The 230686-nt window shown below is 66.1% G+C and carries 198 protein-coding genes, 3 tRNA genes and 1 riboswitch (2 of these 202 only partly in view); of the genes, 70 read left to right on the top strand and 131 right to left on the bottom strand.

The window, feature by feature from the left end; genetic code table 11:
* The 4 genes in view from AC6JAC_RS08290 to AC6JAC_RS08275 are tightly spaced (at most 57 nt apart) and all read right to left on the bottom strand, a layout consistent with a single transcriptional unit that may run on beyond the window.
* A protein-coding gene (locus AC6JAC_RS08290; protein ID WP_028270180.1) for a sensor histidine kinase crosses the window boundary here: on the bottom strand, nt 1-1108 show its 5' portion. The gene continues 362 nt to the left of window position 1, outside the view; only the first 1108 of its 1470 coding nucleotides appear in the window; the start codon lies at nt 1106-1108; its stop codon lies beyond the left edge, outside the window.
* A 33-nt stretch (nt 1109-1141) separates the two neighbouring features.
* A complete protein-coding gene (locus AC6JAC_RS08285; RefSeq protein ID WP_028270181.1) occupies nt 1142-5995 on the bottom strand; it encodes an NAD-glutamate dehydrogenase in 4854 nt (1617 codons plus the stop codon).
* Between the two features lie 57 nt (nt 5996-6052).
* A complete protein-coding gene (locus AC6JAC_RS08280; protein WP_028270182.1) occupies nt 6053-7363 on the bottom strand; it encodes a CpaE/TadZ family protein in 1311 nt (436 codons plus the stop codon).
* Nucleotides 7360-8001 carry a CpaB family protein gene (locus AC6JAC_RS08275; RefSeq protein WP_028270183.1) on the bottom strand — a complete coding sequence of 214 codons (642 nt, stop codon included), beginning with the start codon at nt 7999-8001 and terminating at the stop codon, nt 7360-7362. Before AC6JAC_RS08275 ends, AC6JAC_RS08280 begins: the two co-directional genes overlap by 4 nt.
* 154 nt (nt 8002-8155) lie before the next feature.
* On the opposite strand from AC6JAC_RS08275, the gene AC6JAC_RS08270 reads away from it, so the two are divergent.
* Entirely contained in the window at nt 8156-8371 is a 216-nt protein-coding gene (locus AC6JAC_RS08270) for a helix-turn-helix domain-containing protein (protein WP_028270184.1), read from the top strand.
* Between the two features lie 63 nt (nt 8372-8434).
* Here AC6JAC_RS08270 and AC6JAC_RS08265 read toward each other — a convergent pair whose 3' ends face one another.
* Entirely contained in the window at nt 8435-9007 is a 573-nt protein-coding gene (locus AC6JAC_RS08265) for a hypothetical protein (RefSeq protein ID WP_028270185.1), read from the bottom strand.
* Between the two features lie 158 nt (nt 9008-9165).
* Between AC6JAC_RS08265 and AC6JAC_RS08260 the strand changes: the two genes are divergently transcribed.
* Together AC6JAC_RS08260 and AC6JAC_RS08255 are read left to right on the top strand one after the other, a co-directional pair.
* A complete protein-coding gene (locus tag AC6JAC_RS08260) occupies nt 9166-9927 on the top strand; it encodes a hypothetical protein (protein WP_043437956.1) in 762 nt (253 codons plus the stop codon).
* A gap of 54 nt (nt 9928-9981) precedes the next feature.
* Nucleotides 9982-10434, top strand: coding sequence for an Rv3235 family protein (locus AC6JAC_RS08255; protein WP_231511110.1), 453 nt, complete (start codon nt 9982-9984; stop codon nt 10432-10434).
* Between the two features lie 129 nt (nt 10435-10563).
* On the opposite strand, the gene secA is transcribed toward AC6JAC_RS08255, so the two are convergent.
* From secA to mtrA, 7 genes are all read right to left on the bottom strand, one after another.
* Entirely contained in the window at nt 10564-13305 is a 2742-nt protein-coding gene (gene secA / locus AC6JAC_RS08250; protein ID WP_028270188.1) for a preprotein translocase subunit SecA, read from the bottom strand.
* A 70-nt stretch (nt 13306-13375) separates the two neighbouring features.
* Nucleotides 13376-14623: a winged helix-turn-helix domain-containing protein gene (locus AC6JAC_RS08245; RefSeq protein WP_051628773.1), complete on the bottom strand. Its 1248-nt coding sequence runs from the start codon at nt 14621-14623 to the stop codon at nt 13376-13378.
* Nucleotides 14624-14672: 49 nt separating this feature from the next.
* The gene (gene hpf, locus AC6JAC_RS08240) at nt 14673-15398 is read right to left on the bottom strand and encodes a ribosome hibernation-promoting factor, HPF/YfiA family (protein ID WP_028270189.1); all 726 of its coding nucleotides are present in this window, start codon (nt 15396-15398) and stop codon (nt 14673-14675) included.
* A 177-nt stretch (nt 15399-15575) separates the two neighbouring features.
* Nucleotides 15576-16496: a ComF family protein gene (locus AC6JAC_RS08235; RefSeq protein WP_043437958.1), complete on the bottom strand. Its 921-nt coding sequence runs from the start codon at nt 16494-16496 to the stop codon at nt 15576-15578.
* A gap of 90 nt (nt 16497-16586) precedes the next feature.
* Nucleotides 16587-18308, bottom strand: coding sequence for an LpqB family beta-propeller domain-containing protein (locus tag AC6JAC_RS08230; RefSeq protein ID WP_051628774.1), 1722 nt, complete (start codon nt 18306-18308; stop codon nt 16587-16589).
* On the bottom strand, nt 18305-20167 hold the full coding sequence (mtrB, locus tag AC6JAC_RS08225) for an MtrAB system histidine kinase MtrB (RefSeq protein ID WP_231511114.1): 1863 nt from the start codon (nt 20165-20167) through the stop codon (nt 18305-18307). Before mtrB ends, AC6JAC_RS08230 begins: the two co-directional genes overlap by 4 nt.
* Before the next feature lie 97 nt (nt 20168-20264).
* Nucleotides 20265-20939, bottom strand: coding sequence for an MtrAB system response regulator MtrA (gene mtrA, locus AC6JAC_RS08220; protein ID WP_011692552.1), 675 nt, complete (start codon nt 20937-20939; stop codon nt 20265-20267).
* A gap of 513 nt (nt 20940-21452) precedes the next feature.
* Between mtrA and AC6JAC_RS08215 the strand changes: the two genes are divergently transcribed.
* The 6 genes from AC6JAC_RS08215 (at nt 21453) to AC6JAC_RS08190 (ending at nt 27696) form a co-directional block, all read left to right on the top strand.
* Entirely contained in the window at nt 21453-22640 is a 1188-nt protein-coding gene (locus AC6JAC_RS08215; RefSeq protein ID WP_051628775.1) for a DUF7847 domain-containing protein, read from the top strand.
* A gap of 104 nt (nt 22641-22744) precedes the next feature.
* A complete protein-coding gene (locus tag AC6JAC_RS08210) occupies nt 22745-23383 on the top strand; it encodes a DUF4129 domain-containing protein (RefSeq protein WP_231511111.1) in 639 nt (212 codons plus the stop codon).
* On the top strand, nt 23380-24633 hold the full coding sequence (locus tag AC6JAC_RS08205; RefSeq protein WP_081818840.1) for a DUF4350 domain-containing protein: 1254 nt from the start codon (nt 23380-23382) through the stop codon (nt 24631-24633). The genes AC6JAC_RS08210 and AC6JAC_RS08205 overlap by 4 nt, the downstream gene beginning before the upstream one ends.
* On the top strand, nt 24630-25658 hold the full coding sequence (locus AC6JAC_RS08200) for an AAA family ATPase (RefSeq protein ID WP_028270193.1): 1029 nt from the start codon (nt 24630-24632) through the stop codon (nt 25656-25658). The genes AC6JAC_RS08205 and AC6JAC_RS08200 overlap by 4 nt, the downstream gene beginning before the upstream one ends.
* Before the next feature lie 4 nt (nt 25659-25662).
* On the top strand, nt 25663-26955 hold the full coding sequence (locus AC6JAC_RS08195; protein ID WP_028270194.1) for a DUF58 domain-containing protein: 1293 nt from the start codon (nt 25663-25665) through the stop codon (nt 26953-26955).
* A gap of 27 nt (nt 26956-26982) precedes the next feature.
* Nucleotides 26983-27696: a DUF4166 domain-containing protein gene (locus AC6JAC_RS08190; RefSeq protein ID WP_028270195.1), complete on the top strand. Its 714-nt coding sequence runs from the start codon at nt 26983-26985 to the stop codon at nt 27694-27696.
* Here the strand turns inward: AC6JAC_RS08190 and AC6JAC_RS08185 are convergent.
* From AC6JAC_RS08185 to AC6JAC_RS08160, 6 genes are all read right to left on the bottom strand, one after another.
* Nucleotides 27693-28718, bottom strand: a complete 1026-nt coding sequence (locus AC6JAC_RS08185) for a uroporphyrinogen decarboxylase/cobalamine-independent methonine synthase family protein (RefSeq protein ID WP_028270196.1) — start codon at nt 28716-28718, stop codon at nt 27693-27695. The genes AC6JAC_RS08190 and AC6JAC_RS08185 overlap by 4 nt on opposite strands.
* 3 nt (nt 28719-28721) lie before the next feature.
* Complete coding sequence (locus AC6JAC_RS08180) at nt 28722-29150, bottom strand: chorismate mutase (RefSeq protein WP_028270197.1); 429 nt, start codon at nt 29148-29150, stop codon at nt 28722-28724.
* Nucleotides 29151-29286: 136 nt separating this feature from the next.
* Complete coding sequence (locus AC6JAC_RS08175; RefSeq protein WP_028270198.1) at nt 29287-30981, bottom strand: ABC transporter ATP-binding protein; 1695 nt, start codon at nt 30979-30981, stop codon at nt 29287-29289.
* Nucleotides 30978-32003, bottom strand: coding sequence for an ABC transporter permease (locus tag AC6JAC_RS08170; RefSeq protein WP_028270199.1), 1026 nt, complete (start codon nt 32001-32003; stop codon nt 30978-30980). Before AC6JAC_RS08170 ends, AC6JAC_RS08175 begins: the two co-directional genes overlap by 4 nt.
* A gap of 1 nt (nt 32004) precedes the next feature.
* Nucleotides 32005-33096: an ABC transporter permease gene (locus AC6JAC_RS08165; RefSeq protein ID WP_347895415.1), complete on the bottom strand. Its 1092-nt coding sequence runs from the start codon at nt 33094-33096 to the stop codon at nt 32005-32007.
* A 128-nt stretch (nt 33097-33224) separates the two neighbouring features.
* Nucleotides 33225-34859: an ABC transporter substrate-binding protein gene (locus AC6JAC_RS08160; RefSeq protein WP_347895413.1), complete on the bottom strand. Its 1635-nt coding sequence runs from the start codon at nt 34857-34859 to the stop codon at nt 33225-33227.
* 297 nt (nt 34860-35156) lie between these two features.
* On the opposite strand from AC6JAC_RS08160, the gene AC6JAC_RS08155 reads away from it, so the two are divergent.
* The gene (locus AC6JAC_RS08155) at nt 35157-35984 is read left to right on the top strand and encodes a caspase family protein (RefSeq protein WP_497964234.1); all 828 of its coding nucleotides are present in this window, start codon (nt 35157-35159) and stop codon (nt 35982-35984) included.
* 7 nt (nt 35985-35991) lie between these two features.
* Here AC6JAC_RS08155 and AC6JAC_RS08150 read toward each other — a convergent pair whose 3' ends face one another.
* On the bottom strand, nt 35992-37632 hold the full coding sequence (locus AC6JAC_RS08150; protein WP_156037078.1) for a gluzincin family metallopeptidase: 1641 nt from the start codon (nt 37630-37632) through the stop codon (nt 35992-35994).
* A 129-nt stretch (nt 37633-37761) separates the two neighbouring features.
* Complete coding sequence (mnmA, locus tag AC6JAC_RS08145; protein WP_347895409.1) at nt 37762-38904, bottom strand: tRNA 2-thiouridine(34) synthase MnmA; 1143 nt, start codon at nt 38902-38904, stop codon at nt 37762-37764.
* A 234-nt stretch (nt 38905-39138) separates the two neighbouring features.
* On the opposite strand from mnmA, the gene AC6JAC_RS08140 reads away from it, so the two are divergent.
* Entirely contained in the window at nt 39139-40413 is a 1275-nt protein-coding gene (locus AC6JAC_RS08140; RefSeq protein ID WP_043437960.1) for an NAD(P)/FAD-dependent oxidoreductase, read from the top strand.
* Here AC6JAC_RS08140 and AC6JAC_RS08135 read toward each other — a convergent pair.
* Complete coding sequence (locus tag AC6JAC_RS08135; protein ID WP_028270206.1) at nt 40392-41621, bottom strand: cysteine desulfurase family protein; 1230 nt, start codon at nt 41619-41621, stop codon at nt 40392-40394. The genes AC6JAC_RS08140 and AC6JAC_RS08135 overlap by 22 nt on opposite strands.
* Before the next feature lie 57 nt (nt 41622-41678).
* Here AC6JAC_RS08135 and AC6JAC_RS08130 point away from each other — a divergent pair, with 57 nt between their 5' ends.
* Entirely contained in the window at nt 41679-42557 is an 879-nt protein-coding gene (locus AC6JAC_RS08130; RefSeq protein WP_043437962.1) for a DMT family transporter, read from the top strand.
* Here AC6JAC_RS08130 and AC6JAC_RS08125 read toward each other — a convergent pair.
* A complete protein-coding gene (locus tag AC6JAC_RS08125; protein ID WP_497964231.1) occupies nt 42544-43206 on the bottom strand; it encodes a helix-turn-helix transcriptional regulator in 663 nt (220 codons plus the stop codon). The genes AC6JAC_RS08130 and AC6JAC_RS08125 overlap by 14 nt on opposite strands.
* Nucleotides 43207-43295: 89 nt before the next feature.
* Here AC6JAC_RS08125 and AC6JAC_RS08120 point away from each other — a divergent pair, with 89 nt between their 5' ends.
* Nucleotides 43296-43715 carry a DoxX family membrane protein gene (locus tag AC6JAC_RS08120; protein WP_028270209.1) on the top strand — a complete coding sequence of 140 codons (420 nt, stop codon included), beginning with the start codon at nt 43296-43298 and terminating at the stop codon, nt 43713-43715.
* A gap of 10 nt (nt 43716-43725) precedes the next feature.
* On the opposite strand, the gene AC6JAC_RS08115 is transcribed toward AC6JAC_RS08120, so the two are convergent.
* The 3 genes from AC6JAC_RS08115 to AC6JAC_RS08105 all read right to left on the bottom strand — a co-directional run bounded on the left by AC6JAC_RS08115 (nt 43726) and on the right by AC6JAC_RS08105 (nt 45434).
* On the bottom strand, nt 43726-44436 hold the full coding sequence (locus tag AC6JAC_RS08115) for a hypothetical protein (protein WP_497964229.1): 711 nt from the start codon (nt 44434-44436) through the stop codon (nt 43726-43728).
* 90 nt (nt 44437-44526) lie between these two features.
* Nucleotides 44527-45003: a hypothetical protein gene (locus AC6JAC_RS08110; RefSeq protein ID WP_231511112.1), complete on the bottom strand. Its 477-nt coding sequence runs from the start codon at nt 45001-45003 to the stop codon at nt 44527-44529.
* 50 nt (nt 45004-45053) lie between these two features.
* The gene (locus tag AC6JAC_RS08105; protein ID WP_231511113.1) at nt 45054-45434 is read right to left on the bottom strand and encodes a diacylglycerol/lipid kinase family protein; all 381 of its coding nucleotides are present in this window, start codon (nt 45432-45434) and stop codon (nt 45054-45056) included.
* 124 nt (nt 45435-45558) lie between these two features.
* Between AC6JAC_RS08105 and AC6JAC_RS08100 the strand changes: the two genes are divergently transcribed.
* The 4 genes from AC6JAC_RS08100 (at nt 45559) to AC6JAC_RS08085 (ending at nt 48746) form a co-directional block, all read left to right on the top strand.
* The gene (locus AC6JAC_RS08100; RefSeq protein ID WP_028270211.1) at nt 45559-46503 is read left to right on the top strand and encodes a J domain-containing protein; all 945 of its coding nucleotides are present in this window, start codon (nt 45559-45561) and stop codon (nt 46501-46503) included.
* A 50-nt stretch (nt 46504-46553) separates the two neighbouring features.
* Nucleotides 46554-47021, top strand: a complete 468-nt coding sequence (locus AC6JAC_RS08095) for a tRNA (cytidine(34)-2'-O)-methyltransferase (protein ID WP_028270212.1) — start codon at nt 46554-46556, stop codon at nt 47019-47021.
* A gap of 257 nt (nt 47022-47278) precedes the next feature.
* Nucleotides 47279-47884, top strand: coding sequence for a sigma-70 family RNA polymerase sigma factor (locus tag AC6JAC_RS08090; protein WP_028270213.1), 606 nt, complete (start codon nt 47279-47281; stop codon nt 47882-47884).
* A gap of 1 nt (nt 47885) precedes the next feature.
* Nucleotides 47886-48746, top strand: coding sequence for an anti-sigma factor (locus AC6JAC_RS08085; protein ID WP_028270214.1), 861 nt, complete (start codon nt 47886-47888; stop codon nt 48744-48746).
* A 191-nt stretch (nt 48747-48937) separates the two neighbouring features.
* Here AC6JAC_RS08085 and AC6JAC_RS08080 read toward each other — a convergent pair whose 3' ends face one another.
* From AC6JAC_RS08080 to AC6JAC_RS08055, 6 genes are all read right to left on the bottom strand, one after another.
* Complete coding sequence (locus AC6JAC_RS08080) at nt 48938-50332, bottom strand: GntT/GntP/DsdX family permease (protein WP_347895476.1); 1395 nt, start codon at nt 50330-50332, stop codon at nt 48938-48940.
* A 47-nt stretch (nt 50333-50379) separates the two neighbouring features.
* Complete coding sequence (locus AC6JAC_RS08075) at nt 50380-50913, bottom strand: gluconokinase (protein WP_028270216.1); 534 nt, start codon at nt 50911-50913, stop codon at nt 50380-50382.
* Between the two features lie 73 nt (nt 50914-50986).
* Nucleotides 50987-51763 carry a PIG-L deacetylase family protein gene (locus AC6JAC_RS08070; RefSeq protein WP_028270217.1) on the bottom strand — a complete coding sequence of 259 codons (777 nt, stop codon included), beginning with the start codon at nt 51761-51763 and terminating at the stop codon, nt 50987-50989.
* Nucleotides 51764-51767: 4 nt separating this feature from the next.
* On the bottom strand, nt 51768-52721 hold the full coding sequence (locus AC6JAC_RS08065; RefSeq protein ID WP_497964224.1) for an electron transfer flavoprotein subunit alpha/FixB family protein: 954 nt from the start codon (nt 52719-52721) through the stop codon (nt 51768-51770).
* A 13-nt stretch (nt 52722-52734) separates the two neighbouring features.
* A complete protein-coding gene (locus tag AC6JAC_RS08060; protein ID WP_497964222.1) occupies nt 52735-53535 on the bottom strand; it encodes an electron transfer flavoprotein subunit beta/FixA family protein in 801 nt (266 codons plus the stop codon).
* A 285-nt stretch (nt 53536-53820) separates the two neighbouring features.
* A complete protein-coding gene (locus AC6JAC_RS08055; protein WP_043437965.1) occupies nt 53821-55557 on the bottom strand; it encodes a trypsin-like peptidase domain-containing protein in 1737 nt (578 codons plus the stop codon).
* Between the two features lie 299 nt (nt 55558-55856).
* Between AC6JAC_RS08055 and AC6JAC_RS08050 the strand changes: the two genes are divergently transcribed.
* Entirely contained in the window at nt 55857-57902 is a 2046-nt protein-coding gene (locus AC6JAC_RS08050) for a TPM domain-containing protein (protein WP_028270220.1), read from the top strand.
* Between the two features lie 111 nt (nt 57903-58013).
* On the top strand, nt 58014-58805 hold the full coding sequence (locus AC6JAC_RS08045; protein ID WP_028270221.1) for a PspA/IM30 family protein: 792 nt from the start codon (nt 58014-58016) through the stop codon (nt 58803-58805).
* Between the two features lie 91 nt (nt 58806-58896).
* Here the strand turns inward: AC6JAC_RS08045 and AC6JAC_RS08040 are convergent, their stop codons facing one another.
* Entirely contained in the window at nt 58897-60156 is a 1260-nt protein-coding gene (locus tag AC6JAC_RS08040; protein WP_454698954.1) for an SGNH/GDSL hydrolase family protein, read from the bottom strand.
* Between the two features lie 209 nt (nt 60157-60365).
* On the opposite strand from AC6JAC_RS08040, the gene AC6JAC_RS08035 reads away from it, so the two are divergent.
* Complete coding sequence (locus AC6JAC_RS08035) at nt 60366-61790, top strand: cryptochrome/photolyase family protein (protein ID WP_028270224.1); 1425 nt, start codon at nt 60366-60368, stop codon at nt 61788-61790.
* A gap of 56 nt (nt 61791-61846) precedes the next feature.
* On the opposite strand, the gene AC6JAC_RS08030 is transcribed toward AC6JAC_RS08035, so the two are convergent.
* The 5 genes from AC6JAC_RS08030 to AC6JAC_RS08010 all read right to left on the bottom strand — a co-directional run bounded on the left by AC6JAC_RS08030 (nt 61847) and on the right by AC6JAC_RS08010 (nt 67965).
* Nucleotides 61847-62785 carry a cytochrome b/b6 domain-containing protein gene (locus AC6JAC_RS08030; protein WP_028270225.1) on the bottom strand — a complete coding sequence of 313 codons (939 nt, stop codon included), beginning with the start codon at nt 62783-62785 and terminating at the stop codon, nt 61847-61849.
* Between the two features lie 342 nt (nt 62786-63127).
* Nucleotides 63128-63204 (bottom strand) — tRNA-Met (locus AC6JAC_RS08025).
* 143 nt (nt 63205-63347) lie between these two features.
* A tRNA-Met gene (locus AC6JAC_RS08020) sits at nt 63348-63421 on the bottom strand.
* A gap of 226 nt (nt 63422-63647) precedes the next feature.
* Entirely contained in the window at nt 63648-66653 is a 3006-nt protein-coding gene (locus tag AC6JAC_RS08015; protein WP_497964219.1) for a UPF0182 family membrane protein, read from the bottom strand.
* Between the two features lie 148 nt (nt 66654-66801).
* Nucleotides 66802-67965, bottom strand: coding sequence for a YlbL family protein (locus AC6JAC_RS08010; RefSeq protein WP_497964217.1), 1164 nt, complete (start codon nt 67963-67965; stop codon nt 66802-66804).
* A gap of 219 nt (nt 67966-68184) precedes the next feature.
* Here AC6JAC_RS08010 and AC6JAC_RS08005 point away from each other — a divergent pair, with 219 nt between their 5' ends.
* Nucleotides 68185-69672, top strand: a complete 1488-nt coding sequence (locus tag AC6JAC_RS08005) for a zinc-dependent metalloprotease (RefSeq protein ID WP_497964215.1) — start codon at nt 68185-68187, stop codon at nt 69670-69672.
* Between the two features lie 19 nt (nt 69673-69691).
* Here AC6JAC_RS08005 and AC6JAC_RS08000 read toward each other — a convergent pair whose 3' ends face one another.
* The 3 genes from AC6JAC_RS08000 to nudC form a co-directional block, all read right to left on the bottom strand.
* Nucleotides 69692-70327 carry a M48 metallopeptidase family protein gene (locus AC6JAC_RS08000; protein WP_497964213.1) on the bottom strand — a complete coding sequence of 212 codons (636 nt, stop codon included), beginning with the start codon at nt 70325-70327 and terminating at the stop codon, nt 69692-69694.
* On the bottom strand, nt 70327-72507 hold the full coding sequence (locus AC6JAC_RS07995; RefSeq protein WP_442853357.1) for an ATP-dependent DNA helicase UvrD2: 2181 nt from the start codon (nt 72505-72507) through the stop codon (nt 70327-70329). The genes AC6JAC_RS08000 and AC6JAC_RS07995 overlap by 1 nt, the downstream gene beginning before the upstream one ends.
* Nucleotides 72508-72575: 68 nt before the next feature.
* Nucleotides 72576-73553, bottom strand: a complete 978-nt coding sequence (nudC, locus tag AC6JAC_RS07990; protein ID WP_497964211.1) for an NAD(+) diphosphatase — start codon at nt 73551-73553, stop codon at nt 72576-72578.
* Nucleotides 73554-73832: 279 nt separating this feature from the next.
* On the opposite strand from nudC, the gene AC6JAC_RS07985 reads away from it, so the two are divergent.
* Nucleotides 73833-75065, top strand: coding sequence for a macrolide 2'-phosphotransferase (locus tag AC6JAC_RS07985; protein ID WP_497964209.1), 1233 nt, complete (start codon nt 73833-73835; stop codon nt 75063-75065).
* Here AC6JAC_RS07985 and AC6JAC_RS07980 read toward each other — a convergent pair.
* The 3 genes from AC6JAC_RS07980 to AC6JAC_RS07970 all read right to left on the bottom strand — a co-directional run bounded on the left by AC6JAC_RS07980 (nt 75037) and on the right by AC6JAC_RS07970 (nt 82471).
* Nucleotides 75037-78588 carry an ATP-dependent helicase gene (locus AC6JAC_RS07980; protein ID WP_497964207.1) on the bottom strand — a complete coding sequence of 1184 codons (3552 nt, stop codon included), beginning with the start codon at nt 78586-78588 and terminating at the stop codon, nt 75037-75039. The genes AC6JAC_RS07985 and AC6JAC_RS07980 overlap by 29 nt on opposite strands.
* Entirely contained in the window at nt 78585-81959 is a 3375-nt protein-coding gene (locus tag AC6JAC_RS07975) for an ATP-dependent helicase (RefSeq protein ID WP_028272600.1), read from the bottom strand. Before AC6JAC_RS07975 ends, AC6JAC_RS07980 begins: the two co-directional genes overlap by 4 nt.
* A gap of 95 nt (nt 81960-82054) precedes the next feature.
* A complete protein-coding gene (locus AC6JAC_RS07970; RefSeq protein WP_028272599.1) occupies nt 82055-82471 on the bottom strand; it encodes an MGMT family protein in 417 nt (138 codons plus the stop codon).
* Between the two features lie 152 nt (nt 82472-82623).
* Between AC6JAC_RS07970 and AC6JAC_RS07965 the strand changes: the two genes are divergently transcribed.
* The 4 genes from AC6JAC_RS07965 to AC6JAC_RS07950 all read left to right on the top strand — a co-directional run bounded on the left by AC6JAC_RS07965 (nt 82624) and on the right by AC6JAC_RS07950 (nt 86450).
* Entirely contained in the window at nt 82624-83385 is a 762-nt protein-coding gene (locus AC6JAC_RS07965) for a 3'-5' exonuclease (protein WP_051629069.1), read from the top strand.
* Nucleotides 83386-83670: 285 nt separating this feature from the next.
* Nucleotides 83671-84780, top strand: a complete 1110-nt coding sequence (locus AC6JAC_RS07960) for a methionine ABC transporter ATP-binding protein (RefSeq protein ID WP_051629068.1) — start codon at nt 83671-83673, stop codon at nt 84778-84780.
* On the top strand, nt 84777-85448 hold the full coding sequence (locus AC6JAC_RS07955; RefSeq protein WP_028272597.1) for a methionine ABC transporter permease: 672 nt from the start codon (nt 84777-84779) through the stop codon (nt 85446-85448). Before AC6JAC_RS07960 ends, AC6JAC_RS07955 begins: the two co-directional genes overlap by 4 nt.
* Nucleotides 85449-85607: 159 nt before the next feature.
* Nucleotides 85608-86450: a MetQ/NlpA family ABC transporter substrate-binding protein gene (locus tag AC6JAC_RS07950; RefSeq protein ID WP_028272596.1), complete on the top strand. Its 843-nt coding sequence runs from the start codon at nt 85608-85610 to the stop codon at nt 86448-86450.
* A gap of 104 nt (nt 86451-86554) precedes the next feature.
* Here AC6JAC_RS07950 and hemL read toward each other — a convergent pair whose 3' ends face one another.
* The 10 genes from hemL to hemE form a co-directional block, all read right to left on the bottom strand.
* Nucleotides 86555-87898, bottom strand: a complete 1344-nt coding sequence (gene hemL / locus AC6JAC_RS07945) for a glutamate-1-semialdehyde 2,1-aminomutase (RefSeq protein WP_028272595.1) — start codon at nt 87896-87898, stop codon at nt 86555-86557.
* Between the two features lie 13 nt (nt 87899-87911).
* The gene (locus tag AC6JAC_RS07940; protein WP_043439526.1) at nt 87912-88991 is read right to left on the bottom strand and encodes an LLM class flavin-dependent oxidoreductase; all 1080 of its coding nucleotides are present in this window, start codon (nt 88989-88991) and stop codon (nt 87912-87914) included.
* The gene (gene hemB / locus AC6JAC_RS07935) at nt 88988-89971 is read right to left on the bottom strand and encodes a porphobilinogen synthase (RefSeq protein ID WP_028272593.1); all 984 of its coding nucleotides are present in this window, start codon (nt 89969-89971) and stop codon (nt 88988-88990) included. Before hemB ends, AC6JAC_RS07940 begins: the two co-directional genes overlap by 4 nt.
* Complete coding sequence (locus AC6JAC_RS07930; RefSeq protein ID WP_028272592.1) at nt 89968-90897, bottom strand: uroporphyrinogen-III synthase; 930 nt, start codon at nt 90895-90897, stop codon at nt 89968-89970. The genes hemB and AC6JAC_RS07930 overlap by 4 nt, the downstream gene beginning before the upstream one ends.
* 32 nt (nt 90898-90929) lie before the next feature.
* Nucleotides 90930-91928 (bottom strand): hydroxymethylbilane synthase, encoded by a 999-nt coding sequence (gene hemC, locus AC6JAC_RS07925; RefSeq protein WP_028272591.1) that lies wholly within the window; start codon nt 91926-91928, stop codon nt 90930-90932.
* Nucleotides 91925-93196 (bottom strand): ferrochelatase, encoded by a 1272-nt coding sequence (locus AC6JAC_RS07920; protein WP_028272590.1) that lies wholly within the window; start codon nt 93194-93196, stop codon nt 91925-91927. Before AC6JAC_RS07920 ends, hemC begins: the two co-directional genes overlap by 4 nt.
* Entirely contained in the window at nt 93193-93918 is a 726-nt protein-coding gene (gene hemQ / locus AC6JAC_RS07915) for a hydrogen peroxide-dependent heme synthase (protein ID WP_028272589.1), read from the bottom strand. Before hemQ ends, AC6JAC_RS07920 begins: the two co-directional genes overlap by 4 nt.
* A gap of 100 nt (nt 93919-94018) precedes the next feature.
* A complete protein-coding gene (locus AC6JAC_RS07910) occupies nt 94019-94816 on the bottom strand; it encodes a superantigen-like protein SSL4 (RefSeq protein WP_028272588.1) in 798 nt (265 codons plus the stop codon).
* Nucleotides 94817-95017: 201 nt separating this feature from the next.
* Complete coding sequence (gene hemG / locus AC6JAC_RS07905) at nt 95018-96469, bottom strand: protoporphyrinogen oxidase (protein ID WP_454698968.1); 1452 nt, start codon at nt 96467-96469, stop codon at nt 95018-95020.
* Nucleotides 96470-96472: 3 nt separating this feature from the next.
* Complete coding sequence (gene hemE / locus AC6JAC_RS07900; RefSeq protein WP_347895353.1) at nt 96473-97594, bottom strand: uroporphyrinogen decarboxylase; 1122 nt, start codon at nt 97592-97594, stop codon at nt 96473-96475.
* A gap of 158 nt (nt 97595-97752) precedes the next feature.
* On the opposite strand from hemE, the gene AC6JAC_RS07895 reads away from it, so the two are divergent.
* Nucleotides 97753-99093, top strand: a complete 1341-nt coding sequence (locus AC6JAC_RS07895) for a glutamyl-tRNA reductase (RefSeq protein ID WP_347895351.1) — start codon at nt 97753-97755, stop codon at nt 99091-99093.
* 25 nt (nt 99094-99118) lie between these two features.
* Here the strand turns inward: AC6JAC_RS07895 and AC6JAC_RS07890 are convergent, their stop codons facing one another.
* Both AC6JAC_RS07890 and moeB read right to left on the bottom strand, forming a co-directional pair.
* A complete protein-coding gene (locus AC6JAC_RS07890) occupies nt 99119-100147 on the bottom strand; it encodes an SDR family NAD(P)-dependent oxidoreductase (protein ID WP_028272584.1) in 1029 nt (342 codons plus the stop codon).
* Between the two features lie 81 nt (nt 100148-100228).
* On the bottom strand, nt 100229-101428 hold the full coding sequence (gene moeB / locus AC6JAC_RS07885) for a molybdopterin-synthase adenylyltransferase MoeB (protein WP_028272583.1): 1200 nt from the start codon (nt 101426-101428) through the stop codon (nt 100229-100231).
* An 84-nt stretch (nt 101429-101512) separates the two neighbouring features.
* Between moeB and AC6JAC_RS07880 the strand changes: the two genes are divergently transcribed.
* From AC6JAC_RS07880 to AC6JAC_RS07870, 3 genes are read left to right on the top strand one after another with little or no spacing between them, the layout of a single operon-like run.
* The gene (locus AC6JAC_RS07880; RefSeq protein WP_028272582.1) at nt 101513-102181 is read left to right on the top strand and encodes a TetR/AcrR family transcriptional regulator; all 669 of its coding nucleotides are present in this window, start codon (nt 101513-101515) and stop codon (nt 102179-102181) included.
* Between the two features lie 51 nt (nt 102182-102232).
* Nucleotides 102233-102457, top strand: coding sequence for a DUF3107 domain-containing protein (locus AC6JAC_RS07875; protein WP_028272581.1), 225 nt, complete (start codon nt 102233-102235; stop codon nt 102455-102457).
* 46 nt (nt 102458-102503) lie between these two features.
* Nucleotides 102504-102806, top strand: a complete 303-nt coding sequence (locus tag AC6JAC_RS07870; protein ID WP_028272580.1) for a hypothetical protein — start codon at nt 102504-102506, stop codon at nt 102804-102806.
* A 6-nt stretch (nt 102807-102812) separates the two neighbouring features.
* On the opposite strand, the gene AC6JAC_RS07865 is transcribed toward AC6JAC_RS07870, so the two are convergent.
* From AC6JAC_RS07865 to thiO, 4 genes are all read right to left on the bottom strand, one after another.
* Entirely contained in the window at nt 102813-103478 is a 666-nt protein-coding gene (locus tag AC6JAC_RS07865; RefSeq protein WP_497964199.1) for a 4a-hydroxytetrahydrobiopterin dehydratase, read from the bottom strand.
* Between the two features lie 27 nt (nt 103479-103505).
* Nucleotides 103506-104324, bottom strand: coding sequence for a thiazole synthase (locus AC6JAC_RS07860; RefSeq protein ID WP_497964197.1), 819 nt, complete (start codon nt 104322-104324; stop codon nt 103506-103508).
* A 5-nt stretch (nt 104325-104329) separates the two neighbouring features.
* Nucleotides 104330-104566, bottom strand: a complete 237-nt coding sequence (gene thiS, locus AC6JAC_RS07855) for a sulfur carrier protein ThiS (protein WP_028272578.1) — start codon at nt 104564-104566, stop codon at nt 104330-104332.
* Nucleotides 104563-105900: a glycine oxidase ThiO gene (gene thiO, locus AC6JAC_RS07850; RefSeq protein ID WP_497964195.1), complete on the bottom strand. Its 1338-nt coding sequence runs from the start codon at nt 105898-105900 to the stop codon at nt 104563-104565. Before thiO ends, thiS begins: the two co-directional genes overlap by 4 nt.
* Nucleotides 105887-106006: riboswitch (TPP riboswitch) on the bottom strand. (Overlaps the previous gene by 14 nt.)
* Before the next feature lie 26 nt (nt 106007-106032).
* Here thiO and thiE point away from each other — a divergent pair.
* Nucleotides 106033-106713 carry a thiamine phosphate synthase gene (gene thiE, locus AC6JAC_RS07845; protein ID WP_497964193.1) on the top strand — a complete coding sequence of 227 codons (681 nt, stop codon included), beginning with the start codon at nt 106033-106035 and terminating at the stop codon, nt 106711-106713.
* Here the strand turns inward: thiE and AC6JAC_RS07840 are convergent, their stop codons facing one another.
* The gene (locus AC6JAC_RS07840) at nt 106714-107388 is read right to left on the bottom strand and encodes a ferritin-like domain-containing protein (RefSeq protein ID WP_454698974.1); all 675 of its coding nucleotides are present in this window, start codon (nt 107386-107388) and stop codon (nt 106714-106716) included.
* A 41-nt stretch (nt 107389-107429) separates the two neighbouring features.
* On the opposite strand from AC6JAC_RS07840, the gene AC6JAC_RS07835 reads away from it, so the two are divergent.
* From AC6JAC_RS07835 to AC6JAC_RS07825, 3 genes are all read left to right on the top strand, one after another.
* Nucleotides 107430-108905, top strand: a complete 1476-nt coding sequence (locus AC6JAC_RS07835) for an RNB domain-containing ribonuclease (RefSeq protein ID WP_347895335.1) — start codon at nt 107430-107432, stop codon at nt 108903-108905.
* 299 nt (nt 108906-109204) lie between these two features.
* Nucleotides 109205-110932, top strand: a complete 1728-nt coding sequence (locus tag AC6JAC_RS07830; protein ID WP_497964190.1) for a DEAD/DEAH box helicase — start codon at nt 109205-109207, stop codon at nt 110930-110932.
* Nucleotides 110933-110940: 8 nt separating this feature from the next.
* Nucleotides 110941-111813 (top strand): DNA-methyltransferase, encoded by an 873-nt coding sequence (locus AC6JAC_RS07825; RefSeq protein WP_497964188.1) that lies wholly within the window; start codon nt 110941-110943, stop codon nt 111811-111813.
* A gap of 71 nt (nt 111814-111884) precedes the next feature.
* Here AC6JAC_RS07825 and AC6JAC_RS07820 read toward each other — a convergent pair whose 3' ends face one another.
* Entirely contained in the window at nt 111885-112733 is an 849-nt protein-coding gene (locus tag AC6JAC_RS07820; protein WP_028269420.1) for a PHP domain-containing protein, read from the bottom strand.
* A 107-nt stretch (nt 112734-112840) separates the two neighbouring features.
* On the opposite strand from AC6JAC_RS07820, the gene AC6JAC_RS07815 reads away from it, so the two are divergent.
* Complete coding sequence (locus tag AC6JAC_RS07815; protein ID WP_497964186.1) at nt 112841-114427, top strand: aminopeptidase P family protein; 1587 nt, start codon at nt 112841-112843, stop codon at nt 114425-114427.
* A gap of 76 nt (nt 114428-114503) precedes the next feature.
* Here AC6JAC_RS07815 and AC6JAC_RS07810 read toward each other — a convergent pair whose 3' ends face one another.
* A complete protein-coding gene (locus AC6JAC_RS07810) occupies nt 114504-115385 on the bottom strand; it encodes a YflT domain-containing protein (protein WP_497964184.1) in 882 nt (293 codons plus the stop codon).
* A 76-nt stretch (nt 115386-115461) separates the two neighbouring features.
* Here AC6JAC_RS07810 and AC6JAC_RS07805 point away from each other — a divergent pair, with 76 nt between their 5' ends.
* The 3 genes from AC6JAC_RS07805 to AC6JAC_RS07795 are packed head-to-tail and all read left to right on the top strand — an operon-like array spanning nt 115462 to nt 118581.
* On the top strand, nt 115462-116745 hold the full coding sequence (locus tag AC6JAC_RS07805) for a magnesium transporter MgtE N-terminal domain-containing protein (RefSeq protein ID WP_028269423.1): 1284 nt from the start codon (nt 115462-115464) through the stop codon (nt 116743-116745).
* Nucleotides 116726-117442: a DUF1003 domain-containing protein gene (locus tag AC6JAC_RS07800; RefSeq protein WP_028269424.1), complete on the top strand. Its 717-nt coding sequence runs from the start codon at nt 116726-116728 to the stop codon at nt 117440-117442. Before AC6JAC_RS07805 ends, AC6JAC_RS07800 begins: the two co-directional genes overlap by 20 nt.
* A gap of 11 nt (nt 117443-117453) precedes the next feature.
* Nucleotides 117454-118581 carry an Mrp/NBP35 family ATP-binding protein gene (locus AC6JAC_RS07795; RefSeq protein ID WP_497964181.1) on the top strand — a complete coding sequence of 376 codons (1128 nt, stop codon included), beginning with the start codon at nt 117454-117456 and terminating at the stop codon, nt 118579-118581.
* 76 nt (nt 118582-118657) lie between these two features.
* On the opposite strand, the gene AC6JAC_RS07790 is transcribed toward AC6JAC_RS07795, so the two are convergent.
* The 3 genes from AC6JAC_RS07790 to sigE all read right to left on the bottom strand — a co-directional run bounded on the left by AC6JAC_RS07790 (nt 118658) and on the right by sigE (nt 120855).
* A complete protein-coding gene (locus AC6JAC_RS07790) occupies nt 118658-119059 on the bottom strand; it encodes a twin-arginine translocase TatA/TatE family subunit (RefSeq protein ID WP_028269426.1) in 402 nt (133 codons plus the stop codon).
* An 81-nt stretch (nt 119060-119140) separates the two neighbouring features.
* Complete coding sequence (locus AC6JAC_RS07785; RefSeq protein ID WP_497964179.1) at nt 119141-120217, bottom strand: anti-sigma factor; 1077 nt, start codon at nt 120215-120217, stop codon at nt 119141-119143.
* A gap of 8 nt (nt 120218-120225) precedes the next feature.
* Nucleotides 120226-120855, bottom strand: coding sequence for an RNA polymerase sigma factor SigE (sigE, locus tag AC6JAC_RS07780; RefSeq protein WP_454698979.1), 630 nt, complete (start codon nt 120853-120855; stop codon nt 120226-120228).
* 300 nt (nt 120856-121155) lie between these two features.
* On the opposite strand from sigE, the gene AC6JAC_RS07775 reads away from it, so the two are divergent.
* Nucleotides 121156-121788, top strand: coding sequence for an O-methyltransferase (locus tag AC6JAC_RS07775; RefSeq protein ID WP_028269429.1), 633 nt, complete (start codon nt 121156-121158; stop codon nt 121786-121788).
* Nucleotides 121789-121833: 45 nt separating this feature from the next.
* On the opposite strand, the gene AC6JAC_RS07770 is transcribed toward AC6JAC_RS07775, so the two are convergent.
* The 4 genes from AC6JAC_RS07770 to AC6JAC_RS07755 all read right to left on the bottom strand — a co-directional run bounded on the left by AC6JAC_RS07770 (nt 121834) and on the right by AC6JAC_RS07755 (nt 124757).
* Entirely contained in the window at nt 121834-122001 is a 168-nt protein-coding gene (locus AC6JAC_RS07770; RefSeq protein WP_009357720.1) for a DUF3117 domain-containing protein, read from the bottom strand.
* A 265-nt stretch (nt 122002-122266) separates the two neighbouring features.
* Complete coding sequence (locus AC6JAC_RS07765) at nt 122267-123496, bottom strand: putative hexosyltransferase (RefSeq protein WP_497966788.1); 1230 nt, start codon at nt 123494-123496, stop codon at nt 122267-122269.
* A gap of 50 nt (nt 123497-123546) precedes the next feature.
* Nucleotides 123547-123906: a DivIVA domain-containing protein gene (locus tag AC6JAC_RS07760; protein WP_028269431.1), complete on the bottom strand. Its 360-nt coding sequence runs from the start codon at nt 123904-123906 to the stop codon at nt 123547-123549.
* A 23-nt stretch (nt 123907-123929) separates the two neighbouring features.
* The gene (locus AC6JAC_RS07755) at nt 123930-124757 is read right to left on the bottom strand and encodes an LOG family protein (protein ID WP_497964176.1); all 828 of its coding nucleotides are present in this window, start codon (nt 124755-124757) and stop codon (nt 123930-123932) included.
* A 164-nt stretch (nt 124758-124921) separates the two neighbouring features.
* On the opposite strand from AC6JAC_RS07755, the gene AC6JAC_RS07750 reads away from it, so the two are divergent.
* The 4 genes from AC6JAC_RS07750 to AC6JAC_RS07735 all read left to right on the top strand — a co-directional run bounded on the left by AC6JAC_RS07750 (nt 124922) and on the right by AC6JAC_RS07735 (nt 128212).
* Nucleotides 124922-125677 carry an amino acid ABC transporter ATP-binding protein gene (locus AC6JAC_RS07750; RefSeq protein WP_028269433.1) on the top strand — a complete coding sequence of 252 codons (756 nt, stop codon included), beginning with the start codon at nt 124922-124924 and terminating at the stop codon, nt 125675-125677.
* A 69-nt stretch (nt 125678-125746) separates the two neighbouring features.
* Nucleotides 125747-126631, top strand: a complete 885-nt coding sequence (locus AC6JAC_RS07745; protein WP_028269434.1) for a glutamate ABC transporter substrate-binding protein — start codon at nt 125747-125749, stop codon at nt 126629-126631.
* Between the two features lie 94 nt (nt 126632-126725).
* Nucleotides 126726-127376, top strand: coding sequence for an amino acid ABC transporter permease (locus tag AC6JAC_RS07740; protein ID WP_028269435.1), 651 nt, complete (start codon nt 126726-126728; stop codon nt 127374-127376).
* Nucleotides 127373-128212, top strand: coding sequence for an amino acid ABC transporter permease (locus tag AC6JAC_RS07735; RefSeq protein WP_028269436.1), 840 nt, complete (start codon nt 127373-127375; stop codon nt 128210-128212). The genes AC6JAC_RS07740 and AC6JAC_RS07735 overlap by 4 nt, the downstream gene beginning before the upstream one ends.
* A 76-nt stretch (nt 128213-128288) precedes the next feature.
* Here AC6JAC_RS07735 and dapE read toward each other — a convergent pair whose 3' ends face one another.
* Complete coding sequence (gene dapE / locus AC6JAC_RS07730) at nt 128289-129413, bottom strand: succinyl-diaminopimelate desuccinylase (RefSeq protein ID WP_028269437.1); 1125 nt, start codon at nt 129411-129413, stop codon at nt 128289-128291.
* A 50-nt stretch (nt 129414-129463) separates the two neighbouring features.
* Between dapE and dapD the strand changes: the two genes are divergently transcribed.
* Both dapD and AC6JAC_RS07720 read left to right on the top strand, forming a co-directional pair.
* Nucleotides 129464-130495 (top strand): 2,3,4,5-tetrahydropyridine-2,6-dicarboxylate N-succinyltransferase, encoded by a 1032-nt coding sequence (gene dapD / locus AC6JAC_RS07725; protein ID WP_497964172.1) that lies wholly within the window; start codon nt 129464-129466, stop codon nt 130493-130495.
* Between the two features lie 55 nt (nt 130496-130550).
* Nucleotides 130551-131402, top strand: coding sequence for a hypothetical protein (locus AC6JAC_RS07720; RefSeq protein ID WP_497964170.1), 852 nt, complete (start codon nt 130551-130553; stop codon nt 131400-131402).
* A 29-nt stretch (nt 131403-131431) separates the two neighbouring features.
* Here the strand turns inward: AC6JAC_RS07720 and AC6JAC_RS07715 are convergent, their stop codons facing one another.
* Together AC6JAC_RS07715 and AC6JAC_RS07710 are read right to left on the bottom strand one after the other, a co-directional pair.
* Complete coding sequence (locus tag AC6JAC_RS07715) at nt 131432-132043, bottom strand: hypothetical protein (RefSeq protein ID WP_497964168.1); 612 nt, start codon at nt 132041-132043, stop codon at nt 131432-131434.
* A gap of 58 nt (nt 132044-132101) precedes the next feature.
* Complete coding sequence (locus AC6JAC_RS07710; RefSeq protein ID WP_028269441.1) at nt 132102-132740, bottom strand: TetR/AcrR family transcriptional regulator; 639 nt, start codon at nt 132738-132740, stop codon at nt 132102-132104.
* A gap of 81 nt (nt 132741-132821) precedes the next feature.
* On the opposite strand from AC6JAC_RS07710, the gene galE reads away from it, so the two are divergent.
* A complete protein-coding gene (galE, locus tag AC6JAC_RS07705; RefSeq protein ID WP_028269442.1) occupies nt 132822-133835 on the top strand; it encodes a UDP-glucose 4-epimerase GalE in 1014 nt (337 codons plus the stop codon).
* A gap of 80 nt (nt 133836-133915) precedes the next feature.
* Here the strand turns inward: galE and AC6JAC_RS07700 are convergent, their stop codons facing one another.
* The 3 genes from AC6JAC_RS07700 to fdxA form a co-directional block, all read right to left on the bottom strand.
* Entirely contained in the window at nt 133916-135199 is a 1284-nt protein-coding gene (locus AC6JAC_RS07700; RefSeq protein WP_028269443.1) for a citrate synthase, read from the bottom strand.
* A 259-nt stretch (nt 135200-135458) separates the two neighbouring features.
* Nucleotides 135459-136607: a succinyldiaminopimelate transaminase gene (gene dapC / locus AC6JAC_RS07695; RefSeq protein ID WP_497964166.1), complete on the bottom strand. Its 1149-nt coding sequence runs from the start codon at nt 136605-136607 to the stop codon at nt 135459-135461.
* 10 nt (nt 136608-136617) lie between these two features.
* Nucleotides 136618-136944 carry a ferredoxin gene (gene fdxA, locus AC6JAC_RS07690; RefSeq protein ID WP_028269445.1) on the bottom strand — a complete coding sequence of 109 codons (327 nt, stop codon included), beginning with the start codon at nt 136942-136944 and terminating at the stop codon, nt 136618-136620.
* 170 nt (nt 136945-137114) lie between these two features.
* Between fdxA and AC6JAC_RS07685 the strand changes: the two genes are divergently transcribed.
* On the top strand, nt 137115-137360 hold the full coding sequence (locus AC6JAC_RS07685) for a putative acetyltransferase (protein WP_347895305.1): 246 nt from the start codon (nt 137115-137117) through the stop codon (nt 137358-137360).
* Between the two features lie 19 nt (nt 137361-137379).
* On the opposite strand, the gene AC6JAC_RS07680 is transcribed toward AC6JAC_RS07685, so the two are convergent.
* On the bottom strand, nt 137380-137742 hold the full coding sequence (locus tag AC6JAC_RS07680; RefSeq protein WP_347895303.1) for a hypothetical protein: 363 nt from the start codon (nt 137740-137742) through the stop codon (nt 137380-137382).
* Between the two features lie 48 nt (nt 137743-137790).
* Nucleotides 137791-139719 carry a translational GTPase TypA gene (gene typA, locus AC6JAC_RS07675; RefSeq protein ID WP_028269448.1) on the bottom strand — a complete coding sequence of 643 codons (1929 nt, stop codon included), beginning with the start codon at nt 139717-139719 and terminating at the stop codon, nt 137791-137793.
* A 274-nt stretch (nt 139720-139993) separates the two neighbouring features.
* Here typA and AC6JAC_RS07670 point away from each other — a divergent pair, with 274 nt between their 5' ends.
* Entirely contained in the window at nt 139994-140938 is a 945-nt protein-coding gene (locus AC6JAC_RS07670; RefSeq protein WP_497964162.1) for an SGNH/GDSL hydrolase family protein, read from the top strand.
* 185 nt (nt 140939-141123) lie between these two features.
* Here AC6JAC_RS07670 and AC6JAC_RS07665 read toward each other — a convergent pair whose 3' ends face one another.
* The 5 genes from AC6JAC_RS07665 to AC6JAC_RS07645 all read right to left on the bottom strand — a co-directional run bounded on the left by AC6JAC_RS07665 (nt 141124) and on the right by AC6JAC_RS07645 (nt 148629).
* Entirely contained in the window at nt 141124-142851 is a 1728-nt protein-coding gene (locus tag AC6JAC_RS07665; RefSeq protein WP_028269450.1) for an ABC transporter ATP-binding protein, read from the bottom strand.
* Between the two features lie 11 nt (nt 142852-142862).
* Nucleotides 142863-143813, bottom strand: a complete 951-nt coding sequence (locus AC6JAC_RS07660) for an ABC transporter permease (RefSeq protein ID WP_028269451.1) — start codon at nt 143811-143813, stop codon at nt 142863-142865.
* The gene (locus tag AC6JAC_RS07655; RefSeq protein ID WP_028269452.1) at nt 143803-144732 is read right to left on the bottom strand and encodes an ABC transporter permease; all 930 of its coding nucleotides are present in this window, start codon (nt 144730-144732) and stop codon (nt 143803-143805) included. The genes AC6JAC_RS07660 and AC6JAC_RS07655 overlap by 11 nt, the downstream gene beginning before the upstream one ends.
* Nucleotides 144733-144866: 134 nt before the next feature.
* Nucleotides 144867-146555: a peptide ABC transporter substrate-binding protein gene (locus AC6JAC_RS07650; protein WP_028269453.1), complete on the bottom strand. Its 1689-nt coding sequence runs from the start codon at nt 146553-146555 to the stop codon at nt 144867-144869.
* Between the two features lie 238 nt (nt 146556-146793).
* Nucleotides 146794-148629 (bottom strand): ABC transporter ATP-binding protein, encoded by a 1836-nt coding sequence (locus tag AC6JAC_RS07645; RefSeq protein ID WP_497964159.1) that lies wholly within the window; start codon nt 148627-148629, stop codon nt 146794-146796.
* Nucleotides 148630-148706: 77 nt separating this feature from the next.
* Between AC6JAC_RS07645 and AC6JAC_RS07640 the strand changes: the two genes are divergently transcribed.
* Nucleotides 148707-149336, top strand: coding sequence for a PH domain-containing protein (locus AC6JAC_RS07640; RefSeq protein WP_497964157.1), 630 nt, complete (start codon nt 148707-148709; stop codon nt 149334-149336).
* 24 nt (nt 149337-149360) lie between these two features.
* On the opposite strand, the gene AC6JAC_RS07635 is transcribed toward AC6JAC_RS07640, so the two are convergent.
* The 3 genes from AC6JAC_RS07635 to AC6JAC_RS07625 form a co-directional block, all read right to left on the bottom strand.
* Complete coding sequence (locus tag AC6JAC_RS07635; protein ID WP_028269456.1) at nt 149361-150461, bottom strand: ABC transporter permease; 1101 nt, start codon at nt 150459-150461, stop codon at nt 149361-149363.
* On the bottom strand, nt 150458-151999 hold the full coding sequence (locus AC6JAC_RS07630; RefSeq protein ID WP_497964155.1) for an ABC transporter permease: 1542 nt from the start codon (nt 151997-151999) through the stop codon (nt 150458-150460). Before AC6JAC_RS07630 ends, AC6JAC_RS07635 begins: the two co-directional genes overlap by 4 nt.
* A gap of 180 nt (nt 152000-152179) precedes the next feature.
* A complete protein-coding gene (locus AC6JAC_RS07625; protein WP_028269458.1) occupies nt 152180-153958 on the bottom strand; it encodes an ABC transporter family substrate-binding protein in 1779 nt (592 codons plus the stop codon).
* Between the two features lie 399 nt (nt 153959-154357).
* Here AC6JAC_RS07625 and AC6JAC_RS07620 point away from each other — a divergent pair, with 399 nt between their 5' ends.
* Nucleotides 154358-155398: an LLM class flavin-dependent oxidoreductase gene (locus tag AC6JAC_RS07620; RefSeq protein WP_497964153.1), complete on the top strand. Its 1041-nt coding sequence runs from the start codon at nt 154358-154360 to the stop codon at nt 155396-155398.
* A 54-nt stretch (nt 155399-155452) separates the two neighbouring features.
* Here the strand turns inward: AC6JAC_RS07620 and ychF are convergent, their stop codons facing one another.
* Entirely contained in the window at nt 155453-156538 is a 1086-nt protein-coding gene (gene ychF, locus AC6JAC_RS07615; protein WP_028269460.1) for a redox-regulated ATPase YchF, read from the bottom strand.
* A 114-nt stretch (nt 156539-156652) separates the two neighbouring features.
* Between ychF and AC6JAC_RS07610 the strand changes: the two genes are divergently transcribed.
* Nucleotides 156653-157864 carry a DNA recombination protein RmuC gene (locus AC6JAC_RS07610; RefSeq protein ID WP_028269461.1) on the top strand — a complete coding sequence of 404 codons (1212 nt, stop codon included), beginning with the start codon at nt 156653-156655 and terminating at the stop codon, nt 157862-157864.
* 58 nt (nt 157865-157922) lie between these two features.
* On the opposite strand, the gene AC6JAC_RS07605 is transcribed toward AC6JAC_RS07610, so the two are convergent.
* Both AC6JAC_RS07605 and AC6JAC_RS07600 read right to left on the bottom strand, forming a co-directional pair.
* The gene (locus tag AC6JAC_RS07605) at nt 157923-159002 is read right to left on the bottom strand and encodes a 4-hydroxy-3-methylbut-2-enyl diphosphate reductase (protein WP_028269462.1); all 1080 of its coding nucleotides are present in this window, start codon (nt 159000-159002) and stop codon (nt 157923-157925) included.
* 9 nt (nt 159003-159011) lie between these two features.
* A complete protein-coding gene (locus AC6JAC_RS07600; protein ID WP_454698991.1) occupies nt 159012-159881 on the bottom strand; it encodes a hypothetical protein in 870 nt (289 codons plus the stop codon).
* A 186-nt stretch (nt 159882-160067) separates the two neighbouring features.
* Here AC6JAC_RS07600 and xseA point away from each other — a divergent pair, with 186 nt between their 5' ends.
* Both xseA and AC6JAC_RS07590 read left to right on the top strand, forming a co-directional pair.
* Nucleotides 160068-161354 carry an exodeoxyribonuclease VII large subunit gene (gene xseA / locus AC6JAC_RS07595; RefSeq protein ID WP_028269464.1) on the top strand — a complete coding sequence of 429 codons (1287 nt, stop codon included), beginning with the start codon at nt 160068-160070 and terminating at the stop codon, nt 161352-161354.
* 54 nt (nt 161355-161408) lie between these two features.
* On the top strand, nt 161409-161639 hold the full coding sequence (locus AC6JAC_RS07590) for an exodeoxyribonuclease VII small subunit (protein ID WP_028269465.1): 231 nt from the start codon (nt 161409-161411) through the stop codon (nt 161637-161639).
* Nucleotides 161640-161645: 6 nt separating this feature from the next.
* On the opposite strand, the gene AC6JAC_RS07585 is transcribed toward AC6JAC_RS07590, so the two are convergent.
* From AC6JAC_RS07585 to rsgA, 7 genes are all read right to left on the bottom strand, one after another.
* Nucleotides 161646-162500: a polyphosphate kinase 2 family protein gene (locus AC6JAC_RS07585; protein WP_497964149.1), complete on the bottom strand. Its 855-nt coding sequence runs from the start codon at nt 162498-162500 to the stop codon at nt 161646-161648.
* Nucleotides 162501-162600: 100 nt separating this feature from the next.
* Nucleotides 162601-163821, bottom strand: a complete 1221-nt coding sequence (locus tag AC6JAC_RS07580; protein ID WP_028269467.1) for a pyridoxal phosphate-dependent aminotransferase — start codon at nt 163819-163821, stop codon at nt 162601-162603.
* A 154-nt stretch (nt 163822-163975) separates the two neighbouring features.
* Complete coding sequence (locus AC6JAC_RS07575) at nt 163976-164932, bottom strand: ABC transporter substrate-binding protein (RefSeq protein ID WP_497964147.1); 957 nt, start codon at nt 164930-164932, stop codon at nt 163976-163978.
* A complete protein-coding gene (locus tag AC6JAC_RS07570; RefSeq protein WP_028269469.1) occupies nt 164929-165675 on the bottom strand; it encodes an ABC transporter permease in 747 nt (248 codons plus the stop codon). The genes AC6JAC_RS07575 and AC6JAC_RS07570 overlap by 4 nt, the downstream gene beginning before the upstream one ends.
* Nucleotides 165672-166382 (bottom strand): ABC transporter permease, encoded by a 711-nt coding sequence (locus tag AC6JAC_RS07565; RefSeq protein WP_028269470.1) that lies wholly within the window; start codon nt 166380-166382, stop codon nt 165672-165674. Before AC6JAC_RS07565 ends, AC6JAC_RS07570 begins: the two co-directional genes overlap by 4 nt.
* Complete coding sequence (locus AC6JAC_RS07560) at nt 166382-167482, bottom strand: ABC transporter ATP-binding protein (protein WP_028269471.1); 1101 nt, start codon at nt 167480-167482, stop codon at nt 166382-166384. The genes AC6JAC_RS07565 and AC6JAC_RS07560 overlap by 1 nt, the downstream gene beginning before the upstream one ends.
* Before the next feature lie 247 nt (nt 167483-167729).
* Nucleotides 167730-168890 carry a ribosome small subunit-dependent GTPase A gene (gene rsgA / locus AC6JAC_RS07555; protein ID WP_028269472.1) on the bottom strand — a complete coding sequence of 387 codons (1161 nt, stop codon included), beginning with the start codon at nt 168888-168890 and terminating at the stop codon, nt 167730-167732.
* 354 nt (nt 168891-169244) lie between these two features.
* Between rsgA and AC6JAC_RS07550 the strand changes: the two genes are divergently transcribed.
* A complete protein-coding gene (locus tag AC6JAC_RS07550; RefSeq protein WP_028269473.1) occupies nt 169245-170336 on the top strand; it encodes a pirin family protein in 1092 nt (363 codons plus the stop codon).
* A 78-nt stretch (nt 170337-170414) separates the two neighbouring features.
* Here AC6JAC_RS07550 and AC6JAC_RS07545 read toward each other — a convergent pair whose 3' ends face one another.
* Nucleotides 170415-171392: an N-acetylglucosamine kinase gene (locus AC6JAC_RS07545; RefSeq protein ID WP_028269474.1), complete on the bottom strand. Its 978-nt coding sequence runs from the start codon at nt 171390-171392 to the stop codon at nt 170415-170417.
* Between the two features lie 36 nt (nt 171393-171428).
* Here AC6JAC_RS07545 and AC6JAC_RS07540 point away from each other — a divergent pair, with 36 nt between their 5' ends.
* Complete coding sequence (locus tag AC6JAC_RS07540; protein ID WP_028269475.1) at nt 171429-172478, top strand: nitronate monooxygenase; 1050 nt, start codon at nt 171429-171431, stop codon at nt 172476-172478.
* A gap of 78 nt (nt 172479-172556) precedes the next feature.
* Here AC6JAC_RS07540 and AC6JAC_RS07535 read toward each other — a convergent pair whose 3' ends face one another.
* Nucleotides 172557-173540 carry a LysR family transcriptional regulator gene (locus tag AC6JAC_RS07535; protein WP_028269476.1) on the bottom strand — a complete coding sequence of 328 codons (984 nt, stop codon included), beginning with the start codon at nt 173538-173540 and terminating at the stop codon, nt 172557-172559.
* 97 nt (nt 173541-173637) lie between these two features.
* On the opposite strand from AC6JAC_RS07535, the gene AC6JAC_RS07530 reads away from it, so the two are divergent.
* Complete coding sequence (locus AC6JAC_RS07530; RefSeq protein ID WP_497966786.1) at nt 173638-174927, top strand: MFS transporter; 1290 nt, start codon at nt 173638-173640, stop codon at nt 174925-174927.
* Here the strand turns inward: AC6JAC_RS07530 and AC6JAC_RS07525 are convergent.
* Nucleotides 174924-176087 carry a trans-sulfuration enzyme family protein gene (locus AC6JAC_RS07525; RefSeq protein ID WP_497964142.1) on the bottom strand — a complete coding sequence of 388 codons (1164 nt, stop codon included), beginning with the start codon at nt 176085-176087 and terminating at the stop codon, nt 174924-174926. The two genes, AC6JAC_RS07530 and AC6JAC_RS07525, sit on opposite strands and share 4 nt — an antisense overlap.
* A gap of 133 nt (nt 176088-176220) precedes the next feature.
* On the opposite strand from AC6JAC_RS07525, the gene AC6JAC_RS07520 reads away from it, so the two are divergent.
* Entirely contained in the window at nt 176221-176724 is a 504-nt protein-coding gene (locus AC6JAC_RS07520) for an Lrp/AsnC family transcriptional regulator (RefSeq protein ID WP_028269478.1), read from the top strand.
* A 21-nt stretch (nt 176725-176745) separates the two neighbouring features.
* Here AC6JAC_RS07520 and AC6JAC_RS07515 read toward each other — a convergent pair whose 3' ends face one another.
* The 3 genes from AC6JAC_RS07515 to AC6JAC_RS07505 all read right to left on the bottom strand — a co-directional run bounded on the left by AC6JAC_RS07515 (nt 176746) and on the right by AC6JAC_RS07505 (nt 179117).
* Entirely contained in the window at nt 176746-176985 is a 240-nt protein-coding gene (locus tag AC6JAC_RS07515; RefSeq protein ID WP_454698997.1) for a 2-nitropropane dioxygenase, read from the bottom strand.
* Nucleotides 176982-177713 (bottom strand): ArsR/SmtB family transcription factor, encoded by a 732-nt coding sequence (locus AC6JAC_RS07510; RefSeq protein ID WP_231511016.1) that lies wholly within the window; start codon nt 177711-177713, stop codon nt 176982-176984. The genes AC6JAC_RS07515 and AC6JAC_RS07510 overlap by 4 nt, the downstream gene beginning before the upstream one ends.
* Before the next feature lie 162 nt (nt 177714-177875).
* The gene (locus AC6JAC_RS07505; protein WP_028269481.1) at nt 177876-179117 is read right to left on the bottom strand and encodes an MFS transporter; all 1242 of its coding nucleotides are present in this window, start codon (nt 179115-179117) and stop codon (nt 177876-177878) included.
* A gap of 178 nt (nt 179118-179295) precedes the next feature.
* Here AC6JAC_RS07505 and AC6JAC_RS07500 point away from each other — a divergent pair, with 178 nt between their 5' ends.
* The 3 genes from AC6JAC_RS07500 to zapE are packed head-to-tail and all read left to right on the top strand — an operon-like array spanning nt 179296 to nt 181286.
* On the top strand, nt 179296-179790 hold the full coding sequence (locus AC6JAC_RS07500) for an Lrp/AsnC family transcriptional regulator (RefSeq protein ID WP_055796827.1): 495 nt from the start codon (nt 179296-179298) through the stop codon (nt 179788-179790).
* A gap of 15 nt (nt 179791-179805) precedes the next feature.
* Nucleotides 179806-180801, top strand: coding sequence for a magnesium/cobalt transporter CorA (gene corA, locus AC6JAC_RS07495; RefSeq protein ID WP_028269483.1), 996 nt, complete (start codon nt 179806-179808; stop codon nt 180799-180801).
* A gap of 11 nt (nt 180802-180812) precedes the next feature.
* The gene (gene zapE, locus AC6JAC_RS07490; protein ID WP_497964138.1) at nt 180813-181286 is read left to right on the top strand and encodes an AFG1/ZapE family ATPase; all 474 of its coding nucleotides are present in this window, start codon (nt 180813-180815) and stop codon (nt 181284-181286) included.
* Here zapE and AC6JAC_RS07485 read toward each other — a convergent pair.
* Entirely contained in the window at nt 181283-183991 is a 2709-nt protein-coding gene (locus tag AC6JAC_RS07485; RefSeq protein ID WP_497964136.1) for a PEP/pyruvate-binding domain-containing protein, read from the bottom strand. The two genes, zapE and AC6JAC_RS07485, sit on opposite strands and share 4 nt — an antisense overlap.
* A 167-nt stretch (nt 183992-184158) precedes the next feature.
* On the opposite strand from AC6JAC_RS07485, the gene AC6JAC_RS07480 reads away from it, so the two are divergent.
* Nucleotides 184159-184542 carry a hypothetical protein gene (locus AC6JAC_RS07480; RefSeq protein ID WP_497964134.1) on the top strand — a complete coding sequence of 128 codons (384 nt, stop codon included), beginning with the start codon at nt 184159-184161 and terminating at the stop codon, nt 184540-184542.
* Here the strand turns inward: AC6JAC_RS07480 and AC6JAC_RS07475 are convergent.
* From AC6JAC_RS07475 to galU, 6 genes are all read right to left on the bottom strand, one after another.
* The gene (locus AC6JAC_RS07475) at nt 184523-185359 is read right to left on the bottom strand and encodes a S1 family peptidase (RefSeq protein ID WP_497964132.1); all 837 of its coding nucleotides are present in this window, start codon (nt 185357-185359) and stop codon (nt 184523-184525) included. The two genes, AC6JAC_RS07480 and AC6JAC_RS07475, sit on opposite strands and share 20 nt — an antisense overlap.
* 180 nt (nt 185360-185539) lie before the next feature.
* Entirely contained in the window at nt 185540-187132 is a 1593-nt protein-coding gene (locus AC6JAC_RS07470) for an ABC-F family ATP-binding cassette domain-containing protein (protein WP_497964130.1), read from the bottom strand.
* 104 nt (nt 187133-187236) lie between these two features.
* Nucleotides 187237-187309, bottom strand: a tRNA-Ala gene (locus tag AC6JAC_RS07465).
* A 204-nt stretch (nt 187310-187513) separates the two neighbouring features.
* Nucleotides 187514-188479 carry a hypothetical protein gene (locus tag AC6JAC_RS07460; RefSeq protein ID WP_497964128.1) on the bottom strand — a complete coding sequence of 322 codons (966 nt, stop codon included), beginning with the start codon at nt 188477-188479 and terminating at the stop codon, nt 187514-187516.
* A gap of 128 nt (nt 188480-188607) precedes the next feature.
* On the bottom strand, nt 188608-189225 hold the full coding sequence (locus tag AC6JAC_RS07455) for a GNAT family N-acetyltransferase (protein ID WP_028269489.1): 618 nt from the start codon (nt 189223-189225) through the stop codon (nt 188608-188610).
* Between the two features lie 6 nt (nt 189226-189231).
* Nucleotides 189232-190137, bottom strand: a complete 906-nt coding sequence (galU, locus tag AC6JAC_RS07450; protein WP_028269490.1) for a UTP--glucose-1-phosphate uridylyltransferase GalU — start codon at nt 190135-190137, stop codon at nt 189232-189234.
* 112 nt (nt 190138-190249) lie between these two features.
* On the opposite strand from galU, the gene AC6JAC_RS07445 reads away from it, so the two are divergent.
* From AC6JAC_RS07445 to AC6JAC_RS07430, 4 genes are all read left to right on the top strand, one after another.
* A complete protein-coding gene (locus AC6JAC_RS07445; RefSeq protein ID WP_497964126.1) occupies nt 190250-190846 on the top strand; it encodes a 5-formyltetrahydrofolate cyclo-ligase in 597 nt (198 codons plus the stop codon).
* A 138-nt stretch (nt 190847-190984) separates the two neighbouring features.
* Complete coding sequence (locus tag AC6JAC_RS07440) at nt 190985-191224, top strand: FmdB family zinc ribbon protein (RefSeq protein ID WP_028269492.1); 240 nt, start codon at nt 190985-190987, stop codon at nt 191222-191224.
* Nucleotides 191225-191369: 145 nt separating this feature from the next.
* A complete protein-coding gene (gene cpaB / locus AC6JAC_RS07435; RefSeq protein ID WP_497964124.1) occupies nt 191370-192098 on the top strand; it encodes a Flp pilus assembly protein CpaB in 729 nt (242 codons plus the stop codon).
* 133 nt (nt 192099-192231) lie between these two features.
* Nucleotides 192232-192777, top strand: a complete 546-nt coding sequence (locus AC6JAC_RS07430) for a pentapeptide repeat-containing protein (RefSeq protein WP_497966784.1) — start codon at nt 192232-192234, stop codon at nt 192775-192777.
* 3798 nt (nt 192778-196575) lie between these two features.
* On the opposite strand, the gene guaA is transcribed toward AC6JAC_RS07430, so the two are convergent.
* The 6 genes from guaA to AC6JAC_RS07400 all read right to left on the bottom strand — a co-directional run bounded on the left by guaA (nt 196576) and on the right by AC6JAC_RS07400 (nt 203391).
* Nucleotides 196576-198165, bottom strand: a complete 1590-nt coding sequence (gene guaA / locus AC6JAC_RS07425; protein WP_028269494.1) for a glutamine-hydrolyzing GMP synthase — start codon at nt 198163-198165, stop codon at nt 196576-196578.
* 97 nt (nt 198166-198262) lie between these two features.
* Nucleotides 198263-198790 (bottom strand): DUF3817 domain-containing protein, encoded by a 528-nt coding sequence (locus AC6JAC_RS07420; protein ID WP_028269495.1) that lies wholly within the window; start codon nt 198788-198790, stop codon nt 198263-198265.
* Nucleotides 198787-199683, bottom strand: a complete 897-nt coding sequence (locus tag AC6JAC_RS07415; RefSeq protein WP_497964121.1) for an SURF1 family protein — start codon at nt 199681-199683, stop codon at nt 198787-198789. The genes AC6JAC_RS07420 and AC6JAC_RS07415 overlap by 4 nt, the downstream gene beginning before the upstream one ends.
* 134 nt (nt 199684-199817) lie before the next feature.
* Nucleotides 199818-200306 (bottom strand): PTS sugar transporter subunit IIA, encoded by a 489-nt coding sequence (locus tag AC6JAC_RS07410; protein WP_028269497.1) that lies wholly within the window; start codon nt 200304-200306, stop codon nt 199818-199820.
* Nucleotides 200307-200357: 51 nt separating this feature from the next.
* Entirely contained in the window at nt 200358-202109 is a 1752-nt protein-coding gene (locus tag AC6JAC_RS07405) for a glycerol-3-phosphate dehydrogenase/oxidase (protein WP_028269498.1), read from the bottom strand.
* Nucleotides 202110-202254: 145 nt separating this feature from the next.
* Nucleotides 202255-203391, bottom strand: a complete 1137-nt coding sequence (locus tag AC6JAC_RS07400; protein ID WP_028269499.1) for a GuaB3 family IMP dehydrogenase-related protein — start codon at nt 203389-203391, stop codon at nt 202255-202257.
* 218 nt (nt 203392-203609) lie between these two features.
* Here AC6JAC_RS07400 and AC6JAC_RS07395 point away from each other — a divergent pair, with 218 nt between their 5' ends.
* On the top strand, nt 203610-205532 hold the full coding sequence (locus AC6JAC_RS07395; RefSeq protein WP_497964118.1) for a S8 family peptidase: 1923 nt from the start codon (nt 203610-203612) through the stop codon (nt 205530-205532).
* A 139-nt stretch (nt 205533-205671) separates the two neighbouring features.
* Here the strand turns inward: AC6JAC_RS07395 and AC6JAC_RS07390 are convergent, their stop codons facing one another.
* From AC6JAC_RS07390 to AC6JAC_RS07375, 4 genes are all read right to left on the bottom strand, one after another.
* Nucleotides 205672-207531: an ABC transporter ATP-binding protein gene (locus AC6JAC_RS07390; protein ID WP_497964116.1), complete on the bottom strand. Its 1860-nt coding sequence runs from the start codon at nt 207529-207531 to the stop codon at nt 205672-205674.
* Between the two features lie 133 nt (nt 207532-207664).
* Nucleotides 207665-209176 carry an IMP dehydrogenase gene (gene guaB / locus AC6JAC_RS07385; protein ID WP_028269502.1) on the bottom strand — a complete coding sequence of 504 codons (1512 nt, stop codon included), beginning with the start codon at nt 209174-209176 and terminating at the stop codon, nt 207665-207667.
* A gap of 210 nt (nt 209177-209386) precedes the next feature.
* Nucleotides 209387-211471, bottom strand: a complete 2085-nt coding sequence (locus AC6JAC_RS07380; protein ID WP_497964114.1) for an acyltransferase family protein — start codon at nt 211469-211471, stop codon at nt 209387-209389.
* Nucleotides 211468-213522 (bottom strand): acyltransferase family protein, encoded by a 2055-nt coding sequence (locus tag AC6JAC_RS07375; RefSeq protein WP_497964112.1) that lies wholly within the window; start codon nt 213520-213522, stop codon nt 211468-211470. The genes AC6JAC_RS07380 and AC6JAC_RS07375 overlap by 4 nt, the downstream gene beginning before the upstream one ends.
* Nucleotides 213523-213733: 211 nt before the next feature.
* Here AC6JAC_RS07375 and AC6JAC_RS07370 point away from each other — a divergent pair, with 211 nt between their 5' ends.
* Nucleotides 213734-214702, top strand: a complete 969-nt coding sequence (locus AC6JAC_RS07370) for a DUF389 domain-containing protein (RefSeq protein ID WP_028269505.1) — start codon at nt 213734-213736, stop codon at nt 214700-214702.
* A 37-nt stretch (nt 214703-214739) separates the two neighbouring features.
* On the opposite strand, the gene AC6JAC_RS07365 is transcribed toward AC6JAC_RS07370, so the two are convergent.
* The 6 genes from AC6JAC_RS07365 to AC6JAC_RS07340 all read right to left on the bottom strand — a co-directional run bounded on the left by AC6JAC_RS07365 (nt 214740) and on the right by AC6JAC_RS07340 (nt 220763).
* A complete protein-coding gene (locus AC6JAC_RS07365) occupies nt 214740-215855 on the bottom strand; it encodes a flavin-containing monooxygenase (RefSeq protein WP_347894920.1) in 1116 nt (371 codons plus the stop codon).
* On the bottom strand, nt 215852-216217 hold the full coding sequence (locus AC6JAC_RS07360) for a hypothetical protein (RefSeq protein WP_497964109.1): 366 nt from the start codon (nt 216215-216217) through the stop codon (nt 215852-215854). The genes AC6JAC_RS07365 and AC6JAC_RS07360 overlap by 4 nt, the downstream gene beginning before the upstream one ends.
* A 94-nt stretch (nt 216218-216311) precedes the next feature.
* Nucleotides 216312-217952, bottom strand: a complete 1641-nt coding sequence (locus AC6JAC_RS07355; protein WP_497964108.1) for a LuxR C-terminal-related transcriptional regulator — start codon at nt 217950-217952, stop codon at nt 216312-216314.
* A gap of 217 nt (nt 217953-218169) precedes the next feature.
* Nucleotides 218170-219780, bottom strand: a complete 1611-nt coding sequence (gene groL, locus AC6JAC_RS07350; RefSeq protein WP_028269509.1) for a chaperonin GroEL — start codon at nt 219778-219780, stop codon at nt 218170-218172.
* A gap of 84 nt (nt 219781-219864) precedes the next feature.
* Nucleotides 219865-220158, bottom strand: a complete 294-nt coding sequence (gene groES / locus AC6JAC_RS07345) for a co-chaperone GroES (RefSeq protein WP_003805290.1) — start codon at nt 220156-220158, stop codon at nt 219865-219867.
* A 206-nt stretch (nt 220159-220364) separates the two neighbouring features.
* On the bottom strand, nt 220365-220763 hold the full coding sequence (locus tag AC6JAC_RS07340) for a hypothetical protein (RefSeq protein ID WP_028269510.1): 399 nt from the start codon (nt 220761-220763) through the stop codon (nt 220365-220367).
* Nucleotides 220764-220818: 55 nt separating this feature from the next.
* Here AC6JAC_RS07340 and AC6JAC_RS07335 point away from each other — a divergent pair, with 55 nt between their 5' ends.
* Nucleotides 220819-222054, top strand: a complete 1236-nt coding sequence (locus AC6JAC_RS07335) for a THUMP-like domain-containing protein (protein ID WP_497964104.1) — start codon at nt 220819-220821, stop codon at nt 222052-222054.
* A gap of 26 nt (nt 222055-222080) precedes the next feature.
* Here the strand turns inward: AC6JAC_RS07335 and AC6JAC_RS07330 are convergent, their stop codons facing one another.
* Entirely contained in the window at nt 222081-222911 is an 831-nt protein-coding gene (locus tag AC6JAC_RS07330) for a shikimate 5-dehydrogenase (RefSeq protein WP_347894913.1), read from the bottom strand.
* Nucleotides 222912-222968: 57 nt separating this feature from the next.
* A complete protein-coding gene (locus tag AC6JAC_RS07325; RefSeq protein ID WP_497964102.1) occupies nt 222969-224633 on the bottom strand; it encodes a glycoside hydrolase family 3 N-terminal domain-containing protein in 1665 nt (554 codons plus the stop codon).
* A gap of 177 nt (nt 224634-224810) precedes the next feature.
* Between AC6JAC_RS07325 and AC6JAC_RS07320 the strand changes: the two genes are divergently transcribed.
* Nucleotides 224811-225962: a glutamate--cysteine ligase gene (locus AC6JAC_RS07320; RefSeq protein WP_347894909.1), complete on the top strand. Its 1152-nt coding sequence runs from the start codon at nt 224811-224813 to the stop codon at nt 225960-225962.
* Between the two features lie 26 nt (nt 225963-225988).
* On the opposite strand, the gene tsaD is transcribed toward AC6JAC_RS07320, so the two are convergent.
* From tsaD to alr, 5 genes are read right to left on the bottom strand one after another with little or no spacing between them, the layout of a single operon-like run.
* On the bottom strand, nt 225989-227080 hold the full coding sequence (gene tsaD, locus AC6JAC_RS07315) for a tRNA (adenosine(37)-N6)-threonylcarbamoyltransferase complex transferase subunit TsaD (RefSeq protein WP_028269516.1): 1092 nt from the start codon (nt 227078-227080) through the stop codon (nt 225989-225991).
* A complete protein-coding gene (gene rimI / locus AC6JAC_RS07310) occupies nt 227077-227592 on the bottom strand; it encodes a ribosomal protein S18-alanine N-acetyltransferase (RefSeq protein ID WP_497964099.1) in 516 nt (171 codons plus the stop codon). The genes tsaD and rimI overlap by 4 nt, the downstream gene beginning before the upstream one ends.
* Nucleotides 227593-227645: 53 nt before the next feature.
* Complete coding sequence (gene tsaB, locus AC6JAC_RS07305; RefSeq protein ID WP_028269517.1) at nt 227646-228317, bottom strand: tRNA (adenosine(37)-N6)-threonylcarbamoyltransferase complex dimerization subunit type 1 TsaB; 672 nt, start codon at nt 228315-228317, stop codon at nt 227646-227648.
* Nucleotides 228317-228880, bottom strand: a complete 564-nt coding sequence (gene tsaE / locus AC6JAC_RS07300) for a tRNA (adenosine(37)-N6)-threonylcarbamoyltransferase complex ATPase subunit type 1 TsaE (protein WP_028269518.1) — start codon at nt 228878-228880, stop codon at nt 228317-228319. Before tsaE ends, tsaB begins: the two co-directional genes overlap by 1 nt.
* Nucleotides 228877-230115: an alanine racemase gene (gene alr, locus AC6JAC_RS07295; RefSeq protein WP_454699017.1), complete on the bottom strand. Its 1239-nt coding sequence runs from the start codon at nt 230113-230115 to the stop codon at nt 228877-228879. Before alr ends, tsaE begins: the two co-directional genes overlap by 4 nt.
* 94 nt (nt 230116-230209) lie before the next feature.
* Between alr and AC6JAC_RS07290 the strand changes: the two genes are divergently transcribed.
* Nucleotides 230210-230686: the 5' portion of a VOC family protein gene (locus tag AC6JAC_RS07290; protein ID WP_347894902.1), read on the top strand. 261 nt of this gene lie beyond the right edge of the window; only the first 477 of its 738 coding nucleotides appear in the window; its start codon is at nt 230210-230212; the stop codon falls past the right edge of the window.

Raw genomic sequence — 230686 nt, 5'->3', positions numbered from 1 at the left:
ACGGCGAGGCGACCTCGGCGGACAGGCGGAACTGACGTCCGATCAGCTCGTCGAAGTCAACACTTTGCGTCAAACCCTGGGACAGCGTCTCATGGACCAAGGCAATCGTTGCGACTCTCCGCATCGCCTGCTCCAGGCCCTGCTTGGCCTCATCACTGACCATCCGGCGCGACTGCATTCGCAGCAACGCCGCGACAGTCTGAAGGTTGTTCTTGACCCGGTGGTGGATCTCCCGAATGGTGGCGTCCTTGGTCACAAGCTCCATTTCACGGCGGCGGAGCTCGGAGACGTCGCGGCAGAGCACCAGGGCTCCGAACCTTTGCTGCTCATCGCGCAACGGGATGGCCCTAAGTGAGAGGCTGACTCCGCGGGATTCGATTTCGCTCCGCCACGGCATCCGGCCGGTGACCACGAGCGGCAGCGTTTCATCCACCATGCGGCGGTCCCGCAGCAGTCCCGCCGTGACCTCGGCGAGCGACCTGCCTTCAAGGGATTCACCGTCACCCAGGCGCCGGAATGCGGAGACGCCGTTGGGGCTTGCGTACTGCACAATCCCGTCTGCGTCGAGCCGGATCAGCCCGTCTCCCACGCGCGGCGCGCCGCGGCGGGATCCGGTGGGCGAGGCGAAGTCGGGCCACAGTCCGAGCGTTCCCATCCGGAGAAGGTCATAGGCGCACTGCCTGTACGTCAGTTCGAGCCTGGACGGCATCCGTGAACTGGACAAGTCCATGTGTGTGGTCACGACAGCGAGCGTCCGGCCGTTCCTGACCATGGGGACAGCCTCGACGCGGAGGGCCATGTCGCTGCTCCAGTTGGTCTCGCTGGAGCGCTCAATGGTCCGGCTGCTCCACGCCTTATCAACCAGCGGCTGCAGATCCGACCTGATCCCCTCCCCCACGAAGTCGGTGTGGAACACCGTGTGCGTGGTGGAGGGGCGGACGTGGGCCAAGGCCACGTAGCCGAACTCAGGATGCGGAAACCACAAGGCAAGGTCAGCGAAGGCGAGGTCGGCGACCATCTGCCAGTCGCCCACCAGGAGGTGAAGCCACTCGGCATCCCCCGGCCCAAAATCAGCGTGTTCCCTGATGGGGTCCGTAAAGATTGCCACTACACCTCCAGATTCGACGCAAGGAACGGATCCCTAGCGCCGGACGATTGACCTCAAGAGCCTCAATGCTACCGACAGTGACGCCATATCGTCCGCTTCGAGCGAGTTGACCTCCTCAAACATGCTCCTGGCACGGCCGAGCTGTTCGGCATTCAGGCCTTCCCACTCCAGTACCCGCTCCTCCGCGGGGGTTCCGGGCGACGTCGATTCAAGCACCGACGTCGTAATGTCCGAAATGGTGGAGTAGAGGTCATCACGCAAGGCGGCGCGGGCCAGCGCCTGCCAGCGGTCGCGGCGCGGGAGTTTGGTGATGCGTTCCAGGAGGGAATCGACGTGGAAGCGGTCGAACACCGTGTAATACACGTGTGCGATGTCTTCCACCGGCTCCGCATTGATGTGGGCGATCTTGGCAATGTCGAGCAGTACGAAGCTTTCGAACAGTTCGGCCCAGCGATGGGCGAGATCCTCCGGAAGCTCCCAGCTGCGGGCCTTGTCCAGCCATGCAGCCACCCGGGCGCGGTCCTCGCCGCGCAGGTAATCGAGGAGCCGTGCCCGCATCGGATCCATCAGCGGCTTGAACTCAGCCACGATTTCGGAGATCGGCCGGGAAGCGTTGCCCTGGCCGATCACCCAGCGGACAGCCCGGTCCAGGAGCCGGCGGATGTCCAGGTGGACGGTGCTCCAGTGCTCGGTGGGGAAGGAGGCCGGCAGTTCGTTGAGCTCGCCGACCATGATGTCCAGCTCGTAGATTTCGCGGAGGGCCACAAACGCCTTGGCCACCGCGGCTTCGTTGGCTGATGTCTCTTCGATGGTGCGGAAGGCAAACGTGATGCCGCCAAGGTTGATCATGTCGTTGGCCACGACCGTGGCGATGATCTCGCGCCGCAGCGGATGGCTGTCGAGCTCGACGTCGAACCTCTCCCTCAGCTGCTTCGGGAAATAGGAGCGCAGCGTCTGCCTGAACCACGGATCGTCGGCGAGATCGCTCTCACGCAGAGCCGTTGCAAGTTCGATCTTGGCATAGGCCGCCAGCACCGAGAGTTCCGGCGACGTCAGCCCCTGCCCCTGGGCCAGGCGTTCCCGGAGGGTCGCGGTTGTGGGCAGCGCTTCGAGCTCGCGCTTGAGGTCGGCGGACTTCTCCAGCCAGTCCATCAGCCGTTCGTAGCTGGGGCTCCACTCCGCCACCCGGATACGGTCATTGAGGAGCAGGATGTTCTGGTCAATGTTGTCTTCCAGGACGAGCCGCCCGACTTCATCCGTCATGGACGCCAGGAAATCGGCCCGCTCGGCGGACTCGAGCTTGCCCGCGGCGACCATCCGGTCGACGAAGATCTTGATGTTGACCTCGTGGTCCGAGCAGTCGACTCCGGCCGAGTTGTCGATGGCGTCCGTGTTCAGAATGACACCCTGAAGTGCTGCCTCAATGCGTCCGCGCTGGGTCATGCCCAGGTTTCCGCCTTCGCCGACCACCTTGACGCGGAGGTCACGCCCGTCAACGCGGATAGCGTCGTTGGCCTTGTCCCCCACCTCTGCATGCGTTTCGGTGCTTGCCTTGACGTAGGTTCCGATGCCGCCGTTGTACAGCAGATCGGCAGGCGCCAGGAGAATCGCGCGAAGGAGCTCAGGCGGGCTCAGCTCGGATGTGCCGTCCGGGAGTCCCAGGGCCGTCCGCACCTGGTCGGAGACAGGAATGGACTTGGCCTGCCGTCCGTACACGCCGCCGCCTTCGCTGATCAGGGCCTTGTCGTAGTCATCCCAGGAGGACCGCGGCAGGTTGAACAGCCTCAGCCGCTCTTCGTAGGACGCCGCCTCGTCTGGATTCGGATCCAGGAAGATGTGGCGGTGGTCGAACGCGGCCAGCAGCCGGATGTGCTTCGACAGCAGCATGCCGTTGCCAAAGACGTCCCCGGACATGTCACCGACGCCCACCACGGTGAACGGCTCCGACTGCGTGTCAAGGTCGAGTTCGCTGAAGTGGCGCTTGACCGATTCCCACGCGCCCCGGGCAGTGATCCCCATGGCTTTGTGGTCGTAGCCCACGGACCCGCCTGAAGCAAAGGCATCCCCGAGCCAGAAGCCGTATTCCGCCGAGAGCCCGTTGGCGATGTCCGAAAAGGTTGCGGTTCCCTTGTCTGCTGCGACAACCAGGTAATTGTCGTTGTCGTCGTAGCGGACGACGTCGGCCGGCGGAACCACAGCTTCACCGTCCGGCGTGGTGATCAGGTTGTCCGTCAGGTCCAGCAGGCCCCGGATGAATGTCTTGTAGCTTTCCACGCCCTCCGCCATCCACGCGGTCCTGTCAGCGGCAGGATCCGGGAGCTGCTTGGCGAAGAATCCGCCCTTGGCGCCGGTGGGCACAATGACGGCGTTTTTGACAGTCTGCGCCTTAACAAGGCCAAGGATTTCGGTCCGGAAGTCCTCACGCCGGTCGGACCAGCGCAGCCCGCCGCGGGCCACCTTGCCGAAGCGGAGGTGCACGCCCTCCACCCTGGGCGAGTACACCCAGATTTCAAACATGGGTCGCGGGAAGGCCAGCCCGTCGATGGCGGCAGGATTTAGCTTGAAGCTCAGGTACGGCTTCTGCTGATAGAAGTTCGTCCGGAGCGTGGCCTCGATGAGGTTCGCGAAAGTCCGGAGCACGCGGTCGGCGTCCAGGGTGGCAACCTGTTCAATGGCGGCCGCCAGCTGCGCGCGGACGGTGGCTTGGCGCTCCGCCCGGACGTCGTCCTCGAGTGCGGGGTCAAACCGTGCCGCGAAGAGCGCCACGAGCGAACGTGTCACGTCGGGATTTGCCAGGAGCGTGTCAGCGATGAATCCGAACGAATTTGTGTTGCCCATCTGACGCATGTACTTCGCATACGCGCGGAGAACCACAATCTGGCGCCACGGCATGCGCTCGCGCAGGACCAGGCGGTCGAAGCTGTCCGACTCGACGTCGCCGGAAACGGCGGCGCCGAAAGCCTCCGCCAACAGCTGGCCCGTCGCGAGGGGAGCAACACCGGAGGGGTACTTCAGGCCCAGGTCGTACAGGAAGAAGTCCCGTTTGTCGGCCGTCTCGATTTCGAAGGGCCTCTCGTCGAGCACTTCGAGCCCCAGGTTGTGAAAGAACGGCAGGATCTGGCTGAGGCTCTTCGGCTCCAGCATGTAGAGCTTAACGCGGGCGTCCTCTTCGAGTGTTGCCCCTGCGCCCTCGGGCAGGTACACGTGCACGCCGGGCTTTTCGAGCCGCCCCTTTTCGGTCGGTTCGGCTGCGGAGCCGTACTTCTCAAAGCGCGCAATGTCCGTCAGCGCATCTTCAACCTCGTAGTCCACCCGGTAGCTGGCCGGGAAGGCCTCGGCCCAGGCAGAGGCAATCGCCTTGTTGTCGCCGTTGGCGCCACTGGCACGAAGCACTTCCGTGATGCCCTCGCTCCATGAACGCGCGGCCCGGACAAGCCTCTTCTCCAGTTCCTCGACATTGACGTCGCTGACGTCTGCGTCCTTCGGAAGCCGGATCCGGAAGAAGAGCCTGGCCAGCGCGGATTCGGTCATCCTGGCTTCGTAGTCAATGGAGACGGCGTGAAATGTCTCGCGGAGCTCCTGCTCGATGCGGAGGCGCACGTTGGTGGTGTAGCGGTCGCGGGGAAGGTACACGAGTGCGGACATGAACCGGCCGTAGATGTCGGGCCTCAGGAACAAGCGCGTGCGCCGCCGCTCCTGCAGTCTTTGAATGCCTGTTGCCGTCGCGGCGAGGTCGGAAACCTCGATCTGGAACAGTTCATCGCGGGGGTAGGTTTCGAGGATACCCAGCAGGTCTTTGCCCGAGTGGGAATGCGGCGGGAACCCGGCGCTGCGCAGGACGGCTTCGACCTTCTCGCGGACAATCGGAATGTTCCGAACCGACCCCGCGTAGGCGCTGGTGGCGAAGAGGCCGATGAACCGCTGCTCGCCGTTGACGTTGCCGGCGGCGTCGAAGCTCTTCACACCGATGTAGTCGAGGTAGGCCGGGCGGTGCACTGTCGAGCGGGAGTTGGCTTTGGTGATCACCAGAGCGCGCTTTTCCCGCGCTTTCCTCCGGCCGGCGACGGTGAGGTGCTGGACGTGGTGCCCGTCCGCGCCGCTGCGCAGCAGTCCGAGTCCGCTTTCCTCCCGCAGTTCCAGGACGTCCTCGCCGGACTCAGTGACCAGGTCATATTCCCGGTAGCCGAGGAAGGTGAAGTTTCCGTCATCGAGCCACCGGAGGAGGTCCTGGGCCTGGCGAAGTTCCTCGATCTGGGAGGCATTGGCCACGTTGTCCAGGCCCTGGGCGATCTGCAGGGCCTTGTTGCGCATTTTCGGCCAGTCTTCAACGGCCGCCCGCACATCGCCGAGCACGCGTTCAACGCCTTCGATGAGCCGCGCCTGCGCTTCCTCACTGGCAAGGCCGATTTCGACGGCGATCCAGGACTCCATGTGCGAGGCGTTGTCACCCTGGGCAATCAGGTGCGACAGGCTTGGCATTGCGGCAGTGTCACCGCTGGAGATGCCGATGCTGGACGGAACCCTGTCCACCTTCGTCAGCCGGGAGGTTTCGCGGTTGCGCGTGACGACGAACAGCGGGTGGAGGACAAGGTGGATTGCCGAGTTCTGGCGAACGAGCTCGGCGTTGACGGAGTCCACCAGAAACGGCATGTCGTCCGTGACGATATACACGACGCTGCAGTCCGATTCGTCCACGATCCTGATGTTGGCCGTGCCCGGTCTGCGGACAGCGGCAACTTCGCGGTGGGTCTCGGCGCGGGCGGCCAGGACGTCCGGGGAATACGCCCGGGAATCCTCCTCCGCGAGATGCTCGTAATAGTCTCCGAAGTACCCTTCACGGGCTCCGAGCAAAACGGACTGATCCTCCACATTGGAGCCAGACGACATCGACAAACGCCTCCATCACAAGTTCATGGCTGCCTCATTGCAGCCCTTATGGCGAGCCTAGCCCTTTAGGTGTCGCTTCGCTGTGGAAGAAAAGACAGAGGATCTGCGTTTTTGCTGGGCAGGTGCACAAACCAATTCGGCAATGGCCTGGCGAAGTCCGGACTCGGGTGCAGCCTCCAGCAGAAGGCTCCCGGCGATGAGCGCCGCATCACTTGCTGCACTGTCTGCCGGGAGGAATGCGAAGATCCCTTCTGACGGCCCGTACCTTTCCCATGCCTCGCGCAGCTGGCGCTCGGGGAAGCGTCCGGCGGCCGCGGCCCGAACCTTGTTCAGAACCACCTTCGGTGAAGCCTGCGGAACCGCTGCCTCGAGTTCAGAAAGGCCGCGGACGAGTCGCGGCACGCCGATGGAGTCGGCCGATCCCACGGCATAGACGGTGTCTGCAAGCTCGAGGCTCCGAAGCGTGGCGGCATTCCTGCGTGGAGCCATGGTGTCAAAGCTGAGTTCCTCGTCCGCTTCGAGGCAGAAGCCGGCATCCACTACGACGAAGTCCGCCACCTCCCTGGCCTTCTCAAACACAACACCCAGGGCTGCTGCGCGCAATTCCGTCCAGCGATCCGCACGTGTGATGCCTGTCAGGATCCGGAGCGTCCCGGACTTGAGGACGACGGGTGTGGCAATTTTCAGGAGCGCGCCGGCATCCAGTTGTCCGAGGTCGGCCAGCCGGCATGCCTGGGCGAGACCTGCGGATTCATCCAGCAGCCCCAGCATGCCCGCGACGCTGGCGCCATAGCTGTCGGCGTCAATCAGAAGAACCGAATTGCCTGCAGCGGCCAGTTCACCGGCCACATTGACGGCCAGCAGAGTCCGGCCGGGGGAACCCGTGGGACCCCAGACAGTGATGACCTGTCCGCTGCCGGACGGTTCTTCCGGGACGGGATCGATCTCCTCCGGCACGGTCCGGATGGCGGCACCCGTGTCCGCGAATCCACTGTCCCGCCCCTGAAACGGCGCGGGACTGGCCCACCGAGCAACCGCGCCCGAGATCCTGCCCGCAAGTGCTGCCGAGTCAACCCCCGCCGGCGCTGCCGTGACACCGATCGCTGTCAGCCTCGCCGTTTCTTCTGCGCTGTCCGTCAATGCGATGACGACGACGCCCACAGCGGTGAGCCGGTCAACGAGCGAGGCCGTCAGTTCGTCACTGCCCTCCGCGACAACGGCCGCCCGGGCGAGGCCGCTCTGGCAAGCAGCCAGCAGCTCTGTCAGCTCCGAGCATCTCCTCACGACGGTGACCGGTCCATGGAGGCGTTCAAGGCCGCCGACCAGGTCCTCCCGGGACTGGCCCACCGTGACGACCGGAATACTCATGACGTTCCGCCCGGGTTCCAGACCACCGAAATCCTCGCCTTGTTCGCTTGGGCACCCAGCAGCCTTGGCATCTGCTCGTCAGTGACAAGGACCATGACCACCGTGGAGCGTGACGATCCCAGTGTGGTCGAACCCGGGGTGACTTCAGCGATCTCGGCCCCTGGAAGCAGCAACTTCGGCTCGCTGAAGCCGTTGCGGGCATCAGGCAGGGCCACCCAGACGTCAACCCGTGATCCAGCCGCGGCCTGTTCCGGCAGGGCTTCGTCGATAGTAATTGCGACCGGCTTACGGTTCAGCACATCGGACTTGCCAAGGCTTCCCCGAGGGACCAACTGGTCCGGACCGATCCGCTGTACAGCGACCATGCCTTCGGGAAGTCCCGCCTCTGCGGTGACATAGTGGGATTCCACGTCGCCGAGCCTGACCTTCACTCGGTTGACGTTTTCGGCAGTGAGTTTTTCACCCACGGCGATCTGGCCCTTTGCCGCAAACACCTCGGTGGTCTGATCGGCGGCCCCGACCAGCGATACAACACCGGCCACGGAGGCCAGGACCAGCAGGAACCCGAGAAGGAGCCGCGGATCTTTCCAAGACGGCTTTTTGAGCCTGACTGCAGTGGCCGTCGTACCTGAACTCACGTACCCGCTCCCCCCATCGGTGCCGACGGACTGGTTGATGCGCCGGACTACCTCATTGTTACGGCAAACGGGCCTGATCAAAAGTCAAAAGAACAAACAACGTCAAACTGTGGATAACAGCACCACCCGACGCCAATGGTGGCAAAATAGAAGCATGCCCCGATTCCTCACCCTCGCAGACGTAGCCGAACAGCTGCAGATCAACTCCCCGGCGGCCTATGCGCTGGTGCGCAGCGGCGAACTCAAAGCCATCCAGGTGGGCGGCCGCGGACAGTGGCGCGTGGAAGAAAAGATGCTGGAACAGTACATCGAAGAGCGGTACGCGGAAGCCGAGCGCATGATCCAGGAAGCCAAGTCCAAGTCAGTCTGAGCTGGGATGCCGGGCGGGGCCGGGACCGTGCGCGGGTGTACGCACCGCAGCGCAGGAGTGCGCTCACAGATCCGCTCCGCGTACCGAACGTAGTGCACCCAGCGAGGAAAAGGGTACCGAGGCAATCTGGCTGACGTTGGCGGCTCGGCGGACTTCTCCGGGCCTGGTCATGGCCAGATCGAAATAGTCCCGCCCCACGCGGTCGATAACTCCATTCAGTCCCGCCACGCCCTGCGGGCCGCCGATGAGAACTACCGTCAGATCTGCCCTGTCTCGCGCCAGCCCGCGAAGGGCACTGGCCAGCCCCAGCTTTCGCCGGACGGATGACGGCTCCGCCATCGCCAACCTCCCCAGGCCGTGGTACCGGGAAACTGCAGCAAAGGGGACCAGCACCTGGTGGGGAGGATCGTTGAGCACCAGGCTCTCTCCGCCCACGTGACTCAAGACGCCCTCGAACACGGCCCCCGATCCCAGGTGAACCGCCACCCTAAGCCCCAACGAACCGCGCAACCTGTCGGCCAGCTCCACGCCTGCGACATCTGCCCGCGACCGTTCGGCGATTTCCGATTCGAGCTCCAGCCGGCCAACTGAGGCCAGCTGTGCCTCCATGTCCTCAAACAAGGCGTCCCAACGCATGCCGCCAATCTAGGCGCGCACCGTGCCGCGGTCAATTCGCGGCCGGCCAATGCGACGAAAAAACAAATCACTGGACAAAAGTCGGAAAGTGAGTTCAAACTGGATTCAAATAGATCAAACAGCATCAAACGCTATCAAATGACTTGAGGAGAGGGATTATGGAAGTTTCCCGCGGCAGGCTGCTCCGCTCGGACGCAATGCTGGCAGTGGCGATCCTGCTTCTCGGTCTCTTTCTGGCGGCAACAGGCGCCTCGCTGACGGAGCGATGGCAGCGATCATCTGCACGGGACCAATCACTGGCTTTCGAAGACCTGCTCGGATTCGTCGTCGCCACAACGGGACTCATCATTGTCGCCTGGTGGATCTTGTCGCTGGTGATTGCAATAACATCCGCCGGCCTGGAACGGGCCGGAAGCCGCCGGGCCGCGGAGATCACCGGAAAATACAGTCCTGCCTTCATGCGCCGCCTCGCCCTCGCCGCAGTGGGACTTCAGCTGCTGGGAGCCCCGCTTGCCCATGCCGGCACGGTGAGTGCCGACCCTCGGTGGAGTCCAACCTCCCCACAGGCCACTGCAGCAGTGTGGATGCCCACCGAACAGGCGGCGTCAGCACCTCACCCAGGTCCCGGCGGCACGGATCCACGGTGGAAACCGAATGCTCCTGTCGTCGGCCCGGGTCCAATGACGGCACATCCTGTGCGGTCGGCCCGCCAACACCCGGTTGACGAGGACGGATACGTGACGGTGGTGGCCGGTGACTCGTTGTGGACCATTGCGGCCAACCAGCTGGGCGGCTCCGCTTCTGATCGCGACATCGCCCTGGAATGGCCGCGCTGGTACGAGGCGAACAGGGCCGTTCTGGGTGACAACCCCGATTTCCTTCTTCCGGGACAGGTACTCCGGCCTCCGTCCACGTCCTAAATCCGCAGCAACCCTGAACCTATAGATATCCGCCATCAATCAGAGGAAAACGTCATGAGCGCATTGCATCTGGTCCCCGCCCTGCCGCAGGCGGAACACACCGCAGCCGGCGGCCCGGTTCAAGCCACGGAGAACCGCCGCGTCCTCCAGCTGGTGGATGAGAACAGGGAAATCTGTGCCATTGCCCGAGGGACGGTACAGGCCGCCATCGAGGTACTGGCGGGCACTCGTCCCATCCAGCAGCTCTCACGCAGGCTTGACCAACGATGCCTGGCATCACTGCAGCACCGCGCCGCACTGACCCGACGGGTTGCGGCCGGACCGTCCCCGACAGCAGGGCGACTGCACCGCAATCCGGCCGTCCGCACGGTCCGCGCCTGCCAAGTCGCAGCGGGGATCTACGAGGCAAGTGCCGTCGTCGTGGATGAACTACGGGTCCGCGCCGTGGCAGTAAGGCTGGAGCGCAGCAACCAGGTGTGGCGGATCACAGCGCTGGAGATCGGCTGACGGTTCTTTGCAAAGGTGCCGCCGCACAACCCTGCCCCACCACCCCCTGCGAACACGGATGAGGACCGGAACAGTGGTTCCGGTCCTCATCCGTTTTCAAGGTGCGGCTGCTCCGGCAGCCGTCAATTCCTAGCGCTTCTTCTTTTTCGCAGCGGCCTTCCGGGTGCCGTCCTGGGCAGCGGCCTTGGCCGGGTTCCCTGAACGCCCGGAAGTCCTTCCCTCGACACGCGTCTGGCTGGCGCCGTCTTCTCCCGGTGCGGTGTACTGCAACTGCGCGGGCTTCTCCGGAGCTTCCAGGCCGGCCGCACGGATCTGCGGCTCGTGGTGCTCCGTGTGTTCTCCGGCGCCGTCGGCGACCACAACGTCTTCCGCAGGAGTCACCTCGACCTCAAGGTTGAACAGGAATCCGACGCTTTCCTCACGGATGGCCTCCATCATGGCCTGGAACATGATGAAGCCCTCGCGCTGGTACTCCACCAGGGGATCGCGCTGGGCCATCGCCCGAAGGCCGATGCCTTCCTTCAGGTAGTCCATCTCGTAGAGATGTTCCTGCCACTTCCGGCCGATCACGGACAGGACCACCCGGCGTTCGAGTTCGCGCATGCTCTCGGATCCGATGACCTGTTCCCTGGCCTGGTAGACCAGGCGGGCGTCGGAAAGAATCTCTTCCTTCAGGAAGTCCACCGTGATGCGGGACTTGCCGCCGGCCTCGTCGATGACGTCGTGGGATGTAACGCTGACGGGGTAGAGCGTCTTCAGGTTCGTCCAGAGCTGGTTGAAGTCCCAGTCGTCGCCGGTGCCTTCGGCGGTTGCTGCGTCGATGAGGGCAGTGATGGTGTCCTCGATGAAGTACTGCACTTTCTCGTGCAGGTCATCTCCCTCGAGGATGCGCCGGCGGTCACCGTAGATTGCTTCACGCTGGCGGTTGAGGACGTCATCGTACTTCAGGACGTTCTTGCGCTGTTCCGCGTTGCGGCCTTCAACCTGGCCCTGCGCGGACGCAATGGCCCGGGACACCAGTTTCGATTCCAGTGCAACGTCGTCCGGCACAGAACTGTTCATGAGCCGCTCGGCCGCGCCCGAATTGAACAAACGCATCAGGTCATCGGTGAGCGACAGGTAGAACCGGGACTCGCCGGGGTCGCCCTGACGTCCGGAACGGCCGCGGAGCTGGTTGTCGATGCGGCGCGACTCGTGGCGTTCCGTGCCCAGGACGTACAGCCCACCAAGGTTCAGCACTTCCTCGTGCTCGTCCTTGACTGCCTGCTTGGCCGCTTCGAGCGCAGCAGGCCAGGCTGCCTCGTACTCTTCCGAGTTTTCTTCCGGATCCAGGCCCTTGGCGGCCAGTTCGGCGACGGCCGTGAATTCGGCGTTGCCGCCCAGCATAATGTCCGTACCGCGACCGGCCATGTTCGTGGCGACAGTCACGGCTCCCTTACGGCCGGCCTGCGCGACGATCGCGGCTTCACGGGCGTGGTTCTTCGCGTTCAGGACCTCGTGCCGGATGCCTTCCTTGGCCAGCAGCCTTGAGAGGTACTCGCTCTTCTCCACGCTGGTGGTTCCTACGAGGACGGGCTGGCCCTTTTCGTGGCGCTCGGCGATGTCCTTGACGACGGCGTCGAACTTGACCGCTTCGTTCTTGTAGACCAGGTCAGACTGATCGATGCGCTGCATGTCCCGGTTGGTGGGGATGGCCACCACTCCGAGCTTGTAGGTGCCCATGAACTCCGCGGCTTCGGTCTCGGCGGTGCCGGTCATGCCTGAAAGCTTGTCGTACATGCGGAAGTAGTTCTGCAGCGTGACAGTGGCCAGCGTCTGGTTCTCCGCCTTGATTTCGACGCCTTCTTTGGCCTCGATCGCCTGGTGCATTCCCTCGTTGTAACGGCGGCCGGCCAGGATGCGGCCGGTGTGTTCGTCCACGATCAGGACTTCGCCGTCGAGGATGACATAGTCCTTGTCCCGCTTGAAGAGCTCCTTGGCCTTGATGGCGTTGTTCAGGAACCCGATCAGCGGCGTGTTGGCGGACTCATAGAGGTTGTGGATGCCGAGGTAGTCTTCGACCTTTTCGATTCCGGCTTCGAGCACACCCACGGTGCGCTTCTTCTCGTCGACCTCGTAGTCGGTGTCGGCCTTGAGCCGCAGGACCACCTTGGCGAATTCGCTGTACCAGCGGTTCGTGTCGCCCTGGGCCGGACCGGAAATGATGAGCGGGGTGCGGGCCTCGTCGATGAGGATGGAGTCCACTTCGTCAACGATCGCGAAGTGGTGGCCGCGCTGGACCAGTTCTGACTTGTCCCAGGCCATGTTGTCGCGCAGGTAATCAAAACCGAATTCGTTGTTGGTGCCGTAGGTGATGTCCGCGGCGTATTGCTCGCGGCGCACGGCCGGGTCCTGGTTGGACAGGATGCAGCCGCTGCTCAGGCCGAGGAAACGGTAGACGCGGCCCATGAGGTCGGACTGGTACTCGGCGAGGTAGTCGTTCACGGTGATGACGTGGACGCCGTTGCCGGCCAGGGCGTTGAGGTAGGCCGGAGCGGTGGCCACGAGGGTCTTTCCTTCACCGGTCTTCATTTCGGCGATGTTGCCCAGGTGCAGCGCCGCGCCGCCCATCAGCTGAACGTCGAAGTGCCGCATTCCCAAAGTCCGCGAGGAAGCCTCGCGGACGGCGGCGAAGGCCTCCGGCAGGAGATCGTCGAGCTTCTCGCCGTCCTGGTGGCGTCCACGGAGCCGGTCGGTTTCTTCACGCAGTTCGGCGTCCGTGAAGGTCTTGAAAGAGCTCTCCAGGGCATTGATGGAATCGGCATAGTTCCTCAATTGCCTCAGGGTTTTTTTGTCACCCGTACGGAGAAGTTTTTCGATAAGTGATGCCACGTGAAGTTGCTCCCAGTCTCAAGCTGCCGAATTCTGGCGTGTTCAGTCTACGGGAGTCACGCACGGCACGTTACGCCTGTTCCCTGAGAGCGGATAGTCCGGTTTCGTGGGCAGCGACGGCCTCGGCAAGGGAAGCGGCAAGGTCGCCGACCGGCGAGACAACCACACCGTCAAGCCCCAGCCATTCAGCCATGAGGTGGAGTTCCGCGGCAAGTTCGACGGCGGTGTCGGCTGGGGCACCCGGTTCGGCATGCGCCGCCCTCGCCAGGAGCAGCCCGGCCGGCCTGTCAGCTTTGAGGTCCACCCGAGCCACGATGCCGTCCCGAAGGAGGAACGGGAGGACGTAGTAGCCGAAGCGCCGTTTGGCCTCCGGAGTGTAGATCTCGATCCTGAAGTGGAAGCCGAAGAGCTCCTCCAGCCGCCGACGCTCAAAGACAAGCGAGTCAAAAGGGCTCAGAAGCGCCCGCCCTGTTGCTGCGCGGGGCAGCCTGGCGTCAACGTGCCGGTACACCGGCCGGTCCCAGCCCCGGACCGACACCGGCTCAAGGGTGCCCCCGTCGACCAGGTGCTCCACAGCGGTGGCCGCAGCCTTCAGCGGCGTGCGGAAGTAGTCGGCGAAGCAGCGGACGGTGCCGATGCCGTGGGCCCTTGCGGCGGCCTCGATGAGCCTGTCCATTGCCGCCGCGGGATCCGCGTCCTGAGCTCCGCCGCCGTCAAACGCGGTGTAGACCTTGGCGGACAGCGTGTAGCGGCGTTCGAACTGTTCGGTCCGGGAGGAGGCCGAGACAAGTCCTTCCTCGAACAGATGCTCCAGGACCCGCTTGACCGCGTTCCAGTTCCACCCCCAGTTGTCCGTCCGACGGTCTTCGACATGCCCGATCCGTGCGGTGAGTTCTGCGGCAGTCAGGGGTTTACTGCTGGTCAGCGCGCTGAGGACTTTCTCGGCGACGTCCGTGCGCAGTTCGGGATCCATGCCGGATGCGCCGACCCATTTCCGGTTCTGCCACAGCAGCAGGTCCGGAAAATGGTCCGGCCGGATGAAGCTCGCTTCGTGTGCCCAGTACTCCGTCATTCTGCGCGGATGCGTTGAGGCCATCCGGTGCAGAATGCCGCGGTCATAATTTCCGAGCCGGGAAAAGAAGGGCAGATAGTGGCTGCGGGACAGAACGTTGACGGAATCAATCTGAACCAGGTGGAGCCGGTCAAAGGTACGGCCCACCGCCCGTGCGCTCACGGGTCCGGCGGGCCGTCCTTTGTCCAATCCCTGGGCTGCCAAAGCGATCCGCCGCGCCTGGATAAGGCTCAGCGATGCGCCCATGTCAGTCCTTCCGTTGGCTGGTCAACACCAGCTTAGGCGGACGCGCGGCTTAAGGGCGCGCAGGTTCATCCTCCGAGCGGTAGGCGAGGATCTTTTCCTCGACAGCTGCTTCGCCCGGTTCGCACGTCTGGTCCAGGCTGATGACGCCGTAGGTCCACCCGTCGCGGCGGTACACCACGGACGGTGCTTTGGTTTCCTTGTCCACGAAGAGGTAGAAGTCGTGGCCCACGAGCTCCATGTTGTCGACGGCATCGTCGAGCGTGAGGGACGCCGCGGGGAACACCTTGCGGCGGATCAGAACCGGAGAATCCCCTGCGGGGATGTCGTTGTCGACCTCGTAGGGCGACTTTTCAACGGGCGCGGCCTGGGGCTCCTGGTGGTTGATGGCCTCCACATACAGAGGCTCGGTGGTGCTTGCCGGCTCAAGGCTGGCAGTTGCCTCGCGGACGGCCTTGGGTGTGTGCCGCCCGTGGTGGACCTTCTTACGATCCTTGGCCCGGCGAAGGCGCTCAAGAAGCTTGTTGTAAGCGAGATCGAACGCGGCGAACTTGTCGGCGGCGCTTGCCTCTGCACGAATGACGGGGCCGCGGCCCAAGACGGTCAGCTCAACCGTGAGCAAGTCTGCGGTCTGGCGGGCCTTGGTCTCCTTGGAGACCTTCGCGTCCACCCGTTGGACCTTGTCTCCCAGCGATGCGATCTTTGAGATCTTCTCGTCGGCGTATTCGCGGAAGCGGTCTGAAACCGTCAAATTCCGTCCGCTGATCATGAACTCCATGGTGCCCTCCAAATGACTTCGGTGACACGACGGCGGCACTTCCCGGGGCCGATCTGACTGACAGTCGAGCCCCTTTCCGAGCCGCTATCGACAGGTACAACTGATCTTGGTACCCACAACCGACGTTAGTTCATCGGTACCCGTTATTCACCTTTTCTTCATTTATTTTTTTCAATGTCAGCCGCCAGTCCCTGCTGTGGCACCGTGAACGGCCGGTGGGTCGGCGGCGTCGGGCGGGCGTGTCGCCGCCAGCACTACGGCACCCATCACAACGCCTCCCGCCCGGTGGACGGCACGCGCTGCTTCCGCCAGGGTGGCACCGGTGGTGAGGACATCATCAACGATGATGCACGGGCGTCCGCGGATGTCCGGCGCGAGCGGCGACAATCGTGCCTGCATGGACCCCCGGACACGTTTGGCGCGGGCACCCCGCCCGAGTCCCTTTTGACCTCCGGCCAGCGGGTGCGCTGGAACCAGCGCCCGGAGGCGTCCGGACAGGTCATGATTGGAAGCTGCCCCTTCGGTAAGGGCACTTCCCTTGCGGAGTGCGTTGGTGAGGTTCCCGGCGCCGAGGCCCCCGCGGCGGTCCAAATTCCGCAGCAGGAGGTGCACGGGGCTGAAGCCTCGCTTCCTGAATGCGCTGTTGGTGGTGGGAACGGGTATCAGGCAGTATCCCTGCAAAGTTCCGGCCGCGCCGCTGATGGCCCGTCCCAGCGCCTTGGACAACACCGCTCCGAGCTGCCCCTGGCCATGTTTCTTAAACGACAACACAGCCTGCGCGAGTTCCTCGCGATACATGCCTGCTGCGACGACGGGGAGGATCACCGAACCGTTCACGTCCATGAGGGCAGGAGCCTGCCCCTCAGCGCGGAACGGAGTCCTCGTGAGGATACGCACCGCCCGCTCGCAGGGTCCGCACAGCGCGAAGTCCTCCGTCCCGCAACAGACGCATTCAACCGGCGCCGCCAGCGCCAGTAGCTCGCGGCCCGCCATGGCTGCACGGTCCGCAGCCCGCGGCCACCATTGTGAGTAGTCACTGCGGTGCTTTGCCGCAGTGGGTGCGGGCGGTTCAAGGTCCGGGTCCGGGCTTCTCTCCACATGCCAAGCCTCCAGGGCGGGCGGCTCCGCCGGAAGTGGCGTGTCCGCCTATGTGGATTCGGCGCCTATGGGGAAAAGGTACCGCCGTCCCTAGCCGGGGAAGGACGGGTCCACAGGCCCCTTCAGCTGGGGCGACCAGCCGTTTCCAAGGCGCTGGAAGATGCCGTCGGCGGACTGCCCGAAAATTTCCTCCGGGCCGTTGCCGGCGCTGATGGCCGTAAGCCCGGGCCAGGGCGCCAGCTGCTGGGGCTGTGACGCCGCCAAGGACAGCAGTTCGGGCGTCACGTTGTCAGTTGCCGATGCTTTCATGACCGCGACGGTGGTGTCACTGACCCACACACCTCGGTCCGGATCGCGGTCGGTCAGGAGGGTGGTCGGGGCCGTGAGGTCGCGGGGAGTGCCGTCTGCCGTGCGGACGATTCCCGTCACCTGCACCCGGGTTTTTCCGTTTTGCTCAGAAATCACGAGTGCACGAACGCCTTCACGCGATATGCGGAATTCCTTGACGGTACGACCGGCCAGCCAGGCAGGGGCCAGCGTGACGGTGGGGATGTTGGCGCCCTCCGGAATTCCGGTGGGCCGGTAGGCAAGCACTTCCGTGGCCCCGTTGGCGCCGGGTCCGGCCGTCCAGACCCAATCCTGCTGGCCGAACGACGGGCGGGTGAGGGTGCTGCGGGTGGTCAGCGCCCGTGCCGGCTGTCCCGGCACGATGGAGTACAAGGTGGTCCGGCTGCCGTTCAGGAACGCCGCCGACTGCGATATCGGCGATTCGGCAGGGGAAGCCGGGCCAAGGGCCCCCACCGGCTGAATGTCCGGGAGCGGCGAGATCCGGTTGTTTTCGTATCGGACCAGTTGGCCGTCGTTAACCGCGATCTGGCGGGCCGGCACGTTCTTGTCCCGGACAGGGGGCAGCACGGACCCGTTGTCCTCGACCCGGACAAGGTCCTGGTTCGCGCGCAGTTCGACGTTGACCACATCCGGCTGGCCGCGGAAGGAAAGGGCCAGTTGGGTCTGCATCCTCAGCCGATCCTCATTGGAGGCCTCCACGAGTTCCTTGGCTGACAGATCAACCTGCGCTGCGCCGGAGACGACCGGGACGGATTCCCGTGTCAGTTTCATCCCGGACGGGAAGGCACTGACCACGGCTCCTTTGAGGTACGGGGCGGGTCCGCTCAGCAAGGCGCTGGTCATCGCCTTGACCGTTTTCTTCTTGTTGAACCATCGGACGTCGGGCACGGCATACGTGAAGCCGGGATCGTAAAAATAGATGGGGTAGGCGCCGTAAATCACCTTGAATGTCTGCTCCGGGATGGCGATCCCGTCGGGAATGGCGGAGATGCGCCACTGGCCGTCCACCTGCGTCAGCGTGACCGGAATTTTCTCCTTGGTGCCTTCGGGGAACTGTGTGGCAATCCCGTCCGCGTCAACGGAGTAGGCGACGTCCAGTTCGTAGTTGTAGACGTTTTCCACCCCGGTGCGGACCACTTTGGTTGAGCGGAAGACCAGGGTCCGCTGGTCCGGTTTCCACGCAACAGATGCTGCTTGAGTGAGGTATTCCCTCGCCACGGCGTAGTCGTCCTCGTAGCCACTGCCAGCGAGGTAGAAGTCTTCAATGACGGATTCGGGGCCGGCGCCTTCACGCGGTGCAACGGGGAAGAAGACGGGCGCATTGTTTGGCTTGCCCGCGCTCTCGTCGGTACTTTTCCCCACGGGCCCCGAGCGCGGAATCTGGGCGCAGGAGGTGAGCAGCAGGAGCAATACAGTCATCAAGGCCGCGGCCGCCGTGCCAAACCGCCGTGTGATACCGGTCATTTTGCTTCTTCCCGGCCCTCGCCGTGCTTCGACCCCGGAGCAACTGCTGACGGCACGGCCGGCTGGGGCTCTGCCTGCCCTGTGGGCGGCCCGGCAGGACCGCCGTCGGCTCCTGCTTCCTCCGGTAGGGCTACGGTTCCAAACAGCAGCATGGTGCCCTGGCCCGATCCGCCCGGCAATTCGACGTCGGCCGGTTCCAGCTGGAGCGGCGATTTGGTGATCGCTTCGCCCTGCCGCAGGGGCAGCGTCAGCCGGAAGTTCGATCCAGTCCCCTTGCTGCCCCAGGCCTGGAGCCACCCGTTATGAAGTTTGGTGTCCTCCGCGGCGATGGACAGGCCCAGCCCGCTGCCGCCCGTGGTCCGCGCCCGGGCGGGGTCCGCACGCCAGAAACGGTCAAACACCCTGGCGGCTTCCGCCTGCGTCATGCCGATGCCGTGGTCGCGGACGGCCACCGCCACGGCGGTTTCGTTCGCTGCGACGGAAATGCTGACCGGTTTGCCTTCGCTGTGCTCGAGCGCGTTCAGCACCAGGTTGCGGAGAATCCGCTCGATGCGCCGGTCATCCATCTCCACCACGATGCTCTCTTCCCGCGAATTGATGGTGACCTCGGAACCGTACTCGGCCGCGACCGGCCCTGCGTCCTCCACGACATTGGCCACGAGCTGAAGGATATCGGTGGGTTCGGCGTCGAGTACCGCCACGCCGGCATCGAAGCGTGAAATCTCAAGCAGGTCAGCCAGGAGCGACTGGAACCGTTCCACCTGGTTGTAGAGCAGTTCCGCGGAGCGCTTGTTGATGGGGTCGAAATCGTGCCGTGCGTCGTACAGAACCTCGGCGGCCATCCGCACTGTGGTCAGCGGCGTGCGAAGCTCGTGGGACACGTCCGAGACGAAGCGCTGCTGCATCTGCGACAAGGTAGCCAGCTGCGTGATCTGTTCCTGCAGGCTGGCGGCCATGTGATTGAACGATGCGCCCAGCCGCGCCACTTCGTCCTCGCCCTTGACCACCATTCGTTCCTGGAGCTGCCCGGCCGCCAGCTTTTCCGACACCACCGCGGCGTGGCTGACCGGGCTGACCACGTTGCGCGTCACATACCAGGCAATGGCACCGATGATCAGCACAAGTACCGCGCCGCCGGCCAGGAGGACATTCTGTATCTCGTCGAGGGTCTTCTGTGCAGTGTTGAGGTCGTAAATAAGGTACAGCTCGTACACGGTGCCGTTGAAGGTGACCTTGTTGCCCACGGCGATGCCCGGCCGGTCCTCGGTTCCCACGGGGAACTCCGTGGATGCCCAGAACTGGTCCTTTCCGGACTCCTGGACGGCCTTCCGCAGCTCCGGCGGAATCACGCTAATGGTCAGCTGGTCCGAGGCCCGCGATTCCACCCAGCGGTTTCGGGGCTTGGTCTGTTCGGGCATGGCCTCGAACACGTAGCGCCGCTGGATCACGTTTCCGCGCCCCTCCACGGCATTCAAGGTGTCGTAGACCAGCGTAATGACGCTTGACTGGTCGGTGACCTGGGCGCCGTCGAACGTGTCCTGGACCTGTTTGACGTTATAGAGCGTCTCCGACTCCGCCTGCGTCAACCGCTCCTGGAACAGGTTGTTGGCGATCTGGTTCGACAGGTAGGCGCCAACCACTGCGAAAGAACCGATCGACAGCAGCAGCGTGGTGAGGACCGTCCGGAACTGCAAGGACCGGCGCCAGCGCCTGTGCAGTGCCCGCAGCAGGAAACGGACGCCCGGCAGGAGCCTGATCAGCCCGGTCCGGACGAGCCGCGAGACCCGCAGGCCCACGATCCGGGCCCGGCGGACCCAGATCCGGGCACGGAACGGCAACCCGGAGAGCACACCTGCGATGGCGTCGGTGTGTTCCGGAGCGCTGTGGACGTGGGGGTGTTCCGTTTTTGGCGGTCGGGCTATCTCCGGCTCATTGCCGGCGTCGCCGCTGGACGGTTCAGGAACCTGCTTTGTAGCCGACACCACGGACCGTCAAAACTACTTCGGGGGCTTCGGGGTCGCGCTCGATCTTTGACCTCAGCCGCTGGACGTGGACGTTCACAAGGCGGGTGTCTGCCGCGTGCCGGTATCCCCAGACCTGCTCCAGCAGCAGTTCGCGGGTGAAGACCTGCCACGGTTTACGGGCAAGCGCAACAAGCAGATCGAACTCGAGGGGCGTCAGCGAAATGCGTTCGTCGTTCCGGCTCACCAGGTGGCCGGCCACATCAATGGTGATGTCGGCGATGCGAAGCGTTTCGGGGGCCTTCTGGTCACCGGGGCGGAGCCGGGCGCGGACACGGGCCACCAATTCCGCCGGCTTGAACGGTTTGGGAACGTAATCGTCCGCCCCCGATTCCAGGCCGCGGACCACGTCCGAGGTATCCGACTTGGCGGTCAGCATGACGATGGGCGAATCCGACTCGGCGCGGATCTGCCGGCACACTTCGATCCCGTCCATGCCCGGAAGCATCAGGTCAAGCAGCACGAGATCAGGCTTCGAGGAGCGGAAGACTTCCAGCGCCTGCCCGCCGTCCGCGCAAAAGACGGGCTCAAATCCGTCATTGCGCAGGACAATACCGATCATCTCGGCCAGCGCTTCGTCATCGTCCACTACCAGAATGCGTGCCTTCATAGTTATATATTCGCCTATTGAACGGGCTTTGTCCCGTTGAGGGCCGACACGGCATGGCGCGGGGACCCGCCGTACGGGGCGCGCTTCCGACGGCGGGTCCCCGCCACAGCGGGAAGAATCAGCCGGAAGCTATGAGGCATGCAGGCAAAACTATAGGCTGGGAGCGGGCCGGACGGTGCAGTTCACCGCCGGTCCGGAGCGCCGGGCGGAAGTTGTGGCCGGGCGGCTCGCGGACAGCGTCTTTTGGGGAGGAACAGGTTGTCAGAGCAGGATCCGAACGCGTGGCCCGGGGAGGGCAAGCCGCAGCCGGTGCAGCCACTCCCCTGGGACGCACCCGCGCAGTGGAACGCACCGCCGCCCGCCTATGGCGGCCAGCCCCAGTGGGGCTCCCCCCATCCCGGAACGCAGCCGGCTCCTCAGCAGCCGTACGGTCAGCCAGGATACGTTCAGCAGCCGTACGGTCAGCCGGGATACGTTCAACCCGGATATGTCGCCCCGCCAAAGCCCGGCGTCGTGCCCCTGCGGCCCCTGTTGTTCGGCGAAATCCTGGACGGGTCGTTTCAGACCATCAGGCGGAACGCCGGGGCGATGCTGGGGGCGGCACTTCTTGCCCAAACCCTGGCAACCGTTGTCAGCGCAGTCGTTACAGCGGAGACCGAATCGCGCGGACAGTCGATCGCAACGTGGGTGTCCGGCATGGCTCCCCCCGAAATGATCGGACTGGGCTTTGGCCTCCTCATCGGCGCCGCCATCCTAGGACTCCTGTCCTTCTTCATCTCCATCGTGCTGCAGGGTGTGATGGCCGTTCCCGTGGCCCGGTCTGTCCTGAACTGGCGCACGGGATTCAAGGAGATGTGGAAGCTGTCGCGATCCAAAATCGGATCGCTGCTGGCTTATGGCGGGCTGCAGCTCCTGGCGGGCATCACCCTGGGCGTCGTGCTGGTCGGCGCAGTGGTGCTCCTGGTTGACGGCATGCGCGGATCGTCGGCATTGATCCTCGTCCCGCTGTTCCTCGGTTCCATGCTGATCGTGGTGTGGCTCTCCATCCGGCTCCTCCTGGCGCCGACGGCGATCGTCGTCGAGCAGCTGGACGTCCTTGACGGCCTGCGGAGGTCCTGGCAGCTCACCCGTCACAGCTGGTGGCGCATCTTCGGCATCCTGTTGGTCATTTCCCTCCTGATCGGCATCATCAGCCAGATTGTGCTGATCCCCCTCGGGCTCGCCTCCGGCGGGCTCTCCTCCGTCATCGCCCCGCACGGCGACGACGCCGGCCAGCGCGCCCTCGACGCGGGTCTCGGGATCGCTGCGATCATCGTCACCGCAGTGATCGGGGCTGTCGGCTACGCTTTCCAGACTTCGGTGATGGGGCTCCTCTATTTTGATCTCCGGATGCGCAAGGAGGGCCTTGACCTCGCCCTCCAGCGGCAGCTCGAATCGGGCAACGAGGCCGACGGCGTTCCCGGACGCGGTGTGGCCCCGGAAGTGAACTTCGCGGGACGACCTCCCACCGGCAACTGGCCCCAGCCGCCTTACGGACACTCGCCTTACAACTCGCCGTACGCGCAGCCACCGTATAACCCGCCGCCGGGCTACGGGCCGCAGCCCCCGTACAACCCGCCGCCGGGCTACAACCCGCCCGGCTACAACCCGCCGCCGAGCTACGGGCCGCACCAAACCAATCCGCCGCCGGGCGCCGGATGAGCCGGCCAGGCCCATACGAGTCGGCATCCGAAATGGCGTCTCCGGCCTGGGTGGTTCTGCAGTCGACGTTGGACCGCGCGCAGGTTGTGCCTCCCGCTCCACCAGTGGAACCCGGCAGCGAGGAGGCCCGCAGGTGGGCCGCCGAAGAGCTCTCCAAACCCGTCTACCAGGACGCGCAGCCCGACTGGCTCACCGACCTCTGGCGGCAGTTCACTGACTGGCTGCGATCCCTCGGCAGCGGCGACCCTGCCATGGACAGCGGAGTTGCGGTACCGGCCATCGGAGTGACAATCCTGGTCCTCATCGCCGTCGCTGTCCTTCTCGCGCGCCCCCGGTTGAACGCCCGGCGCCGGCGCCCCGCCGGGGACGACGTGGACGCCGATCCTTCCGTCAGCCCGGCCGAATACCGGCGGCGCGCTGCGGCAGCCGCGGCGCGCTCCGAGTGGCGTACCGCCGTCGTCGAACAGTTCCGCGCCATGGTCCGGTCCGCGGAGGACCGCACGGTCATCGATCCCCTGCCCGGCCGGACGGCGGACGAGGTGGCCGGCCAGCTGGCCGGGGCCTTCGGCAGCCATGCCGCCGAACTCCGTCACGCTGCCGGCATCTTCGACGCTGCCCGGTACGGCAGTGCCGACGCCACGGCCAGCGACCATGCCGTGCTGGTTGCGCTGGATCAGCGCCTGGACGCAGCAAAGCCCGACTTCGGACAGCCTGCCGCAGACCGGCTGGTGCTGCCACGATGACGCCCGTCCTCGAATCAGCGAACCGGCCGGTAAACGACGGAGGAGCGGCCGACGGAGACGCCGCCAACGGCGCTCGCCCGGTCCGCCCCCTCGCCGCATGGATCCGCCGTCACCGGACGTGGACGGTGCTCATCCTGGTCTTTTCCCTTGGCGTGGGGCTGACGATCATGGCCCAGCTCTCGCCCCGCGGCGACAGCTTTCCCCTGTCCACACGCAACGCAGCTCCCGACGGGGCACGGGCAGCGGCCGAGATTCTGCGGAGCCGGGGGGTTGACGTTCGCCAGACCGATAACTTCGGAGCGACAATGTCCGCACTGGATGACGCCGCCGAATCCGGCGCCTTTGAAGCAGGCGACGGCACCGGCACCACCTTGTTCCTCTACGATCGCAACGGCTACCTGGACCCCGTGCAGCTGCAGGAGTTGCGGCAGGCGACGGACCGGCTGGTGGTGGTCACTCCCCGGCTCAGCACGCTCAGCGCTCTTGACCGCGATATCAGTCCTGCCGGAGTGGTGCCGTCCGGAGTGCCAATCCTGGATCCCGGCTGTGGGCTCGACGATCCCGCAGCAGCCGGGGCCGTCACGGCGGAGTCCGCGTACCTGTACAAGGCCGACCTCGCCTGCTATGAGCCTACCGAGGGTCTGGGCGGACTGTATGCCGCCAGTGACGATGGCAGTCTGGTGGTGCTGGGCAGCACCCAAGTACTCAGCAACCGCCGGCTCGATGAACACGGCAATGCGGCGTTGACGCTGAGGACGTTGGGGGCCTCGGACACCCTGGTCTGGTACCTTCCCGGGCTCGCTGACGTGGTCGCTGAGGACACACCCAAGACCCTTGACCAGCTCGCCGCGCCGTGGGTCTCCTTCCTCGGCCCCTGGCTAGCCCTGGTAGCCGTGCTGGCCATGGCCTGGCGGGGCCGGCGGCTGGGACCGCTGGTCTTCGAGCCGCTGCCGGTGGTGGTCAAGGCCGTGGAGACTGCCGAGGGCCGCGCCCGGCTCTACCACGACGCCCACGCCGTGGACAGGGCTGCTGACAACCTCAGGGCCGGTACGCTGGTCCGCCTCTCCCGGCTCCTCCGGTTGGGACCGGAGGCTGAGTCATCGGCAATTGTCGACGCCGCCGCACGGCACCTTGGGCGAACCCGCGAGGAGACCGCCCGCGTCCTCGAAGGCCGCCCCCACACGGAAAGCGAGCTGGTCCACTGGGCCCAGCAGCTGGAATCACTAGAGAAAGAGGTAACCGCCCAATGAGTGAGCAGACCAACGGATTCACCCAGGGCGGCCCCGGCGGTCCGGCCCTGGCAACGGCGGAGGCAGCACCCGGCAGCGATCCCGTCCGCCAGGCCCTCCTCAACGTGCGGCACGAGGTGGCCAAGGCGGTCGTCGGCCAGGACGCCACCGTCACCGGAATGCTGATCGCATTGCTGTGCCGCGGGCATGTCCTGCTGGAGGGCGTTCCGGGTGTGGCCAAGACCCTGCTCGTCCGGACGCTTTCCGCCGCCCTGAGCCTGGACACCAAGCGCGTGCAGTTCACGCCCGACCTCATGCCGGGCGACATCACCGGCTCACTGGTTTTTGACTCCCGGACATCGGAGTTCAGTTTCCGCGAAGGCCCCGTGTTCACCAATATCCTGCTCGCCGATGAGATCAACAGGACACCGCCGAAAACGCAGGCGTCCCTGCTGGAGGCCATGGAGGAACGCCAGGTTTCGGCAGACGGCGTCTCCCGGCAGCTTCCCGTACCGTTCATCGTGGCAGCCACGCAGAACCCGGTGGAGTATGAAGGCACCTATCCCCTCCCGGAAGCCCAGCTGGACCGCTTCCTGCTGAAACTTGCCATGCCGTTGCCGGGGCGTGCCGATGAAATCGAGGTCATCCGCCGGCACGCGGCCGGCTTCGACTCCAGGAACCTGGCCGCCGCCGGGGTGCGCGCGGTCGCGGGTGCGGCAGAGCTGGAGGAGGCGCGCGAAGCAGTGGCTGCCGTGGTGGTGGCGCCCGAAGTCACCGCCTACATCGTGGACATCGCGAGGGCCACCCGTGCCGCCCCTTCCTTCCAGCTCGGGGTGTCGCCGCGCGGCGCCACCGCCCTGCTCAGTGCCGCCCGTGCGTGGGCCTGGCTGTCCGGGCGGCAGTTCGTGACCCCCGATGATGTGAAGGCCCTGGCCCTCCCCTGCCTGCGGCACCGTGTTGCCCTGCAGCCGGAAGCACAGATGGACGGCGTGCATGTTGACGGGGTGCTCGCGAGCATCCTGGCAACTGTGCCCGTGCCCCGCTGACGCCATGGCCATTTCCGGACGGTTCGTACTTCTGGCCCTGGCAGGGCTGGTGCCCGTGCTGCTGCTTCCCGGCTGGGGTACGGTCCTGGTGGTCTGCCTGGTCCTGGGCGCACTGCTGCTGCTGGACCTTGCCCTGGCGGCGCCGCTGCGGAAGATCACCCTGGACCGCACGCTTCCCGGGAACGTCACGCTGACAGGCAGCTGCGAATCCGTCCTGACCATCGGGAACACCGGTCCGCGCCGGCTCCGCGCCCTGGTGCGGGACGCCTGGCAGCCGTCCGCCGGTGCAAAGGATCCGCGCCAGTTCATCGACGTTCCGGCCGGCGAACGGCGCCGGATGAAGGTGCGGCTGGAACCTGCCCGGCGGGGCGACCTCAAGGCACCGCATGTGACCCTCCGGGCTTTCGGCCCGCTGTGGCTGGCCGCACGCCAGCGGACCCTCCCGTGTCCCGGCGCCGTGCGGGTGCTCCCGCCGTTCCACTCACGGCGCCACCTGCCGTCCAAGCTCCGAAAACTGCGCGAGCTCGACGGCAAGGCGGCGGTCCAGATCCGGGGTGCCGGCACCGAATTCGATTCCCTGCGCGACTATGTCCGCGGTGACGACGTGCGCTCGATAGACTGGCGCGCTACGGCGAGGCGGTCCGCCGTCGTCGTCCGTACCTGGCGTCCCGAACGGGACCGGCGCGTGGTCATCATGCTGGACACCTCCCGGACGGCGGCGGCGAGGATCGACGATGAACCCCGGCTCGATACCGGAATCGAGGCTGCCCTGCTGCTGGCCGTCCTTGCCGAACGCGGCGGCGACCGTGTGGATTTCTTCGCATTCGACCGCCGGACGCGCGGCCGGGCAGGCTCCGCGTCGAAAGGAAACCTGCTGGGACAGCTCGTGCAGGCCATGGCCCCGTTGGAACCGGAACTCATTGAGCTGGACTGGAGCCAGGTCCCTGGCCAGATCCGGCAGATATCGGCGCACCGTTCGCTGGTGGTGCTGCTGACGCCGCTGGACAGCGGCGCACCGGAAGAGGGACTGCTGCCGATGGCCGCCCAGCTGGCGCAGCAGCATGTTGTGGTGGTTGCCTCCGTCCGGGACCCCATGCTCGGTACGATGCAGAAGGAACGTACGACGGCGGCACAGGTGTTCCGCGCGGCGGCCGCCGAACGGGCACTGCTGGAACGCGAAGCAGTCGCCATCCAGCTGCGCCAGATGGGGGTGGAAGTGGTGGACGCCGAACCCCACCAGCTGCCGCCCGCACTGGCGGACGCCTATATCCGGCTCAAGGCCGCGGGCAGACTATGAACGACGTGTCGAAACCAGGAGGCCAACGTGACAACGCCTATCTATGAACGCGCTCTGGGCAGTGACTTCGCCCGGCTGCAGCCCGAGCTCCAGGAGTACTTTTCGCTTGCTCCCGGCTCAGGCCGCTACGGCGTCGGAGAAGGGGTCTTCGACGTTGTGGGGTGCCGGCAGCAGTGGCTCCGTCCGCTGCTGCGGCTGACCGCCGGGGAAGAAGCATTCTTTCCGGAATACGGGGAACGTATTCCCTTCCGGATCGAAAACCACGCACACCTCGATCCGTTCGGCCGGTCAAGCCTCACCGCCAGGCGCGAGATCCAGTTTCCCGGCCGCACCCGGTTGTTCCATGACACCACCAGCTTTGACGACTCCCGGAGCAAGCCGGGGCTGGTGGACTACGTTGGCCGCTACCGGCGCCTGGTCACCGACCTCAACCTGAGCGTGACCGCCGAAGGCAGGCTCCGCGGCGTCTCCGAATCGTCCCGGCTGTTCCTGGGTGCCCTGCGCATTCCGCTGCCGGCGGCCCTGGATGCCAAGGCGTATGCGGAGCAGTGGTGGGAACCGGCGGAGGGCGAAAACGGCAAGCACCGGATCCAGGTGAAGGTGATCCAGCCGCAGCTGGGACTCGTCCTGGTGTATGCGGGCAGCTTCGACTACCGCCTTCGCTCCTACCCCGGCCAAACCGCAGGGCAGGGCCACCTCCCGGGCTACGCCCGGCCGGACCGGTGGGAGAGCCGCGTCTAGCCGAGTGCCAGCTGGTTGAGCCCGTCCGCCACCTGGGTGAGCCGGGTCAGCACCGCAGTGGCGGACGACGGCGTGTGCCCGGCCAGCCCCTCCGACGGCGTCACCCGGATGGAGCCGAGTGACGAGGCGGGCAGCCCCAGCTGGCGCCAGGGCCGCCAGACGTTCTCCACTGCTTCCTGTACCCGGGGCAGTGCGGCTGACGGGTTGCCCGCGGCCACGACCCCGGCCCACAGGCTCTTGCCAGCTTCGACCGCGCCGGCTAGCTGTTCCCACTGGCGGGAGGTGAGCGCCTTGAGCGGGACGGCTATCCCGTCCGCGCCCGATGAGAGAATACGGTCGAAGGGCGCCTCTATTTCGTCAACCGCGATCACCGTTTCGACGGCACCGGCTGCCCTGGCCGCATCGATGACGAGGCGCCACGCCTCGGTCACTTCCTGCCCCGGGACGGCCCGCAGGGTCCGGTAGCCGCTGGATGTGGGAATGGTTCCTGCGAGGACCGCCGCAATATCAGGTTCATCGATCTGGACCACCAGCCGCGCCCCGGGCACAGCCGTACCGACGCGGGCCAGCAGATCACCGATGCCGGCGGCCAGTGATGCGGCGATATCGCGTCGGGCGCCGTAGTCGAGCAGGGCACGTTCACCGCTGTGGAGGTGGAGGCCCGCGGCCAGGCTCAACGGTCCGCGCAGGTGGACCTTGAAGTCGCGGGCCGGGCTGTCTTCCGTCCCGGCAACGTCGGCCAGGACGTTGATGTCCGTTGACAGCGCCGACTTCGCCCGCATGAGGTCTTTCCCCGGACGATCCACAATCCGCCATCCGTGGGGCTGAACGTCGACGGCCAGGTCCACCAGCAGTGACGCGGTCCGGCCGAGTGCATCGGAGCCGACGCCGCGGTCCGGAAGCTCGACGAGGAACGGCAGGTGCGGGTTCCCGAGTTCGCCGCGGACAATCCGCGTCGCCTCCAACGGATCGTCACCGGGCCACGGGCCCAGGGCGGTGGCAGTTACTTGCGATTCCGGCATGGCCTAGGCGTCGACGGCGGTGGACGGCGCCGGCCGGCTGGCGGCGGACCCGTTGTTCTCGGCGGCCTGGTGGTCTTCGGCGATGGCTTCGTGGTGCCGGATGACCTCACCGATGATGAAGTTCAGGAATTTCTCCGCAAATGCCGGATCGAGGTGGGCTTCCTCCGCGAGGCGGCGCAGCCGCGCAATCTGGGCGGTCTCCCGGCCCGGGTCCCCGGCAGGCAGCCTGTGCGTTGCCTTGAGGAACCCGACCTTCTGCGTGGCCTTGAACCGTTCGGCAAGGAGGAAGACGAGCGTCGCGTCGATGTTGTCGATACTGGACCGGATGGACAGCAGTTCCGCCATGACCGATTGGTCCACTTGTCCGGCCAATGAGCTGGCTGAGGGGTCGTAGGATTCGGCGCCTGGAAGATCTTGGTTCTGCTCGGTCATGCTCCCAGTCTATGGGCACCCCGCCAATTCCCTGTGGCTGTTAAGCGTCCCCGCAACGTTCCAGCGGAAGGTTGCCCGGGGACGAAAATGCCCGCCGTCCGGAACGGACGGCGGGCATTTCCACTGCGAAGCGGAACTAACCGGCCAGCAGCGCGCGGTTGGCTTCCCGGCGCTTGGCCTGTTCGTCCGGATCAGGGACGGGCAGCGAGGCGATCAGCCGGCGCGTGTAGTCGTGCTGGGGTGCGCCCATCACCTGGGTGCCCAGCCCCTGCTCCACGAGCTTGCCCTTGTAGAGCACACCGACCCAGTGGGACAGGATGTCGACTACCGCGAGGTCGTGGCTGATGAACAGCGCGGCGAACCCGAACTCCGCCTGGATGTCCTTGAACAGTTCCAGCACCACAGCCTGGACGGAAACATCCAGCGCCGAAGTGGGTTCGTCGGCAATCAGCAGCTTCGGGTTCAGGATCAGTGCCCTGGCCAGTGATGCCCGCTGCCGCTGTCCGCCGGACAGTTCGTGCGGGAACCGGTCAGCGTACGACGCCGGCAGCTGCACCGATTCGAGCAGCTCACCCACGCGTTTCCTCGCCTGCGCCGGCGAGGGATTGCTGTGGATGATGAGCGGCTCGGCAACGCAGTCACCGATGGTCAGTTGCGGGTTGAAGGATGCCGCCGGGTCCTGGAACACGAAACCGATTTCCTTGCGGAGGGGCTTGAACGTCCGCTCTTTGAGGTTCAGCATCTCGTAGCCCAGCACCTTCAGGCTGCCGCCCGTGGTGCGGTTGAGGCCCGCGATCGCGCGTCCGATAGTGGTCTTGCCCGATCCCGATTCACCGACCAGGCCGAAGACCTCACCCTCGGACAGCGTAAAGCTCACGCCGTCCACGGCTTTGAAGCCGGGGCTGCCCAGCCGGCCGGGGTATTCGATGGTCAGGCCCTTGGCTTCGACCAGGACTTTGCCGCCCTGGTGGGCCCGCGCCGTCAGTCCCTCCGACGCGGAGTTCCTGCCCAGGTGCGGCACCGCCGCCAAAAGCTTCCGCGTGTACTCCTGCTTCGGCTCAGCGAACAGCACCTTGGCGGTTGCCTCCTCCACCACGTCGCCCTGGTACATCACCACCACCCGGTCGGCGAGATCGGCCACTACCCCCATGTTGTGGGTGATGAGCACGATCGAGGTGCCGTACTTGTCCCGCAGGTCCCTAAGCAGCTGGAGGATTTCAGCCTGGACGGTGACGTCCAGGGCTGTTGTGGGTTCATCGGCGACGATCAGCCCCGGATTGAGTGCCAGCGCGGCCGCAATGACGACACGCTGTTTCTGGCCTCCGGAAAACTGGTGGGGATAGTAGTCCACGCGGTTTTCGGGGTCCGGGATGCCCACTTTCCGGAGGGCTTCGATGGCCCGGGATTTGGCTTCCTTGGCGGACACCTTGCCGCCCTTGCCGTGCGCATGGGCACGGATGCCTTCAGCGATCTGCCACCCCACGGTGAAGACGGGGTTCAGCGCAGTGGACGGTTCCTGGAAGACCATGGCAACGTCCCGGCCGCGGATCTGCCGCAGCTTGGCCGCGCTGACGCTGATGACGTTGTTCCCGTTGATCAGCACCGCACCGGAGCTGATGGCGGTCTCCGGGAGGAGGCCGAGGATGGTTTTGGCGGTGACGGTCTTGCCGGAGCCGGACTCGCCGACGATCGCCACCACTTCGCCCGGCCTGACCTCGAGGCTGACGTCCTTGACTGCATAGACGTCCCCGGCATCGGTGGCGAAAGTGACCTTGAGGTGGTCAATATCCAGGACCGGGCCGGTGCCGCGCTTGTCGATGTTGGTAGTCATGAACTGCTCACTTCTGCTTGGATTCCTGCCTTCGCGGCTGCGTTCGAATCGGGCCCGCCCTTGCCGGAAGCGGCCTTCTTGCGTCCGCGCAGACGCGGATCGTTAAGATCGTTGATGCTCTCACCCATAAGGGTGAGGCCCACGACGGTCAGCACGATGGCGAGGCCCGGGAAGACGCCGGTCCACCAGATGCCGGACGTGGTGTCGGCCAGCGCCTGCTTGAGGTCGAAGCCCCACTCGGCCGCCGAGCTCGGTTCGATGCCGAAGCCCAGGAATCCGAGTCCGGCCATGGTCAGGATGGCTTCGGAGGCGTTGAGCGTGAAAATCAGCGGCAGGGTGCGGGTGGCGTTCTTGTAGATGTGCCGGCTCATGATGCGGATGTCGGACGCCCCGACTACTTTGGCCGCTTCCACGAAGGGTTCGGCCTTGAGGCGGATGGTTTCTGCCCTGATCACCCGGAAGTACTGCGGGATGAAGACCACGGTGATGGAGATTGCCGCGGCCATGATGCCGCCCAGCAGGCTGGATTGCCCGCCACTGATGACGATGGCCATGACAATGGCCACCAGCAGGGAGGGGAAAGCGTAGATGGCATCCGCGACGACGACGAGGATCCGGTCGAGCCAGCCGCCGATGTAACCGCTGACGAGTCCGAGGATGACGCCGATGAAGATCGACATCAGGACGGCGACGACGATCACCATGATGGCCGTTTGCGTACCCCAGATGACCCTGGACAGTACGTCGTAGCCGCCCACCGTGGTCCCCAGCAGGTGCTTTCCACCGGGTGCCTGCTGTGCGGGGAAACTGCCGTCCGCGTCCGAGAGCTGGGCGTACCCGTAGGGAGCCAGGAGTGGCGCGAAAATGGCTGTCAGCACAAAGGCGGTGGTCAGGATGAGTCCTGCCACCAGCATTCCGCGCTGCAGGCCCACGCTCTTGTTGAAGTGCGAGATGACCGGCAGCCGGCGGAACAGCGGAGCCCGGGGATCCGCAGCAGGTTCAACAGTTGTAGGAGTGCTCATATCAGTACCTCACGCGGGGGTCGATCAGCGCAGCAACAATGTCCACGATGAAGTTGGTCACGGCCACGATGACAGCGAGAAGGACCACAATGCCCTGGACCGCCACGAAGTCGCGGGCCGTGAGATAGGTGGCCAGCTGGAAGCCAAGGCCTTTCCATTCAAAGGTGGTTTCCGTCAGTACGGCACCGCCGAGCATCACGGCAATTTGCAGGCCCATCACCGTGATGATGGGGATCAGTGCGGGCTTGTAGGCGTGCTTGGTGACCAGCCGGAATTCGCTGACGCCGCGGGAGCGCCCGGCCTCCACGTAGTCCCGGCCCAGGGTTCCGATGACGTTGGTGCGGACCAGCCGCAGGAAGATGCCTGCAGTCAGCAGGCCCAGGGCGACGGCCGGCAGGACCGCGTGCGCCATGACGTCGCCCAGGGCTGCCATGTTGCCGCTGCGGATGGCATCCAGCCAGTAGATGCCGGTGGGCGACTGCAGCGAGGTGAGCTCCAGTTCGCTGGAGGTCTTGGCGCGGCCGGCCACGGGGAGCCATCCGAGCCATACGGCGAACGTGAGTTTCAGGAGCATGCCGGCGAAGAACACGGGTGTGCCGTAGCAGACGATGGCGAAAACGCGCAGGACGGCGTCGGGTGCGTGGTCCCTCCGGTAGGCGGCGACCATGCCCAGCGGAATGCCGACCAGCAGGGCCACGAGCAGCGCGTTGATGGTCAGTTCCAGAGTGGCTGAGCCGTAGGTGGCCAGCATTTCCGTGACCTGGCGGTTGTCCGAGAGGGTGGTGCCGAAGTTGCCTGTGGCCAGTTGTCCCAGGTACTCGAAGTACTGCACGAGGATCGGACGGTCATAGCCTGCCGCGGTGATCCGCTCCGCCAGCTGCTCTGGCGGCAGCCTGCCGCCCATGGCCGCCGTGATGGGATCGCCGGTGATGCGCATCAGGAAGAACACCAGCGTCACGAGGATGAAAATTGTAGGAAAGATCAGCAGGAACCTGATCAGGATGTATTGGCCCAGTCCCCCGCCGGACGACTTCTTCTTTGACGGCAGCAGGCCGTCGGCGTCGGTTGGCGGCGCCTCAATCAGTGTTGTCATTGGTACCTAAATGTGTGCTTCCGGCGGCTTCGTGGGCCCCGGAATCTGTTGCCCTGGCTCAGCACGAAAGGCGGGACGCCGTGGCGCCCCGCCTTTTCGGCTGGCCTGGACCGGATGGAGAACTGGACCTACTTGGAAATTACGCCAAGCCGGGTCTTGAAGGATGCGTCCAGGGTCTTTTCGACACCCTTGACATCCTTTCCGGCGACCATAAGCTGGGCGCCCTGCAGCAGCGGCAGCGTGGAAAGATCCTTGGCCACGGCCGTCTGGGCTTCGCCCAGCACCTTTTCGCGCTCTGCCTTGTCAACGGTGGTGAGCTGGGACTTGATCAGCTCGGTGACGGATGCATTTTCGTAGTGGTTCTTGAGGAAGTTACCCGGAACGAAGAACGGGGTCAGGTAGTTGTCCGCGTCCGAGTAGTCGGGGAACCAACCGAGCTGGTACACCGGGTAGGCGTCAGCAGTGCGGTCCTTGGAGTAGGTGACCCACTCGGTGGACTGCAGGTCAACCTTGAACAGTCCGGACTTTTCGAGCTGTTCCTTGATCATGGCGTATTCGTCGCCGGAGGACTTGCCGTAGTGGTCCGGGTTGTACTGCAGCTTGATGTTCACCGGTGCGGTGACTCCTGCATCGGCGAAGGCTTTCTTGGCCTTGTCCAGGCTGGGCTTGCCGTTCCCGTCGCCGTACATCTCCTTGAGGGGCTGGATCGCGCCAACGAATCCGTCGGGCACCACAGAGTACGCCGGCAGGTAGGTGCCCTTGTAGACCTGGGTTGCGATGGCGTCGCGGTCAACGACGTTAGCCATGGCCTGGCGGACGGCGAGTGCCTTGGCGGGGTCGGCGTCGGCAGCCTTGGCACCGAACGGCATGGTGTCGAAGTTGAACACGATGTAGCGCAGCTCACCGCCGGGGCCCTTGTGGACCTTCACCTTGGAGTCCTTCTCCAGGTCGGCGGCGTCGGTTGCCGTCAGGCTGCGGCCGGCGACGTCAATGTTCCCCTGCTGGACGTCCAGCTTGAGGTTGTTTGAGTCGGCGTAGTACTTGATGGTGGCGCCGTCATTTGCGGGCTTGCCGAGCAGGCCCTTGTAATCCGGGTTGACCTTCAGGCTGACGAGCTCGTTCTTCTTGTAGCTGTCGATCGTATAGGGGCCCGCGAACGGTTTGCCCTTGACGATTTCGTCGTCGGTCATCAGCTTGTCCGCCGGGAAGACCTCTTCGTCGACGATCGGGCCGGAGTTGGCTGCAAGAACGCCGGGGAAGACCTGGTCGTTGCCGGCCTTGAGGGTGAAGACCACCGTGGTGTCATCCTTGGCGGCGACAGACTCAAGGTTGCCCAGCAGCGAGGCGGGACCGTTCGGATCCGCGATCTTGACCACGCGGTCGATGGAGAACTTCACGTCCGAGGATGTGAGTGCGTGACCGTTGGCAAATTTGAGGTCCGACTTGAGCTTCACGGTGTATTCCGTAGGGCTGGTGAATTCCGCGGACTCCGCGATGTCAGGCGTAGCGTCGGCGGTGCCCGGCTTGGCGTTCAGGAGGAACGGGTAGATCTGGTTCATCACCATGAAGGAACCGGCATCATAGGACCCCGCAGGATCGAGGGTAACGACCTTGTCGGTGGTGCCGTAGGTAATGGTTCCGCCTCCGGCACCGCCGGTGGAAGTTCCGCCGCCGCCGGACGGACCTGTGCAGGCTGTCAGTGCAAACGCGGAAACACCCGCGAGCGCGATAGCGCTGTGCAGGGCCTTTTTGTTCATTGCCATCTGTGGACTTTCTGTTCGATGAGTACACGCGTGCCGCCACGCAACTGGATCAGTTGGACTCGGTGGGCGGGACGTTGTCCTGATCACACGATTCAATCAGACCCGAGAGCGGTGAATCGTTACAACCTGTGAGTTGAGACACAAAATTTACCTGATTGGGTCAAAACTATCGTTTTCTTCAGCGTTCCGGCCCTATCAGCCTCCGACAGAACGACGAGTGAGTGCCTTAGGGAATCGCCATTGAAGAGTCTCCTTCCCGGGAATAGAGTTGCCCTACCCGGCTGAAGGGAACAGACCATGGGCAAAGCCGCCCTCTGTGTGGGGATCAACGAATTTGAACACCTGCCGAAATCCAGCTGGCTGCAAGGTTGCGTCAATGACGCCCGCGACCTCGCGGCACTGCTGCAGACCGGATACGGTTTCGCCGAGTCGGACATCTCGCTGCTGCTGGATTCCCGGGCCACGAAAGACCGGGTGATGGCGCAGCTGGATGCGATGATGGACCGCTCCGCCGCGGGCGAACTCCAGCACATCGTCTTCACCTTCTCCAGCCACGGAACGCAGATTCCGGACACAAGCAACGACGAAGCGGACCGGCTGGATGAAGCTTTCGCCTGCTACGACATCAACAACACCGGCGACTCGTGGGATCCTGCCACTGTCATTTCGGATGACGAACTGTTCACCCTCTTTGCCCGCTTGCCGGACGGCGTGCTGATGGACGTGGTGCTGGATACCTGCCACAGCGGCACGGGCCTGAAATCTTTGGATCTGCTGCCCGGGCGCCGGCCCCGCTTCCTGCCGGCACCGACTCCCCGCGGCGTTGCTGCCACGGAGTTCAACGACACCAGGGCACTGCGTGACCTGGTGAAAGCCGGCCCGGGAGTCAAGCCCGTGCTTTTGGCCGCCTGCCGGGCTGACCAGACCGCTGCCGACGCCTTCCTGGACGGCCGCTACAACGGAGCCTTCACGTACAACTTCATCAAGGCGGTCACCGGCGACGGCGCCCTGGGCCGGGCGGACATCCTCAAACTGGTCAGCAAAGGCCTCAGGGCCGGCGGCTTCGACCAGGTGGCGCAGCTGGAAGGCTCGACGCCGGCACGGAAGGCCCCCTGGGGAAGCTGACCGCGGCTCACTCCTGGCGCTCTTCCTCCGGGTGGAAGGTGGCCACGGGCATTTTTGTCCCGGCTTCCCTTTTGATGGTTTCTAGCTTGGCCTGCTGCCATTCCGCGTCCATGACCGGCTTGAGCGCCGCGAAACACAGCCTGCCGCCCTCATCAAACCGCAACAGGCCTCCGCCACGGACGGTGTAGTAGTCGCTGTCCACGCGGAGACCGAGCTTGTTCCTGGCCTCGCTTTTTGACATCGTCACGGACTGGACGAAGGAGGCGCCGATTTCGGAAACAACGAAACCGTCCGGCCCCACCCGGGTACTGGGACGTACGCGGTTCACGACGATACTCGTGTCCTGGTCGATGCCGGCAGCCTCGATCAGCCGCGGGTTCTCCCACATGAAGCGGTTGACCTCCTCAGGATCGGCGGCCAGGGCAGACAACCGGACCGGGTAGCGCAGATCGCGAAGGTGCTTGAGTCCGTCCAGCAGTTCATCGGGCTCCGTGGAAAGGTCAATGTCCCAGAAGGCGTCGCGCACGGCCTGCCGGTACCCCATCATGTCCGTCGGCACCAGTACGGCATCTGCTGCGAGGATTCCCCGCAGCAGGTCCTCCCAGCCCGGGTCCACCGGCGGCATGTAGGCGAGCCCCCGCAGCACCATGCCCAGCATCTGATGTCCAAGATGCGCCCCGGCTTCGGCCACCTGGTAGCGGCTGGACCGGCCGCCCGGCCGGTCCAGCCGCTGCAGCCACAGCCGTACGACGGCGTCCAGCACCCCCTTCACGGCAATCTCGCCGCGCCGGTGGGGTTCGGGATCCAGCCGCCACTCGAAGGGCACGTCCACGTCGAGCGGCCGCCTGGCCGCGCCCCGCGAGAACAGCCCGTCGGCCAGCCCGAACAGCCCGGAGGCCAGGACTTCCTTCTCCATGTTCCGGGCGGGCACGGTTCCGGACTTCCCGTCCGGGCCCGGAACAGCCACTGACAGCTGTTGTTCCACCCGCTCAGGCGAGGAAAACACGCTCAGCATGGCCACCAGGTCGGCAATGCATTCGTGCAGCGCGTAGCCGTCCAGCAAGGCATCGCTGTCTGTCCACTGGCGCCGGTAACCGTCCAGGATCGCGTGCGTCACCTCATGGGCGACCAGGTCGTGATAGAGCGCCAACGGGACAGAATGCGTGGAACGGTCGTCGGTCCGGTGCCCGAAACGGATCAGGCCGCGTTCGCGGTCGTAGCCGGTGGAGGCGTAGGGGATCTTGTCATACACACTGATGAGCAGCCGGTGGCCCGAGGCCCAGCCCATCCGGCGCCCCAGGGTGACTTCAAATGCCTGTAGGGTTGCGGTCGCCACCGCATAGACATGCTGTGCGAGGAACCGGCTGTCGGTCAGCAGCTCTTCCAGCCCGGCGGGTGCGTCCTGGTCGTCGATGCACCATTCGTTGCGGTCCACGGACAGGGAAATGGGCCGGGGACCGTCAGCCCCGGGAGCCCGCACCCGCAGGGCCAGACGTGCGCCGGCCGGGCCGTTGACCACCCTCTCCACCGGTACCCGGATGCTGGTGGTGAGGGGCTTTCCTGACTTGCGGGTGAAGGGGCCCTCGGCAAGGGCGGTCAGCGCCACCATCTCGAGGCCATGCCCTATTCCAAGCGCTGCAGAGACCATTGCGGGCCTGCTTTCCTCAACTGAGCAGCCGCACCGGATGAGGTGGCGGCCTGCTTCAAGCCTGGTTCCCCAGGCCTCAATTATTGCGGTCGCAGGCGTAATTGACTACGGCCAGCCGCGGCGGGACCCCTAGTGGAGTTCCGCGCGCTGCAGCGAGCGCGCGGCGTCAATGGTGGCCTGTCCCAGGACCCGGCTTCCCTGGTAGAGCACCACGGTCTGTCCGGGGGCCACTCCGCGCAGCGGGGTGGCAAGGGTGACCACAAGATTCGTCCGCTCGGCGCCGTCGTCGTCCGTCAGCAGTTCCGTATGCGCCGTTGCGGGAACAGGATCGCCGTGTGCCCTGACCTGGGCGTGGCAGTCGAACTCTTCGCCGGTGGCGATTTCCGCAATCGGCAGGCCGGCCCACGATACTTTGATGCCGCGGATCTCGTCGATGGCCAGGAGCGCTTCGGGGCCCACCACTACCTTGTTTTCCTTGGGCCGGATCTCCAGGACGAAGCGGGGCTTGCCGTCGGCGGCCGGGGTGCCGAGCTTGAGGCCACGGCGCTGGCCCACGGTGAACGCGTTGGCGCCGGGGTGTTCTCCCACCTTGGACCCGGTTTCATCCACGATGTCGCCCGTGGTCATGTCGATCTTTTCGGCAAGCCACCCGGCGGTGTCGCCGTCCGGAATGAAGCAGATGTCGTGACTGTCCGGCTTGTTGGCCACCGACAGCCCGCGGCGCTCGGCCTCGGCGCGCACTTCGGCCTTCGAGGGGGTGTCCGCCAGCGGGAACATGGAGTGCTTGAGCTGTTCGTGGGTGAGGACGCCGAGCACGTAGCTCTGGTCCTTGGCCCAGTCGGCGGCGCGGTGGAGTTCCGGGTTTCCGTCGGCGTCGGTGATCACCTTGGCATAGTGGCCGGTGCAGACGGCGTCGAAGCCCAGTGCGATGGCCTTTTCCAGCAGCGCCGCAAACTTGATGCGTTCATTGCAGCGCATGCAGGGGTTCGGGGTGCGTCCGGCAGCATATTCGTCGATGAAGTCCTGGACCACGTCTTCCTTGAACCGCTCGGAAAAGTCCCAGACGTAGTAGGGAATGCCCAGCACGTCGCAGGCACGCCAGGCGTCGCGGGAGTCTTCGATCGTGCAGCACCCGCGGCTTCCGGTACGGAGCGTTCCGGGCATCCTGGACAGCGCCAGGTGGACACCGACGACGTCGTGTCCCGCCTCGACGGCGCGGGCGGCGGCAACGGCGGAATCGACTCCGCCGCTCATGGCTGCAAGAACTCGCATGCTGGCTTTCTCTAGGGGAGGGTGTGGTGGTGCGGTGCAGCCCGTACCGGGCCGGCGTACTGGACGCGGCCGGATACACTGCATGCCCCACCATTCTACTGCCTCACCCAAGGGGGACCCGAAATCGCCTGCGCGGGCCCTTGACGGACTGAGCCGCGGCTTCTATTGTCAGGATTAGTATTTTTAGAAGCGGCCGGCCGACAAGACCGGCCTTCGCAGGAATCGAGCGGCACCATGTCTGTCGAACGGTCTGTCGAACGCATCGTCGGGCACCCCATCGAAAGCATCGTCGTGGCCGGCGCAGGCCTGGCCGGGGCCACCGCCGCCCGCACCCTGCGCAGCGAGGGGTTCGCCGGCAGGATCAGCCTCATTGGTACCGAACGCCACCACCCGTACCTTCGTCCCCCGCTGTCCAAGGAGTACCTGCTGGGCAAAGCCGGCGAGGACGCAGTCCACGTCGCTCCCGAGACCTGGTACACAGAGAACGACGTCGACCTCCGCCTGGGCGTGACCGTCGCCGCCGTCGACCCGGGCACGCACACAGTACAACTCAGCAACGGCGAGTCCCTCGACTACGATGCACTCCTGCTGGCTACGGGCGCACTCCCCCGGCGCATTCCCCTGCCGGGGAGCGGGCTCGACGGCGTCACCATGTTCCGGACCCTGGACGACAGCCGCCGCCTCCGGGAACAGTTATCGCCGGGCGGACAGAACGTGGTGATGGTGGGCTCGGGCTGGATCGGGATGGAACTGGCGGCTGCTGCCGTCGGCTATGGCAACCACGTGACGCTGCTCGGACTCGAGGACATCCCGCTGGCCGCCGCCATCGGACCTGAACTGGGCGCGTTCTTCCGCTCCGTTCACGAAGCACACGGTGTCCGGTTCCGCCTGCGCGCGACCGCCTCCGAACTCCGGGGCGACGCCGGCCGCGTCACCGCTGTGGTCACCGGCTCGGGCGAGGTGCTGCCCGCCGACATCGTGGTGATTGCCGTGGGTGTGGCCCCGGACACCCGGCTCGCGGAGCAGGCCGGACTGGTCCTCAGCAACGGGATACTGACAGACGCCTCCCTGCGGACAAGCGCCCCGGACATCTTCGCCGCGGGGGACGTGGCCAACGCCCTGCACCCGTTCACGGGGCAGCACCACCGCAGCGAGCATTGGCACAACGCACTCAATGGCGGAAAAATCGCGGCCAAATCGATGCTCGGCCAGGATGCGGCACTGGACACCATTCCGTACTTTTACACCGACCAGTACGGGCTCAGCATGGAGTATTCGGGCTTCCCCACGCTGGCCGCGGCCGCCGAACCGGTGATCCGCGGGTCCCTGGAGAGCAGGGAATTCATCGCGTTCTGGCAGCATGAGGGCCGCGTGGTGGCAGGAATGAACGTCAACGTTCCCCGCACGCAGAAAGCCATCAAGGCACTGATCTCCAGCCGGGCGGCCATCGGGCCGGGCCGCCTGGCCGATCCCGGCGTGCCCCTGGATCAGCTCCTGGCAGACGACTGACGGGCCACCGTGGCAGCGGTCTGGATGGTCGATTCGTGCCCGGCCATACCCGCCTGGCGGGCCCGCTCGTAGGCGCCCGGCAGTGCTGCCAGGAGGGCGTCGACGTCGGACTCCGTGGACGCGTGCCCCAGGGAAAAACGCTGTGCTCCACGCGCGGTGTCCTCATCGAGACCCATGGCCAGCAGGACGTGCGAGGGCCGTGGCACGCCGGCGGTGCAGGCCGAACCCGTGGACGATTCCACGCCGGCAAGGTCCAGCAGGAAGAGCAGGGAGTCACCCTCGCAGCCCGGAAAGGTGAAGTGCGCGTTGCCGGGCAGGCGTCCATCGCCCGGCGCTCCACGGAGGACGGCATCGGGGACGGCAGCCCGCACGCCGGCGATCAGGTTGTCCCGCAGCGCGGCGATCCGGGCCGCTTCGCCGGGGAGGTCTTTGGTCACGGCTTCGGCAGCCGCGGCGAAGGCGGCGATCGACGCCGTGTCCAGGGTCCCGGACCGCACGTCGCGTTCCTGCCCTCCGCCGTGCATCACCGGCGTCAGCTTGACGGCACGGCCCAGCAGCAGGGCACCGACCCCCACCGGGCCGCCGATCTTGTGGCCGGAGATGGACATGGCATCCAGCCCGCTGGCCCGGAAGTCCACCGGCAATGACCCAAAGGCCTGGACTGCGTCCGAATGAACCGGAACGCCAACAGCATGGGCCGCCGCAACCACCTCACGCACCGGCTGGATGGTGCCGACCTCGTTGTTTGCCCACATCACCGAGACGAGGGCGATGGTCTCCGGGTTCCGCGAGAGCGCCGACCCCAGCGCCGCCAGGTCCACCACGCCGTCGGAATCCACCGGCAGCCACGTGACCTCGGCGCCCTCGTGCCGCTCCAGCCACTCCACTGTGTCCAGGACGGCATGATGTTCGACGGCGGAGCACAGGATCCGCGTGCGCTCCGGTTTCTCGGCGCGGCGGGCCCAGTACAGGCCCTTGACAGCCAGGTTGTCAGCCTCCGTGCCGCCGGAGGTGAAGATGACTTCCGACGGGTGGGCCCCGGCAGCTGCGGCTATTGCCTCCCGGGCGTCTTCCACCGAACGGCGGGCCCGGCGGCCGGAACCGTGCAGTGACGACGGGTTGCCGGTCCTGGCCAGTTCGCGGGTGAGCGCCGCCAGGGCCTCGGCGGCGATGGGCGTGGTGGCGGCATGATCGAGGTAGACGGACACAAGCCAATTCTAGCCGCGGCAACCCGGCCCGCCCCGGCACCGGTGTAGATTCGAGCGGTGAAAGCCTCGATTTACCTGGTGCTGGCCACCCTCTTCTGGTCCGGCAACCTTGCGGTGGGGCAGGCAGCCGTGGACACCATGACGCCCCTGGAACTCACGTTCTGGAGATGGGCGCTGGCCGCCCTTCCGCTTGTGGCGCTGGCCCACTTTGTGGAACGCCCCGACTGGCGTGCAGTCCTTGGCCGCTGGCGGGTACTGCTGCTCCTGAGCGTTCTCGGGATGGGCTGCTACACCCTGCTGCTCTACACCGCCCTCCAGCACACGTCCGCTCTCAACGCTTCGCTGATCACGGCTGCCAATCCGGCGCTCATCGTGGTGATGGCCATTTTCATGCTCGGTGAAAAGCCCGGCCTCTTCGGCTGGCTGGGCATCGCCCTGGGTCTCACCGGGGTGCTCCTGGTCCTGACCCGGGGCGAACTGCTCCGCGTGTTCAGCATTACCTTCAATTTCGGTGAACTGCTGATGATCGGGGCGATCGTCGTGTGGGGCTTCTACACCATTATTTCCCGCCGGCTGGGCCTGCCGGCCATCGCGGCCACAGCCGTCCAGGTGGTGATGGCCACAGTCCTGCTGGGTCCGGTGGCACTCGCCGCGGGCGCAGGTTTCCCCGCTACCGCAGCCGAAGGTTGGTCGATCGCATACATCGCCGCGTTCCCGTCGCTGGGGGCGTACCTGTGCTGGAACCTCGCACTCAAAACAACAGCACCCGCCACCGCCGGCAATTACCTGAACCTGATTGTTGTGTTCACGGCGGCCATCACGGTGATGATGGGCATTCCGGTCAGCCTGCCCCAGATCTTCGGGGGCATGCTTGTCATTGCCGGTGTGCTGCTGGCAGGCCGGCCTCGGAAACCCGCGGAAATCAGGGCGGCGTAACCCTGGCGCAGCACTGGCCGGCCGCGTTGTTCCCCACGATGCGGTCCTCGGCAACTCCGCAGCCGGCGGCCGCGCCGGTGAGGAATGCGCCGTTCATGGCGCAGACCACGTCGGCGTGGCCGTCCGCGAGCCGGTGGAACGGACAGTTGCGCAGCGCGAAGCCGCCCGCACCGTCCGGATCCGGCAGGTAGCCCTCCGCCGAGAGGAAGTCCTCGAGGCTGTGGCTCCCCTCCGCCATCTCCAGGCCCTTCGCGTAGGACGTGGCCAGCAGCGCGTCGCGGACAGGCTCGCCGGCGGCACTGGACCGTTCAATCGCCGCCGCCATGAGTTCACCGGCCAGGTCATAGTTGCGGTCCGGTACGGAAGCGCCCAGCTCCGGCTGGGCGGGCCGGTACAGCTTCGCCGGCCGGCCCGAGCCCGGGCCGGCCTTCCCGCCGAGCTTTCGGAACTCGACGGTGAGCACACCGTCCTGCACCAGCCTGTCCAGCTGGAACGATGCTGTACTTCGCGGGATCTCCAGGGCGGCGGCCGCTTCGTCACGTCCCACCGGGCCGGCGGAGGACGATACGAATCCGAAGAGTTTCCTGCGGTTCTCATCACCAAGTGATGCCACGGCCGCGATCCGGCGGGCCCAGGGAAGTCTGCGCATGGAACACCCTAACTCTAAAAACAAGATTCATTGCTTAATTCAGAATCTCTTTCTAAAATTATGTTACCTACTTTTAGAAGGAGCAAGCCATGAAATCATCCTCGGTGCTGACCACGCCCGGCCGCAGCCTGGCCGCCGAACCGGGCCGGCAGGCCTTCCTGCTGCTTCGCACGGTCTTCACGGTCGCCCCGATTATTTTCGGCCTCGACAAGTTCACCAACCTGCTCGCCGACTGGACCGTGTATCTGGCCCCCGTGGCCACATCAGTGGTTCCGCTGCCGGCCCAGACCATCATGTACATCGTTGGTGTGGTGGAGATTGTTGCCGGTATCGCGGTGGCGCTCCGGCCACGCTTCGGATCCATGCTGGTGGCCGTGTGGCTGCTGGGCATCATCATCAATCTGCTGCTCCTGGGCAGCTTCTTCGACGTCGCCCTCCGCGACTTCGGCCTGCTCGTGGCCGCCCTGGCCCTCAACCGGCTATCGCCCCGGGGTTCCCGCAAGGCCTAGCGGGAACGGCTCAGTCCGTTGGCGGAACGACCACCAGGCGTTCCGCCACGTCCGCCCGGGCCGCTGCGAGCGCAGCGGAGTCCGGGCACACGAGTGAAATGTAAACGGACGAGGCGGCTTTGCTGAACAGCCTGGCCAGCACCGCTGCCGACTTTCCGCCTGGCGCCGATACGCCGTCGTAAGCCAGCACCTCAACCGCTGGCCCGGGTTTGCCCGGTTCACCGCCCCAGCGCAGGGTGTCGGTCTTCAGGTAACCGGGAACCAGGGTGGGATCCAGGTACCGAAACAGTTCAACGGTGGAGGCCTTGTCGTCGCCGGTAACAGCCAGTGCGCCCTGATTCACGCGGACCCGGGCCGACACAACGCATCCGTCGGCTTTGACGTAGCGGTTCTCCCCTGCCACGTTCTCCCTGACCGGTTTCCAGCCCGGCGCCTCACGGAGCCCGTCCGAAAGGCCGACGCTGACACCTGGGGCCAGTGAGTCACCGGCAGTAAACGGAAGGTCCTTCGCGGCCACCGCCGCCGCATCGTGGCCCGGCGTAATGGTGGGCGTTGCCGGCGCGGGCGTGGTCTTGGCAACGCTCGGGGCCTCTGGATCCGGGACGCCCACACTGCAGCCGCCCGCGCCGGCCAGTAGCACTGCCAAAGTCAGCGGCCGCGCAAGCCGCCGGATCACGCCGGTCAGCGTGGACGAGCGGTCCGCCGCGTGCCCCCTGCCCATCGTTTGCACACGGCCCCCATATCCGCTCTGCCGGCGGCGCTGTTCCGGCCGGTCCTCCGCAAGAGTTTAGACGCTCCGGCCGGTACACCGTTACGGCACGGCAAGTACCCGGACGGCCCCGGGCACCACCTCGATGGTCAGTGGCAACGGGCCAAGCCGCTCGCCGTCGGCGTACGCAACAACGTTCGCGGCGGACAGCTCAACCCGGCGCACTTGCCTGATGTGCACTGCCCGGTGGCCGGTATGGCGGCCGGAAAAGACTTTCGGGAAGACTGCCAGGAAGCGCACCCGGGACAGCGGCTTCACGATGAACAGATCGAGGAACCCGTCGTCGAGCACGGCGTCGGGGGTCACCTTCATGCCGCCCCCGATGGACTGGCCGTTCGCCACCGAAATGAGCATGGCCCCCTGCCGCCAGGTTTCACCGTCGGCTGTCACTGTGTAGTCCACGGCTTTGAATGTGGCGAGTTCACGGAGCATTGCCAGGTTGTACCTGCTCCTGCCGCGGGGCCAACGCCAGGCATTGGCGCGTTCGTTCACGGCGGCGTCGAAGCCGGCGGAAACCACTCCGGCAAACCAGCTGGTTGCACCATTCCCCGTGACGCGCCCAGCGTCAATCAGGCGCCCGCCATCGTGCAGTGCCGCCAGGATCCGTTCACAGGCGGCCGTTGCGCGTTCAAGGGGAGGCCCAGGGCGCGGGCCATGTCGTTGCCCGTGCCGCTGGGAACGATACCCAGCGGCACCGTTCCGTAGGGCACGCCGAGTCCCGCGAGGGCGTTAATTCCCAGATGGACCATGCCGTCGCCGCCTACCACAACCAGCGCGTCACAGCCCGAGTCCAGCGCCTCACCCACCGCAGCGGCGAGCCGGTCATAGCTGGCCTTCCTCAGCACGATGACACGTGCCCCGGCGGCGCGAAAGAAAGCCACCACGGCGTCGCCCGTGTGCCGGGCACCGCCGAACGAAGCGCGCGGGTTAATGGCAACGGCGATGATCATGCGCTGAATTATGCCAGCGGCCGGGAACCAGAGCCTCGGGCGCGGACGTTGAGCCTGTACACGGTTAAACTGGGCGGACCGGACTGCCTGAGTGGACTGGAACCGACAAGATAAGGATCAGTGCTTGACCCAGGGCAGCAGCTCCCATTACCAGGTCCTTCGCCTTCCCGTGACGGCGACGGACAAAGAGATCAAGGTGGCTTACCGCAAGGCCGCCAGGCGGGCGCATCCCGACCACGGCGGCGATGCCGCCGTTTTCCGGCAGGTGACGCTTGCCTACGAGACGCTGATTGATCCGAAGCGGCGCGCCGCCTACGACCGCTCGTACGCACATGGAACGGGCGCGACGACGACGGACGGCGCCCATTTCGACGCCCCCGCAGCCGGGAGCCGGGCCTCCGCAACCGTGCACCGGCCCAACACGCCGCGCAACACGGCAGGCGACCCTCCGGTGTACGTCCCGCCGTTCGAGGACCCGGAGTCAGGCAGCGTTCCGCTGATCCCGGCGGAGCTTGCCGCCCGGCAGGTCCATGGCATGCCGCGGAAACGTGGCATCTTCGGCGCGGAAGCCCGCATCCAGCGCGAAATGCGGACCGTTCAGCTGATCAGCAGGCAGATCCTCCCGGCGATTCCCGCTGCGCGGCTGATCAACGGGCTGCAGTCACCGGCGGACAACAGCCACATCGACCATGCCGTGCTCTCCGGCTACCGGCTCGCGCTGATCGGATCCATGCTGTTGCCCAAGGGTGCGTATGCCTGGAACGGAAGCACGCTGACGCACGGCGGCCGGGCCATCGCTCCGCCTCAACTGGCGCACATCGTCCGGCGCATGCAGGACATCTTCCCGGAGCTCAACGTGACGGGATGGACCGTCATCCACAGTCCCGACGGCAACCTCCATGAACCTGTGATCGACCACCACCGGCGGTCACCCCGCGGGCATGAAGCGGTACAGGTGGTCAACGGGGCCGGACTGGTCCGGGGACTCAAGGAGTTCCTGAGCTCCGGGCCCGCCCCGAACACCGTCAACGTCCCCGCCCTCGCCAGGCTGCTCCGCGGAATGCACTGACGGCCGGCCCGCAGGCAGCGGGCTGCCCGGGCGGTCGCTAGGATGGGACGGTGTTTCGCATCCTCTTCCACTCCCCCGAAATTCCCGGCAACACCGGCAATGCCATCCGGTTGGCCGCTATCACCGGCGCCGAGCTGCATTTGGTGGAGCCCCTGGGCTTCGATTTTTCCGACGCCAAGCTCCGCCGGGCAGGCCTGGATTACCACGACCTCGCCGTCGTGACGGTGCATAAGAGCCTCGACGCGGCGTGGGAGGCTTTGCAGCCCGAGCGCGTCTACGCGTTCACGTCCGACGGCGAAACCTCCTACACGGACATCAGCTACCTGCCCGGTGACGTGCTCCTCTTCGGTCAGGAATCCGTGGGGCTGCCGGAGGATGTCAAGCATGACCCGCATGTGACGTCCCGGGTGCGGCTGCCGATGCTTCCCTCCCTGCGGTCCCTGAACCTCGCCAACGCGGCGTCGATTGCGGTATTTGAAGCCTGGCGCCAGAACGGCTTCGCCGGCGCCAAGCTCTAGCCCGGCGCCCCGGGCACTGCCGCTGCGTTTGCCCGGCAGGCCTGCAACTAGTGGAGTTCCCCGGCCCATCCATCCACCACTGCACTCCGAATAACCTGTGAAGGCCAACCCGGGCCCCCAACAGGATCGAGGAGCGGCAGGTGACTACAGTGCAGGTCCGCAGGTCCCCGGCCCGGAACAGTCGCACCGCCCACAGCGACGTTCCGAGCGCTCCCGGTGCCAAGCGTTCGCCCGAAACCGACTTATGCTTGGGGGTAATGGAAACTCCCAACGCCCCAAACCCCGAAGCCACTGCTTCCCCGGGCACTCCCGCCGAAGTGAACCGGCGGCTCGGTGATCTGCTGGCACTGATCGCCAACGGTGACCAGGGGGCGTTCGCGGAATTCTATGAACTGACTTCCCGGCGCGTCTTCGGCATGGCACGCCGCGTCCTGATTGATCCCGAGCTCAGCGAGGACACCACGCAGGAAGTCTTCCTGCAGGTCTGGCAGAACGCGGCGAAATTCAACCCGGAGGCGGGCAGTCCGTTGGCATGGCTGATGACGATCTCGCACCGGCGCGCCGTGGACAAGGTCCGCTCCTCCCAGTCGTCCACTGACAGGGAAGCCAAATATGGCGCGAGCAGCCAGGACATCGACCACGACTCCGTGTCCGATGAGGTCGGCAGCAGGCTGGAAGCCGAAGCCGTTGTCAGATGTCTGGATACCCTCACCGAGACACAGCAGCAATCCGTCCGGCTGGCCTACTACGGCGGGCTAACGTATCGCGAAGTCGCGGAGAAACTCAATGCCGCCGTACCCACCATCAAGTCCCGCATCCGCGATGGACTGATCCGCTTGAAGACCTGTCTGGGGGTGAGTTGAGATGACCGACATGAACCAGCCGAACAGCAGCCGTCCGTCCGGGATGTTTGCCCACGACATCGCCACGGACCTGGCTTCCGGCCGTGCCGTGGAGCTCGCCGAAGTGTATGCGCTGGACGCTGTGACCCCCGCCGAGCGCGCTGCCATCGAGGAATATATCTCCGCCGCGCCGAGGCCGGAACGGGAGGCCTTCGACGAGCGCGTCCGGCAATCGCGCGAAACGCTGGCCTTCACCTTCACTGCGGAGGAGGAACCGCCCGCAGGACTGTTCGACCGCATTGTGGCCCAGCTTCCGGCCCAACCCGGCGCCGTTCCGGTTTCCACCCCTGTAATCCACGGGCATGCGCAGGAACCCGGCCAGGCGCCGGGCACTGACGAGCTCGGCGCAGCCCGCCAGCGCCGTGAAGAACGACGCCGCGCGCCGGGGCTCCGTAACTGGTTCATCGGGGTGGCCGCTGCCGCGGTCATCGCGTTGGGCGGCGTCGGCGTGGGCGCCTATGTGGCCAACCAGAACGATCCGCTGAACCAGGTGCTCCAGGCCCAGGATGTCCGGCAGGCCACCGTGGACGTCAGTGGCGGAGGAACGGCCACGGTCTCCATCTCGTCGTCCCGGGACGCAGTGGTGGTGAAGATGAACGGCGTGCCTGCTCCTCCGGCCGGCAAGGTCTACCAGATGTGGCTGATCCCCAAGGACGGCTCTGCTCCGGTTTCCCAGGGGCTCATGGACGCAGAAGCACTGTCCAAGCCCGCCGTGGTGAAGGGCATTCATTCGGCGGCCGCGCTGGGCATCACCGTTGAACCGGTGGGCGGCTCCGCTTCGCCCACGCTGCCGACAGTCGCCGCGGCCCCTCTCGGCGCTTAGCCGGCCACCGCCGTCGTCCTCACCGGCCTGCTGGTGCCCGCCTTCCAGCGTGCACCGGCAGGCCGCGGCACTTTAACGACAAAGCCCTTAATGGCAAGAACCGCGCAGGCCCTGCTCCCTTTCATGTCGAGGGGAGCAGGGCCTGCGCGGCGGCGCGGCTCACCTGAGCCGGGGGCCGATCAATCGCGCCGCTAAATTATCAGCGACAGCAGCATCACGAAGCCGAAGCCCACCACGGAGATCAGCGTTTCCATCACGGACCACGTCTTGAACGTCTGCCCGACGGTCAGTCCGAAGAGCTCCTTGACCAGCCAGAAGCCGGCGTCGTTGACGTGGGAGAGGAAAAGCGATCCCGCGCCGATGGCCAGTGCCAGCAATGCGGCATGGGTCGGGGTCAGTGAGCTGGCCAGCGGAGCCACGATGCCTGCTGCCGTCACCGTCGCTACCGTGGCGGAGCCGGTGGCCAGCCGCAGCGCGACGGCCACGATGAAGCCCAGCACCAGGACCGACATGTTGGTTCCTTCGGCCCACTTCTTCACGGCGTCACCGACGCCGGCCCCGATCAGGGTCTGCTTGAAGCCGCCGCCGGCACCCACGATCAGCAGAATGGCCGCGATGGGGCCCAGGCTGGCGCCGACCTTGGACGTGATGCGGCTGCCGGTGAATCCCACGGCGTAACCGAAGGTGATGATCGCCAGCAGCACGGCCAGGGTCATGGCAACCAGGGGCTGGCCAACGAAGTCAAAGAAGATCCGGACCGGCGGTGCGGTTTTGGGATCCGGCCAGATGATGTCCACCACGGCTTTGAGCAGCATCAGCACCACCGGGAAGATGATGGTCAGCAGGGTGACAAGGAACGTGGGCTGGCGCTTGACGCCTTCCATGTCCGCGCCATGCTGGGTATCGATGCCTCCGGCCACGGCGGGCGCACCCACCGGAACCCATTTTGCGGCGAGGCGCGAGAACAGCGGTCCGCAGATGATGACCGTGGGGATGGCAACGAGGATGCCCAGGGCCAGGGTGGTGCCGAGCTCTGCCTTGACCGCGCTGATCGCAATCAGGGGTCCGGGGTGCGGCGGCACCAGTCCGTGCAGCACCGAGAGCCCGGCCAGCGCGGGAATGGCGATGCGCATCAGTGGCATCCTGGAACGCTGCGTGACCAGGACGATCACCGGGAGCAGCAGCACAAGTCCGATTTCGAAGAACATCGGCAGGCCGATGATGACTGCCACCAGGGTGACGGACCAGACAACCTTGTTGCCGCTTGCCTTGTCCAGCAGGGTGTCCACCACCCGGTTGGCACCGCCGGAATCGGCCAGGAGCTTGCCCAGCATCGCGCCAAGGGCGATCAGCAGGCCGACCTCCTTCAGGACGCCGCCCACGCCGTCTTCGAAGTTGGAGATGACCTTGGCAAGTTCAACGCCTGAGGCCAGGCCCACGAATGCGGAACCGAGGACGAGCGCCAGGAAGGGGTGCAGCTTGAGTTTGGCGATCAGCACCACAATGAGCGCGATGCCGATTGCAGCGACCACCAGAAGCTGCGTGTCGTGGCCGGTCCAGCCCTCGACGGCAGCAGGCAGCTGCATTGCTATTTGAGAATTCAAAATATGGTTCCTAAGTGCGTAACGCTGGTTTATGGGGTCGCGGCGTCTGCCGCGCCCAGGTTGAGCCGCTCGATGATTTCCTGGGCTTCTTCCGACGGCGTGGCCGATACGCACAGGGAAATGTGCTCTTCGTCCGCCGTCGGCTCTTCCAGCGCATCAAACTGCGATTCGAGCAGCGCGGGGGGCATGAAGTGCCCGTGGCGCGATGCCAGGCGGTCGGAGATCTTTTCCTTGCTTCCCTGCAGGAAGACGAACACCACGCCTTCACCGCGCAGGGCGTCCCGGTAGCGCTTCTTCAGCGCGGAACAGGTGACGACGCCGGGGGTTCCGTCCTGCGTGTGCGCGCGGATCCATTCGGCGATGGATTCCAGCCACGGCCATCTGTCCTCGTCGGTCAGCGGCTCACCGGCCTGCATTTTTGCGACGTTCGACGCCGGGTGCAGGTCGTCGCCTTCCGCCAGGTCCCATCCGAGCCTGCCGGCCAAGAGGCCGGCCACAGTTGATTTACCGGATCCTGAGACACCCATGATCACCAGTACCGGCTGCTGCGCAGTCTTCGCCATCAAAGTCTGCCTTCCTGAATAAATATGATTTAAACAGAGGCCAGCATATGACACGGGTTACACCCGGGCAACCCTAGAACCCGGCGATGGTTCCGGAACCGTTGATTGTGACGACATGAAACGCCTCGGCACTGCGCCCGTCGGCCAGACCGGCCCGCGCGCCGGTATCCAGCGTGAGCGCTCGGACTGTGCGGTCCATGGCCTCCAGGTCCGGGTGCTGGCTGGCATGGACATGGATCGCCGCCAGCTTCTCCTCGACGTGTGCCGTGACGTCCACAAAGTGGTTGTCCCGTTCCTCGGGCCCGGCAAACAGCCAGAGCCACGGAAGCTTGTAGGCTTCAAGGCCCGCCTCGGCCAGGTCCGGGTATGCGAAGGGGTTTTCCAGGGCCGGATAGACAGCGCGCGTTACGGCCTCCCCCACGGCGAGGTGGTCCGGGTGGCTCTTCTGAATACGGTTCCAGTTGCGTTCGGGATGCATGGAAAGCACGACGTCGGGCCGGATCTCCCGGATCAGCTTCACCACTCCCCTCATCACCTCGTGCGTCGGTTCCAGGTAGCCGTCCCGCTCGTGGAGATAGTGGATGTCGGTCACCCCGACCAGCGCAGCGGCCCGGCGTTGTTCCTCCGCCCGCATGGCCACGATCTCGTCGCGCTGCGCCGGGTCGAAGCCGCCGGCGTCGCCGTCGGTCATGATGCAGTAACTGACCTCGACTCCTGCCGCGGTCCAGGCAGCGATCGTCCCGGCGGCGCCGAAGTCGATGTCGTCCGGGTGGGCGGTAAAACAAAGGACCCGCTCAACCCGGTGGTGCTCCGGGTTGAACGGGCTCTGCGCCGTAGCGTTGATGCTCAATTCATCAGCCTTTGCGCTTCTTGATCTCTTCGGTGGCCTGCGGAAGGACCTGGAAGAGGTCGCCGATGATGCCGAAATCGGCGATCTCGAACACCGGTGATTCGGCGTCCTTGTTGACGGCAACAATGACCTTGGCGGTCTGCATGCCGGCTTTCTGCTGGATGGCGCCGGAAATGCCGGCGGAAATGTACAGCTGCGGGGACACCGTCTTGCCGGTCTGGCCCACCTGCGCGTCGTGGCCGATCCAGCCGGCATCGGTTGCCGCGCGGGACGCACCAACGGCGGCACCGAGGGCATCGGCAAGTTCCTCAACGGGACCAAAATCGCCGTCGACGCCGCGTCCGCCTGCCACCACGATCCGCGCCTCGGTGAGGTCCGGACGGCCGCTGGCCGGCTTGTCCGTGCGGCCGGTGATCCGGGCAGCGCCGGCCGAGGCGGATTCCGGGACGTCGACGGTGAGTACCTCGGGGCTTGCCGCCGCTCCCGCGGGTTCCGGCGTGACGCTGTTCGGCTTGACCGTCAGCACGGACACGGCCGTGGTTGCCCTGGCCGTGGTGGTGTAGGAGCCAGCCAGCACCGACTTGTGGGCCGTGCCGTCCGGGTCCACTCCCACGACGTCGGTGATGACGCCGGCGCCAAGCTTGATGCCCAGCCGGGCTGCGATCTCCTTGCCGTCAAACGAGTTCTCCAGGAGCACCGTCGTGGCACCCGAGGCCGCCACGGCCCCGGCCAGGAATGCGGCCTTTGGGCCGACCAGGTATGCGTCAAGGTCGTCGGACGAGGGCCGGAAGATGGCGGCGGCGCCATGGGCACCCAAGGCGGCGGCGACGTCGTCGTTCAGCGGTCCGTTGACGGCTACGGCTGTGTCACCGAGCGCACGGGCGATCGTCAGCAGTTCGAGGCCGCTCTTCTTGAGGGCCTGCCCGGGGTTGTCAATGAATACAAGTACTTTTGCCATGTCTGGAATCCTCTTAGAGCAGCTTCTGGGCGGCCAGGAACTCGACCAGCTTGATGCCGGCGTCGCCTTCGTCGGTGATGATGGTGCCGGCGGTGCGCGGCGGGCGGGGGGCTGCCGTCTGCACGGCGGTCCAGGAACCGGCTTTGCCCACCTGTGCGGGGTCGACGCCGATCTCCGCGAGCGAGAGCGTGGTGATGGTCTTGCGCTTGGCAGCGATGATTCCCTTGAAGTTCGGGAAGCGCGGCTCGTTGATCTGGTCGGTTACGGACACCACGGCAGGCAGCGGCGCCTCGATGGTGTCGTAGTGCGTGTCACTGTCGCGGCGGGCGATGACGCGGCCGCCGTCCACTTCCAGTTCGGAGGCGAACGTGACCTGCGGGAGCCCGAGCCGTTCGGCCAGTTGCGCAGGAACGAGGGAGGTCTCGCCGTCGGTGGACGCCATGCCGGTCAGGACCAGGTCAACGGGGCTGTCTGATCCCAGGAGGCGGACGGCTGCAGCCAGCGCCAGGGACGTCGCGGCGGCATCGGATCCGGCCAGCGCGTCGTCGCGGAGGTGGACGCCTTCGGTGGCGCCGATCTGGAGGGACTTCTTGATGGCATTGACGGCACCGGCGGGACCCATGCTCAGAGCGATGACCTGGTTGCCGGCCTTTGCTCCGCCGCGGGCTTCTACCAGCTGCAGCGCGGCTTCCAGGGCGTATTCGTCCAGCTCGGACAGGATGCTATCGGCGCGGTCCGTGGTGTTGTCCTCGGCGCTGAGGTGACGGTCCAATTGCGCGTCTGGTACATGCTTGACCAGAACGATGATCTTCAATGTCTCTTCCACTTTCTGTACAGCAGCCTTCCATGCTTGTGGATAGCCAGCCGGGTGAGGTTATGGCCGCGGATCTCCCCCGGGGTGCGGGTAGAACCAAGCTAACCATATAGCGGGGTGCCCGCGCCGTCCCGTTAAGGCCTGTGTCAGGCAGGCGGGGCTTACACCCGGCCGGCGCCGGACCACGGCAGCGAAGCAGCGGAGGCGGGGCCACCATGCCGGCGGCCCCGCCTCCGCTGACGGGTAGATTCGTGCTAGCCGCGCCGCCGGAGGCGGCTCCGGCAGTTACTGCTCCGCTGCCGCTCCGAGTGTCACGTCCACCTGCTGTTGCTGGCCGCCGCGCTGGAATGTGACCTTCACGGTCGCACCGGCCGGCTGCTCTCGAACCGCTGCGGTCAACTGGTTGGGATCGCTGATGACGAGGTCGTTGAATTTCGTCACGACATCGCCCACCTTCAGGCCTGCCTTGGCGGCGGCGGAGCCTGACTCCACGGTGGCCACTTCCGCGCCCACCGAGAAGGACGAGCTTGAGGACGTGGACGACTTCGGCTTCACGCTGACGCCGAACTGGCCGTGCGTGGCCTTGCCGTTATCGATGATCTCCTGCGCCACACGCTTGGCGTTGTTGATGGGAACGCTGAAGCCCACGCCGATGTTGCCGCTGGTGCTTGAGCTTGACTCGCCGCCGGCCGAGGCAATGGCCACGTTCACACCGATCACTTCACCCTTGCTGTTGACCAGGGCACCGCCGGAGTTGCCAGGGTTGATGGCGGCATCCGTCTGGATCACGTTAAGGGAGATGGATCCCTGGTTCGCGGAGTTCTGGGTCTGGCCGCCGTCCGGCGGAGCAAACTGGAAGCCGCCTTCGCCGTCGCTTTGGGAATCATCCGCGCCTTCCTTGGGCGCTGCCGATGAGGCCACGCTGATGGTCCGGTTGAGCGTGGAGACGATACCGTCGGTGACCGTTCCCGTCAGGCCAAGGGGCGAGCCGATGGCGATGGCGGTGTCACCAACGTTCAGCTTGCCGGAGTCCCCAAGGGTTGCCGGCGTCAACCCGGACGGGTTGTCCACCTTGATCACGGCAAGGTCGCTCAGGGGGTCGGTGCCAACGATTTTCGCGGTGAGCACCCGGCCGTCACTCGTCCGGATTTCGATGGTGGCGTTGGCCGTCTTGCCGTCAAGGGTCACAACGTGGGTATTGGTCAGGATGTGGCCGTCCTCGTCGAGGATGATTCCTGAACCGGTGCCGCCGTCGCTGCCGCTCGTCGCTTTGATGGTCACCACACTCGGGGACGCCTTCAACGAAGCGGCGGTAATGACGTTCACGTCATCTTTGTTGTTGACGATCACGGTGCTGGGCTGTCCGCCGGCGCTGCTCACGGCTGACGTGGAGCCATTGCTGATGAAGGCGTCGCTGGCCGCCACCACTCCGCCGCCCACCAGGCCGGCGGCAAGAATGCTTGCGACCAGGGTTCCCACGCCAAAGGCCGCTTTCCGCTTCGGGGTGCTGGCCGGATCGGAGGCGTACATGCTGCCCGGGTGCTGGTGGCCGGCCTGATAGGGGCCGCTGCCCTGCGGGGCGCCGGCACCGGAGTAGTTGCTGTGACCCTGGTGGGCGTCAGGCTGGCCGGAATGCTGGGCGGACGGGCCGGCCTGCTGGCCGTAGAAGGGCTGGTGCTGCGGATAGACGGGCTGCGGTGCACCGTCTCCGTGAGGATGTGGCTGACCGTTGCGGAAGGGCGCACTTCCATCGTCGGACGGTGCACGGTCGAGCCGGACGGTCGGGTTGTCCTGGGCGCCTGGGTTCCCTTGGGCGCCTGGGGTTCCCTGGGTATCGGAGTTTCCTTGGACTGAGTCTCCGGCCGGTTGCGCCGGAGCCTGCGGCTGCAGCGCGGGCTGCTGCTGGTGCCCTGCATCCAGCGGTTGCGTGTCCGCGTGAGCAGGCTGCGCCGGCCAGCCCTCGCGGGGCTTTTCCGGACCCCTGTTCTCAGGCGATCCACCCTGTGCTGGGTTCTCAGTCATTAGACTTCCTTTCATCCTCGTCTGCCTTTAACTATGGACCCTCAGACTGGAGCTAAGGCGTCCGTTGGCTGGGAGGTTGCTGAACGCCGCCGGAGTCCGTTTTTGGCGGGTCCGGCAAGTGCTTGCAGCGCTTTTCGCTGGTGGCATATTCCCCGATGTGGACGGGTATTTTGGTGCACCATAGAATCAAATGGAATTGCCACAGCGACCTGCGGCTTTACACATGCGTGGGGGCGCTGCTGCATTCTGTGACGACTGGCTCGGCCCGAATCAGTCGCAGAAGTGCTGAAGGGTTGCACATGCGGTCTAAGTTCAAACGCCTCCTCGCCGTGATCGGCCTTGCCGGGCTGCTGGCGGTTCCCGCCACTGCCGCCTGGGCAGAAGATCCGGTGACCCTCGACCCAACGACCAAGATCGTCGACTCCGCTGGCGTTTTGGGCGGTAAGAAGTCCGACGTCGAAGCTGCCATCAAGAAGCTCGGCACGGATCACGCCATGACATTCCACGTTGTCTACGTGAAGAAGTTCGAGAACCCCACCGACAGGGTTGCTTGGGCAAAAGCAGTAGCCGACAAGGCAAGTTTGGGCGCCAACGCCATGCTTCTGACCGTTGCAACTGAAACCCGTCAGTACCAGTTGAGCAAGCCGTCAAACAGCAAAATAACGAACGCCCAGCGCGACAATATCCGCGACAAGGCCGTTGATCCCCAGCTTCGAAATGGAGACTACGCGCAAGCCGCCATCGACGCTGCCGCTGCCATCGGCGATGCCGCCGGCGGCGGTCAGGGCAATGTGCCAGGTGATGGAGCAGGAACGGCCGTCCTGGTTGGAACCGGAGTGGTGGCTGCCGGCGGTGTCGGCGCCTACCTCTACCTCAGAAACCGCCGGAAGAAGGCTGCCATCGCTTCCAGCGCCAGCTACGGACCGCAAGGCGCAGAGCTTGACCCGCTGGCCTCCCTGAGCGTGGACGAGCTGCGCAAAAAGAGCGGTTCGCTGCTCATTGAAGCCGATAACGCCATCAACTCCAGCGAGCAGGAACTGGGCTTCGCCCAGGCACAGTACGGCGATGCCGCCGTCGGGAATTTCACCAAGGCCCTGCAGGAAGCCAAGGGTCACATGTCCGAATCGTTCAAACTGCAGCAGCAGCTGGACGACCACATCCCGGACACCGAGGAACAGCAACGGAGCTGGCTTGGCGAAATTATCCGCCGTTCCGAGGCTGCCCTGGCCTCACTCCAGGAACAAAAGGCCGACTTTGATTCGCTCCGTGAACTTGAGAAGAACGCCCCGCAGGCCCTTGCCGCGGTGAACGCCGGGGCCCAGGAAGCTGACGCCAGGATCGCCACGGCTGAACAGACCCTGACCACCCTGCGGGAGAAGTACGCGGACAGCGCCCTTGTCCAGGTCTCGGACAACATCGGCCAGGCCAAGGAGCGGCTCGCGTTCGTGCAGAACGCGTCATCAACGGCCCGGGACAAGCTGGCAGCCGGAGAAGGCAGCCTGGCTGCCGTGGCTGTCCGTGCCGCGGAGGAAAGCCTGCACCAGACGAAGGTTCTGCTCGAAGCCATCACGAAGGTCTCCGGGAACCTGGACGAGGCCCGTAACAGCCTTGAGGCCGCTGTGGTGGACACATCCCAGGATCTCGCGCAGGCCAAGGCAATGATCCAGTCCGGAGCCCATCCTGAACTTGCCGGGCCGGTGGCCGGAGTGGAAGCCGCACTGGCCCAGGTCAAGGCGGAAATCCAGGGCGGCAAGATCGATCCGATCGCCACCCTGGAGCGGGTGGAAACTGCCCATCAGTCGCTGGACCAGTCCCTGACGGGCATCCGGGACCAGCAGGAACAGGCCCGCCGCGCGCAGGCGTCGCTGCAGCAGACCATCATGTCGGCGCAGGCGCAGATCAGCGCCACCTCGGACTACATCACGGCGCGCCGCGGCGGAGTGGGGACCGAAGCGCGTACGCGCCTGGCCGAAGCCCAGCGGAACCTGGATTATGCCTTGTCCATCTCCCGCAATGATCCGGTCACGGCACTGACGTACGCCCAGCAGGCCCACGCACTGGCCGCACAGGCCGCGCAGCTCGCCCAGGGCGATGTGGACAGCTTCGGCTACGCAAACCAGGGCTATGGCCGTGGCGGCATGTTCGGCGGCGGAGGCGGCGGAGGTGGCCTCGGCGGTGCCATCCTTGGCGGCATCCTCATCAACTCCATCCTCAACGGCGGCAGCGGCGGCGGTTGGGGCGGCGGCCACAGTGACGGCGGCGGCTGGGGCGGCGGCGATTTCGGCGGCGGCGGAGATTCCGGCGGTGGCTGGGGCGGCGACTCCGGAGGCGGCGGCGACTTCTAGCCGATCCACAGACTAGGCGGCGGCCGGTTTCCCCGGCCGCCGGATAGAAGCGGTATATCAACTGTTCACTGAAATCAGTGGCGACCACTGAGCAGGATGAAAGGCAACACCATGGTTAAGCAGTCCATTTTCGGCCGTATGGCGCAGCTGGCAAAGGCGAACATCAACTCCTTGCTGGACCAGGCCGAAGATCCGCAGAAGATGCTGGACCAGATGGTCCGGGATTACACGAACAACATTGCCGAAGCTGAATCTGCTGTGGCGCAGACCATCGGCAATCTGCGGATGCTCCAGGACGACTACAACGAGGACGTCAAGAATGCCCAGGACTGGGGCAACAAGGCCCTGGCAGCGTCCCGCAAGGCCGACGAGTACCGGAGCAGCGGCGACGCCGTGGACGCCCAGAAGTTCGACAACCTGGCCAAGGTTGCCATCCAGCGCCAGATGGCAGCCGAGAACGAGGCCAAGGCCGCAGAACCCAGCATCGCCTCGCAGACCGAGGTTGTGGACAAGCTCAAGACCGGCCTTGACCAGATGAAGAGCAAGCTGAACGAGCTGACCAGCAAGCGCAATGAGCTGGTGGCCCGCTCCAAGACCGCCGCAGCACAGTCCCAGGTCCACGACGCCCTCAAGAGCATCGATTTCATGGATCCCACCAGCGAGGTGGGCCGCTTCGAAGAGAAGATCCGCCGCGAAGAGGCGAAGGTCCGCGGACAGCAGGAGCTCGCCGCGTCCAGCCTCGACGCACAGTTCAACCAGCTCGAAGACCTTGGCGAGCAGACTGAGATCGAAGCTCGACTCGCGGCCCTGAAGTCCGGCGGCGCGAAGCCTGCCATTGGGTCGTCGGCCAATTCGTCGGCTGCCGACTCCACGGTTGAAGAGGCTGATTTCGACAAGCTCTAGTAGCTGATCCGGTTCCGGACCGGACGCCGGAAAGGCCGGGGTTCCCTGACGGGAACCCCGGCCTTTCGGTTTTCGTCGACAGCGCCCGCAGCTAGCTCAAGGTCACCGCCGGTTCGCCTCCCGACGTCAGCCCGGTACCCGCCGTACAGCTCCCGGAACGGACATCGCCGCCGTTGTAGGCCTGGCGCAGGCAATTGCGCAGGGCCAGCTGGCCCCAGTAGTTCGGATGCAGTGATTCCTGGATGTAGTAGTCGCTGAAGGCAGTGCTCGCCGTCCGGATCTCGTTGATCCACTCGCTGAGGTCCGCTGCGCCCGCGCTCCGCCAGTCCGCCAGCGCGGTGTTGTTCAGCTTCTTCGTCGTATCGGCGCACAGTTCATGGCCGCTGAAGAGCGCGGACACATTGAGCGTGCGAACACCTGACACACCGGAAGCAGCGATTCCGGCTGAAATGGTGGAGTTGATGGCAGGCACGGCGGTCCCCGCCGCCCAGTCCAGGTCCGCGTTCCAGAATCCGCAGCCGTAGGTACTCTGCCGGCTGAAACCTGATTCTGAATAGGCGATTCGGGAACTCCGCGGCAGGGGCGAGACGTAGTTCTGCACCACCAGGCTGTACTCACCGGGCGCGTAGCCCGCGTTGCCCATTGCCTTGGCAACGTTGGCCAGCGACGTGCCGATCCGGGCCGCCACAGCCGCCCTGTTGGCGGCCGAGAAGTTCGTGGCCACCGTGGTGGAGTCCTTGCAGTAACTCGGCGCCCACCAGGGGCTGGTCATGAACTTGGAGACACACGTGGCGATGATGCCGGCAAAACCCAGGTCATTGCCGCCGATCGAGACCACTACCATCCTGACCCGGTGGGATGATGCGAAGCGCTGAAGTTCAAGGGCCTGGCCGGTGTTCCCGGCTGCGTCGTTGTAGAAGTCGAGGCCCGGTTTGAACTCCCCTGACGAGTTCCAGGACGTGGCCGTTTTGGCGCCGGAACAGGCCAGGTTGAGCGCCTGCGCCTGGCCGATGCTGATTTCCGCTGACGAGGAACGGTGGCAGCCGCCCGTGCGCTCGGACTGGCCGGCATCAAGGTAGGCGGCGTCGCCCAGGGCGTCCGCCTGGGCCGGGTCGCTCGAGTTGCCCGCCCAGCGGCCTGCCTCCCCCGAAATGTAGGAGTCTCCGACACTCACCACCCACGCATCGCCGCCCGGGGGCGCAGCATGGGCGACGGGGGCAATCAACCCGGACACCGAGACGGCGGCGGCCAGCCCTGCCAGGAGTGTCCGGGCGGCGGGCAGACGGCGGCGTGCTGTTCGGGCCGCCCTGGCCTCTCTTGAATCTTTGGCCGCTGCAAGGAATAGCTTCATTGGTCATCCTTTTTCCTGCGCGCGGCATCTTTGCGGCGAACAGGTGGGCGGCATCCGGCCGCCTCCAGCCGTATACCGTTGTCAACAGGAAAAGGCCCGATCCGAACGGAACCGTCCCTGCGGAGAATGAACGCAACGGACGGCAGGAGCGAGTCTACGGCCAAGTTACCGGCCAGTAAATAGCACCGAGCGGCGTGTACCGTGGAAGCATGCCTTCCACCATTGTCTGGCTTCGTGATGACCTTCGCCTGGATGACAATCCGGCGCTGGCCGACGCGGCAGCCCTGGGCCACCCAGTAACCGTCGTCTACGTCCTGGATGAAGAATCGCCCGGGGTGCGCGCGCTCGGCGGTGCAGCCAAGTGGTGGCTGCACCATTCGCTGGCGTCCCTGGCTGCCGGGCTGGAGGCCGCCGGCTCCCGGCTTGTCCTTCGGCGAGGGAAGGCGGCGGGAATCATCCAGGAGCTGGCCGCAGAGACCGGAGCCACCCATCTGAGGTGGAACCGCAGGTACGGCGGGCCCGAACGCAGCATCGATGCCGGCGTTAAGGCCTGGGCCGGCGACGAAGGCCTTGATGCCGCGAGCTTCCAGGCCAGCCTCATGTTCGAGCCCTGGACCATCCGCACAGGCGCCGGCGGACCCTACAAGGTTTTCACGCCCTTCTGGCGCGCCTGCCTCGACGGCGGTGAGCCGCGGATGCCGTCCGGCGCTCCCGGCAAGCTTCCTCACCCGGCGCAGAACGACGACGGGGAGCTCCCCCACAGCGACGACCTGGACAGCTGGGGGCTGCTCCCCCGGTCACCGGACTGGAGCGCCGGACTTGCGGAGGCTTGGACGCCCGGTGAAGCGGGCGCGCACAGCCGCCTGCACGATTTCCTTGACGGCCCTGTCGAGGAGTACGGAACCGGCCGCGACCGGCCGGGACTCGAGGGCACCAGCCGCCTCTCCCCCCACCTTCGTTTTGGTGAAATCAGTCCCTTCCGCGTCTGGCACGCGCTCCGTGAGCGCTTCCCGCACCAGGCACCCGCCGACGTCGGGATCTTCCGGTCCGAATTGGGCTGGCGCGAGTTCTGCTGGCAGCTGCTCTATGAGAACCCGGAGCTGGCCACCCGGAACTACCGCCCCGATTTCGACCGTTTCGAGTGGCAGACGCCGTCGGACGCTGAGCTGGAAGCGTGGCAGCAGGGCCGGACGGGCTATCCGTTGGTGGACGCCGGAATGCGGCAACTGTGGCAGACGGGCTGGATGCACAACCGCGTCCGCATGGCCGCCGCATCGTTCCTGGTGAAGAACCTGCTCGCTGACTGGCGGCTGGGCGAGGCCTGGTTCTGGGACACCCTGGTGGACGCCGATTCAGCCAGCAATCCGGCCAACTGGCAATGGGTGGCCGGATCAGGAGCGGATGCTTCCCCGTATTTCCGGATCTTCAACCCGGTGACGCAAAGCAAGAAGTTCGACGCGGCGGGCCGCTACCTGCGGGAGTTCATTCCGGAAATCGCCGGGATGGATGACAAGGCGATCCACGAACCCTGGAAGTCTCCGGAACAGGCCGCCGGGTATCCGGAGCCGGTGGTGGGCCTGCCGGAGTCACGCGAGCGGGCCCTGGAGACCTACCAGAAGCTCAAGGAGAGCTGAGCCGGGCCGCCTATAGCGAACCCGGCCAGCGGCCAGCGCCAGCCCCGGCAGGCCGGTCAGCGGCTGCTGACCTTGCCCATCAGGGACGCAATGGGACTCAGGAAGAGCGGCCTGGCCAGGAACCACGCAGCGACCATCACGGCGACTGACGCGGCAAAGATGCCGAAGCCCACCCAGCTGACGTCATCGCTGCCGCCGTACATGTGGTTGAGGTTCCGGAGCGCACCGGTGGCGAGCACCAGGAACACGTGAACCACGATGAAAGCGGCAAAGTAAATCATCACCGGGAAGTGCACGGCCCGGGCTGCCTCGATCGGGTAGGCCTTGTTCAGCGCCTTGGCGTTCTTGGGCCAGGCCGAGGACATCCTGAGGCCCGTGATGAACGCCAGGGGCGCCGCGATAAAGACCGTGATGAAGTACGTGAGCAGCTGCAGGGCGTTGTAGTTGACCCAGCCGTTCTCCGTGGGCCAGTTCAGGGATGCGTACTGCAGCGCCGCCGAGAGCGCGTTGGGGAAAACATCCCAGCTGGTGGGCACGATGCGCGCCCACTGTCCGGTTGCGAAAATCAGGACGGCGAACACGATGCCGTTGAGGATCCACAGCGCGTCCAGGACGAGGTGGAACCACAGCGCGAGGCTGATCTTCGTCGGGGCATTCCTGGTGCGGATCATGCCCTTGTTGTTCCGGGTCCAGTAGGCCGCCGGACGTGTCTGCGTGCGCACCTGCCAGCCGGAGCGGATGATCAGCAGCAGGAAGAAGCCGTTGAGGAAGTGTTGCCACGCCAGCCAGGCCGGGAAGCCCTCAGGAGTTCCCGCAGGGAGCTCTGAGTGGCCCGGGTAGGCCGCCAGGAAGTCCTTGACCCCGGCAAGTCCGGTGATCCACTTCGCGAGAAGCACCACGAGAAGAAGGGCAACGAGCGCGGCCGGCACTGCCCAGTACAGCTTGGCCCATTTGCTCTTCGCAGTTCCGGACTTCTTCTTGGTCGGTAGTGACATCGAACAGCATTCCTCTCGAGAATGATCGACTAGTGACGTAGGCGGATCCACCCCTCCCGGGTGCACCAGCGGGAGCGCCGGCCGGGTTAAGTGCGCCTTAATAGCTTGAATCATGAACAGCGGAAGAGCGAACCCTGACGGGCCGGTGGTCATCCCCCGCAACATAGGATCCGTTTCCTGGCGGCGCCGGCCTGCCAATGCGGTGATCGTCGTTGAACAGCCACTGGCACCGTAGGACGTAGCCCCCGCGAACGAGAATACTAGGAAATGCTAGTAGTTGGTGACCCGGGGACAAAGAAAAAAGGCCCTGACCGGCATATCTGCCGGTCAGGGCCTCTTCCATGGTTGCGGGGACAGGATTTGAACCTGTGACCTCTGGGTTATGAGCCCAGCGAGCTACCGAACTGCTCCACCCCGCGTCGCTAGATCAACACTACCCTACTTTTGCGGCCGCTCCGACCACTCCCCCGGCGCCGCCCCCGGGATCCGGGGCAAAGCAAAATGAGCCGGGCAAAGCAAAAGGCCCGGATTCCCTCTCGGGAATTCCGGGCCTTTCCTTCAGTTGCGGGGACAGGATTTGAACCTGTGACCTCTGGGTTATGAGCCCAGCGAGCTACCGAACTGCTCCACCCCGCGTCGCAAGAACAACATTACCCGCCGGTGAACTTCAGACCAAATTGAGGCGACGTGATCTGCGTCTCGGGAATGGTCGGCCGCTGCAAACCTGCCAAACCCGGCCTCTACGGCACAGGGTGGATACGCCCAGGGCCTGACACGGCAGAGGCCGGCTTCCCCGTCCTCGCGGAGGGGAAGCCGGCCTCTGCCGTGCCTGCAGGCTATCGGGAGCCTGCGCGGCGCCTGATCAGTTACTTGCCGAGGGCGACGGCGTCGCCGCGGCCGAGGGGGTTGCCGTGGGTGCCGGGGTGGGTGAAGCACTTTCGGCACCGAGCTTCGCTTCGGCGTCGATCGCCTTCTGCAGTGCCGCGGACAGCTTCTTCTGCTGCTCTCCGTAGGCGGCGAAGTCACCCTTCGCGAGGGCCTCCTGGCCCGCCTTGATGGCTGCGTTGGCCTCGTCCAGTGCAGCCTTCAGTTCCGCCTTGGCGTCGGTTCCGCCGGTGGCGGGCGGGGTGCCGCCTCCGGTGGCGGGAGGGGTCTGGCCGTTGTTGGCTGAATCACCGGCCGAGGCGCCGGAGTCTCCGCCGAACAACTGGTTCAATGCCTGGTCAAGGGTGGGGGCAAAGCCGATCTTGTCGCCGAACGCCACCAGCACGCGCTGCAGCGTTGGATAGGACGTTTCGCCCGTGGACCGCAGGTAGACAGGCTGCACGTACAGCAAGCCGCCGCCCACCGGGAGGGTGAGGAGGTTGCCGTTGAGGACGTCAGACGCGCCCTGACGGAGCAGGTTCAAGGCCTGGGACACCGTGGGATCCGAGTTGAACTTGTTCTGCGCCTGGCCGGGGCCGGGAACCTGGGCTTCCGGCGGGATCTGCAGGAGCCTGAGCTGGCCGTAGCTTTCCGCTTTCACACCCTTCTGGTTGCCGGCATCGGAGTCCGCGGCCAGGAAGCCATAGAGCACGTTTCGCGCTGTGCCGTTGACCACCTGGGGAATGAACGACGACGTGAGCTGGAAAGCGGGCTTGTCCTGGTCCGGCATCTGGAGCGACATGTAGAACGGCGGCTGCTTGACCGCATCACTGACGGTGGGATCGTTAGGGACGGACCACGCGTCGTTGTTCGTGTAGAAGTTGTCCGCCTGGGTGACGTGGTAGCGGCCCAGCAGTTCGCGCTGCACCTTGAACAGGTCCTCCGGGTAGCGGACGTGGCTCATGAGTGCCCCGGACATCTCGGAGAAGGGCTTCAGGGACGTCGGGAAGACGTTCTGCCAGGCCTTCAGCACCGGGTCCTGGTCGTCCCAGGCGTACAGCGTCACGGAGCCGTCATAGGCATCAACAGTTGCCTTGACGGAGTTGCGGATGTAGTTCACCGAGCTGTTGGGCAGGGCGACGGTGCGTCCCGCCGTCGTCTGGGAATCGGCGGTGGCCGACGACAGCTGTTCCTGCTGGGAATAGGGGAAGTACTGGCTGGTGGTGTAGCCGTCCACGATCCACTTCACCCGGCCGTCCACAACAGCCGGGTAGGCGTTGCCGTCGACCGTGAGGTACGGGGCGACCTTTTCAACGCGGTCCCGCGGGTTGCGGTCGTAGAGGATCTGCGACTCGGCGTTCACGCCGTCGGACAGCAGGAGATCTGAGGACTGGAACTTGATGGCGTACAGGACCTTGTTGAAGAAGCTGCCGACGTTCGGGCCGCCGTTGCCGGTGAAGGTGTACTGCGTTTCGCCGTCGCCTTCCTTGCCCGCCGGACGGTCCTGCTCGCGGTTCGGCGAGCCCTTCGGGGCTCCGACGATCGAGTATTCCGGCGAGTTCTCGCCGAAGTAGATCCTGGGCTGGTAGGTCGTGTCGTTGCCGAGGACACCGGTGGACGGAATGCCGGCCTGAAGGAACTCGGGTTTGCCGTCCGCGGTGAACTTGTTGCCCTTGGCCGCGACCACGCCATAGCCGTGCGTGTAGACCACGTGCCGGTTCAGCCAGGACTGCTGGTTGGCGCTGAGGCCGTCCGGATTGAGTTCACGGACTGCGATCACCGTGTCCTGGACCTTGCCGTCGACTTCGTACCGGTCCACGTTCAGTGCGCTCGGGAACTGGTAGTAGGGCCGGTACTGTTCCAGCTGGGAGAACGCGTCCGAAATCAGGTTGGGGTCCAGGAGCCGGATATTCGCAGTGGTTTGTGCATCCGGCGCCAGGGCACCCGTCGTGGCGGTGGTGGTGGCGTTGTACCGGTTCTCCTGGATTTTATCCAGGCCGTAGGCTGCGCGGGTCATGCTGATGTTCCGTTCGATGAACGGCTTCTCAAGGGTCTGCTCGGACGGGCGCACCTGGAACTGCTGGATGACCCACGGGTAGACACCGCCGGCAAGGATGGACGTAATGACCAGCATGGCCGTGCCGATGACGGGCAGGCGCCATTTGCCGATGATGGCTGCGACGATGAACAGGATCGCCACCAGCGCGGCGGCGACAGCCAGGATGGACTTGGTGGGGATGACGGCGTTGACATCCGTGTAAAGAGCGCCGGACCAGCGACCGTTGCTGTTCTGCACCGCGGAGTAGCGGTCAAGCCAGAAGTTCACGCCGAGGAGCAGCAGGAAGGCCGCACCCGTCACGGCAAGGTGGATCTGGGCCGCGCGGCTGGTGAAGATGCCGCGTTCCATGATCCGGATGCTGCCGTAGAGATAATGCGTCAGGATTCCCGCGATGCCGGCGACCACCACCACGCTGATCAGGAAGCCCGTGACGAAGCCAAGGAACGGCAGGGTCATCAGGTAGAAGCTGATGTCGAGGTTGAACTGCGGGTCGTTCTGCCCGAACGGTTCCTGGTTCAGGAAGAGCAGCACTTTCTGCCACTGGCTGGCGGCGGCGCTTCCGGCGAACAGGCCGAAGAGTATCGGCAGGCCGACCATGACCACCCGGCGGACCGGTTCGAGCTGCGCCTGGTAGCGGTTCAGGTTGTCCCTGATCTCCGAATCCGGGGCGTAGACGGGACGGGCGTGGTAGGCGATCCGGATGGCATAGAACATCGCAGCGAACATGAGCGCGAAGGCGACCAGGAAGATGATGATGCGTGCCAGGTTCTCCGTGAGGAAGACTTCAAAGAACCCAAGCTGCTGGTACCAGAGAACATCGGTCCAAACATTGGCGAAGAAGATGAATCCGACCACAACCAGTGCTACGACGATCAACGTCGGCGTCAAGGCACCTCGCCTTGGCTGGGGTCTTCCGGGCGGAGTGGAGCTGGCGGGACGGGACAAACTCGGTACCTCATAGCTGGTCGTCAGTTACTGGTTTTGTCAAAACTCAGGGTGCGTGATGCTCGGACCGCCGTCACACCCCGGACTTGGGGTGAACGGCAGTCATTAGTGCCACGAGTGGCGGTGGTGCTTAGTTCCTGCAATTAGTCTAGTTGCTGGTGCACGCGGGAAGCCCGGATGTGTCGCCGCCTGAACCGATCACGGCGACGGCTTCCCTGGCCTCGGCCAGGTTCTCGACTTTGACCACCTGCAACCCGTCCGGAATGTGTCCCACCACTTCCCCGCAGTTGGCAGCCGGAGCAAGGAACACCTCAGCACCGTGCGCCCTGGCCCCGTACATCTTCTGCCCGATCCCGCCGATGGATCCCACGACGCCGTCGGGCGTGATGGTGCCCGTCCCGGCGATGTGTTTACCGCCGGTCAGGTCCCCCGGGGTGACGGTGTCGATGATGCCCAGGGCGAACATCATGCCCGCGCTGGGGCCGCCCACTTTTTCGAGGGAAATCTTGACGTCAAAAGGGAACTTGAATTCGTACTGCAGCAGTACGCCGAGGATGAATTTTCCGGCGGCGTTCTCCTTCGGGGTGATGGACTCCGTGACCTGCGACCCGTCACGGGTGACGACGACGGTGGCAGGCTTTCCCTTTCCGGCGGCGAGTTCCTCCTGCACGACGCTGAGCGACGTCACGGGTTTGCCGTTCACGGTGGAGAAGACATCGCCGGCCTGCAGCTTGCCGGCGGACGCCGACTGATCCGCAAGGTCTGCCACCCGCAGTTTCTGTTCGAACGGAATATCGAGTTCCTTCAGGGCGGAAGCCGTGGCGTTCTCCTGGGACGTGGTCATGGCCACTGCGCTCTCCTGCTGGGACTCCTCCTTCGTCACCCCGGTGGGAAAGATGAGCTCCTCCGGATAGACCGCCTTGGATTTGTCCAGCCACGCCGAAAACGCTTCGAAGACGCTCACCGGGCCGTTGGGGCCGCCGTCGACATAGACAGTGGTGAGGTCCAGGTTCCCCTTGGCCGGAAACGTTTCACGGCCGGTCACGCTGATGACCGGCTTGCCGTTGTCATTGGCCAGGGTGTTGAAGGTGGGCCCCGGTGATTCAACGACGTACGGCACGGGAAGACTGGCAGCGGTGATGCCCAGCGCGAGAGCCAGCAAACCGGAAGCCACCATTGCGGGGTAGCGGTTGTCGCCTGCTTTGGCACGGCGGGACGTCGGCCGGCGGGAAAGCCTGCTGCGGGTCGTCCCGCTGCCGCTTCCCGGTTCCGCAGGATCCCCTGGAACCTGGTCGCCCTGAGTGATTGTCAATGAAGGACCTCTCCGTACCTGCGCCCGCTGACGCGGCCCCGTGGCTGAACCGGCTCGCACTGACGGCAGCCTGCAAATATTCCGATGACTAACACTACGCGTTGAGCGGGCGGCGCCGCTCTTTGCCGACAGCGAACGGGGCCGGATTCGGCAGACAGCCGCCAAGGCCGCGGGGTACCGTGAAGGTGATCAACAGTCACACCGACGATCGGCGGGATCATGACCTCCAACCCACTCAATCCGTCCAATGGGGACGACGACACCCCTAAGGATCCGCTTGCGGAAATGCTACAAAACCTCATGGGTGGCAAGGGCATGGGTGACATAGACCCCGCTGAACTGGCCAAGGCTGCCGGGCTTCCGGACGATCCGAACCTCCTGGCCCAGATGTTCTCGCAGGTGCAGGCCATGATGAGCGCGCCCTCCGAAGGGCCCGTGAACTGGCAGCTCGCACACGACAACGCGCGGCGGGTTGCCGCGAGCGGGTCCGACCCTTCGGTGACGGCGCAGCAGTCCCGCGAGATCGATGAGGCACTGCGCCTGGCCGAGCTGTGGCTTGACCAGGTCACTGAGCTCCCCGCGACCGGCCTGATCGGCCGGGCCTGGTCCCGCGCCGAGTGGGTCGAGGAGACGCTCGGCACCTGGAAGCGGCTCACTGAGCCGGTGGCGAACAGCATTGCGAATGCGCTGTCCACAGCCATGACCGAGCAGATGCCCGAGGAAATGAAGTCCATGATGGGCGGAGCTTCCTCCATGCTGCAGAACATGGGCGGGGCCATCTTCGGCATGCAGCTCGGCCAGGCCATCGGTGCCCTGTCCGCGGAAGTGGTGAGTTCGACGGACATCGGGGTTCCGCTGGCCGACCTCGAAATGGCACTGCTCCCGGCCAACGTGGCAAAGTTCGGCGAAGGCCTGAGCCTGCCCGAGAACGACATCCGGCTTTTCCTTGCGGTGCGGGAAGCGGCGCATGCCCGGCTCTTCGTCCAGGTGCCCTGGCTACGCGGCCACCTCCTCGGAGCCATCGAGGCCTACGCCCGGGGCATCCACATTGACACGTCCAAGATTGAGGAACTGGCCCGGGAGATCGACCCCAGCAACCCCGAAGGCATCCAGGAGGCGCTGTCGCAGGGCGTGTTTATGCCCCAGCGGACCCCCGCCCAGGAACAGGCACTGGAGAAACTCGAAACGGCACTGGCCCTGGTCGAAGGCTGGGTGGACGAGCTGACCGCAGCAGCCACCGAGAAGTTCCTGCCCTCGGCATCGGCGCTGCGCGAGACGGTGCGCCGCCGCCGTGCCACGGGCGGCCCGGCCGAGCACGCCTTCTCGTCCCTGGTGGGACTGGAGCTGCGTCCCCGCCGTTTGCGCGAGGCTGCCGCACTCTGGGCCTCCCTCAAGGAAGAACGCGGCACCGAGGGCAGGGACGCCATCTGGCACCACCCCGACCTCCTGCCCACGGGCGAGGACCTGGACGATCCCCAGGGGTTCAGTGCACGGCGCAAGCTCGCCGAAGCGAGCGACACCGAGGTGGACGACGCGCTGCAGAAGCTGTTGAACGGCGGATTCGACGAACCGGCCGAGGACGAAAAGGCGTCCGGCGACGGCGGCGAAGGCCCCGGCTCCGGCTCCGGCCCCGGCCCCGGCCCCGGCTCCGACGACGGTAGCCCCGGCCCAGGCAAGGACGACGACGGCGGGACGCCGAAGGCCTGACCCGCCGGCTTTGGGGCAGCTAGCCGAGCACTGACGGACCGTGGGATTCGTCGGTGCTCGAGCTTTGTCCGTCGACGTCCGGCGACATTCCCCGCGACGTGGCGAACGCTACGCCTTCAAGGAACGCCTTGGCCCGCTGGGTTTCGGGGTAACCCTCCAGGAGTCGCCAGAACGCGGCATTGTGTCCGGCGACGAGCAGATGCGCCAGTTCGTGCAGCAGCACATAGTCGATGACCCACTGCGGCATGGTCCGCAGTTTGTCCGAGAGCCTGATGGTCCCGTCGGCGGGAGTGGCGGAACCCCAGCGGGAGTTCTGGTTGCTCACCCACCGCACGGACGACGGCACGGAGCGTCCGCCAAGGTACTTCGCCGACAGTTCGGCTGCATGCGCGGCCAGGGCGGCATCCGTGGCCGGCCTGCGCCGCCCCTCACCGCGCGACCGCCGGACACCTTGCAACCGGAGCTTCTCCAGCATCCGGTGGACCCATTCGCTTTCCTGGCCTTTGGTGAAGTGCGCCGGGATGGCCACCACGGCCGTTCCGTTTTCCCAGAACGCAGCCACGGTCCGGCGACGGCGGGCGGAGCGGCGGACGACCACCGGCGCACCATCCGGGGTGGTCAGCGGAATCGCCCGGGGCGGGGCGCCGCCGGCCATCAGGCGCTGCTGCTTTCCGTGAGGACTTCGAGCACGGCTTCGCCGTACTTTTCCAGTTTCGAGGGCCCGATTCCGGCCAGCTGGGCCAATTCTTCGAGGGAGGCCGGCCGCGCCTCGGCGATGGCGGTCAGCGTCGCATCGGTGAACACCACGAAGGCTGGAACCTCGGCGGCCAGGGCCACGTCCTTCCGCCACTGGCGCAGCGCGTCGAAGGTCTGTTCCTCGTAGCTCGGCGGGCATTGGCTGCAACGGCCCACCTTGCGTTCAGCGCCGGTGGACAGCATGCTTCCGCAGACCCGGCACATCGCAGGGGCTGCCGCCTTCCGCCGCGGCGCGGGCCCCTTGCCGCGCGCCGTCGAAGTGGCCACCGAGTCCGGCCGAAGGCCGTCCAGGAAGCGGGACGGCTTCCGGTTGGCCCTTCCGCCGGGGGTCCGTGCCAGCGACCAGGAAAGGGACAGGTGCTCCCGTGCCCTGGTGATGCCCACGTAGAGCAGCCGGCGTTCCTCATCCACGTCTTCCGGGGAGTCGGCGAACGAAATCGGCATGAGGCCTTCGCAGAGACCCACAAGGAAGACCGCGTCCCACTCGAGGCCTTTGGCGGCGTGCAGCGACGCCAGGGTCACTCCTTGCACGGTCGGGGCATGCTGGGCGAGCGATCGTTCCTGCAGTTCGTTGACAAAATCCGAGAGCGTGAACTGCGGACCCCGGCTGAGCACCAGCTCATCGGCCAGCGCAACCAGCGCGGCCAGCGATTCCCAGCGTTCCCGCAGCGCTCCGCCGTTGTGCGGGGCGGACTCCGTGTATCCAAGGGATGCAACGATGTCCCGGACCAGCTGGCCCAGTGGCCCGGGCTCCGCGGTTTCGGCAGCAGCCCGGGTGGCGGCCCTGAGCTGGAGGATCGCGTCCCGGACTTCCTTGCGGGCGAAGAACCGCTCTCCGCCGCGCAGCTGATAGCCGATTCCGGCCGATGCCAGAGCCTGTTCGTATGCCTCGGATTGGCCGTTCGTGCGGAACAGGACGGCGATCTCGCTGGCCGGTGTACCGGCGTCGAGCAATTCACGGATCTTGATCGCAACGGTGGCGGCCTCGGCTTCGTCGTCCGCGCATTCGGTGAACTGCGGCGCCGGCCCGGGCTGCCGTTGAGCCACCAGTTTGAGCGGTGCCGCCCATGCGGCGTCCGCCACGGGGCCTCCGCTGCGCCGGCCCGCGAGGAGGTCGTTCGCCAGTTTGACCACCTGCGGCGTGGAGCGGTAATCCCTGATCAGCTTGACGACGTTGGCGCCCGGATACATGGCCTTGAAACCGAGCAGGTGCTTGGGAGAGGCGCCGGTGAACGAATAGATGGTCTGACTGGCGTCGCCCACAACGCACAGTTCGTCGCGTCCGCCCAGCCAGAGTTCCAGGAGCCGCTGCTGCAACGGCGAAACGTCCTGGTATTCGTCCACCACGAAGTGCCGGTACTGTTCGCGGACCGTGGCTGCCACCTTCGGGTCCTCCTGCAGTATCCCGACAGTGATCAGCAGGACGTCCTCGAAATCGATGACGTTGCGGTCCGTCTTGACGTCCTCGTAGGACTGGAACACCCGGGCCACGGCCGTGAGGTCGAATCCGCCCGGGTTGCCGCGGCCCTGCGCGTTCTCGAGGTAGTTCGCCGGCGTCAGCATGGACACCTTGGCCCACTCGATCTCCGAAGCCAAATCCCGGATGGACGCCCGGTCCGTGCTGAGCCTCAGGCGGCGGGCGGCTTCGGCGATCATCTGCGCCTTGTGGTCCAGGAGGTTTGGCAGCGCACCGCCCACAGCCTGCGGCCAGAAGAACTGCAGCTGCCTCAGCGCGGCGGCGTGGAAAGTCCGCGCCTGGACGTTGCCGACCCCGAGGTCCCGCAGCCGGCTCCGCATCTCCGCTGCAGCGCGCGCGGTGAAGGTCACGGCCAGCAGCCTCTGCGGGCTGTAAACGCCTGAGTGCACGCCATAGGCAATCCGGTGCGTGATGGCACGCGTCTTGCCGGTGCCGGCGCCCGCGAGCACGCACAGGGGACCGTTCAGCGTGCTCGCGACTTCCCGCTGCTCGTCGTCCAGTCCGCCGAGGATACGGTCCTCCAGGGAACGGTTATCCTGCGCTGCGGGCTCGGGGAAAGCGGTGTCGCCCTGGGCGGTGCGTTCAAAATTCTCAGTTGTCACTTGCTGCTCATGTCATTTGGTGCTGGGTCGATCGGTGATGTCTTGTGAAGGTCCGCTGTGGCCGGAGGTCATTCGTCGGCGGGACGGTCCTGGATGACGCCGCCGTACCAGTGCTCAATCAAGGACCGGGCAATGGACAGCCTGCTGGAAATGACGATTTCCCCGCTCAGCACGGCCGCCTGAAGTTCCGCACGGCTGAACCAGCGCGCCCGGGTGACCTCCACGCCGTCGGGCATTGCCTCGGTGTCCTCCGTCCGGGCGGTGAACCCCAGCATCAGCGACGCGGGGAAGGGCCAGGACTGGGACCCGAGATACTGGGTGGCGGTGATCCGCACCGCCACTTCTTCCTGGATTTCCCGGACAACCGCCTGCTCCAGGGACTCGCCCGGCTCCACGAACCCGGCCAGGGTGGAATAGTTCTTCGCGTCGAGGGGGCCGCCGCCACCGAGCAGGAGCCGGTCATCCGGGCCGACCACCGTCACGATAATGGCCGGATCCGTCCGGGGGTAGTGCTCGGAGTTGTCGGCAGGACACCTGCGGACCCATCCCCCGGCCTCAACGAGCGTCGCGGCGCCGCACCGCGGACAGTGAACGTGCGTGGCATGCCAGTTGGCGATCGCGCTGGCTTCGATGAAGAGGGCGGTGTCGGTGGCATTCAGGCGGGCAGCCACGTCCCGGAATCCCGTCCACACGGCATCGGAGGGTATTCCGGCGATGCCGCGTTCAAACTGCTCCGCCCGGACCTCAAAAGGCTCCTCCAGGACAAAAAGGACGATTTCCGTCCCTTCGTCCAGGTGCGAGCCGGCGAGGGCGGAGCCGAGGTAGATGGTCATGGCGGGGGGCGATCCGGCCTCGCCCAGGCTCGCCGCGAGTCCGGCGGCGTCCGTCAGCAGGAGGCTGTCGCCGCAGACCAGAGCCTGGCGGTGTGAGAGGACCATGGCCAGCGCCCGGCCGGAATTGACCACCGAGTCCACCATGCCCGGCTTCATCCTGGCGCCGGATCCCCTGTCAATGAGGGCAGGACGGACCGGGAGGACAGTGTCCATAAGGTGGTTCGCCGGCAGCCGCTTCAGCGGAGGCGTACCGCCGGGGGCCGCATCCTGCGCTCCCCTTGTTGGTTCCGCCTTATTTTGGGATGCCGGTGACTCCGCAAGACTCATGTACCCACCGTACTGACTCCGGCTGACAATTGACATTTTGCTCCGGCCGCAGAGGGCCCCCGCTGCAGTGTTCCGGACACTGCTTTGGCAAGTGGATTAGTCACGATCTGAAGACTCGCCGCAGTACATCGCCATCTTGGGCGCCAGTCAATCTACCGTGGATGGGTGAGAAGAAAACCGATCGAACTGGCAGCTGTAGCAACTGCGGCAGTCCCCGGACTGACGCCCACCGCCGTGAGTTCCGCGCCCGACGATCCGGCGGACTTCGATTCGGCCCTTCTGCTGGACTCCGAGGGAAAGCAGTGGCGGGTGCGTTCACCCCGGCACGCCGAGGCCAGCACCCGCCTGGAAACCGAGTTCATGGTGCTCCGCGCCTTTGCTCCCGGAATCAGGGCCGAACTGCCCTTTCTGATGCCCACGGTGGCGGGCACCGTCCGTCAGGGCGCACTCAGCACCTTTGTGTACTCGCACCTGGCGGGCACCACCCGCAGCGTCGAAGAACTGACGGCCGGGCCGGAAGCCCTGGCGAAGGAAATAGGCGCGGCACTGGCCGCCATTCACGACCTTCCGCGGACTTTGGTCAGTAATGCCGACCTGCCCAGCTACACACCCAATGAGTTCCGGCAGCGCAGGCTCAACGAACTCGACCAGGCGGCCACCACAGGGAAGATCCCTCCCGTGCTCCTGCGACGTTGGGAACATGCACTGGAAGACGTCTCGCTCTGGCGTTTCAATCCCTGCGTTGTCCACGGCGACCTGCATGAGGACAACATCCTGGTTGAGGGGAACCGGGTGACGGCTGTAACGGGCTGGACCGATTTGCGCATCGGCGACCCCGCCGACGACATGGCCTGGCTGGTGGCCTCCAACGAACAGGGCTTCGTGGACGCCGTGCTGAGCCACTATACGTCCGGCCGCCGGGATGCGCCGGACGCCCACCTGCTGCGCCGCGCCGCGCTTTCCGCCGAGTTCGCGCTGGCCCAGTACCTGGTCAAGGGCCTGGCCGCCGGAAACGAGTCCATGATCGGCGAAGCTGAAGAAATGCTGGCCTCGCTTGCCGAGGACATCGCCGAACACGGCGGCCAGCCCATCAGCGTGGAGCCCTTGCCGCAGGCCGCCCCTGCCGTGCACGTGGAACCCGTTCCGCAGGCCGCCCCTGCCGTTCACGTCGAAGCCGTTCCGCAGGCCGCCCCTGCCGGTGCCGGGGCTGTGCCTTCGGTCCATGTGACACCGATCCCGGCCGAACAGCCCGCCACCGCCGACGCCTCCGGTCCAGCCAAGAACGGTGAAGCCGGACAGGCTGCCAACGCCGGAGGGGAAACCACGCCCCATGACCCGCCGGCCGCGGACGACACGTCCACCGCCGCTATTACGATTGTGGACGCAAAGTCCCATTAGCCGATCCGGATGCTTTCGCCAGGGCGGTGGTTCCGCCCAGGGCAGCCGTCACGATATCCTCCAACTGCTCCGCCGTGCCGAGGTCGTGGGGGCGGACCACCTGGTTTTCCCCCACGTAGTAGAACGCGGCCCGGACATTGTCGAGCGGCACTCCCTTGAGCCGGGCCCAGGCAAGCCGGTAGACGGCCAGCTGGACGGCTTTAACCTTCAGCTGCCCGCCAGCGGGACGGCGGCCCGTCTTCCAGTCCACCAGGTCCCAGCGCCCGTCGGCGTCCCGGAACACGGCATCGATCCGGCCGCGCACCACAACGTCTCCGATGCGCGTTTCCACCGGAACCTCCACATGGGCCGGGGCGCGGTGTGCCCACTCCGAATTCCGGAACGTCTCCACCATGGAGTCCAGCCCGTACGCCTCGTCAATATGGTTGTCCGAGCCCGGCGCCTCCTCCAGTTCCAGCATGCCTGCTTTGCCGAAGTACTCTTCCACCCAGGCGTGGAAAGCCGTGCCCTTGCGGGCGGACATGCCTGGCTCCCTGGGAACGGGACGCCGCAGCCGTGCAAGGACCAATCCGGGATCATCGCCCAGGTCCACAAACGTTGACGCAGAGATGTGGCCGGGCAAGTGGACATCCTGCACCGCAGCCCTGCGGTAGCGGCGTTCCAGCAACAGGGCCGCCTCCTGCGCCCAGTTGGCCGCAACGCTCCGGAGCTGACGTGGCCCCTCCCCTGCTGCGGGTCCTTCAGCGTCCCACGACGGGCCCGCGGCCATGGCCTCGCGGACCCTTCCGGCGGCCGTTTCCATCGCTGCCCGCCGTCCCGGCACCAGCCTCAGCCTGGCCCCCGTGCGCGGATCAGCGGGCCCTTCCAGCGGGTCGTACGGCCACAGTGCCAGTTCCAGGTCCTGGGTCAGCGGGCTTTCCACCGGCAGTGATGATTCCTCCACCGACGCGGAATGCACGACGGCGGCATGTTCCGCCGCATCGTCCGCCGGACCTGCGGCGGGCTCCCGGGCCGCCCCGGCCGGGCCGCCGCTGCCTGTCACGACACCCGCCAGGGGCCCCAGCTCGGAAAGGAACGGCGACATCTCCGCCATACCGGCCCGGGAGCCCACCCAGGCCGCGCTGGATACCCACAGCACGTATTTCGCCCGGGTGTAAGCCACGTAGGCCAGCCTGCGCTCCTCGGCTTCACCGTGCGCCTGGACGTCCGCTTTGAAGTCTTTTTCTGCATCCAGCCAGCCTTTTTGATCCGGTTGGTCCAGGTCCCATTGCGGCAGGTCGGCACGGTCACCCCGCAGGGGCCAGGGCAGGGCGGCACTGCCGCTGCTCCAGCGCGAATCGCGGCTGCTGGGAAACGCTCCCGCGTTCAATCCGGGAACAAACACGACGTCCCACTCCAGGCCCTTGGACGCATGCACCGTCAACAGCTGGACGGCTTCATGGTTGACGTCCGGAGCGGCGACGTCCAGCCCGCCCTCCTCCGTGGCCGCGGCCTCCAGCCAGGCCAGGAACGCCAGGACGTCCACCCGGTGGGAGGTGTGGAGGAATCCTGCCGCGGCATCATGGAATGCATCCAGGTTTCTCCGGGCCTGATGGATGCTGATGCCGGGACGGGCCGCTACTTCGATATCCAGGAGCATGGCCCGTTCCACCTCGCCCAGCAGGGTGGTGAGGTCGTCACCCATGAATCCCCGGAGCTGCCGGAGCTCGGCCGAGAGGGCGTGCAGCCGGTTGAGGGCCTCCGGGCTCAGCGTCCGGCCGTGGGCCGACGTCCAGCCTTCCCGCGGAAGCCAGTCCAAGGCTTCCACCAGGCTTGCCGAATCGGTGATGTCGCTTTCGATGACGGCGGCATCGGCATCATCACCTTCATCGGCACCCTGCCCCGGGTGTACCCTGCGGCGGGCAAGGAATGAAGACCAGTCCCGGAAGGCCATGAGGTCGGCCGGTCCTATCCGCCAGCGCGCCCCGGCCAGAAGACGCATGAGCGAGTCCGAACGGCCGGGATCGGCGAGCACGCGCAGCGTGGCGACCAGGTCAACAATTTCCGGGGTGTCCAGGAGTCCGCCGAGGCCCACGATTTCGTAGGGTATGCCGCGCACTTCGAATTCACGCCGGATACATTCCATCTGGGCGCGACGGCGGCAGAGAACGGCCATCGCCGGAGGTATCCGGTCTGTTCCGTCGTTGTCTTCGAAATCCGTGACGCGGTACCGCAGGACGTCCGCCGCGATGGCCTTGGCCTCGTCCTCGTCCGTTGCAAAGCGACCGATGACCACCTTTCCCTGGGCCGCCGCGGGACTGGGCTGCAGCGGCGGAACCTCCACGGAGTCCGCCGCGTCCCGCTCCCCCGCAGGCCCGGCTTGAATGGCCGCAGCGCTAAGTGGTGCCGAAATGACATTGGCGGCGGACAGGATGTTGCGTCCGTTGCGCCACGCGGTTGTCAGGTAGGAGGTGGGTGCCACCGCGAAAGATTCCCCGACCCGGACGGGGAATTCACGAACAAAATGGAACAGCTGGCCGGCAGACGCTCCCCGGAAGCCGTAGATGGACTGGTTCGGGTCACCTACCGCTGTCACGGCATGGCCGCCGCCGAAGAGCCTGGAGAACAGCACGAGCTGGGCGTGCGAGGTGTCCTGGAATTCGTCTAGCAGCACCACTTTGAACCGCTGGCGTTCCACTTCGGCGGCCAGCGGGATCTCGCTGGCCACCCGCGCGGCAAGCGCCACGAGGTCGCCGAAGTCCAGCGCGCCCCGGACCCGCTTCGCGTCCGCGTACCGTCCCACCATCTCGGCGACGCTGGCCCTGGTGCGCAGCATGGCGCCGAGTTCCCCGGCGGCCTGGGTGGGGTTTTTCTTGGCTCCGGCCACATAGGGCAGGGCTTCAAATTCGGCGACGCGCCCCATCAGCCATTCCTGCACCTCGGCGGGATCCCGCAGGTGTTCAGCGCACTCGCCAGCCAGCTGGATGACGGCTTTCACCAGAGTGGACTTGGCAGCACGGAAGTGCTCGTATTCGCCGTCGAAAGCCTCGACGACTTCGCTGGCCAACTGCCAGGCCTGTGCTCCGCCCAGCAGGACAACATCACGTTCGACACCGAGCCGGAGACCGTAGTCGGACACGATCCCGCTGGCGTACGAGTGATACGTGGAAACCTTGGGTTCCAGGGCATCCTCGCTCAGCAGGCCTGCCGGGAATATCCGGTGTTCGGTGTCTTCCGCGGCAATCCGCTGCAGGGCCGCCAGCTTGGCCCGGATCCGGCTTGCCAGCTCACCGGCCGCCTTGCGCGTGAACGTCACCCCCAGGACTTCTTCGGGCCTGACCCATCCGTTGGCAACGAGCCACACAACGCGGTCTGCCATGGTGGCGGTCTTGCCGGATCCGGCCCCTGCAATGACCAGTCGCGGCGTGAGTGGCGACGATATGATGGCGGACTGCTCCGCCGTGGGACTGTTGCGTTCGCCCAGCATGGCAGTCAGCTCTTCAGGGGAGAACCGCGGCGCCGGTACGTCAGGGGGCGTCGTCATTCAGTAACCTGCTTTCCGCGAAGGCAAAGGGGACAGACCTCAGGCAACCGGCAGCCGTGGCCGCCGTGGCCTGACTTGGCCGGATCGTGGCGGGCTTCAAAAACGCTGCCGGACATAAGCCGTGCGGCCTCGTTCACCATGTCCAGAGCCCAGTTGTTCTCGGAGCTGTCCAGCGGCTCCTGGACCTGGATGCCGGGGCCCTTGTTGCCCGTGCCAAGCTGGGCAAGCACGGCCCCGCCCGGCTGTACGCCGCCCGGCTGAAGGGCCACCGTGCCCGCTTCCACGAACCCTCCGGCCAGTACCGCAGCCTGGTAGGAACCCAGCTGCGGGTGGCGCGCGAGATCAGCTTTCGACGGCTGGCGCTTGCCGGTCTTGAGGTCCACGATCACCAGCCGCCCTTCGGCATCGATTTCCAGCCGGTCGACTTGTCCGCGGAGAACAGCGGACCTGGTCTCAGGGTCAGCGGCCGTTTCCGCCGGCTGCCCCGGCTGTCCCGGCTGCGGAACGTCCACGATATCCGCCAGTTTCACTTCGAAGTCCAGCTCGACACCGACAAGGCTCCTGCCTTCACTGCGCATGACCAGGATGTACTGGGCCAGCTTCCGGACCATGCCCTCGGCGCGCTGGAAATCCAGCTTGCCCTCCCAGTTGTCCTTCATGCCCAGTGCGGGCCATCGCCGGACCAGCTCAGCAACGTATTCCGATCCCGACGCATCCGGCAGGTCCTGCGCGATGGCGTGGACCAGCGTGCCCAGGCTCCTGGCAAAGTCGGTGGCCGCTTCTCCGCCGGCAGCCTGAATGAACCAGTCGAGCGGAGACTTTTGGACCGTCTCCACTTTGGACGGCGAGACGAACACAGTTCCCCCCGCCGGGACAATCCGCTCCCCCGAAGACAGCGGGGCGAGCCCCCACCAGGAGTCGGGATTGGCGCCGGGCACGGATGGTTCGGCCACGGCCAGCCGCCCAAGGACCCTGGCGGCCTCGACGGATTCGGCGACCGACTTCCCGTCCAGTTGCGCGTGCTGCCGAAGTTCGGCAACTAGGGCACGGAGGGTCATGGGCCGCTCCACCGGGGTGAAGGTGCGCCTATCCTGCCCGGGACGCAGCGGGGCCACGTAGTCCAGGAAGGAGGAGGGCTGTTCGTCCTCCGACGACACAGCCGTGCAGATCAGCACTTCCCGTGCCCGGGAGACTGCCGTGGAGAAGCTGCGGAGTTCGTCGTACCGGATTTCGCGCAGCCTGCTGATGGGCCCCAGCTGCAGGGCGTGTTCCACCCCGTGCTCAACGGCGTCAGCGAACAGCGTGCTGCCCAGAAGCTCCCCGCGGAGCCTGGTGTTGGGCCACACCCCCTCCTGCAGGCCGGAAATAATGACGACGGGCCATTCACGTCCGGCAGCACTCGCCGGCGTCATGAGTTCCACCGCGTCCTCCAGCTGCGCCCGGGCCGCCAGGGTGTCCATGGGCAGCTCCTGGCTGAGCAGATACTCCAGGAACTGATCCGGGCCCGACCCTGGCAACTGGTCCACGTAGCGTTCGGCAGTATGGAACAGCGCCATCATGGCGTCCAGGTCGCGGTCAGCCCTGGCCCCTGCTGCGCCGCCGGTCAATGCCGCGTCGGTCCAGCGTGCGGCAAGTCCGGTGGAGTTCCAGAGCGCCCAGAGCACTGTTTCCGCGTTTCCGCCCGGCGCTGCCGCCGCCACCCGACCGGCCTCGATCATGCGCGCGACACGGCGGGCAGAGCGGCCTTCGATACCCGTAGTCGCCAGCGCGCCCGGTTCCAGCAGCGACTCGACAAGCAGTGCATCACTGGTGCGGCCGCCGCCGCCGAGGATCTCCTCGCGGCGCAGGGACTGGCGCAGGCGGCGCAATTCGATGGAGGTCGCTCCGCCGATCCGGGACGTCAGCAGCGCCACAGCCGACTCCGGGGTCAGCGCGGCAGGATCCAGCGCCACGGCGTAGGCATCAAGCAGCGGCCGCACTGCCACTTCATCCCGGACCGCGGATTCGGCCACGGGAACCCGCACTGGAATGCCGTGGCCGGCCAGGTGGCGCTGCAATTGGTTCAGCTGCCCGCCGTTCCGCACAATCACCGCGATGTCGCCAAGCTCCCGGCCCTGGCTAAGGTGCGCATCGAGGATGCGCTGCGCCACATAGCGCAGCTCCTGGACCGGAGAAGGGAGGACGTGGCCCTCCACATCACCACGGACAGGGACACCATTCTGCTGGCCCTGCTGCCGCTGGCCGCCGGCGGGTTCGGCGCTTTCCAGCCTGCGGGCCGAGCGGCCACCCGCACGTTGTGAGATGCGTGCCGCCACCTCAAGCCAGGCCTGGGCGACGGCGGGAGCGTGGCGGTGAGTCACCCGGAGCGGGCGTTCCAGGACTGTGTCCGCCGCCGAAGGATCCCGGAGGCCCTCGCCGGGGGCGCCGGCGGAAGCCAGCAGGTGCGGCAATTCAGCCGTGAGGTCGGGCCTGGCGCCGCGGAATCCCTGGACAACGGTGTCCGGGGACGACGTCACATAGACATCCTTGCCTGCCGCGATATCGGCCAGCAGCTCGAACACTGCCGGGTTGGCTTCCTGGATGTCGTCCACCAGAATCAGCTGCAGGCGTTCCCGCTCGGCGGCCAGGAATTCGGGCGAGTCCTGGAAGATCTGGCGTGCCGCCGTGATGATTCCCGCGGGGTCGAAGGCCTCCGGCATGCGCAGGTCCAGGACGTCGCGGTACTCCGCATACAGCGCCGCCGCAGCGATCCAGTCCGGACGGTTGCACTGTCCGGCCAGCTCCACCAGGTCGTCGGGCGTCCGGCCGGACTCAATGATCCGGTCAAAGAGCTGGCGTACCTCATGGCGGAAGCCACGGGTTTCCAGTGCGGCGCCCAGGTCTTCCGGCCAGGGCAGTTCAAGGCCAGGAAGGGCGTGGCCTTCAAGCAATTCCTTGATGATGAGGTCCTGCTCGGGCCCTGAAAGCAGCCGCGGCGGTCGCGGCAGCGGAAGGATGCCTTCCGCTTTGGCACGCCGGATCAGATCGAAGGCATACGATGCCCAGGTGCGTGCCGGCGTCGTGCTGAGGCTCCGGTTGAGCCGGGCCGTAAAGCGGTCCCTGAGGGAGTCGGCTGCGAGGCGGCTCGGCGCCAGCACCAGCATTCTTTCGGGATCCACGCCGTCGCGCTCGGCCCGGCGCACGGCCACTTCTATGAGGACGGTGGATTTTCCGGTGCCCGGGGCACCCGGTACCAGAACCGGACCGGACCCGTGCGGGACATCCACGGCCGCCTGCTGGTCCGGTGACAATGCCGGAACGACGTTGAGGACCTGCCTGGGTGGAAGGAGCCTCAGTCCGGCTGCCGTTCCAGCGGGCCTGCCGACCGTTATCCGGCCTGTTGATCCGTCTGCCCGCCCGGACTCGATCCTCTGTCCTGTCTGGATCCGCTGTCCCGACTGAATCTCAGGGGAGTCGTTGGTAAGTGTCACACAGTCATTTCATCATTGGGGGCTGACATTTTATGGAGCCGCCGCTCCAGCCGCTCTGCAATCAGGTCAATGAGGTCGAAGTCACTGTCCAGCGGCGCCCAGCGCGCTTCCGCAAGGTCAACGCGCCACCGGCCTTCGCCGGTCCGGACGAAGTCCAGGTAGCGGCCCAGGAGCGGGGTGCCTTCCCGGAGATAGTAGGTCAGGGCTTCGGCTTCAAGTCCCTGCGGTGCTTCGCCGCTCGCCCTCAGGACCCGCCACCAGGGGACGGCGCTGCCGTGGTGGCTCATCACCGCGCCCACCTGCCGCGCACCGCCGGAACCAAGGAGCTCGGCAACGTCGCCATATGCCACAGCTGATCCCGTGGGAACCAGTTGAACCACGGACAGTACCGCCTCGACATACTCCGTGCGCATGAATCCAGCGTAGCGGTTCCCCGGCATCCGCGAGGCGGCACGTGTGGGCGGCCGCCCGGGAAGCGGCCACCCGCGGGGCAACCGGACCGCCGGCGGGCGGCACGCCCACGGCCTGGCGCAAAAGTGTCAGAGGCAGCGGGTAGTTTTGAACTATGAGCACCAGGAACACCAGCATCAGCATCACCACTGGCAGCGGCACCACCAGCGGCACATGGGACACACGGCCCCGGGCCGCCTTCGATCTGGAGACCACCGGCCGCAACTCGCGTGCCGCCAGGATCGTTACGGCGTCGGTCACCGTGGTGGATGCCGATGGAAGCGTCATCAAGGAGCATGAATGGCTCGCGGATCCCGGAATCGAGATCCCCGCCGAAGCCAGCGAGGTGCACGGTGTAACCACCGAACGGGCCCGCCAGGAGGGCCGCCCGGCCGCGGAAGTGACCCGTGAGCTCGCCTCGGTGCTGCAGGGATTGTTCGACGACGGTGTTCCGGTTATTGCGTTCAACGCAAGCTATGACTTCACGGTGCTGGCGGCCGAGTCGGCCCGCTACGGCATTCCGCAACTGGACCGCTTCCCGGTCCTGGATCCGTACATCATGAACAAGCAGGTGGACCGGTACCGCAAGGGCAAGAGGACACTGACCGCACTCTGCGAAGAGTACGACGTCAATCTCGACAACGCCCACACGTCGGCAGCGGACGCCCTCGCGACGCTTCGAATGCTGGACGCGATGGCCGGCAAGTTCCCGAAGCTCCGCATGGCCGCCGGTCAGCTCCACCAGCTGCAGGTGGGATGGGCGGCCAGCCAGGCCGCGGACTTCCAGACGTATCTCCGCAAGACCAAGCCCGCCGCCGTGATCGAGGGCGAATGGCCGGTCCTGCCGCCCGAAGACGCCAGCGGGGGCGACTTCTAGGCGCAGTACCAACCCGGTCACCCCGGGAAAAGGACACGGTCTGGGACGAGGATCACAGTGCCCGGCAAGGTTACCGGCCGGCTCAGGTAGCCGGTGCAATTTTGCCTGTCACAGTACGGCCGCACGGGCAGCGCGGCAATCGCTTCGAATCGGAACTTAATGCGGCGGCCAGATCATTACACCGAACATACTGCGGAAGTGACTCGCCAAGGGCTCCGCTGACATAATTAAGTTCAAAAGCGTGCTTGTGCTATGCCCTGCCCGAGGCCAACCTCCTGAGGATAAATGATCACAGTTACTGACCTGCGAAAGGTCTACCGCCAGGGGAAAAAGGAAGTGGTTGCCCTCGACGGCGTCACCCTTTCCGTTCCCAAAGGTTCCATTCACGGAATCATTGGCCATTCAGGCGCCGGGAAATCAACCCTGGTGCGTTGCCTGACGCTGCTGGATCGTCCGACGTCGGGGTCCGTCAGTATTGACGGCACGGAACTCAGCTCCGTCAGGGACTCCGAAATCCGTGCGGCCCGGCGCCGCATCGGCATGGTGTTCCAGCACGCGAACCTCATGGACTCCCGCACTGCGGCCGGCAACGTGGCGCACCCCCTGGAGCTGGTCAAGACGCCGAAGGACAAGATCCGCGCCAAGGTTGCGGACCTGCTGTCCCTCGTGGGCCTGGAAGGGTTCGAGAACGCCTACCCCTCCCAGCTGTCCGGCGGGCAGCGCCAGCGGGTGGGCATCGCCCGGGCACTTGCCGCCGAGCCCGACGTCCTGTTGTGCGATGAGCCCACCTCTGCCCTGGACCCTGCGACCACGGACGAGATCCTCGACCTGATCCAGGACCTCACGAAGCGTTTGCAGCTCACGGTCCTGATCATCACGCACGAAATGAACGTCGTGAAGCGTGTCTGCGACTCGGTATCCCTCCTGTCCAAGGGCCGCATCATCGAGCACGGGGCGCTCAAGGACGTGGCCGGGGATCTCGAGAGCAAGCTGGCCAAGGCACTCCTGCCGCTCCCGGCCTCGGAGCCCCTGAAGGGTGCACTGCAGGGCGGCCCGGTCCTGGAAATCCTGTTCGCCGGCGACAACGCCAAAGAACCTGTCCTCACCGGCGTTGCACGGCACTTCGACATTGACCTCAATGTCCTGGCCGGCAGCGTCGAGACGCTGGGCGGCCAGCAGTTCGGGCACCTCCGTGTCCAGCTGGCCGAGAATGCGGATTACGACGCCGTCCTCGCCTACCTCCACCAGCGCGGAATAGGCGCCAAGCTGGCAGGGACCAAAACAACAGCCAGCGACACCGTGGACCTGGACGCCGTGGACCTGGACGAGGCTGATTTGGACCGGGCTGGTTTGGACAAGACTGGACTTGGCGACGCGGCGGGAAGGAACTCATGAACGACATCTTCAGCAACCCCGTCCTGGCGAAGGCACTGCCCGAAGCCATCGTTGAAACACTGCAGATGGTCGGAATTTCGGCCTTCTTTACTGTGCTGGTGGGCCTGCCCCTGGGCGTCTTCCTGCACGTCACGGCGCCGGGCGGATTGCGTCCGATGCCCGTCACCAACCGGATCATGAGCGACGTCATCGTCAACATCACCCGGTCCATCCCGTTCGCCATCCTGATGGTGGCGCTCATTCCGCTGGCCCGCCTGCTGACCGGCACGAGCCTTGGGCCCATCGCGGCGTCAGTCTCGCTGTCCATTGGGACCATCCCCTTCTTCGCCCGCCTGGTGGAGACGTGCCTCCGGGACGTCCACCATGGCAAGATCGATGCCGCCCAGGTCATGGGGTCCACCAAAATGCAGGTCATCAACAAGGTGATGCTGCGCGAATCGCTCCCGGCCCTCGTAGCCGCCACAACCACCACCGTGGTCACGCTGGTTGGATACTCGGCCATGGCCGGCCTGGTGGGCGGCGGCGGACTCGGGAAGCTGGCATATAACTACGGCTTCCAGCGATTCGATGTCACGGTCATGATCGTCACCATCGTCCTGATCATCGTCCTCGTTCAGGTCATCCAGCTGGTCGGCGAGCAGATCGCCCGCAGCCTCGACCACCGCTAGGCCAACGCCACCGCCAGGCCAACGCCACGAACCAGCCGTCGTCCAACGGGCACGGCAATCTTCACCGCAGCAGGTAGCCGCCCGCTGCATCTGTGCCGGAGACAGCGCCGGGCGCACGCCCGCCGTCGGCCTCCCAGCAATTCGAAAGGAACGCACCCGATGCGTAAATCACTCTCCCTCCTGGCCACCGGTATTGTCACCGCCCTGGCCCTGACGGCCTGCGGCGGTTCCTCCAGCCCCAGCGCCCAAACCACCACCCTTGACCCGGCCAAGCCCGCCACCCTGACCGTCGGTGCAAGCCCGGTCCCGCAGGCCAAGATCCTGGAATTCCTCAACGAGGACCTTGCGCCCAAGGCCGGCCTGAAGCTGGACATCAAGGAGATCGAGGACTACCAGACTCCGAACACCGCCCTGAGCGACGGTTCGCTGGACGCCAACTACTACCAGCACCTCCCCTGGTACGAAGACCAGGTCAAGACCAAGGGCTACAAGTTCGGCCACGGCGAAGGCGTCCACATCGAGCCTTACGCTGCCTTCTCCGAAAAGGTCAAGGACATCAAGGACATCAAGGAAGGCGCCAAGGTCGCCATCACGAACGACCCCTCGAACCAGGTCCGGGCGCTCAAGGTCCTCCAGGTTGCCGGGCTCGTCAAGGACATCAAGGACGATTCCTCGGTGCTGACCCTCACCGACGAGCAGAACCCCAAGAAGCTGAAGTTCTCGGAGAACCAGCCCGAACTGCTGATCAACGACCTCAAGGACCCGTCCGTGGACCTGGCCCTGATCAACGGCAACTTCATCCTGAAGGCCGGCCTGAGCACCAAGGACGCCCTCGCAGTGGAGTCCGTGGAGAACAACCCCTACGCCAACTTCCTGGCCTGGCGTGAAGACTCCAAGGATGACGTCCGGATCAAGAAGCTGGACGAGCTCCTCCACTCCCCCGAGGTCAAGGCCTTCATCGAGAAGGAATGGCCCAACGGTGACGTGACGGTGGCCTTCTAAGGCTTCCGCGCCACAGCATTAGCAAGAAATCCCCGCCTCCCGGACGTTTCCCCTCGCTTTTAGCGGGGATTCGTCCGGGAGGCGGGGATTTCTGTTGTGGGCCGTTACAGCCCGGCAGGCACCTCTGCAGCCGCCGCAGCCCGCGCTGCGGCGGGGAGCGCCTCGAAGATCCGGTTCATGGCGGCGTCGTCGTGGGCCGCGGAAAGGAACCACGCTTCGAAGACCGACGGCGGCAGGTAAATGCCGGAGTCCAGCATCGAGTGGAAGAAGGGCGCGTAGCGGAACACTTCCTGGCCCTGGGCGTCGTCATAGTTGTGCACGCCCCGCGCCGAGGTGCCGAAGGCCACCGAGAAGAGGTTTCCGGCCCGCTGGATGGAGTGGTCCACCCCGGCGGCATCCAGTGCCGAGGACAGTGCCCCGGAAAGCTCCAGCGAGCGTGCATCGATAAACGAGTAGACCTCGGGGGTGGCGTGCGTCAGGGTGGCGACACCGGCGGCCATGGCCACCGGGTTTCCGGACAGCGTTCCCGCCTGGTACACGGGCCCGAGCGGCGCCAGGTAGTCCATGATGTCCGCCCGGCCGCCGAGGGCCGCCGTGGGCATGCCGCCGCCGATGACCTTGCCGAAGGTGAGCAGGTCCGGGCTCCACGGCTCTGCTGCATCTGCCGCGCCGCCGGTGAGGCCCCAGTAGCCCGAGTACCCAGTGCGGAAGCCTGTCAGGACTTCGTCCACGATGAGCAGGGCGCCGTGTTCACGGGTGATCCGCGAAAGTCCGGCGTTGAACCCGTCGCCGGGCGTGACCACTCCCATGTTGGCCGGAGCCGCCTCCGTGATGACGGCGGCGATGTTGCTGCCGTGCGCGGCAAACGCGGCCTCGACGGCGGCGAGGTCGTTGTACGGCAGCACCAGGGTTTCGGCGGCGGTGGCGGCCGTGACCCCGGCGGATCCGGGCAGAGCCAGGGTGGCCACGCCGGATCCGGCCGCGGCGAGGAGTCCGTCGAGGTGGCCGTGGTAGCAGCCGGCAAACTTGATGATCAGGTCGCGGCCGGTGAAGCCGCGGGCCAGGCGGACGGCCGTCATGGTGGCTTCGGTGCCGGTGGAAACCATCCGGACGCGTTCGGCGGCAGGGACGCGTTCTTTTACGATCGCGGCAAGGTTGGCTTCGTCCGGGGTGGAGGCACCGAACGAGAGTCCGCGGTCCACGGCGGCGTGGACTGCTTCGAGCACGGCGGGGTGGGCGTGGCCCAGCAGCGCGGGACCCCAGGAGCACACCAGGTCCACGTACTCGGCGCCGTCGGCATCCGTCAGGTACGGGCCCTTGGCCGACACCATGAACCGCGGAGTACCGCCCACGGAACCGAAGGCCCGGACGGGAGAGTTGACGCCGCCCGGCATGAGCTGGCGTGCACGGTCGAAGAGTTCCTCATTGCGAGGAGAGCTGGAAGTCATGGTTCCTATTCTTTCAGTTGGCGGGTGCATGCCCGGACAGGAGCGTGGCCACACGGGGCGCCACCTCGGTGCCCAGCAGCTCGATGGACCGCATCATGGCCTTGTGCGGCAGGGAGCCGCTGCTGTACTTGAGGTCGAAACGGTCCACCCCCAGGTTCTGCTTGAGCAGGGCGATCTTCCGCGCCACCGTTTCCGGCGATCCCACGTAGAGCGCGCCTTCGGGGGTGCACATGGCGTCGAATTCCCGCCGGCTTCCCGGTCCCCAGCCGCGTTCGGCTCCGATCCTGTTCCGCAGCTCGAGCCAGTGCGGGAAGAACTCCTCGCGGGCTTCCTCGTCCGTTTCGGCTACATGCCCGGGCGAGTGCGTGGCCACCTGCTGCATCGGATGCCCGTACTTGGCCATGGCCTCGCGGTACAGGTTGACCAGCGGGGCGAAAGAACGCGGTTCGCCGCCGATGATCGCGAAAATGATGGGGTAGCCGTATTCCGCGCAGCGCAGCACGGACTCCGGCGTTCCGCCCACGCCGATCCAGGCGGGCAGCAGGTGGTGTTCCAGCGGCGGATAGACGCTCAGCCCGTTGATGGCCGGACGGGTGCGCCCTTCCCAGTGAACGGGCTTCTGCGCACGGACCTTGTCAAAGAGTTCCAGCTTTTCTTCGAACAGCACGTCGTAGTCGGCGAGGTCCAGGCCGAACAGCGGAAACGATTCGATGAAGGACCCGCGGCCCAGCATGACTTCGGCGCGGCCGTTGGAGATGGCATCCACCGTGGAGAAACGCTGGAAGACGCGGATGGGGTCATCCGAACTCAGCACGGTCACCGCGGATCCCAGCCGGATGTGCTTGGTGCGCGCCGCGGCGGCGGCGAGGAAGACCTCGGGGGCGGAGACGGCGTAGTCCCGGCGGTGGTGCTCCCCCACGCCAAAGGCGTGGAGTCCGACGTCGTCCGCCAGCTCCGCCTGTTCCAGCAGCTGGCGCAGCACTTGCGCGTGCGGCACCGGGTGCCCGTCGGGGTAGGACCCGACGTCGCCGAACGTGTTCAGCCCGAGCAGGACCTTCCCCGGGCCGACGGGGGCCGTGGGGCTGTCGCTCATTTCGACTCCTTCAGCCAGCCGGCCAGCTCGGACGCCCAGTAGGTCAGGACCATGTTGGCGCCGGCCCGCTTGATGCCGAGGACCGATTCGGTGATGGCAGCGCGGCGGTCGATCCAGCCGTTGGCGGCGGCAGCCTCGATCATGGAGTACTCCCCCGAGATCTGGTACGCGGCCACGGGCACGGTGCTCATGGCGGCCACGTCGGCGAGGATGTCGAGGTAGCTCATGGCGGGCTTGACCATCACCAGGTCGGCGCCTTCGGCGAGGTCCAGCTCCACTTCAAGGATGGCTTCGCGGCGGTTGGCGGCATCCATCTGGTACGTGCGCCGGTCCCCCTTGAGCTGCGAATCCACAGCTTCCCGGAAGGGGCCGTAGAACGCAGAGGCGTATTTTGCGGCGTATGCCACCACAGCCGTGTTCGTGTGTCCGGCGTCCTCCAGTGCCTGCCGGATGACGCCGATCTGCCCGTCCATCATTCCCGACGGGCCCAGCATGTGCGCTCCGGCGTCGGCCTGCGCCACGGCCATCGCCGCGTAGATTTCCAGCGTTGCGTCGTTGTCCACGTACCCGTCGGCGTCGAGGACGCCGCAGTGGCCGTGGTCGGTGAATTCGTCCAGGCAGACGTCGCTCATGACCACCAGGTCATCGCCCACCTCCGCGCGGACGTCCCGGATCGCCTTGTTGAGCACGCCGTCGGGGTCCAGGGATGCGGTGCCGCGCGCATCGCGTTCGGCCGGAATGCCGAAGAGCATGATGCCGCCGACGCCCAGCTCCACGGCCTCGGCGGCAGCCCTCTTCAGGGAATCGGTGGTGTGCTGCACCACGCCGGGCATGGACGCTATCGGGTTGGGTTCCGTGAGCCCCTCCCGGATGAACGCGGGAAGGATCAGCTCGGGCGCCGCCAGCCGGTGTTCGGCCGTCATCCGGCGCATGGCCGGGGTGGTGCGGAGCCGGCGGGGGCGATGGGTCGGGAAGCTCATGTTCTGTCCTTCACGTGGGTCTCAGGGGCGGGCGGTGGTGGTGTGGAATGTCCTGGTGCCAGTGCCTGGACGACGGCGGACACCAGGCCGGACGCTGTTGGTTCCTCGGCGACGGCGGCCACCGGCAGCCCCAGCGATGCGGCCTCAGCCGCCGTCGAACGCCCGATCGCCACGAACCGGCAGTCCCCCAGCGGCGACAGTCCGGCATGGATGCGGCGGGCAGCGCTGGGCGAAGCGGCGACGACGGCGTGCAGCCGCCCGGCGGCAAGCTCGGCTTTCGCTTCGGCGGGAGTCAGCACTTCAGCTCCGGGCTGCGTCACGGCGGCGGGCTCCTCCGGCGTGAAGCTGCGGGCCGGATCCGCCGGATAATCCACCGTGTGGTAGGCAGTCACGGCCTGGACGCTGGCACCAAGTGCTTCCAACCCGTCGGCGAGCCTGCCGTCCGCAATGTCCGCCTGCGGAAGGAAGACGCTGCCCGGGCCCTGCGGCCAGATGTCGAGGAGCCCGACGCCGGACTGAAGCCGGGCGGGGGCAAGGTCCACGGCGACCCCGCGGGACTCGAGTTCGCGCCGTGTGGCAGGCCCGATGGTGGCCACCTGGACGGAGCCGGGCAGCCACTGGCTCAGCGTACTGCCCCGTTCCCGGGCGAGTTCCTCGAGCGCCTGCACGGTGGTGACACTGCTGATCACCAGCCAGCTGTAGGCACCCGCGCCCAAGGCATCGAAGGCGACTTCCAGGGAATGCAGGTCCCTGGCCCGTTCGAAATCGATCAGCGGCAACAGCAACGGTTCGGCACCGGTTTCCCGCAGGGCCGCGAGGAGCGCCGCTGCCCGGTCGGGGCTGCGGGTGACCAGGACCCGGGCACCCTCCAGCACCCGCGGCCCCGGCTCGCCCTCAGCGCGGCGGGCGCTGCGCCGTCCCATCATGGCCGTCCCATCATGTGGCGGGCTCCGCCGGTTCAGGAAGCGGCAAGGTCCGCGATATCGGCTGCGCCGGCCGCCAATAGCACCTCGGCAAGTTCAATGCCCAGAAGCGTGGCGCCCACCTCGGTGAGCCCGTCTGTTGCCCGCTTGTCGCGGACGGAGGCTTTCCCGTCGACCGCGCAGACCGCGGCCTCCAGGTACAGCATGCTTCCCTTGCGGAACGCGTAGGCGCCCACCGGGGCCGCGCAACCCGCCTCCAGCCGGGCCAGGAGTGCCCGCTCAGCCGTAACCGCCAGCCTGGTGTCCGTGTCATCGAGCGCTGCCAGCGCCTGCGCCAGCGGCCCCTGGGAGCCCTCGGTGGACCCGGGTTTCCGCGGCGCATCCGCGGTGCGGCACTCGATGGCCAGTGAGCCCTGGCCGGCGGCCGGAAGCATCACGTCCGTTTCGAGGTATTCGCTGATGGTGTCCAGCCGGCCGATGCGCTCAAGGCCGGCAGCCGCCAGCACGACGGCGTCGAGGTCGCAGGATTTTCCGTCCACCACGGCGTCGGTAAGGTTGCCCGGCAGGCCGGGGACACGGCCCAGGCGGGTGTCCACGTTGCCGCGGATGTCCACGACGTCCAGGTCGGGACGGGCTGCGCGGAGCTGCGCCGCCCGGCGCGGGGATCCGGTACCCACCCGGGCGCCCTGCGGCAGGTCGGCCAGCTTGAAACCGTCGCGGGCACAGAGCACGTCGCGGACGTCCACGCGCTTTGGCGTCGCAGCGAGGGTCAGCCCCGGAGCGGCTCCGGTGGGCAGGTCCTTGAGCGAGTGCACGGCAACGTCGCACTGGTCCCGCAGCAGCGCATCGCGCAAGGCCGCAACGAACACACCCGTGCCGCCCATCTGCGAGAGCGAGCCGGTCAGGACGTCTCCGTCGGTCCTGATGTGCACGAGTTCCACCGGGAAACCGCCGATGGCGGCAAGCTGGTCCGCGGTCTGTTGGGTCTGGGTGAGCGCCAGCTTGCTGGCGCGCGTCCCGATACGCACTGTCACGGCGATTCCTGTCCCGCCGCCCGGGCAGCCGGCGCGGCAGCAGGGTCCGGGGGGTAGGGGTCGTGGCCCGTACCGACGGTGGTGTCCGCTCCCGCGATGGTGGGCTTCTCGCCCCGGAAATTGGCGCAGCAGCCGGGGCGGCAGACGTCGTACCAGGGGCCGAGGTCGGTCAGGTGGGGCCGGTCGGCAATGTTGTTCGCGGCAGTGCGCTCACAGATCAGGTCCACGATGCCGCCCACGAACTTGCGGTGGGTGCCGGGAGTGGGCACCCGGGTTGCGGCGAGGCCGTGGTTCCGGCAGGTCTCCAGCGCTTCGGTGTCCAGGTCCCAGACAACCTCCATGTGGTCGCTGACGAAGCCCAGGGGAACGATCACGATTCCCTTAACGCCCTGGCCGGCGAGTTCCTCGATGGCGTCGTTGATGTCCGGCTCGAGCCACGGAACGTGCGGGGCTCCGGAGCGGGACTGGTAAACGAGCGACCACGGGGCCGTGTCACCGGTTTCCTCCTCGACCCGGCGGATGACCTCGGCGCCGGATGCCAGGTGCTGGGCCACATAGGCCGAGCCTTCGGCGAACTGGCGCGGCTCGTCCTTCGAACGTCCGGCGGCTTCGGCGTCCCGCGTGGGAATGGAGTGGGTGGCGAAGAGGATGTGGACGGGTGCGTCCGGGGTGCCGGCGGCGGCCAGCTGGGCGCGGACGTCGGCCAGGCCGGCGGCTGTGCCTTCGATGAACGGTTCCACGAAGCCCGGGTGGTCGAAGTACTGGCGGACCTTGTCCACTTCCAGCTTTCCGTCCAGGCCGGTCGAGGTCAGTGCGAGGCCGATGTCTTCGCGGTACTGGCGGCAGCTGGAGTAGCACGAGTAGGCACTCGTGGTGACCATCAGGACCTTGCGGTGGCCGGCGTCGTACACGTCCTGCAGGGTCTGCGGGATGTAAGGATCCCAGTTCCGGTTTCCCCAGAAGACGGGGAGGTCGATGCCGCGGGCGGAAAGTTCGGCTTCGATACCGGCCTTGAGCGCCCGGTTCTGCTGGTTGATCGGGCTGATGCCGCCGTTGGCGCGGTAGTGGTGCGAGACCTCTTCGAGCCGTTCGTCCGGGATCCCGCGGCCGCGGGTGACGTTGCGCAGGAACGGGATGACGTCGTCCTGGCCTTCGGGGCCGCCGAAGGAGGCGAGGAGGACGGCGTCGTACTCTTTTGGCGCCATCCGGCCGGCTTCGGTGACCGGGTTAACGGCGGCGGGCGGGCCCTGCGCTTCGAGCGGGCTCATGCGAGGACCTCGGCGATTTCCCCGGCGGTGACCCGGCGGCCGGTGTAGAACGGGATTTCTTCACGGACGTGGTGCCGGGCCTCGGTGGCACGCAGGTGGCGCATCAGGTCCACGAGGTCCACCAGTTCGGGGGCCTCGAGGCCGAGGATCCATTCCCAGTCGCCCAGGGCGAACGACGAAACGGTGTTGGAGATGACCTGCGGGAAGTCGCGGCCCAGCAGTCCGTGGTCGCGCAGCATGGCGCCGCGCTCGGCCTCCGGCAGGAGGTACCACTCGTAGGAGCGGACGAACGGGTACACGCAGAGCCACTCGGCGGGTTCCACGCCGCGGGAGAACGCGGGGGTGTGGTTCTTGGCGAATTCGGCCTCGCGGTGCACGCCCATGGCCGACCAGACGATCTCAGTGCCTGCGAAAAGGCTGCTGCGGCGGATGTCGCGGACGGCCTGCTGCAGCGCCTCGGGCTTGGGGCCGTGGAGCCACACCATGATGTCCGCATCTGCACGCATGCCCGAAACGTCGTAGCTGCCGCGGTGGACAACCCCCGCGTCCGCAAGGCGGCCCAGCAGGGCTTCGAATTCGACGGCAGCGTCGGCGCTGCGCTGGACGTCCGAGGAGCGCTTGAAAACCGTCCAGAGGGTGAAGAACTGCTCTGTTTCTTCGGCTGCTGATTTTCCGGCTACTGATTCGGTTTTACTGACAGATTCGGCAGAAGTGTGGCTCATAGTTACCAGTCTGCCCTCCGGTGCCGCCTAAGTCGAAACCGAACTCTTCTACAACGCGTAGAAGTGCTTAATTTCACAGCCTCTTCAGCCCGCAGCGGGCTCAGATCCGGCGCATCCGCACGTAGGCCACCCCGGCGGCGCAGGCCAGCGCTACCAGCCCGGCACCCCACCAGACCTGGGGAGACATTTCGCCCATCGGCGAGACGCTCACGGCGGACCTCATGACCGGTGCGCTCGAGACGCCGTAGCCGGGTCCGGACAGCGGCAGGACGCCTGCCGAGGTCAACGTGGCCATGTTGGCAGGACCGTACCTGTTCGTGGTGGTCCACGCCGACGCGGTAGCAGTGGCCGCCGGCCCTGCAGCCCGGCTGCCGGTCGCCGGCGACGCCGCGCCGGTGGCCGGTATCTTGGCGGAGGTGCCGGGAGCGGTTCCTGCCGTTCCCGGAGCGGCCGGTGCGGCAGTTCCGGGCAGCGACGGGCTTGGCGCCCCGGGAGTGCCGGCCGGGGCCGCGCCGGTGGCGGGAGCAGGCGCGGCCGGCGCCTGGGCGGGACCGGTGGACGGGCCTGCGGCTCCGCCTGCGGGAGCCGGTGCCGGTGCCGGCGTGCCCGACGGCGCGCTGCTTTCGGAGGGAGACGGCGACGGCGACGGCGTCTCCGGGTCAGGCGACGGTGAAGGCGTCACCGGGTCGGTCGTCGGAGACGGTGACGGTGTGGGCTGCGTCCGTTGTCCGGGCGGCGTCTGCTTGCCGGAGCCCGGTGCGGACGGGCGGGTGGGATCACCCTTGGGTCCCAGGACCACGGAGGCCCAGATATCCAGCGAGGGAACACCGGCTTCCACTGACGTCGTCGTGGCGGCGTCAGCGCCATCTGTGGTGTCCGGAGCCGGAACGAGGGACACAGCGTTGGATGCAGGAACACCTGCGGAAAGGACTAGTACCGCTCCGAGCGCCGCTGCTGCCGTGCCGCGCCGAAGACCCCCATGGAAACCAGTCAGCGTTCGAGTTTCTTCGGACTTCTGAATGACCATAGTCATCGACCCTAGCCAGAAAAACGTGCCATTAGAAACTTGCAAAGAAGCCCTGCAGGCGGTACTCGCGGGCTAGTGGAGGCTGTCCGCGATCTGTTTTTTGGTGTCGGCGACGACGGCCGCCAGGCCGTTGCCCGCCAGCCACCCGCCCACCATGACGAGCCTTCCGTCAGCAGCGCACACCCGGCGGACTTCCGCCACCCGCTGTCGATGGCCCACGGCTGCGAACGGCAGCACTCCGCCCCAGCTGACCACGTCCCAGTCGAGCACGTCATCGGCTGTGACAGGCACTGTCAGCAGGGCCGACGCATCCCGTAAGGCCGCATCAAGCAGGGCATGGCCACCCTCGCGGGAGCCGGCGCCGACCGGAGCGGCGGGACCGTCTTCAGGGAGCTGCTCACCCCGGCCGTATGACAGCCGGACGACGTGGGTGCCCGGCCCCGCAGCGGCCGCCAGCCAGTCCCACTTGGCGGTGGCGTGGGTCAATGCCTTGGCCTCGATGCCGGGCGTCTGCGGGGCCACCAGGATGCCCGTTCCCCGTGGCCGGCGGTCGAGTTCCGGGAGGTCAACAACAAGTGTCACAAGCTTTACGTCCGGACCGGCAGCCGGGCGGTGGCCGCCAAGGTCCGGCACGGCGTCCTGCAGCAGTCCCACGGCGGACGGGCCGTCAAGGGCCACCACCAGCAGGCCGGCGTCGTACGTTTGGTCCCCGGCCGAAACCCGCCAACCGTCCGCAGTCCTGGCCACCGCCCCTGCCGGGGTTCCGGTCAGGAGCGTGACGCCGCGCCGGCGCAGCTCCGCCACGAGGGCGCTGATCATTGTGTGCATGCCGCCATGGAGGCCGGCGACGGCGGATCCCGCTTTGCTGCCCTGCGCCGGGGTGCCCCGGCGCTGGGCGGCGACGGCGGCAGCCAGGGAACCGTGGGCCCTGATTCCGTCGCGGAGTCCGGGCGCCACCATGTCCACGTCGAGGAGCGCGGGATCAGCGGAATGTACGCCGCCCACCACGGGCTCGACGAGCCGCTCCAGGACGCGGCGGCCCATCCGCTGCCGGACCAGGGCCGAGACGCTCGTGATGCCCGCGCGGGTGCCCGCGGAAGCCGGCAGGAACCTGTCCAGTGAAGCCCGGAGGGAGCCGGCCAGTCCCAGCGTCCGTCGCACTTCGGGATCCCATGGGTTGGCCGGAATGCCCAGGACGCCGGTTTTGGGAAGTTCACGTGCGCCTTCGGGGAGCTGGACCCAGGCGCCGCCAGGATGGGGTGCCACGATACGGCCGGCGATGCCCAGTTCCGCCGCGAGGTCCGCTACGGCGCTTGAACGGGTGGCGAAGGACTCCGCTCCGCTGTCCAGCGTCAGGCCGCCCACCACATGGCTGCCCACGCAGCCGCCCCAGGCTTCAGTGGCTTCCAGGACGGTGACGTGCCTGCCGGTTTTGGCTAGCTCAAGGGCGGCGAGCAGGCCTGAAACGCCGCCTCCCACCACCACCGCCGTAGGAACGGACGCTTCCGGCGTGGCTGCGCTCACCATTTACTCCGGGGAAATCGAGTGAATAAGTTCGACGACTCGCGTCAGGACGTCAGGGTCGGTCTCCGGCGGCACGCCGTGGCCCAGGTTCAGGACGTGGCCGGGGGCGGCAGACCCGGCCCGGATGACCTCCCGGACGTGCGCTTCGAGGACTGACCACGGAGCTGACAGCAGGGCGGGGTCGATGTTGCCCTGCAGCGGGACGGTCCCGCCCAGCCGGCGGTTGGCTTCGTCCAGCGGCAGCCGGTAGTCAACGCCCACCACGTCGACGCCGACGTCGCGCATGGCCACCAGGAGCTCGGAGGTTCCGGTGCCGAAGTGGATCAGCGGCGCACCGAGGTGGCGGACGTGGTCCAGCGCACGGGCAGAGGCCGGGGCCACGAAGCGTTCGTAGTCGGCCAGCCCCAGCGAGCCCGCCCAGGAGTCGAACAACTGGCCTGCGGAAGCACCGGCTTCCAGCTGGGCGCGCAGGAACATGCCCGAGGCGTCGGCAGCCCAGTTGGCCAGGGCGGTCCAGGTTTCGGGGTCGGCGTGCATCATGGTGCGCGGGCCGAGGTGGTCGCGGGAGGGCTTGCCTTCAACCATGTACGCGGCGAGGGTGAAGGGCGCACCGGCGAAACCGATCAGCGGCGTTTTGCCGAGCTGGGCAACGGTAAGGCGGACGGCCTCCCGGATCGGCTCCAGCGCTTCCCAGGTCAGCTTCGGGAGTGCCGCGACGTCCGCGGCAGTGCGGACCGGCTTGTCCAGGACCGGACCAACGCCCGGAACGATGTCCACGCCCACGCCGGCCAGTTTCAACGGAATCACGATGTCCGAGAAGAAGATGGCGGCGTCGACGTCGTGCCGGCGCACGGGCTGCAGCGTGATCTCTGAGGCCAGCTCGGGGCGCAGGCAAGAATCCAGCATGGCCACGCCTTCGCGCACCTTCAGGTATTCCGGCAGGGAACGGCCGGCCTGCCGCATGAACCAGACGGGCCGACGGCTCGGCTTACCGCCGCGGTAGGCGGTGATGAGCGGCGAATCAGCCGTGCGGCCGTCCATCAGCGGGTGTCCTGCATCCAGGGTGGCATCGGTGAACGGGGCGTCGGAGACCGTTCCGTTGGACGTTGCAGCGCTTGAAGTCATGACTCCGATTGTCCCTAAAGTCGCGCGGAAAAGATAACGACAGGCTGTCATCCGGTCCCGGCCGGCGCCTTCCGTGGCAGGAATCACAGGCCGCCGTGGGGTTCGCCACTGCGCTTTGTTGTTCTACGCCGTGACGTAAAAGCTATGATTGTGATGCTGTGGTTCTTTTTTCATTGGTGGCTACACACGCCGACATCGACCTCGAGACCGTTGCTCAACTGAGCACCGGTGCTTCCGAGCTTGCTACATCCGCACTCTCCGGGTCGCCGGCAGTGACGGGTGCGGTGGTGCTTGCCACCTGCAACCGCTTCGAAATTTATGGTGAAGCGCCTCATCCGGATGACGTGGAAGCGGCACGCGCCGCCCTAGTTGCCCAGATCAGTGAACGCACCGGACTCAACGAGCAACTGGTCTCCCGCTCATTCAACACGCGCACCGGCGGCGAAGTCAGCCAGCACCTTTTCGCCGTGAGCTCCGGCCTGGACTCGGCTGTGGTCGGCGAACGCGAAATCGCCGGGCAGGTTCGCCGGGCACTCATCACCGCCCAGCATGAAGGCACTGCCAGTTCAGGCCTCGTCCGGCTCTTCCAGGCAGCATCCAAGACCGCCAAGGACGTCGGGGCGCAGACGGCCCTGGGATCCCGCGGACTGTCCATCGTCTCGGTGGCCCTGGATCTCGCCACCGACCTTTCCGAGGACCCCGACTGGTCCGCCAAGAAAGCCGTGGTCTTCGGGACCGGCGCCTACGCGGGCGCCACCATGTCGTTGCTCCGTGAACGCGGGTGCACGGACATTTCCGTCTTTTCCTCCTCCGGACGCGCCGAAGCCTTCGTCGCCACGCGCGGCGGCAAGGCCCTCGACTCCGATTCGCTTCCCACCGCGGTGGCCGCGGCGGACGTCATGATCGGGTGCAGCGGCTCCGATACCCGCGTGGAAGCGGACGAACTCGCCCGTGTCCGCGCCGGCTCACCCCAGACTCTGATCGCCATCGACCTGGCGCTCACCCATGATTTCGACCCCGCCGTGGGAGAGCTCGACGGCGTGGAGCTGCTGACGCTCGAATCCGTGCGGCTCGCTGCTCCCCAGGAGCAGGCCGAATCCCTGGCGCAGGCCAGCGGCATCGTCACCGGCGCGGCCGCAGCGTTCGAGCAGGAGCGCGAGGCCAGGTCCGTGGACTCGGCGATCGTCGCGCTGCGCCGCCACACCATGAACGTCCTCGACGCCGAAATGGAAAAGGTCCGGGCACGCCACGGCTGCACGGCCGCCGCCGAGGAAGTCGAGTTCGCCCTGCGCCGGATGGTCAAGCAGCTGCTGCACGTCCCCACGGTCCGGGCGCGGGAGCTTGCCTCCAACGGCCAGCAGGAACAGTACATCGCGGCCCTTGATGCGCTGTACGGCATCACCGTTGAGCAGCCCGCCGCTGCCCCGGCAGCGGAATGCCCCGTGGACCACGGCCAGGCCGGCCCCGCGTCCGCCGACATCCGGCGCGAAACCGCCTAGCCCAAGGCTTCCGGCCGCCCCGGCGTCAGCCGAAGGCGTTTATCCCTGTCATCTCCGCCGAGAGCGTCCACAGGCGTGCAGCATCCGACGGATCCACCGCGTGCGCATCCACTCCCCTGATCCGGGCTTCAGGGCTTCCCGTCCGGGTGGGTTCGGCGATGTCGCAGTCCTCGCAGTAGACCCCGCCCATGCCCTCCAGCGCCGGGGACGTGGCGGCCCACACTGACGTTGCGGCGCCCTGTGCCGGGGTCTTGAACCGGGCATCGACGTTGCCGTCCTGGTCCATCCAGCCGGCGGCCACCATTTCCTCGCGTGGCAGGTGGCGCTGCAGTTCCGTCATGATGCCGCCGGGATGCACGGCGAAGGCCCGAACCCCGGCATCCCGTCCGAGGAAGTCCAGGTGTACGGCGAAGAGGGAGTTGGCCGTCTTGGCCTGGCCGTAGGCCTTCCATTTGTCGTAGCCGGTGTCGAAGTTGATGTCGTCGAAACGGATGGGCGAGAGCTTATGCCCGGTGGACGAGAGTGAGATGACGCGCGCGCCCCGTCCGGCGGCCAGCGCGGGCCACAGCAGGTTGGTCAGGGCAAAGTGGCCCAGATGGTTGGTGGCGAACTGCGACTCCCAGCCCGGGCCCACCCGGTGCTCGGGGCTGGCCATGATGGCGGCGTTGTTGATGAGGATGTCCAGGCCGGCGCCTGATTCCCCGGACGCGGACAGGAAGTTGTCCGCAAAGCTTGTCACGCTCGCCAGGTCCGCCAGGTCCAGCGCGCCGACACTTACGGTTCCTCCTTCCGCCCCGGCTGGCAGTGCGAAGGGTATTCCGGCTTCTTCCAGGATTTCCCGCGCATGGCCGGGCCTCCGGGCGCCCACCAGCACCTGGGCGCCGGCGGACACCAGTGCCCGGACCGTCTCCAGCCCCAGTCCGGAGTACCCGCCCGTGACGATGGCAGTCCTGCCGGTGAGGTCGATGCCGGCAATGACTTCAGCGGCGGTCGACTCCTTGCCGAATCCGGAGCCGGTCTTGTGTTGCGGGGTCCTGCTTGTGTCCTGGTTCATTGCTGGGCCTTCCTCGGTGTGCGGTGGCGCGGCTGGTCAGAAGCGTGTTCAAGCTTGGTCAGAAGCGTGTTCAGGTTCCGGTCAGTACACCGGCTTGGAAGGCTCCACTTCCCGGACCCAGGCAAGGATGCCGCCGTCGAGGTGGCTGACCCGCTGGTAGCCTGCCTTGCGCGCGGCTGCCAGGACAGCTGCTGAGCGCGTCCCGGCTTTGCAGTGGAACACGATGTCCTTGTCCTGGGGCAGCTGGGCCCACGCCTCCCCCGCCAGGATCCTGCCCTGCGGGATAAGGACGGAGCCGTCGATGCTGACGATGTCGTGCTCGCCGGGCTCGCGGACGTCCACGAGTTCGAAGTCCTTCAGGCCGGCTTTGCGCGAGGCCAGCATGGTGGCCAGCTGCGGGGCCGTCACAGTGTCTTCCTTGGCAGTCTCAGCCTCCGGAACTATTCCGCAGAAGGCCTCGTAGTCGGTGAGTTCCGTGATGCGCTCGGCGGCCGGGTCGCGTGCCACCCTGATCTCCCGCCAGCTTCCGCCGAGGGCGTCGAACAGCGCAACGCGCCCCAGCATGGAGCGCCCGACGCCGGTGATCAGCTTGACTGCCTCGGTGACCATGAGCGAGCCGACGGCGGCGCACAGCATCCCGAACACGCCGCCCTCGCCGCAGGACGGCACCGAGCCGGCCGGCGGCGCCTCCGGGTAGAGGTCGCGGTAGGTGGGGCCGTATTTCTCCCAGAACACGCTGACCTGGCCGTCGAAGCGGAAAATCGAGCCCCAGACGTAGGGTTTGCCGAGGATGGCGGCGGCGTCATTGACCAGGTAGCGGGTGGCGAAATTGTCGGCGCCGTCCAGGATGAGGTCGTAGCCGGCGAACAGCTCCAGCGCGTTCGAGGCGTCCAGCCTGACATTGTGGAGCTGAACCTCCACCAGGGGGTTCAGAGCGGCAATGGAGTCGCGGGCTGACTCGATCTTGGGCTTTCCCACATCCGCAACCCCGTGGATGACCTGGCGCTGCAGGTTGCTCAGGTCCACGGCGTCGTCGTCGATGATTCCCAGGGTTCCCACGCCCGCAGCGGCAAGATAAAGCAAAGCCGGCGAGCCCAGGCCGCCGGCACCGATGACCAGGACCTTGGCGTTCTTGAGCCTGCGTTGGCCCAGCGTGCCGATTTCGGGAATGATGAGGTGGCGGGAGTAGCGCTCCACCTCTTCGGCGGTCAGGGCATCCGCCGGTTCCACGAGGGGATCCAGGGTTGCAGGGACAGCAGTTGCGGTGAACGTGGAAGCCATACTTCAATGTATGCCCGAAGATGCCGCCAGGTCATATTACCCGCGCGTAAAGTGTAGGTAACTGCAATCGAAAGAAGGCCAACAGTGGTTCATCATGCACCGGTTGATCGGACACAGGCCGGGAAGGCAGCCGCGGGACAGGCGCGCACCGGCGGTGCGCGTTCAGCGCGGCTTCCGCGTGACGAACGGCGCGCCCAGCTGCTGGCCGCCGCGCAGGAAGTCTTCGTGGCCAACGGCTACCACGGTGCGGCCATGGACGAGATCGCGGAAACGGCCCACGTCAGCAAGCCGGTGCTGTACCAGCACTTCCCTTCCAAGCGCGAGCTCTACCTCGCCCTGCTGGACAGCCACCTCAGTGCCCTGACCGAGTTGATGATGGGGGCGCTGAATTCCACCGACGACAACGACGAACGTGTCCAGGCGGTCATGCGGGCCTATTACCGCTTTATTGCCAGTGACGACCAGGCACACCGCCTGGTCTTCGAATCAGACCTGATTAATGACAGCGACGTCAGCTCCAGGCTCGAAACATTCAACAAGGCTTTTGCCGATGCCATCGCGCGGGTCATCGCCGAGGACACCAAGCTCCCCATGCTGGAGGCCCAGCTGCTGGGGCGCGGACTCGCCGGAATGGCGCAGGTCAGCGCGCGTTACTGGCTCGAAACCGACGGAAACCTGGACCTCGATGTGGCCAGCGACCTGATCTATCGTTTAGCTTGGCGCGGAATCTCCCGCTTTCCCAAGGAAACCTAGACTACAAATAGAGAACACCTTTAGAACTTTGATTGGCTGGGAGGCCTCGCTGTGGAAGTAAAGATCGGCATTCAGAACATCGGCCGTGAAATTGTGCTGGAATCGGCTCAGGATGCTGACGCTGTCGCAAAGCTCGTCGAGGAAGCCATCGCCAAGGGCTCCGAGCTTCGCCTGGCTGACGAAAAAGGCCGTGTGGTCATCGTTCCCGCCAACGTCCTGGGCTACGTCGAAATCGGGGCAGAAGAAGCCCGCCGCGTCGGTTTCGGCCAGCTCTAGGCCCCCGCTTAGCCCAACCCGCCCAGCAGCAAGGAGTTCGCCGAAAATGCTTTCCCTGGTCATCGTGGCCCTGGTCACCGCTGCCGCAGGCTTTGTCGTCTGGGCCAACGACCGGCGCCACGCGAAGTACGGCATCGCCATGCCGCCGGGCGTCTCCGTCGCCGTGGGGATGCTGAGCTGGATCATCTTCATGGCAGCGGGGCTTGGCTACCAGCCCGGCCTGACGTGGATTCCTTGGGTTCTGCCCATGGTCCTGGGCACCGGGGCGGCACTCGCCGCCGCGGTGTACCTGGGCCGCAAGCGCACCCTGCATGACACGAGGCAGCTGACGGCCGCCCTCAGGCTCTAGCCGGAGCTACAGATCCGGTTCGTGCCCTTCCTCGGTGCAGAGGCACAGCCGGTTTCCCTGAGCATCCGTGACCACCACCCGGTTGGGTGCGTGGTCATGGTTCATTAAGGCCCCTGTGGCGGCTGTTTTCTCCAGTGCCGGGCCGGATTCCGCCTTGCTGCGGTGGACGTCCAGGTGGAAGCGGTTCTCGTTCGGGGCGGGCGTTTGCTGGAACCAGACTCCGGGGCCGCGGCCGTAGGGGTCAACCAGGTCGCCGTACCGGCCTTTCCGGTAGCCAAGGGCAGTCCGCCACACCTCGGAAATCTCGTCCGGGTTTGCCGTGTCGATGGCGATCTCCACCGTCCGGTACAGGCCGGGTTCCGCGGCCGCCGACGCCGCAGCGGCCGCCAGGCTCACGGCCGCCGCTGCGGCGACGTCACGCTCCGTCACCTCCGTGCCGGCGTCGTGCGAGGTGAAGCGGATGAACACCCTGTTGTAGCGCCAGTCCAGGTCCGGGTGGTGGTTTTGTTCCTCAGCAAGGCGCCCGACGGCGGCAATCAGCTCGAGCGCTCCGGCCGCCGTCGGCGTCTTGAAAACGGTCACCAGGCCGCCCAGCCGGTACCTCCAGTCGGGCAGGTCCGCCAGGGCGGCGTCGATCCGGGCTCGGGTCAGAACATCTTCCTTGCCGGTCACCGCTGGCTCCTTGCATGGTTCGGACTGCTACAGGAACTCCGCCCGGCCTTCCATGGCGGACGAGGCAAGGGCGTGTTCGCGGCGCGGAATCCGGCCGGCCGCCTTCGCCAGCCTACCGGCGATGACAGCGTGTTTGAAGGCCTCTCCCATCATCGCCGGGTTCTGCGCCCGGGTCACTGCCGTCGCCAGCAGCACGGCGTCGCAGCCCAGCTCCATGGCCAGGGCCGCGTCGGACGCCGTACCGATGCCGGCGTCCAGCACCACGGGAACGGATGCCCTGGAAACGATGAGTTCGATGTTGTGCGGGTTCAGGATGCCCAGGCCGGTGCCGATGGGCGCCCCGAGCGGCATGACGGCTGTGGCTCCGAGGTTCTCCAGCCGCAGGGCCAGCACGGGATCGTCATTCGTGTAGGCGAACACCTTGAACCCGCGGTTGACCAGTTGTTCGGTGGCGTCCACCAGCTCAACGGCGTCCGGCAGGAGGGTGTGTTCGTCGGCAATCACTTCTAGCTTCACCCAGTCCGTTTCCAGGGCTTCCCGCGCCAGTTCCGCCGTCATGACGGCGTCGCGTGCCGTGAAGCAGCCCGCCGTATTGGGCAGCACCCTGATGTTGTGGTCCACCAGGAGCTGGAACAGCGAACCCGTTTCCGCCGGGGAGTAGCGGCGCATGGCCACGGTGGTCAGCTCCGTGCCCGACGCGATTAGAGCCGCCCCCAGGCCGTCCAGGCTGGGCGCGCCGCCGGTGCCCATGATCAGCCGTGATCCCAGGTGGACACCGTCCACGATGAAGGGGTCCGCCGTGTGCTGTGCGGTCCCTGCCGCGCCGGCAACCGTAGTTCCTGCCATGATGCTCAACCTCCCTGTACTGCGGTAACGAGTTCGACGTCGTCGCCCTCGGCGAGCGCCGTGACGAACCACTGGCTGCGCGGCACCACCTCGGAGTTCCGGGCCACTGCGACGCCCAGTTTCCGACCGTCGGCGGCCTGCCCGCTGGGGGCGAGGTTCCTGCCCGTGACCTGGCTGATGAGGGTGGTGACGGACGCGCCGTCCTCCACCGCATGGACGGTGCCGTTCAGAGTGATGTTCATGCTGTTTCCTTGTTCGGGTCAATTGTGACGATGTTCAGTGGCGCTGCCGGCGTTCCCGGCGTCGGCGCGGGGACGGAAAACCGGTCGGGCCGGAAGGGCGCCCAGCGGGGATCGGCGTTGCCGTCCATGAGCTGCCTGCAGATGGACCCCGCCGCAGGAGTGAGCAGGACACCGTGCCGGAAGAACCCGGTGGCAATGATCAACCCCTCGACGTCGCCGCCGGTTCCCGCGGCGGCTACGCGCCCCAGCAGGGGCGCGTTGTCCGGTGTTCCCGGACGGGCCCGCGCCGTGGCTTCCAGGAGTTCCAGTTCGGCGACGGCCGGAACCAGCACCTGCGCGTCACGGAGCAGCTGGTAGACGCCGCCGGCGGAAACAGCTGAACGGGCCGGCGTTGCGTGTTCGGTTCCAAGGCCGGCAGCCTCTGCCCCCGGGAGGGCGTCTTCACGCTGGGTGGCCCCGATCACCACGGTTCCGTCCTGCCGGGGCACGATGTAGACGGGAACCCCATGGACCATGCCGCGGACGGTGGATGTCAGCAGCGGCCGCAGGTAGGCGGGGACCCGCAGGCGCAGGATGTCGCCGTACACCGGGCGGAGGGGCAGCTTCAGTCCCGCGGGCAACCCGTTGAGGGCCGCAGACTCCAGCCCGTTGGCAATGATCGTCTCCCCGGCATGCACCGCACCTCCCCCGGCCAGGGTGATGCCGCTGACCCGCCCGTCCGCCCACAGCAGGCCGTCCGCCCGCCGGCGCACGGCGGAACCTGCCAGCGACTCGGCGATCAGGGCGAGGAGCTTGCGGGGATCCACCTGGTGGTCCGCCGGGATGTCGAAGGCACAGGAGATTCCGGGGCTCAGCAACGGTTCCCGTGCCCGCGCCTCCCTGACTGTCAGCGGTTCCACCGTGAGGCCGCTCGACAGCTGGACGCCGCGCAGGTCGGCGAGCGCCCGGCGGTCGGCGGCGTCGACACCCACGGCGAGGGTCGACGTCGTGAGGTAGCCGGTGTCCGGGCCGCCGCTGCCGGATTCTCCGGGTTTCCCCCCGGGTTGAAGGCTCGCGGCAAAGCCGGGCCACAGCGCGGAGGAGTGAAGCATGAGCTCCAGGAGGTCCTCCTCCTGGTAGTGGAGTTCGCTGACCGGTGCCAGCATGCCGGCGGCGGCCCAGCTCGCTCCGGTGCCGGGCGCGTCATCGATGAGCACCACGGACCGGCCCGACTGCCGGGCCTCCCAGGCGATGCCGTGGCCGATGATTCCACCGCCAACCACGGCGACGTCGGCGCTGATGTCGCGGCTGCGCGCGGCGGGGCTGCCCGTTGGGGATTGCGGGGTCATTGTCATCCTTCCCTACGCCGGTACTAACCGGATCAGGTCAAGCGGTCGGCTCTGACGCCCTCTCAGCCCTGCAGCTTTGTGACAGCTGCTGCGGGCTCCCGCGGTACTCCCCCAGTTTAGGGGAACTAGGCTGGTGCCATGACCGAGCAAGCTCTCCTCACTGACGCCCGCCTGTACCTTTGCACCGACGCCCGCACGGATCGCGGCGACTTCGAAGACTTCGTGGATGCCGCCTACGCCGGCGGCGTCGACATCATCCAGCTCCGCGACAAGAACCTGGAGGCAGCCGAAGAACTCGAGCTTCTTGATGTGCTGCAGTCCGTTGCGCGCCGCCACAGACGCCTCTGGTCGGTCAACGACCGCGCGGATGTCGCCTCGCTCTCCGGCGCACCGGTGCTGCACATCGGGCAGAAGGATCTTCCGCTGGCGGCTGCCCGGAAGTTCCTCGGCAACGACGCCGTGATCGGCCTGTCAACGCACGGCACCGAACAGATCGACGCCGCGGTGGCCGCCTCCCGCGGTACCGGCGGGCTGGACTACTTCTGCGTGGGGCCGGTCTGGGCCACGCCCACGAAGCCGGGCCGGGCCGCCGTCGGCCTCGACCTGGTCCGCTACGCGGCCGGGGCCAGCGGCAACGAAACAGCAGGCGGGACCACGGTCCCGTGGTTCGCCATCGGCGGCGTTGACCTGGGCAACGTCGAGCAGGTGGTGGCTGCAGGGGCGCAGCGGATCGTGGTGGTCCGCGCCATCACCGAGGCTGACGACCCCGCCGCAGCCGCGCGGTCACTGCTCGAAGCGCTCGACGCCGGCGCATCCTGACTACCCGGTCAGTCCGAGCTGCGTCATCCGCTTGGAGTGGTTTTCCGCCAGCCCGGCAATCAGGCCGCTGACCAGCTCCTTCGCCGCGGCGGTGTCCTCCCCGCCGATCAGGTTTCCGAGGAACGCGTGCTCGTAGCTGACGCGCTGCGCCTGGGTCAGGGCTTCGCCCAGCAGCCGCCTGCCCCACAGCGCCAGCCTGGAGGCGAGCCTGGGATCATCGGCGAGGGCGCCCTTGAGCCGGTCGCGGAGAACCTCCGTCGTTTCATCGGAGGCCTGGATCTGTTCGATGAGCTCCCGTGTTTCGGCGTCGACGTAGTGTGAGATGGCCCGGTAGAAGTCGGCGGAGACCGTGTCGATGACATAGGCCTTCATCAGTGATTCGAACCAGTCGGCCGGGCGTGTCCGCGAGTGGAAATAGTCCACTGCCGGCTGGAACGGCAACATGGCGTCCTCGGCGTCGATCCCCCTGGCCTCGAGCCTGGCGCTCACCAGTTCGTAGTGCCGGAACTCCACTACGGCGATCCTGCCGAGCACGGCACGGTCGTGGAGGGTGGGTGAATAGCGCGCGTCGGCGGCAAAACGCTCAAAGGCCGACAGCTCGCCGTAGGCCATCATTCCGAACAGGTCTGTGACGAAGCGGTTGTAGCGAGCAGTGTCAGCCGGGGTTGAGCTCATCGTCCAAGACTAATGGCGGAAATGGAGCTAACCTGACTTTCGTGTCCCATCATCGCCTGACTCCAAGTGTCCACGAACAGACCAACCGGCTGGCCGACGCGCTGAACGCGCTCCGCACGGAGTTGGAACTGCCGGGGCCTTTCCCTGACGATGTCCTGCAGGATGCGCTGGCGGCCATTGCGGAACACAAAATGCCGGACCTGGACCTTACGGATGTGGGCTTTGTGACCATAGATCCGGCGTCGTCCACGGACCTGGACCAGGCCCTGTTCATCGAGCGGTCCGGCGACGGATACAAGGTGTTCTACGCCATCGCCGATGTGCCGTCCTTTGTGGCACCGGGCGGGGCGCTGGATGCCGAAACCCGCCGCCGGGGGCAGACGTTCTACGCCCCGGACGGGCGGATTCCGCTGCACCCGGAAGTCATCAGCGAAGAGGCAGGCAGCCTGCTGGCCGGCCAGTTGTGCTCCGCTTTCGTCTGGGAGTTCGACCTGGACGAAGCAGCCCGTGTGCAGTCGGTGCTGGTGCGCCGCGCCAAAATCCGGAGCCGTGCCAAGCTCAGCTACAAGGGTGTCCAGGCCGAACTCGACGCCGGCACTGCCGCCCCCGTCCTGCAACTGCTCAAGGAAGTAGGGCTCAAGCGGGTGGAACTGGAGAGGCTGCGGGGCGGAGCCAGCCTGAACATGCCGGAACAGGACATCGAACAGCTGCCCGACGGCGGCTACCGCATTGTGGCTGCCCCGTCCCTTCCGGTGGAGGACTGGAACGCCCAGATCTCCCTCATGACCGGCATGGCCGCGGCGGACCTCATGCTCGAAGGCAAAGTGGGCATCCTGCGGACCATGCCGTCCCCCGATGAACGCTCGCTCCTGCACTTCAAGCGGCAGACCAACGCGCTCGGAAAGCCCTGGGACGGCCGGGCCAGCTACGGGGAATACCTGCGCTCCCTTGATCCCACCGACCCCCGGCAGCTGGCCATCCTGCACTCCGCCGGCATGTTGTTCCGGGGTGCCGGCTATACGCCCTTCGACGGCACCGTGCCGAAGGACGCCATCCAGTCCGCAATCGGAGCTGCCTACGCGCACACCACGGCCCCGCTGCGGCGCCTGATAGACCGTTTTGTCCTGGTGATCTGTGAGGCGCTGAGCAACCGGACCGCTGTTCCCGGCTGGGCCCGTGACGCCCTGCCGTCCCTGCCGGAGATCATGGCGGCCTCGGACCAGCTGGCAGCAAGGATGGAGCGGCTGGCCCTGGACACGGTGGAGGCCGCCCTCCTCGTCAACCACATCGGGCAGGAGTTCGACGCCGTGGTCATCTCCGGGTCCAAACCGGGCAAGACGAACGGAAACGGCGGCGGCAACGGCAACGGGAACGGACCGTCCGGCATCATCCAGATCGCGGACCCCGCGGTGACGGCCAGGTGCCCCGGCGAACTCGAATCCGGCACCACTGTCCGGGTCAGGCTGATCTCCTCGGACATCGACACACGCGAGATCCGGCTGGAGCTGGTGGAGTGATTGAGGATTGACTATGGGCCGTGCCCGGGGCGTCAGTCGGTGATGGTTGCGGTCAACAGCTAGACTGAAGGGGTAGTAATGGATGCCCGGTCGTTGATTTCCATGATTTTTGAATTCAACAAGCCCGCCCCTACGCGATCTTGAGATACACCCGTTGGTCCCCAGTGCCAGCATTTAGATAGCCCGCGATCGGCTTCCACTGGATTTGCTTGCGCGCCTGAGCGTGCTCCGGAACGGCCTTGCGGCCGGCCCCGTTGAGCAAGCAGCGCCAATGCCCAAATGAATAAGGAAACTCCCCTGTGAGTGAATTGCACACGCACCAACTTCTGACCGACGACACCGGCACCGAATCGATCGAGCCGGAAGAGACCATCATCTCGGACGAAAAACCGCACGAGATCGAGGAAAAAACCTTCGCCGACTACAACGTCCGCGCCGACATCGTCGAGTCCTTGGCCGACGCCGGAATCACCCACCCCTTCCCCATCCAGGCGATGACCCTGCCCGTGGCCCTCGCCGGCCACGACATCATCGGCCAGGCGAAGACCGGTACCGGCAAGACCCTGGGCTTCGGCATCCCCGCGCTGCAGCGCGTGGTGGGGCGCGACGACCCCGGATTCGACAAGCTGGCCGTCCCGGGCGCCCCGCAGGCCCTGGTGATCGTTCCGACCCGCGAACTCGCCGTCCAGGTGGCCAAGGACCTGGAAAATGCCGCGAAGAAGCGCAATGCCCGCATTGCCACCATCTACGGCGGCCGCGCCTATGAGCCGCAGGTGGAAGCCCTGCAAAAGGGCGTCGAAGTTGTTGTCGGTACCCCCGGCCGCCTGATCGACCTGTACAAGCAGAAGCACCTGAGCCTGAAGAACGTCAAGATCGTCATCCTCGATGAGGCCGACGAAATGCTGGACCTCGGCTTCCTGCCGGACGTCGAGACGCTGATCGCCGGAACCCCGGCCGTCCGCCAGACCCTGCTGTTCTCGGCCACCATGCCCGGCCCGGTCATCGCCATGGCCCGCCGCTACATGACCCAGCCCACCCACATCCGTGCTGCTGACCCGGACGACGAGGGCCTCACCAAGCGCGACATCCGCCAGCTGATCTACCGCGCCCACAGTATGGACAAGGTCGAGGTCGTCGCCCGAATCCTGCAGGCCCGCGGACGCGGCCGCACCATCATCTTCACCAAGACCAAGCGCACCGCCGCCAAGGTGGCCGAGGAACTGGTGGACCGCGGCTTCGCCGCCGCCGCCATCCATGGCGATCTCGGCCAGGGCGCCCGCGAACAGGCACTGCGTGCCTTCCGCAACAACAAGGTTGACGTCCTGGTGGCCACCGACGTCGCCGCCCGCGGCATCGACGTCGACGACGTCACGCACGTGATCAACTACCAGTGCGTGGAGGACGAAAAGATCTACCTGCACCGCGTGGGCCGCACCGGCCGCGCCGGCAACAAGGGCACTGCTGTGACCTTCGTTGACTGGGACGACATGCCCCGCTGGGGCCTGATCAACAAGGCGCTGGGCCTGAGCTACCCGGAGCCGGTGGAAACCTACTCCTCCTCGCCGCACCTCTACGAAGAGCTGGACATCCCCGAAGGCACCAAGGGCCGCCTGCCCCGCGACAAGCGCGTCCTTGCCGGCGTCGACGCCGAAGTCCTGGAGGACCTGGGCGAGACCGGCAAGAAGCCGGGGCGCAGCAGCTCCAGGGACAGCGGCCGGGACACCGCCCGTGGCGGAAACACCGGAGGCGGGCGCGACAGCGGCCGCACCGGCAGCAGGACCCCGCGCCGCAGTGGCGCCGAAGCCGGCGGACGCTCGGGTGATCGCCGCCGTCGTCCCGCCGAAACGGACGCCGCCGCCCCGGCCGAGGCTCCGGCTCAGGCCCCCGTCTCGGCACGGGCAGCTTCAGCCAGCGCCCCGGCCGAGGTGGACCGGGCAACCCGGGCCCGGCGCCGGACCCGCACCCGCCGCCGCAACGGCGAGGTGGTTGCCGGCGGCGACTCGCAACCAAGCGGCGCCGAGGCCTAACCCCCTCAATGACTGACACCGTCTGGGCGCCGGACGGCAGCAATCTGGTGGTACACGCGGACAACGCCGAGTACCTCCCCACGCTGCCGGACGGCGCCTTCACACTCATCTACGTCGACCCGCCGTTCAACACCGGCCGCGCCCAGAGCCGGCAGCAGACCACCATGGTGCGGAACGCGGACGGCGGCGGCGACCGCGTGGGTTTCAAGGGCCGCTCCTATGACACGATCAAAGGCGCCCTGCACAAATACGACGACGCCTTTAGCGACTACTGGTCGTTCCTGGAACCCAGGCTCGTGGAAGCGTGGCGGCTGCTGGCCGACGACGGCACCCTCTACCTCCACCTGGACTACCGGGAAGTGCACTACGCCAAGGTGATGCTGGACGCCATCTTCGGCCGCGAATGCTTCCTGAACGAAATCATCTGGGCCTACGACTACGGCGCCCGTGCCAAGTTCCGCTGGCCCACCAAGCACGACAACATTCTGGTGTACGTCAAAAACCCGTCCAAGTACCACTTCGACAGCGCTGAAGTGGACCGCGAACCCTACATGGCGCCCGGGCTGGTGACTCCGGAAAAGCGGGAGCTCGGCAAGCTGCCCACGGACGTCTGGTGGCACACCATCGTCTCCCCCACCGGCAAGGAAAAGACCGGCTACCCGACGCAGAAGCCCGAGGGCCTGATCCGCCGCGTCGTGGCTGCTTCAAGCCGGCCGGGCGACTGGTGCCTGGACTTCTTCGCGGGCTCCGGCACCCTGGGCGCGGTGGCCGCCAAGCGCGGCCGGAAATTCGTCTGCGTGGACCAGAACCAGCCCGCCATCGACGTGATGACCAAGCGCCTCAGCGCCCAGGCCACGTTCACGTCCTTCCCGCCCAACTAGGTCGCAGCAGGTGTCGTTTTGAGCCTCCAAAACGACACCTGCTGCTACCTACTTGGGATTTTCGGGTCAACTCACGGACGCACGACGGCGGTTCCGGTCGCCTGCTCTTCGATCCTCGCCAGGACCTCGGGCGAGGTCAGGTTCTCGCCCAGCAGGTTGGGCTTGCCGGTGCCGTGGTAGTCGGAGGAGCCCGTGATCAGCAGGCCATGTTCCTCGGCGAGCGTCCGGAGGTAGGCCCGGCCGTCTTCCGGGTTGTCGCGGTGCTCGATCTCCAGTCCGGCCAGTCCGGCGTCGATCATTTCCAGGTACGTGCGCCTGCCCACCACACGGCCGCGTGCGGACGCCACCGGGTGGGCAAACACCGGCACGCCGCCCGCCGCCCGGACCAGGGCCACGGCGACGGCCGGATGCGGGGCGTAGTGCTGGACGTAGTACCGGGAATGGGAGGTCAGGATCGAGGCGAAGGCTTCGGTCCGGTCTGCGACCACTCCGGCGGCCACCAGGGCGTCGGCAATGTGCGGCCGGCCGAGCGTAGCGCCGGGTGCTACGTGGTGGATGACGTCGTCCCAGGTCAGCGGGTAGTCCTCGGCCAGGAGGGTGACCATGCGTTCGGCCCGGGTGAGGCGCGCGTCCTTGGCCTTGGTGATTTCCTCCAGCAGGCCCGGGTGCGACGGATCATGGAGATAACTGAGGAGATGGACGCTGATCCCTTCGTCGGTCCGGCACGAGACTTCCATGCCCGGCACGAGCGCAATCCCTTCGGCCCGGGCCGCGAGCGAGGCCTCGGCCCAGCCGTCGGTGGAATCGTGGTCGGTCAGGGCCACCACGTCCAGGCCCGCCGCTGCGGCGGACGCCATCACCGTTGCGGGCGGCTCCGTGCCGTCGGAAACGTTCGAGTGCGCATGCAGATCAATCCTCACTTGCCCAGCCTAGTAGATGCCCGCCGCGGGTGGCCGGTGCAGTACCGGCCGGTGGCGGGCGCAGTGCTCGGTGGCCCCGGCCACGCCGCTGGTGAGACGATGGGACGGTGAACGATGCAGACAACACCTACAACGGTGAAACGACAGCTACCCAGCCCCTCGAAGAGCGCGTCAACAACCGCTCGCAGCGGCCCAGTTCCGACGCCTTCAAGGCCTTTATGGCCAGCAACTGGGCGCCCTCGGCACAAGAGCTCCCCGATCGGGATGCCGTGGCCGACCACGCCGCCGCCCGGCGTCGCGCCATTTCGGGCCTGTTCAAAGGCGAACGCCTGGTGGTCCCCGCCGGGCCGCTGAAGGTCCGCTCCAATGACTGCGACTACCGCTTCCGGCCGCACTCCGGCTTCGCGCACCTGACCGGCCTGGGCCTGGACCATGAGCCCGATGCCGTGCTGATCCTGGAACCTGTTGAAGAAGGAAAGGGCGACGACGGCGGGAACCACCGCGCCACGCTGTACTTCCGGCCCCTGGCCGGCCGGGACACCGAACAGTTCTATGCAGACTCCCGCTCTGGCGAATTCTGGATCGGCGCCCGCCCCACGCTCGCTGAGTTCGAGCGGAGGCTGGGCCTCGCCACGGCCCACATCGACCAGCTCGAACTCGCCATCACCAAGAACGTGGGCGCCCCCGAAATCGGCGGCATTTCCATCCGCCTGGTGCGCAAAGTGGACGAGAACATCGACGCCCTCGTGGACACGGCCCGCTACAACACGGCCAAGGACCCGGACAACCTGGACCTGGGCGTGCTGGATGCCCTCGATGAGAAGCTCACGGAAGCCCTCTCCGAGCTCCGGCTGCTCAAGGACTCCTGGGAAATCGAGCAGATGAAGATTGCGGTGGCGGCCACGGTGGAAGGTTTTGCCGAGGTGGTCAAGGCGCTGCCCCGCGCACTGACGCACCAGCGCGGCGAACGGGTCGTCGAAGGCGCTTTCTTCGCCCGTGCCCGGGAAGAGGGCAACGAGCTCGGCTATGACACCATCGCCGCTTCGGGCAACAACGCCACCGTCCTGCACTGGACGCGGAACACGGGCAAAGTCAACGCCGGCGAACTGCTGCTGCTGGATGCAGGCGTTGAGGCTGATTCCCTCTACACCGCCGACGTCACCCGCACCCTGCCCGCCAACGGCACGTTCAGCGACATCCAGCGGAAGGTCTACGAAGCCGTCCTGGACGCAGCGGATGCCGGCTTCGCCGCAGCCCGGCCCGGGACCAAGTTCCGCGACATCCACACGGCCGCCACCACCGTACTGGCCGAACGGCTTGCCGAATGGGGCCTGCTGCCCGTGTCCGTCGAGGAGGCCATCAGCCCCGAGGGCCAGCAGCACCGCCGCTGGATGCCGCACGGCACCAGCCACCACCTGGGCCTCGACGTGCATGACTGCGCCCAGGCCAAGCGGGAGCTCTACCTGGACGGCGTCCTCACGCCGGGAATGGTGTTCACCATCGAACCCGGCCTGTACTTCAAGAACGAGGATCTCGCGATTCCCGCGGAGTACCGCGGCATCGGCGTCCGGATCGAGGACGACATCCTGATGACGGCAGACGGACCGGTCAACCTCAGCGCGGCGCTCCCCCGCAAGGCCGACGACGTCGAGTCCTGGATGGCGGGCATCTACCAGGAAGCCGACCACGCGTAGCCCCATGAAGCCGTAAGCCGGAGACACAAAGGCCTCCGTCCGGATCGTCCGGACGGAGGCCTTTGGCTTTTCCGCGCTAGTGCTGAGTGTCGCCCTCAGCCGGCTCGTGCTTGGCGCCGCCCTCACGCTGGGGCGCGTCGGTCACGCGCACCCCGTACTGCGGCCGGCCGTCAGGGAGGTCCGGGTAACGCACCGCGGCCGGCGGCGCGGCCCGGTGCTGGGGATGTTCTTCGGAAGGGGCCTGCGGCCCCTGGGCTGCCGCTCCGGCGGCCGCATGGGCGCCCGCGGCCGGCTGGTTCCCAGCCTCCGGGGTCCTCTGGCCGTAGGGGTCGTTCCAGCCTGCGGGCCGCTGGGGCCCCTGCTGCGGACCGTGCTGGTGCCCGGGCTGCTGGAACGGCTGGTTCTGATAGCCCCCCTGGCCGTAGGAAGCAGACCCGGCAGACGCGTCCGAGGTGGTCATGGGCAGCTGCTGCAGCATGCGCCGGGCCTCATGGGAAGCCTCAAAGGCCACCACGACGTCATAGTTGGTCGCCACCACCTGGCTCGTGGACGTGAAGTCACGCTTCCCGCGCTGCGTCGCGTACGTAACAATGCCGAAGAGCATAAAGAACGCCGCGCCCATGAGCACTGAAGTCACAATCGAGAAATAGCCGCCGGTCGGCGAGAAGAAGGACAGCATGACGCCGACGAACAAGCCGAACCACATGCCGCTCAGCGCGCCCGACAACGCGACCCGGGGGTAGCTGAGCCGCCCGGTAACGCGCTCCACCATTTTCAGGTCGTTGCCCACGATGGAAACCAGCTGGACGGGGAACTGCTGGTCCGCGAGGTAGTCCACCGCCTTCTGGGCGTCCAAGTAGGAGGTGTACGAACCGACGGTGTCCCCGGCCGGAACCGTGCGGAATTCATCCGGCCCGTTCGGGACACCGGCCTTGGGAGCACCAAAAATGTTTGACATACCTCCATTCTTGCCCATCCGGCTGTGTGCAAGCTGAAATTCAGCTAAAAGAGAGCAGACTCGGTAGCCTGTACAAGTGAGCACAAATCTTTCGCGGGTGTTTGTTGCGCGCCTTCTCGGACTGGATGTCTTCGACCCCCTGGGCGACCGGCTGGGCAGGCTGCGCGATGTCGTTGTGCTCTCCCGCGGCACCAGAGGCGCTCCCCACGTGGTGGGCATCGTGGTGGAAGTACCCGGCAAGAAGCGGGTGTTCGTCCCCATGACCAGGATTACCTCAATCGACCAGACCCAGGTCATCTGCACCGGCCTGGTGAACCTGCGCCGCTTCGAACAGCGCGGCGCCGAAACGCTGGTGGTGGCCGAAATGTTCGACCGCCGCGTCACCCTGGCGGACGGCAGCGGCGACGCCACCATCGAGGACATCGCCATGGACCGGCACCGTTCCGGCGACTGGTTCGTCAGCAAACTGTTCGTGCGCCGCGGACACTCCCTCTCGCCGCTGAGCCGGCTCCGCCGCAACGAGACCATGATCATCGACTGGGCGGATGCCCTGCAGGGCGCCAGGACGGAGCCCCAGGCCGCCACCCAGTTCGTGGCCACGCATGAGGACCTGAAACCGGCCGACTTCGCCGAAGCGCTGCAGGAAATGAGCGACAAGCGCCGCTTCGAAGTGGCCAGCGAACTGCAGGATGAACGGCTCGCCGACGTCCTGCAGGAGATGCCCGAAGGCGACCAGGTGGAAATCCTGTCCGCCCTCGACGTCAACCGCGCCGCCGACGTCCTCGAAGAGATGGACCCGGACGACGCCGCCGACCTCCTCGCCGAACTCCCGTCGGCCCAGGCCGAGGAACTGCTCCAGCTCATGGAACCCGAAGGGGCCGAGGACGTCCGGCGGCTCCTGGAATACGACGAGGACACCGCCGGCGGACTCATGACGCCTGTCCCGGTGATCCTCCCTCCCGAAGCCACGGTGGCCGAAGCCCTCGCCCACGTCCGGCGGGAGGAGCTCTCACCTGCCCTCGCGTCGTCGATCTTCATTGCCCGTCCGCCGCTGGAAACGCCCACGGGGCGGTTCCTCGGTGTGGTCCACATCCAGCAGCTCCTTCGCTACCCGCCGCCCGAGCCGCTCGGAAACCTGGTGGACAAGAACCTGGAGCCTGTCTCGGACCAGGCGCACATCAGCGAGGTGGCCCGCACCCTGGCCACCTACAACCTGAACTCACTCCCCGTCGTCAACAGCGACGGCCGGCTTGTCGGGGCGGTGACTGTTGACGATGTGCTGGACCATCTGCTCCCGGATGACTGGCGGGCCCACGATGATGACGCCCCGATAAGGAAACTTGGAGGCCGCATTGGCTGATCTCAGCTCACCGAGGAACCCCGGACACCGTCCCGGAGCCAAGATCACCGCCGGCCTTGACACGCCGCTGAGCGGACGCCAGCGGATCCTGCCCAAGTTCTCTCCCAATCCGGACGCCTTCGGCCACGCCACGGAAGGCTTCGCCCGCTTTATGGGCACGCCGCAGTTCCTCGTCTACATGACCATTTTCGTCGTGGTGTGGCTGGCCTGGAACACCTGGGCGCCCCTGACGTGGCAGTTCGACTCCCGGGAGCTCGGCTTCACCCTGCTGACCCTGATGCTGTCGCTCCAGGCCTCCTACGCGGCTCCGTTGCTGCTGCTAGCCCAGAACCGGCAGGATGACCGCGACCGCGTGTCGCTGCAACAGGACCGCCAGCGCGCGGAACGCAACCTGTCCGACACCGAGTACCTCACCAGGGAACTGGCGTCGCTGCGCATCGCACTGCGCGAAGTTGCCACCCGCGACTACGTCCGCGCCGAACTTCGCAGCCTCCTGGAGGACATGCTGGAGGCACAGGAGGAACTCCGCACGCACGATCCCTCCGGGGCGGGCAGCCACGAATCCCCCAAGGACAAAGTCAAGGAGAAACTGAAGGAGCGGCGCGACAAGCAGCGCAACCCCCGCACCCAGCAGATCCCCCGGGTCAAGCCGGACAAGCCCGGCAACCCCGCGCACCTCAACACCCCCGAAAGCTGAGCACTGACCGCATGAGCACCCCCCTGGCCCAGGCAGTGGACGCTGCACTGGCCACAGTCATCGACCCCGAACTGCGCCGCCCCATCACCGAACTTGGCATGGTGGACTCGGTGGAGATCGACGACGACGGCCGGGTCCGGCTCGTCGTGCTGCTCACCATTTCCGGGTGTCCGCTGCGCGGCACCATCACCGCGGACTCCGAAGCCGCGCTGTCTGCGGTCCCCGGCGTGACGGGGGTCGACGTCGAGCTCAAAGTCATGACGCAGGAACAGCGGGACGCGCTGAAGGAAAAGCTCCGCGGACCGGGCGGCCAGCGCGGTATCCCGTTCAACCAGCCCGGGTCCCTCACGAAAGTGTTTGCAGTGGCCAGCGGCAAGGGCGGAGTGGGCAAGTCCTCCGTCACGGTGAATCTCGCCTGCGCCATGGCTGCCCAGGGGCTGCGCGTCGGCATCATCGACGCCGACGTGTACGGGTTCTCGGTACCTGCCCTGATGGGCATTGACCAGGCCCCCACCCGCGTGGACGACATGATCCTGCCGCCGGTCGCGTACGGGGTGAAGGTCATTTCCATCGGCATGTTCGTCAAGGGCAACCAGCCGGTGGCCTGGCGCGGGCCGATGCTCCATCGCGCCCTTGAACAGTTCCTCACCGACGTCTACTTCGGCGACCTGGACGCGCTGTTCCTCGACCTGCCTCCGGGCACCGGGGACATCGCCATCTCCGTGGCGCAGCTGCTTCCCAAGGCCCAGATCCTGGTGGTGACCACACCGCAGGCCGCAGCCGCCGACGTCGCCGAACGGGCAGGTGCCATAGCCACACAGACGGGCCAGTCCGTGGCCGGGATTGTGGAGAACATGTCCTACCTGGAAATGCCCGACGGCGGCAGGATGGAACTGTTTGGCAGCGGCGGCGGCGCTGTCCTCGCCGAGCGCCTGAGCGCGACTGTCGGCACTGATGTGCCGCTGTTGGGCCAGATTCCGCTGGACATCCTGTTGCGCGAAGGTGGCGACGCCGGCGAACCGATCGTGCTGGGACGGCCCGAGACCCCGGCGGCCAGGGCGCTGACGGGAATCGCGGACAAGCTGGCGGCAAAGCCGCGGGGCCTGACGGGGATGAAGCTGGGCCTCCAGCCCAGGTGATGGAGCCTGTGCCCCGTGATTAGACGTGTCTAACCCGGTGATGGAGCCCGCTGATTGAGCCTGTCGAAATCCCGGCTCAGGTAGCCTCGGAGTCGAACGGGGCAGGCTCACCCTCGGGCAGCCGTTCGATGACGCGCGCCGGCCGCTCTTCCGCGTAGGATGCCGCGGAGGCGGAGGCAACTGCCGCGACCGCAGCCGGCGCCCCGGCACTGACAGGCTTGGTGTCGTCGTCGAGCAGGGCTTCCTTGATGATCCGGCGGGGATCGTACTGGCGGGGGTCGTATTTCTTCCAGTCGACCTCGTCGATGTCGATGCCGACTTCGTCCTTGATCTGCTCCCGGGCGCCGGACGCCATCCGGCGGACTTCCTTGACCAGGTTCGCCAGTTTCTGGGTGTATTCGGGCAGCCGGCTGGGGCCGATCACCAGGACCCCGATGATCAGCAGAAGAAGAAACTCCGGACCGTTGATTCCAAACACCTTAGGAAGATTACCCTCTCCGGCACAGTGGTGACGATTCTGACGCGGGCCGCACAGCGAAGGCCGCTCCGGGTGGACGGCTCATGGGGTAAAAAGCTCCACGATGCGCCCGAGACCGCGCTGCAGCCTGGCGGGCAGGCCTTCCGCGGCGGGCACGCTTTCCGTGCCGGGCACGGCGCTGCCGGCCGTTCCGGACGCGGGGACCCCGGGGCTGCGCACTGGGGTGGTGGAACCCGAGCGAACCAGTTCTGCCACGCCGTCATCGGCGGAGTCAGCAGGAAGATCCGAGATGTAGGTGAAGGTCACGCCCGGAGCCTGGTAAATGGCCCGCCACGGGGCAGAAGCATTGATCCACACCGCTCCGCCTGCGGCATTGCCGGCAGCAGCGCCCCCAGGCGCACGCACGAACCCGTCGGCCTCGGCAGGACGGCCTGTCAGGATGTTCGTGGGTGATGACCGCGGCACGGCGGGTTGTGCGCCGTCAGCGGGCACTGGCTGCGAGTGCTGTTCGAGGACGGTGGCAAAGTGCGTGCCGTCAGTGAGCCGCATTTCCAGGACTGCCTGTCCCGCGACGGTTTCGTGCCGCGCCCAAAGCACGTGGAACCCCATGTCGCGAAGCTCCGGGCACGACCACCCCTGCGTGCGGAGTCCCTCAAGGTCTGTGGACGTCAGCATGCCGTCGGACCCGGGGGACGCGCTGCCGGCCGGCGGTTGAAGTCCGAAAGCTGCCTCGTGCTGCTGGGACCACGTGGCAGGGGTGCCGTCGGCGACGGGGCGGGGGTCACCGGCCAGGAAGTACGCAGCGCCGGTGACCACCCCGGCCGCGGCCAGGGCCCCGCCCGCTGCGATGCCCAGCGCGCGGAGCGCCGGGAACCCCGCGGGCGAACGTCGGTGCCCGGCATGGCCGGCGGCTGAACCGGCCGGCACGGACGCAAGCTGCTGCGTCCTGGCCAACAGCCTGGCTGTGAAGTCCTCGCTCGCGGCCGGGATGGACGCGCTGCGCAGGCGCTCAAGATACTGGCGCTCACGCCACTGGATCGACGTACATTCCGGGCAGGATTCTATGTGCTTTGAGCTGCGGCCGCGCTTACCTCGCGGCAGGAGTCCGCGCGTACAGTTGCCTCCAAGGCCACGCAGCAGTTTTCTCAGCTGACCCATGGAGCCGATCAGAGGATGCCGGCGATGCGCGGCAGCTTGAGCCGCGGCTTGAGGGACTGGCGGGTGCGGGGATCACGGTGGGCCAGCTTTTCGCGGAGCATGGTCCGGCCGCGGTGGATACGGGACCGCACGGTTCCGAGCTTGACTCCCAGCGCCTCGGCCACCTCGTCGTAGGACAGGCCCTCAAGGTCACAAAGCACGACGGCGGCCCGGAAGTCCGGCGGCAGTTCTTCAAGGGCGGCCTGCACGTCGAGGTCCAGGTTGTTGAATTCGAAGCTCTGTTCCGGACCGGGCTCGCGGCCTGGCAGCCGCGATTCGGCGTCATCAGCGAGGGCGTCGAAGCGGATGCGGCTCTTGCGCCGCGCCTGGTCAAGGAAGAGGTTCGTGGTGATGCGGTGCAGCCAGCCGTCGAGCGTGCCGGGCTTGAAGTTCTCCAGCGACCGGAACACCCGGACGAACACCTCCTGGGTGAGGTCCTCGGCGTCGTACTTATTGCCGGTCAAACGGTAGGCAAGGCGGTAGACCTTGGCGGAGTGGTTCGTGACCACTTCCTCCCAGGTTGGCCTGACCCATTCGGCGTCCGGCCGGGCCACTGAATCTTCAATTGCCGGGACAGGTGCCACAACTGATGCTGACATCGTCCACTCCCCTCGTGGATGGAACTAACGCCTGGATGGTGCTGACACCAGTGCTTCGGCGCCGATCACCTCCTGGATGAGCGGATTTCCATCATTTCAAAGTTGGCTGGGAATTTCCTGACTATTGCAGGGCTTCAGCCTTGGGCGGAACCACCCGCGCCACCGGCCGGCCCGAAAAGGGTGGTTCCCGTCACATCGGCGGAAAGCCACAGCCTGCCGCACCGCCACCTCCGGGCCCGGCACCGCCTGACACAGTACGCTGATAGGAACAATCCCCTGCCGCCCAGAAAGCGAATCCTCATGAGCGCCGATAAGTCCACGAGCTGGTCCTATGCAGAAGATCTGCCTGCCGAGGACGAAGTACTGCTGCATGCTCGGGAGCGTTCCTTTGAGCTGGGCGTGACTCCGGTGGGACCGGGCGTGGGAGCGGTTCTCACCGTATTGGCGGCAGCCTCCAAGGCGCAGACAGCAGTGGAAATCGGAACCGGGGCGGGCGTCTCCGGTGTATGCCTGCTTCGCGGACTCGGCCCCCAGGCGGTGCTGACCACCATTGATGTGGATGTTGAACACCTCAGGGCGGCGCGGGAGGCATTCCAGGAAGCAGGAAGCCCTGCCAACCGCACCCGCACAATTTCCGGCCGCGCCGGCGACGTCCTGCCCCGGCTGACCGACAGCGCCTACGACCTGGTGTTCGTCGATGCGGACAAGCCGGGCATCCCCGGGTACGTCGAGCAAGCCATCCGGCTGCTGAAGCGCGGCGGGCTGCTGATCATCAACGACGCCCTGGACAAGGACCGGGTGGCCAACCCGGCTGCCCGCGATTCCACCACGGCGGTGCTGCGCCAGGTGGGCAAGTCCATCCGCGACGACGACCGCCTGGCTTCGGCAATGCTGCCCACCGGCGACGGACTGCTGGTAGCGGTTAAAAAATAAGGCGGGGCCCGCAGCCTTACGGCCGCGGACCCCGCCCCAGCAAATCTATTCGGTAACGCCGACGAGGCATTCCTTAAGGTTTGCCGCCTCCGCCGCGTTGAGTTCGACCACAAGCCGCCCCCCGCCTTCGAGCGGCACACGCATAATCAAGCTGCGGCCCTCTTTGGTTACTTCCATAGGGCCGTCGCCGGTGCGTGGTTTCATAGCCGCCATGAGGAAAATCCCCTCCAATAGTCCCAGGACCTACCAGCCCGGGCGGGCTGTGGCCGCGTCGTCAATCAAGCCCCCATGGCGGCCTACCAGCTACCGCCATGGCTGAACAGTGCTGAATGCAATTTGTTCATGCTTAACCCCTATTATCCTGTAATTACCCGCCTGTAGCTAATTGATGGATTTTCTTCATCGCTTGGAAAATTGCGGCCGGCTGTGCCGTGCGTCATAGCACCCGTGCCCGGCCCAATGCCCGCTGACGGCCGCCTCACGGCGGATAGTCTCCCCCGCCTGGCAGTTCGGCCCAGGCCCACAGCCAGACGATCCAGACAATCTGGAGCAGCACGAACATGGTGACCACCGTCCCCCGGTAGGCCCGGGATCGGGATAGCAGTGCTGCGCCCAGGGCCAGCGGAAACAGCGGCAGCAGCATGCGGAAGGTGCTGGTCTGCGGGTGCAGGAACACGAGCAGGTAGCCCATGTAGCAGACGCACCAGAGCCGCAGCTCAGCCCCCAGCGCCACCACGGGCGGGGACGTCATGGCAAGCCCGAAGACGGCAACAAAGACAAAGGGAGCCAGCACCCCCAGCACCGGGCCAAAAAGCTGGATGCCCGTGTCGAACCAGGGCTTGAACGGCACAAGGTCGTGGCCGCGCCAGACGGTCTCCGTTTTGGTATAGGCAGCGGGATCGCCGGTCACTGCCCAGGCGACGGCGGGCCAGATCAGGGCGCTTATCCCGCTGACTGCGGCCAGGGCCGCCAACGCAACGAGGTCCCGGGCACTGTGCCGTGCCGCCTGGCTGCCCGGGGCGGCAGGACGGTTCCGCAGCCACAGCCGGTATGCGAGCAGCCCGCACACCATCGCCGCGAACGGAACCCCCGTTGGCCTGGACAGACACATGAGGACCACCACCGGCATTGCCCACAGATACCGCCGTTGCATCACCAGGAGCAGTGCCGACGCCAGCAGCAGGAGGTTCAGCGATTCGGCATACGGAACCTGGAGCACGGCAGCGACGGGGAAGGTGGAAAAAAAGACCACGGCCCACATGGCCGTGCGGTGGCCGGCTTTCTGCCGGAAAAGGCAGTACACCGCCAGGGCGGCCCCCAGCCCGGAAGCCATTGCAATGAACGTGAGGGCCAGTGCGGGGTCCATCCCGGTCATGGCCGACAACGCCCGCCCCAGCATCGGAAACAGCCCATAGAAGGCCCAGGCGTTCTCCTGGACGTTTCCGCTTTCGTCCACGGGCAGCTGGCTTGGATATCCGCTCCGGAGCACCTCGCCGTACCAGCGGGCATCCCAGATATTAATGAAGTTCCAGTAGTCGGGTTTCGCGGGTAACCACGGGTTGGCGCCCTGATGCAGGGCGGCCGCCATGAAGATGCAGGCACTGACGGCCCGCGCCGCAACGTAGACGCCTGCCACCTGCGCCCACCACGGCCAGGTGCTGGCGCGGGCGGCAGCGGACGCAACTTTGGTTCGCACCAGGCCGTTCAGTCCCGGGTTTCGGTCCTGCCCCACGCGGCCGCTGGAAGTGCCCGCTCTGCTCAAGGCCCGCTCTCCCCCGGCTGCGCCGGCGCGCGAAGTTCCGCCCGCAACCGCTCAATTTCACGGTCCTTCGCGGCCAGCTGGTCACGGAGTTCATCCAGCACCTGATCGACCTGGTCCATGCGGTAGCCCCGCAGGCCCAAAGCAAACCGGATCCGGTCGACGTCGGCCGGTGCAGCGTCGGCAGGGAGCAGCACCGGCGGCAGCGAGGCCACCGGCTCGTCGAATCCGTCCAGCAGCGCAGGGCCTCCGGAATGCCGGCGCCGGAAGATGCCGGACGTAAAATCTGCTCCGAAGAAGAGCGCGGCGCCGATCAGTGCGATGGCGAGGAATATCAGGAAGAAACTCACAGGATCCATCGTGCCAGACGCCGGCCCGGCCGCTATTCCGGCCGCTGGTTACCGTTCGGCCCGCCAGTGCCGTTGGCTGCACTGGTTTCCGGCGACGGACGGATGGCACCGTGGATGACGAGGTCCACCGCGTGCGCCGGCTCATCGGCAACCTGGATGAGGCCGAGGTCCTTCTCGGAGATCATCCCGTCTTCCACCAGGGTGCCCCTGATCCAGTCGAGCATGGGCCCCCAGAAAGCGGTGCCCAGCAGGACGATGGGGAAGGACGTGACCTTCTTGGTCTGCACCAGGACCATGGCTTCGAAGAGCTCGTCCAGGGTGCCCAGGCCGCCGGGGAGCACAATGAATCCCTGGGCGTATTTCACGAACATGGTTTTCCGGGCGAAGAAGTAGCGGAAGTTGATCCCGAGGTCCACCCACTGGTTGAGGCCCTGTTCGAAGGGAAGCTCGATGCCGAGACCCACGGAGACGCCGTTGCCTTGGACGGCGCCTTTGTTGGCCGCCTCCATGGAACCCGGCCCGCCGCCGGTAATTACGGCCACGCCGGCTTCGGCCAGTTTGCGGCCCACTTCAACGCCCAGTTCGTAGTAGACGGAGCCCGGCTTGGTGCGTGCGGAGCCGAACACGCTGACGGCGGGCCCGAGGTCCGCCAGTGCACCGAAGCCTTCCACGAACTCACTCTGGATTCTGAGCACCCGCCACGGGTCAGTGTGGACGAACTGGCCGGGCCCCTTCGTGTCCAGCAGGTGCTGGTCCGACATCTCCACTGCCGCCTGCTTTCGACGCAGCTCCAGCGGACCCTTGTGACGGGTGGCAATGGGAGGTACTGGAGTTGGCGAAGGGTGCGGATCGGTACTCATCCACCAAGGCTAGCGCGGTTCTCCAAGCCCGACTGTCCGGCGCGTCCGATCCAGTTGCAGAGGGCAACCGGGGCGCTGACCTGCAGGTATCTCTTGAATCACGATCTGCAGGAAGTTGGAGTGATTGCCGTCATATCCCGCTAATGTTCGCTAGATTCTCTCTTATGACTACTCAAGTGCCCGGCGAAGCTCTCGTCTCCCTGAAAGCCGTGAATAAGCACTACGGCCAGCTGCACGTACTGAAGGACATCAACCTGAACGTCCGCAAGGGCGAAGTTGTTGTGGTCATCGGACCCTCCGGTTCCGGTAAGTCCACACTCTGCCGGGCCATCAACCGCCTGGAGACCATCGACGACGGCAAGATTGCCATCGACGGCAAGGAGCTCCCGGAGGAAGGCAAGGAACTCGCCAAACTGCGTGCCGACGTCGGCATGGTGTTCCAGTCCTTTAACCTCTTCGCTCACAAAACCATCCTGGAAAACGTCACCCTGGGGCCCATCAAGGTCAAAGGTGTGCCCAAGGCGCAGGCGGACAAGGACGCCATGGCGCTCCTGGAGCGTGTCGGTGTGGGACACCAGGCACCCAAGCTCCCGGCGCAGCTTTCCGGCGGCCAGCAGCAGCGCGTGGCGATTGCCCGGGCCCTTGCCATGAAGCCGAAAGTCATGCTCTTCGATGAGCCCACGTCCGCGCTTGACCCGGAAATGATCAATGAAGTCCTTGACGTCATGATCCAGCTGGCCAAGGAAGGCATGACCATGATCGTGGTCACCCACGAGATGGGCTTTGCCCGCAAGGCCGCCGACCGCGTGGTGTTCATGGCCGACGGCCAGATCGTCGAGGACGCGACGCCTGAGGAGTTCTTCACGAACCCGCAGAGCAACCGCGCCAAGGACTTCCTCTCCAAGCTCCTCACTCACTGATTCCCCGAGACCGCACCTACTCAGTTCGCACCCAGGCCACCACAGTGGCCGCCAATGAAAGGTAATGTCATGAAGGCATTTTTGACCCGACGAAAGTCCTTTGTGGTTGCAGCATCAGCAGCCCTCGCCCTGACACTGAGCGCCTGCGGCGGCGGGGGCGGAACCACCAGCAATCCGTCAGTGGCCGAGAAGCCCACCTTTGCAGCAGGCAGCACCATGGAGAAGCTCTCCAAGGCCGGCACCATCAAGATCGGCACAAAGTTTGACCAGCCGCTGTTCGGCCAGGTCGGACTGGACGGCAAGCCCATCGGTTTCGACGTCGAGATGGGCAAGCTGATTGCCGCCAAGCTGGGCATTGCTGCGGACAAGATCGAATGGTCGGAGACCGTCTCAGCCAACCGCGAGCCCTTCATCGAACAGGGCAAGGTGGATCTGGTCATCGCCACGTACACCATCAACGACAAGCGCAAGCAGGTCGTTAGCTTTGCCGGGCCGTACTACGAGGCCGGCCAGGCGCTCATGGTCAACAAGGACAATGACACCATCAAGAAGCCGGAGGACGTCAAGGGCAAGAAGGTCTGTTCCGTGACCGGTTCCACCCCTGCCGGCACCATCGTGGAGAAGTACGGAGCAGAACTCGTTCCCGCGGCCACATACTCCGCCTGCCTCGAACCGCTGCGCAACAAGCAGGTGGAGGCCATCACCACCGACAACGTGATCCTTGCCGGCTTCGTGGACAAGGAACCTGAAGCCTTCAAGCTGGCCTCGGACGAAACCTTCACCAAGGAGCCCTACGGCATCGGCCTGAAGAAGGACGACACCGTCTTCCGCAACTGGATCAACGACCAGCTGGAGGAATTCGGCAAGGACGGCTCCTACAAGAAGGCATGGGAAGCCACCGCCGGCTCCGTCATCAAGACGGCTCCGGAGCTCCCGGCCATCAACCGTTACTAAGTAACGCCGGCGGTTGCCGGAGTCCGCTTAACGCGCCTCCGGCAACCGCCCTCCCATCTTCGCTCCCGTCCGCGACACACAGCCAAAGGATGTTATGGACGTCATCATCGAAAACCTGCCACTCTACTGGGAAGGCTTTCTCCGAACCCTGTTCCTGTCCGCCGTGTCCGGAGTCATCGCCCTCCTGCTGGGGACCGTGCTGGCCGCAGCCCGGGTCTCCCCTGTTGCCGCCCTCCGCGGCTTCAGCATGACCTACGTGGAGATCCTGCGGAACACCCCCCTGACCATTGCTTTCTTCTTTGCCGCAATCGTCCTGCCCCGGCTCGGGGTGAAATTCGAGCAGTTTGAGGTGGCGGCCATCATTGCCCTGAGTGCCTACACTGCGGCCTTCATCGCCGAAGCCGTGCGCTCCGGCGTCAACAGCGTTCCCGTCGGCCAGGCCGAGGCAGCACGCAGTATCGGCATGAAATTCGGCCAGGTGCTTTCCCTGATCATTCTCCCGCAGGCACTGCGGACGGTGATCCCGCCGTTGATCAACATCCTGATCGCGCTCGTGAAAAACTCCTCCGTTGCCGGCGCCTTCTTCGTCCTGGAGCTGTTCGGTTACGGCCGCCAGCTCGCCAATTCCAATGGCGACCAGGTCCTGGCCGTTCTCCTCGGAGTGGCGTTCTTCTACCTGCTGATCACTGTTCCGCTGGGCATCCTGGCGAGCACCGTCGAACGAAAGGTGGCGATCGCCCGATGAGCTCAGTTCTATACGACGTCCCGGGGCCGAAAGCCCGCCGGGTCTCACTGATCGGTTCCGTAGTCGGGTCCCTGCTGATCCTTGGCCTGTTGGCGTGGATCGTCAGTACCCTGGCGCAGCAGGGCATCTTCGAGGGACGCCGCTGGGCCATCTTCACCCGCGCGGACGTCTGGACGCTGCTCGGCAACGGCATCGGTGCCACCCTCAGTGCTGCCGCCGTTGCCGCCGTCATCGCGTTTCCCCTGGGGCTGTTGCTGTGCCTGCTTCGGATTTCCGACCTCGCCGCGATCCGGATTCCCACCCGGATCGTGCTGGAATTCCTGCGCGGCATGCCCGTCGTCCTGATGATGTTCTTTGTCCTGCTGGTCTTTGGCACCAACCAGTTCATCGCAGTGGTGGCCGGCCTGGTCCTTTACAACGCGGCCGTCTTCGCGGAGATCATCCGCGCCGGCATCCAGTCCCTGCCCAAGGGACAGCGCGAAGCGGGCCTGACCATTGGCCTGACAAGTTTCCAGTCCCGCATGATCATTGAGCTGCCGCAGGCCGTCCGCCGGATGATGCCTTCGCTCGTGGCCCAGCTGGTGGTGCTGCTGAAGGATACGTCCCTGGGTTACATCGTCGCGTACGGTGAGCTGCTCCGGGCCGTGCAGGTCATGGCCGACTTCCTGGGGACGCAGTTCCTGTTCCCGGTCTTCTTCGTGGCCGCTGCGATCTACATTGCAATCAACATCTGCGTTTCGCGGATCGCAGTGTGGATTGAACGCCGCGGTTCCAAGAAGGCCGCCGGCGGCGTGGCCAAAGCGGAACCTGAGCCGATTGAAGCCGAAGTGAAATAGCAGTAACGAAGGCGAGTACCAGGAAGGCCCTGATCAACAGATCAGGGCCTTCCTGCTTGCCGGGACTTGGTCCTGATTAGTTGGCCAGCCACGTCCGGAGCGCCCTCAGGCATTCGCGGACCGCGTCGGCGTCAACGTGCTCATTGTCCTTGTGCGCCAGCAGGGGGTCGCCCGGGCCGAAGTTGACCGCGGGAATACCCAGTTCGCTGAAGCGTGCGACGTCGGTCCAGCCGTACTTCGGCTTGGGCTCGGCACCGACGGCGGCCACGAAGGATGCGGCCGCCGGATGGTTCAGCCCCGGCCGCGCGCCGGCCGCGCTGTCCGTCTTGACGACGTCGAACCCGTCGAGGAGTTCGCGGACGTGGGCTTCGGCCTGGTCCGGAGTCTTGTCCGGAGCGAAGCGGTAGTTGATTTCCACCACGCAGCGGTCAGGGATGACGTTGCCGGCGGTGCCTCCGTTGATTTTCACCGCGTTGAGGCTTTCCCGGTAGTCCAGGCCGTCCACGTTGATGGTGGCCGGTTCGTAGGCGGCCAGCCTGGCGAGGATGGGGGCGGCGGCATGGATGGCGTTGCTTCCCATCCAGGCCCGGGCGGAGTGTGCTGCTTCACCGATGGTGGTTGCTTCGAACCGCATGGTGCCGTTGCACCCGCCTTCCACCGTTCCGTGAGTCGGCTCGAGCAGGATGGCAAAGTCGCCGTCCAGGAGGCCGCCGTGGTTGCGGACCAGCCGCCCGAGGCCGCTCTTCACCGCTTCCACTTCCTCGTGGTCGTAGAACACGAAGGTGACGTCCTTGCCCGGTTCCGCGCCGCCGTCGAACATTGTGGCCGCCAGCGCCAGCTGCACCGCGACGCCGCCCTTCATGTCCGTGGTGCCGCGGCCGTACAGCAGCCCTTCCCCGGGTGCGCCGGACGGCCAGAACGAGGGAACAGTGCCGAGGGCCCCCTCGGTGGTGGGGAGGGGCACCGTATCCAGGTGCCCGGCCAGGATGACCCGTTCAGGGCGGCCAAGGGCGGTCCGGGCAATGATGGAGTCGCCGTCCCGGACCACGGTAAGCTGCGGAATCTTCCGCAGGGCATGTTCGACGGCGTCGGCCAGCTCCTTCTCGTTGGCCGAAACGCTGTTGATGTCGATGAGCGCAGCGGTGAGGAGGGCGACGTCCTGGCGGAGATCCAGGCGGACAGAGGCAGTTTGAGCAGTCACGATGACAGTCTAGTTCGAGACCTGAGCCTCCCTCTCGATAGACTGGTGGCATGACTGAAACCGCTGCTGCTTCCGCCGTGCCCGCTGACAATTCCGCGTCCGCCGACGGCCGCTCCGCCTACGGCTACGGTGTGGCCACCATTTCCACCCGCAACGGCGAGGCCACTGTGCTGGACGTCTGGTTCCCGGCGCCGTCCCTCGGAACCGCAGCGGACACCCTTCGGAATGTGGAGAGCGCGGATCCCGTGCTTGCCGAGATCGCCGCAGCCGGCACTGACACCGACCGCGGCACCGAGCAGCAGGTCGTTTTCGTCCAGGTGCACCTTGACGAAGCCCCCGCCGACACTGCGGACGCCTACCTCCGCCTGCACCTGCTTTCGCACCGGCTGGTCCAGCCCAACACCATCAACCTGGACGGCATCTTCGGCAAGCTCCCCAATGTCGTCTGGACGAACTTCGGCCCGGCTGCCGTAGACGGCTTCGAGCTGACCCGGGCCAAGCTGCGCAAGCGCGGCGCCGTGACGGTTTACGGCGTGGACAAGTTCCCGCGCATGGTGGACTACGTGGTGCCCGCAGGGGTCCGGATCGCCGACGCCGACCGCGTCCGCCTTGGCGCCCACCTGGCCGAAGGCACCACGGTCATGCACGAGGGCTTCGTGAACTTCAACGCCGGCACCCTGGGCACCTCCATGGTGGAAGGCCGCATCTCCGCAGGCGTCGTCACCGGCGACGGCACCGACGTCGGCGGCGGCGCGTCCATCATGGGCACCCTCTCCGGCGGCGGAAAGGAAAAGATCTCCCTCGGCCAGCGCGTGCTGCTGGGTGCCAACTCCGGCGTCGGAATCAGCATCGGCGACGACTCCGTGGTGGAAGCCGGCCTGTATGTCACGGCCGGCACGCGCGTCCGCGTGATCGGTCCGAAGGACGCCGACGGCGAGGACACCACCCGCGTGGTGAAGGCCGTTGAGCTCTCCGGCGTGCCCAACCTGCTGTTCCGCCGGAATTCCTCGACCGGTGCGGTGGAGGTACTCCCCCGCAAGGGGCAGACCGTGGAACTCAACGAGGCACTCCACGCCAACTGATTCCGTCCGCCTGCAGAAGTCAACCGGCCCGTCCAGGGCGTGAGGGAGTAACTTCGTGTCACGGAGACGTGGCCTGCGCCGCCTGCTAGTGCTGGGGCTGGCTCTGGCACTTATTGCCGGCGGCGTTTACACGGCCGTGGCCTTTATCCAACGCTCGGAAACGCTGATTGCCGAAAAGTGCACCGCCGCCGTCGGGTCCCGCAAAGCCGACCTGGCCACCGACCAGGCGGCCAATGCGGCCCTGATAACAGCGGTCGCCGTGCGCCGCGGGCTGCCCCCGCGGGCGGCGAGCATCGCCCTGGCCACTGCCATGCAGGAATCCAAGCTGCGCAACATCGGGCACGGCGACCATGCCGGGCCGGACTCCCGCGGACTGTTCCAGCAGCGTCCCTCGCAGGGCTGGGGCACCGAGGAACAGGTGATGGACCCGTATTATGCGAGCGGGGCGTTCTACGACGCCCTGGTGAAGATCCCGGAGTACGAATCGCTGGAAATCACCGCCGCCGCACAGCAGGTCCAGCGTTCTGCGTACCCGCAGGCCTACGCCGAACACGAGGACATGGGCCGGGTCTTCGCGTCCGCCCTGACCGGCCAGTCTGCCGCAGCACTGGACTGCACCCTCAAGACGCCTGAACAGGCCGGTGACGTCCAGGCGGTCGTCGACGAACTGACAGCGGCGTTCGGGAACGTACCGGCAACGGCCGACGGCAGCACTGTCGTGCTGGAGGCGAGCGGCAGCCAGGCCTGGGCCGTGGCGCAGTGGGCCGTGGCCAACGCGAAATCCCTGTCCGTGACGGAGGTCGGCGTCGAGGGCAGCAGCTGGGACCGGGCGTCCAGGAACGGCTGGCAGCCCTCGGACGCCCCCTCCGGCCAGGTCACGATCACGGTGGCCGCCGGGACTTCCTGACGCTGCCGGAACTCCGTGACGTTAGTGCCTCAGACGAGCAGTTCCACGACGGGCTGGACGTAGCTTCGGAACACCTCGGGCTGGGACAGCAGTTCCTTGCTCATGATGATCTTGTCCGGCTCCAGGTACCAGGCCCGGGGTTCCGTCAGCGGAAGTTCGACGATGGTCAAGGTAAAGTCCCTCGAACCGCGGCCCACCTCCAGCAGCCGGTCCTCCACCATGTCGCCCAGGAGCTGCGGGGCGCCGCTGGCCTCCCGTTCGGCTTCCAGCTCCGCATACTCGGCGCGGCGTTCCCGCGCCCACGTCAGCGCCGAGCCGAAGTGCGCCTGCAGCACGCGCTGGAGGGCCGGGGAGTTGCCGAAGGCCTCAAAGTCGGGGGGCGTCACCTCGGGGGTCATTTGCGGATGCGCCTTGAGCAGCTGCTCCCACCAGGCCTCCCATTCAGTCTTCAGGGCGCTGATCCCGCCTACTTCGGACGTGAGGTTGGTGTGGTCCACCGGACGGATCTTGGGTGCCATGTGACACAGTGCCGGACGCCCGGCACTGTCGAGGCCGGCGGCGTCGCGAACGTAAAGTGCGATGAGCATGGGACCTGATGTGTCCATGGTGATTCGCCAGCCAGGACCGCCTGTTTGGTGCATCCGAATGGCCTCCCTTGGCTTGTTTACTGTCCCAGTCTAATCCTGTTGACTACTGACGTTAATGGGTGGTTTCAGACTGTCCCAGGCTGTGCAGGTGGGACGACAGAACGTCCCTGCACATTTCGGCAGTCATCCATTCCGGCTGCAGCAGGGCATGCATTGTCAGGCCGTCCAAGGTGGCCAGCAGCCGCTCCGCTTCGGTGACCAGGCCCTGGTGCCCGTCGCCGTCCACTGACTCCCCGGGGGCCCGCAGTTCCATGATCAGCCAGCCGATGACGGCGGCCACGGCCCGGTGGCTGCGGTCGGCCTCGGCGGCCAGGAAGGGCCTGATCCGGGCTGCGTTCTTGAACGCCATCCAGACGCATGCGTCCACCGCCCGTTCCTCATCCAGGGGAAGGAACTGGCCCAGCAGGGTTAACACGCCTTCCCGGTGCTCAGCCGTGCCGGGGACCTGCCGGTTGAGGTGCTCACGGGCCGCCTCCAGCCTGCCGGTGATCCGGTCCACCGCAACCCCGAAGGAATGGGCCAGAAGCTCTTCGCTGCTGGAGAAGTAATGGCGGACGGAACCCACCGCCAGCCCGGCTTCGTCGGCCACTTCGCGCAGTGAGGCACGTTCCAGCCCGTCCATGGCGATGATCCTGAAGACTGCTTCGACAACTTCCTGTCGCCGGGCTGCGGCATCAACGATTTTGGGCACCCCTATTATTTAGCACAGTTGTGCCGCCAAGTTGTGGGCAACACGGGCGGATGCCCGGCGAAGTGGGATAGCGTTGAGCCCATGAGAATTCTGGTTACGGGCGGCACCGGCTACATCGGGTCGCACACAGTTCTGTCCCTGCAGGAAGCCGGCCATGAGGTGGTGGTCATCGACAACCTCGTCAATTCAAGCGAGGAGTCGCTGCGCCGCGTGGCCGAGCTCAGCGGCAAGGAAGCGGTCTTCCACAACGTGGACCTCGTGGACGAGGCGGCAGTCGATGCCGTCTTCGCCCAGGACCGGATCGACGCGGTGATCCACTTCGCCGGGCTCAAGGCCGTGGGCGAATCCGTCCGGGAGCCGCTGAAGTATTACTACAACAACCTGGTGGGCACGCTGAACCTGATCCGGGTGATGGACCGGCACGACGTCCGCTCCCTCGTATTCAGCTCCTCAGCCACGGTGTACGGCGAGCACAACCCCATTCCGTACGTTGAAAAGATGGAGATCGGCGCCAACAACCCGTACGGCCGGACCAAGGAACAGATCGAGGACATCCTGTCGGACCTCGGCGCCGCGGACAACCGGTGGCACATCGCGCTCCTGCGCTACTTCAACCCGGTGGGCGCACACCCGTCCGGGCGGATCGGCGAAGACCCCCAGGGGATCCCCAACAACCTGGTGCCGTTTATCGCCCAGGTCGCGGTGGGCCGCCGCGAAAAGCTGATGGTGTTCGGCGGCGACTACGACACCCCTGACGGCACCTGCCTGCGGGACTACATCCACGTCGTGGACCTGGCCGAAGGCCACGTTGCGGCGCTGAACCACGTGGCCGAGCGCACGGGCGTGTTCCGCTGGAACCTCGGCTCCGGCAAGGGATCCTCGGTGCTGGAGGTACTGCGTTCTTTCGAAAAGGCCGTGGGCCACGCACTTCCCTACGAGATCACCGGCCGCCGGGCGGGCGATCTCCCCGCTTTCTGGGCCGATGCCACCTCCGCGCTGGCCGACCTGAGCTGGTCCACCACCAAGACCGTTGACCAGATGTGCGAGGACCACTGGCGCTGGCAGAAGAACAACCCGCTGGGCTACAACTCCTAAACCGGAAAACGACGCCGGCTACGCACCTGGGGTGCGTAGCCGGCGTCGTTCTTTGTCTATCCGCTGGCTGTATCTAACGGCTAGCTGGCCGGGTAGTTGCGCTCCGGCTCACCTGTGTAGAGCTGGCGCGGACGCCCGATCTTGGTGTTGGGGTCGCTGATCATTTCGCGCCACTGGGCAATCCAGCCCGGCAGGCGGCCGATGGCGAACAGCACGGTGAACATCTTCTCCGGGAAGCCCATGGCCTTGTAGATCAGGCCGGTGTAGAAGTCCACGTTCGGGTAGAGCTTGCGCTGGATGAAGTAGTCATCATTCAGCGCCTTCTCTTCGAGGCGCAGGGCGATCTCCAGGAGTTCGTCGTTGCCGCCGAGCTTGGTGAGGATCTCGTGTGCCGTGTCCTTGACGATCCTGGCCCGCGGATCGTAGTTCTTGTAAACGCGGTGTCCGAAGCCCATGAGGCGGACGCCGTCTTCCTTGTTCTTGACCTTCTCCATGTAGTCCTCGGGCTTGGTGCCGTCGGCCTGGATCTGGCGGAGCATCTTCAGGACGGCCTCGTTGGCGCCGCCGTGGGCGGGGCCGAAGAGGGCGTTGATGCCTGCCGAAACGGAGGCGAAAAGGTTGGCGTTGGACGAGCCCACCAGCCGGACCGTGGAGGTGGAGCAGTTCTGCTCGTGGTCGGCGTGCAGGATGAGGAGCAGGTCCAGCGCCTTGGCGACAATCGGGTCCACCTCGTACTGCTCGGCCGGAAGGCCGAAGCTCAGGCGCAGGAAGTTCTCCACGAGGTTGTGGGAGTTGTCCGGGTAGAGCATCGGCTGGCCGATGCTCTTCTTCAGGGCGTAGGCGGCGATGACCGGCATCTTGGCCAGGAGCCGGTACGTGGAGACCTCCACCTGCTCGGCATTGAACGGGTCCAGCGAGTCCTGGTAGAACGTGGAGAGCGCGGACACAGCCGAGGACAGCACGGGCATCGGGTGGGCGTCCCGCGGGAAGCCGCTGAAGAAGCCCTTGAGCTCTTCGTGCAGCAGGGTGTGGTGGCGGATCCGCTGGTCAAAAGCTTCCAGCTCGGTGGCGTTCGGCAGGTTGCCGTAGATGAGCAGGTAGGAAACTTCAAGGAAGCTCGAGTGCTGGGCGAGCTGCTCGATCGGGTAACCGCGGTAGCGCAGGATGCCGGCGTCGCCGTCGATGTAGGTGATCGCCGAAGTGGTGGCCGCGGTGTTCATGAATCCCGGGTCAAAGGCAACGGCGCCTGTCTGCTTCAGCAGTTTGGAAACGTCATAGCCTTCGTTTCCTTCTACAACCTTGATGCGCGGGAGTTCGAGTTCGCCGCCCGCATGGCGCAGGGTTGCGCTGGTGGTCTCAGTCATGGAGTCTCCTCATGAGGCGTCAGGGCCTCTCTGTAGAAAGCTTGATCCAACATCCGGTGGAGCCGCCCGAGGAGCCTGCGTGGCAGGGTTTCCAACGGTCGGGCTGCCTTCTTGTAGAAAGCCACCATTGATAGTCAGTTAAAAAGTACCGCTCCAAGGCAAGGTGACACTAATCCGATAGTGCCGAAATGCCCCAAAAAGGCCCCCGTTGTGTTGCGTGTCACATCATTGTTACGGACCCGTGGCGGGTTCGTGGCGGCTAGGCGCCGGTGCTTAGCCGGGCTACAGCCGCGTCGATCCGCTCATCCGCGGCCGTCAGCGCAACGCGGATGAACCCGTTGCCGGCATCGCCGTAGAACACACCGGGTCCCACCACGATCCCCAGCTCGGCCAGCCTGCCCACGGTGTCCCAGGTGGCTTCGCCGGCGCTGCACCAGAGGTAGAGTCCCGCCTGCGATTCGTGGATGGTCAGCCCGAACGCCTCGAGCGCCGGCACCAGCCGCTCCCGCCGGCTGCGGTAAAGGTCCTTTTGGGCCTGGACATGGGCGTCGTCGCCCAGTGCCACCCGCATGGCTTCCTGCACCGGGTACGGCACGATCATGCCGGCGTGCTTGCGGCTGTTGACCAGGTTGGCCATGATCACCGGGTCCCCGGCCACGAACGCCGCACGGTATCCCGCCACGTTCGACTGTTTGCTCAGCGAGTAAACCGCCAGCAGGCCGTCGTGGGAGCCGCCGGCAACGCGCGGGTCCAGAACACTGGGCACGGGGCTGCCGCCGCGCTGGACGTCCCACTCCCCCCAGCCAAGCTCCGCGTAGCATTCGTCCGAAGCCACCACGGCGCCAAGCCCGCGGGCCTGGTCGACGATCCGCTTCAAGGACGCCACGTCACGGACGCTTCCGGTGGGGTTGGCCGGCGAATTCACCCAGACGAGCCGGACGCGCTGCCGGGTCTCGTCATCCAGGTCATCGAGGTCGTCAGCGGCGATCTGTTCGGCGCCGGCGAAAGTCGCCCCGATGTCGTAGGTGGGGTACGCAACCGTGGGACGGACGACGACGTCGCCCGGCTTCAGTCCCAACAGGAACGGCAGCCATGCCACCAGCTCCTTGGACCCGACGGTGGGCATGACATCTCGGGGATCCAGCCCGGGAACGCCGCGGCGCCGGGCGAACCAGTCTGCAATGGCTGTGCGGAGCGCCGGCGTCCCGTGCACCGTAGGGTACCCGGGGGCGTCGGCGGCGCCCTGGAGCGCTTCCTGGATCAGGACGGGCGTGGGGTCCACCGGTGTGCCGATGGAAAGATTGACCGCCCCTCCGGGGTGCTCCGCAGCCTTGGCAAGGTAGGGTGCCATGGCCTCCCACGGGTAATCGGGCAGGCTGAGGCCGAAGCTGCGTACTGCGGATGTCACGCCAGGCGCCTCAGTGATCCTGGTTCTGCGGCGGCAGGGCAGCAATCATCGGGTGGTCCGTGTGGGTGTTGCCGACCTTCGCAGCGCCGCCGGGCGAGCCGAGGTCGTCAAAGAACTCAACATTGGCCTTGTAGTAGTCGGCCCACTCCTCCGGGGTGTCATCCTCGTAGTAAATGGCCTCAACGGGGCAGACGGGTTCGCAGGCACCGCAGTCGACGCATTCGTCGGGGTGGATGTAGAGGGACCGCTCACCCTCGTAGATGCAATCGACGGGGCATTCTTCAATACATGCCTTGTCCTTGACATCTACACACGGCTGCGCGATTACGTACGTCACGTCCCTTGCCTCTCCACGTTGGTTTCCGGCATTCGGCCGGTGATCATTTCCGGCCTGAGCGCCGGACTGCTGACTTCTGAGCCTATTATCTATCAGGCTGTTCCCGCGAACCTAGCGTCGCGTCATACATTCCCCCGCGTCATACTAGCGCGGGGTCCTAGGATGGAGTGGTGAATTCCCAGATCCCTGCACCCCGGCTGTTCCTGGAAGGCGCGCCGCTGGGCACCAGGGTGGTGGTCCGTTACAGGATCCCGGAGGGCATGACGGATGCCCTGGGGGACCTGGTGGGAATCAACCCCGTGGAATGCACCGTCCGCACCCGGCGGACCGACGTCGTCATCCCTTTGGCCCTGGTGGTGGCAGCGAAAGCGGTGCCGCCGGCGCCGGCACGGCGTGCCCCGCGGCCCGCACCCTAGCCTCTGGCACACGCGGCCGTCAGGCCGGTGGCCTGAGCACCCGGTAGCGCCGGCACCAGACGAGCATCAGCACTGTTACCCCGGCAATGCCGTAGATCCAGGTGTACCCGGGAAAGTCCCCGGCGATCAGTCGCTTGCCGGGCTCCAGCGTCGACCACAGGCCCGCCAGCACGTAGCACAGCAAGCCGCAGGCCGCCGTCGGGATCACTGACCGGAAGGCCGCCCCGAGGAGCAGCTGGACCGATCCGAGAAGCACCAGCGCTGCCACTGCACCCCAGGGCAGGACGACGCCGGGAAGCAGCAGCTGCTGCCGGTGCAGGGCCGTACCGGCAGCGGCTACAAAAAGAGCTGCCGGCACGGCGGCGGCGATGCCGCCTGCCATGCCGGCAGCTCTATTGTTCACGAGGGTGATGACCGGAACGTGCTCGGATCAGACCTTGGCGCGGGCGCGGTTGGCCTTGGCGCGCTCGTTGGTGTCCAGGATGACCTTGCGGATGCGGATGGACTCCGGGGTAACCTCGACGCACTCGTCTTCGCGGGCGAATTCGAGGGACTCTTCGAGGGTCAGGTCGCGCGGGGGCGTCAGGTTCTCGAAGGTGTCGGAGGAAGCGGCACGCATGTTGGTGAGCTTCTTTTCCTTGGTGATGTTGACGTCCATGTCGTCGGCGCGGGAGTTCTCGCCAACGATCATGCCCTCGTAGACCTCGGACGTGGGCTTCACGAAGAAGGAGCCGCGTTCCTGCAGGTTGATCATGGCGAAGGGCGTCACAACACCGGCGCGGTCGGCGATCATCGAACCGTTGGTGCGGTACTCGATCGGGCCGGCCCAGGGCTCGTAGCCCTCGGAGATGGAGGCAGCGATGCCGGCGCCGCGGGTGTCCGTGAGGAACTTGGTGCGGAAACCGATCAGGCCGCGGGCCGGCACGATGAACTCCATGCGGCACCAGCCGGTGCCGTGGTTGGCCATGTTGGTCATGCGGCCCTTGCGGGCTGCCATGAGCTGGGTGACGGCGCCGAGGTACTCTTCAGGCACGTCGATGGTCATGTGCTCCATCGGCTCGTGGATCTTGCCGTCGATGGTCTTGGTGACCACCTGGGGCTTGCCGACCGTCAGCTCGAAGCCTTCGCGGCGCATCTGCTCAACGAGGATGGCAAGGGCCAGCTCGCCACGGCCCTGGACTTCCCAGGCGTCGGGACGCTCGGTGGGGAGGACCTTGATGGAGACGTTACCGATCAGTTCCTTGTCGAGGCGGTCCTTCACCTGGCGTGCGGTGACCTTGGCACCCTTGACCTTGCCGGCCAGCGGCGAGGTGTTGATACCGATGGTCATGGAGATCGCGGGATCGTCCACGGTGATCAGCGGCAGCGGCTGCGGGTTCTCGGCGTCGGTCAGGGTCTCACCGATGGTGATGTCCTCGATACCGGCGACGGCCACAATCTCGCCCGGGCCTGCGGACTCGGCCGGCACGCGGTCGAGGGCCTTGGTGGCCAGCAGTTCGGTGATCTTGACGTTCTTCAGTTCGCCGTTGGCACGCGCCCAGGCAACGGTCTGGCCCTTGCGCAGGGTGCCGTTGTAGATGCGCAGCAGAGCCAGGCGGCCCAGGAACGGGGAGGCATCCAGGTTGGTGACGTGCGCCTGGAGGACACCGTTCGGGTTGTAGGTCGGTGCCGGGATGTGCTCGATGATGGTCTTGAACAGCGGCTCAAGGTCCTCGTTCTCCGGAGCCGTGCCGTCAGCCGGCTGCTCAAGGGAAGCGCGGCCAACCTTGGCTGCGGCGTAAACCACGGGAACTTCGAGGATCTTGTCCAGGTCCAGGTCCGGAACTTCGTCGGCGAGGTCGGAGGCCAGGCCCAGGAGCAGGTCCATGGACTCGTGGACGACTTCGTCGATCCGTGCGTCGGGGCGGTCGGTCTTGTTGACCAGCAGGATGACCGGCAGGTGCGCGGCAAGGGCCTTGCGGAGCACGAAACGGGTCTGGGGCAGGGGGCCCTCGGAAGCATCGACGAGAAGCACAACGCCGTCAACCATGGACAGGCCGCGCTCCACCTCGCCACCGAAGTCGGCGTGGCCCGGGGTGTCGATCACGTTGATCGTGATGGTCTCGCCCTGCGAGGACGGTCCGTTGTAGGCCACGGTGGTGTTCTTGGCCAGGATGGTGATGCCCTTTTCGCGTTCAAGGTCACCGGAGTCCATGACGCGGTCTTCGAGGTGGTTGTGCTCGGCAAAGGAGTTGGTCTGCTTGAGCATGGCGTCGACCAGCGTGGTCTTGCCGTGGTCAACGTGGGCCACGATCGCGACGTTGCGCAGGTCACTGCGCGATGCAGTGGCTACCGCGGTGTTGGTGGTGGTTTCAGACATGCGTTATTGCTCGATTCAGTGGTGAAGTCAGCTGTGGTATCGCGACATTTCCAACCGGAACGCACGACGGATGAGACCCTTTGGCACAGGGCACCTTCTACCATTCTAAGCGCTAGGTCATTTATTGGCCTAAAAACCCCAAAACGGGGTCCGTCAGCCCCCGTTACTGGATCGTCATCTGAATGGGACGAATAGTGGCTTAAGTTACTGGATATTCCTGTTGCGATGCCCCATCATTACGGAGGTAACAGCAAGCAAAGCCCGGAGACCATAGATGCGAAACGCTTCAGCCCTGACCCGCTTCGTCGCTCCTATGATCGCCGCCGGCGTTCTGATGGCCGGCTGCGGGCAGGCCCCACAGACAACGGGAGCGGCCCCGGAATCTGCCGCGCCGGCTGCCAGCACGGCAGCATCACAGCCGGCCGCGTCTGCATCCGGCCAGTCCGTTCCGCGGAAGTCGGCGGCCGCGCCGGTGGCTGCTGCACCGGGCGAGCCGGTGGCCGCCGGCTCGGCGGGGAAGGCCAAGCTTGCCCCGGAATCCGATCCGGCATCGATGGCGCCCGGATCGGTCTACCTGAACCCGGCAAACGGCCGCAACGAAGTCATCGTGGCCAACATCAAGCGGACCGCCGTGCTGATCGGGGACTCGCAGTCCGAGCCTGAAGCCGGCTGGCCCCGCCAGGGCCTGGCTGCCATGGGTTACAACGTCTTCTTCTGCGGCCGCGGCGGCACCGGCTTTGTTGCTGCGAACGGTAAGACCGGCAACTACATCGATGCACTGCAGCGCGGCGACTGGAAGCTCCCGTATGGATCCCCGGCGCTGGTGGTCATCCAGGGCGGTGGAAACGATGCCGCCCGCGGAGCCACGGATGCCCAGATCGTGGCCAACGCCGACCGTCTGATCTCCTCGCTCAAGCAACGCTACCCGGGGTCGAAGTTTGCCATGATCGGCACCCTGGCCCGCGGAATCAACTACGGCGGCGGGCGGCGGTCACAGGTGGACGCGCTGCTGAGCACGGTGGCCGCCAAACACGCCATCCCGTTTGTCAGCGCCGGCGACTGGCTGACTAAGTACAACCTGGCCAAGGAACTGGCCGACGGCGTGCACATGAACAGTGTCGGCCACAAGGCACTCGGCACCATCCTTGCCGCAAGGCTGAAGGAACTGGGACTCGAGGCGCCGGCGGTGCCGGCCACCTCGGCGTTGCCGGTCGGGTGAGCAGAGCCGCGCTCCCCTGAGCCGGCCCTCCTGCACAGAGCCGCATCAGCAGCAGGACGTTTCAGCACCAGGAAGTTTCAGCACCAGGCACTTCACATAAGAAAAGGAGCCGGTATCCGCGTTGTGGGCGGATACCGGCTCCTTTCGTGATGCACCTATGCAGGAAACATCTGCCCGGGTTCTACTCAGGCAACTTCCGGCGGCAGCATCAGCCGCGCGCCCGGGATGGCATGGAGCAAGGCCTTCGTGTAGTCCTTCTGCGGGGCGTCGAACACGTCGTCCGTGGAACCGGTCTCAACCAGCTTGCCCTTCTCCATCACGCACACGTGGTCCGCGATCTGCCGGACTACGGCAAGGTCGTGGGTGATGAACAGGTAGGTCAGGCCCAGCCTGGACTGCAGCTCGGCGAGCAGGTTCAGCACCTGTGCCTGGACCAGGACGTCGAGGGCGGAAACCGCCTCGTCGCAGATGATAACTTCCGGGTCGAGGGCCAGGGCACGGGCGATGGCAACACGCTGGCGCTGCCCGCCGGACAGTTCGTTCGGGTAACGCTGCATGGTGGACTGCGGCAGTGCCACCTGGTCCAGGAGCTCGCGGACCTTCTTCTCGCGGCTGGCCTTGTCCCCGATCTTGTGGGTACGCAGCGGCTCCTCGATGGTCCGGAAGATGTTGTACATCGGGTCGAGGGAGCCGTAGGGATCCTGGAAGATCGGCTGCACGCGGCGGCGGAACGCAAAGATCTGCTTGCTGTTCAGCGTGGAGGTGTCTACGCCGTCGAACACGATTTTTCCGGACGTCGGCTGGAGGAGGTTCAGCACCATCTGCGCCACGGTGGACTTGCCCGAACCCGACTCCCCGACGATCGCCGTCGTCGTCCCGCGCTTGACGCTGAAGGAGACGTCGTCAACGGCAGCGAAGTCGGTGGACTTCCCGAAGCCGGAGCGAAGCTTGAACACCTTGCGGAGGTTCTGGATCTGGAGCACGTCTTCGGTCTTGGTCGGCTCGACGACGACAGCCCCGCCGGCAGAGCTGGAGGGAGCGAGCAGCTCGTCCGTTTCGACGCCGAGCTCCTTGGCCACCTGGATGCGCCGGGACGCGAGCGACGGCGCCGAGGCCACCAGGCGCTGCGTGTACGGGTGCTGCGGGTTCTGCAGCAGTTCCAGGGACGGACCGGCTTCCACCACGTTGCCCCGGTACATCACCACCACCTTGTCCGCGCGTTCGGCGGCCAGGCCCAGGTCGTGGGTGATCAGGAGCACCGACGTGCCCAGTTCCGAGGTCATCTTTTCCAGGTGATCGAGGATCTGGCGCTGCACCGTCACGTCGAGCGCGGAGGTGGGCTCGTCGGCGATCAGCAGCCGCGGCTGGCAGGAGAGGCCGATGGCGATCAGCGCGCGCTGGCGCATGCCGCCGGAGAACTCGTGCGGGTACTGCTTGGCCCGCCGTTCGGCGTCGGGCAGGCCTGCCTCGGCGAGAACCTTCGCAACGTCGGCGGGTCCGCTGGGACGGCCGTTGGCCCGCAGCGTTTCCTTGACCTGGTAGCCGATCTTCCAGACCGGGTTGAGGTTGGACATCGGGTCCTGCGGGACCATGCCGATCGTATTGCCGCGCAGCTCGATCATGCGCTTTTCCGAGGCGTGGGAGATGTCTTCGCCGTCGAGCAGGATCTGCCCGCCGGAGACCCTGCCGTTGGCGGGGAGCAGCCCGATGGCGGCCAGCGCCGTGGTCGACTTACCGGAGCCGGACTCCCCCACAATCGCGACGGTTTCACCCGGCATGATGGTCAGGTGGGCGTTCCGGACGGCCTGGACCTCTCCGGACCCGGTCTTGAAGGAAATGGCGAGGTCGCGGATTTCCAGCAGGGGCGTGTCCGCCACGCCCGCCTCACTGATTCTGACGTCGGAAGTTGTCATGATTGCCTCGTTCATCGTTGACGGCTTTTCGGATCGAGTGCGTCGCGCAGCGCATCGCCGAGCATGATGAAGCTCAGGACGGTGATGGACAGCGCGATGGCCGGATACAGCAGGATGGCCGGGTTGGTGCGGACGGAAGACCTGGCGGAGGCGATGTCGTTACCCCAGGACATGATGCTGCCCGGCAGGCCGATGCCGATGAAGGACAGCGTGGCTTCCGCCACGATGAAGACACCGAGTTCCATGGTGGCCAGGACGATGATCGGCGCGAGGGCGTTCGGCAGCACGTGCCGGACGAGCGAGCCGAAGCGCGAGACGCCCAGTGAGCGGGCAGCCGTCACGAAGTCCGCATTGCGCACTTCAATGACTGCGCCGCGCGTGATGCGGGCCATCTGGGGCCAGCTGAGGACCACCAGGATCATGACCACGGTCCAGACGCCGCGGTTATCGCGCATGAACGGAAGCTGCGAGACCACCAGGGCGCCCAGGATGAGCGGGATGGCAAAGAAGATGTCGCCGAGCCGGGCGATGACGGCGTCGAGCCAGCCGCCGTAGAAGCCGGCGATGGCACCGAGCGTGACACCGATGAGAAGGACGCAGATCACGGAGAAGACGCCGACCATCAGCGACGCCTGGGTGCCGTGGATGATGCGGGAGTACACGTCGCAGCCCTGGAAGGTGTAGCCGAGCGGATGCCCTGCCGAAGGAGCGCCGTCGGAGTTCGCCAGCTGGCAGTTGTCGTTCGGTGCCACCTGGGTGAAGAGGCCCGGAAAGAGGGCCACAATGATGATCAGCGCGATCATCACGGCGGAAATAATGAACAGCGGACGACGGCGGAGCTTGCGCCAGGCGTCGGCCCAGAGGCTCAGCGGAGCCTGGTCTGCTTTGAGCGAGTCCGTTGCCAGCAGGGGGGTCTCCTCCACGGGGGCAACAAAGTGCTCGATTTCGCGATTAGTTTTCATAACGGATCCTCGGATCAAGCCAGGCGTACAGCAAATCGACCAACAGGTTGGCAATAACGAAGACAAGCACCAGGACGCTGACAATCGCGACCACGGTGGGGCCTTCGCTGCGGATAACGGCCTGGAACAGCTTCTGGCCAACACCCGGGACGTTGAAGATGCTCTCCGTCACGATGGCACCGCCCATCAGGCCGCCGAGGCTGGCGCCCAGGTAGGTGATGACCGGAATCATGGAGTTGCGCAGGATGTGAGTGACCACGACGCGCGGCCGCGAGAGGCCCTTGGCGGTGGCGGTGCGCACATAGTCGGCGTTCATGTTCTCGACCACCGACGCGCGCGTCAGCCGCAGGACGTAGGCAAAGGAAACCAAACCCAGGACGGTGGCCGGCAGGATCAGGTTGCCCCAGTCCGCGTTGGCTCCAACGGTGGGCTTGGCCCAGCCGAGCTGCACACCGATCAGTAGCTGCAGGACGAATCCGAGCACAAAAGTGGGGATGGCGATGACCACGAGGGATGCGACGAGCACGGTGGCGTCGAAGAACTTCCCCTTGCGCAGCCCGGCAATGAGGCCGAAGGTCACGCCGAAGACAGTCTGGATGATGAGGGCTTCGACGGCCAGCATGACGGTGACCGGGAAGATCCGGCCGAGGGATGCCGCAATGGGCTGGCCGGTGAAGTCGACGCCGAGGTTGAAGGTGAACAGGTTCTTGAGGAAGAGCCCGTACTGCACCCAGAACGGCTGGTCGAGGTTGTACTGCTGGCGGAGCTGCGCGATGACGGCTTCGCTGGGCGGTCGGTCGCCGAACAGTGCCCGGATCGGGTCACCCGGGAGGGCGAAAACCATGAAGTAGACGAGCAGGGTGGTTCCGATGAACACCGGAATGATCTGCAGCAGGCGCCGGAGGATGTACTGGATCACAGCAGCGTCTCCTGAGCGTTTGTGGGGCTAAGGGGGATCATGTAGGACAGCTTTCGTGCCGGTTCCAAGGCTATGGGGGCCCGGCTTTGTGGCCGAACCCCCATTAGCTTTTTGACGTGGATTTGCTCTGCGGACTACTTGGCGGTGATGGCCCAGTACTGCAGAACACCGTTCCAGCCAGCGTCAACGTTGCTGACGTTCTGGCTCCAGACGGCCTGGCGTGCGGAGTACCACAGCGGCAGGTTGGGGAGTTCCTTGAAGAGGATCTCCTGTGCTTCCGTGAACTTCTTGTTGGCGTCGTCCGTGGACTTGGCGCCCAGGCCTTCGGTGAGGAGCTTGTCGAACTCGGGGTTCGTGTAGCCCTCGTAGTTGGCGCTGGCACCGGTCTTCAGGAGCGGGCCGAGGAAGTTGTACAGCGACGGGTAGTCAGCCTGCCAGCCGGCGCGGGTCAGGCCGGGAAGGTCCTTGGCCGTGCGCAGCTTCAGGATTTCAGCGAACTTGGCGAACGGCTGGCCTTCGGCCTTGATTCCCAGGTTGTTCTTGAAGTTGTTGGCAACAGCGTCGATCCATTCCTTGTTGCCGCCGTCAGTGTTGTAGGCAAGCTGCAGGGTCTTGTCAGCGGGCCACGGGGTGATGGCGTCGGCCTTCGCCCACAGGTCCTTCGCCTTGGCGGCGTCGAACTTCAGGACCTCGGAACCGGCAACATTTTCGTTGTAGCCGTCAACTGCCGGTGAGGTGAAGTCCTTGGCCGGGATGCGGGTGCCGGAGAAGATGACCTTGGTGATCTCTTCGCGGTTGATGGCCATGGACAGCGCCTGGCGGCGGAGCATGCCTGCTTCGCCCTGGAACTCGGGCAGGTAGCCCGGGATGTTCAGGGTGGAGTTGCCTGCGTACGGCTTGTTGAGGTGGTTCTCAGGGAAGTCCGTGGCGTAGGTCTTGAGGGCGTCCGTCGGCAGGACGTCCGTGACATCGAGGTTGTTGCCCTGGATGTCGGTGTAAGCCGGAGCCGGGTCGGTGTAGAACTTGAAGGTCACGCCGCCGTTCTTGGCAGCACGTGCACCCTGGTAGTCAGCGTTCTTGACCAGTTCGATCTGGCTGTCGTGCTGCCAGGCACCTTCCTTGGCCATCTTGTACGGGCCGTTACCCACCGGGTTCTCGCCGAACTTCTTCGGGTCCTTGATGGCGTCTGCAGGCAGCGGCATGAAGGCGGAGTAGCCAAGGCGCAGCGGCCAGTCTGCTTCAGGCTGGGTCAGCTTGACCGTGATGGTGGAATCGTCCTTCAGGGCCAGGCCTGAGAGGGTCTGTGCGGTGGGGGCCGGAACGTCGGTGTCCTTGCCGTCCGCACCCTTCTCGGTCTTGGTGGCGCTGACCGCGTCATAGCCTTCGATGGATTCGAAGAAGCTGCTGTTGCTCTGGGCGTTGGTGCTCAGGGCGGCAAAGTTCCAGGCGTCAACGAAGCTCTTGGCGGTGACTTCCTCGCCGTTGGTGAACTTGCTGCCGGACTTGACCTTGATGGTGTAGTTCTGGCCGTCCGGGGACTCAATGGACTCGGCCAGGGCGTCGACGGACTTGCCGCTCGGATCGTAGCTCCGCAGGCCTTCGAACAGAAGCTCGACGACGCGGCCACCGTAGACTTCGCCGGTATCGGCGGGCATCAGGGGCTTCTGCGGCTCATTGCTGTACGCCGTGATGACCTTGTTGGGATCGCCGGCAGCCTGGCTGCTGCCACCGTTCGTGGAGCCGCCGCCGGCACCGCATCCGGTCAGGGCAAGGGCCGCGATGGCAACCATGCCCAGTGCTTTGGAAGTGCGCGAAAAACGCATTCCGCCTCCTATGAGTTGTGGGAGTGAGAAGGGAAAGTCTTGTGCTTCCCCGCAGGCCGGGCACAGAGGTGTCCTGTGACGTGGCATACATAAGTGAGTAGCCTAACCCCAAAATGTCCAGATGATGGAACTCTGTTGCCAAACTGTAACCCGGTCACAATTTGACCACTAGCGTCAACATCGGCGTATTTCAAGTCACACGTTACTCAGTGGTAGCCTACACCTGATGTGACGGACCTTACTCCACTCCACTCGCCAGCAGCTGTGCCCGCAGCTCCCGTCGCTCACGCTGTTTTTCCGGGTCCGGGAGGGGCACCGCAGCGAGCAGGCGCTGCGTGTAGGGTTCCTGCGGATTGCGCAGAATCTGGTCCCGTGTGCCCTGCTCAACGATTCTGCCCCGCTGCATCACGCAGATGCGGTCGGCCAGCACGTCGACCACTGCCAGGTCGTGCGTCACGAACAGGCAGGCAAAGCCGAGGTCTTTCTGGAGGTTCTGGAACAGTTCAAGTACTTTTGCCTGCACCGACACGTCAAGTGCCGACGTCGGTTCGTCCGCCACCATCAGCTTCGGCTTGAGTGACAATGCCCGGGCGATGCCCACGCGCTGCTTCTGGCCGCCGGACAGCTCATGCGGATACCGGTTGCGGTAGCTCCTGGGCAGCTCCACCTGGTCAAGGAGCGCCTCGATCCGCTTCTGCAGCCCGCTTCCCTTGGCCTCCCCGGCGAGGAACATGGGTTCGCCGATGCTCTCGCCGATCGGAAGGCGCGGATTCAACGACGACGACGGGTCCTGGAAGACCATGCCAATGTGCCGCCGGACATGGTGCAGCTGCTTGCCGTTCTTCTTGGCAGCTGAAATGTCCTGGCCCACCACCCGCATTGACCCTGCCGCGACGGGAAGCAACCCCACCGCCGCGCGGCCGATGGTGGTCTTGCCCGAGCCCGATTCGCCTACGAGCCCCACCACCTGGCCCGGGTAGATCACGAGGTTTGCACCCTCCACGGCCCTGAAGGCAGCCACACGGCCCTGTTTGGGGTATTCGATGGCCACATCGGTCAGTTCGAGGACCGGCTCGCCCTGGGGCCGTTCCGCGGCCGCAGCAGCCAGCGCCGCAGCGTTCTCCCGCTCGCGCCGGACGAGTTCCTCATGGTCCACGGATTCCAGCTCGGCATGGGTGGCGGCTGCCAGCGCGGCGGTAACGTCGACTTCCTCGCCATGCTCCGCTCCGCCCTGGCCAAGGTGCGGCACCGCCGCCAGCAATGCCTGCGTGTACTCGTGCCGGGGATTCCGGAAGACCTGCTCAGCCGTTCCGGTCTCGACGATGAGGCCCCGGCGCATGACGGCGATCCGGTCTGCGAGGTCCGCCACGACGCCCATGTCGTGGGTGATCAGCACAATGGCACTGTCCAGCTTGTTCCGTAGATTGCGCATGAGGTCCAGGATCTCGGCCTGGACAGTGACGTCCAAGGCCGTGGTGGGCTCGTCGGCAATCAGCAGCTTGGGGTCGCAGGACAGCGATTGCGCAATCATGGCCCGTTGCCGCTGGCCGCCCGACAGCTGGTGCGGGTAGGACTTGAACGCCTTCTCGGGGTCCGGCAGTTCCACCAGTTCCAGCATCCGCAGGGCACGTTCCTTTGCCTGCTCAGGTGAAACTTCATTATGCAGCCGCACCGTCTCCACGATCTGCGCCCCGACAGTGTAGACCGGGTTGAGGGCGGTCATGGGTTCCTGGAAGATCACGGCCACGTCCTTGCCGCGGACTTCCCGGATGTTGGCCGCGCTGGCGCCAAGGAGTTCTTTGCCGGAGAGGCGGACGCTGCCGGATACCCGGCTGTTGCTGGGCAGGAGGCCCAGCAGGGCCATGGAGCTGGCGCTCTTGCCGGAACCGGACTCCCCCACGATGGCCAGCACTTCGCCGGCCCTGACCTGATAGTTCAGGCCGATGGCCGCAGGCACCCATTTCTTGTCCACGCCGAAGTCGACGCTGAGGTCGCGGACCTCGAGGACAACAGCACCCTTTGCGGGTTCCTGCGCCGGCGCGGTGTCCTGGTGGGGGGTGATGTTGTCAGTCATGACGGGTTCCCTTCCGCCCAGGCCGCCGCTGCACGGGAAATTAGTGCTGCGGCCTGGAATCCTGAATTATTGGGGGCATGAGCAGTGTGCCGCACGCCGGAAATGTTGAAGTCTTCAAAGCCCCTACGAACAAGTGGTTCGCTTGGCTTTCCTGGCTGGTGGCAGCGCTTGGCCTCGTGGTCACCGCCGCGGCCGGCGGCCCGGCCGCCCTGCTGGGGGCAGGCCCGCTGCTGCTGATCGGCTTTCTTGGCTGGCTGCTGTTCTGGATGCCTTCGGTGGTGGTTCACGACGGCGGCATCACCTTGGAGAATCCGTTCCGCTCCGTTGTCGTCCCCTGGGCTGCCCTGGTCAATGTTGATACGCGCTACGCCCTGACGCTGGTCACGCCGGACCGGAGCTACGTTTCCTGGGCTGCACCGGCGCCGGGCATCTGGGGCGGCCGGAACGCGCGCCCTGAGGATCTCAAGGGCCTTCCTTCCGCAACGTACGGACCGGGAAGGTCCGTGCGCCCCGGTGACCTGAAAACCACTGATTCGGGGCAGGCAGCCCGGCTGGTACGCGGACGCTGGGAACAGCTGGTCGAAGCCGGCACCCTGGACGCCGGCATGGCCGATGCGACCGCCGTCAGGGTGACATTCCGCTGGGGGGCGGTTGCAGCCACCGCCGTGCTGCTGGCCGCCAGCTGCTGGGCCGTCGCAGTTCCTTAAGGCGGCTGCCCGGACTGGCCGCATTCAGTCGCCCGCTGACCCGTCGGCTGCGGGAGCCGGCTTCTTGGCCGCTTCCCCGGACAACTGCGTGTCCTTGGCCTTCTTGGCGTTGAACTTCTTCTGCCTCGGGTCGAACGCGTCCCGGAGCCCGTCGCCGATGAAGTTGATGCTCAGGCAGATCAGGACGATGAAGATGCCCGGGAACCAGAACAGCCACGGCCGGGTGGAGAATGCTTCCTGGTTTTGCGAGATGAGCAGGCCCAGCGACGTGTCCGGGGATTTCACGCCCACACCGAGGTAGCTCAGGGCCGTTTCCAGGAGGATGGCAGCGGACATGGTCAGCGTCACGTTGACGATCAGCACGCCGATGGCGTTGGGCAGGATGTGCTTGAAGATGATCCGGGCATTGCTGGCTCCCGAGATGCGTGCTGCGTCAACAAACTCGCGTTCGCGAAGGGTGAGGAACTCACCGCGCATCAGCCGGGCGAGGCCCACCCAGCTGACGAGGCCGAGGAAGATTCCGAGGATCAGGATGCCGTTGCTGGCCGCGAAGCCCGAAAACCAGCCGCCCTGGTCCCTGCGGTTGACGCTCTGGGCCACGACGGCGGCGAGGAGCAGTACGGGGATGATGATGATGACGTCGGTGATCCGCATCAGCACCGCTTCGACCCAGCCGCGGAAGTATCCGGAGAGTCCGCCCACTACCGTGCCCAGCAGGCCGGCGATCGTCCCGATCAGGAGCATGATGATGATGGACTGCTGGGCTCCGCGCATGGTCATGGCGAACAGGTCCCGGCCGATCCGGTCCTGCCCGAACGGGTGTTCGCCCCAGGCGGGCGGCCACAGGGACGCCGTCGGAACGCCGTCGTTGACCAGCGGCGAGACATCCAGGTGGTCATATTTCCACCAGCCCGGGATCCCCGCCCAGCCCACGGACGTGAAGGCGAGCAGGAAGATGACGGCAAAAATGAACAGGCCGACGAGGGCTCCGGTGTGCCCCAGGAACCTCTTACGGACAATCTGCCCCTGGCTCAGCCCCTTCGCTTCCGGCTCGTCGGATGAGCCGGGCTGCCGGGAACGTGCGTGCTCGGCGAGGAATTCTTCCTGCTGGGTTGGCTGGCTCATGCCTTAATCCTTACGCGGGGATCGAGTGCGGAATACGCAAGGTCTGCGATCAGGTTGAACACCATGGCGGTAACTGCCACGCAGACGAAGACTCCCATCACGGGGTTCGGGTCAGTGTGCACAATGCCGTCCAGGAAGAGGAACCCCATGCCGCGGACGGAGAACACAGTCTCTGTGATGACGGCCCCGCCGATGAGCGCCCCGATATCAAATGCCACGATCGTTGCGATCGGAATCAGGGCATTACGGAACGCGTGGCCCATCACCACGGACCGTTCGGAGAGGCCCTTGGCCCGGGCCGTCCGGATGTAGTCCATGTTCATGATTTCCAGCATGGACGACCTGGTGAACCGCGTGTAGCTTGCCAGCGAAACAAGGATGAGCGCCATGGTGGGAAGAATCAGGTGGGTGAAGGTGTCCAGGGTCAGGATCCAGAAGTCGCCCTGGATGTTGGGTGTTCCTGCACCGATGGTGGCGATCGGCCTGCCGCGGACGCGGCTGTTGCTGAAGTAGCTGGGCCACGCCTGCATGAAGCGGTCCATCAGGATGAGTCCGCCCACCAGGAAGGCAGTGATGCCGGCAGCCCGCATCGACTGTCCGCGGTCGTAGCCGCCCATCAGGTAGCCCGTTCCCACGCCCACTCCGATGGTGGCGATGCCCAGCAACACGATCATGATCGCCGTTGCCTGGTTGAGGAGCGGCTGGACAGCGAAATATGCGACGACGCCGAGTGCCACCACGATGAGTGAGGCCTGGAGCGCCTTCCTGTTTTTGAGTCCTGCCACGAGGAGTGTCACGGCGAAGGCCAGGCCCACCCCGGCAATGGCAATGACCACCGGGCCAAGGCCGGGATTCCGGAACCACTGCACGAGGGAGAAGTAGACCAGGATGAGGCTGACTGCAACGAACACGATGCCGCCCGAGACAAGCCTGCGGCGGGCCGCTCCGCCCACTGCAACGGCAACAATCAGGCCCGCAACGGCGCCGATGCCCAATGCCACGGGCAGTGGTATTTCGGGTTTGCGGAGAAAATCGTTGAAACCGATGGCCCCGTATTCCTTCAACAGCACGGCAACCCAGAAGATCGGAAGCGAGAAAAACAGGAAGGCCATAAACGTCACGCCATAGTCCAGGGCGCTGTACTGCCGCAGTGCGGTAATAATGCCCAGGGCAATACCGATGAGGATGGCGAGGATCGTGGCACCTGTGACGAGTGTCAGGGTTTGCACCAGCGCGAAACCAAGGGCTTCGGTGATGGGCTGTCCCGCAATATTCTTTCCGAGGTCGCAGGAACCGGCGAAGGGGACCAGGCACCTGGCGGCTCCGCTGAGCCATTTGAAGTACCGGAGCGGGGCGGGCGTATCCAGGTCAAGGAGCTGGCTGCGGGAGTCCATGAGCTGTTGTTTGTTCGGGGCGCTGCTGGCGCGGAATTCCTCCAGTGGATCCCCTGACGACGCTGTCAGGAGGTACACGAGGAATGAAGCCCCGAGAAGAATGAGTGCGGCAGTGATCAGCCGCCGGACGATGTACGTCACCATGGTGGAAAGCCTCTATATCCGGGCCCGGGATCTCGCCGGGCCCATCGCAGAATCTATCCGGATTCCCGACTGAGGTGCGCGGAAACCCGGCAGAATGCCGGTGGTGCCGGAGAAGGCGCCGGGACGTTGGTGCATTTGTCCCGGCGCCTTCTCCTGCTGTTCACTCGCTGAGCGGGGGCTCTACTTCTCAGCCCACTCCCAGAAGTTCCACCAGACACCGGTCTGGTTCGGCATGAACTTCACGCCCGTGATGCGGTCGCTGTAGGCGTCCACTCCGACGGACTGGAAGAGCGGAAGGCCGTAGGCGGACTCCCAGATCTTCTTGTCGATCTGCCTGGTCAGCTCGTCCTGCTTGCTGCGGTCGGTGGTGACGATCAGCTCATCCATCAGCTTGTCCGCTTCCGGATCGGCGAACTGGTTGAAGTTGGATCCGTTTCCGCTGCGGAAGATCTGCGGGACGCCGGATACGCCGACACCCGGGTTGGTCCAGCCGAAGATGGTGGCATCGTAGCTGCCGTCGCCGAGGGCCTTGCCCCAGTCGGACGCTCCCAGTCCGCCGTCAACGATCTTGAAGCCGGCCTTGGTGGCCGATTCGCGGATCAGGGAGAAGGCGTCAACACGGTTGGGGTTGTCCTTGTTGTACATGATGCGGACCTCGGGCGTCTTGCCGGCAAGGAGCGCCTTGGCGCCGTCAATGTCCACGTCCTGGTATGCCGAGGAGCCGTTGTTCTTGGCTGATTCCGCGTATGCTGCCTGGGCCGGAACGAAGAGCTGCGAATCCAGCGGCTTGGCTTCCGCGTCGAGCTTCTTCACGATCTTGTCGACGATGTCCTTGCGCGGGACCGTCTTCATGAACGCTTCGCGGACGCTCTTCTCGGCAAACGGACCCGAGTAGTTCAGGTCGATGTGGTCGTAGGAGAGCTGGTTGCCCTGTTCCACGGTGACGCCCTGGCCTTCGAGGGCCTTCAGCTGCTCGATGGTGTCTGCCGAGGCCTGCGGAGCAATGATGTCAGCTTCGCCGTTCTTCAGTGCCTGCACCTGTGCCGGAGCTGAGCCGATGTAGCGGACGGTGATTTCGTCCAGGCTGGCTTCCGGTCCCCAGTTGTAGTCCTTGTTGCGGACCATGGTGAGGGACTGGTCCTGGGTGACGCTCTTGACGATGTACGGACCGTTGGAAAGGAAAAGGCTGGGATCGGACGGCAGGGTCTTCGTGTCGAAGCCTGTGTTCCAGAGGTCAGCCATGGCCTTCAATTTCTCGTCGGCCGGCTTCGGAGCCTTGGGATCGCCCTTGGGCTTTTCCTTCAGGTAGTCCACGAGCGCCTTGGCGTCGCTCAGGCCGGCCTTTTTGGCCAGCACGTGCGCCGCAATGTCGATGCCCGGTCCCCCAAGAACGGTTTCCCAGTCAGCGAAAGGCTTGGAGTACTTGATGGTCATGGAGCGGTTGTCGTCGCCGAGCTCCGGGAAGTCAGTGAGCTTGAGGCCGGTGGGGTCGCCGGCGTACGAGAAGTACTGCGTGCCGGTCTTCGCCTCGGAGTCGGCATCATCGTAGTAGCCGGAGAAGGCCGCCCACTGCAGCAGGAGGTCGGCCGCCGTCACGGGTGTGCCGTCGGACCACTTCACGCCTTCGTTGACGGTGTACTTGATCGTTAGCGGGTCATCGGAAGTCTTTTCCATCTTGCCGAACTTCTCGTTGCGTACAACGTTCAGCTGGTTGTCGATGTAGTAGAAACCCGAGTGGGTGGCATAACTGATCTTCGAGTTAATGTCCGTGTTGCCGTCGGCGGTGTTCGGGTTGAACGTGTTGAACGCGTTCACCTCGACCACCGTGGCTGAGCCACCCTGTTTGCCGGCAGTAGCGCTGGACGGGGTGGTCCCGCCGCTGTTGCCGGCGCAGGCGCTGAGAGCTAGCGCGGCAGCTGCCGCGACGCCTACCGCTTTGGAAATACGACCTAAGCGCATTCCGCCTCCTATGTTTCTGTGGTGTTGAAAAGACCGCCGCTGTAGGCGCCGGCCAGACCGCCCATTCCCCCAGTGAGAATGTGGCTAGTCTCACATGAGCAGTAGCCTAGACCCGAAAAGAAAGCCAATGGGACCAAAGTTGCCCATGGGTAAAGGTTGTTACCGAGCTGCAACAATGGATTTGCGGACGCGGTTTATCACCGGAGAAGGCAGGGCGGGAAAACCCGCACGGGAGCGGGTCCAACCCCCGACAAAAGCCCCGGTTCAAAGGAATCGGGGCTAACACCGTTAATGAACAATTACTGACTTGGGGGGGTAACTTTGCTCTCTCCCCCGGAGCAGCACATGCACCCCGCATATTATGAGGACCAGCTGTACACCGATCCCTGAAGGAATCCCATGCCCGACTCCTCACAACCGTTACGCAAGCTCGGATTCCTCACTATTGGCCTGTTCGACCCCGCGGATCCAGCCGCGGGGCACGAATCGACCTTGCAGGTCATCGCACTGGGCGAGCAGCTTGGATTCGACAGCGCATGGCTGCGCCACCGCCATCTGCAGTTCGGAATCTCCTCGCCCATTGCGGTCATGGCGGCGGCCAGCCAGCGCACTTCCCGGATCGAGCTTGGAACCGCCGTGACCCCGATGGGCTGGGAAAACCCTTTGCGCCTGGCCGAGGACCTGGCCACCGTGGACCTACTCGCCGGCGGACGAATCAATCCGGGCCTGAGCGTGGGCGAACCAATGCACTACGAGACGGTGAAGCACGAGTTGCACCCGGATTCCGCCGAACTGGAGGACTTCGGATATGCACGCCTGGACCGGCTTGCGCGCCTGATCGCGGGGGAACCGGTCCGGGAATTTTCCGGCAAGCAGGGTGTCGTCGAGGAATTCTCCAATCGCGTGGAGCCGCACTCCGCCGGGCTGCGTGCCCGTCTTTGGTACGGGGCGGCAAGCCGGAAATCGGCCATCTGGGCGGGGGCGAACGGATTCAATCTGCTCTCCAGCAGTGTGATCTTCCCCGAAACGGACGAGGAACCGGCGTTTGCCCAAATCCAGCAGTCCCAGATCCGGGCCTACCGTGAAGCAGCCGCGGCATCAGGCCAGTCGCACGGACCAGCCCGGGTCTCGCAAGGCCTGGTGGTCATCCCGACCGATTCGGCTTCAGCGCAACAGCGGGAAAAGTACAGGCGATACGTCGATGAACGCACGCCCCGCACCCGGTCGCCGCAGGGACCAAAGGGCATGCTGTTCGCCCCGGACCTCATGGGCACCAGCGATGAAATCGCCGAGCAGCTGTACGCACACGCGGGGTTCCGCGAGGTCGACGAAGTGGCGTTCGCGCTGCCGTTCAGCTTCGACCATGAGGACTACATCCAGATCCTCACCGACATCGCCACCAGATTGGGTCCCGCTTTGGGATGGGCTCCGGCACGTTGAGAAAGACGAAAATCGCGCCCCGGCTGTGCCAGGACGCGATCTTCGCAGATGAGCCTAAACGTTGAAGCGGAACTCCACCACGTCGCCGTCGGCCATGACATATTCCTTGCCTTCGATGCGGACCTTGCCGCGGGCTTTGGCCTCGGCCATGGATCCGGCCTCGATAAGGTCGTCGAAAGACACAACTTCGGCCTTGATGAAGCCGCGCTGGAAATCCGAGTGGATGACGCCGGCGGCCTGCGGGGCGGTGTCGCCCTGATGGATGGTCCAGGCGCGGGTTTCTTTGGGACCGGCCGTCAGGTAGGTCTGCAGTCCCAGCGTGTGGAAGCCGACGCGGGCCAGCTGGTCGAGGCCTGATTCGTCCTGGCCGTTCATCTCCAGCATCTCGCGGGCTTCTTCCTCGTCCAGTTCCACGAGGTCGGATTCCAGCTTGGCGTCGAGGAAGACGGCGTCCGCCGGAGCAACCATGGCCCGCAGCTCTTCCTGCTTCTCGGGGTTGCCCAGGATTCCCTCGTCCGAGTTGAAGACGTAGATGAAGGGCTTGGCTGTCAGCAGGCCCAGCTCCTTGAGGTGCTCCATCTCGAGCTTGTCGCTCTTGATCGAGGAGAAGATGGTGTCGCCACGTTCAAGCACGGCCTGCGCTGCCTTGATGGCGGCCAGTTCAGCCGCGTCGCGCTTTTTGATCTTGACTTCTTTTTCGATCCGGGGGATCGCATTTTCGATGGTCTGGAGGTCAGCCAGGATCAGTTCGGTGTTGATGGTCTCCATATCCGAGCGCGGATCCACCTTGCCGTCGACGTGGATGACGTCCGGGTCATCGAACACGCGGACAACCTGTGCGATGGCCTCGGCCTCGCGGATGTTGGCGAGGAACTTGTTGCCCAGGCCTTCGCCTTCCGATGCACCCTTGACAATCCCGGCGATATCGACGAACGACACGGGAGCAGGGAGCAGGCGCTGGGAGCCGAAGACGGCGGCCAGCTTGGCGAGCCGCGGGTCCGGCAGGTTGACCACACCGACGTTCGGCTCGATGGTGGCGAACGGATAGTTCGCAGCCAGCACCTGATTACGGGTCAGTGCGTTGAAAAGGGTTGATTTGCCGACGTTGGGCAGTCCGACGATGCCAATAGTAAGAGCCACGAGCACTAATTCTACCGGTAACCGGGCGCGAACCATGCGGTGGTCCGTTCCCGGTCTCCGCAGGCGGCGTGCGCCTGCGTCAAAAATGTCGGTGGCCCATGCCAAAGTGAACACATGGACGCTTTTGCACTGATACTTGCCCTGCTGATGCTGATTCTCGGCGCCGTGATTGGCGCCGCCTTCACCTACGTGGCGCTCCGCCGGCGGAGCGTGGCCCTGGAACAGGATTTCGACGGCGTCTCGGCGCGCCTTTCGGAGGTCAGCGCCCAGTTCGCGGCGGCCGACGCCGAGCGGCGCCTTCTGTCGGCACAGAACCGGGAACTGGGCGAGTCGCGCAACCAGGACGGCAGCGTCCTCCGGGCCCTGGCCCCGGTGGCGGAAAAGCTGACGGCGGTCCAACAGCAGGTGTCCCTGCTGGAACGCGACCGGCTGGAGCAGTACGGACAGCTGGCCCAGCAGCTGCAGGAGGCCAGGCTCTCCGACGAGCAGCTGCTGCGCTCAACCCATGCCCTGGAGTCCGCCCTGCGGTCCAATAGCGCCCGCGGCCAGTGGGGCGAGGTCCAGCTGCGCCGGGTCGTTGAAGCCGCCGGCATGCTCCGCCATGTGGATTTCCACGAACAACAGCACAGCACCGGAGGGGGAAACGCTGTCCGCCCCGACCTCGTGGTCCAGCTCCCGGGCGGGAAGCAACTGGTGGTTGACGCGAAGGTCCCCCTGGGGTCCTACCTAGAGGCCCAGGACCTGGGATCCTCAGCGGGACGCCAGCAGCAGGGGCCTGCCCTCAACGGCCAGAACGCGTTGCTGGCAGCCCACGCCAAGGCCCTGAAGTCCCATGTGGACGCGCTGAGCAACAAGAAGTACTGGGAGATCCCGGGCAATTCGCCGGAACTCGTCATCTGCTTCCTGCCGGCGGAATCCATCCTGGCGGCCGCACTGGCTGCGGACGCCGGGCTGCTTGACTACGCCTTGAACAAGAATGTGGTGCTGGCATCCCCCGGCACCTTGTTGGCCGTGCTGAAGTCGGTAGCGTTCACCTGGCGCCAGGACGTGCTCACGGACAGCGCCCGGGAGCTCTTTGAGTTGGCGCGGCAGCTCTACGAACGGATGGGCACACTGGGCGACAATGTGACCAAGCTGGGGTCGTCGCTGAAGACGTCCGTTGACCGCTACAACTCAATGGTCGGAACGCTGGAGGCGCGGGTTCTTCCGACGGCGCGGAAACTCAACGCCCTGGAAGCCGAGGGGCTGACCACACCGCCTGCGATCGAGGTGACTCCCCGGTCGGTGGCAGCTCCCGAACTGCAGTCGGAGGAGTCGGCCGCCTAGGCCGCGGTCAGGAGCGTCCGGCCTCCGCGGAGGCCGGACGCTCCTGACCGCGAAGGGGTCAGTTCCGCGCTCCCCGTCCGCCCAGTGCGCGGGTCACGTCGCCCGACTTCTTGAGGGTGGCGCGCAGCTCCTTGGGCAGGGAGAAGAGCAGGTCTTCCTCTGCCGTAACCACTTCTTCCACGGCACCGTAGCCGTAGTCCGCCAGGAGCCGGAGCACATCCTTGACCAGCACTTCCGGAACGGACGCGCCCGAGGTGACGCCCACCGTGGCGACGCCTTCGAACCAGGCCTCGTCCACTTCGTTGGCGAAATCGACGCGGTAGGACGCCTTGGCACCGTATTCCAGTGCAACCTCAACGAGGCGGACGGAGTTGGAGGAGTTGGCGGAGCCCACCACTATGACCAGATCAGCCTGCGGGGAGATCTTCTTGATGGCCACCTGCCTGTTGGTGGTGGCGTAGCAGATGTCGTCGCTGGGCGGATCCTGCAGAGTCGGGAAGCGTTCCTTGAGGAGCCGGACGGTTTCCATCGTTTCGTCCACGCTCAGGGTGGTCTGTGACAGCCAGATGACCTTTTCCGGATCCCGCACGGTAACTTTGTCCACTTCGTGCGGTCCGTTGATGATCTGGATGTGGTCGGGGGCCTCGCCGGCGGTTCCTTCCACTTCCTCGTGACCGTCGTGGCCGATGAGGAGGATGTCAAAGTCGTCCTTGGCGAAACGGACCGCCTCGCGGTGGACCTTGGTCACGAGCGGGCAGGTGGCGTCAATGGTGCGAAGGCCGCGGTCCTCGGCGGACTGTACGACGGCCGGCGAAACTCCGTGGGCAGAAAAAATTACCAGGGCGCCTTCGGGCACCTCATCGGTCTCGTCGACGAAGATGGCGCCCTTCTCCTCAAGCGAGCTCACAACGTGGACGTTGTGGACGATCTGCTTCCGCACATAGACGGGCGGACCATAGTGTTCCAGTGCCTTCTCCACGGCGATGACGGCCCGGTCAACACCGGCGCAGTAGCCGCGGGGAGCCGCGAGCAGCACCTTTTTGGGACCTGAGACCGGGGCCGCAGCCAGCACGTCCTCAGGCGAACGGCGCCTGCGTGGAATTGACGGCATGGGGATGGAGACTGCTGAGGTGGTCATTGTTCAATGCTACCGGGAATGCTGGTCGCGTCCGGCTCCGGCAACGGCACCGGCAACGACGCGGAAAAGGACACCGGCCACAATGAGGACGGCACCGGCGATGAGAGCCGCCAGGATCCACTGTCCGAACCGCTCGGAGGATGCGGCCACGAATTCGCTCTTGAAGATGTCCGCCACCTCATTCCCGCTGGCCGTCCCGCCTACCGCCAGGCCGGCCGCATCAGATCCGAGCTTCCACGCCGCGGCGAGCACCAATGCCCCTGCGCCGGTACCTACCAGCACAATCCAGCGCCGGCGGGCGGCGATGAGGGCCAGCAGGAGGGCGATGGCCGAGCCGGCAGCCAACGCGTACCCCAGGGGGGCATAGGCCGCAACCTGGTCAACGAGTTGCCGGTGGCTCGGCTGTCCGATGTCAATGGGCGTCTGGCCGGGCGCTTCAATCGGGATGTTGGTGGCCTCCGAAATCTGCTTGGTCAGCAGTCCAACCAGGGGCGCCACATCCAGGGTGAGGGACGTGGACGGGTCAGCTGCCGCCGTTCCGTCCCCGGCAGCCGGGAAGTTAAGCCGGTGACTCCTCCGCAGCGTTTCTTCCCAGGCCGCAGGGTAGCCGGGCAGCGTCGTCAGGGATTTGGCGGCGGAGTCCAGGATCGGCTGCACCAGTTGGGCGAATGGTTCAGGAATCTGTCCGGTCGGGTCGATGCTCCCGACAGCCGCTGAGGCCAGCCGCTGCTGGAAGACGGTGTCCTTGCCCAGCGGGGCGGCGAGGGAGACAAAGCCATCCTCCTGCACAATGTTCCGGTCCACCCAGATGGCAGGAACGGAGACGGCGGCCAGCAGCAGTCCAAGGATGACGGCGGCAGCGGAGACAAAAGTGCGCAAGGGATTCCTCGGTTGTGGTTGGGCGGTACTGCCATCCTAGGGGCGCCGGCCGGGAAGCAAAAATGTCGGCGGACAGTGGTAGAGCTATGGATAGAGTTGATTCGGTTTGATGCCATTCCGTTTTGATGCACTGCCATCTGCAAAGGATTCCCATGCCCAAGGCTCCCTCCCCGTCACGGCCCGCCCATGCCTGACAACTTGCCCGCGGCCACCACGGTTCCTGCCACGGCTGCCGAAACGAGTCCGGACAATCCCTGGCCGCTGCAGCTGTTGTCCCAGAAGCTCAAGGCCCATATCGACCGGACGCCCTCGGCATGGGTCGAGGGCCAGGTCATTGAGCTGAACCGCCGTGGCGGCAGTGCCTTCATGACGCTCCGGGATGTCGACGCCGAAATCTCCCTGCCCGCTTCCATCTGGTCGACCGTGCTGGATCGCCAGGAGGTTCCCCTGGAACGCGGGTCCAGGGTGGTGGCGCTCCTGAAGGCCGAGTTCTGGCTCAAGACCGGACGCCTCAACATGTCCGTGAAGGACATCCGGCCGGTGGGGCTCGGCGACTTGCTGGCGCGGATCGAGCGGCTCCGCCACGCGCTCTCCCTGGAAGGACTTTTCGCGGATTCCCGGAAGAAGCGCCTGCCCATCCTCCCCCACCGGATCGGGCTGATCACCGGACGCGATTCCGACGCCAAGAAGGATGTGCTGCGCAACGCCGCACTCCGTTGGCCCGCCGTCGAATTCGCGGTCCGCGAAGTTGCCGTCCAGGGAAACACTGCCGTTTCGCAGATCATGGCCGCGCTGCGGGAACTCGATGCTGACCCGCACGTCGACGTCATTGTCATCGCCCGTGGCGGCGGCGCACTCGAGGACCTCCTCCCCTTCAGCAACGAGGACCTGATCAGGGCTGTGTCCAATGCGTCCACGCCGGTGGTCAGCGCGATCGGCCACGAGGCAGACCGCCCCATCCTCGACGACGTCGCCGATCTGCGGGCCTCGACGCCCACGGACGCCGCGAAGAGAATCGTTCCTGACGTTGTGGAAGAACTCGCCAGGGTCCGGCAGGCCCGGGACCAGCTCCGGCGCGGGGTTAACCGGCTCGTGGAACGGGAATCCGACCGGCTGGCTTCCCTGCATTCACGGCCGGTGCTGGCCGCACCGGAGACGATGGTCAGTGCACGCGCCGAGGATGTGGCGCGGCTCAGCAGCCGCTCCCGCGCGGCAATCAGCACGGCGGTGCTGAGGGCAGCGGACCAGATCGTGCATCTCCGCAACCAGGTCCGTTCCCTCTCGCCGCAACAGACGCTGGACCGGGGCTATGCCGTGGTGCAGGTTGCCGGCACAGACCACGCAGCGGACGCGCCGCCGGCAGTAGTCCGGCATCCGTCACAGGCCCCGGAGGGCGCGGACCTTTTCGTACGGGTGGCCGGCGGCAGCTTTTCCGCCCGGTCCACGGGCGGCCACCAGATATCCGACGGCTGACCCGGTCGCGTACCGGCCCCGTTCATCCACTGACAACCAGCAGGGAGCACCACCATGGCAGCAGAACAGAAACCGAACGCCGACATCGAAGCGCTCAGCTACGAGGAAGCCCGCGAGCAGCTCGTGGCCGTCGTGGGCAAGCTGGAAGCCGGCGGCGCCAGCCTGGAGGACTCACTCGCACTGTGGGAGCGGGGCGAGGCCCTGGCCAAGCGCTGTGAGGAGTGGCTGGAAGGGGCCCGCAAACGGCTGGCCGCCGCCCGGAACCAGGCCGGGCCCGAGTCGTAGGGCCCGTCAGGACCTTTCCACCAGGCTGCGTTCCAGAGCCACGTCGAACTCAGCCTCGGGCCACTTAAGGTTGAGGTCCTCCATCGCCTGGAGCAGCAGCTGCTGGACGGCAATGCGGGCGTACCACTTCTTGTTCGCCGGCACCACGTGCCACGGGGCAACCTCGGTGTGGGTCTTGTCGAATGCCGCCTGGTAGGCGGCCATGTAGTCGTCCCAGAAAGCGCGCTCCTTGAGGTCGCTGCTGCTGTATTTCCAGTGCTTTGAAGGATCATCCAGCCGTGCGAGCAGGCGGGCTTTCTGTTCGTCGCGGCTGATGTTCAGCATCACCTTGACGATTCGGGTGCCGGAGGCGGCCAGCCTGGCTTCAAACTCGTTGATCGCCGTGTAGCGGCGCTCCAGCTCCTCCGGCGGGGCCCAGCCGTGGACGCGGTGGATGAGCACGTCCTCGTAGTGCGAGCGGTCGAAGACGCCCACCATGCCGGCTGCCGGGACTTCCTTCTCGATCCGCCAGAGGAAGTCGTAGGATTTTTCCTCGTCCGTGGGCGCCTTGAACGCTTTGAGCTGCACACCTTGAGGGTCCATGGCACCCACCACATGGGCCACGATGCCGCCCTTGCCCGCGGTGTCCATGGCCTGGAGGATCAGCAGGACACGCTTGGTCCCGCCGAATTTGGCTTCGGCGAACAGCTGCTCCTGGAGGGCCGCAAGTTTTCCGTCGAGTTCCTCGAGGAGTGCCCGGCCGTCGGATTTGCCACCCGGGTATCCCGGCGTGGAATCAGGGTCCACATCCGCCAGCCTGAACCCGTCACCGGCCGCCAGGGTCCCGGACGGGTGTTCGTCGAACGTTTCGATGTTTGCCATGAGAAGCCTTCCGCCGATGTGCCGCGAGTCCGTAGGGCCGCATCCTTGCGCCCGTCCGGCTGCAGCCGCCCGCTCTTCACGGGCAGCTGCTGCCATCAGGCTAGTTCCCCTGGTACCTGCTCAGGAAGTCCCCCATGCGCCCGACAGCCTCTTCGATGTCCTTCACGTTCGGAAGCGTGACCATCCGGAAGTGGTCCGGCCGTACCCAGTTGAAGGCACGTCCGTGGGAAACGAGGATCTTCTGCTCTCGGAGCAGGTCCAGGACGAACTTTTCGTCGTCGCGGATGTGGAAGACCTCCGGATCCAGTTTCGGGAACAGGTACAGCGCGCCCCTGGCCTGCTGGGTGCTGACGCCGGGGATGGCGTTGAGCATGTCATAAGCTTTGTTCCGCTGTTCCAGCAGCCGTCCGCCGGGCAGGATCAGATCGTTGATGCTCTGGTATCCGCCCAGTGCAGTCTGGATGGCATGCTGGGCAGGCACGTTGGCACACAACCGCATGTTGGCGAGCAGGCTGATGCCTTCAAGGTAGTCGGCGGCATCCTTCTTGGGCCCGGAAATCGCCATCCAGCCGGCCCGGTACCCGCAGACACGGTATGCCTTGGAGAGGCCGCTGAAGGTCAGGCACAGAACGTCGTCGCCGGTAAGGCCTGCCAGGTTCACGTGAACGGCGTCCTCGTACAGGATCTTCTCGTAGATCTCATCCGCGAAAAGCACCAGCCCGTGCTTTTCAGCCAGGGCCACGATCTTCTTGAGGGTTTCCTCGGGGTACACCGCGCCGGTGGGGTTGTTCGGGTTGATCACCACGATTCCCTTGGTCCGGGGGGTGATCTTGGATTCGAGGTCCTCCAGGTCCGGCTGCCAGCCGGACTCCTCGTCGCAGAGGTAGTGCACCGGCCGTCCGCTGGCGAGGGCCACGGAGGCGGTCCACAGCGGGTAGTCCGGTGTGGGGATCAGAACCTCGTCGCCGTCGTCGAGGAGGGCCATGAGCGACATGGTGATGAGCTCGCTGACACCGTTGCCGAGGTAGATGTCGTCCACGTGGATGTTCTGGATGCCGCGGGTCTGGTAGTACTGCGACACTGCGGTCCGGGCGGAAAATATGCCGCGGGAGTCACTGTAGCCCTGGGCGTGCGGCAGGTGGCGGATCATGTCCACCAGGATGGCGTCCGGCGCTTCAAACCCGAACGGGGCCGGGTTTCCGATGTTCAGTTTAAGGATGCGGTGACCCTCTGCCTCCATCTGCTGGGCGGCCTGAAGAATCGGTCCACGGATGTCGTAGAGGACATTATGAAGCTTGGTGGACTGCTTGAATTCTGCCATCCATCAAATATGCCATATGGAGGATGTACTTCAGCTGAGACTTGACTCACACAAGGAACAACGACGGCGGCTGCCGGACCTTGTGAGGTCCGGCAGCCGCCGTCGGGCCGGGCTGTTCAGCCTGCGTTACTTCACTGCTGTTACCCGGCCGGTGTTACTTGACCAGGCCCTTGTCCTTGAGCCAGGCCGCTGCTGCGTCCTTCGGGTTCTGCTTCTGGGTGCCGCTGACCGCACGGTTGAGGTTGATCAGGTCTTCCGTGGTGAGGATCTTGGACACCGAGTTGAGCGCTTCCTTGGCCTTGTCCGTCATCTTGGCCTTGTTGTACAGCGGCAGTACCTGCTGGGCGATGAAGTTGTTCTTCGGGTCGTCCAGGACCACCAGGTCATTGTCGGCAATGGCCGGCGTGGTGGTGTAGATGTCCGCGACCTGGACCTGGTCCTCCAGGAGTGCCTTGACGGTGATGGGTCCGCCGCCGTCGCTGAACGGTTCCAGCTTCTTGGGCTCGCAGCTGTAGTTCTTCTTCAGCCCGGGCAGGCCGTAGGCGCGCTCGGCAAAGGTGGCCGGAGCTCCCACGACCAGTTCGCTGCAGACCTTGGCGAGGTCCTCTATGGACTTGAGCTGGTACTTTTCCGCCGTCGCCTTGGTCACCACCATGGCGTCCTTGTCCTCAGCCTTGGACGGCTCCAGGACCGCAAGTCCCTCCGGCAGCTTGCCCGGAAGCGCCTTGAAGATGTCTTCCGCCGAGACCTCGGTGGCGCCCTTGTTCACATGCAGCAGGAGGTTGCCGCTGTAATCGGGAATGATGTCCACGGAGCCGTCCTGGACCGCTTTGAAGTACACCTCCCGCGAGCCGATGTTGGGCTTGGTGCTTGCGGTGACGCCGGCTGCGTTCAACGCGCCGGCATACACCTCCGCGATGATCTGGCTCTCCGGGAAGTCCGCGGATCCGATCACCAGTGCGGAACCAGAGCCCGAACCGCCCGTCGCGGGCGCGCTTCCCAGCGGATCGGATCCGCCGCCGCATGCGGACAGCGCCAGGGCAAGTCCGACGCCGACGGCCAGGCCGCCGAACGCGCGGCGGCCCAGAATACTAGGGTGGGTTTCCTTCATGATCTACCTCCTTGAACAACAGGCTCCGCGGACACGGGGTCTGTGAGATCAGCCGGTGCCTGCTGGCTCCGGCGTGGCGTGTCAGAGGATCCCCGGGACAGGAAGAGCCTCTGGAAAACAGCGAGCAGCAGATCGACGGCAATGGCCAGTGCTGCTATCAGCAGCGAGCCGCCGAGCATCTGCGGAAAATCGGAGAGCACCAGGCCGTCGAAGAGGTACCGGCCCAGGCCGCCGAGGTTGATGTACGCCACCACTGAAACGGTGGCGATGACCTGGAGCACGCCGGTCCTGAAGCCGCCGAACATCACGGCCAGGGCATTGGGAAATTCGGCGCGGAACAGCACCTGCAGTTCGGTCATGCCCATGGCGCGGGCCGCATCCACGACGTTCCGGTCCACGCTGGCAATGCCGGCATACGTGCCTGCGAGCAGCGGAGGCACGGTCAGAATCACGAGGGCCCAGATGGGAGGCATCAGTCCGATGCCGGCCAGGAGGACGAAGAGTGTCAGCAGGCCGAGGGTGGGCAGTGCCCGGAGAGCCCCGGCCAGCGCGACAACCGCCACCCGGCCGCGGCCGGTATGGCCGACATAGAGGCCGATGGGGACGGCTATCGCCGTGGCGATGAGCATCACGAGACCCGTGTACTGGAGGTGCTCGGCCAGCCGGACGGGAATGCCGGTGCTTCCGGACCAGTGCAGGGGATCGCCCAGCCACGCAAAAGTGTCGGTGAAGACGTTGCTCATGCGGAGGCACCCCCGGTCCGGACATCCGACAGCCGCTCGGCCGCCGACGGGAGGCCTGCTTTGTCCGTTTTGGCCACGGCCCTGGTCCACGGCGTCAGGAGTCGCTCCAGGAGCACCAGAAAGGCATCCATCACCAGTGCCAGCACCAGGATGGCAATGATCCCGACCAGCACCTCGGTAATAAAGCCCCGTTGGAGGCCGGACGTGAACAGCATCCCGAGGTTTCCAATGCCCAGGAGGGCGGCCACGCTTACCAGCGAGATGTTGCTGACGGACACAACCCTCAGGCCGGCGAAAAGCACCGGAAGGGACAACGGCAGGTCAATTTGCAGGAAACGCGCGGCGGGCTTGAACCCCATCGCAACGGCCGCCTGGCGGAGGTCTTCATCCACGGAGTCGAAGGCGTCGAGTGCGGCCCGCACCAGCAGCGCCACCGCGTAGATGGTCAGGGCGACGATCACGTTCAGCGGGTCCAGGACCCTGGTCCCCAGGATTGAGGGCAGGATGATGAACAAGGCAAGGGACGGGACCGTGTAGAGCAGGGACGTCGCCGTCACCACCACGGAACGCAGGGTCCGGTTTTGCCGGGCAAACTGTGCCAGCGGGATGGAGAGCAGCAAACCGAACACCATGGGCAGGATGGCCAGCACCAGGTGCTGACCTGCCAGTTCGAACACCCTCCCGCTGTTGGCCAGGAACCATTCCATCAGAGGGCACCCTGCCGGACCAGCCGTGCCGATTCGATGACAGCAAGCACTTCGTCCGCGCGGAGGACACCGGCAAGCCTGCCGTCCGCGTCGACTGCGACGCCCAAGCCCGACGGCGACGACAGCGCCGCGTCAAGAGCCCGCCGGAGCGTCTCCCCTTTCCGGAACAGCGAGCCGCCGGGGATGAGCACGGAACCGGACCCCGGACTCGTCCAGCCCATCGGCCGGGAATCCGCATCAACCACGAGCGCCCAATCACTGCCTTCGAGTCCGGCCGTTCCGGACTCCAGGGCGCTGTGACTGACCGTTGGAACCTCATGGAGGATAACGGCATCGGACGGGCTGAACGCCAGGTGGCGGAACCCCCGGTCCTTACCCACGAAGGAGGCCACGAAGTCGTTGGCAGGGGCGCGGAGGATCTCCTCCGGCGTCGCGTACTGCGCCAGTTTGCCGCCGGTGGCGAAAACAGCGACCTTGTCTCCAAGCACGGTGGCTTCGTCAATGTCGTGCGTGACGAAAACGATGGTCTTGGCCAGGTCCCGCTGCAGCCGGAGGAGCTCCTGCTGGAGTTCGTCGCGCACCACGGGATCCACGGCGCTGAACGGTTCGTCCATCAACAGCACGGGCGGGTCTGCCGCGAGAGCCCGGGCCACGCCGACCCGCTGCTGCTGGCCGCCGGACAGCTGCGACGGGTACCGCTTTCCCAGCACCGAAGCCAGCCCGACGACGTCGAGCAGTTCCTCGGCGCGCTTGCGCGACTCAGATTTGGAGACCCCGTTGAGCCGCGGGACCGTGGCGATGTTGTCCAGCACTGAGCGGTGCGGCATCAGGCCGGAGGACTGCATCACATACCCCATGGACCGCCTCAGCTGCGCGGCAGGCACTGACGTGACATCCTTCCCGTCCACCGTGATGGTGCCCGACGTGGGCTCCACCATGCGGTTGATCATCCGCAGGGAAGTGGTCTTCCCGCAGCCCGACGGACCCACAAAAACCGTGATGGAGCCTTTGTCGATGGACATGGTCAGGTTGTCCACGGCCGGCTGCCCGCTCTGGTACTGCTTGGTGACGCTCTGGAATTCGATCATGGCTTCAGCCATTTCCGGGCTTACCTAACTGTTGGCGGCAACATCGGACGGTCAGGCCAAAGATCATAAGGTTACTGATATTCGGCAGTAAAGCAGTTAATAGACAGCGTAACCAGCGGCCCCGGCAAAGTCAGCGGTGCCGCGGCTACCGTAAGCATTCGGTAACCTACGCCGTTTGGATGGGCGGCGGCGGCACCGGACTGTGATTCCGCGCTCAATCCCCGCCGCCGACCCTCCCCCGCCGGTCAACCGCCGTGCGTCAACGGCGCTTCCGTTTCCCCTTTCCGTCCCCGACGGTGCGTTCGCGGGCCATTTCCTGTCCGTACCGCTCGGCTGCCCGCTGGCTCTTGCCCGCCACCACCACCTTCTGGTGCCACTCCCGCTGGTAGGCCCGCCGGGCTGCCGCGTCGTGCCGGCGGTTGAGTGCCGCCAACTCGCGCTGGAGCTTGAGGTAGCTTTCCCACCGGCGCATCTCGAGGGCTCCGTCGGCGAGCGCGGCCTGGACAGCGCAGCCCGGTTCCCGGTCATGGGCGCAATCGGCGAAGCGGCAGCGGCCGAACAGCCCTTCGAGGTCGCCGAACATCTCGTCCATTCCGTCGTCCGCGTCAAAGAGCCCAAAGCCGCGCACGCCCGGGGTGTCCATGAGAACCGCTCCTCCCGGCAGCGGGACGAGCTCGCGCGCCGTGGTGGTGTGCCGGCCTTTGCCGTCGCCGGACCGTACCGGCCCGACGTCCTGGACATGGTGCCCGGCAAGGGCATTGATCAGCGTGGACTTTCCGGCGCCCGAGGGTCCCAGCAGGACGAGCGTTCCGCCCGCCGGCACATGTCCGAGCACTTCGTCGAGGCCGTCGCCCTGTTCCGCCGAGGTGGTGACCACAGCAACGCCTGCTGCCTGCAGGATTACTTTTCCGACGACGTCGTCCGCGATGTCGGCAAGATCCGCTTTGGTGATGATCACCAGCGGAGTGGCCCCCGAATCCCACGCGGCCACGAGCGTCCGCTCCAAGCGGTTGTGGGTAAGGGGCCGGTCCACGGGGACCACCACTCCCACGACGTCCACGTTGGCACCGAGGACCTGGGCTTCCGAAGACGCCTCGAAGGCGCGTTTGCGGCTGAGCGCCGACTCGCGGGGCAGCACACCGATGACGGCGGGCTCCCCTGCTGCGTTGGCACCGAGCCATACCCAGTCACCGGTGGCCGGCACCTCGCCGCGGGCCGGGTAGGGCAGATGCCACAGCTCCGCCGCGGCGGCGATGAGCACCCTGTTCCGGTCCACGCGGACCACCCGCCCCGGTTCCTCCCCGCCGGGCATGGGATGGGCGTCAAAAAGTGCTGCCGTCCGGGCCGTGAAACCGTAATCCACGGGACCGGCCAGCGGTGGAGCTGAGTTGGTGGTTGTTGAATTTGCTGTTGTTTTCACTGGAAACCTCTGCTGAGGCCCCGTAGGCACGGACACGGGTGCGTGATTCAGGCGCTGCTTGATTAAGGCAGTGCTTGATTCAGGCAGTGCGAATCAGGACGTGCGTTTGGCCGGGGCAGGAATAATGACTTTGCTGGCGCGCCGGGCGCGCAGGAATATTGCAGTCATCGTCTCCACCTCCCCGCTTCTGCCATGCCAACTGTCGAACCAGTTCGACGTCGGTCCGTCCGCTTCGCCGGACGCTTTTGCCGGCGGCGTTTCAAGGGTAAGCCGTCCGGCCACGGATTGGCTAGGGGTCCCGGCTCCAAAGTCCGGACCTGCCCGTATTCCGCCATTGACCCTAGAGTTGATCCTGTGACGAACCTCGAAGTAAGCCCCAAGGAAGAACTGTGCCCGGCAGGACAGCCCGGAGGCTCCGCCGGAACCGGGCCGTGCCTGCAGTTGTGGCCGGCCCGGGAAGTCCCGCTCGGCGGGGTCCGGGCAATGAATGTCCTCCGCACCCTTCCGCAGCGTGGCCTCCCCACGGTGGGCGCGTGGTGCTTCCTGGACAGTTTCGGTCCGGACCGGGTGGCCATGTCCGTGCTGCCGCACCCGCACACCGGCCTGCAGACCGTGACCTGGCCGCTCGCAGGCAACATCCGGCACCGTGACAGCGTGGGCAGCGACGTCATCGTGCGTCCGGGCGAGCTCAACATCATGACCGCGGGCCACGGGGTCTCCCACTCCGAGTTCGCTGTGCTGCCGGACCGGGCGTCCCGCACCGGGGCGAACGACATAGGGACGGACGACTCTGGGACGGCCGACACTGGGACCGCCGACGCCGGCACGGAAGTGCCGCTGCAGCGGGGCCTCCAGTTGTGGGTGGCCCTTCCGGACGGCGAGCGCCACCGTGCCCCGGCGTTCGAGCAGCACCGCGACCTCCCGGAAGTGACCGGAGATGGTTTCAGAGCAACCGTGATGGTGGGAACCTTCGCCGGAGTGGAGGCGCCGGCCACGATGTATTCCCCGATCGTCGGTGCGGACATCTCCTGCGCCGGATCCGTCGTCCTGCCGCTGGACCCGGAGTTCGAGCACGCGGTGCTGGTGCTCGACGGCGGCATCACCCTCGACGGGCAGGATGTGCCGCCGGGTCCGCTGGGCTACCTCGGCACCGGCCGCGGCTTCCTGGAAATCGAGGCGGCCCCCGGCACGCGCTTCATCCTGCTGGGCGGGGAACCGTTCCAGGAGGAGCTGCTGATGTGGTGGAACTTCGTGGGCAGGACCCACGATGAAGTGGCCCAGGCGCGCCAGGACTGGGAGGACCAGGCCGATCTGCCGGACCAGGAGTCCGGGGGTTCCCGGTTCGGGCTGGTCCAGGGACACGGCCCTGCTGCGGGAGCCGAAGCCGGGCGCATTCCTGCTCCCCCGTTACCGGGCGTCCGGCTCCGGCCGCGCACCCGTTCCTGACAGGCATCCGGACAGGAACGGGTGCGCGCAGGGCCCAAGGTCCGAGGCCCGGGGGTCCGCGGTCCGCGGTCCGAAAGGCTACCCCTGTTCGGCCACCAGTTGCAGGACTCCGAACACGGGGTCCTTCTCCAGGACCCGGACATCGGTCACGCCTTCAGCAGCAAGGCTGCGCCTGAAGGACTCCTGCAGCCTCGCCACGTTCATCCCGAGCCCGCTGCCCAGGATCACCGGTCCCTTGATGCCCAGTTTCCGCAGGGCCTGCGCGGCCAGTCCGGCAAGGTCCCTGCCTGCCTGTTCAACAAGCGCCTGGCTGGGCGCGTGCCCGGCGTCCGCAGCCTCGACCACGAGGCGGGCCCGCTGTGCCCAGTAGCGGCGGCCCGTGTCCGGCGAATGGAAAAGGGCAATCAGTTTGTTGGGGTCATCGATGGTGCAGGACTGCAGGAGTGCCGTAGTGAGTTCGTCGGGTTCCAGGCCCTGGTTCATGCGGCGGAGGCTGTGCCGGACCGCTTCCCGGCCCAGCCAGTAGCCGCTGCCTTCGTCCCCGAGCAGGTAGCCCCAGCCGCCGGCCCTGGCTTCTTCGCCGCTGGCATTCCTGCCCCAGGCGGCGGAACCGGTGCCGGCAATGACGGCGACGCCGGTGCTCGCCCCTCCGGCGGCCAGCAACAGCCGGGAGTCGTGGACCACCGTGATCTTCGCGCCGGGAACATGGGGGGCGATCAGGGCCGCCAGCGCGGCCGCGTCCTCATCCGTGTCGATTCCGCCGGCACCGGCGTAGACCTGGGCAATCACCCCGCCGCCGATCTTGGCGAACAGCTCTGCCAGGTGACGTGCCGCTTCATCGCGGCTGACATTCTGCACGTTTGAGCTGCCCACGGATTCATCGGCCACGGCTTGTCCGTTTTCGAAACGGACGCCGCGCGTCTTGGTTCCGCCAATGTCCAGGCCGATCACGGCGCCTGGCCCTGGTTGGCCGGGCGCTGCCTGAACGGGGGCCGCGTGGAGCCCGCCGGTGGAAGGAACAGAATCCGTTGCTGGCAAGTTGTCAGAATTAGTCACGTGAACAGACTACTGAGTCGCTACAGGGAGCAGGTCATGACGAGTGCCATTTTCGGTACACGAATCATTGCGGCGCCAATGGCCGGGGGCACCTCCACGCCCCGGTTCGTGGAGTCCGTGCATCTGGCGGGCGGTCTGGGCTTCCTCGCCGCGGGCTACAAGACCGCGGCGGCCATGGAATCCGACATGCGCGAGGTCCGGTCTGCCGGGGCGGGTTTCGGCATGAACGTCTTCGTTCCCGACCGGTCCCAGCTCGATCCGCCCGCCGACGTCCGCCGGCAGCTTGAGGACTACCGGCGGAGCCTCGAGCCGGACGCCCGGCGCTACGGAGTCACACTTCCCGGGCTGCGGCTCGACGACGATGATGCATGGCAGGACAAGATCGACGCCCTGCTGGCGGATCCGGTGGAGTTTGTCAGCTTCACGTTCGGCCTCCCGGAGCCGGCTGAAGTCCAGGCGCTCAAGCGTGCAGGGTCCACCCTGATTGCCACCGTCACCAGCGTGGCTGAAGCGCTGCTTGCCGTGGAGCGGGGAGCGGACATCCTGGCGGTCCAGCACGGGAGCGCGGGTGGCCACAGCGGGGCCTTCCTGGCCCGGGCAGGAACGACGGACTCCCCCGGCCCCGCGACCACGGCTGAGCTGCTCACCGCGGTGCGCACCGCCGTCGGCGTTCCCCTGGTGGCCGCCGGAGGGATCATGGATTCAGCAGGCCTCGACGCGGTGCTTGCCGCAGGCGCAACCGCGGCCCAACTGGGCACGGCCTTTCTCCGCAGCGACGAAAGCGGCGCGCGCCAGCTCCACAAGGATGCCCTCGCAAGCCGCGATATCAGCGAGACACAAATGACCCGTGCGTTCACCGGCAGGCAGGCACGGGCCCTGGTCAATGCCTTCGTCCGGGACCACGGTGACGCACCGGAGGGGTACCCTGCCATTCACCATCTCACCGCTCCGATCCGCGCGGCAGCGGCAGCTGCAGGCGACCCGGAACGGCTGAACCTTTGGGCGGGAACCGGATGGCGGCAGGCGGCAGCCCGGCCCGTCCCCGAGATCATGGCCGGCCTGCTCGCCGGATCCTCGCGTTCCTGATCGTCCCGACTCCGGACGCAGACAGGCTTCCCTGCCGCAGTCAGCTGGGCGGCCCGCGCATCCCGCATCCCGCGCCGGTCAGCCCTCCGAACGCGCCCGGATGAGTCCTGCCAGCAGCTCCGGGCCCTCGGTCAGGACCAGTTCCCGGAACAGCCTGACCTGGTCCGGCTCGGCTTCCTGGCCTCCTCGCCGTTCGCGCCACGCCAACCCGATTTCCCGGAACGCCAGTCCGGACTCCAGTGGAACCTCCACCCAGCCGAGGTTGCCGGTGTGCGGGCTCACCGTCCGGCCCGGGGCCCGCCCGCCGGGCGGCAGGATGCTGACGCCCAGCCCCGCGGACACGAGCCCGCGGACGGTATGCGAGTCTTGGCTTTCAAAGGCAATGCGCGGGCGGAACCCGGCTTCGCGGAACAAGGCGTCCGTCAGCGAGCGCATGCCGTAGCCGTGCCCCATCGCCACAAACGGGTCCTGCCTGATGTCCGCGAGCCGGGCGCTTTTCCGGCCGGCCAGGGGGTGTTCATGGTGCACCACCAGCCGCAGCGGCTCCCGGTACAGCGCGGCTGAGCCGATGCCCCGGCCCGCCGTGGCGACGGGCGCTGTCAGGGCAAGATCAGCGGTCCCGGCCGAGAGTTCGGCCAGGCAGCCGTCACGTGCCCCCTGGCTGAAGTCGAAGGCGGTCTGCGGGTGGCGTTGGTGGAAGGCATTGATCAGCAACGGCAGCGTCGCCTCGCCAAAGGTGTGCTGGAACGCGACCGCGATCCGGCCGCGCACCACCTCGGATTCGTGCCGCACCAGGTCCAGCCCGGTCCGGAACTCGTTGAGTGCTGCGTCGATATAGGGCAGCAGCGCCTTGGCCGCAGGGGTCAGCCGGACTCCCCTGCCGTCGCGGATCAGCAGTTCAGTGCCCACCACTGCGCTGGCGCGGGCGAGCGCCCGGCTGACGGTGGACTGCGGTATCCCGAGCAGTTCCGCTGTTTCTGTGACGTGCTGAGTCCGCCCCAGTTCGGACAGGACCGGGAGCAGCGGCAACAGTTGCGCCAGCTGTTTGTGCTCAATGTCCATCCGGGCCTCCCGGTAACTGATCCGATTTCAGCATCTATTCTATGTAAATCATGCATTGGAAGCATGTCAGCAGCCGATTTAGGCTGGAGTTATGCACATGCTGCCAACGCAGGACACGTCACAATCCGGACTGTGGGCGGGCCACCCGAAAGGCTCGGCAGCCTACCGACGGCTGCTGGCTGCCCTGGCGTTCGCCGGGGTGGCAACGTTCGCGCAGCTGTACTCCACCCAGGCCGTGCTGCCGATCATGGCAACGGACCTGCGGATCACGGCGGCTGAAGCGGCGCTCACCATCTCACTGGCCACGGTGGGGCTCGCCATCACGGTCATCCCGTGGTCATTCCTGGCAGATCGGATCGGCCGTGTACGGGCCATGACCCTGGGCATCTCGGCCGCGACCGTCCTTGGACTGCTGGCGCCCCTGGCCGCCACCTTCCCCATCCTCCTGGGCCTCAGATTGCTCGAGGGCATGGCACTTGGCGGGATACCGGCCATCGCGATTGCGTACCTGAACGAGGAAGTCCACAAGGCGCACGCCGCCCTCGCCGCCGGAACCTACGTTGCAGGAACCACGCTGGGCGGGCTGGCGGGACGGCTTGTTGCAGGTCCCGTGGGAGAACTGTGGGGATGGCGGGCGGCCGCATTGGCCGTCTCCGGCCTTGCCGCGGCCGCCGCCGTCCTGTTCCTGATCCTGGTCCCCAGGGCCCGCGGCTTCACACCCGCGCGCGCCAGCGGATTCCGCGGGGCGGCGAGGACGCTGGGGGGCCATCTGCGCAATCCCCGCCTGCTGGCCCTGTACGTGCAGGCGTTCCTGCTCATGGGAGGCTTCGTAGCGGTGTACAACTACCTCGGGTTCCGGTTGTCCGGCGACCCGTTCGGGCTGCCGGCCACCGTGATCAGCCTGATTTTTGTGGCCTACCTTTCCGGGACGGTGACCTCGCGGCTGGCCGGCGGGCTCACGCTGAGGTTCGGCCGCCGGACCATCCTGCTGGCCGGCATCCTGCTGATGGCCGCGGGCCTGGCGCTGACACTGACGCAGGTGCTGGTGCTGATCCTCGCCGGCCTGCTGGTGTTTACCGGCGGGTTCTTTGCGGCCCACAGCATCGGGGCAGGCTGGACCGGGGGGATCGCCACGACGGGCCGTGCACAGGCGTCCTCCTTGTACAACCTTGCCTACTACCTGGGCTCCAGTGCCATCGGGTGGGCCGGCGGCCTGGTTTTCCAGTCGTTCGGCTGGACGGCGCTGGCCCTGACCGTCATCGGGCTGGCATGCACGACGGCGGTGATCACCGCCGTCGTGCATCCCGGGTCCGGCGCCGGGCAGGCGAACCCCGGGCAGCTGGGACCCGGACAGCTGGGTCCCGGGGAAGCGAAGCAGGCCTGCTAGCGCGTTCCCTCGATGGCCTGCACCAGGTCTTCCACGATATCGGCGCCGTCCTCCAACCCCACGGACAACCGAAGCAGGCTGGCATGGGGCTTCGCCTCGGCGGCGACGGGCCGGTGCGTCAGGCCGCCGGGATGCTGGATGAGGGTGTCTATGCCGCCCAGGGACACGGCGTGGGTGATCATCCGGACCGCCGCCGGGATCCGCTCTGCGTGTTCGGGACTGCCCAGTTCAAAGGCCAGCAGCGAACCCGGGCCCGACATCTGCGTCCCCACCAGGCCCATCGGGTCGCACTCCGGGAGCCCCGGGTAATAGACCGCCTTCACCAGTCCGTGCCCGGCCAGGGCCGCGGCAACCTTGTGTGCGGTTGCCTGCTGCGCCCGCACGCGCACCGGGAGCGTGGCCAGGCCGCGGTGCAGCAAGTAGGCCGGCCAGGGAGTCAGGATGCCGCCGGTCACGGCACGGACCTGGCGCAGCCTGGTGGTCCACTCCGGCGAAGCCGCCACCACCCCGCCCATGGCATCCCCGTGTCCGCCCAGGAACTTGGTGGCACTGTGAAGCACCAGGGCGGCGCCGTGAGCCAGGGGCTGCTGGAGGACGGGGCTCGCGAAAGTGTTGTCCACCAGCACCGGGACGCCGTCAGCGTCACGGGCAAGCTGCGCGATGTCCACGAGCTCGAGGCTGGGGTTGGCGGGTGTCTCCACCATCACCAGTCCCGTATCCGGACGCAGTGCGGCCCGCACCCCGTCCGCCGTCGTGAACGTCACTTCGGTGCCGAGGAGGCCCGAGGCGAGGATGTGGTCGCTTCCGCCGTACAGCGGCCGGACCGCCACCACGTGCTTGTTCCCGGCAGCCACCGTTGCGAGCAGCACGGCCGACAGGGCCGCCATGCCGGTGGCGAAGGCCACTGCTTCCGGGGCGCCCTCAAGGAGGGCCACGCCCTGCTCGAAGCGGGCAACGGTGGGGTTCCACAGGCGCTGGTAGACCGTGCTCTGGCCTTCCTGGTGCATGCCGCCGGTGGCCATGTGTTCGTACGCCTGCCCTCCGTCGTGGACTGAAGGAAGCGGAGCTGTGGTGGACAGGTCGATCGGCACGGCGTGCACGCCTTGTTCGGTCAGGCCGTTCCGGCCTGCATGGACAGCCAGTGAATCGGGTGAAAACACGGGACTCCTTTTGAATTATTCGCCATTGAATCCGGCAAGTATCTGGCAATAATTCGGAGTTTCACAGGCCTAACGAATGGAACTGTCGGAAACCGGAGTTTATGATGAACTCATAACACTTTGAGGAGGCGCTGTGAGTACCGGTGCGAAGAATATTCGGCTCGGAGCCGGAACCGAACCGCTGGACGCCATCGACGAGCGGCTGCTTGCCGCCCTCGTGGAAGACGCCCGGATCTCAAACAAGCAGCTGGCCGAGCTCGTGGGCATTGCCCCGTCCACGGCGCTCATGCGCACGCGCGCCCTGTCCGAACGCGGCATCATCCAGGGATTCGAAGCGAAATTGAGCCTGTCCGCCATCGGACGGTCCGTCCAGGCGCTCATCGCTGTAAGGCTCCGGGCCCACGACCGCGAACAAATCGACCGGTTCACGTCACGGGTGCCCCGGCTTCCGGCCGTGCTGTCCACGTTCCACACCTCGGGTTCAGTGGACTACCTGCTGCACATTGCCGTGGCGACCACTGAAGACCTGCGCGACTGGGTCCTGGACAACCTCGCCACCGATCCCGTGGTAGGCCACACCGAGACCACGCTGGTGTTCGAACACATCCAGGGCAACCACGGGCCGCTGCCCGACTAAGCCTGCCCGGAGTTCCCGGCGTCAGTGCCAGATATAGAGCCCCGAATGCGCGGCGCCCATGATGTCACTCCGCAGGACATCCAGCTGCTCCCGGCGGAGCGCCGCCTCGCGCTCATGCACGGCCCAGTCGGAGAGGATGACCCGCCGGCGTTCCGCCCAACTGACCAGTGCGGCACCCAACGCGGCTGCAGCCGATTCGACGACGGTGGGCCGGCGGTACGGGCCGCAGGCAGTCGAACCGGCGGCGGATAATGCGCTCATGGCACGTTCCTTTCAGGACTTGCTGATTGTTGATTCCGTGAACTATGGCCCCTGCTGCCGGCCGATGCGGGAACGCCGAGGATGGGGAAGGCATTGAGATGGATTTGGACCGGTCGGGCGCCTTCCTGCTCGCCTTCGTTCCTGATGTCCTCCAGCAGCCGGTGGCCGTAGGCTTCCAGGGCGGTGGTGTACCTCGCCAACTGGTCCGCGGTGAGCCTCGCATTTGCTGTGCTGATCAGGGCGGCGTGCAGCCATTCGGCATCAAGGCTTTCGCTGCCGTGGGCCATGAAGTCCGCCAGGACGGCCTGCCTGCTGTGTTCAAACTCGCGGGTGACCAGCCGGGAGGCTTCCTCGGTCGCCGGGGACGTGGCCAGCTCCGGCGATGTGATCTGGATGGCTCCGCGGGGGCGTTCCCACCAGCGCTCCCGCGCCGTGCCCTTGCCTTCGACTTCACGGACGAAGTCGTGCTTCGCCAACTGGCGCAGGTGGTAGCTGGTGGATCCGCTGGACTCGTTGAGCAGTTCGCCCAGGCTGCAGGCCGTCTGTGCCCCGTAGCGGGAGAGCATCTCGAGTATCTGCACCCGCAGCGGATGCGCCAGCGCCTTCAGCGATGCGGTATCGACCCGGCGCACCGGGAACGGCGGCTCCTGCCCGGCCGGCGGATCCTCATCCGTTGCGCCTTCGGCGGTCACGGCTGCAGCTGATGCCGCATCGGGTGAACTCTTCATACGTCAAAAATACGCTTGCAAAGAAACCTTTGCAAGGGTTTCTTTGCAACTATTTCTTTGCAAGCATTTCTTTGCAACATCTTGTTTGCCTGCAGGCCGGTGCAGCCCTGTCCAGCCGGGGACTAGCCGTGGCGCCGCAGCCCCGGACGCCCGGCGGGTGGCTCAGGCCGGCTGGCGGAGTGCGGCAGCCAGCGTCACGGCAGCCAGGGCGAACGCCGCGACAGCGCAGAGCACCACAAAGCCCGTCACGGCCGCCTGCAGCCCGTAGGCGGCCGTCGCAAGTCCCAGCCCGATCACCGGGAGAGCGCTGCCGAGGTAGGTGATCACGTAGACCGTGCTGATGATCTGGGCATGGCGTGATGCTTCGACTTTTCCGGCCACGTCGTTGAACACGGTCCGGAAGGCCACGCCCTGGCCAACACCCGCGGCGAGGCTGGCCGCAATGAGCAGCCACGGACTGGTCCAGGCGGCGGCAGCGGCAATCAGCAGCACCGATACCGCCAGTACAGCCAGGCCGGCAGGCACCACAAACCTCCCGCGGACGGCGAGCAGCTGGCTGAGGGCGGAAGCGCCGAGGGTCAATCCGGCGAGCACGCCGATCAGCGGGCGGGAGTCGGCGCCGACGATCTGGGCAAAATAGCCCGGAGCCAGCGACAAGCAAAATCCGAAAACGGTAAAGCTCAGGAACCCCACGGCGGAGGCCAGCCAGAAGGCACCGCGGGCTTCCCGCGAAACGGACGGGCGGCGGGGTGCCAGTACCTTGAGCGGCTGCGGCCCCGAGACGGAGGTGATGGCCGGCCGCGCCTTGAGCAGGTACAGGGGCACCAGCATGGCGATGAGGACCACCGAATGAAGGTAGTAGGGCGTGGAGGTCGGTCCCGGCAGGAGGGACAGGATTCCGCCGATGGCCGGACCGGCCGCCACTCCCCCGGCGGATGCCAGCAGGGTGAAGCGTGAAGCCCAGTCGGGGCGCGTGGGTAGCAGTTCGCGCAGCGCCGCTGAACTTGCGCCGGTGGCGAGGGCAACGGCAACACCCTGGAAGGCGCGCCCGGCGGACAGCATCGCCAGGCTGTCCGCGTTGGCAAAGATCATTCCGCCGAACAGGCCGACCACCACGGCGAGGAGCAGCGCCGCCCGGCGGCCGATGTGATCGGACCAGTGCCCTGCCAGCATGAGAGTGGACACCAGGGCCAGGACGTAGGCGGAAAAGGCCACGGTGATTCCGAAGGACCCGATGCCAAGATTCGCCTGGAGCAACGGGTACAGCGGGGTCGCGAGGTTCGCGCCAACTAGGAGCGTGAAGATCACCACGCCGGCCATGACCAGCCGTGCCGTAGTGGAAGCGTCCCATGCCCAGCCCCCGGCGGTAGCCGGACGCATGCGGAGTTCGCTGAAGACAGTCATCTACGTGCCTTTGCCTGCAGTGCCTGCCCCGGGCCGTTCCTTGTGGGAACACCGCGGGCCGGGCGAAAGAAATTGTTACCTACAGGATGGTCTACTCATGACCCTGGCTATCAATATTCGTGCCAATATTGATCAAAATAGTCAATGATGCCTGACGGATATAACCCGGAGTGATGATTTGAACAGCCTGGACAACACGGATCTGAGAATCCTGCTCGAACTGATCCGCGACCCCCGGGTGCAGATCGGCGAACTGAGCGAATCCCTGGGCATCGCCCGCAACACGGCGCAGTCGCGGGTCCGCCGGATGCTCCGTTCCGGCCTGCTGCACGACGGCGGACGGGAAATTGACCTTGAGGCGGTGGGGTACGACGTCGTCGCGTTCGTGACGATCGAAGTCAGCCACCGGGAACTTGACGGAGTGGTGGGCGCCTTGCGCCTGATCCCGCAGGTCCTGGAGGTCCACGAGATCTCCGGGCGCGGAGACGTCTGGTGCCGGGTGGTGGCAACGGATACCCACAACCTGCAAACAGCGCTGCGCTCGATCCTCAGGATCAAGGGCGTGATCCGCACGGAGACCGTCCTGGCGCTGCATACGCACATCCCCTACCGGACGGAACCGCTCATCAGCCGGCTCGCGCAGAGCCGGGCTGAGGCGGCACCACGCAAGTGACTGGGATAATGACTCGTGACCATCATTGACAACGCCGTGTACGTGGACGGCCACCGGACCGCAGAGCCGTACAACCTCGAGCAGACCTTTGAGACACTGGCGGACCATGGCGGCATGGCCTGGATCGGGCTGTACCGGCCCACCGAGGCCGAAATGTCTGCAGTGGCAGAGGAGTTCGGCCTCCACCTGCTCGCAGTGGAGGATGCCATTTCGGCCCACCAGCGGCCCAAGCTGGAACGCTATGACGACGTCCTCTTCACTGTGCTCCGCCCGGCGCGGTACCTCGATGAAACGGAAACGGTGGAGTTCGGCGAACTGCACGTCTTCACGGGCAAGAACTTCGTGATCACGGTCCGGCACGCGGAGACAGCCGGCGTGGCCCAGGTACGGCAACGGCTGGAGAGCCGCCCGGAACTCCTGTCCCACGGGCCCGAGGCCGTGCTCTACGCCCTGATGGACCGGGTGGTGGACGACTACGTACCCGTGGTTGCGGGCCTGGAAAACGACATTGACGAGATCGAGGACCAGCTGTTCAGCGGGGACTCCGCGGTCTCCCGGCGCATCTACGAGCTTGCCCGCGAAGTGATCCAGTTCCAGCGGGCCATCCATCCGCTGCCGGGAATGATGCAGCTGCTCCGGCGCGGGTTCGACAAGTACGAAGTCAACACGGACCTGCAGCACCACCTCCGCGACGTCGAGGACCACGTGGAGCGGCTGATTTCACGTGCCGACACCTTCCGGGACATCCTCCAGAATGCGCTCACCCTGGACGGCACCCTGACCGCCAACCGGCAGAACGAGGCAAGCGCCCAGCAGAACGAGCAGGTCAAGAAGATCTCGTCGTGGGCGGCCATCTTCTTCGCGCCGTCCTTCGTGGCAGGCGTCTACGGCATGAACTTTGACCACATGCCGGAACTGCACTGGACGCTCGGATACCCCCTGGCGATCTCCATGATGGCGGCCACCGCCGCGCTGATGTACGCCATTTTCAAGCGGAAGGGCTGGCTCTAGGAGCCACCGGCATGTCGGATGTATTCGATGCCGGACAGCAGCCCCCTTACCGGCCGGGCAGGCTGCTCATTCCCGGCTCAGCCCGCCAGCTGGGCACGTTCGGCCTGTTTGAACCCGCGCCCGGCCAGCGGCGAACCCTTGACGTGGCCGGCAAACCGCTGGCCGTGAAAAGCGCCGAAGGCGACCTCTTGTGGGTCGGCTTCCGCGAACTCACCGGCGGACCGGCGTCCGCCGGGGACTTTGCCGCGCTGGCTGCCCGGTTCGGCGAGTGGGTGGTGGACGGCATTCCGGCCCAGGCTGTTGCCGTCGGAACGCCGGAGTGGCGCCTTTTCCTCGACGTGGTGGAGCTGCTGTTTGCCGCGGACGTCACGCTGTTCGTTGTCGGTGCGGCGCTCCCGGATTTCGGCGCCGGCAGCCCGCTGTCCCTCCTGCTTCGCGTTGAATCCGATGAAGACCTGCCGGAAGGGCCTTCGTCCGGAAGCTAGCCCCGGGCGGCCGGAACGAGCGTCACGGTGCCGGCGCCGCCGTCGACCTCTATCTGCTGTCCGCTGGCGATCCGGCGGGTTGCCACCCCGGTGCCCAGCACCGCCGGGATGCCGTACTCCCTGGCCACAATGGAGCCGTGGCTCAGCGGCCCGCCAACGTCCGTGACCACGGCGGATGCCATGGCAAACAGCGGGGTCCAGGCGGGAGTGGTGATGCGCGCCACCAGAACCTCCCCCGGCTGCATCCGGGAGAAGTCTTCGGGACCGGCCAGCACCCGGGCCGGAGCGCTGACCCGGCCCTGGCTGGCGCCCACTCCTTTGATGGTGTTCCCTTCCTGGTCCTGGGATCCTTCCGGCATCATCCCCGCGAGGGATTTCTGCAGCCACCGGATCTCGGGCAGCATTTGCGGCGGAGACGCATTGCGCTGACCCCGCCACCGCATCTTGCGCTCCGCGACTGCCTCCGCCAGGACGGGCCGGCCGGCACCGGTGATGGCCGCCGGGCTGCTGGCGGCGGCAAGGCCGAATTCGACGGCGCTGCTGAGTTCCCCGTACCGAAGCCAGAACACATCGCCGGGCTCGGCGATGAGTCCGGCGGCTGCCAGCCGCTGCCCCAGTTCGCGGAGCATGCGCCGCATCAGGGGCCAACCGAGTCCGACGTCGGCGAGGGCGTCCTCGCGGATCGGCGCCGCCCCCTGCGCCCACCGGAGCAAACGCACAAAGACGGACCTGCGGGCCGGGTGCAGCCGGGAAAGTATCGTTTCGGTGCTGTCCTCGCGCCGGCCGGCAGCGAGCGCCTGCCGGCGGTGGGGGTCGTTGCCCTGCCCGCGCAGGTAGAACTTCAGCGTGTCCAGCAGCGGCGACGGGTCGTCTGCCGGCACGGGGTTGACGAAGTCAAGGTTGTACACCGTGTGCCCGTAGTGGTCCAGGTGCAGCTGGAAGCGGTGTTGCCACTGCCCCCACAGACCTGGATCCATCTCCTCCGGAGTCGTCCCCGAAGCCTGTGCCCGGGCGAGGGATTTGGTTGGCGTCCCCAGGATGGCTTCGGCGAGCCCAGGGACTGTTAGCGACCAGCGGGCCAGGTCGAAGAGTGCCTTTTCCGCCCGGATGGGTTCGCTGTCGTAGCCGAGCAGGAACGCCGGCGCAGTCGGGTCGCCGTCCTGCCGGACGAACCTGTCGTAGAACTTCTGGAAGGCGAGTTCGCTGGATGTCGCGACCGGAATAATGGACTGTACTGCTGTGTAGTACACGGTTCCGGCATCCAGGAGGGCCGACACCCCCTCGAGGAGCTCCTGCCCGGTGAGGTCTGCAACGGGCTTGGCCGACCAGGATTCCACCACGCGCACGTAGCGCGGGTGCGAGTAGTCTCGCCAGCCTTGGATCCCCATGTGGGCTTCGCCCCGGATGAGGGCGCGGACAGCGGCCGGCGTTTTTCCCATCAGCCGCCACAAGGCCGCCGTGCGGTAGTAGTAATAGGCGTAGCCGTTGATCGCGGGAAGGCCCAGATCGCCGGTGCGGAGGCTGCTTTTGCCGAACGCCTCGTCCATCAGGGCGTTCAGGGACCGCGAGACCGAGCCATCGATCAGGTCCGCAAACAGGGGCGAGAGCGGATCGGGCAGCTGCTCCACGATGCTGGCCCGGAAGTAGAGCCCCTTGGGGTAGGGCACGCTCCAGTCGCGCGGGGTCTCCCCGGCCGGCTCGGGCAGCGCAGTGATGGGCCGGGACTGCAGGATGAAGAATTCGTTGCCTACCAGCGCCCACTCGATGTCCTGCGGGGAACCGAAGTGCCGGGCGATGCGTGCCCCGTAACCCGCCAGGGTGGCCGCAGCGGCATCGTCCAGTACCGGTTGATGCCTGCGGAACGCCGGCACGGGCTCCTCCCGCGTGCCCCGGCCGGCATAGACCGTCATGACTTCCTTGTCGGCCGTCCGGCGGGAAACCACCGTCCCTGTCGCAGCCTCGACGACGACGTCGTCGGTGGAAACGGCTCCGCTCACCACGGATTCGCCCAGGCCCCACGCGGCACCGATCACGATCTGGTCGCGGCGACCGGTGGCGGGGTTGGCAGTGAACATCACGCCGGCGGCATCCGCGTCCACCATCTGCTGGACCACCACAGCCAACCGGACCTGGTCCGGCCGGATGCCCTCCCGCGAACGGTAGGCCATGGCGCGGGAGGTCCAGAGGGAAGACCAGCAGGTGATGACCGCCTCCATCAGGGCGTCGGCGCCCCGCACGTTGAGAAACGTGTCCTGCTGGCCGGCGAAACTGGCCGAGGCGAGGTCTTCGGCGGTGGCCGACGACCGTACCGCCACCGCCGGTTCCGTGCCTTCGCCAAGGCCGGCGCCCTCGCCAGGGCCGGGGCCGGAGTCCGGGGCAGGGCCGGAGTCCGGGGCGGGGCCCAGCTGGTGATAGGCGGCGCGGAGTTCGGCTGCTATCGCTTCCGGGATCATTCCGCCGGCGAACAGCCCCCGGATCCGTGCCGAGGCGTCCTCGTAGTCCTGGGCGCTCGCGGAGGGCGGCAACGCGGCGTACTCCTGGATGCGTTCGGCCAGCTCGTTGCTGTGGACGAACAGCTCGTAGGCGGCCGTGTTGAGCAGGAATCCCGGCGGTACGGGAAGTCCTGCCCGAACCAGTTCGCCGAGCCCGGCACCCTTGCCCCCCCGCCGTCGGGACGTCGCTCCTGCCGACCTCGCTGAAATCATCGATGTAGTCCATGACGGCGGCGCCTCCTGTCCGGCGGGGGCCACGCAGCCCCTGATTCACAACATACTGGCACGTGGGGAGGCGTCATGCCATGGCCCGACGCCACCGGAAGGGGAGCTGATCCGAGGCCCTTCCGCTGCCTGGCCCGGGTCCCTAAGGTGGGTCCATGGCTGATGCATTTTCCTCCCTCGTGGAGGCATTCAGGAACGTGGGTGTGGCGAGGGCTTACGGCGCTCCGGTACAGGTGGGCGGTGAGGAACTCGTTCCCGTGGCGCTGGTGTCCTTCGGGTTCGGCGGCGGCGGCGACTCCGGTACCACGGGCGGAGGCAGTCCCGCCGTCGCAAGCGCTCCCACGAGCGCCGGCGGCGCGGAAGGCGGCGGAGGAGGCGGCTTCGTCCTCCCGCTCGGCGCCTACACGACGAACGCGCAGGGCCGGGTGGTGTTCCGCGCCAACACGCTTACCCTTCTGCTGGGACTGGTTCCGGTGGTTTGTGCCGTGGGAATGTCCGTTCGCGGGGTGCTCAAGACGGTCAGCGCAGGCCGGCGGTAGCCTTGATCCAGTCCAGCTCGTACGGAATCGAGGCCGACAGGTTCAGGTAGGCCGGTGACGGCGGCAGTTCGATGGCGTTCGTTACACCCACCAGCTTCTGTTCACCGTGGTCGGACCAGACGACGGGACCACCGCTATCGCCGCGGTTGGCTGTGGTGTGCGGCGAAAACGTGCAGAACTGCCAGGGTCCCGCAATGTCCGGGCAAGATTCGGCAGGAACTGTCGTGAGCTGGGTTTCCATAAGCCGGCGCGCCGGGTCGCACGGTTCTGCCGCGTTGAACGGGTCCCCGGTGCAGCCGTAACCGGCCACCGTTACTTCCTCCCCGACGGGAGCGGGCGTGGAGGCCAGCTGAACGGTGGGCTCCGAGACCGCAGACTGCAGGAAAAGCAGGGCAATGTCGTCCTTGATCAGCGCGGGGTTGTAGTGCGGCGAAGCAACGGCCTTTGTTACCCCCACGGTGTATGCGGAACGCTTTTGGCCGAAGTGGAATGTCACGTCGATGGCGGACGGACTCCGTCCGTTGTTGCTGATGCAATGCGCCGCCGTGACCACCACGTCTTCCTTGATCAGGGACCCCGTACAGGAAGCAATCCCTTCCGGGTAGGCCAGCTGGACCTTGGCGGCCCACGCGTAGTCGTCCGAGTCCGCCCTGCTTCCGTTGTAAACGGCCTGGGCCGGCGTGGCCGTTGCGGCCGCAAGGACTGCCGCAAAGACCGACGACAGCAGCCTGGCCACGACGCGCCGGTGCCGCCGTTCGGAATCCAGGAATATTCCGCCTTCGCGGGGCGTGGTCTGCGGGGGGATTCTGTTGCGCATGAGGTTGCTCCTCATCAGTGCCTGAAGCTATTTGCGGATGTGGTGAAGGAACCGGAACGAACCCAGGTCCCCGGAGATCACACATCTGCCCCCAGTCGCAGCACCATAACTCTGCTCCTCCCCGCAAGCGGCCGTCAAGCGCGATTGGATGCGGGCCCTCAAATACCGGGGCGGTGACAGCTACGCGGCACGCACCTCGACCTCACCGGGCAGGGCCGCGTCGGCACCGAAGACCAGGTAACGGTTGGCGATCTTTTCACTGAAGAACCGGTCATGGCTGACCACCACAACGGCACCTGGAAAATGCATCAGGGCCCGTTCCATGACCTGGGTGCTGGACAGGTCCAGGTGGTTGGTGGGTTCGTCAAGCAACAGGACCGACGCGCCGGACAGCAGGCACTGCGCCATCGCGACCCGGGCTTTCTGGCCGCCGGAGAGGTTCCCGATTTTCTGCTTGAGATCCGCTTCGGAGAACTGGAACATTGCCAGGAACCGGTTGACAGACTTTCTGGTGGCGCTGAAAGCCAGGCTGTCCGGCAGGGCGTTGACTGCGTGCGAAACGGTGTCGGCGTCGTCGAGCTCTTCAAGCATCCGGTTGTAGGAAACGAAGCCGGGACCCTTTGCCCAGGAGACCACGCCGGCGTCTGCTTCTTCCTCACCCGTCAGCACTTTCAGGAGGGTGGATTTTCCGCTGCCGTTCGCGCCCAGCACCACGATCCGGTTCCCGCGCCTGATCTCGAAGCCAAGGTCGTTGAAGAGTGCTTTGTCACCGTAGGACTTGGCCAACCCCTCCACGCGGCAGAGTACGTCCTTGACGTGCAGGCCGCCGTAGATCTCGGTGACGATCTGGTCCACCGGGCGGGGTGTACGTGACTTCTTGATCTTGGCCAGTTGGTTTCCCAGCCCGCGGCTGGCGGCCTTGGCGGCTTCGCGGCGGTCGGCGATCCCTTCAGCCTCGAAGGCCAGCAGTTCGGATTCGTGCACAAACTGCTGTTCCAGGGATTTGAGCCGGAATTGTTTCTGCACGATGTATTCGCCAAAGTTGCCGGGGTACTCATGCAGGTGGAAGTTCTCCACTTCGATGATCCGGGTGACCACGGCGTCAAGGAACTTCCGGTCGTGCGAGACGATGATTGCGGCACCCTTGAAATCCCGGAACCAGCTTTCAAGCCATTCGACGCCGGCCACATCCAGGAAGTTGGTGGGCTCATCCAGCAGCAGCACATCGGGGTCCTCAAGGAGGATCTTTGCCAGGGCGGCCCGGTTGCGCCAGCCGCCGGACAGTTCGTCAATGGCGCAGACCCTGTGGGCCTCGCTGAAGCCCAGCGTCGTCAGGACCTTGTCGATCCGCCGGGGATAGTCCCAGCCGTCGAGGCGGTCCATGTCCTCGAACAGTTCGGCCTGCCGGGTGATGAGCCGGTCAAGTTCTGCACCGGCCGGGTCTGCTGCGATGGCCGTGTCGATGGACGCCAGTTCGGCCTCGACGGCCTTGATGCCAGAGAACAGCCCGTCCAGGACCTCGGTGATGGTTGATTCCCCGTTGAGTTCGGAGAACTGCGAAAAGTAGCCGATCCTTGTTCCCGGATCCACCGTAACGGTTCCGGATTCCGGGGAAATCCGGTCAAGGACGAGTTGGAGCATGGTGGTCTTGCCGGACCCGTTCTTGCCGATGAGCCCCACCCTGTCGCCCGGCTCAAGACGGAAGTACGCCTCCCGCAAAATCATGGTGTTATCGAATCGCACGCTGACGTCATGCAGCCGGACAAGGCTCATTGCTGCTGTCCTCTCGAGGGGTGGTTCGTGGGCGCGTGGTGCCGGACCGGCAACAAGAAAACTCCCTCACCCGGCGGTGGCGCCGGATCAGGGAGCTTATTCTGTGGAGCTAAGGGGATTCGAACCCCTGACCTCTTCGATGCGAACGAAGCGCTCTACCAACTGAGCTATAGCCCCGGGCAGCTGCCCTTCCCTCGGACCAACTTCGGGAACAGGCAAACCGGTGTCCCTAGGCTACAAACTATCGGCGCGCTTCGCCAGCCAGCTCCGGAATGTCTCGCTTCCGAACGGCTGCTCGGGAACCAGGTCCGGCCACCATCCGCGCGTTTTGGGCATAGAAAACCCCGGGCAGCAATCGGCTGCCCGGGGCGGAGAGGCTGGCTAGGCTCGGCGGCGCTGCAGGACGTCGTCCAGGTTGCTCAGGGCGCTCTGAGCCTTGGTCAGGGTCTTGGGAGCGCTTCCGCTGGCTGCCGGTGCCGCGGCCGGACCCTGCTTGAGGGACGGTTTGCCAACTGCTTTCGGAGCCTCCGGCAGGTCCAGCGGCTCCGGGGCGGCCCGTTCGGCCTTGGCGGCTTCCACGTAAGTGGGCTTGGGAACGTCGACAGGTTCCCATTTGGCTTCGGCGTTGACGGCCGATCCCGGTGTGGCGGCAGTCCTCAAGGCGGTGTCGCCCGAGGCCCTGGCTTCGGCGAGGGCAGCTTCACGCAGTTCCTGGGCCGTCAGCGGCTTGACCTTTGGTTTACTTCCCGCCTCGGCATCAAAAAGCTGGCTTTCCGGGGCGTCCACGGCCGGTTCCCGGCTGGGACGAGGTACGGCAACCCGCATCTGCCGCTCGGGGGCAGTCATGGCTGCGCGGAAGGCCGCGTTCATTCGGGCGCGCCGGTCCCGCACCGCCAGCCGCCGGAGCCAGGCGACGGACGCTACAGCAGCCAAGAGGGCCCCGACAGGCAACCAGGACGAGCCCATCCCGAACATGAGGAAGACGCCGGCCACAAGCCCGGTGAGCAGCGACACCAGTCCCACCAGCGCGAGCGCACATCGTCCGTACCGGATCCTCAGTGCGCCCGGGCGCGCCGTCGCCGCCCCCGGGCCGACGGCGGGTGTCCGGGATCCCTGCGCGGATCCGGTGGCCTGCTTGGTTTCCATTGAGTTCTCCTGCTGGGCGGCCATTTTCATGACGTTTCCGGCTTGGGGGTCTGCGGGTTCGGCAAAGTTGATTTCGGAGATCAGCTCGGCTGCGGGCTGGAGCTGATGCTGGCGGTTTCTCAGTACATACGGGGCCACCCACACAATCCAGAGCGCGACAGCGACAACAAGGATCACTGAGCTGCTAAGGGGGAAGTCCACATTCAAAACCGTATGAGCAATTAGCCGACAGCTCTGGCATTCGCTCCGGTGTGTCGCAGGGCAGGTGGCAATTCAATGGATTTATGACGGAAAACACTTGGAGAATGTCGGGGCAACGCCGGGCGGGGTCAGGCCGGCCGGCTCCTCAGCCACCTGGCCAGCAGCCCCTCGGGAACTTCCTCGGACGTCAGGGCGAACGAGCGGTGGTCCGCCCATTCGCCGTTGATGTGCAGGAACCGTGGCCGGTAGCCTTCGTCCCGGAAACCAAGCTTCTCCACAACCCGGAGGCTGGGCCCGTTTTCGGGCCGGATGTTGATCTCCATCCGGTGCAGACCGAGGCTGCCGAAGCAATAGTCCGTGGCCATGGCAACAGCCGTGGGAGCGATTCCCCGGCCGGCACACGACTTGTCCACCCAGTATCCAAGCGTGGCCATCATGGCGGAGCCCCAGATGATCGATGACACCGTCAGTTGTCCGACGATGACCGGATCCCGCTGGCCCGGTGTCCGCTCCGTGATGACGAAGGGCAGCGCCGTGGCCTGCGCAGCCTGGGCGTTGAGGGACCTGACCATCTGCCGGTAGTCGGGGAGCGCCCCTCCGGGGGCCGGATTCGAGGCCTCCCAGGGAGCCAGCCACTCAGAATTCCGGGATCGGACCGCCATCCACTCCTTGCGGTCCCGGTACCGGATAGGGCGCAGCACAATATCGCCGCATTCCAGCGTCGCCGGCCAGATGCTGCCCCGCATGGGACGTTACTTGGCCAGTGAAGCGGTGAATTGCGGCAGCCACTCGCGCAGGCCGGGGCCGAGGTCCTCACTGTCGCAGGCCAGCTGGACGCAGGCCTTGAGGTAGCTGAGCTTGTCGCCGGTATCGTAGCGGCGGCCGCGGAATACCACGCCGTAGACGCCGTACCCTTCGCCTTCTCCGGCAGCCAGTTCCTGGAGGGCGTCCGTCAGCTGGATTTCCCCGCCCCTGCCCGGTTCGGTGCGTTCGAGGACATCGAAGACCGCGGGGTGGAGGACGTAGCGGCCGATCACGGCCAGGTTGGACGGTGCTTCCGCGGCGTCGGGCTTTTCCACGAGCTTGCGGATCCGCACAAAACCGTTCATGTCGGTCTCGTCGATGTCGGCGCAACCGTAGGCGCTGATCTGGGAAGGCTCCACTTCAATCAGCGCGACCACCGAGCCGCCTGTCTTGGCCTGGACTTCGATCATTTTGCTGAGCAGTTCGTCCCGCGCATCGATCAGGTCATCGCCAAGCAGCACCGCAAAGGGTTCGTAGCCGACGTGCTGCTTGGCGCGCAGCACTGCGTGGCCAAGGCCCATCGGGTCGCCCTGGCGGACGTAGTGGATGTCACCGAGGTTGCTGGCGGCCTGGATGGCTTCGAGCTTGGTGGTGTCGCCCTTTGCTTCGAGGGTTGACTCCAGCGACGGGACCCGGTCGAAGTGGTCTTCGAGGGCGCGTTTGTTCCGGCCGGTGATCATCAGGATGTCGGTGAGGCCAACGTTGACGGCCTCTTCGACGACATACTGGATCGCGGGCTTGTCCACGACCGGCAGCATTTCCTTGGGCATGGCCTTGGTGGCCGGTAGGAACCTGGTGCCGAGTCCGGCAGCAGGAATGACAGCCTTGCGGACGGAAGTATTGGTGGTAGTCACTGGACTAATCTAGCGTCAGGGACCAAACATTGGGTAATTGCATTGACCGCCCCGGATGGCCCTCACCAAGGCCTCCGCCGGCGGGCCTGCTGACATGGAAGGACGGGCGTTGATGCCATCCAAGGACGAGATCCGCTCAGCCCACCGCACCCGGCGTGCAGCTATCCCTCCCGTCGGCCTGGAAGCCGCCGGAGTCGGTATTGCACGCCACGGCCTCCAGTGGGCCACCATGGTTGCCGCCGGCGAACGAAGCACTTTTGCCGTGTACCTGGGCGTGGGCTTCGAGCCCCCCACGCTGCCGCTCATTGCCGCGCTTCACGGAACAGGGCACCGCGTTCTCCTGCCGGTCTGCCAACCCGACCGGACACTCTCCTGGGTCTATTGGACCCCGGTGACCGACTTCATCCGCAGCAGTTACGCCCCCATCGATGAGCCGGTCGGAAAGCAGCACGGCAACGAGGCCATGCGCGAAGCGGCAGGGATCTTCGTCCCTGCCACGGCAGTAGACCTATCGGGCAACCGGATCGGCCAGGGCGGGGGCTACTACGACAAGTTCCTCGCGAGTCTCGAAGATGAGGGCCTGCCGGTGCCCGCCGCTGCGGTGGTCTTTGACGACGAAGTCCTTCCCGCCGGCAGTATCCCCGCTGAATCCTTCGACCGAAAAATCCCGGTGGCAGTCACACCGTCACGCCTCGCGCAGCTGATGTGAAGCCGGCTCGCCGCGGATGATAGAATTGGCACTCAGGCCCTGCGACTGCTAAGGGAAGGAACCTGCCGAGGAACAATCGGCGGCGATTCCTGCCAGGCAGCACGGGACCTGCTCGTTTGTCCCAGAGGAGGATTACCAGTGCCCACGTATGCATACGCCTGCAAGGACTGCAGCCACGCCTTCGAGATCGTGCAGTCGTTTACCGACAGCTCCCTCACCTCCTGCCCCGAATGTGAGGGGACCCTGCGCAAAAAGTTCAACAGCGTCGGTGTCGTCTTCAAGGGTTCCGGCTTCTACCGGACCGACTCACGCGACAGCAAGGGCAGCAGCGTCTCTGCCGCTCCGGCGGCCGTTCCCGCTGCCGCAGCTGCAAGCTGACCTGAACCCGGCGTCCGCCGCCATATCCGGCGCGTGAGCGCCATCAGCGTTGGTCCGCCACTGAAGCTGCGCTGCGGCTAGCGGTTTTCCACATAGGACCTCCCCGGGCTGTCACCGCGACACGGCGCCACCGTAGCCTGACGGCATGCCATTCACCTTCCGCAACAACGGACCTTCCTCGCCGCGGCCGGGCTTTCGGTCGGGACGTCCCGGCCGTCAGCGCGTGTCCGGCGTGCAGCGATTCCCGTCATGGCTCAACCGCAATCGCAGGCTGCTGGTCGCGCTTCTGCTGTGCGCTGCTGCCGGCAGTTCCGTCCAGCAACTGACGCCGGCCCCTGCCCACACCGTCACTGCCCTGGCCTCCGCCCGTGACCTTCCCGCCGGCACTGCCCTCTCAAGCAACGAAGTGGTGCGTGTCGAGGTCCCGCCAGGGATGGTGCCCGCAGGAGCGTTCGCTGACACCGCCGCCATTGTGGGCAAGCAGTTGGCCGGACCGCTGCGCAAAGGCCAGCTGATCTCCGATACGCAGTTGCTCGGCCCGGGCCTGCTGGCCGGCACTCCCCCGGGATCGGCGGCCGTGCCCCTGAGAATGGCGGACCCTTCATCCATCCAGCTCGTGGCACCCGGCCAACTCGTCAACATCGTCATGACGAACGGCAGCGACTACGGCAAGGCCGCCGAATCGCAGGTCCTGGCGGCCTCGGTTCCCGTTCTCTGGACATCGGGCCAGGGCGGACAAACCGGACCATGGCCGGGGACCGGCGAAACAGAGGGGCTCATTGTGGTTGCAGCGGATCCGGACCAGGCACGAGCACTCGCCGGCTCGTCAACGCAGGGCAAACTCTTTTTCGTCATGGTCGGAGCACAGGGCTAGCTGCGTCCGGACCGGCACACTCCCCCAGAGGGGAAATCAGCCCCAGTGCGGCGGTTTCTGTTCCTGAAGCCAGGCATCGTGGTCGTAGTCAGAGCCCTGATCGCCCCAGCGCTTCGGGTCATCCTCGGAAGCCTTGTTGGGCAGCACTCCCGAGGGAACGCCGGCGCCTGCCGTCTGCGGGGTCCGGTCAGGCGCTACCCTCTCGGGTGCCGTTCTGTCGGGCGCTGTCCTGCCGGGCGCGGAATTGCCGGGCGCGGAATTGTCCGCCTCACGGTGCGGAGCGCCTTGGCTGTCCGCTGCGCTGTTGTTCGTGTCCATGCCGTTGTCCTTGATATTTTCCACTGCATTAGTGCGGGTCCTGACGGACTCCTCCGGGTCGTTGCCGCCCTGTTCCAAGGATACCGAGTGCCCGTCCGGAGCGGCGGATTCGCCGGAATCGCCCGGCTCTCCACTGCCAGCGCTGACGGAGTCGCCGCTGCCGGAACCGGCTGCCGTTGCGTCCCCGTTACGCCGGTCGGTGCTGTTTAAGGTCAGGTTGTCCACGTCGTCCTCGAAGAACGCCTGCGACGAGGAGGTGAAGCCCGTGACAGCCGGCTTCTCCAGCCCCAGGTACCCGCCGATCCGGTCCGCGCATGCGGACGGGTCCGTGAACACCTCGATGGTCCACAAGGGCATGTAGCGCCAGCCCAATCGTTCCAGCAGCTGTGGGCGGAGCCTGCTCCGTTCACGGACGCTCATCCGCCGGTACTGCTCCGTGCCGTCTGACTCGATGGCCACCGGCCGGGGGATGTCGGCTTCGTCGTGGCCGATGGAATGCACCGGGTCCGCGGCCGCGGCCACGTCAAGCACGCCGTCATACTGGTGCCAGACCCGGGCTCCGCGGGCGCGCAGCCTGTCACCCAGGTCTGCCACCAGGGGATCGGCGCCCAGAGCCTGCTCGCTCGCTGCTGCGCGGGACGCCGGCGTCCCCAGGTCGGTATTGCCGGCAATCTCGCGGTTCAGCAGTTCATAGAAGTCGAGGGCGCCGTGGCTGAGGCGCGTGACGTCCAGGTCCTCCGGCTTGAAGCACGTCAGCACATGCAGTGAACGCCGGGCACGGGTCATGGCGAGTGCGAATTTCGCCCGGCCGCCCTCGGCGGACAACGGACCAAAATTGTGCAGCGCGCGGCCGTGCGGTGTGCGGCCGTAACCCGGAGAGAAGATCACGTGGTCCCGGACCAGGCCCTGTGCCCGTTCCAGGTCCACCACGCGGAAAGATTCGGGTCCGGCGCTGAAAAAGCTTGCCAGCAGGGGGTAGTTGGGCAGCTGAAGGCGGATGGCCTCGCCGATCCGGGCTGCGTGGCGGAGGCTGGCCGTGACTACTGCGAGGGACGTCCGCGGGCGCAGTCGGGCATGCTCGAAGACCAGACCCACCACCCGGTTGACCTCGGCCACAGCGGATTCCACGCCCTCCTGGTCGGCGCTCGGAAGGCCGGTGCCATCCGGCAGGTATTCTACGAGCAACGCGCGGTCGAGCCCGGTGGCCGTCTGCCCCTCGGGGAGCCGGTGAAGGCGGCCGTCGTAGAAACTCTTGCTCAGCTGCAGCACCAGCTCCTCGTCCACTGCCCTGTATGCGGAGGTCAGGCGCCGGGTCGGCAGCACCGAGGACAACGCCGTGTAGGCACTCTCCACCGCCTGATGGGCGGTCTCCCCGGCAGCGAGCCGCTCGACGCCGACCGTGAACGTGCGCGGGCTTGCGATTTTGTCGTCGCCAAAGGCAATGACCTGCTTGGCCCGGGCGATTGCCGGAAGGACTGCCTGGAGGGAGGTCGCTTCGGCGTCGAGGATGACCACGGCGTCGAACTTCTGCTCCGCCGGCAGCAATCCGGTCATGAGGTAGGGGCTCACGGACCACACGGGCACCAGCATGGGAACCAGTGCCGGGGCCTGCGCCGTGAGGGCGGCCAACGTGACGCGGCCGTCCTTCAGGAGGCTGCGGAGCAGGTCCGCCTGCCGCGGGTTCTCGGCAATGCCGGCACGCCACCGCTCCGACAGTGTCCACCGCAGCCGGGCAGCACCGCTGGCGATATGGGCATTGTCCGCCAGGCGGTATTCGGCTTCGAGCTGGCGCAGGGCATCGCCGTCGGACATTGCCAGGTAGTCGTCGCCGCTGATCATGGCTTCGAGGGCTGACTGCCACCAGGCGAGTTCCAGCTCCGAGGCAACGGACTCCGCGAGCACTTCCCGATCCGCCAGGTCGGCGAGCAGTTCCCCGAGCCCGTGCTCGCGCATGTTCTCGATGAGCAGCGTGCGCTCCGGGAGGGTCTTGAGCGTCCGGGTGTCGGCCACAAGCCGCTCCAGGCGTTCCATCAGTTCCTCGTACGGAGTGTTCTGGAGGTCCCCGCCTGCTGCCGTGTGCTTCACGGCGGCACCCAGCTGGGCCAGCTCGCGTTCCAGGCTGCGGTACATCACGTTCACTTCGCCCAGGCCGGAAGGCACTGCCGGATGACGCTGCGTGGTGGCGTAGTCCGCCCAGAGCGCCCGCTGCTCCTGGACAAGCACCAAGGAGCTGTGGAGGTCGGCGATGTGCACGCCGGGACGGACGTATTCCTTGGCCACGCGGCGGAGGCGGGACCGCTGCATGGAGGGCATCTCGATGTTGCGTTCGCGGCGCCACGGGGAGGTGGCGGTCGCGGAGATGAGGTCGTGGACCGGACGGTCGAAGATGTCCGGGGTGAACTTGTCCAGGCTCTCCCTGACTGCCATCAGCAACTCGAGCTGGGCACCCCATTCGGAGAAGGTCGCACCCAGGCGGATCTGTGCGTGCTCTGCCACGTCGTTCATCCGGTGACGCAGCACGGGGAGGTTCTTCTCGACCGTACGCGCAACGTCCTGCGCTTCCTCGGTTTCCTTGCGGGTCAGGAGCCGCGCTCCGTGCCAGGGGCTGGCAGTCGCGGCCCGGCTGAAACTGCCCAGTTCGGCCGCACGGTGAAGGCGGCCGGCCAGTTCCTCACGGTCGCGGATGTTGTCCAGGACACTTCGCTTGAGGCGCACTGTGGTGGCCGGAGCAGGCTGGATGGACGTCAGCTCAGCAAGCGACTGCATGGCCTGGTAGGGCGAGCAACCCCACCGCTGGCGGACGTTGTGCAGGGAGTCCACATGGTCCATGAGAGCGTGGCGGTGCTCGGCAAGGGTGGTGTGCAGGTTTTCCAGCTGGGGCTGAAGGGACTTTTCGTTCCGCATAATGGACCGGACCAGCTGTCCCTTGAGCTGCAGGGGCGTGACCGTTCCGGAGAGCGCAAACAGGATGGACTCCAGGCCCAGCGTCTCAAGCTGGGCCCCGATCTCGCTGAGGCTGGCGCGGCGGTCACCCACCACAAGGACGGTCTTGCCTTCGTCCACCAGGGCGCCGATGGTGTTGATCGCAGTCTGGGTCTGGCCCGTTCCCGGCGGGCTGCTGACGAGGAGGGAGTCCCCGGCGCGCACGGCGTCCACCACGTACTGCTGGTCCGAGTCGGCGTCGAGAAGCAGCAGTTCCTGGGCCGGGTCGCGCTGGTCGATGTCCTGGAAGCGGTCCTCCGCCAGTTCGGCCACGTCCACGGCCTCGCCGGCGGCGGTACGGGCCAGGGCAGCGACGAGGGCGTTGTTCTGGTTGATCCACGGGTCCTCAAGGTTCCCCGACAGGTCCGCGAACGTTGAAACGAGCAGGTTGTGCTCCACCTCGGCCCCGTGGATGGGCTTGATGAGCGTGCCCAGGCGGTCCAGGACCGGCAGGGGGTCGAACCGGGCCGTGCTGTAGGCCATCCGGGTCACAGCGTTGACGTCGAAGACAATGCCGTGGATGGTCTTCAGGTGCCGGATGAGCGCCGGATTGATCTGCGCCTGCTCCGTGAGCTGGAGTTCGTAGTCGTCCTCGCCCGGACGGACGGTCAGCGAAATGGCGGTGAGCATCACAGGAGCGGACACCCGCTGCGGCTTTCCGCCCACAGCCGACGTCCAGGACACCGTACCGGCCGAAAAATACCCGGCATCGATGCCGCGGTCGTTGCTGAGCTCGAAAATCTTGGAGCGGAGGTTGCGCGAGGCCCGGGCGGCCACCACGTACTGATCGTGGTCGCGGATCAGCGTGGACAGGCGGGTGCGCCGCCCCGCCATGAGCTGCGCCAGTCCGGAGGGATGCGCATGCGTGAGGTCGATGGAGCCTTCCGGGGTCTTGGTGAAACGAAGCATTGTGTCTGCTCCGGTGACCGGTTTAAGCCCGGTCAGCCACTTCCTGAGCTCCTCGGAGCCCTCTGGGAGGCCTTGACCAACTGACACTACTGCCTTCTTTTCTGCGCTTGCACGTGACGCCCTGGACCATACCGGCATACTTTCGAGCGTAGCCCGAATCGGGGCCCAGTGAGGGTCCGCAACACTGGAGCGGGCCAAAATTGAGCCGGATAAAGCGAGAATAAAGCAAAGTGGCCGGCCTCATCGCTGAGACCGGCCACTCACACTGCTATTCCCACTCGATGGTTCCCGGCGGCTTGCTGGTCACGTCGAGCACTACCCGGTTGACGCCTTCCACCTCATTGGTGATGCGGTTGGAGATTTTCGCCAGCAGGTCGTACGGAAGCCGTGACCAGTCGGCGGTCATGGCGTCTTCGGACGACACGGGACGGAGAACGATCGGGTGGCCGTAGGTACGGCCGTCACCCATGACGCCGACGCTGCGGACGTCCGCCAGCAGCACCACCGGCATCTGCCATACCTCGTTGTCCAGGCCGGCCGCGGTCAGCTCGGCACGGGCGATGGCATCAGCCTTGCGCAGCAGGTCAAGGCGTTCCTTGGTCACTTCGCCGACGATGCGGATGCCGAGCCCCGGGCCGGGGAAAGGCTGGCGGCCGACGATTTCCTGCGGCAGTCCCAGCTGGGCGCCCACGGCGCGGACCTCGTCCTTGAACAGGGCCCGCAGCGGCTCAACGAGCTCGAACTGCAGGTCTTCCGGCAGGCCGCCCACGTTGTGGTGGCTCTTGATGTTCGCAGCACCCTCTCCGCCGCCGGATTCGACGACGTCGGGGTACAGGGTGCCCTGGACGAGGAACTTGATCTTTTCGCCGTGCGCAGCGGCTTCGGCGATGATGGCCAGTTCGGCTTCTTCGAAGGCACGAATGAACTCGCGGCCGATGATCTTGCGCTTGGTCTCCGGATCGCTGACCCCGGCCAGGGCCGCCTGGAACCGCTCCTGCTCGTTGGCAACGTAGAGCTTGACGCCCGTGGCTGCCACGAAGTCGCGTTCAACCTGCTCGGCCTCGCCCTCGCGCAGCAGCCCGTGGTCCACGAACACGCAGGTCAGCTGGTCGCCCACGGCACGCTGGACCAGGGCAGCCGCGACAGCCGAATCCACGCCGCCGGAAAGGCCGCAAATGACCCTGGCATCGCCGATCTGCTTGCGGATGCGGTCCACCTGTTCCTCGAGGATGTTCCCCGTGGTCCAGTTCGGTTCCAGCTTGGCGCCCTTGAACAGGAAGTTCTCGAGCACCTGCTGGCCGTAAGCCGAGTGCTTTACCTCGGGGTGCCACTGCACGCCGTAGAGGCATTTCTCTTCGTTGGCGAAGGCGGCAACCTCGGCGCCCGCCGTCGTCGCGAGCACTTCGAAGCCCTCAGGCGCCTCGTGCACGGAGTCGCCGTGGCTCATCCAGGTGTTCTGGTGCTGCGGCATTCCTTCGAGGACCGAGCGGCCCTCTCCCAGGAGGGTGGTTTGCGTGGAACCGTACTCACGCAGGCCGGTCTTGTCGACCTTTCCGCCCAGGGCGTTGGCCATGGCCTGGAAGCCGTAGCAAATGCCGAAGACGGGGATCCCGGCTTCAAAGAGGTCGGCACCCACACTTGGAGCACCTTCCGCGTACACGCTGGAAGGGCCACCGGAAAGGATGATGGCAGCGGGGTTCTTAGCCAGGAGCTGCTCGGTGCTGTACGTGTGCGGAACCACTTCCGAATACACGTTTGCTTCCCTGACGCGGCGTGCAATCAGCTGCGCGTACTGGGCACCGTAGTCAACAACCAGCACCGGCTTCTGGGAAGTCTGGGATGCAGTGGGAGTAGTCACCGTCCTAGACTACTTGGGCGCTTGCCCCGTCGCACCTTGAGACGGCTGTCCGCGGCCTAAAACCACTCCCGCGTTAGGGATCTCACACCGGCGCGGGTCAGTAGCGCTTGGACGCCTGCGGATTCGCTGCGAGTTCCGCTTCCACCTCTGCGTGGAACTTCTTCTCCACGAAGAAGGACAGGAACGGAACCACACCGCCCAGTGCGAGGATGATCAGTTTCGCGAACGGCCACCGCATCAGCGACCACAGGCGGAAGTTGGACATCAGGTACACGACGTACATCCAGCCGTGCACAATGAGCACGGCCACGGAGAGGTTCACTCCCCCGAGGACGCCCTGCGGCTCGGCATCGGCGAACCCGAAGCCAAACGGCTGGCCCGTCACCGCGTTGGTTCCGCCGGCGAACAGGTACTGGCCGAAGGCGTACCGCGCAATCAGTTCGGCGCAGAGCAGCAGCAGCATTCCGCCCGTCATGTACGCCAGGACCTTGTAGAACTTGAGTGCGGACCGGATCTGGGCTTCCGTTCCGCCGAACCTGCGCTTCTTCACGGTGCCCTTTTTTGCGGTGCCTGATCCGCTGGTCTCGGTTGGCTGTGGCTGGATGGCCGGCTTGGGATCGATCATGGCTGTACCTTTTGTTCAGACGGGCTGGGTTGTTCAGACGGGCTGGAATTTTCCGCTGTGCTGGCGTGGGGCTCGGCCGGCGGAGGCCCGTCGTCGTGTTCGTCGTGTTCGTCGTCGAGCTCGTCCTCAAGGTCACGGCGGTAGTCGTCCTTCACCATGCGCCACCAGATGAACAACGCGAAGCCGGCGAAAACGATCCACTCCACGGAGTAGAAGAGGTTGAGCCAGTTCACCTGCTGGGCCGGGGGCTGCGGACCAATGCGCAAGGGTTTCAGTTCACTGCTGACAGCCGCCGGGCTGACGTCCCTGCCTCCCGCCAGCTCGGAAGTGGCTGCCACGAACCCCGGATAGCTGCTGACTTCCCAGACATTGATCAGTTCCGCCACGGAGACTGCCGTGGCGCGTCCGGCTTCGGGGGCAATGTTGGGCAGCGGGGCTTCGGACGGCAGGAGCCGTCCGGTCAGTTCAATAATGCCCGACGGCGGCGTGCCGGCTTCCGCGGGGTCCTCCACCCATCCGCGGGCCACCGGGATCCACGTTTGGGGCGACGCCCCGACGCCGTTGAGGACGGGAGCGTCCTGGACCGAAAATGCCGACACTACCCAGTAGCCCGTGGCGTCGTCGTAAAGCCGTCCCGGGACCAGCACTTGCTTGTCGGGATCGTAGGACCCCTTGGCGGTGACCATTTGGTCCGCCACTGAGCCGTGAAAGAAGTCACCCGGTTGCAGCACTGTGGTGAGCGGCTTGTTCTCTTCGGTGCCGGTCGAAACGGGTGCTTCCGGCTGGGTTGAACGGCCGAATTGCCACTGGCTCAGCAACATAAAAACCCCGGAAATGACGATCGCAAACACCAGGCCTGCGATCCAGCGGGGTTTGAGGGCAGTTTTCAACACCCATTAACCGTACTTCGTCCTTGTGTAGAACAACGAACCGCCGATTGCGCGAGCGGACAGCTGCGGGCCCTAGAGTGGGGCAGCCGGGTCCCTACGTGGCGACGAAGTCGACACGAAAGGGCCTGCCCCAATCTCTAGTGGTCGAAGAACACCAGGCTGGAGTTGATGAGTTCGGCGATGACCTCGGGGTCGTAGGCCCGGCGCAGGGATTCGCGGAACGACTCCTTGGACAGCGAGCGGGCCAGCGTGGCAAGTACTTCCAGGTGGTCCGAGAAGGAACTTGCCGGCGTCGCAATCAACAGGATGACCGTTGCCGGCCCGTCAGCCGCCCCGAAGTCCAAGGCATGTCCATACTTGGTGATGCCAACGGCAATCGACGTCCGGGACACGAACTCACTGCGTGCGTGCGGCAGCCCGACTCCGCCGGGCAGCCCCGTGGCCAGCTGGTGCTCCCGGGCGTTGACGTGCTTCAGGAAGCCGTCGAGGTCCGAGACGCGGCCGGCCGCGTAGAGCCGTTCGGCAAGCTGGGTGGCCGCATCCGTCTTGTCCTTGGCATCAAGCTCAAGAATCACCATTTCCGGTGTGGTGAGTTCGGCATCGTACCGGTCCAGTGGTTCCGCCAAGAGTTGTCCCTTCAGTGAGGCAGGAGGCGCGGGTCAGTCATCCGCCTTGTGTCAGCGCAACGGGACGATGTCCTCCACACCCAGCCGCGCGGCGTCGGCAGATTCATCGTCGGGCTGCTCCTGGCTCAGCCGTTCAGCTTCCACCCGGGCAAGGTAATGCTTGATTTCGCTTTCGCGCTGCGCATCGCTCCAGCCAAGAATTTCTCCCATCAGCTTAGCGACTACCGGGACAGCGGACACACCCCGGTCCCAGGACTCGATGGAAATGCGCGTCCTGCGGGTCAAAACGTCGTGTACATGACGCGCGCCTTCGTGGGTGGCGGCATAGACGGCCTCGGCCTGCAGGTAGTCGTCGGCGCCGGGCAGCGGTTCAGCCAGGGCCGGGTTCTCCTTGATGAGCGCCAGGACCTCCGTGGCCATCGATCCGTAACGGTTGAGGAGGTGCTCGATCCGGGCCACGTGCACGCCGTACTCTTCGGCCGTCCGGTTCCGGCGGTTCCACGCCGCCTTGAACCCGCTGGCACCCAGCAGCGGAATCGTATCGGTGCAGCTGGGGGCGACACGTTCGTCCATGCTTCGCGTCGCTTCATCGACGGCGTCCTTGGCCATGACGCGGTACGTGGTCCATTTTCCGCCCGCCACCACCACGAGGCCGGGCACCGGGTGGGCCACCACGTGTTCGCGGGACAGTTTGGCGGTCGAGTCGTTCTCCCCGGCAAGGAGCGGACGCAGCCCGGCATAGACTCCTTCCACGTCTTCCCTGGTCAACGGCCGCTTCAGCACCTTGTTGACGTGTTCAAGGATGTAATCGATGTCCTTGCTGGACGCCGCCGGGTGCGCTTTGTCCAGGTGCCAGTCGGTATCAGTGGTGCCGATGATCCAGTGCCGGCCCCACGGGATCACGAACAGCACCGACTTCTCGGTCCGCAGGATCAGGCCGACGGTGGACTGGAACCGGTCGCGCGGCACCACGAGGTGGATGCCCTTGGACGCACGCACCTTCAACTGCCCGCGGTCGGTCACCATGGCCTGGGTTTCATCGGTCCACACGCCGGTGGCGTTGATGACCTGTTTGGCCCGGATGCTGAACGTGGAGCCGTCCTCGCGGTTGACCACCTTGGCGCCCACCACCCGCTCGCCTTCGCGCAGGAAGTCGACCACAGCCGTCTGGTTGACCGCGTGGGCGCCGTAGTACGCGGCTGTGCGGATCAGGTTGGCCACGTATTTGGCGTCGTCCACCTGGCCGTCGTAGTAGCGGATGGACCCGACAAACGCATCGTCTTTCAGGCTTGGCGCCGCACGCAGGGTCCCGCGGCGGCTCAGGTGCTTGTGGAAGGGCACGCCCCGCTGGTGGCCGCTGGAGATGGACATGACGTCGTAGAGGGCAATTCCGGCGCCCACATAGGGCCGCTCCAGGAAGGGCTTGGTCAGGGGGTAGAGGAACGGCACCGGCCGGGCCAGGTGGGGTGCGATCTCCGACAGCAGGAGGCCGCGTTCGTGAAGCGCCTCCTTGACCAGCCCGAAGTCCAGCATCTCGAGGTAGCGCAGACCGCCGTGGATGAGCTTGGACGAGCGCGACGACGTACCCGCGGCCCAGTCGCTGGCCTCCACGATGCCTACGCTCAGGCCACGCGTGACGGCGTCCAAGGCGGCGCCCGTACCCACGATGCCACCGCCGACGATGAGGATGTCGAGTTCCTTGCCCGGCTCCATTGTTGCCTTGAGCGCCGCCATTGACGCCTCCCGGGCTGCGGGGCCGAGCGCCCCCTGGGCAAAGGACGAACCTCCGGAAGAACTGTTCATTTCACGCCTCCATCCGCATCAAACCTCGTAGTTCACCAGACTACTTCCTAGGCATGCGGATGGGCAGGCCCCGCTTAAGGCACTATGGGTGCCGGTTCCGGGGCGCCGGGACCGGCACCCACGGTGCCTTCAGCAGGAGGGTGCGTCAGTTTCCCGAGTAGGGGGATACTACGACGTCGACCCGCTGGAATTCCTTCAGGTCCGAATAGCCGGTGGTGGCCATCGACCGGCGCAGGGCACCGATCAGGTTGGACGTGCCGTTGGTGTGGTGGCCGGGCCCGAAGAGGACCTCCTCGAGCGGACCGACGGTGCCGACGTTGACCCTGTCGCCGCGCGGGAGTTCGAGGTGGTGTGCCTCCTGGCCCCAGTGCCAGCCCTTGCCCGGTGCTTCCTCGGCGCGGGCAAGCGCGCTGCCGAGCATAACGGCGTCAGCGCCCATGGCGATGGCCTTGACGATGTCACCGGAGGATCCCATGCCGCCGTCGGCAATAACGTGAACGTAGCGGCCGCCGGACTCGTCCATGTAGTCACGGCGCGCGGCGGCGACGTCGGAGATGGCGGAGGCCATCGGCGAATGGATGCCCAGCGCCCGGCGGGTGGTGGTGGTGGCACCGCCGCCGAAGCCCACCAGAACACCGGCCGCGCCGGTGCGCATGAGGTGCAGCGCGGGCGTGTAGCCGGCGGCGCCGCCCACGATCACGGGGACGTCGAGCTCATAGATGAACTGCTTGAGGTTCAGCGGCTCGTGGTCCTTCGAGACGTGCTCTGCCGAGACGGTGGTTCCCCGGATGACGAAAATGTCCACGCCGGCTGCGACGACGGTTTTGTAGTGTTCCTGCGTGCGCTGCGGCGTCAGCGAGCCGGCAACGGTCACCCCGGCTGCACGGATTTCGGCCAGGCGGGAGGTGATCAGTTCGGGCTGGATGGGCGCCTGGTACAGCTCCTGCATCCGCCGGGTGACGGCGGGGCTGTTGGTCTCGTCCTCCAGGGCCGCGATCTGGTCGAGGACGGACTGGGGGTCCTCGTACCGGGTCCACAGCCCTTCCAGGTCCAGCACGCCGAGTCCGCCGAGGCGGCCCAGCGCAATGGCGGTCTCGGGCGACATGGCTGAATCCATGGGGGCCGCAATGACGGGCATGTCGAACTTGTAGGCATCTATCTGCCACGCGACGGAGACGTCCTTGGGATCACGCGTCCGACGGTTGGGGACGATCGCGATGTCATCCAGGGAGTAGGCACGACGCCCACGCTTGCCACGGCCAATCTCAATCTCATAAGTCACGTGACCACTTTACTTGACCACGCGGGATACGGCGGGGCGGCTCCCGCAAGACGGTCCGGAAACTGATAGTCCACACTTTATTGACCGCTTTTGTCAACTGTTTACAAGTCTAGAAAATACCCTTACGTTTACTCTCGGTTACCACCTGATCCACTACGTGACCATCCATCACTCCATCATCCGGGCCACCCTGTGCCCGATCCGAGAAAGAAGATCCCTTGGGAAGATCAGCTAGTGCATCCATCAGGCGCCACCGCGTCCTGGCCCTGTCGCTCGCCGCAGCAGTCGGTACCCTGGCCTTCGCCAGCTCACCGGTGTTCGCCACGACCGAAGCCGGGGAAGGGTCCGCGCCAGCCGCGGTCCAGAGTTCTCCGGTGCCGGGCGTGGCCGCCGGCGAGGCCTATACGAAGTTCATCGTGGACTACAAGGAGAGTGCGGCGAATGCCACCCCGAACGGCCGCGCCAACGCCTGGGGCAAGGCGGCCAAGTCACAGGGCGTGACCGTGAAGGAAGTGCGCACCCTGGCCACCGGCGGAACGCTGATCGAGGCGGACAAGGCCCTGTCCGGGCAGGCTGCCGAGGACTTCATGGCCGAAATTGCGGCGTCGGGTGCAGTCGAATCCGTCGAGCCTGACGCCCGGATGACCGTGGCGCTCACGCCCAATGATCCGCGCTACGGCGAACAGTGGGACTTCACCGCCACGAACGGGATGCGGATTCCCGGTGCGTGGGACGTTGCAACCGGAACCGGCGTGACGGTGGCCGTGATCGACACCGGCATCACCGCCCACCCGGACCTGGATGCGAATGTGCTCCCCGGATATGACTTTGTCTCGGACGCCACCGCGGCACGGGACGGGAACGGACGGGACGCCAGTGCCCAGGACCAGGGCGACTGGTACGCAGCCGGCGAATGCGGCCAGACGACGGCCGGCAACAGTTCCTGGCACGGAACACACGTCGCCGGGACCATTTCCGCTGTGACGGGAAACGCCACCGGAGTGGCCGGCGTCGCGCCCAACGCAAAAGTGGTGCCGGTCCGAGTCCTGGCAAAGTGCGGCGGTTCGCTCTCGGACATTGCCGATGCAATCATCTGGTCAGCCGGCGGCACCGTCTCGGGCATCCCGGCCAACGCCAACCCGGCCAAGGTGATCAACATGAGCTTGGGCGGTTCCGGCGCCTGCGGCAGCACCTACCAGGCGGCCATCGATTCGGCCGTCTCGCGCGGGGCCACGGTAGTGGTGGCAGCCGGCAACAGCAACCAGGATGCTTCCGGCTTCCGTCCCGCCAACTGCAACAGCGTGGTGAGCGTGGCCGCAAGCAATCCGAGCGGCACCCTCTCCTACTACTCAAACTTCGGCGCCTCGGTTGACCTGACCGCGCCGGGCGGCGATGTCAGGGTAACCGGCGGCGGAATCCTCTCCACCATCAACACCGGCACCACCACACCGTCCGCGGCCGGCTACGCCAACTACCAGGGCACGTCCATGGCCGCTCCGCACGTGGCCGGACTCGCCGCCCTGATGAAATCCAAGACGTCCTCGCTCACCCCGGCCCAGGTTGAATCCACCCTCAAGCAGGGAACCCGGGCCATGCCGGGCGGCTGCACCACCGGCTGCGGCGCGGGACTCTCGGACGCGACCAAGACCATGGGCCTGCTGGGCGGTACCACTCCCCCGCCGTCGGGCAACCTCCTGCTGAACCCGGGTTTCGAAGAGGGCGCAGTTTCCTGGACCTCTGACCACGCCGATACCTTTGAGACCGGCACGAACGCCCGTACGGGTTCCGGTTTCGCGGGACTCAACGGCTGGGGCCAGGCCACCTCCTACAAGCTGGACCAGGCATTGGCAGTCCCCTCCACCGTGTCTGCCGCGTCGTTGTCCTTCTACCTCAAAGTGCAGTCGGACGAGACCACCGCAAGCTCGGCCTATGACACCCTGAAAGTCCAGGTGATCAGCGGCGGCACCACCACCACGCTGGCCACGTACTCCAACCTCAACGAGTCCACCGGCTACGTCCAGAAGCAGCTGGACCTTTCCGCCTACAAGGGGAAGAGCGTGACCCTGCGCTTCCTGGGCGTCGAGGATTCATCGCTGTCGACGTACTTCTTCCTCGATGACACTGCCGTGACCACTTCCTAGCGTCCGCCATATCAGCTTCTGGCATAGCCAAGTCCGGAACCGCCGTCCGCGCAATGCTGCGCGGTCGGCGGTTCCCTGCGCGGACGGCGGTTCCCTGTGCGGGCGTGGGTCCCCGGCGGCGCGGCCGGTCCCGCACGCGTCAGATGCCCTCAGCTTCGTCCACGGTGAGCTGGGATTCGAACATCCGGAAGTACCGGCCCCGGAGCGCCACAAGCTCGCGGTGCGTGCCTTGTTCCACGATCCGGCCGTCTTCAAGCATGTAGACGATGTCGGCTTTCTCGATGGTGGCGAGCCGGTGGCTGATGGCGATGATGGTGCTGCTGCGGCCGGCGAAAAGCCGGGTGAAGATCCGGTGCTCGGCCAGGGCGTCAATCGCCGACGTCGGCTCGTCCATCACCATGAAGGATGCGTTCCGGTAGAAGTTCCGGGCCATCGCCAGCCGCTGCCACTGGCCGCCGCTCAAACCGCTTCCCTTCCGGCCCCGCGGATCCTCCATCCAGTTGCTGACGTGGTTGTCCAGGCCGTTCGGCAGTTTGTTGATGAACTCGAGGGCCTCGGCGTCGGACGCGGCCCGCCGGATCCGGTCTTCGTCCCGCGGCGAATCTATGTCGCCAAAGAGAATGTTCTCTGCCGCCGTGGCGAACTCGTACTTGAGGAACTCCTGGCTGAGGACCGCCAGGTGCCGGTGCCAGGACTTGACGTCGACGGCGGCGAGGTCGACGCCGTCGAGCAGTACCTGGCCGGAATCGGGGTGGTACAGTCCCGCCAGAATCCGGATCAGCGTTGACTTCCCGGCACCGTTCTCCCCCACGATGGCGATGTGCTGGCCCTCGCGGATGGTCATGCTGATGCCGCGGATCACCTCGATGTCGCTGCCTGTGTAGGTGAAGCGGATGTCCCGCAGCTCCACGGTTTTCGGAGCCTGCAGCAGCGGCGGGGCGTGGTCCGTGTGCACCGGCATCGCCATGAAGAGCTCGTAGTCTTTGAGGTTCGCCAGGTCCTCGTCGATGGAGCTCAACGAGGAAACGAGGTTGTTGGCCGTGGAGAGCGCCCTGCTGACGATCTGCTGGACGTAAAGGAACTGCCCCACCGGCTGGGCGCGGGCGATGATCTGGCCCACCACCCAGATCAGCGAAACGACCTCGGCGCCGTACTGCAGGGCGTCCGCCGCCAGCTGCTTGGGGATATAGCGCTTCTGGAAGTCCAGCCGCCGTTTCTCATCGGCGTCCCGGAGCAGGGAGCGAAGCCCCATGAGGTACCCGACGATTCCGTACAGGCGCATCTCGGCAATGTGCTGCGGCCGAAGCAGGTTCGTTTCGATCATCCGGCGCTGGCGGCGGGAGTCCACCTGCGTGTTCCAGTGGGCAATCTGTTCGCGGGAGAGTTTGAACTGCAGGTAGACGCTCGGGACGATGGCCACCAGGACGATCACGGCGATCCACCAGCTGACCAGCAGCAGCGCACCGACCGCAAGGATCACCGAGACAAGCTGCGTGAAGATCGCCGCGATCCGGTCAAGGACCCGGGCATAGGAATCGGAAAACCGCTTGGCGCGGTCGTACAGATCCACCGTTTCCTTGTCGTCGTACCGCCAGAACTCGAGTGCCAGGAACCGCTCATACATGAGGTCTCCCACAGTGGCCCCCACCCTGAAGCTCATGAGCTGCTGGATGTACCGGTCCACGCTGCTGAAGGCGCCCCAGAACAGCCCCAGCGCGGCCGTGATGATGACATAGACAATCGCCTGCTGGCCTGCGGCGGCATCGCCGGCGTACGCGGCCGCCAGGGCGGTGGTGGTCAGCGCCGCAAAGTAGGTGGTGACCAGGGGCAGGAGCGCCGAGATGAGCGAGCCCACCACCTTCATCACGACGGCGGCAGGAGAGGCCCGGAAGCTGACTCGCAGCACCTGCGCCACGGCCCGCGCATAGGGCCTGAGGGCCAGCCGCCGCTGGGGTTCCCTTTTCGGGTTTAGTTCGGCGGGGTGGCGTGGTTCGGACATGGCTCCAGCCTAATCCCGCGCACAGACACAAACAGGCCGCGGGGTCAGTTCCCCGCGGCCTGCTTGAAGAGGGTGGCCCACGGCGCCCGGGCTCCCTGGCCGCAGCGAAGCCAGGCCAGGGCGGCGCTGGGGACTAGCGCGAACCGTAGTTGGGCGCTTCCACCGTCATCTGGATGTCGTGCGGGTGCGATTCCTTGAGGCCGGCCGGGGTGATGCGGACGAACTTGCCCCGGGCCTTCAGCTCGGCAACGGTCGGCGCACCGGTGTAGAACATGGTCTGGCGGAGGCCTCCCACCAGCTGGTAGGCAACGGATGCCAGCGGGCCGCGGTAGGCCACGCGGCCTTCGATGCCTTCCGGGATCAGCTTATCGTCGCCGGAGACGTCGGCCTGGAAGTAACGGTCCTTGGAGTAGGACGTGTTCTTGCCGCGGGTCTGCATGGCCCCGAGGGAGCCCATGCCGCGGTAGCTCTTGAACTGCTTGCCGTTCACGAAGATGAGCTCGCCCGGCGATTCGTCGCAACCGGCCAGCAGGGAGCCGAGCATCACGGTGTCGGCGCCGGCAACCAGCGCCTTGCCGATGTCGCCCGAATACTGGAGGCCGCCGTCGGCAATCAGCGGAACGCCGGCCGGGATGGCCGCCTTCGCGGACTCGTAGATGGCGGTGATCTGCGGAACGCCCACACCGGCCACAACACGGGTGGTGCAGATGGATCCCGGACCCACGCCCACCTTGATGCCGTCGGCGCCGGCGTCGATCAGCGCCTGGGCGCCTTCCCGGGTGGCGGCCTGGCCGCCGATGATGTCCACGTGGGCGGCGACAGGATCGGACTTCAGGCGGCGGATCATGTCCAGCACGCCCTGGGAGTGTCCGTTGGCCGTGTCCACGAACAGCGCGTCCACGCCGGCATCGATCAGGGCCATGGCGCGTTCCCAGCCGTCACCGAAGAAGCCGATTGCGGCGCCAACGCGCAGGCGGCCTTCGTCGTCCTTGGTGGCCAGCGGGTACTGCTCCGCCTTGGTGAAGTCCTTGGTGGTGATGAGGCCCTTGAGCCGGCCCTGGTCATCAACCAGCGGAAGCTTTTCGATCTTGTTGGTGGCCAGCTTGTGCGAGGCTTCCTCGCGGCTGATGCCGACGTGGCCCGTGACCAGGGGCATCTTGGTCATGACGTCGCTGACCAGGCGGATGGGGAAATCCGCTTCCGGAACGAAGCGGGTGTCGCGGTTGGTGACAATGCCCAGCAGCCGCATGCCCTCGTCCACAACCGGCAGGCCGGAGACGCGGTACTGCGAGCAGATCTCGTCCAGTTCGGCCAGCGTCGCTTCCGGCCCGATGGTCAGCGGGTTGGTGATCATCCCGGATTCGCTGCGCTTCACACGGTCAACCTGGTCGGCCTGGTCCTGGATGGACAGGTTGCGGTGGATCACGCCGAGCCCGCCCTGGCGGGCCATGGCGATGGCCATCCGCGACTCGGTGACGGTGTCCATGGCAGCGGACAACAGCGGGGTGTGGACGGAGATGCGCTTGGAAATGCGCGAGGACGTATCTGCCTCCGACGGGATGACGTCGGTGTGCCCGGGCAGGAGCAGGACGTCATCGTAGGTCAGGCCGATAAAGCCGAACGGGTTGTGTTCGGGCTGGGTCATAAGTGCGCCTCTTACCTTAATTCCGGGGTTCACGGGTAGGGGTTGCAGCTGATGACCAGCCCGTCATTACGGGACTGGCCTGTGCAGATGGTGATGCCTTGGTGCGGAAGTGTTGAATAAATTCTAGAACCTCGGCGGCGATCCCCATATTCCGCTGCGGCAATGTGAGGAACCGCACGCCCTCCTCCGGGCCGGGCCCGGCATCTGGCCTCAGGTCCAGCCGGTGGCGGCCAGCAACCGCTGCTCGAACATGGGAATCATGCTCTGCACGTAGGTCTTGGTCAGGTGGTTGTCATCCTTGTAGACGTATACATTGCCCACCACGGCCGGGCAGATTCCGTCCGCGCAGATGAAGTCGCTCAGGTCCATCAAATGGAGCCCGTCCACCTTGCCGCGGTAAGCGTCCAGGGGCGACGAATCCGCGAGCGATTCACCCAGGGGCGGGTTGCAGTCAGCTGCGTCTGCGCCCTTCTTTTGTACGCATTCCGGCATGTTGAACCCGAACCGCGGGTTGTCGCGGACTCCCACCACGTCCATTCCGGCGTCGGTGAACGGTTTGATGCCTTCAAGGTAGCCGGGAACTTCCGTCTCAAACGGCGCATCCTTGAGGGTCAGCGACGCGACCGTGAACACCGCATCGGGCTGATGCTGCAGCACATACGCTGCGCTGGCTTTGTTGAAGGCGTTGCACTCGGCGTCACGCTCTGTGGACTCAGCCCCGAAGCGGCAGTTGCCCTTGAGCAGCGTGACCACCTCCCAGCCGTGTTCCTTGGCGATCGGGCCCAGCGCGGCCATGTACTGCTGCGCGTGCGAATCGCCAAGCACCACGATCCGCTTGGTGACAACCTCCGGCTTGCTGTTCTGCAGGCAGCCGGAGAGCAGCGGATCGTCCGGCACATTCCCGTCGGTGCAGAGGCCGTCAATATCCGCCCACTCATTCTTCATGGCAGCCGGCGCTGGAATGATCTTCGCTTCCGGCGTCGGTTTTCCGACGTTTTCGGGGGTCAGGGCGGCCGCGCCGGGAGTCAGTTCCCTGGGCTGCGCGGCGGCTGCCGCTTCCTCTGCAGTCAGTTTGGTCTGCCACAGGGACACCGGCCCGGCCAGCAGCGCTCCGCACGCCACGATAACGACGGCGTTCCGCCAGACCCGCCGCTGGGGCCAGTGCCATTCGCGCAGGGGCTTTTCCACGAACCGGGTTGTGAGGACGGCCAACACCACGGAGGCCGCCACGATGGCCAGCCCTTGGACGAGGTTGGGCGAGACAACACCGGTGCCGGCGAGTGCGAGGACCAGCAGCGGCCAGTGCCAGAGGTACAGCGCGTAGGAGTTGTCGCCCAGCTTCACGAGGGGTTTCCAGCTCAGGAGCCGGTCCGCACCAAAGCGGCTGCCGCTCTGGCCGGCCACGATGATCGCCGCAGCCGCCAGCGTGGGCCACAGCGCCACAAAGCCGGGGAAGGACCGGTCCACTGTCAGCAGCAGGCCGCAGGACACCATGGCGGCCACGCCGGCCCACCCCAGGATGACGCGAAGCAGCTTTCCCGGCTTCAGGTAAGGCAAAGCCAGTGCGAGCAGGGATCCCAGCGCGAACTCCCAGAGCCGGGTGCGGGTGTCGAAGTAGGCGTAGGCCTGGTTCGTGGCGGTCTGTTCAATGGAGTAGGCCAGCGACGCAGCGAAGATCACGCCGAAGGCAACGGCCAGCAGCACGCGGTAGCTGACGGCCGGGCGCCGCAGGATCCGGTGCAGCGCGGCCGCTCCGGCAAACACCAGTGGCCACAGGATAAAGACCTGCCCCTGGATGGACAGCGACCAGAAATGCTGCAGCGGGCTCGCCCCCGAGTGGTCCTGGGCGTAGTAGTCGACCGCCGAATCCGCGAGCAGCCAGTTCTGCCGGTACAGCAGGGAGGCCCACGCCTGCTCCAGGACGTCCGGCCAGCGGCTTTGGGGAAGGATGGCCCAGGTGCCCGCCAGGACACCGAGGATAACGACGACGGCGGCCGGCAGCAGCCGTTTGAACAGGTGCAGCCAGTGGCTGACCAGTTTGAGCGGACTGCCGCTTTCCACTTTGCGCACGAACGAGAGGGTCAGCAGGAACGCGGAGATCAGCAGGAAGATGTCCACGCCGCCGGACACCCGGCCCAGCCAGACGTGGTACGTGACCACCATCAGGACGGCGAGTGCCCGGAGCCCCTGGACCTCGGGGCGGTACGCCTTCCCGGCTGCCTTGTCCGTGCTTTTCGTAGTGTTCGTCGGTTGCTTTGCGGGGGTCGTCGGGTGCTCTGTGGGGGTCGTCGTCATCCGTTGTTCCAGCCGGTTGCTGCCAGAAACTCCTTCTCGAAGTAGGGGGTGATGCTGTCCATGTACGTCCTGGTGACGTGGTTGTCGTCTTTGTAGACCATGACGTTGCCGATGACCGCCGGGCAGGTGTCGTCCGGGCAGAAGAACGGCGTGAAGTCGAGGAACTTCGTGCCGGGCACCTGGCCCGCTATTTCCGCGGCGGGGGACGCCGGCTGATAGCTTTCGGCCGTCTTCGCGGCACACGCCGCGTAGTCGTCCTGGTGCTGTTCCAGGCAGTCCGGCACCGCCTCGGGCATGCGGGGGGTGTCGCGGAGGGCGACGACGGGAATCCCGGCGTCGTTGATTTCCTTGATCTCCGGGAGCCACGCGGGGTCCATGAATTCCGTCTTGTTCGGGTTCGGGTCCGTCCGGGTGCTGGTGGTGACCACAAGGTCCGGTTTCATCTCCAGGACCTTCTTCATGGTCTCCTTGTTGAAGTCGACGCAGCCGTCCGAGAGCTCAGGCGCGTCGGTCTCCGTCACCGGGCAGTAGCCCTTGGTGATGGCTTCCACTTTCCAGCCGTATTTGTCTGCAAGGTTAAGCAGCGGCGTGGACCAGACGTGGGCGTGGGAGCTGCCGATGACCATGATGGTCTTGTCTGCATCGTCTTTTCCGTTGGTGCACACGTTGATGAGCTCGGCGTCGTTGGTGGTGCAGCCGCCTTGGAATTTCGGCCATTCCTCGGCCACGGTGGTGAGGCTGGGAAGCAGCGGAGCGGACTTGTCGGCGGCATCCACGTACTCGGGATCCAGCACCCGTGCACCCGGGTTGTTGGCCCAGGCCTGGCTGGCGGCCGCGGCCGTGGCGCTGGTGATTTGGAACTGCCAGCCGGCGAGCGGAACGGCAGCGGTGGCTACAGCGGCGGCGACTGCGATGACTGCCCGGCGACGCTTGACCTCCGGCCATTTCCACTCGCGCCATGGTTTCTCGATGAACCGGGTGGTGAGGTAGGCAAGGCCCATCGACACGACGATGATGACAGTCCCGGACAGCGGCCCGGCGTGGTCCCGGCCGGTTGCGGCCAGGGCGATGACAAGGATGGGCCAGTGCCACAGGTACAGGGCGTAGGAGTTGTCCCCGAGCCGGACCAGCGGCCCTGTGCTCAGGATCCTGTCAACGCCGAACCTGCTGCCGGTTTGCCCGGCAGCAATGACGCACGCGGCAGCCAGCGTGGGCCACAGGGCGGCCACTCCCGGAAACGCCGCCTGGACGTTGAGCAGTATGCCGCAGCTCAGCATGGCCGCGATGCCGAACCAGCCGAGGGCAATGCGTCCGGCCCGTGGGATCCGGAGGCCGGGCAGGATCAATGCCACCAGGGTGCCCAGGGCGAATTCCCACAGCCGCGCCCCGGTGTCGAAATAGGCCTGGGCCTGGTTGGTCACAGTGAAGATGATCGAGTAGACCAGCGACACCAGGAATACTGCGGCAAAGATGTAGCACGACAGGATGCGGTAGTGCAGCCGGTACCGTTTGGCCACGAGCGCTGCGCCGGCAAAGATCAGCGGCCAGAGGATGAAGACCTGCCCCTGGATGGAGAGGGACCAGAAGTGCTGGAACGGGCTGGCCAGGCTGTGGTCGGTGGCGTAGTAGTCGGTGGCCTGCGACTGCAGGAGCCAGTTCTCCACATAGAAAAGGGAGGCCCAGCCCTGGGCGATGATATCCAGCCAGCGCGTGCGGGGCAGGAGGAGGAAGCTCGCCGCGAGGACAGCGACCATGACCGTGACCGCCGCCGGCAAGAGGCGCCGGAACAGGTGCAGCCAATGCCTGAACAGCGCCATCGGCCTCCCCTGCTCGTACCTGCCCACAAACTGCAGGGTCATCAGGAAAGCCGAGATCAGCAGGAACACGTCCACCCCGCCGGACACCCGCCCGAACCAGACGTGATAGCTGACAACCATCAGCACAGCCAAGGATCGCAGGCCTTGAATTTCAGGCCGGAACTTTGATTTTCGGCTCGGTTCAGCTCCGGCGCCACTGCGGCGCGGCGAGGCTAGGGCTCTCGCCACAGACATAGAAAACCCCTCAAGCGGATAACCAAAGCATCCATGTTACCGAATCGTAACTTTCATCGCCAATCGCCGAAGCAGGCGAAAAGAACCCCCGCCTTCCATTAAGGCACTCCTAGCTGGGAGTTTCCAGAGGAGGGCGCCTTCGGACGGCGGCCGGGAAACTAGGCTGGTGACGACGCGGGTGCTGGAACCCGGAAACGCGAGGAGTGGCCAAGTGATCGTTCAGGTGCGTATGTGCATTCCCGCTGAGCTCTCCGACCTGGTGGTTGAAAGCTGCACCCAGCAGACCGGTGCGGCGGAAGTAGCCGTGCACAGGGGCGCGTCCATCCAGCCGCCGGGCGACGTGGTGGTGGTCCACGTGGCCCGGGAAGCAGTCGAGGAGCTGCTGGAAAAGCTGCATGTCCTGAAGGTCCAGGAGCTTGGCTCCATTGCCATTTCCATGCCGGAGCTCATGCTCTCCCGGCGCGCCGACCGGGCTGAAGCCGCAGCGCCGGGAGACGGCGCCGACGCCATGATCTGGGACGAGGTGACGCGCCAGACGGGGGAGGATTCACGGCTCACGTGGAGCTATTTGGCATTCCTGGTACTGGCAACGCAGCTGGCCGCGATCGGTATTGTCACGGATTCCACCATCGCCATCGTCGGGGCCATGGCCGTTGGACCGGAATTCGGACCGCTCGCAGCCCTTGCGGTCGCCATCGCCCAGCGCAAATGGAAACTGGGACGCAGTGCCGCCGTGGCGTTGGGGGTCGGCTTTCCCGTGGCCATGCTCCTGGCTGCACTGACGGCCTGGCTGTCCGTGCCGCTGGGGCTCTTCCCCGCAAACACCCTCGACACCGGGTCCGCCGTCGAGTTCATCTACCACCCCGGACCCTATTCGCTGATCGTTGCCGTGCTGGCCGGTGCCGCCGGGATGCTCTCCGTCATCAGCCGGCGCTCGGCCGCCCTGATCGGGGTCTTCATTTCCGTGACGACCGTTCCCGCCGCAGGGTTCGTGGCCGTGGCGCTCGTCCTTGGCGAGTACCAGAAAGCTGCGGGGTCCGCCCTGCAGCTGCTGCTCAACCTTGTGGGCATCGTGGCATCGGCGCTTGCCGTGCTCATTTTCTACCGCATCATCACCAAACGGCTGCCGGACGGAATGGCCCGGAGGCTGAGGCGCCAGGCGCTGCGCGCCCAGAGCTAGCCTCCGGCCCAAGGCATTCACGGGCCAAGGCAGGTCACTAGGCCAACGACCGCGCGGCCAACGAAGCTGCCGCCGGGATCTTTCCCGCCAGGTACCGGGCGTCCCGGCACGCACCGATGAGGGTCGCCGATGTGGCGGCGTACATGAATTCCCCGCCGAGGAAGAACAGGCCGGGCAGGTCGGTGGCCACGCCACGGCGCTGCCGGGGCCGCCCGCCGTCGTCGAATACCTGCGGTTCGATCCAGTCAAAGGACTCGCGGTAGCCCGTGCACCAGATCACGTTGGACACACCGTCGAGGGGGCTGCCCGCGACAACAGGCCGCCCGTCCTGCACTCCGGTCACCCTGGGCACAATGTCGACGCCGGCAGCAGTAAGGTCCTTGCGTTTGGTCCTGATCAGGGGGTCGGCATGCGCCAGTTTGTGCTGTGCGGCCTTACGCCCCAGCGGGTTGTCGACGGTGAGCACGTGGATCCCCAGGAACCGCACCACGGGCAGGGCGAAGCGTGCGGCGTTCCTGCCGTGGCGCACGGGCAGCTCTCCGCTCGGCTTCCCTGCCACCACCGTGGGGTGCGTCCTGCTCACTTCCAGGGCAATTTCCGCTCCCGAGTTGCCCAGTCCCACGACGAGGACGCGGCCGTGCCGGAGTTGGCCCGGATTCCGGTATTCGCTGGAGTGCAGCTGGACGATGGACGGATCCAGCCCGGACGCAAAGTCCGGCAGCCTGGGCGCCTGCGTGCAGCCGGTCGCCACAACGACGTTGCCGGCCTCCCACCGGCGGCCGCCGGACACCGCGACGAACCGCCCTTGTTCCCGCCACAGCCTCTCCACCCGGATCCCGGTACGCACCGGAAGGTCAAAGGTGGCAGCGTAGTTTTCAAGGTAGTCGGCGAGGTCGTCCTTGCGGGGAAAGGACAACCTGTCTCCCGGAAACGGCACGCCGGGAAGGCCGTCGTACTTCGCCGGTGTAAACAGCCTCAGGGTGTCCCAGCGCTGCCGCCAGGCGTCACCGATTCTCGGATTCGCATCCAGGATGAGGAATTTCCGGTCCTGGCGCTTGAGGTAGTGGCCGATGGCAAGGCCGGACTGGCCCCCTCCGATGACCAGGGTGTCAAGCACTTCGACTGCCGCCGCGTCGTCGTTGCTGTTGCTCATTGCAGTGCCTCCTGTTCAACCGCTATGGATTCAGTCGATGAACCCTCCCGGTCGTTTCCCGGCCGCAGGGCCTCCGTACCGCGAAGGGCCTCCGGACCGCGCCGTTCCGTCCGGTAGCGCAGCCACCACACCAGCATCAGCGCGGAGGCCAGCACGTAGAGTGCGTGAAGCAGCCAGATCGGGCCCGCCGGGAGGTGGAAGACGTACACGGAATGGACAGCGTTGGCCACGTTGCTCAGGACCAGGCTGCTGAGGCTATAGGACGCCAGGTCTCTGGTCCGTGCTGCCTTGAGAAGCATCGGCAGCAGGCCAAGGGCGAACAGCACGGTCGAGAATGTGCCGGCCAGGACGGGAAGGTTCATAGTTCGACACTAGGTCCGCGTCCTTGCGCTCCGCGTCGGCAGAAGTATGTATCTTGCCCCGGGCGGGGCTGGGCAGTTCTATGCAGCCCGCGGCTTACTGTGTGAGCCCGTGGTCGTAGGCATACTTGGTGGCGGCCACCCTGGACTGCAGCCCCAGCTTGAGCAAGATGTTGCTGACATGCCGGGCCACGGTCTTTTCACTCAGGTAGAGCTCCCCGGCGATGGCCCGGTTGGCCATCCCGGAGGCCACGAGCCGGAGTACTTCAAGTTCGCGCGGCGTCAGGGGTCCGGGCCGCGCGTCGTGCGCCGGTGTGTACTGGAGCGAGGCTGCCCAGGCAGCGGCGGGGGCAGCACCGAGGGCAAGGAATTCAGCGTGTGCCGCCTCGAAGTCCATCTCCGCCGAGTCGTCGTCGCCGGATGCGCGGCAGGCCTGGCCCACAAGGGTGCGGCAGCGCGCGGCTTCGAACGGAACGCCCAGTTCCCGCCAGAGCGTCCACCCCTGTCGCAGGACCGGCTGCGCCAGGGCGGGTTCTCCTTCGGCGAGCAGGACGGCCCCGCCGGCCTGGCAGGAGGCAGCCTGCAGCATCGGCATCCCGCAGTCCTGCGCCACGGATGCCAGTTCGTCGGCGGCCCGGCGCGCAGCGGCCGTGTCACCCGCAGCCAGTTCTATTTCCACGAGCGCCGGCAGCAGGTGGCGGCGGGTGGCCAAATCGGCGGCGTCGGCTGACCTGCGGATGAGGGTCTGGGCGGCCGGGACGTCCCCACGGGCCAGCCTCAGCAGCGCGAGTCCCGGCTGGGGCTCATAGCCGCTGCGCGCCGCCTGCCGGTAGCATTCCTCGGCCGCCACGAACTCACCCCGCAGCCGTTCCACTTCGCCCTGCTGGTAGTAGCCGCCGTAAAGTGCCTGGTAATCTCCCGCCGCGGACAGCCGCTGCGCGTCCTTCGCGGCGCTGACGGCGTCATCCCAGGCCCCGTGCAGCCGGTACAGGTCGGCGCGGTGGCCCTGGCACTGGCCGCTGAACAGGACCATGTCCGGCCGTCCGCCGCACCACCGGTCCAGTGCGGCCGTCCATTCCAGGGCGCGGCGTAGATCGAAGGCCAGGTGGCAGGTGCCGATGACGGCGCAGTAGATGATCCCCGAGGGGACCGGCGAGAGCTCTCCGGCGGTTACCGCGACCATCACCTCATCAAAGAGCCCGACGCCGGTGCTGATGTCACCGAGCGCCACGCAGGCCTGGCCCGTTCCCAGCAGCGAAAGCGAGATGAGGTCCCGGTCCTGGAACTTCTCCCCGATGGCCAGGGCATCCGTGAACCCCCGGCGGGCACCTTCGGGGTTGCCCCCGAACAGCATGCCCAGTGCCGTGGGAATCAGCAGCAGGCCCTCCACTGCGCAGGGTTCGTTCAGCTCTGCCACCAGCCGTCCGGCTCGGGCGAACCATCCCGCGCTCCGGGCCGGCTGGCCCGAGTTCATCAGATGGATGCCGATCCACCCGGCGCAGCGGGCCGCGCCCACCACGTCGCCGACGACGAGGTACTCCTCGTGCGCGCGGGTGAGGGTCTCGATTCCGGCGTCGGATTTGCCGGTCAGGATTTCCACCGTGGCAAGGCGCTCGAGGTCTGCCGCAGGAAGCCCGCCGTGCTGGTCGGCATCGAGGAAGTGCTCGAAGGCGTCGGTCCAGCGATGCTCCTCGAAGGCGGAACGGCCTCTGTCCAGCCCGGCTTCAGACGTTGCCATGATGCCTCCCCGCACCGTTCCAAGCTCCATCTAAGCGCCACGGTACGCCGGGGGTGCCAGGTGCACAAGCTCGGGCAGAAAGCGCCGAACCGGGGTGTAAGAGCGGGAGGTACAGGGCCCAAACCGGCGCGAAAAAGGCCGGCCCGGCGTCGGCGGTTCCTGGAAACCGCCCGGCCGGACCGGCCTTTTGCTGTGCTACTAGAGCCCTGCCTGCAAGCTAGTGCTTGTGGCCTGCGTGCTCGTCCTCGTCGGCCGGCTTTTCGACAACGAGGGTCTCGGTGGTGAGAACCAGTGCTGCGATGGAAGCGGCGTTGCGAAGGGCTGCGCGGGTCACCTTGACGGGGTCAATGACACCGGCTGCGATGAGGTCTTCGTACTCGCCGGTCTTGGCGTTGAAGCCATGGTGGATGGCGGATTCCGCCACCTTTGCAGCGACGACATAGCCGTCAAAGCCGGCGTTCTGGGCGATCCAGCGCACAGGCTGGACCAGAGCGCGGCGCACGATGCCCACAGCTGCTGCTGCGTCACCTTCGAGTGCGGTGACCGACGGGTCCTCGTCCAGCGCCTTCAGGGCGTGGATGAGGGCGGAACCGCCACCGGCAACGATGCCTTCTTCGAGGGCAGCGCGGGTGGAAGACACGGCGTCCTCAATGCGGTGCTTCTTTTCCTTCAGCTCAACCTCGGTGGCTGCGCCAACCTTGATCACGCCGATGCCGCCGGCCAGCTTGGCCAGGCGCTCCTGGAGCTTTTCCTTGTCCCAGTCCGAGTCGGTGCGGGTCAGTTCAGCCCGCAGCTGGGCAACGCGTGCCGCAACGTCCTCGGCCGATCCGGCGCCGTCAACGATGGTGGTGTTGTCCTTGGTGACCGTGATGCGGCGGGCCGTACCCAGCACCTCGAGGCCAACGGAATCCAGGCTCAGGCCGAGTTCCGGGGAAACAACCTGTGCGCCGGTGAGCGTCGCGATGTCCTGCAGCATGGCCTTGCGGCGGTCGCCGAAGCCGGGTGCCTTGACGGCAACGACGTTCAGGGTGCCGCGGATGCGGTTGACGATCAGGGTGGAGAGGGCTTCGCCTTCAACGTCCTCGGCAATGATGAACAGCGGCTTGGAGCTCTGCAGCGCCTTTTCCAGCAGCGGCAGGAAGTCCTGCACCGAGGAGATCTTGCCCTGGTTGATCAGAATGAGGGCGTCTTCGAGGACTGCTTCCTGGCGTTCCGCGTCAGTGACGAAGTACGGGGACAGGTAGCCCTTGTCGAACTGCATGCCCTCGGTGAGGACCAGTTCGGTCTGCGTGGTGGAGGACTCCTCGATGGTGATCACACCATCCTTGCCGACCTTGCCGAAAGCCTCGGCCAGGAGCTCGCCGATCTCATCGCTCTGGGCGGAGATGGCTGCAACGTTCGCAACCTGGGTGCCCTCGACGGGACGGGCATTCTCGAGCAGGCGTGCTGCGACGGCCTCAACCGAGACCTCGATGCCGCGCTTGATCTGCCCCGGAGCTGCGCCGGCCGCAACGTTGCGCAGGCCTTCCTTGACCAGTGCCTGCGCCAGGACGGTGGCGGTGGTAGTGCCGTCGCCGGCGACGTCGTTGGTCTTGGTGGCGACTTCCTTGGCCAGCTGCGCGCCAAGGTTCTCGAACGGGTCATCCAGTTCGACTTCGCGGGCGATGGTCACGCCGTCGTTCGTAATGGTGGGAGCGCCCCACTTCTTGTCCAGCACGACGTTGCGGCCGCGCGGGCCAAGCGTCACCTTGACAGTGTTGGCGAGCTTATCGATGCCGGCTTCAAGCGACCGGCGGGCAGCGTCGTTAAACGCAAGCTGCTTTGCCATGGTTGTGTCCTTTCGAGACAGAAACCCCGCGCCGCTGACCAGTCAGAAATGAATCAGACGGATCGGCGGCGCGGGGTCAAAGAGTTACTTTACGACGATCGCCAGGACGTCGCGGGCGGACAGCACGAGGTACTCGGTGCCGCCGGTCTTGACTTCGGTTCCGCCGTACTTGGAGTAGATAACAACGTCGCCAACGGCAACGTCGACGGGAACGCGGTTGCCGTCTTCAAAGCGGCCGGGGCCTACTGCGACAACTTCGCCTTCCTGCGGCTTCTCCTGTGCGGAGTCCGGGATTACCAGGCCGGAAGCCGTGGTCTGCTCTGCTTCGAGCGGGCGGACAACAATACGATCCTCAAGAGGCTTAATAGAGACCGACACTCGGACCTCTCCTTCTACGTCAGCAAATTCATGGACTGGAAAACCGTTGCGCCTGTGCGTGCAAACCGTCGTCGCGGTGCCGGCAGCAGCGTGGCTGGCAGTTCTCCATGTGTTAGCACCCTCCTAGGGAGAGTGCTAATGAAGACTCTATGTAGTCGTTAGCACTCGGTCAAGGCGAGTGCCAGAATTTCGTCACCGGTGAACGCCTAGCGACCCGCCAGGTCATCAAAGTCGACGTCGTCGCCATCGTCCGTGTCGTCGTCGTTCGTAACGTTTCGGTTCCGGTACAGCACGACGGCGGCAGCGAGCGCCGTCGCAACCGAGGCGATCAGGAACACGAGGCCGCCTGCGCGGACAGCGGCGTACGACTCGCGGATTTGCCGCGCCTCGTCGGTGTCGTCCTGGATGTTCTTGCCGCCCACCGAGTAAACGGTTGCGTTGAAGGAGTCCAGGAAGAAGATGATCACCAGGAGCGCCAGGCAGACGACGGCGATGGCGGCACCGGCGATCAGCGCGGGGCGGGCGTACCTGGCAAGGCCCGTGGGCTGGTGGTGGTCATTGCGTTGGTCTTCTACGGGTGGCTGCGGCCCTGCGCTGTCTTCCATGCCTCCAACCCTAGCGGCACCGCGGGTGTCCGCCGCCTCGATTAGGCTTGATGACATGGCTGACGCACCGCAGGACCTGATCGCTCCGCTCCTGACCAGCGAAGGCTGGGAGCTGCTGGCGTCGCTGGGCCCGTACGGGGAGGACGATGCGTTCCGGCTCAATGAGTCGCTCCGGAAAGCAGGCCACTCCCCCGCGCTCGTCTCGGCAGTCCTCACCCAGTCCAGGCTGCGGACCAAGGCTGAGGCCAAATTCGGCGAATTCGCCCGGCAGATGATCTTCACCCAGGCGGGCCTCGAACAGGCCACGCGCCTCAATGTCGCCGCCCGGCACGCCGAACGGTTTGCCTCCGCGGGGATCGAGCACGTGGCGGATCTCGGCTGCGGGCTGGGCGCCGATGCCATGGCGCTGGCCTCCATGGACATCCGGGTCACGGCAGTGGAAATGGACGAGACCACCGCCGCCTGCGCCACCATGAACCTGATTCCCTTCCCGCACGCCAGCGTGGTCCACTCCGATGCCACCACCGTCCCGCTGGACGGCGTGGGCGGCGTCTGGCTGGACCCCGCCCGCCGCACCACCTCCACCTCCGGCACGCGCCGGATCTGGGATCCGGAGGAATTCTCGCCGCCGCTGTCCTTCGTGGAATCCCTCGCCGAGTCCGGCCGCGCGGTGGGCGTGAAGATGGGGCCCGGCATGCCGCACGAATCAGTCCCTGCCGGCTGCGAGGCGCAGTGGGTCTCGGTGGGCGGCGACGTCACCGAAGTCGCGCTCTGGTTCAACGCCGTCAGCCGCCCCGGCGTCCGGCGCGCCGCCCTGCTGCTCGGCCCGCAGGGCGCTGCCGAAATCACCAGCGCGGAAGGGTTCGACGGCGGACCGGTGGCCCCCGTGGGCCCGGTGGAGGGGTACCTGTACGAGCCTGACGGGGCAGTCATCCGGGCCGGGCTTGTGGCGGATGTCGCGGCACGGCTGGGCGGCCACCTCGTGGACGAACACATTGCCTACATCTGCGCGCCGGAGCTGGTGGACACCCCGTTTGCCAGGGCCTACAAGGTCCTGGAGGTCATGCCGTTCAACGTCAAGGCCCTCAAAGCCTGGGTGAAGCAGCACAACATCGGCGTCCTGGACATCAAGAAGCGCGGCACGTCGGTCACTCCGGAGGAGCTCCGCAAGCAACTCCTCGCGGGGGGCGGGAAGGGGTCCAAGGGCAAAAAGACAGCCACCCTGGTCCTCACCAGGATCGGCGAGGACCGGGTGGCCATTTCCGTGGAGCCGGTTCAGCCCAAGGTTTAGCCTGTCCCGTTACCGGGCATTCCGTGTCACTGGGCCCGCATGAAGTCTTCGGCCGCGCGGACCTGCTCGTCCGTGGGCCGGACGCCGGTGTACAGCACAAACTGCTCCAGTGCCTGGATGGTGGCCACTTCGGCACCGGTGATGACCGTCTTCCCGGCAGCCCGGGCAGCCTTGATCAGGGGCGTCTCGGCCGGCAGCGCCACGACGTCGAACACCACCTTCGCGGCGTCCACCGCCTCCGGGGGGAAGGACAGTGCGTCGGCGTCGGGACCGCCGGCCATACCAACGGGCGTCACGTTGATGATCATGTCCGCCGTGCCGCCGGCGTCCGCCGCGGGCAGTTCGGCGCTCCACTTGAATCCGTAGAGGTCCGCGAGCGGCTTACCTGACGCCTCGTTGCGGGCAACGATGGTGACGTCGCGGAAGCCTGCGTCACGGAGCGCCGCGGCCGTCGCTTTCGCCATACCGCCGGAACCCTTGAGCAGCACCGAGTAGTCCGCGGGAACGGCGTTGCGCTGCAACAGCTGCTCGATCGCCGTGTAATCCGTGTTGTAGGCGGTGAGCTTGCCGCCGTCGTTCACGATGGTGTTGACCGAATCGATGGCCTTGGCCGAAGGGTCCATCACGTCCACCAGCGCAATGACGTCCTCCTTGTACGGCATGGACACCGCGCAGCCCCGGATACCGAGGCCCCGGACGCCGGCAATCGCCTGGCCAAGGTCCGTGGGCGCGAAAGCCTTGTAGATCCAGTTCAGGCCCAGCTGGTCGTAGAGGTGGTTGTGGAAGCGGGTCCCGTTGTTGCTCGGCCTGGCCGAGAGCGAGATGCACAGGGTCATGTCTTTATTCAGAATTGGCACGGGTCCATTAAACGCCCCGGAAGCCCGGACAGCACTGTTACGCCACGGAGCGACGCGTCAGCAACCAGTTCCGGGCGCATAAGGTCCGACGGCGGCCGGCAGCTTTCCGGGCGCGGGCGCCTTGCCCGCGAGCACGGCCACCAGGGCGTTGAACGCTTCCTGGCTGCGGCCGTAGAGGGCCACCTTGGCGGGGGCAGCCGAGCCGGCCAGCGGCCACGGCGCATCAAGCGCCACGACCACGTCGCCTTGGGCCGGGGGCCCCTCGTAGCCGATCAGCGTCACAAGCGGTCCGGCGCCGAGCGTCATGCCGGCCGCGCGGGCGGCCTGCGCAAAACGTGCGCGGTCCTGTTCGTTGCCGCCGGCCACCCGCACACTGCCGGGCACCATCGGTCCGTGGCACGGTCCGGCCAGGACGGTGACTGCCGCTGCTGAGACCCGCTGGGAAAGGGCGGAGCCACTTCCGGGCGCGGCGGCCGGGGGTGCAGGCGTGCGGGCCCGCCACATCATCATGGTCACCACCCGCTGCGCAGCCTCGTCGAGGCGCTGTGGCGGGAGGGCGCCCGTGCTGACGGCGCTGACCACCGCGGCATGCGCTGCTGCCACGTCCCCGGGCATCAGCAGCAGGTCCGCCCCGGCAGCAAGTGCCAGCGGTGCGGCGGACTCCCCGGGGAACCGCTTCTGCACCGCGCCCATGTTGAGTGCATCCGTCACGGCAACACCCTTGAATCCCATGCCCCGAAGGGCAGCGTAGCTCGGTTTGGACAATGACGCCGGCACGCCCGGCTCCAGGGCGGGCACGGAGATGTGGCCGGTCATGACCATGGGCAGGCCGGCATCGATGGCAGCCTGGAACGGTTTCCAGTCCTTCGCCCGGAGTTCCGCCACGGTTGCCTTCTGCACCGGCAGGTTCTCGTGCGAATCGACGGCCACCGAGCCATGCCCGGGGAAATGCTTGGCGGCGGGCAGGAGCCCGGCGGCCAGCATTCCCTGGGCAAAACCGACGCCGAGGGTCGCCGCAGCATCAGGGTTGCCGGACATGGCCCTGGCTCCGATGGTCGGGTCCAGCGGGCCGGCCGTGACATCCGTGGCCGGCGCGAAGTCCGCGGTGAAGCCGAGCCCGGCAAGTTCCGCGGCGAGCGCCCTGCCGGCGTCGGCAGCGAGGCCGGCGTTGCCGGCGGCCCCGTAGCTCATCGGGGCCGGCCACTCGGTCAAGGGTGCCCGCAGCCGGGCCACAACACCGCCTTCCTGGTCCACTCCGATGACGGCAGGCCAGGTGCGTCCGTCCGCCCTGGCCGCCTTCTGCAGGAGGCCTATCCCCGAGGCCATCGCGGCGGTGTCAACGGTTCCGTCGGCGGACCGCGGCACGTTGTCACCCATGACGATTGATCCACCCAGATGCAGCCGTTCCATGGTGGCGGCGTGGGCGGCAAAGTCGGTTCCGGTGAAGAAGGGCATCAGCACCTGGCCGGCCTTCTGTTCAACGCTCATTTTTGCGACGGCGGCGCGGGCAGCCTCTTCGTCCTTCTGCTGCGGTCCCCAGCCCAGCTGGCGTTCCCCGGGGTCGGGGGTTGACGGCGTGGGCGTTGCCGGGCTTCCCGACGCGGCGGGCGCGGAACGCAAGGCGCTGCCGGACGCGGGCGCCGTTGACGATGGAGTTCCGGACTGCGTTCCGGAGGAGGGGGCCGGGGAAGGATCGCCGGTACAGGCGGCGGTGGCAAGCATTGCCGCCGTCACCGCCAGCGTCGTCGCTGTTTTACGGAAAGTCCTTGTGTGAAAACTGTCACTGCGTCCTTGAAACCAAGCCATCATCTCGATGCTACCCCTGCACTAGACTTGAACCACCCGTTGCCCGCCCTCTGGCTGCTTCTGCAACGGACGGCGGAACAGTGAAGGGACCACATGAAGATTGATTTCGCTTCATCCAGGCAATCAACTCTTGGTGTGGAATGGGAGCTCGCCCTGGTCAATGCGCAGACCGGCGAACTGGCTTCGGTAGCCAATGAGGTGCTGCGCGGCGTGGCCGCCAACCACCCCGAGCTCAACGAGGACGACGAACACCCGCACATCAAGCAGGAACTCCTGCTGAACACGGTGGAGCTCGTCACCGGCATCTGCGAGACAGTGGCGCAGGCCAAGGCGGACCTCAGCAGTTCGCTGGCCGCCGTCCGGGAAGTCACCGACCCGATGGGCGTTGAGCTTTTCTGCGCCGGCAGCCATCCGTTCAGCCCGCCGCAGCTGCAGCCGGTCACGGACAAGGCACGGTATTCCAAGCTCATCGACCGCACCCAGTGGTGGGGGCGCCAGATGGTGATCTACGGCGTGCACGTCCACGTGGGCCTGGACAGCCGCGACAAGGTCCTGCCGGTGCTGGACGGCCTGCTGAACTACTTCCCGCATTTCCAGGCGCTGTCCGCCTCGAGTCCCTTCTGGGGCGGCGAGGACACCGGCTACGCGTCCCACCGCGCGCTTATGTTCCAGCAGCTGCCCACCGCGGGCCTGCCGTTCCAGTTCTCCACCTGGGCGGACTACGAATCCTATGTCCAGGACATGTTCACCACCGGAGTGATCGACACCATCTCAGAGATCCGCTGGGACATCCGCCCGGTACCCAACCTGGGCACCATCGAGATGCGCATCTGCGACGGCCTGGCCACCTTGGAGGAAGTCGGCGCGATTGCGGCCCTGACCCAGTGCCTGGTGGACGAATTCTCCACCATCCTGGACAACGGCGGCACCATTCCCACCATGCCGCCCTGGCACCTCCAGGAAAACAAGTGGCGTGCGGCCCGGTACGGCCTCGATGCGATCATCATCCTGGACGCCCAGGGCAAGGAGCAGCTGGTCACCGAGCACCTGCTCGAAACTCTGAACCGGCTCGCGCCCGTGGCCGCGAAACTCGGCTGCTCGGACGAGCTCGCCGACGTCGAAAAGATCATCAGCCGCGGTGCCGGGTACCAGCGGCAGCGCCGTGTCGCGGCGGAAAACGGCGGCAACCTCCAGGCCGTGGTGCTGGACCTCGTCAAGCAGATGCGGAACGGCCCCACCGCCTGAGCCTCTCCGGGTTGAACCAGGCGGGGTCAGGCGGGAAGGGATACCGCTGTGACCGGCATGGAGGAATCCGGGGCGAAGCTGATGCCGCTGGGCTCGATGCCGGCCATGACCAGCTGGGCCCCGAGGGCGGCCACCATGGCACCGTTATCCGTGCACAGATCCAGCGGCGGGACGGTCAGCCGGATCCCGGCCGCACTGCACCGCTGTTCGGTGAGCTGGCGCAGCCGTGAGTTCGCGGCAACTCCGCCGCCCAGCAGCAGTTCGGTGATGCCGTATTCCCTGCAGGCGAGGACCGCCTTGGACGTGATGACGTCCACCACAGCCTCCTGGAACGCCGCCGCGATGTCCGCGACCGGCACCTCCTCGCCGCGTGCTTCGAACTGTTCCACGCAGCGGGCGACGGCGGTCTTCAGTCCGCTGAACGACCAGTCGTAGCGGTGCGGGCCGGGTTCGTCCGCGGTGCCCATGTATTTGGGCTGCGTCAGCCCGCGCGGGAACCGGATGGCCTTGGCGTTGCCGGTCCGGGCAAGTTTGTCGATGGCCGGTCCGCCCGGGTAGCCGAGGCCCAGAAGCCGGGCCACCTTGTCGTAGGCTTCCCCGGCGGCGTCGTCGATGGTGGAGCCCAGCAGCTCGACGTCGTCGGTGATGCTCCTGATCCGGAGGATTTCGGTGTGGCCGCCGGACACCAGCAGGGCGCCCAAATTCTCAGGCAAGGCGTCCTCCGGCAGGCTGTTTCCCGCCTGCAGCAGGCCGACGCCGACGTGGGCCACCAGGTGGTTGATGGCATACAGCGGCTTGCCGGTGGCCACGGCGAGCGCCTTCGCAGCGCAGACCCCCACCATCAGCGCCCCGGCCAGGCCCGGACCGGAGGTGACGGCTATAGCGTCGACGTCGTCGAGCGTGACACCGGCTTCCGCGAGGGATGCCTGGAGCGTGGGCACAAAGGCGTCCAGGTGTGCGCGCGACGCGATCTCGGGGATGACGCCGCCGAAGCGGACGTGCTCCTCCATGGAAGAGGACACGGTGTTGCTGAGCAGTGCCGTTCCGCGCACGATGCCCACACCTGTCTCATCGCAGGATGATTCGATGCCGAGGACGAGTGGCTGCGTTCGGTTCATGGTGTGTCTGCCTCCGTGGCCGGCTCCGCGGCTGTCAAGTGGTCGGGGGTCGTATCCATGGCCGCGGGTCTTGCCACAAGGCCGGAGTCCGGGAGCTGGAGGCGCATGATCAGGGCGTCCACCCCGTCCCGGTAATACCGCGGGCGGACGTGGATCTGTTCGAAGCCAAAGCGGCGGTAAAGCTGCTGGGCCCGGGGGTTGTCCGCCCTGACTTCCAGCAGTACGTCCGCCGCGCGGCGCCGCCGGCTTTCGGCGATGAGCTCAGTCAGCAGGGCGGAGCCGATCCCCTGCCCTTCACACTCCGGCACCACGGCGATGGTTTGCACGTCCGCGATCGGTTCGATGCACATCAGTCCGGCATAGCCCACGATTTCGCCGGCAGCCTCGGCCACCAGGTAGTGGCGGGTTTCGGTCTGGGCCAGTTCGTCATGGAACATGTGGAGCGGCCAGGCGTCCACCGGGAACAGCCTGCATTCAAGCAGGTGCACGGCAGGAATGTCCGCACCGCTCATGGCCCGCAATGTCACGCCGCTAGGGACCAGCCCGGCCACTCCTGCCACCCCGCTCACAGCGCCCGCTTCCGGGGACCCGGGACCTGGGCATCGGACTCGCGGAGGTACAACGGGGTGGAGTCCGGCAGCTGCTCCCCCGCGGCCAGCCGCGCAAGGGCGAACTGGCCCAGGTAGAGGGCGTCGGGCTGCTCGGCGCTGAAGTCCGGATCGGCGCGGAGGACGTCCTCATAGATCCCTGCGCCGGCTCCGTAGGCAGGGAGGTCGGGCAGCCCGGCCGCGAACCCCACGTGCGGGCCGTCAACCAGCCGGGGCAGCTGGCCGTCGGCGAGTGAGTAGCGGGCCCAGTACACCTCTTTGCGCCGGGCATCCGTTGCCACCAGGAATTCCGGCACGGCGGACGTCGATTCGGCCACTTCCAGCGCCATGGCGTCCAGGCTCATCAGGCCGTACAGGGGTTTGCCCCACACGAAGGACAGGGTGCGCGCGGTGGCAATTCCGGACCGCAGTCCCGTGAACGGTCCCGGGCCGACACCGGTCACAATCGCGTCGATGTCCGCACCTGTCACGCCTGCGTCGGCGAGCATGTCATCGATGCCCGGAGCCAGCACTTCGGCATGGCTGCGGGTGTCCTCGGTGGAGAAACTCGCCAGCACCCCTTCGGGCGCATCGTCTGAAACCAGGGCGGCACTGGCCACGGCTGACGTGTCGATGGCAAGGATCAGCATCAGTCATTCCCTTTCAAGGCGGCAGGCAGCAGGGGCTGCTCAGCCCAGCGCGGGCCGAAGCCGCGGATCACGATGGTGCGGGGTTCGTCGTCGTCGTCCGTATCGAAGTCCAGCACGCCGTCCTCCGAGTCGGGTGAGCTCACCAACGGCCGGTGCAGTTCGACGTCGAGCAGGCTGTCGCTGAGGTGTTCCACGCGTCCGCGGCCCCACTCCACCACCGTGACGGTGCTGTCCAGCGTGTTTTCGAGGTCGATGTCATCGATTTCCGCCGCGCTTTCCAGCCGGTACGCGTCCACGTGCACCAGGTCCGGTCCGCCGGGCCGCGGCCCGTCCGGAAGGTTGGGATGGATGCGGACCAGGACGAACGTCGGCGAAATGATGCCGGCCCGCACCCCCAGGCCCTCACCGAGGCCCTGCGTGAAGGTGGTCTTGCCGGCGCCGAGTTCGCCCGTCAGGATGACCAGGTCCCCGGCCCCAAGAGCGGCGCCGAGCGCGGCCGCGAGGGCATGGGTTTCCTCGGCGGTCTGTACCGTGAAGGACAGCTCCCACTGCGGATCGCTCACAGTGATTCACCCGGCCCGTCTGCCGGTTGTTCGTTGACGTACCGCCTCGGGACGCGCGGGCTGATCCGGGTGACGATCTCGTAGTTGATGGTGCCGGCGGCGCGGGCCCAGTCGTCCGCCGTCGGGCCGCCGTCCGAGCCGTCGCCGAAGAGGACCGCTTCGGCTCCCAGCAGGCTCGCGCCGCCGGACGAAACGCCAAGGGGTCCGAGGTCGATCACCATCTGGTCCATGGCGATCCTGCCCACCACCGGGTAGTTCCGGCCCTCCACCCGGACGGGGCCGCCGGTGGCAACGCGCGGCACGCCGTCGGCGTATCCAAGCGGGATCAGTCCCAGGGTGCTGGTGCCGGAGGTGCGGTAGTTGAGTCCGTAGGAAACACCCTGGCCGGCCGGGACGTCCTTGCAGTGCGACACCTTGGTGCGGACGGTCATGGCCGGGCGGAGCCCCAGTTCGGCCGGCGACTGGCCGTCGAAGGGCGAGAGCCCGTAGATGCCCAGTCCTACCCGGACCAGGTCGAAGTGTGTGTCCGGGCGGGACAGCGTGGCCGGAGTGTTGGCCAGGTGGCGGACTTCGGGGTCCACTCCGGCGTCCTCGGCGATGGCTAGGACTTCGCGGAAGGCCTGCAGCTGCTGGTCCGTTTCCGGGCGGTCGGGTTCGTCGGCGACGGCGAGGTGGGAGAAGATTCCCACCACACGGAGCAGGCCTTCGTCCTGGTATTCCATCGCCTCGCCCACCAGGCTGTCCCAGGCTTCTAGCGTGGCGCCGTTGCGGCCCAGGCCGGTGTCCACCTTCAGGTGGACCCGTGCCGGCCGTTCCTGTTCACGGGCCGCCAGGACAATCCGCTCCAGCTCCCAGCCGGAGCAGCCGATGTCGATGCCGGCGGCGACGGCGGCACCGAAGTTGCTGTCCGGTGTGTGCAGCCACGCGAGCAGCGGCGCCTCGATGCCGGCGGCGCGCAGGGCGAGCGCTTCGGAGATGTGCGCAACACCGAGCCACCGGGCTCCGGCGTCGAGCGCTGCCCGGGCCACCGGAACGGCACCGTGCCCGTAGGCATCCGCCTTCACGACGGCCATGACCTGCGCCGGTGAGGCAACGGCCGCCAGGTGGCGGACGTTGTGCCGGATGGCGTCGAGGTCGATCACTGCTGAACGTTCGCTGGCGGAAGGTTCGCTTGCGGGGCCAGGGGTTGCGTCCGGGACGGACCGGAAGTCGCCGGTTGCTGCTGGGTAGGTCACCCTAGTGATTCTAGTAGCGCCGCGGCGGGTGGCTTAACTCTGCCAGGCGTGCCACCACTGTGGGCTCTATTACCGGGGTATAGGGTCGTGCGGTATGGCACTGCGACTTGTTCAAGTGAATTTCAAGGCCCGGGATGACTCAGCCCTCGGCCGGTTTTGGGCCGAGGCGCTCGGCTGGGGTGTTTCCAGCGAGGGACCCGGCGTGACCAACGTTGAGCCCCTGAACTTCACCTGGCCGGACCCCTCCGCCGTCTGCGTCGACGTGGTCACCGTCCCGGACCCCGAGACAGTGAAGTACCGCGCACACCTCGATCTAGCCACCACCTCTGAGGTCCATAAGGAGGAGTTGGTAGCGCGCCTGTTGGAGCTCGGTGCGACGCCGGCCGATGTGGGCCAGGGTGATGTGCCGTGGACGGTTCTTGCCGACCCGGAGGGCAATGCGTTCTGCGTGCTGGAGCCGCGGCCGATCTACCGGGACACCGGGCCCATCGCCACGGTGGTGGTCAATTGCGCGGATCCCCGGTCCATGGCCCGGTTCTGGAGCGAAGCCACGGACTGGACCCTCCACGAG

The sequence above is a fragment of the Arthrobacter sp. KUASC02 genome (genome assembly GCF_059739395.1).
The sequence above is the reverse complement of the archived record's forward strand: the minus strand, read 5'-3'. Positions and strand labels throughout refer to the sequence as shown.

Bases quoted from the DNA above. Each gene is read 5' to 3' on its own strand.
- AC6JAC_RS08285 (WP_028270181.1), bottom strand. From the start codon at position 5,995: ATGTCGTCTGGCTCCAATGTGGAGGATCAGTCCGTTTTGCTCGGAGCC.
- AC6JAC_RS08280 (WP_028270182.1), bottom strand. From the start codon at position 7,363: ATGAGTATTCCGGTCGTCACGGTGGGCCAGTCCCGGGAGGACCTGGTC.
- AC6JAC_RS08270 (WP_028270184.1), top strand. From the start codon at position 8,156: ATGCCCCGATTCCTCACCCTCGCAGACGTAGCCGAACAGCTGCAGATC.
- AC6JAC_RS08265 (WP_028270185.1), bottom strand. From the start codon at position 9,007: ATGCGTTGGGACGCCTTGTTTGAGGACATGGAGGCACAGCTGGCCTCA.
- AC6JAC_RS08260 (WP_043437956.1), top strand. From the start codon at position 9,166: ATGGAAGTTTCCCGCGGCAGGCTGCTCCGCTCGGACGCAATGCTGGCA.
- AC6JAC_RS08255 (WP_231511110.1), top strand. From the start codon at position 9,982: ATGAGCGCATTGCATCTGGTCCCCGCCCTGCCGCAGGCGGAACACACC.
- AC6JAC_RS08245 (WP_051628773.1), bottom strand. From the start codon at position 14,623: ATGGGCGCATCGCTGAGCCTTATCCAGGCGCGGCGGATCGCTTTGGCA.
- hpf (WP_028270189.1), bottom strand. From the start codon at position 15,398: ATGGAGTTCATGATCAGCGGACGGAATTTGACGGTTTCAGACCGCTTC.
- AC6JAC_RS08230 (WP_051628774.1), bottom strand. From the start codon at position 18,308: ATGACCGGTATCACACGGCGGTTTGGCACGGCGGCCGCGGCCTTGATG.
- mtrA (WP_011692552.1), bottom strand. From the start codon at position 20,939: ATGAAGGCACGCATTCTGGTAGTGGACGATGACGAAGCGCTGGCCGAG.
- AC6JAC_RS08205 (WP_081818840.1), top strand. From the start codon at position 23,380: ATGACGCCCGTCCTCGAATCAGCGAACCGGCCGGTAAACGACGGAGGA.
- AC6JAC_RS08200 (WP_028270193.1), top strand. From the start codon at position 24,630: ATGAGTGAGCAGACCAACGGATTCACCCAGGGCGGCCCCGGCGGTCCG.
- AC6JAC_RS08195 (WP_028270194.1), top strand. From the start codon at position 25,663: ATGGCCATTTCCGGACGGTTCGTACTTCTGGCCCTGGCAGGGCTGGTG.
- AC6JAC_RS08185 (WP_028270196.1), bottom strand. From the start codon at position 28,718: ATGCCGGAATCGCAAGTAACTGCCACCGCCCTGGGCCCGTGGCCCGGT.
- AC6JAC_RS08180 (WP_028270197.1), bottom strand. From the start codon at position 29,150: ATGACCGAGCAGAACCAAGATCTTCCAGGCGCCGAATCCTACGACCCC.
- AC6JAC_RS08175 (WP_028270198.1), bottom strand. From the start codon at position 30,981: ATGACTACCAACATCGACAAGCGCGGCACCGGCCCGGTCCTGGATATT.
- AC6JAC_RS08170 (WP_028270199.1), bottom strand. From the start codon at position 32,003: ATGAGCACTCCTACAACTGTTGAACCTGCTGCGGATCCCCGGGCTCCG.
- AC6JAC_RS08165 (WP_347895415.1), bottom strand. From the start codon at position 33,096: ATGACAACACTGATTGAGGCGCCGCCAACCGACGCCGACGGCCTGCTG.
- AC6JAC_RS08160 (WP_347895413.1), bottom strand. From the start codon at position 34,859: ATGGCAATGAACAAAAAGGCCCTGCACAGCGCTATCGCGCTCGCGGGT.
- AC6JAC_RS08155 (WP_497964234.1), top strand. From the start codon at position 35,157: ATGGGCAAAGCCGCCCTCTGTGTGGGGATCAACGAATTTGAACACCTG.
- AC6JAC_RS08150 (WP_156037078.1), bottom strand. From the start codon at position 37,632: ATGGTCTCTGCAGCGCTTGGAATAGGGCATGGCCTCGAGATGGTGGCG.
- mnmA (WP_347895409.1), bottom strand. From the start codon at position 38,904: ATGCGAGTTCTTGCAGCCATGAGCGGCGGAGTCGATTCCGCCGTTGCC.
- AC6JAC_RS08140 (WP_043437960.1), top strand. From the start codon at position 39,139: ATGTCTGTCGAACGGTCTGTCGAACGCATCGTCGGGCACCCCATCGAA.
- AC6JAC_RS08125 (WP_497964231.1), bottom strand. From the start codon at position 43,206: ATGCGCAGACTTCCCTGGGCCCGCCGGATCGCGGCCGTGGCATCACTT.
- AC6JAC_RS08120 (WP_028270209.1), top strand. From the start codon at position 43,296: ATGAAATCATCCTCGGTGCTGACCACGCCCGGCCGCAGCCTGGCCGCC.
- AC6JAC_RS08115 (WP_497964229.1), bottom strand. From the start codon at position 44,436: ATGGGCAGGGGGCACGCGGCGGACCGCTCGTCCACGCTGACCGGCGTG.
- AC6JAC_RS08105 (WP_231511113.1), bottom strand. From the start codon at position 45,434: ATGATCATCGCCGTTGCCATTAACCCGCGCGCTTCGTTCGGCGGTGCC.
- AC6JAC_RS08090 (WP_028270213.1), top strand. From the start codon at position 47,279: ATGGAAACTCCCAACGCCCCAAACCCCGAAGCCACTGCTTCCCCGGGC.
- AC6JAC_RS08085 (WP_028270214.1), top strand. From the start codon at position 47,886: ATGACCGACATGAACCAGCCGAACAGCAGCCGTCCGTCCGGGATGTTT.
- AC6JAC_RS08080 (WP_347895476.1), bottom strand. From the start codon at position 50,332: ATGCAGCTGCCTGCTGCCGTCGAGGGCTGGACCGGCCACGACACGCAG.
- AC6JAC_RS08075 (WP_028270216.1), bottom strand. From the start codon at position 50,913: ATGGCGAAGACTGCGCAGCAGCCGGTACTGGTGATCATGGGTGTCTCA.
- AC6JAC_RS08065 (WP_497964224.1), bottom strand. From the start codon at position 52,721: ATGGCAAAAGTACTTGTATTCATTGACAACCCCGGGCAGGCCCTCAAG.
- AC6JAC_RS08055 (WP_043437965.1), bottom strand. From the start codon at position 55,557: ATGACTGAGAACCCAGCACAGGGTGGATCGCCTGAGAACAGGGGTCCG.
- AC6JAC_RS08050 (WP_028270220.1), top strand. From the start codon at position 55,857: ATGCGGTCTAAGTTCAAACGCCTCCTCGCCGTGATCGGCCTTGCCGGG.
- AC6JAC_RS08045 (WP_028270221.1), top strand. From the start codon at position 58,014: ATGGTTAAGCAGTCCATTTTCGGCCGTATGGCGCAGCTGGCAAAGGCG.
- AC6JAC_RS08040 (WP_454698954.1), bottom strand. From the start codon at position 60,156: ATGAAGCTATTCCTTGCAGCGGCCAAAGATTCAAGAGAGGCCAGGGCG.
- AC6JAC_RS08035 (WP_028270224.1), top strand. From the start codon at position 60,366: ATGCCTTCCACCATTGTCTGGCTTCGTGATGACCTTCGCCTGGATGAC.
- AC6JAC_RS08030 (WP_028270225.1), bottom strand. From the start codon at position 62,785: ATGTCACTACCGACCAAGAAGAAGTCCGGAACTGCGAAGAGCAAATGG.
- AC6JAC_RS08005 (WP_497964215.1), top strand. From the start codon at position 68,185: ATGACCTCCAACCCACTCAATCCGTCCAATGGGGACGACGACACCCCT.
- AC6JAC_RS08000 (WP_497964213.1), bottom strand. From the start codon at position 70,327: ATGGCCGGCGGCGCCCCGCCCCGGGCGATTCCGCTGACCACCCCGGAT.
- nudC (WP_497964211.1), bottom strand. From the start codon at position 73,553: ATGGACACTGTCCTCCCGGTCCGTCCTGCCCTCATTGACAGGGGATCC.
- AC6JAC_RS07980 (WP_497964207.1), bottom strand. From the start codon at position 78,588: ATGACGACGCCCCCTGACGTACCGGCGCCGCGGTTCTCCCCTGAAGAG.
- AC6JAC_RS07970 (WP_028272599.1), bottom strand. From the start codon at position 82,471: ATGCGCACGGAGTATGTCGAGGCGGTACTGTCCGTGGTTCAACTGGTT.
- AC6JAC_RS07965 (WP_051629069.1), top strand. From the start codon at position 82,624: ATGAGCACCAGGAACACCAGCATCAGCATCACCACTGGCAGCGGCACC.
- AC6JAC_RS07960 (WP_051629068.1), top strand. From the start codon at position 83,671: ATGATCACAGTTACTGACCTGCGAAAGGTCTACCGCCAGGGGAAAAAG.
- AC6JAC_RS07955 (WP_028272597.1), top strand. From the start codon at position 84,777: ATGAACGACATCTTCAGCAACCCCGTCCTGGCGAAGGCACTGCCCGAA.
- AC6JAC_RS07950 (WP_028272596.1), top strand. From the start codon at position 85,608: ATGCGTAAATCACTCTCCCTCCTGGCCACCGGTATTGTCACCGCCCTG.
- hemL (WP_028272595.1), bottom strand. From the start codon at position 87,898: ATGACTTCCAGCTCTCCTCGCAATGAGGAACTCTTCGACCGTGCACGC.
- AC6JAC_RS07940 (WP_043439526.1), bottom strand. From the start codon at position 88,991: ATGAGCGACAGCCCCACGGCCCCCGTCGGCCCGGGGAAGGTCCTGCTC.
- hemB (WP_028272593.1), bottom strand. From the start codon at position 89,971: ATGAGCTTCCCGACCCATCGCCCCCGCCGGCTCCGCACCACCCCGGCC.
- AC6JAC_RS07930 (WP_028272592.1), bottom strand. From the start codon at position 90,897: ATGATGGGACGGCGCAGCGCCCGCCGCGCTGAGGGCGAGCCGGGGCCG.
- AC6JAC_RS07920 (WP_028272590.1), bottom strand. From the start codon at position 93,196: ATGAGCCCGCTCGAAGCGCAGGGCCCGCCCGCCGCCGTTAACCCGGTC.
- hemQ (WP_028272589.1), bottom strand. From the start codon at position 93,918: ATGAGCCACACTTCTGCCGAATCTGTCAGTAAAACCGAATCAGTAGCC.
- hemE (WP_347895353.1), bottom strand. From the start codon at position 97,594: ATGACTTCAAGCGCTGCAACGTCCAACGGAACGGTCTCCGACGCCCCG.
- AC6JAC_RS07890 (WP_028272584.1), bottom strand. From the start codon at position 100,147: ATGAACCAGGACACAAGCAGGACCCCGCAACACAAGACCGGCTCCGGA.
- moeB (WP_028272583.1), bottom strand. From the start codon at position 101,428: ATGGCTTCCACGTTCACCGCAACTGCTGTCCCTGCAACCCTGGATCCC.
- AC6JAC_RS07870 (WP_028272580.1), top strand. From the start codon at position 102,504: ATGCTTTCCCTGGTCATCGTGGCCCTGGTCACCGCTGCCGCAGGCTTT.
- AC6JAC_RS07860 (WP_497964197.1), bottom strand. From the start codon at position 104,324: ATGGCAGGAACTACGGTTGCCGGCGCGGCAGGGACCGCACAGCACACG.
- thiS (WP_028272578.1), bottom strand. From the start codon at position 104,566: ATGAACATCACTCTGAACGGCACCGTCCATGCGGTGGAGGACGGCGCG.
- thiO (WP_497964195.1), bottom strand. From the start codon at position 105,900: ATGACAATGACCCCGCAATCCCCAACGGGCAGCCCCGCCGCGCGCAGC.
- thiE (WP_497964193.1), top strand. From the start codon at position 106,033: ATGACCGAGCAAGCTCTCCTCACTGACGCCCGCCTGTACCTTTGCACC.
- AC6JAC_RS07840 (WP_454698974.1), bottom strand. From the start codon at position 107,388: ATGAGCTCAACCCCGGCTGACACTGCTCGCTACAACCGCTTCGTCACA.
- AC6JAC_RS07825 (WP_497964188.1), top strand. From the start codon at position 110,941: ATGACTGACACCGTCTGGGCGCCGGACGGCAGCAATCTGGTGGTACAC.
- AC6JAC_RS07810 (WP_497964184.1), bottom strand. From the start codon at position 115,385: ATGTCAAACATTTTTGGTGCTCCCAAGGCCGGTGTCCCGAACGGGCCG.
- AC6JAC_RS07795 (WP_497964181.1), top strand. From the start codon at position 117,454: ATGAGCACCCCCCTGGCCCAGGCAGTGGACGCTGCACTGGCCACAGTC.
- AC6JAC_RS07785 (WP_497964179.1), bottom strand. From the start codon at position 120,217: ATGGGTCAGCTGAGAAAACTGCTGCGTGGCCTTGGAGGCAACTGTACG.
- sigE (WP_454698979.1), bottom strand. From the start codon at position 120,855: ATGTCAGCATCAGTTGTGGCACCTGTCCCGGCAATTGAAGATTCAGTG.
- AC6JAC_RS07775 (WP_028269429.1), top strand. From the start codon at position 121,156: ATGAGCGCCGATAAGTCCACGAGCTGGTCCTATGCAGAAGATCTGCCT.
- AC6JAC_RS07770 (WP_009357720.1), bottom strand. From the start codon at position 122,001: ATGGCGGCTATGAAACCACGCACCGGCGACGGCCCTATGGAAGTAACC.
- AC6JAC_RS07760 (WP_028269431.1), bottom strand. From the start codon at position 123,906: ATGGATCCTGTGAGTTTCTTCCTGATATTCCTCGCCATCGCACTGATC.
- AC6JAC_RS07755 (WP_497964176.1), bottom strand. From the start codon at position 124,757: ATGAGTACCGATCCGCACCCTTCGCCAACTCCAGTACCTCCCATTGCC.
- AC6JAC_RS07750 (WP_028269433.1), top strand. From the start codon at position 124,922: ATGACTACTCAAGTGCCCGGCGAAGCTCTCGTCTCCCTGAAAGCCGTG.
- AC6JAC_RS07745 (WP_028269434.1), top strand. From the start codon at position 125,747: ATGAAGGCATTTTTGACCCGACGAAAGTCCTTTGTGGTTGCAGCATCA.
- AC6JAC_RS07740 (WP_028269435.1), top strand. From the start codon at position 126,726: ATGGACGTCATCATCGAAAACCTGCCACTCTACTGGGAAGGCTTTCTC.
- AC6JAC_RS07735 (WP_028269436.1), top strand. From the start codon at position 127,373: ATGAGCTCAGTTCTATACGACGTCCCGGGGCCGAAAGCCCGCCGGGTC.
- dapD (WP_497964172.1), top strand. From the start codon at position 129,464: ATGACTGAAACCGCTGCTGCTTCCGCCGTGCCCGCTGACAATTCCGCG.
- AC6JAC_RS07715 (WP_497964168.1), bottom strand. From the start codon at position 132,043: ATGCACCAAACAGGCGGTCCTGGCTGGCGAATCACCATGGACACATCA.
- galE (WP_028269442.1), top strand. From the start codon at position 132,822: ATGAGAATTCTGGTTACGGGCGGCACCGGCTACATCGGGTCGCACACA.
- AC6JAC_RS07700 (WP_028269443.1), bottom strand. From the start codon at position 135,199: ATGACTGAGACCACCAGCGCAACCCTGCGCCATGCGGGCGGCGAACTC.
- AC6JAC_RS07680 (WP_347895303.1), bottom strand. From the start codon at position 137,742: ATGGCAGGCGGCATCGCCGCCGCCGTGCCGGCAGCTCTTTTTGTAGCC.
- typA (WP_028269448.1), bottom strand. From the start codon at position 139,719: ATGTCTGAAACCACCACCAACACCGCGGTAGCCACTGCATCGCGCAGT.
- AC6JAC_RS07670 (WP_497964162.1), top strand. From the start codon at position 139,994: ATGCGAAACGCTTCAGCCCTGACCCGCTTCGTCGCTCCTATGATCGCC.
- AC6JAC_RS07665 (WP_028269450.1), bottom strand. From the start codon at position 142,851: ATGACAACTTCCGACGTCAGAATCAGTGAGGCGGGCGTGGCGGACACG.
- AC6JAC_RS07660 (WP_028269451.1), bottom strand. From the start codon at position 143,813: ATGAAAACTAATCGCGAAATCGAGCACTTTGTTGCCCCCGTGGAGGAG.
- AC6JAC_RS07650 (WP_028269453.1), bottom strand. From the start codon at position 146,555: ATGCGTTTTTCGCGCACTTCCAAAGCACTGGGCATGGTTGCCATCGCG.
- AC6JAC_RS07645 (WP_497964159.1), bottom strand. From the start codon at position 148,629: ATGACTGACAACATCACCCCCCACCAGGACACCGCGCCGGCGCAGGAA.
- AC6JAC_RS07640 (WP_497964157.1), top strand. From the start codon at position 148,707: ATGAGCAGTGTGCCGCACGCCGGAAATGTTGAAGTCTTCAAAGCCCCT.
- AC6JAC_RS07635 (WP_028269456.1), bottom strand. From the start codon at position 150,461: ATGAGCCAGCCAACCCAGCAGGAAGAATTCCTCGCCGAGCACGCACGT.
- AC6JAC_RS07630 (WP_497964155.1), bottom strand. From the start codon at position 151,999: ATGGTGACGTACATCGTCCGGCGGCTGATCACTGCCGCACTCATTCTT.
- AC6JAC_RS07625 (WP_028269458.1), bottom strand. From the start codon at position 153,958: ATGCGCTTAGGTCGTATTTCCAAAGCGGTAGGCGTCGCGGCAGCTGCC.
- AC6JAC_RS07620 (WP_497964153.1), top strand. From the start codon at position 154,358: ATGCCCGACTCCTCACAACCGTTACGCAAGCTCGGATTCCTCACTATT.
- AC6JAC_RS07610 (WP_028269461.1), top strand. From the start codon at position 156,653: ATGGACGCTTTTGCACTGATACTTGCCCTGCTGATGCTGATTCTCGGC.
- AC6JAC_RS07605 (WP_028269462.1), bottom strand. From the start codon at position 159,002: ATGACCACCTCAGCAGTCTCCATCCCCATGCCGTCAATTCCACGCAGG.
- xseA (WP_028269464.1), top strand. From the start codon at position 160,068: ATGCCTGACAACTTGCCCGCGGCCACCACGGTTCCTGCCACGGCTGCC.
- AC6JAC_RS07590 (WP_028269465.1), top strand. From the start codon at position 161,409: ATGGCAGCAGAACAGAAACCGAACGCCGACATCGAAGCGCTCAGCTAC.
- AC6JAC_RS07585 (WP_497964149.1), bottom strand. From the start codon at position 162,500: ATGGCAAACATCGAAACGTTCGACGAACACCCGTCCGGGACCCTGGCG.
- AC6JAC_RS07580 (WP_028269467.1), bottom strand. From the start codon at position 163,821: ATGGCAGAATTCAAGCAGTCCACCAAGCTTCATAATGTCCTCTACGAC.
- AC6JAC_RS07575 (WP_497964147.1), bottom strand. From the start codon at position 164,932: ATGAAGGAAACCCACCCTAGTATTCTGGGCCGCCGCGCGTTCGGCGGC.
- AC6JAC_RS07570 (WP_028269469.1), bottom strand. From the start codon at position 165,675: ATGAGCAACGTCTTCACCGACACTTTTGCGTGGCTGGGCGATCCCCTG.
- AC6JAC_RS07565 (WP_028269470.1), bottom strand. From the start codon at position 166,382: ATGGAATGGTTCCTGGCCAACAGCGGGAGGGTGTTCGAACTGGCAGGT.
- AC6JAC_RS07560 (WP_028269471.1), bottom strand. From the start codon at position 167,482: ATGGCTGAAGCCATGATCGAATTCCAGAGCGTCACCAAGCAGTACCAG.
- AC6JAC_RS07540 (WP_028269475.1), top strand. From the start codon at position 171,429: ATGACGAGTGCCATTTTCGGTACACGAATCATTGCGGCGCCAATGGCC.
- AC6JAC_RS07535 (WP_028269476.1), bottom strand. From the start codon at position 173,540: ATGGACATTGAGCACAAACAGCTGGCGCAACTGTTGCCGCTGCTCCCG.
- AC6JAC_RS07530 (WP_497966786.1), top strand. From the start codon at position 173,638: ATGCTGCCAACGCAGGACACGTCACAATCCGGACTGTGGGCGGGCCAC.
- AC6JAC_RS07515 (WP_454698997.1), bottom strand. From the start codon at position 176,985: ATGAGCGCATTATCCGCCGCCGGTTCGACTGCCTGCGGCCCGTACCGC.
- AC6JAC_RS07510 (WP_231511016.1), bottom strand. From the start codon at position 177,713: ATGAAGAGTTCACCCGATGCGGCATCAGCTGCAGCCGTGACCGCCGAA.
- AC6JAC_RS07505 (WP_028269481.1), bottom strand. From the start codon at position 179,117: ATGACTGTCTTCAGCGAACTCCGCATGCGTCCGGCTACCGCCGGGGGC.
- zapE (WP_497964138.1), top strand. From the start codon at position 180,813: ATGTCGGATGTATTCGATGCCGGACAGCAGCCCCCTTACCGGCCGGGC.
- AC6JAC_RS07485 (WP_497964136.1), bottom strand. From the start codon at position 183,991: ATGATTTCAGCGAGGTCGGCAGGAGCGACGTCCCGACGGCGGGGGGGC.
- AC6JAC_RS07480 (WP_497964134.1), top strand. From the start codon at position 184,159: ATGGCTGATGCATTTTCCTCCCTCGTGGAGGCATTCAGGAACGTGGGT.
- AC6JAC_RS07475 (WP_497964132.1), bottom strand. From the start codon at position 185,359: ATGCGCAACAGAATCCCCCCGCAGACCACGCCCCGCGAAGGCGGAATA.
- AC6JAC_RS07470 (WP_497964130.1), bottom strand. From the start codon at position 187,132: ATGAGCCTTGTCCGGCTGCATGACGTCAGCGTGCGATTCGATAACACC.
- AC6JAC_RS07455 (WP_028269489.1), bottom strand. From the start codon at position 189,225: ATGCGGGGCAGCATCTGGCCGGCGACGCTGGAATGCGGCGATATTGTG.
- AC6JAC_RS07445 (WP_497964126.1), top strand. From the start codon at position 190,250: ATGCCATCCAAGGACGAGATCCGCTCAGCCCACCGCACCCGGCGTGCA.
- cpaB (WP_497964124.1), top strand. From the start codon at position 191,370: ATGCCATTCACCTTCCGCAACAACGGACCTTCCTCGCCGCGGCCGGGC.
- AC6JAC_RS07420 (WP_028269495.1), bottom strand. From the start codon at position 198,790: ATGATCGATCCCAAGCCGGCCATCCAGCCACAGCCAACCGAGACCAGC.
- AC6JAC_RS07405 (WP_028269498.1), bottom strand. From the start codon at position 202,109: ATGAACAGTTCTTCCGGAGGTTCGTCCTTTGCCCAGGGGGCGCTCGGC.
- AC6JAC_RS07390 (WP_497964116.1), bottom strand. From the start codon at position 207,531: ATGTCCGAACCACGCCACCCCGCCGAACTAAACCCGAAAAGGGAACCC.
- guaB (WP_028269502.1), bottom strand. From the start codon at position 209,176: ATGACCCAGCCCGAACACAACCCGTTCGGCTTTATCGGCCTGACCTAC.
- AC6JAC_RS07380 (WP_497964114.1), bottom strand. From the start codon at position 211,471: ATGACGACGACCCCCACAGAGCACCCGACGACCCCCGCAAAGCAACCG.
- AC6JAC_RS07375 (WP_497964112.1), bottom strand. From the start codon at position 213,522: ATGTCTGTGGCGAGAGCCCTAGCCTCGCCGCGCCGCAGTGGCGCCGGA.
- AC6JAC_RS07365 (WP_347894920.1), bottom strand. From the start codon at position 215,855: ATGAGCAACAGCAACGACGACGCGGCGGCAGTCGAAGTGCTTGACACC.
- AC6JAC_RS07360 (WP_497964109.1), bottom strand. From the start codon at position 216,217: ATGAACCTTCCCGTCCTGGCCGGCACATTCTCGACCGTGCTGTTCGCC.
- AC6JAC_RS07355 (WP_497964108.1), bottom strand. From the start codon at position 217,952: ATGGCAACGTCTGAAGCCGGGCTGGACAGAGGCCGTTCCGCCTTCGAG.
- groL (WP_028269509.1), bottom strand. From the start codon at position 219,780: ATGGCAAAGCAGCTTGCGTTTAACGACGCTGCCCGCCGGTCGCTTGAA.
- AC6JAC_RS07340 (WP_028269510.1), bottom strand. From the start codon at position 220,763: ATGGAAGACAGCGCAGGGCCGCAGCCACCCGTAGAAGACCAACGCAAT.
- AC6JAC_RS07335 (WP_497964104.1), top strand. From the start codon at position 220,819: ATGGCTGACGCACCGCAGGACCTGATCGCTCCGCTCCTGACCAGCGAA.
- AC6JAC_RS07325 (WP_497964102.1), bottom strand. From the start codon at position 224,633: ATGCTTGCCACCGCCGCCTGTACCGGCGATCCTTCCCCGGCCCCCTCC.
- AC6JAC_RS07320 (WP_347894909.1), top strand. From the start codon at position 224,811: ATGAAGATTGATTTCGCTTCATCCAGGCAATCAACTCTTGGTGTGGAA.
- tsaD (WP_028269516.1), bottom strand. From the start codon at position 227,080: ATGAACCGAACGCAGCCACTCGTCCTCGGCATCGAATCATCCTGCGAT.
- rimI (WP_497964099.1), bottom strand. From the start codon at position 227,592: ATGAGCGGTGCGGACATTCCTGCCGTGCACCTGCTTGAATGCAGGCTG.
- tsaB (WP_028269517.1), bottom strand. From the start codon at position 228,317: ATGCTGATCCTTGCCATCGACACGTCAGCCGTGGCCAGTGCCGCCCTG.